The sequence below is a fragment of the Bartonella rochalimae ATCC BAA-1498 genome (genome assembly GCF_000706645.1).
Classification (GTDB): Bacteria; Pseudomonadota; Alphaproteobacteria; order Rhizobiales; family Rhizobiaceae; genus Bartonella; species Bartonella rochalimae.
In genome coordinates, this window is record NZ_KL407337.1 from 188320 (window position 1) to 419005 (window position 230686).

The window sequence follows — 230686 nt, forward strand, 5'->3', positions numbered from 1 at the left end:
ATAATTTTTTGTTCAGTCAGTATTGGATTTATCAAAACAAAAAATAGCTCGGAAAGAACTTTCAATTTATAATGAGCTAAAAAGGAAAATGTAAGCTCCTACTTCTTCATCTTTTAAAAAGATTAATAAAACAAACAGATTATGTGAAGGAAAGAAACTGGTACGCCCAAGGGGAATCGAACCCCTGTTTCCGCCGTGAAAGGGCGATGTCCTAACCGCTAGACGATGGGCGCAGACCAATGATGAGGCTTATAGAGAGGATCTTTTTACTTCGCAAGTCCTATAAGTGATTTTTTTTTAAAAAAATGCATTTTATTGAATTATTTTTTTGAGATATGCCTAGGAGATTATATAATCTAGGCTTATTTTACAAGATTTTAAATGATACAATATCTGATAACAATCGGTAATACATTTTAGTATACAACAATAGTAATACTTTTATTTTTTCCAATAAAAAAATAGATGAAGATGATCAAGTTAGGGATTTTATAATGTAATATACTTTTGAGTATTATTTTATTCGTTATTGTAGATTGATTCATAAAAAAGCATTACTAACATAAAAAGTCATTTCAAGAAGATCTGCATCTGCATTTTTTAATAAAAATGAAAATTGTTTATAGAACAATTGACTGAAGTATGGCGATTATATGTTTACTGATCCATTAATAAAACAATCACAAGCTACTGTTTATATAATGTAAATAAGCTGGAAGAAAATACGCATCGCGAAGCTGAAAATAATGTATATAAAGTGAAAAGAGTTCATTAAAGCAGATAAATATTTACAAGCTACAATCCTATATAAAGATTCCTAGGTTAGTTAATGAGTACTAAGAGGAATTAGATTATAGTTTTTTTCTTGTGAAAATCTTTCATCTTTGCAAAAGCTGTATTCTTGATATTTAAGAATAAAATGCTAATGTCGTTTTGTGAATACTAATTCAATAGGATTTTTTATATGACCCAATCAACTCAAAAGATCTTAAATCGACTCGATCGTATTTTAACCCTTGAATTAGTACGTGTGACTGAGTATGCCGCTGTTGCAGCTGCGCGTTGGCGAGGACGTGGTGATGAAAAAGCAGCCGATCAAGCTGCTGTGGATGCGATGCGTCGAGAACTTAATTGTTTACCTATTGATGGCATGGTTGTAATTGGTGAGGGAGAGCGTGATGAAGCTCCTATGCTTTATATTGGAGAAAAAGTAGGACTTCAAAATGGAGTAGCTGTTGACATCGCTCTTGATCCACTTGAGGGAACAACTATTTGTGCAAAAAATCTTGCTAATTCACTTGCTGTGATTGCAATTGCCCAAAAAGGGAATTTACTTTATGCTCCTGATGTTTATATGGAAAAAATAGCTATCGGTCCTGGTTATCCAAAGGGAGTGGTTGATATAGATGCGAATCCTGCCGATAATATTCATGCTCTTGCAAAAGCCAAAGGAATAGATGTTAATCAAATTACTGTCTGCATTATGGATCGGCCTCGTCATGCAGAATTGATTAATAAAGTGCGTATGACTGGTGCAGCAATTCGTTTAATTAGTGATGGAGATGTTGCTGCTGTTATTCATACAACTGATTCAGAGGCAACAGGTATTGATATTTATATGGGTATTGGTGGAGCACCAGAAGGTGTATTAGCTGCGGCAGCTTTACGTTGTACTGGTGGACAAATGCAAGGACGTTTACAATTTAATACAGAAGAACAAATTGCTCGTGCTGCCAAGATGGGGATTAAGAATCCTAATAAGGTTTATACAATGGAAGAAATGGCCAAGGGTGATGTTTTATTTGCAGCAACAGGTGTAACTGATGGTAATATGTTGTCTGGTGTTAAATTTACTCGTGATTATATTCAAACAGATAGTCTTGTGATGCGTTCATATACTGGTACAATTCGAAATATTAGAACACAACATAGAAATCAGTTGAAATTTGGCTGATGATTTTTAGCTGATATTGCATAAAAATAAGGACGCATTGATTAGAGAAATATATCTTTATAAATTTTTGAAGATATTTTTGTTTTTTATTATAGATACTATGATAATTGCACAGAGCGTACCCAGCCGTTTTTATCTTCTATATTTCCTTTTTGTATATCGATAAGTTGTGCACGAAGTTTTTCTGTAATCTCACCATATACTTCATTTCCGATGATACATTCTCCACCTTTATATTTAATACGTCCGATTGCTGTTATAACAGCAGCTGTGCCACATGCAAAAGCTTCTTTAAGGTGACCATTTTGCACATCTTCTTTCAGTGAATCAAAAGAATAAGGGCGTTCTTCTATTGTTAAACCCATTTGTTGTGCTAACTTCAAAATTGAATGACGCGTTATTCCTGCTAGAATAGTACCGTTGAGTGCAGGTGTTACAAGTATATTATTAGCCATAATAAAGCAAATATTCATTCCACCAAGTTCTTCAATCCATTTTCGTTCAACCATATCAAGAAAAAGTACCTGACTACAATTATTTTGAGTTGCATTGTTTTGTGCGATTAAGCTTGCTGCATAGTTTCCGCCACATTTAGCAGTTCCTGTACCACCAGGGCCAGCACGGCTGTAGTCTGTTTCGAGACATACGCTAATAGTTGTTTTTTGTCCTGTAAAATATGATTCAGCTGGAGATGCTATGACACAAAAGATATATTCTAGAGAAGGATGAACTTTCAATAGGCTGTCGTTACCAAACATAAAAGGGCGTAAATAGAGGCTAGCATTTGGATGATTAGAAACCCATTTTTGATCAATTTTTACTAATTAGTTCGCTGCATCCAAAAAGATACCCTTTGGTAATTCAGGCATAGCTAATCGTTTTGCTGATTCCATAAAACGTTGTGCATTAGCCTCAGGGCGAAATAGTAAAATACGTCCATCCTTTGCTCGATATGCTTTTAAGCCTTCAAAGATTCCCTGCGCATAATGCAAAATGACACTTGATGGACTAATTTCTAAAGGTTTGTATTGAGAAATAATAGCATCATGCCAACCTTTATCTTTAGTCCATTTAATAAGAGCCATATGGTCTATAAAAAATTGACCAAAACCAGGGCTTTTCAGAATTTCTTCACGCTTTTTATCTGATAAAGGTGAAGGATGTTTATCTATTTTAAACAAAAATGATGATTTAGGAGAATTCATAAGTTAAACTTTCTGAAACAAGATTTTATTTCTATATCTTTTGGCAAGATAATAAAAAGTTTCTATAATATTATTATTGGCAATTTTCTTATGTCAATATTTTCATCATATAATATAGACTCTAGCAACTATTAATAGATATTCTATTATTAGAATTTTGATTATAATTCGTATCAAGGAGTTTGGAACTTTTATATATACACAGCGTTTTTCGAGATACTGTAAATATTTTTGTCATTGAATTATGATTAACAAGTAAAGGAATTCGCTATGATTGAAAAAAAATATCCAATATATGATCAGCAGAAAGCTGTAGAAAAAAGAAACTGTAAATGGTCTAATTCAATTGGTAAAAGTATTTTTACTATTATTCTTTCTCTTCTCTTTATTTGGCTTATTGTCGCTTTTTTAGGGTCTTTTTGGAATAAATCATCAGAACATATCCCTAACAGGAATAAGACAGGAGTAAATCAGACAACAACGAATCCAACACAAAATTCAATAGTGCCTCCGATACCTTAAAAAGAACGATACTTTATCATTTTATAAAGTAGATTCTGTATAGATAAAAAATGAGATTGACACAAATAAAGAAAATGAAGCATCCTAAAGAATAATTTTGATATTAACTATAACATCTAGAGAAAGAGAAGAGAACGAATAAAATAGAATGACAGTTGTTTAGGCTGTCATTACATTTGTTTAGTTTGTGATAAAACAGCTTCCCCCAGATTGTTTGATATTTTCACAAAGGCTTACAGCTTCATTACGGTTTTGTGTTTGAATTCGAACACGGTAGTAGGTACCTTTCCCTGATATGAGGGCAGATTGAATATTTAATGGCCGAGAACCAATAATAGATCCAAATTTAGATTTTATTTTTCTCAAAGAATTTTGTGCTAATTCAGGAGTGGGTTGGGATGAAAGTTGTACATAATATTTTTCACCATTTTGTACTGCTGTTTGTCCTGAAGAATTTGAATGAGCGGAAGTTGGCATTGGAATCTTTGAATTCAATTGGGCAGGTAAAGGAATTGGTATAAGTGAATTTCGAGTTTTTTCTTGAATAGTAGAGATAGCATTACTTTCTGTGATAATGTGGTCAATATCAGTTGTAGGAGTATGTTGCGTTTTTTCTTGATTGTTTTCATTGTTCTTTACATCAGGTAATTGTGAAGAAACAGATGATTGTTTTTGAGATTGTTCAGATACAGTTTTTTTAGTCACTTCAGATTGAGCAAAAGGCTCTTCATTTTTGTAGTGAACTGGATTTACTACAATTGTACCATCTGGTTTTACAACAACAGTTTTAACTTCATGTGTCGGAACAGTATGATTAAGCGCTGCAGTAATTGCATCTTCAACATAAGCTTCATTAAGGGGAGAAGTTGTAGGATTTTCAGGTTCTTTCTTATTTAACGCTGTTAAATCTTCTGATGGTGCTTCATTAAGAGAAGAAGCTGTAGGATTTTCGGATCCTTTCTTGTTTAACACTGTTAAATCTTTAGGTGCTTCAGAATTATCAAAAAGAAATTGCTGCGCATTTTCTTGCTTCTCATTTTTTTCGGTTATCTGTTTGTAAAGATCTAAATTCTGCGTAATATTGCTTTCAGATTCGGTTATTTCTGGTTTGACTTTAAAAGGCGTATTATCAGCACGAATAATATTTGGACTTTCATTCGTGTCTGATAACATAAAAAAGTGAACATAACTGACAAGACCAATTGCAGCCAAAATAAGAAAAGCAAGACTTTTAGAGAGAATTCCTACAATAGAAAAACTTTTTGGGGAAGAATTTTCTAATGTATTAGCAGGTATCTCATTTGCATATCCATATTGTGAATCTTCAGGAAAAGAAGAGTAATAATGTTTCCCATTCTCAGGAGAAGAATAGTTGGTATTTGGTTCTTGAGTATTTATATGTAAATTCGCTGTTAGATTTTTTTTAGCAGGATAAAAAACTTCACTTTGCTGTTTTTGAGAAAAATTTTTGGTTATAGTGCTACCTACGCCGAATACATCAGTAAATTCTTTTTCTAAACCATCATTAGATACATCGTATTTTGGTTCTTCATATGAAACTTCTGAGACCATAATTGGTTCAGTCTGTTCTACTATTTCCTCTGCAAATTTATAGGTATCAACATTAGGAGGAGAATTATCGCTATGCGAAGAGTTTTCTATAGGAAAACTATTAGTTTGTGCAATATTAAAAGTCTTTAATGAGGATTGTGTATAATTTAAATTGTTTTGGTTATGTTGCTCTCTTTGTTCATTATTTTGAGAGTTATTTTTAATACTATGATTATCATTTTTAGTATATTGAATTTGAGCATTATTATATAATGAATATTTTGTTTCATTATCTTCTTTTAAAGGTTCTGTTTCATTATGATTAATGATATGCTGTTCTTGTGAAAAGTCTTCTAAACTAACGGATTTATCAGTGGGTGACGAATCCATCATAGATGAAACATTCGTTGATTTATCCATTGTAGCGCTGTTTATATTTGAAACTGTATTAACAGATGAAGAAAATATACGCGTATCCGTGGAGGAAATTGGTATATTAACTTGACGATCTTCAACAAAATTTTGTTGAGTAGTTGGTCTTTCATATGAGTAATTTACAGATGTATTGTAAGTATTTTTCTGATAAGCATACTTTGGCTTGACACTATAAATATCTGACTGTTGGTCTTGCATTTGTAAAGGAGTCTTAGCCTCTTTATAAAGAGCTGCATTAGAAGATATATATCTACTTTGTGTACTCACTTCATCAGGAAAAGAATTTTGTATTTGTGCATTGAAATTATTGGTTTCAAAAGAAGAGTTAATATTGACAGTTTCTGAGGTGTTTTGTGTTGTCTGAGAGCTTGGGATAGGTAATGGAGAAAGTGTATTTAAAATTTGTTCTTCATTATGAGGAGAATATTCGGCTACATTCCTATAGTTTTGGTTGTCGGTATCTAATTGTGGAGCCCATTGTTCATTGTCATCAAATGGTAATTCGCCAACTAAATTATTTTCAGTAATTTCTTCCAGAAAAGGCAAATCAAATGAAGAAGAGTCTCCAGAATTTTCAGATTCCAAATGTTCCGATTTTAATGAAGAATCAGGATTCTGAGCATTCTTTTTTTTATTTTCTAAATTTGAATTGAAAATTTGCGTAAGCCTTTCCACCGGATCATAATGCTCATGATCTTGTTTCATTTCCTCTGGATTTTTGCGATCATTATCGCTCATAGGTTTTCTCGCATGAAAATCTGCATTTTTTTATGTACAACTATTAATTCCATTCCATTGTATATTAAACTAATTTACTGTATATTAAATTTAAGTTTTTACCAATTAAAGAATATACAAAAAATATTCTAAATCAAATACTCATTTTAATATTTATAGAACTTTTTCAACGCATTTCTGTTAGTGCTTTTACTCCAATAATTGTGAGCCCTGATGATAAAATATTAATAATAGCTTGAATTAATCCAAGTCTGGCTAGTGATAATTCTTTATTATCAGGTTTAATAAAACGTAAATTAGGATTGTCATTGCCCTTATTCCAATGTCCATGGAAGTTTGATGCAAGGTCATAAAGATAAAACGCTAATCGATGTGGTTCTTTGTAAATGACGGCTTGTTCAATGATCCGTGGATATTCGGTGAGTTTGCGTATTAACAATATTTCATTCTCATCGACTAATTGGTCAAGATGCGCAATCATTGTACTGTTTGAAGGATTTTCAGTACGGAAGACTTCTTGCGCTTGACGAAAGACTGAATGACAACGTGCATGTGCATATTGTACATAAAAAACCGGGTTATCTTTCGATTGTTCTGTTACTTTTGCGAAATCAAAATCAAGAGGTGCTTCGCATTTACGATAAAGCATCATAAAACGAACTGGGTCACGGCCAACTTCTTCTACAACATCACGAAGAGTAACAAAGGATCCAGCTCTTTTGGACATGCGTACGGGTTGACCATCGCGAAAAAGTTTCACTAACTGACACAAGAGAACAGTTAGTTTGGCTTTATTTCCAGAAATTGCTTTTGCTACAGCTTCTAATCGCTTTACATAACCAGTGTGATCAGCGCCTAGAATGTAAATCATTTCATCAAAGTGGCGATTAAATTTATCACGAAAATAAGCAACGTCAGCTGCAAAATAAGTATAAGAATTATCTGATTTAATTAGAGCACGATCTTGGTCGTCACCAATGTCAGTTGAACGAAATAAGGTCTGTTCGCGTGGTTCCCAATCCTCTACGTTTTTCCCTTTTGGTGGTGGCAGTATACCCTTATAGATATAACCACTTAAAGTAAGATCAGTAATAGTACTACGGATGGCTTGCGCGTTATTTTCGTAAAGCGTGCGTTCCGAGAAAAAGACATCATGATAAATATTAAGAGCGGCTAGATCTTTGCGAATCATTGCCATCATTGCATCAATTGCGTGTTCCTGTATTGTAGATAAAGCTTCTTCTTGATCTATAATTAATAATTTGTCACCAAATTTTTTAGCAAGAGATTGCCCCAATGGTATGAGATATTCACCTGGATAAAGCCCTTCTGGAATTTCACTGATTGTTTGTCCAAGTGCTTCACGATAACGCAACATTACAGAACGGGCGAGTACTTTTATTTGTTCACCAGCATCATTGATGTAATATTCTTTAGTAACTTCATAACCAGCAAACTGAAGCAAATTAGCAAGAACATCTCCAATAACAGCACCCCGGCAATGCCCAACATGCATAGGCCCGGTTGGATTTGCAGAAACATATTCGATATTGATTTTTTTTCCTTGTCCTATTTCAATTTGACCATAGGATATTCCTTTTTCAATCATTAACTTTAAGGCATTTTGCCAAAATGATTGTTTAAATTTTATATTAATAAATCCAGGGCCGGCTATATTGATGTAATCAATGTCGCTAACAGATTGATCACTATTGAGGAGCTTTATAATTTTTTCAGCAAGAGCACGTGGATTTAGTCCAACAGATTTAGCAAGTACCATAGCAGCATTTGTTGATAAATCGCCATGTAAAGCATCACGTGGAGGGTCAGCAACGATTTTTGATAAATCTAAGATTTCACCATTTTTTCCTTTTATATCAGATAATTCGATTAATTTTTTAATTTTATTTTCGAAATTCTTAAAAACATTCATGTTCAAATTCCATGTTGTATTCGAAATAGTGAATCGAAATCATCTGTATGCTTAAATAACCGATGGTATTCACGCAAAGCATAATGATCGGTCATACCTGATAAAAAATCAGCAATAAGCCGCGCTAACTCTTGATCGGTTAAATTAGTTATTTTAATGTACCAATTTTCAGGCAATAAGTTTGGATTTTCATAATAACAGTTGAATAATTTTTGTACAATAGATTTCGCTATGTTGCGACGTACAAGAACTTTATTGTGATAATAAAGATTTTTAAAGAGAAAATCCTTTAATTGCTTTTCTTGAGTAGCCATTCTTGGAGAAAAGGTAATAATAGTTTGTTTCGCTTGATAAACATCATTTGTGCTCTTTGGTTTGATAAAAGATAAATTTCTTTGTGATTGTTCGATTACATCTTCAACCATGATTGTTATTTGTCGACGTACTAATTCATATCCGCGTCGAGTTTGGTCAAGTTTAGGATGTTTTTTTTCGATATCTTTTAATAATGAAGCAGTCAAGGAAACTTGCTCGAACTGATCAATTGTTAAAAAGTGCGAACGTAGACCATCATCGATATCATGAGCGTTGTAAGCAATATCATCAGCAACTGCTGCGCATTGCGCTTCTAGTCCAGCATAGCAATTAAGCTCAAGATTGTGTTGTGCGTTATAGTGTAAAATATCGATAGAAACATTTTTATTGTTAGAATGAGGACCTAAAAGAGGACCATTATGTTTCACAAGTCCTTCAAGTGTTTCCCAGGTAAGGTTTAATCCGCCAAAATCTGCATAACGCTGTTCTAGTTTTGTAACAATCCGTAGTGTTTGTGCGTTATGATCAAAACCTCCATAAGGTGCCATTGCTTCATTCAGAGCATCTTCTCCTGCATGGCCAAAAGGTGTATGCCCAAAATCATGCACAAGGGCAATTGCTTCTGCGAGATCTTCATCAAGATTTAGTGCACGGGCTAATGTACGTGCAATTTGAGAAACTTCGATTGAATGGGTCAAACGTGTCCGATAATGATCACTTTCATCAGCAATAAAAACTTGAGTTTTATGCTTAAGACGTCGAAATGCATTGGAGTGAATAATACGATCACGATCACGTTGAAAAGGTGTACGTATCGTACTTTCTGCCTCATAAAATAGTCTGCCACGGCTTTTTTGAGGATTCGTGCTATATACCGCTCGAGATTGATAATTGTAATTGATATTGTTTATATCCATTGCAAGTTATCCGTTCTCACCTTAAATTTAGAATCATTTATTATTAACAAAATTCTATGTATTTTGGATACTCTTTCTTTACAATTGAGTTCACTAATTCAAGGATCTAGTAGCGTATGAGTGTAAATATTTCAGATATTGCTGCCAAACAAATTGCACAGATACTTGCAGAGCAACCTGGAAAAACAGCTTTACGTATTTCTGTTGAAGGGGGAGGATGTTCTGGCTTTTCTTATAAGTATGATTTGGTCTCTGAAAGTAAAGAAGATGATTTTGTTATTAAAAAAGATGGAGCGGTTGTATTTATTGATTCAATATCTTTTCCTTTCATGGAGGGAGCTGAAATTGATTTTGTCGATGATCTTATGGGGCAATCTTTTCAAATTCATAATCCTAACGCTACTTCATCATGTGGTTGTGGTGTGAGCTTTTCAATTTAGAATAATTACTTTTCTATATTACTCCTTGAAAAGATTACCAATTTGATCAACAATGTGAAAATGGAAATTTTTATAAAAAAATCATACCAGATTTTGTGGTTGATAATAACATTTATCTTGTTGACTTGGAGTAATGTCACCTTTTCTGAAGAAGGAGAATTTCAAAGGAATCAAGGAGAAGAATTAGTTACTTCTATTATGGATTCTCATGATCATGAAGAGGGTGATTCATACTCGCAGCTTATATTACACGCTCAACTAACAAATAAGAGTGAAAATATTATGAGCGGATTAGTGTGGCGTGTTTATGCGCCTATTTTGGGAAGCGACAATAAATTGCCATTGGTTGCAACTTATGAAGGTGGTTCCGCACGTTTTGATTTAAAACCAGGGAGCTATCTTGTTCATGTTTCATTTGGTCATGCAAGTGTTGTGCAACGTGTAAGTTTAGAGAATAGACAACAACTTGTTAAAAATTTTAATCTTGATGCGGGTGGTATTATTTTAAATAGCACATTATTTAATGGCATAATCAATGAAAAAGAATTGCGTTTTACTATATATGAGGATGAAAGAGAAAATGATGATACGGGTGTAATCTTAGCAAATGTTAAACCACAATCGATGGTGCGTTTAAAAGCTGGTCATTATCGTGTTGTTTCTCATTATGGTTCAGTTAATGCCATTATACGTTCAGATATTCAGGTAGAAGCTGGTAAAATTACTGAAGTAACCCTTGAACATCAAGCTGCTCAAATTATTTTAAAGTTAGTACGTCAAGAGGGAGGAGAAGCACTGGCAGATACAAGCTGGTCTATCACTAATGACTCTGGTGATATTATTTATGAAACAGTTGGTGCTTATGTTTTGCTTGTTTTAGTAGAGGGTGATTATATTGCTATTGCTAAAAATAAAGACAAAATTTATCGAAAGGTTTTTTCGGTAGTTTCTGGTCAAGATAAAGATGTAGATATTATAGCAAATTCGCAAAATGTACAGCAATTTGATGAATCAATGGAGTGATTCATTATCTTGGATGTTAATTGTAATTGTTAAAGGGGATATTTAAAGTTTTGGTTATAGAATTTTCAACATTAAGTGTTTTTTTTGCTGGTGCATTATCTTTTTTATCACCATGTGTTTTGCCATTAGTTCCTCCTTATTTGTGCTATATGGCAGGTGTTAGCATTGACGATTTTCGATCAGAAAAACAAGATAGAAGAGCATCTGTACGCTTAGTACTTTTGTCTTCTGTTATTGCTTTTGTTTTTGGGTTTACAACTGTTTTTGTTCTCTTGGGTGCAAGTGCAAGTACACTTGGCAAATTCATCGGTTACTATCGTGATTGGTTTGCTATTGTATCTGGAATTATCATTATTATTTTTGGTTTAAATTTTTTAGGGCTTTTCAAGATTGGTTTATTATTGCGTGAAGCGCGCTTTCAAACACGAAAAACGCCTGCTGGACCTTTAGGAGCTTATATTATTGGGTTAGCTTTTGCATTTGGTTGGACACCATGTATTGGTCCAATTTTAGGGCCTATTATAACGCTTGCAGGAACGAAAGAAACCGTAAGTGAAGGCGCTATGCTTTTGGGTGTTTATGCATTGGGTCTTGGAGTACCTTTTCTGTTAGCAGCTTTGTTTTCAAGTAGCTTCATGGGATTTTTAGGGGCTTTTCGTGTTCATTTAGGAAAAGTTGAAAAAATTATAGGTATTTTTCTGATTATTACAGGTATTTTATTTTTGACAGGTTCTATGCAAAATTTATCTTTTTGGCTTTTAGAAAATTATCCTTCGTTAGGTAATATTGAAACGATTAGTTGGCATGATATTATAAATTTATTTGGATTTTTTCGTTAATTATATGTGCTTTTATGGTTAGAAGTTGTCTTTCTATTGTTCTCGCAGCAGGTGAAGGGACGCGTATGAAATCGTCTCTTCCTAAGGTCCTCCATAAAGTGGCTGGGTTACCACTTGTGTGTCACGTGATAAGACAAATAGAATTATTAAATTCTTCACAATTAGCAGTGGTTGTAGGGGTTGGTGCAGAAGATGTTACTAAAACTGTACAATCATTTGTAAAAAATGCGATGATTTTTGAGCAAAAAGAGCGACTAGGTACTGCTCATGCAGTTTTATCTGCACGAATTGCTTTGGAAAAAGAAGTGGATGATGTTCTCATTGTTTTTGGAGATACTCCTTTAATTGAGCAAAATACATTGGTCAAAATTCGTGAACAACTTTCTAAGGGAGCAGATGTTGTTGTCACTGGTTTTTATACTTCTAATCCAACAGGTTATGGTCGTCTTCTCAATAAAGATGGTAAGATTATTGCGATTGTAGAAGAACAAGATGCAAGCGATGAAGAGAAAAAAATCTCTTTTTGTAATGGTGGAATAATGGCCATTAAGGGAAAGTATGCTCTTTCTCTTCTAGATAAAGTTAATAATAACAATTTGAAAGGAGAATATTATCTAACAGATATTGTTTCTATTGCAGCTTGTGAGGGGTTAAACATTCAGGTTGTGGAAGTGCCTTTTGATAATGTTGTAGGAATTAATAATTGTTTTGAGCTTTTTGAGGTTGATGTTTTATGGCAAAAACGTAAAGCGCGCGATCTCATGTTATCTGGTGTTCGAATATTAAAGCCAGAAAGTGTTTATTTTTCTTATGATACAGAAGTTGAATCAGATGTTGTGATTGAACCAAATGTTTATTTCGGATCAGGAGTAAAAGTGCAATCTGGTGCAGTTATTCACGCATTTAGTTATCTAGAAGGTGTTGTGATTGGTATGGATGCAGAGATTGGACCTTATGCGCGTTTGCGACCAGGAACAGAGTTAGAACGATCGGTTAAGATTGGAAATTTTTGTGAAATTAAGCAAGCAAAAATAGGAGAGTGTTCCAAGATTAACCATTTGAGTTATATCGGGGATGCAGAAATTGGGAAGCATACTAATATTGGAGCTGGTACAATTACTTGTAATTATGATGGTTTTAACAAACATAAAATTGTGATTGGAGACAATGCTTTTATTGGTTCTAATTCAGCACTTGTTTCTCCTTTGATCATAGGGGAAGGAGCCTATATCGCTTCAGGAAGTGTTATCACTGAAAATGTTCCCGCTGACAGTATGGCTTTGGGGCGTGCACGGCAGATTATAAAAGAGGATCGTGCAGAAAAATTACGTGAGCGTTTATCAGCAAATAAAAAGAAGAGTTAATTGTTTTTATTTATTTCTCAGTTTTAATAGTGATCTAATAATTATGGAGACACTTGTTCTTATTTATGACCATGCCATATCAATTTATATAATTTATAGGCTGTTTAGATTTAGAATGTAGATCGTTTGATTTTTTATAATGTTTATTATCAATTTGGGGTGTAAATTGGAGCTTTTTAATGTGTGGAATTATTGGAATTCTTGGAAATAAATCTGTTGCATCCCATTTGATTGATGGCTTGAAGCGTCTTGAGTATAGAGGATATGACTCATCTGGTTTAGCGACAGTGCATAATGGGCGTCTTCATCGTGTTCGAGCTGAAGGTAAATTAGTTCATTTAGAAGAAAAATTAGGAAAAAAACCTCTGGAAGGTAATTTAGGAATTGGTCATACTCGCTGGGCTACGCATGGGATTGCTGTAGAACGAAATGCTCATCCTCATATGACTGAGAGACTTGCAGTTGTTCATAATGGCATTATTGAAAATTTTGTAGAACTACAAAAGGAACTCGTTGAGGACGGTTATACCTTCGAAACAGAAACGGATACGGAGGTTATTGCTCATTTGATTACACGCGAATTGAAAAATGGTCTTTCTCCACAAGAAGCAACGTACACAGGCTGGAAAAAACTCCAGGGTGCTTTTGCTTTTTCTCTTATTTTTGAAGGTGAAGACAATCTTATGATTGCTGTTCGCTCTGGACCACCATTAGTGATTGGTTATGGTAAAGATGCGTTTTTTGTGGGGTCTGATGCGATTGCTTTAGCGCCATTTACAAATCGTATAAGCTATCTGGAAGATGGAGATTATGCAGTTATCAAACGTGAAGGAATAAAAATTTACAATACGGATAATCGGCAAGTAGAGCGCCCTATTACGACTTTATTTGAAGGGTCTTTGCTCGTTTCTAAAGGTCATCATCGTCATTTTATGCGTAAAGAAATGTTTGAACAGCCTGAAGTTATTTCACATAATTTGACGCACTATCTTGATTTTAGACAAGGTATTCTGCTTGAAAGTTTGATCGATTGGAGCAAGATTAATCGAGTATTATTCGCTAGTTGTGGGACAGCTTACTATTCAACTTTAGTTGCGCGTTACTGGTTTGAAAATTTTGCTGCTTTAAGTATCGATAATGATGTAGCTTCTGAATTCCGTTATCGTGAACCACCGATAACATCTGATGTGTTATCGGTATTTGTTTCCCAGTCTGGTGAAACGGCTGATACTTTAGCGTCTTTACGCTACTGCCGAAATCTTGGTGTAAAAACAGCAACAGTTGTGAATGTTATGCAATCAACGATGGCAAGAGAAGCTGATTTTGTTTTACCAACCTTCGCAGGACCAGAAATTGGTGTTGCTTCGACAAAAGCTTTTACTTGTCAATTATCCACTCTTGCTGCAATGGCACTTAGTGCAGCTAAACAGCGTGGATATCTTTCAAAAACAACAGAACAGCAATTGGTTCAGCAATTAGCAGAAGTTCCTAGGATTTTAAATGAAGTTTTAAAGCTGGATGAAAAAATTGAACAATTATGTCGTAGTTTAGTAAATGCAAAAGGTGTACTCTATCTTGGGCGAGGCACTTCTTATCCAATTGCTTTAGAGGGAGCGCTCAAACTGAAAGAACTTTCTTATATTCATGCTGAAGGTTATGCTGCTGGTGAATTAAAACATGGGCCGATTGCGCTGATTGATGAAAAAATACCAGTTATTGTTGTAGCCCCTTATGATAGATGGTTTGGAAAAACATTCTCTAATATGCAAGAGGTTGCTGCGCGTAATGGCCATATTATTTTGATAACGGATAAAAGAGGAGAAGCAGCAGCGACTCATTTTTCTTCCTTATCGACTATTATTTTACCAGATGTTCCAGAGTTTATTGCTCCTATTATTTATGCTTTGCCTGTTCAGTTAATTGCTTATCATACAGCTGTTTTGTTGGGGACAGATGTTGATCAACCACGTAATTTAGCAAAATCAGTGACCGTTGAGTAAAAAATGATTTATTTTTTAAGAATTATAGAAATGATAAATCAGTATCTGCAACTGATATATAAAAACATTTTATTTTATCAAAATGACTTTTAAATATATCATCAACAATGACCAGAGTGTTTTAATAAGCTTTTTGATCTTTACAGGAGGATATGCTCTCTTTATGCTTATTGAAGTGGGTGAAGATCTTGTTTAACAGTTGATTTTTTGTTGGTTGTGTTGATAAAATTATTAAAAAACTAACCTGCACGTAATAGCTGAAGAGCATCATCGCGTCCAAAAAGATAAAGAAGTAAGCGCACAGCATATCCCTGTTCTGAAGAAAGATTAGGATCGCGTTGTAATAATAAATTCGCATTCTTTTTTGCTATAAGTAAAAGATTACGATGGACTGCAAGGTTTGCTATATAGAATTCAGGCATACCAGATTGTCGTGTTCCTAATAATTCGCCTTCACCTCGTAGACGCAAATCTTCTTCAGCAATTGTAAAACCATCTTCTGTATTTCGCATGATATTGAGACGTGCTTCAGCTGTTTTGGTGAGAGGGCCCTTATAGAGTAAAATACAGGAGGATTTTTTATTTCCTCGTCCAACACGTCCACGTAATTGGTGTAGTTGTGCAAGACCAAAATGCTCCGCATGCTCGATAACAATAATTGAAGCATCAGGAATATCAACTCCTACTTCAATGACTGTAGTTGCAACTAAAATGCATATATTAGCATTTTTAAAGGATGCCATTACGGTTTCTTTTTCATCAGTAGACATTTTTCCATGTATCATACCGACACGAGTTCCAAACCGTTTTTGTAAGCTCGCAAAGCGATTTTCAATAGAAGTAAGCTGAAGAGTTTTGGATTCTTCCACAAGAGGACAGATCCAATAAATTTTTTCTTCTTTTTGTACTGCAGTAGCAATTCGTTCTATAAGTTCATTTATCCGTTCTGAAGGAATTGTTGCAGTTGTGATAGGATTCCGCCCAATTGGTTTATCTGTAATTTTTGATGCGTCCATATCACCATAAGATGTTAGTATCAACGTACGTGGAATAGGAGTTGCTGTCATAACAAGCATGTCAGGCTTATTGCCTTTTGCAGTAAGGGTAAGACGTTGGTGTACACCAAAACGATGTTGCTCATCAATAATAGCCAGAGCAAGGTTATTATAAGTGACATGCTCCTGTATCAAAGCATGGGTACCGATAATGATAGAAGCTTCTCCTGATAAAATAGTATCAAGAATTTTTGCGCGCACTTTTCCTTTTTCTCGCCCAGTTAATAGGGCTGTTTGTAAACCGATTTTTTCAGCAAGGGGAGCGATTGTAGCAAAATGTTGTCGAGCAAGAACTTCTGTTGGAACCATTAAGGCTGATTGCCCTGAATTTTCAGCAATTTGAGCTATTGCCATCAGTGCAACTACGGTTTTTCCTGTTCCCACATCACCTTGAAGAAGCCTTAACATGGGTTCAGGTGAAGCTAAATCATTTTCGATATCTTTAATTGCTTTTATTTGTCCATTTGTAAGCTGAAAGGGTAGGATTTCAAGTAGTTTTTTAGTATAAGCACCTGTAGGTGGGCGAGAAGTACCTGAAAGTGATTTAGTCTCTAGGCGTACAAGGCCAAGAGCTATTTGATTAGCAAAAAATTCATCATAAGCAAGACGCTTACGCGCTGTACTTTCTAGGGTAAGATCATCAGGATTGATAGGGTCGTGAATACGGCGTAAAGAAACAGCAAAAGAAGAAAAGTTATGCTCCTTTTTTATACTTTCTTCTATCCATTCTGGCAAAGAAGGAATAAAATCAAGGGCTTTTTTCGTTGCTCGTCTTAGTGTCTTTGTGGAAAGCCCTGCAGTAGAGGGATAAATCGGTTCAATAAATGGCATCTGATCGAGTTGTTCATAAAAAAGTATATGATCAGGGTGAATCATTGAAAGCTGCCCTTTAAACCGTTCTACTTTACCTGATACGATTACTTTTTTCCCTTTTGGCAATTGCTTCTCTAGCCAAGAGCGTTGGGCGTGAAAAAATATTAAATTTATTGTACCTGTTCGATCATAACCAATGACACGATAAGGTGCTCGACTGTGATTCGTTGGTGGTATATGTTGATCGATAATAATTTCAAGAGTAACAATATCTCCTTCTTGTGCGAAAGAAATATTGGGTTGTTTTCTGCGGTCTATAACAGAATGAGGCATCAATCGAAGAAGATCAATAAGAGTAGGTTCGCGTTGCACAAGATTAATATTTAAAACTTTAGCAAATAAAGAACATATTTTTGTATTAACTCCAGCGAGGGTGTTAATAGAGGTAAAAAGGGGATTCAGAAGGCTTGGATGCATACGAAAATTTAGCTCTCTTTGTTTTTTTCTAGTATTTAGAAAGAACTTTTTGAAGATAAATCACTCAGTATATAAAAATAGTTGCATTATTGTTTTCTTAAGATGTGGGTTATGGAATTAAATAGTCCGATAATGAAGAAAATAAGAACATGATAAAAAGATAATCAACATTAATCATTTTATATGCTACTCTATTTTATTTATATATTTTTTTATTGTGGCTATAGCTATTTATTTGATGGTCATTTATCGATATCAATGAAATTAGTATGTCTTTTGGATATTCTAGAGTGCTAGGATTGTGGCTTTGGTGTAAGTCAAAGATCGTTTACAAAAATAAAAATTGCAATTTGGTATCTATTTTAATGGGAAATAGTGCAAGTGTCAGGAAAAAAAAGAAAAACACCCGATAATAAAAACTCTCTCCCTCGCTTTATTCACTTGAGGGTACACTCAGCTTATTCACTTCTTGAAGGTGCTTTAAAAGTCAAACAAATCATTCAGCACGCCATTTCTGATCGTATGCCTGCCATAGCTATTACGGATACAAATAATTTATTTGGTGCTTTAGAGTTTTCACAATACTGTTTTTCTGATGGTATTCAACCTATTATTGGTTGTCAGCTTGCTATTGATTTTGGTGATGAAAATTGTAATTCACCTTTAACTAAATTGCATCATTCTTCTGATTATTCTTCCATTGTATTATTTGCTGCGAGTGAAACAGGTTATTCGCATTTGGTTCGGCTTGTTAGTCGTGCATATCTTGATAAGAATGATACGGATCTTCCGCATATTAAAGCTGATTTTCTCTTAAGACACCATGAAGGAATTATTGCTTTAACTGGTGGACCAGGAGGGCCTATTAATTCGGCTTTAACTGAAGATAAAAAAGAACGAGCTATTGAGCGTTTAACTTATTTGAAGAAAATTTTTGGTGATCGTCTTTATGTTGAATTACAACGGCATGGTTCTTATGATCGGAAAGTGGAAGAAGCGCTTATTGAACTAGCTTACACCTATGAGATTCCTCTTGTTGCTACTAATGAGGCATTTTTTCTCAATAAAGAAGGATATGCTGCTCATGATGCGCTCATGGCTGTTGCGGAAGGGCAAGTTGTTTCTAATCCAAATCGTAAACGTGTGACATCAGATCATTATTTAAAGTCACAAGATGAAATGGTTTCACTGTTTTCTGATCTTCCGGAGGCTTTGGAAAATAGTGTTGAAATTGCTTTACGCTGTCATGCTTATGCACCAATTAGAAAACCGATTTTGCCTGGTTTTATAGAGCGATCTGCAGATACATCCTCTGTTTTAGAAGCAGAAGCTAAGGAATTATTAGATCAAGCCAAAGCCGGTTTAAAAATGCGTCTTGAGACAATTGGTTTAGCAGAAGGCTATACAATTGCAGATTATGAGCAGCGGCTTAATTATGAAATTTCAGTTATTACGCGGATGCAATTCTCTGGTTATTTTCTCATTGTTTCGGATTTTATCAAATGGGCAAAAGCTCATGATATTCCTGTCGGTCCAGGGCGTGGTTCTGGTGCTGGGTCCCTTGTTGCCTATGCACTAACGATCACTGATGTTGATCCTTTACGTTTTTCTCTTTTATTTGAACGTTTTCTTAATCCAGATCGTGTTTCTATGCCAGATTTTGATATCGATTTTTGTCAAGAACGACGCGAAGAGGTTATTCGTTATGTTCAGCAAAAATATGGCTGCGATCAAGTCGCTCAGATTATTACATTCGGTAAATTGCAAGCACGTGCAGTATTGCGTGATGTTGGTCGTGTTTTAGAGGTACCTTATCGTCTGGTAGACTATCTGACAAAATTAGTTCCTGCTACTCCTGGTAGTAATATTGAGTTAGCACAAGCTATTATAGATGAACCAAAATTTGAAGAAGAAAAGAAAAAGGACCCTGTTATTGGGCGTATGTTAGATATAGCACTTCAGCTAGAAGGACTCTATCGTCATGCCTCTACTCATGCTGCAGGGATTGTTATTGGTGATCGTCCATTATCAGAGCTTGTACCGATGTATCGTGATCCACGCTCTGATATGCCTGTAACTCAATTTAATATGAAATATGTTGAACAATCTGGATTGGTAAAATTTGATTTTTTAGGTTTAAAAACGCTTACTGTTTTAAAGATGGCTGTTGATTTTGTCGCACGAAAAGGCACGAAGGTAGATTTATCGCATATTCCCCTTAATGATGAAGCAACTTATGCTATGATGTCACGTGGTGAAACAGTTGGCGTGTTTCAAGTTGAAAGTGCTGGTATGCGTAAAGCACTTATTGGTATGAGGCCAGATTGTATTGAAGATATTATTGCTCTTGTAGCGCTTTATCGTCCTGGTCCGATGGAGAATATTTCGACATATAATATACGCAAACATAAAGAAGAAGAAATTACCTCTATTCATCCTAAAATAGACCATTTAGTTAAAGAAACGCAAGGTGTTATTGTTTATCAAGAACAAGTGATGCAGATTGCTCAGGAGCTTGCTGGCTATTCACTCGGAGAAGCAGATTTATTGCGTAGAGCTATGGGTAAAAAAATTCATAAAGAAATGCAAGAACAACGTGCACGCTTTGTAAGTGGGGCCGTTGATGGTGGCCTTGATAAGGAGCAGGCTAATGTAATCTTTGATCTTTTAGCAAAATTTGCGGATTACGGTTTTAATAAGTCGCATGCTACCGCTTATGCGATTGTTTCTTATCATACAGCTTATATGAAAGCACACCATCCTGTAGAGTTTTTGGCTGCATCTATGACATATGATATGACAAATACAGATAAGCTCAATGATTTTCGACGTGAGGCATTAAGATTAGGAATTGAGGTTGTTGCGCCCTGTGTGCAAACATCACACCGCATTTTTGAAGTTGGGGAGAATTGTATTTATTATTCCCTTTCTGCTGTTAAAGGGGTGGGAGATATGGTCGTTGATCATATCGTGGCTTGTCGTGGAGACAAGCCTTTTAGGGATTTAGAAGATTTTTGTGAACGTATTGATCCTCGTATTGTGAATAAGCGCGCTATGGAGAGTTTGATTTACGCTGGCGCCTTTGATTGTTTTAATGTTGCTCGTGAAGTTCTACTAGCAAGCCTGGTAACTCTTAACGCACGTGCTCTTCGTATTCTTGATAATAATTCTAGTGGGCAAGTTGATATATTTGAGATGGTAGGTGGGTTAAAAGAGCCTTTGATTTTATCTCAAGCATCTCCTTGGTCTGTTGCTGAGAAACTTCATTATGAATTTCAGGTAATAGGTTTTTATTTTTCTGCTCATCCTTTGAGTGAGTATCAAGATGTTCTTATTAAAAAACGTGTTCAGACTTGGAACAATTTTGCTGCTTCAGTTAAAGGGGGAGCTACTGCTGCCCGGCTTGCTGGAACTGTTGTAGCAAAACAAATTCGTAAAACAAAATCTGGTAAGAAAATGGGAGTGATTCAGTTTTCTGATACGAGTGGGCAATATGAAGCAGTTATATTTTCTGAAGGACTTTCTGTATACGGAGATATGCTGGAGCCTGGAAAATCTTTTATCATTACAGTTGTTGCGGAGGATCGCTCTGAAGGAATTAGTTTGCGTATTGAAACAATTCAGTCCTTAGAAGAACAAGCACTGCAATGTCATAAAATGATGCGCATTTTCCTAAAAACAATAGATATGCTACCACAAATTGAGCAGAATTTGAATTCTGAAGGCAAAGGAGAGGTAGCACTTGTACTAATTCAAGAGGACGGACTTCGAGAAGTTGAGATAGCTCTTCCAGAAAGGTATAAAGTGAATGCCCATGTAGTCAATGCTATAAAAGTTCTTTCTGGTGTAGTTGATGTCGAGTTAAGCTAAAGTTTATAGGATAAAGATTATTTTTTTAAGCAAGTAGTATTATATTTCTTTAGTGTTATGAAAAGTGTTATGAAAATTATATTTTAAGTCAGCTTGAAAGATTAAAGTAAATTAGTATTAGCAAATTGACATTTGCAAAATAAACGCTTTATTTGCTTTACAAATTGTATTATTAACGTTTAAAATTTTTTTATATTTACAATGAAAATAGAATTGTAATTTTGGTTGTTTAAGGCAATGAGACTATAATTTTTATAAATTTTCTACTCAATGCTTTTTAATATTATTTTTTGTCAAGTCCATGGCGTCATAAGAGTATAGCCAATCAAGGCGAGACATAATATTTTCTGGTGTATGAATTTTCATAAAGAAATTACGTGCAATTGCTATCGGCCCAGTTGCATGATAGACAAATCTATTAAAATCTCCACGTTTTTTTACAGCAGTAATACGTGGTTTGCGTATTTTTTCATAAAGTGCAGTGGCTTCAGCGAGTGAGAGATTATCCAGAGAGAGTACTTCTGCTAATGTGGCGGCATCCTCTATTGCCATAGCAGCACCTTGTGCTGCGAAGGGTAAAAATGCATGCGCACAATCACCTACAAAGACTTGCTGTTGTAAACCTAAAAAACGATTATGATTCATTTGAAATAATGGCCAATAGCTCCACTCATCAATGTGATTAAAAATTTGCAGAATTTTTGGATTCCAATCATTAAAAAGAGATTTGAGTTTCTCTTTATTTCCTGTTTGCTTCCATCTTTTTCCTGGATTTTCTCCATGAGTGATGGCTACGAAATTGAATGTTTTTATTGACTCAATAGGATAGGCAACAAGGTGATTTTTAGGTCCCATCCAAGCAGTAATTGTTTTTATATTTTGTAATAAAGAACAAAATTTTGGAGAAAGACTCTCAAATGATTTTGTTGCTCGCCATGCGATGAAGTTAGTGAAACTAGCTTTTTCATGAAAGGGGGAAAACTGTCGCAATGTTGACCAAACACCATCACATCCAATGAGAAGTGGTGTTGAATAAAATTGATATCGTTGTATTCCAGTTTTTTCTTCTATTGTGATTGTTTTTATTTTAATATTATCCCCTGTAGATTGGGTAGATGATATGATGCTTTCTCCCATTTTGTATTTAATAAGAGGGTTCTTAATAACAGCATTATATAAAACGTTCTGTAAATCAGCTCGATGAATTGTAATATAAGGAGATTTCCAGCGCTTTTCAGATAAGTTAATAAGGTCTGCATGTAAATGCGTTTTCAAAGATATACCATCTTTTAATTCAAGAAAACGCGGTTTAATACCTAATTTAATAAGTGTATTAAGCATTCCCCAACGGTCAAGAATGCGTGTTGCATTTGGAGTAAGTTGAATACCAGAACCAATACTATCAAGCTGCTTCCGCTTCTCAATAATAGTACTTGCAATTCCTTTATGAGCAAGTGCTAAAGCAGAGCTTAATCCCGCAATGCCTGCTCCAATGATAATTAGAGATTGATCTTTTAGCTGTTTCATATCAAAGAAAAAGAGAATCTTTTATAAAGAATCTTTGAGATGATACGTACATCCTGTAGGATTTGTCTGATTATGTGGTAGTGTATGATTATAGCGATAAAGTGTTGAACAATAGGGGCAAATTTTTTCATCAGCTGCTCCCATTTCAAGAAAAATATGGGGATGATCGAATGGTTGCGTAGCCCCTATACACATAAATTCTTTTACACCAATTTCGATTGTTTTGTATCCATTATCATTTTGAAAATACGGAATATTATAATCAGCCATAATGCGTAAACTCCAGATAAATTATCTTAATAAGGTATGATTTAAATCATGTGTTTTAATTATTAATTTGTAATACGATATACTATAATGCAAGATGCTTTTTCAGATAACTTATAAATGAGGGTAGATTCAATTGTTTTTAAAATATTCATATAGTTAATATGGAGAGAGTTAGTCATTATATTATGATTGAATATTATGATTGAGCCAGGACTTTTGAAATTTTTGCAGTTTACAAAATTTGATAAAAAATAGATAAAATTAGGATCTTATCTTCATAAGAGCGCGATTTTTATTTTGTAAAGGTTTCTATAAAATATAAAGAATTTTAACTGAATATATGAAACAAACGCTGACAGATCAAATTACTATGCGGGATATAACGATGGATAATCCAGCGCGATTTGTTAATCGTGAGTTTTCATGGTTACAATTTAATAATCGTGTTTTAATGGAAGCTGCAAATTCTAAGAATCCTTTATTGGAACGGGTACAGTTTCTTTCAATTTCAGCAATTAATCTTGATGAGTTCTTCATGGTTCGTGTTGCTGGCCTTGCTGCTCAAATTCGTTCTGGGATTACAGAATGTAGTGCAGACGGACGTACACCGCAGGAACAGCTGGATTTTGTATTAACTGAGATTGCATATTTGCAAGCTAATCAGCAACAAGAATTACGTACCTTACGTTATGAGCTAAAACAAAATAATATTGAAATTGTCTGTTCTGACAAGCTTTCCAAAGTTGAAAAATTGTGGGTTGAAAGGTATTTTTTAAAGGAAGTTTTTCCTGTTTTAGCACCTTCTCTTATTGATTCTATACATTCTTTTCCTTTTATTCCTAATTTAGGTTTTTCTCTTGCGTTCCAATTATTACGGCGCGTTGATCAGCATTCTATAATGGTGTTTTTACCTGTTCCTAATACTTTGAAGCGTTTTATTCTTCTTCCTCAAGAGGAAAATAATTTTCGTTTTATTTTATTGGAAGATCTTGTCTGTCTTTTTATTGATCGTTTATTCCCTGGTTATGATAACAATGGGGCTGGAACATTTAGAATTATCCGCGATAGCGATATTGAAGTAGAAGAAGAAGCAGAAGATCTTGTTCATTTTTTTGAAACTGCGTTAAAAAAACGTCGTCGTGGAGAAGTTATTCGAATTGAATTTAATATGAAAATGCCTGAAAATTTACGCCAATTCATAACGGATGCACTTCGAGTACCTAGTAATTGTGTGAGTGTTATCAATGGTTTGTTAGCACTAAATATGATTTCAGAAATTGCTTCTATTCCGCGCGATGATTTAAAATTTATTTCTCATAGTCCTCGTATTCCAGAGTGTATTCGTGAGCATGGTGGTGATTGTTTTGCAGCTATTCGTGAAAGAGATATTGTTATTCATCATCCTTACGAAACATTTGATGTTGTTATACAATTTTTACGTCAAGCTGCCGCTGATCCTAATGTAATTGAAATCAAGCAAACTCTTTATCGTACATCAAATGATAGTCCGATTGTTAGTGCTCTTATTCATGCTGCTGAGCGAGGTAAGACGGTGACAGCATTAGTAGAATTAAAAGCCCGTTTTGATGAAGAGGCTAATATTCGTTGGGCACGTGATCTTGAATGTGCAGGAGTTCAAGTAATTTTTGGTTTTGTTGAATTAAAAACACATGCTAAAATGTCTTTAGTGGTAAGATGTGAAGAGAACTGTCGTCGTTTTTATGTTCACCTTGGAACTGGGAATTATCATCCAATTACCGCTAAAATGTATACCGATCTTTCCTTTTTTACAACTGATGATGACATTGCTCATGATGTTGGACTGCTTTTTAATTATCTTACCGAATACGCACAGCCAAATAAACCAATGAAAATAGCATTTTCACCATTAACATTGCGTAGCCGTATTCTTGAACATATCAAAAAGGAAATTACCAATGCACAACAAGGGCGGATAGCTGCTATCTGGATGAAGGTAAACTCATTGGTTGATCCTGAAATTATTGATGCTTTATACCATGCTAGTCAAATGGGGGTACAGATTGATTTGGTTGTGCGGGGTATATGTTGTTTACGTCCTGGTATTCCAGGGATCTCAGATAATATTCGTGTGAAATCAATAGTAGGACGATTTCTTGAGCATAGTCGCATTTTCTGTTTTGGTAATGGTGAGAATTTGCCAAATAAGAATGCTATTGTTTATTTGGGCTCAGCTGATATGATGCCTCGTAATCTGGATCATCGTGTTGAAGTATTGGTTCCAATTTTAAATAAAATAGTTCATCAACAAGTTCTTTCAAAAATTATGTTGGCTAATATTATTGATAACCAACAAAGCTTTGATATATTGGCCGATGGAACATCAAGACGTAGAAAGCCGCAAAAAGATGAAAAGCTATTTAATGCACAGGAGTATTTTATGAGCAATGTGCTTTTTTTCGAGTATGAAAACTTTTTTCAGACTTCTACTTCACCTTTGATTGAGTTGCTTCAGTAACAAATGAAAACACTTAAAGACTGAAATATCCAATGACATATATAAATACTCAAGGTTGGCTGAAAGGGTATAAACCCGTTGCAGTTATCGACATTGGTTCAAATTCTGTTCGACTTGTTGTTTATGAAGGCCTCGTACGTTCACCAGCAGTTTTATTTAATGAAAAAGTTTTTTGTGGTCTTGGTCAAGGTGTTGCAAAAACTGGAGTTTTGGAAGAAAAATCAATCGAGATGGCACTACGAGCACTGAAACGATTTTATGCTGTTTGTCAACAGGTTGGTGCAGATGAAATCTATACTTTAGCAACAGCAGCAGTACGAGAGGCAAAAAATGGATTAGCTTTTATTCAAAGCGCTGAAAATATTTTACAAAATAAAATACATGTTCTTTCGGGAAGTGAAGAAGCTATTTATTCAGCTTACGGAGTTATTTCTACTTTTTATCAGCCAAATGGTATGTCTGGTGATCTTGGCGGTGGAAGTCTTGAACTTATTGATATTCATGATTCTAATGTATGTGAAGGGATAACGTTGCCATTAGGTAGTTTACGACTGCAATATTTGTCAAATAATGATTTTATTTTGGCAAAAAAAATTGTTCATGAGCAACTTTGTAAATCTTCCATTGTTATGCGTAAAGATATATCTCGTTGCTTTTATGCAGTAGGGGGAACTTGGCGTAATCTTGCAAAATTATATATGGTCATCAAAAATTATCGATTACCTGTTATGCATGGCTATGAGGTTGATGCGCAGGAGATGGAGGAATTTTTGCTTCTTGTTATCAATGGTGGTATTGAAAAAATAAGAGAAATTTCAGTTATTCCCAAAAAACGTCGTCAGCTTTTAGCGTATGGAGCGATTGTTCTTATTGAACTGATTCAATGCATGAATTTAAAAAAAATAGTTTTTTCTGGAGCAGGGGTTCGCGAAGGTTTTCTTTATTCAAAATTACCACGAGAAGATCGTGTTTCTGATCCATTAATTACAGCATGTTTAGAAATGGCTATCTTAAGAGCACGCTCACCAAAACAAGCAAGTGAACTGATTGATTTTACCACAGGTGCATTTGAAGCTTTTGAAATTTTAGAAACTGAAAATGAATGTCGTTATCGTAAAGCTGCTTGTCTTCTTTCTGATATCGGTTGGCGTATACATCCAGATCATCGCGGTAATGAAGCAGCTAACCAGATAGCATTAGGATCTTATCCAGGAATTTCACATAAGGGACGTATTTATGCTGCATTAGCAGTCTTTTTCCGTAATACAGGCTTATCATTTGATAAGGAAGCTCCTGAGATTCTTAAATTAGCAACTAGCGATATTGTTGAAAAAGCAAGAATCCTTGGCGGAATTATGCGTATCGCTAATCTTTTTAGTGCCTCTACTGCAGGAATCTTACCTAATTTATCATGGCAAAAAAAGCTAGACAATATTGTATTACATATTCCAGCGCGCTATGCAAATTTAATAAGCGAACGGCCTTATAAACGCTTACAGCAATTATCAAAAATAACTAAATTTCCCTTAGTTTTTGAAGTTTTTTGATTCCTTTGCAAGGTGAAATATCAAAATATTTATTATAATATTTTCATATTTATAAACTAAAGTTTTTTGATCGTTACTTCTCCGTTGTTATAATAAAATGCTATTTGACCTTTTAACATTTGTTCCGCTTTTTGACCAAAAATTTCATAACGCCAACCATTCATAGCAGCGATATTATGAATAATATTGCCATTAGAAATTTTTTCTAAATCACTGGATGTTGCAATAATTTGAGGTGCAATATTATTTTCGTTTGCAACAAGCTTTAATAGTACTTTAAGAAGATCAATTGTAACAGCTGTTTTATCATCAATAGCATTATACTTGGGAAGGGCAGGTAAAGTAGCAAGATCAGCTTTTAAGCCTTGGTGTATGGCTTCGATTAATGTATGCACAGCTGGTGAATGATGCCAGCTTTTGTTAATGCTACGTAAACGATACAGAGCAGCTTCATCCTTTGGTTGTTGGATTGCAATTTCAATAAGACATTCATCTTTCATTATATGGCGACGAGGGACATTATATTGGCGTGCTTCACGTTCACGCCAAGCTGCTATTTTTTGCAATACGGCAAGTTCGCGTTTTTTTGTGATTCTTCCTTTTACTTTTTTCCAAGCTTCATTTTCTGGTATATCATATGTCGTCGGTGTTAAGAGGAGTGCCATTTCATCATGCATCCAATGAGTACGTTTTTTTTCCTCTAATTGTTTTTTTAGTGCAAGATAGACGTCTCTTAGATAAGTAACATCAGAAACTGCGTAGAGCAGTTGCTTTTCAGAAAGGGGGCGACAGCTCCAGTCTGTAAAACGAGATGATTTATCAAGATGATGTCCAGTGCAACGTTGTACAATTTGATCATAGGAAATAGAATCACCAAATCCACAGATTGATCCTGCTACTTGCGTATCAAAGAGGGGAGAGGGAATAATTCCTCCGAGATGATAAATAATTTCGATATCTTGGCGTGCAGCGTGAAAAACTTTAACAACTTTTTTATCAATCATTAGATCAAAAAATGGTTGTAGATTAATATCTTGCGCCATTGGATCAATAAGTATTGTAATATCTGGTGATGCAACCTGAATCAGGCATAGCTGAGGCCAGAAGGTTGTTTTACGTATAAATTCAGTGTCTACTGTTACAAAATTAGATTTGCGCAAAGCGGCAATAGAAATTTCAAGATCTATAGTGTTTGTAATAAGTTCCATTATTTTATTATAGCTAAGTAGATTAAATTTGTCTTTTATTGTATTTTTTTTAGTCTTTTTAATCATACCTTGACAAATGATTGTTAAAAGGCGTTTGTAACGTATGTAAGGTAAATTACAACCAAAGGAAAAAATATGCACCGTTACCGCAGTCATAATTGCGCTGCTCTTCGTAAATGCGATATGGGAAGGCAGGTTCGCCTTTCTGGGTGGGTTCATCGTGTCCGTGATCATGGTGGAATTCTTTTTATTGATCTACGAGATCATTTTGGAATTACACAAATTGTTGTTGATCCTAATTCACCAGCATTTACAATTATAGAAAAGGTGCGTTCTGAATGGGTCATTCGTGTAGATGGAGAAGTACGTGCTCGTGCTGATGAAGTTATTAATGCAGCTCTCCCAACGGGTGAAATTGAAATTTTTGCGAAAGAGGTTGAAATTCTTTCAAAAGCTGATGAACTTCCTTTACCAGTTTTTGGCGAGCCTGATTATCCTGAGGATATTCGACTAAAGTATCGTTTTCTTGATTTACGTCGAGAGACTATGCACAAAAATATAATGCGTCGTACTGAGATTATTGCTTCCATAAGGCGGCATATGCAAGATTGTGCTTTTACAGAATTTACTACACCAATTTTAACAGCTTCATCTCCAGAAGGAGCACGTGATTTTTTGGTTCCAAGCCGTATTCATCAGGGAAAATTTTATGCATTACCTCAGGCACCTCAACAATATAAGCAGTTGTTGATGATGTCTGGTTTTGATCGTTATTTTCAAATAGCTCCATGTTTTAGAGATGAAGATCCACGAGCAGATCGTTTACCAGGTGAGTTTTACCAATTAGATATTGAAATGAGTTTTGTTGAACAGGAAGATATTCTTGTAACTATGGAGCCAATTATACGCTCTATTTTTGAGGAATTTGCAGATGGGAAATCTGTAACGCAAAATTTTCCTCGTATTTCATATGATGAAGCAATGCAGAAGTATGGTTCAGATAAACCTGATTTGCGTAATCCAATTATTATGGAAGATGTTTCTCAGCATTTCCGGGATTCTGGTTTTAAGGTTTTCTCTCAGATTTTAGCGAGTGATCAGAATGCATGTATTTGGGCTATTCCTGCAAAAAATGGAGGTAGCCGTGCTTTTTGTGACCGCATGAATGCATGGGCTCAGGGTGAGGGACAACCAGGTCTTGGTTACATTTTTTGGCGTGAAGAAAATGGAAATTTTGAAGGAGCCGGCCCTATTGCTAAAAACATTGGTGAGCAAAGATCCGAAGCTATTCGTGTGCAACTTGGACTTGAAAGTGGTGATGCTTGTTTTTTTGTTGCAGGAGATCCAAAGAAATTTGCATCTTTTTCTGGAGCAGCACGTACACGGATAGGAGAGGAATTGGGGCTTATTGATCGAGAATGTTTTTCTTTTGCTTGGATTATTGACTTTCCATTTTTTGAATGGAATGAAGACGAAAAAAAACTTGATTTTGCGCATAATCCTTTTTCAATGCCTCAAGGTGGAAAAAATGCTCTTGATTCTCAAGATCCTCTTTCTTTGAAAGCTTTTCAGTATGATCTTGTTTGCAATGGTTATGAAATTGCATCAGGTGGAATTCGTAATCATTCACCGGAAATGATGCTTAAAGTTTTTAATCTTGCAGGCCTTTCTCAAGAGGTTGTAGAAGAGCGCTTTGGTGGTCTTTATCGTGCATTTCATTATGGTGCGCCACCACATGGCGGTATGGCAGCAGGTGTTGATCGCATCGTTATGCTTTTGCAAGGTGTAAAAAATTTACGCGAAGTTTCTTTATTTCCAATGAATCAGCAAGCGCTTGATCTTTTAATGAGTGCTCCATCCGATGTGTCTGCTGTGCAGTTAAGTGATCTAGGAATTCGAATTACCCCAACAGTTAAAAATAAGTAAGGGAGCTGAATTACACTATTTATGTATGTAACTTTGGATAAAAATATCTATAATCTAACCAACTTTTACAAACCCGTGCCCTATTAACTGCTCAACAAATAGCTCAAACGGTGAAAATGGCAGCTGAACTGGATGAAAAAGCACGTACTGATACTAGAGTAAAACAATAGACTACCTAGGAGTTTGTACCAAGTTTTCCAAAAGATTGAGGAAGCGTAGATTTTAGAGGGGAATAAAATGAAATCAAATTTACTCATTCTAATCATGACAATATTAACAGCAATAGCATTAACAGGATGCGGAGAAGAAAGGCCATACCCAAACGCAGAAAACTGTGCACCAGAAGCATTTGAAAAAGCATATAATAGTCTTCAAAGTAACAGGAATCGAGATGCTTTTAAAGCAGAATGTGATGCATTCAATGAACATCGCCGTCGGACTGAATGGAAGTTTGTACCAAGTGCTCCAAAAAATTGGCTCGACTATGATTTTGGAACAACAGATTATGATTATGAAACAATAAGTGATTAGTAAGTGATTAGTATGAGATATAAACTTACTTTAGGTCTCTTAATAACAGTTGGAACAGTAATATTTGTTGATTCAGCAATGGCGGAACAGCTTACCAGTAATGGAATAATGGATGACGTATTGAATCGTTTTCATAACGCAGCTTCTACATGGGAAGTAGTAGTTATAGCGGCAGCATCTCGGTTATTTTAGGCATTAACTACGATTTCAATGGTCTGGACATTTGGCATGATGGCTTTGTGAAAAGCCAACATTGGTGAATTTTTTGCAGAATTTGTTCGTTTCACCATGTTCATTGGTTTTTATTGGTGGCTTTTGACAAATGCCTCTATTGGCATGAACATTGCAGGCACTATAATAAAATCATTACAAACTCTAGGCGCTCAAGCAAGTAACTTACATATGAAAGCCTTTACACTATCCAGCGTTATTGATGTAGGATTTCAGATATTTCATAATACTATATTGAATGTTTCATGGATGAGTCCATTTAGTTCATTGGGTGCTTTTTTATTGGCTGCTAGCATTTTGATTATTGTAGCATTAGTTGCGATCAATCTACTTCTTGTCATGGTGTCAGCTTGGATTCTACTATATGCTGGTGTTTTTTCTCGGTTTTGGTGGAAGCCGTTGGACTTCTGATATAGCTATCAACTACTACAAAACAGTGTTGAGCATTGCTGTTCAATTCATGTCAATGATACTATTGATTGCAATTGGCCAGACTTTTCTTAATCACTATTATACACAAATAAGTAAAGGCATATCTTTGCAAGAATTGGCTGTTATATTGGTTATTTCTTTAATCTTGTTATCCTTAGTCAATAAGGTTCCTCTAATGATTTCTGGAATTATGACAGGTGCCAATTTAGGTGCAATCGGTAACACAGTGGGTGTCGGCACAGCAATAAGCGCCACTGCGGCAGCAGCCACAGGGGCAGTGATGACCGGTAAAGCGGTAGCAGGAGCTGTTTCCGAAGTAGCTGGTGGTGTGTCTGCTCTTAAAGCCGCATACCAAAAAGCAGCATCTTCTATGAATTTTAGTAATGATACGCCAAGAATTGGTGATGTACTTAAACAAAGCAAAAACAGTGATAAGGGTCAGGAAGTGGCCACCATGAGCAGTTCACTATATGCCCAAGCTGCCGGTTATGCCAATATGGATAGTTCTTCAAATATTAGAGGTTTTGACACAGTGGTTCAAGCCGCTAAATTGGCCACAGGAACCACTTCAGAATTGGCCAAAGGCATTGGCTCACAAATAAAAAAAGGATTACAAGAACGAATTAAAGAGACGACAGGTGGAAAAATCGCTCAATCTATCCGTGAAAGCATGGAGCCCAAAGAAGAGAGCCAAGAAAATCAATTCTGGGAAAATAGCTTGAGCAAAGCTGATATAAACGACGAAGTTGCAGCATTTAGCTAAAAATAAAATTTTTTAAATTAAAAATTAGGAATATATAACATAAGGAGTTTCTTATGAAAAAAATGCCTAAGAGTTATATAACTGATGCTGAACGCAAAAAATTGCAAGCAAGTGGGTTATCTCAAAATTGTATTTATATACTTGAAGCAGAAGCAGCAGAAAAAGCTAATGACGGCCAAACAAAATGGGAGTGGTTAGCAATGATTGAGTATCCAGCGCACTCTCTTTTATGTCTTAGAAAATGGCGTGGTGCACAGTTTATTCGTGATATGGGTTTTTCTACCAAGAGTGCAGATGAAGAATATGGTTCAGACTGGCTAGATAAAGGCGTTGTGATAGGAGGTCACCATTTCTAATAATTTGAAGAATTTTTTTTGATAAAAGATGGATATAAAAAAGAAATAGAAAAGACATTATTATTTCAAACATTGAATAATGTGCAACTGGATTTTTCTAATAATTTACGCAGTATTGGCCGCAGTGATGATATATTATTAATTACTGATACAGAACGCAATTTCATTGGTGATGATTTGTTACGCTATGCTAATAGCAAATTTGAGCGGTTTTATAGAAGACTTGTTCCTTATTTTTAAAATTGCTACCTTACATTATGTCTGATGAGATGATTCGATCCTTTGATAAGGAGCATATTGAGCCAATAGAATTGCGATCTGCTTTGCAAGAACGCTATTTGGCTTATGCACTTTCTACTATTACACACCGTGCTTTGCCTGATGTACGTGATGGGTTAAAGCCTGTTCATCGACGTATTATCCATGCGATGCGCTTACTCAGACTTAATCCTGGACAAGCTTATGCTAAGTGTGCCCGGATTGTAGGTGATGTAATGGGAAAATTTCATCCTCATGGCGATGCATCTATTTATGACGCATTGGTACGTTTAGCTCAGAGCTTTTCTGTTCGCTATCCATTAATTGATGGACAGGGTAATTTTGGTAATATTGATGGAGATAATGCTGCAGCCATGCGTTATACAGAAGCACGTATGACTGAAGTGGCAATATTACTTCTTGAAGGAATTAATGAAAATGCGATTGATTTTCGTTTAACCTATAATGAAGAAGATGAAGAGCCTATCGTTTTACCAGGAGCGTTTCCTAATCTTTTAGCTAATGGTTCAGCAGGTATTGCTGTTGGTATGGCAACGTCTATTCCGCCACATAACGTTGCAGAACTTTGTGATGCCGCATTATATTTGATTGCTAATCCCCATGCAGATCATAAAGATTTAAGTCAATTTGTGCTTGGGCCTGATTTTCCAACAGGCGGTATTTTGGTTGAACCTAAAAAAAGTATTGAGGATTCTTATCGTACAGGGCGTGGATTATTTCGATTGCGTTCACGTTGGCATCAAGAAGAGGGGAATCGAGGTTCTTATGTGATTGTTGTTACAGAAATTCCATATCAAGTACAAAAATCACGCCTTATTGAAAAAACAGCAGAGTTATTGCTTGCTCGGCGGTTACCGATGCTTGAAGATATTCATGATGAATCAGCAGAAGATATTCGGATTGTACTAGTTCCAAAAAATCGCACAATTGATCCAGAACTTTTGATGGAGTCACTTTTTAAGTTAACGGATTTTGAAGTGAGGTTTCCTCTTAATCTTAATGTATTAACTTTAGGAAAAGTGCCTAATGTCCTTTCTTTACGTGAGAGTTTGCAGCAGTGGCTTCAACATCGTAAAGAAGTGCTTATTCGCCGTTCAAATTATCGACTGAATGAAATTGATTGTCGATTAGAGATTCTGCAGGGGTATCTTATTGCATATTTGAATCTTAATGAGGTGATACAAATCATTCGTGAACATGATGAACCGAAAAAAGAATTGATTTTGCGCTTTAAATTAACCGAGAATCAGGCTGAATCTATTTTAAATATGCGATTGCGTTCTTTGCGTAAGCTTGAAGAATTTCAACTTCGTAAAGAGTTTGATTCTCTTAAGATTGAAAAGGAAAAATTACAGAATTTATTAAATTCCAACATCAAGCAATGGAAAGTTATTGCTGAGGAGATTACAAGAGTTCGTAAAATTTTTGGTCCTGAAACTTTCTTGGGAAAAAGGCGTACAACATTTGAAGATGCACCAAGGCATGATGAAAATGATATTCATCAAGCGATGATTGAAAAAGAACCCGTTACTATTGTTATTTCCGAAAAAGGTTGGGTGCGTGCTTTAAAGGGCCATTTGAACGATTATAAAACTCTTTCTTTCAAAGAAGGCGATGGTTTGAAGCTAGCATTTCCAGCATTCACTACAGATAAAATCATAGTGATAAGCACTGGCGGAAAGTTTTTTACTATTAGTGCCAATACTTTGCCTGGAGGAAGAGGTCATGGCGAACCAATTCGTATTTTAGTAGATATGAATAATGAGCACGATATTCTCACAGCTTTTGTACACAATGTGCAGGGCAAAAGACTTTTAATTTCATCCTATGGCAATGGCTTTATTGTTTCTGAAACTGATATTATTGCTAATACACGAAAAGGAAAGCAAGTGATGAATGTAAAATCTCTTGATAGTTTGAAGCTTTGCATTCCAGTAGAAGGCGATTACATTGCAATAGTTGGAGAAAATCGAAAAATGCTTATTTTTTCTATTGAACAAATACCAGAAATGAGTCGTGGTAAGGGTGTTCGCTTACAACGTTATAAAGATGGTGGTATTGTCGATGCCAAAACTTTTACTTTATCAGAAGGTTTGAGTTGGCAAGATACAGCTGAGCGTAGTTTTAATCGCCAGGCTAATGAACTCGTTGAGTGGATGGGAACGCGCGCGGGAACCGGGCGTTTAGTTCCGAAGGGATTTCCAAAATCAGGTAAATTTTTTAGTTAGTACGATGTAGTGTGTTTGATTGCTTGCTTATAAAAGTGTCGTAAAAAATATTAAAGATTTTATTATAGCAAAAAACTTTATTTTATTAACTAGATTGATTCAGAATTATGTTGCGTAAAAAAACGCCCATGTTCAGCCCACAAGACAAGAAGAATAGCTGTGAGACTGAGAAAGAAAAATCCTGCTGAATTAGGAATTGTTGTTTCATCAAAGCATTGTGCTATGAAAAAGCCAAGGCCTGTACCAATGGATGTTTGAAGAAAACCAGATACAGAAGACGCAGTTCCAGCGATTTTTCCTAGAGGTTCAAGGGCAAGTGTATTAAAATTAGCCATAATACCACCACATGTAAACATTAACATACAGTATAATATCATAAAGAATGGAAAAGATATAACGCCGTCTTTTAAAACTGACCCAAAAAACCAAATACATGAAATACTAGCAAACAGTAGAAGCATTGTATGAGAAATCCGTCGCATTCCAAAGTGCCCAACGAGACGAGAATTGAGGAAAGATGATACAGCTTGAAATGCAGCGCCAAGAGCAAAGGCAGCAGGAAACCACATGCCTAAATTATAGATTCCTTCATAAACTTGTTGCGATGTATTAATAGCAGTAAAAATGCAACCTAAAATAATAGAAGTTGCGAGTGTATAGCAAAGTGTTGAGCGGTTAGTAATGATAAGCCGTAAGTTATTTTTGACGGAAGAAAAAGAAAGAGATCGTGGTGTATAAAGGGTTTCAGGCAAGCGTATTTGAATCCAAATCATCAATCCAAAACCAACAATTGCCATGAATATAAAAATTAATTGCCATTGTCCAAATAACAAAATAATTTGCCCTATTGCTGGCCCAATCATTGTTGCAAGAAGAAAAATCATCATGACTATGGACATGACTTCTGCCATTTTTCGACCATCGTAGAGGTCGCGTATAATGGATATTGTGAGCACACGCATGGCTGCTCCTCCAACACCTTGCAAGATACGTAGAATAAGTAATATGTGAAAACTGGATACAAATATACATCCAATTGCTGCAAATGAGTAACAAGCAAGGCCTATAAGGGTGAGTTTATGCCGTCCATAACGATCACTTATTGGGCCAAAAAATATTTGCGTAGCACCATAGCTAATAAGATAACAAGAAATGATATAATGCTGGTCATTTTCATGAGTAGCATGCAAGCTGTTTAAAATATCAGGCATAGCGGGCAGCATGATATCAATTGCTATCGAGTTGATTGCCATAAGTGCTGCAATGAGGATAACGAATTCTTTATATCCAATTTTTTTTTTAATTGTATCTATGTGCTTTTGTTCGTCGGCAGAATATGACATATGTATCCTTAAAATAAAAAATTGCGACTGAACAATACTTAAAAGAATCCGAATAAATTAGAGATATTTACGATTTGGTAAAAGTTATGCTTCTCTTTTTCAAAAGTTCTTGTAACTCATTGTTTTGAAACATTTCTTTGACAATATCACAACCACCAATAAATTCACCTTTAATATAGAGTTGTGGAATTGTTGGCCAATTTGAATAATCTTTTATTCCTTGACGTAATTCATTAGAAGTTAAAATATTAACTCCTTTATAATTTACCCCTAAATAGTTAAGAATTTGAACAACTTGTCCAGAAAATCCACATTGAGGAGAACTAGGGGTCCCTTTCATGAATAAAACAACTTCGTTTGTTTTAATTTCATTATCAATAAAATTATGAACAGTAGTCATTATCATTCCTCAAGATTGTGGATTTAGAAAAACACACATTTATACCCATGTCATTTTTTAATCGTATTCACAGAATGAATGCAAGAGAAAATTTTGAGATTATTTAGGAACACTTGTTTGCAGACTTAAAGCATGAAGAACGTTTCCCATATTTCCTTTAAGAGCATCATAGACCATTTTATGCTGTTGAACACGGCTTTTTCCTCGAAAATTTTCTGAAATAACTTCAGCTGCGTAATGTTCGCCATCTCCAGCAAGATCACGAATTGTTATTTTTGCATTAGGAATGCTTTCACGAATAAGGGCTTCAATTTCATCTGCACTCATTGCCATGGACATTCTCCTCGATTTGTCTATTTTTTATGAGAATTAATCTATAATTAGTAGAAGTGAATATTATTTACCTTTGTCCATAAATTTTGGAAACCAATTTTCATAAGCCTGTGTAAGTTCAGTTATTGAAAGTGTGAATACATCTTTTATATCAAGTGTATCATCTTCAACTGTACCAAGCTCTATTAAGGGAATTGTATTTGTTTGTGCAAGCATTTTAAGATTATCTAGTGCATCAGGCTTGACTGCTAAAAGGTAACGTCCTTGATCTTCACCAAAAAGTTCAGCATGATGTGGTGTTTGATTACTTAATTCTACTTTGATTCCTTTATCTGCTTTAATTACCATTTCCGCAAGAGCGATGGCTAAGCCTCCATCAGAGATATCATGAGCGGCATGAACAAAACCACTATGGATAACATTACGAACAAATTCACCATGTTTTTTTTCAAGATGTAAATCGACACAAGGTGGAGCTCCTGCCTCAATATTTAAAATATTATGCATATAGACTGATTGGCCTAGATGTGATCCGCAAGAACCAACTAAAACAATAATATCTTCATTCTGCATACCATTGATCGTAGCCATTTTTGACCAATCATCAAGGAGCCCAACACCAGCTATTGTTGGTGTAGGAAGAATTGCCTTTCCATTAGTTTCATTATAAAGAGAGACATTTCCTGAAACGATTGGAAAATCAAGTATTTTGCAGGCTTCACCTATACCTTTGAGTGCTAAAACAAGCTGCCCCATAATTTCAGGTTTTTCAGGATTACCAAAATTGAGATTATCTGTAGCTGCAAGTGGTATTGCACCTGTGGTACTTATATTGCGCCAGCATTCTGCAACGGCTTGCTTTCCCCCTTCATAGGGATCAGCTTCGCAATAGCGTGGTGTTACATCAGTAGAAAAAGCAAGAGCACGTTTATCATTATTGCTTACACGAATAACACCCGCGTCACCTCCTGGTCTAACAAGACTGTTCCCTTGGATCAGGGTATCATATTGTTCATAAACCCAGCGTCGTGAGCTTTGATTCGCAGAATTCAAAAGTGTAAGAAGTACGTTACCAAGATTATCAACTTTTTCAACTTCTTCTACTTTTAGAGTAGGCTTTTTTAAGGGTTCTGTCCAAGGACGATCATAGATAGGTGCTTCATTACCCAGTTCTTTGATTGGGAGGTTTGCTACTTCTTTTTCTTGATGTAGTACACGGAAACGTAAATCATCAGTAGTCTTTCCGATAACAGAGAAATGAAGTCCCCATTTGTGAAAAATTTCTGCAGCTTGTTCTTCTAATTCTGGCTTAAGTACCATAAGCATACGCTCTTGGCTTTCAGAAAGCATCATTTCATAGGCCGTCATATTATCTTCACGAACTGGTACTTGATCAAGATTAAGTTCTATACCTAGATCTCCTTTTGCTCCCATTTCCACTGCAGAAGAAGTCAGCCCTGCCGCTCCCATATCTTGAATAGCAATAACAGCTCCTAATGCCATTAATTCTAAACAAGCTTCAAGAAGGCATTTTTCAGTAAAAGGATCACCTACTTGAACAGTTGGGCGTTTTTCATCAATTGTATTATCAAATTCGGCGGAAGCCATTGTTGCTCCCCCAACACCATCACGACCCGTTTTAGCACCAAGATAAACAACGGGAAGTCCTATACCTTGCGCTTTGGAATAAAAAATAGAATCTATTTTTGCAATACCAGCTGCAAAGGCGTTAACAAGGATATTACCATTGTAGCGTTTATCAAAATTAACTTCTCCACCAACAGTGGGTACACCAAAAGCATTACTGTAACCACCAATTCCAGAAACAACACCAGAAACAAGATGACGTGTTCGAGGATGGTCAGGAGAGCCAAATCGTAATGCATTCATAGTCGCAATAGGGCGAGCACCCATCGTAAAAACATCACGCAGAATGCCCCCAACACCTGTTGCAGCACCTTGATAAGGTTCAATATAAGAAGGGTGGTTATGACTTTCCATTTTAAAAACAACGCATTCGCCATTACCAATGTCAATGACTCCTGCATTTTCTCCAGGACCTTGAATGACACATTTCCCTTTTGTTGGTAAGGTTTTGAGCCATTTTTTCGATGACTTATAAGAACAATGCTCATTCCACATAGCAGAAAAAATTCCAAGCTCTGTAAATGTTGGTTCTCTACCAATTAACTCCAAAATACGTTGATACTCATCAGTTTTTAAGCCATGGTTTGCAATTAATTCTGGTGTAATGGCAATATCATTGCAAAGAGTCATTAGTTTTCATTCCGTTAAATTAATCAAAATTAATATTTATTACTGTCTTTAATCCAGTAATCTGGATTATTAATTTTTTTATTTTTAGATCAACAACAATGTGTATATAGAATAATATATTTTATTATGATGGGTGAGGAAACATAACTGATAAAATTTACTTTATATATTTTTGTATTACTAGCTATTCTGTATAGAAAGTTAATGCGAAAATATTTGAGAATTCCAAAAAATATTTTTTTGTGATCATAGTACTAATTCTAAAACACTTTGAAAAAGTAAGCGCCCATCAGTGCCACCATGTGCTGCTTCAATAAAGTTTTCAGGATGAGGCATCATACCAAGCACATTACCAACTTTATTGATAATGCCAGCTATATCATTTATTGAACCATTAGGGTTTTCACCTTTTGCATAGCGGAAAACAATCTGTTTGTTATCTTCCATTTGTTTCAATACATCATTATCAACAAAGTAATTACCATCATGATGAGCAACAGGGCAGCGAATAATTTGCCCTTTTTTATAAAGTCGAGAAAATTTCGTTTCAGCATTGGTTACTTCAAGTTTTACTTCACGGCAAACAAATTTCAATGAAGTGTTACGCATCAGAGCACCTGGCAATAATCCTGCTTCTAACAAAATTTGAAAACCGTTACATATTCCTATAATTGCTACACCTTGTTGTGCTTTTTCGCAAACAGCTCGTAATACTGGTGTTCTTGCTCCAATAGCACCACATCTTAAATAATCACCATAGGAAAAACCACCAGGAATAACAATCATATCCACATTGGGAATTGTTGTTTCTGTTTGCCAAATTTTTAATGGCTGAACACCTGTTATGTCATACAATGCTGCAATCATATCTTGATCACGATTTAATCCGGGTAATTGAATGATAGCAGTTTTCATGGCTAATTCACTTAAAGAAGTTCTATTGTATAATTTTCAATAACAGTATTCGCAAGCAATTGTTCACACATTTGTTCAAGTGTTTGTTTTGCAGATTCAATAGGCATATCATTAAGGATAATGTCAAAAACTTTCCCTTGGCGGATAGATTGAATATTTGTAAAGGCTAAGCTATTTAAGGCATTAACTATTGCTTCCCCTTGTGGATCGAGGACGCTGTTTTTTAAAGTAACTGTGACACGTGCCTTCATTTTTTTTCCTATTATTTAAATAACTCTTTTTTGAAGAATAGTATTTTTGTTAAGTAAGTTGAGATTGCACTATTTTTCTTTTTATTTGACTAAAACTGGACCACTAGGTCGTGGAGGTTCATTTTCATTCATGATACCAAGACGTCTTGCAACATCTTGATAGGCATCAATAAGTCCACCCATATCACGTCGAAAACGATCTTTATCAAGTTTTTCTTTTGTTTGAATATCCCATAAGCGAGAAGAATCAGGTGAAATTTCATCTGCGAGAACAACACGCATTGTTTCGCCTGTCCATAAACGACCAAATTCCACTTTAAAATCAACTAACTGGATACCGACGCCTGCAAATAAACCAGAGAGAAAATCATTAATACGAAATGAAAGCTGCATAATATCTTCTACTTCTTGTGAGGCAGCCCACCCAAGAGCAACGATATGTTCTTCTGTTACCATTGGATCATCAAGAGCATCATTTTTATAGTAAAACTCAATGATAGATTGTGGAAGAGCTGTTCCTTCTTCTAATCCTAAACGCTTAGAAAGGGAACCTGCGACGATATTACGTACAACAACCTCTAATGGGATAATCTCAACCGCTTTAATAAGTTGTTCGCGCATATTAATGCGTTTAATAAAATGTGTTGGAATTCCTAAACGACTAAGCTGAGTGAAAATATATTCTGAAATACGGTTATTTAAGACTCCTTTGCCATCGATGATTTCATGCTTTTTTGCATTAAACGCAGTTGCATCATCTTTAAAAAATTGAATATAAGTTCCTGGTTCAGGCCCTTCGTATAGGATTTTGGCCTTTCCTTCGTAAATGCGGTGGCGACGATTCATCATATTTCTCTATTCGTTTAGAGGTGTTAAATGTTGCTATAAAGGAAAACATTATCCTAATTAGTAAGAATTCTCAATGATTGCTATGATATTTACTACAGTTTTTATTATTTAAAGTATGTAAAAGAGAGTTTATAATTGACTTAGAGTTTTGCAAAGAAGTGAGAAAGAATTATTAATCCTTCTGGCCAAGGCCCATGTCCAGAATCTGCATTAATATGACCAGACTGTCCAGCATCAACGAAAAGTGCTCCCCAATCATGAGCAAGTTTTTTTGCTACTGAAAATTGGCAAAATTCATCGTTATGGCTAGCTATAACCACTGAAGGAAAAGGTAAATTTTTACGATGATATGGACCAAATGTCATTAAATGTTTGGGACGTATCTTTTCATTTTCTACATCTGGTGGAGCAACAAAGAAAGCACCACGAATTTTTTCTGGATTATGTGCAATTGCGTGAATAGCTGTTGGAACTCCTAATGAATGAGCAATAATAGCAATAGGTTTATTAGCCTGTCCAATAGCAATTTCAACAGCATTAACCCATTCTTCGCGGATAGGTTTTGACCATTGGATTTGTTGTACGCGGCGAGCCGTAGATAATTTTTGTTCCCAGCGTGTTTGCCAATGGTCAGGACCAGATCCTTTATAACCGGGGATAATAAGAATATCGAGTTGATTTGCTTTCATGAGCTTTTTTATCCAAAAACTTGTTTAAAAATTGTATCAACATGTTTAGTGTGATAAGAAAGATCAAATTTTTCACGAAGTTCTGCTTCACTTAAAATCTTTGAGATATCTTGATCTTTTAGTAATTCTTCTAAAAAATCTTTCCCTTGTTCCCAGACTTTCATTGCATTACGTTGTACAATTTGGTACGCATTTTCACGACTAGTACCAGCTTGTGTAAGTGCTAAAAGTACACGCTGTGAATAAATAAGGCCACAAAATTTATTGAGATTTTTTTTCATATTTTCTGGATAAATAATTAAGTTTTCAATTACAGATGTTAATCGGGCAAGAGCAAAATCGAGTGTAATAGTAGCATCAGGGCCAATATAACGCTCAACAGATGAATGAGAAATATCACGTTCGTGCCAAAGTGCTACATTTTCCATCGCAGGAACTACAAATGCGCGCACCATACGAGCTAATCCAGTTAAATTTTCTGTTAAAACTGGATTACGTTTGTGAGGCATTGCCGATGATCCTTTCTGACCAGAGGAAAAATATTCTTCTACTTCAAGAACTTCTGTTCGTTGCAAATGGCGTATTTCTATGGCTAATCTTTCAATAGATGAAGCGATAATACCAAGTGTTGCAAAAAACATGGCGTGACGATCACGTGGTATAACCTGAGTAGAAATAGTCTCACTATGCATACCTAATGCTTTTGCTACATATTTTTCAACACGTGGATCAATATTAGCGAAAGTTCCAACTGCTCCAGAGATAGCACAGGTAGAAATTTCTTCTCGCGCGGCGAGCAAACGTTTATGACAACGAGAAAATTCAGCGTATGCGAAAGCAAATTTGACTCCAAATGTTGTAGGTTCAGCATGAATACCATGACTACGTCCAATAGTAATTGTATCTTTATGTTCAAAAGCACGTTTTTTCAATGCAGTAAGAAGATGGTCTATATCTTGTAGAAGAATATCAGTAGCGCGCATCAATTGGACATTGAGTGTTGTATCTAATATATCTGATGACGTCATGCCCTGATGAATAAAACGAGCTTCTGGTCCAATAAACTCAGCCAAATGAGTTAAGAATGCTATAACATCATGCTTAGTAATTGCTTCAATTTCATTAATACGATTCACATCAAATTTGGCAATTGCACCTTTTTCCCAGATGGTTTTAGCTGCTTCTTTAGGAATAATACCAAGCTGGGCCATTGCATCACAAGCATGTGCTTCAATTTCAAACCAAATACGATATTTTGTTTCTGGTGACCAGATTGCTACCATTTCAGGACGAGAATAACGTGTGATCATGATTTTTCCTTATTGTGAGAGGATTGCAGCTTGGCGCAGTGCATTAATACGTGTTTTGTAAAGCTCTTTGTTACCATTTTTATAAATTGCAGAGCCTGCTACAAATACATTTGCACCTGCTTTTGCAGTTTTTCCAATTGTATCAATGGTAATACCACCATCAACTTCAAGGTCGATGGGACGATTAGCAATCATATTTTTTACTCGTTTTATTTTATCTTCCATGTCTGGAATAAAATTTTGCCCACCAAATCCAGGGTTAACTGTCATGATAAGGATGAGATCTAATTGATCTAGCAAATATTCAAGTACATGTTCTGATGTGCTTGGATTTATTGCAATGCCCGCTTTTTTACCCATTGCTTTGATCATTTGTAATGAACGATGAAGATGAGTACTTGATTCTGCATGAATAGTTATAATATCTGAACCCGCTTTTGCAAAAGATTCAAGATAAGGATCTACAGGTTTTATCATAAGGTGAACGTCAAAGACTGCTTTTGTTTGTGGACGTAAAGCTTTAACAACATCTGGCCCAAAGGTGATATTAGGAACAAAATGACCATCCATAATATCAAGGTGAATCCAATCTGCGCCAGCATCAAGAACATCTGATAGTTCTTGACCGAGTTTAGAAAAATCAGAAGCTAAGAGTGAAGGGGCGATAAGATGGGAACGGGACATTAAGATCTCCTTAGTTGATCTTTTTTAGCATGTAATTTTATATGATAAAATATACATTTTTATTGTTCGTATATGATATTAAGAGAGTAATAGTGTATAATAAAAGAAAATATTGAAATATATTCTGAAATTTTAACAGCTATATAAGTAAAAAATTATGTCTAAGCATAAAATACATTTAACATCGAAATCTCAATCAATAGTTCCTGTTTCATCTCAAGAATATCGGGATACAATGAGTCATTTTGCAGGAGCTGTGCATATTGTAACAACAGATGGTATTAAGGGTAAGCGTGGGGTGACAATTTCATCTTGTTGTTCCTTATCAGACAATCCTCCAACACTTCTTGTCTGTTTAATGCGTTATAAGACTGAAAATAAGCTGTTTATGGAAAACGGAAATTTTTGTGTCAATAGTTTAACAGGAAAACATCGTTTATTAGCCGATGTTTTTTCTGGACGCCATCGTTTCACACAAAATGAACGTTTTGCTGCAGCTGAATGGGGTATCTTGCAGACCGGTGCTCCTAGTTTATTAAATGCTTTGGCTTCGTTTGACTGTAATTTGATTTGTTGTCATGAACATCCAACACACTATATTTTAATTGGTGAAGTTGTTGCAATAAACCGGAATCAAGAAAAAGATGCTTTAATGTATTTTAATCGTGACTATCAGACCTTATCTTTGCCTTTGTAAGTGTGTTTTTTCAAATATTAGTAATTTACTTATTAGTGTATTTAATTTTCTGATTAGCTTATTCTAGGGCAAAAAATCTTTGCTAAATCATACTGATATTTAAAATATAGGCATATTTTGTCTTGCAAGATGATCAATCAGTTAAATTAGGTTGATTAACACTTTTTTGCACTTTTTCTAAAGCTTTACATGTTTTCCTTTATATATACATTTTTTTGATTGGTGAAAATCTATTGCAAAAATAGATATAGTTTTGCAACGTATTGATGATGGTATTTATAGATTTTGTGGAAGAAATAAAGATCCTAAAGTATAAAGCATTTTTGAAGTTAGACGAATTGAAGTGTGGTGTTAGCAACACAAGAATGCTACGAAAAACGAAAATAAATCTATCGTGAGGATTTAAAAAACAGCTGTTTGGGAGAGAATAAATCGATTAAATTACCATTTAAATTTTAATATAACGATAAAGAGGAAGACAATACTAACTATAAAGAAGTATCAAAATTTATGGAAGAGGATTTTCTTTCTAAAATTTATAGGCATAGAATAAATATTGATGTCTGCTGTATCCATATTAACTAGCTATCTTGTGGTGATTTGTATGAGATATTTTATGCTGTATATTTTTTAACAACATCTGATTCTACACTTGTAATATTTGATTCTATAATAGTAGCTGTTGGTCCACCGATGAGAACCAAATGTTCTGTATTGTCTCGGCGTATTAAAACAAGACGATGTGTACGATCAATAGCGACTGTACCGCATATAGCTAATCGTGGCTGAGACTTGCTGGTAGTTCTAAATTGTATTTTATTTAAGTTAGTTAAAAGCTTAATAACTATAGTGATTGCTACAATTATTATTATGAGATACAAAAAGTTGATCATCACTTGTGTTATCGGCACGTTTATATAATCTGATAACCAACCTTTCATATTATCCCTCCTAAATATTAATAATAGATCTGTTATTTTTATTTATAATATTACAAAAATTTAGACTTTAAAAATTACAGTGTGAAACATAGTATTTTTATATCAATAATTTATAGAGACCGTAAAGGCAATTTGTGACATAAAAATAGTCATAATTGAGGAAAAAATGGATAAAAATTTTGAAAGTATTAATAAATTATTGTCTACTTTCGTACGCTGGGAAGTTACAATTGGAGTTACTATTTTTACAATAATTTTTTTATTCATTATTGGATTAATAGGTTTTTTTTATCCGCAAAGCTATGTCTATAAGACTGCTTTGATATTTCTTTTTGTTTTAGCAATAATAGGTATTATAGCACTTTTTTTATTAGGGGTGAACATTTTCAAATGTAGTGTTATGCAATTACATAAAGATTTAGATTTTAACATTTTTAATGAGATAGATGATGTAATTATAGTCTCTGATTTATCTGGTTTTGTTTATTACTCCAATCAAAGTTATCAAAAAATTTTTACTTATAAGCCTGAAGTTTCTTGTTATGTCGTTATTTCTGATCTTCCAAATACTAGTGCACTCTTATACCGCTTAAAAGTAGCAATATTAGCTGGTTCTGCAGCCCAAGAGGTCTTGAGAACAGATCGATCGATTTTTATTAATTCACAACAGAAAGATGTTATTTGGTATAATATTTCTATTCATCCTACGGTTCATAGGGGAAAAAAGCTTTTATTTTGGCGTATTACAGATGTTTCTCATTTGCAGCAATATCATCAGTATAATGAAACCTTTTTCTTAAATTCACAGGAAGTTATTGGTCATTTAGATGAATCTCCTATTGGATTTTTATCTGTGAATACACAAGGAATAGTTATCTATTTGAATACTGTTTTTGCTAAATGGTTTTTAATCGATTTAACGAATTTTACTGTTGGTCAATATAGTTTTGATCAATTATTTCATTCTGTTAGAAATAATAGCACATGGAGTGATATTCGTCGAAACAATAATAAATACCAAAATTTAAATGGCACGATACCCTATACGTTCTCTTTATATTCTATTTCTGAAACTGGTAATAAAAGAATATTGAATTGTTTTATGTATGCTTCTTCTCTTGTAGAGGATGAGGCTATTTATCGGATTATTATGATACCACAGCAGATAGAAGAGAATGAAAGTAATAACCAATCAAAATTGCCAAGTATATTAACCAAATATTTTAATGTAAGCCCTTTTGCAATAGCAGTCGTTACTCAAAAAGGACAATTTATATACGTCAATAATGCTTTTCTGTTACTTACGGGGAAATCTAGTAAAGTCGTTAGTCTTTATGATATTATATCTCCCTGTGATCATGTTCAATTAGAGCGTGTATTTCAGCAGATTACAGCAAATAGAAACAATTCAATTCCAATAGAAACGGTATTAGAAGGTGATCAAAAACGCTATTTGCGTCTTTATACTATGCTTGTAACATTAGAATATGATAATGCATTACAAGATTTGGTCATTGTATCTGGAACAGAAATAACAGAACAAAAAATATTTGAAGATAAAATGATACAAAGCCAAAAAATGCAAGCTGTTGGACAGTTAGCTGGTGGTATTGCTCATGATTTTAATAATGTTTTAACAGCAATTTTAATGTCATGTGATTTTCTTTTAAATACACATCGCAGTTCTGATCCTGCATACGCTGATCTTATCAACATCAAAAATAATGCTAACCGTGCAGCTGCACTTGTACAACAATTATTAGCTTTTTCCAGAAAGCAAACGCTTCGACCTCAAAAAGTTGATTTTACAGAGCTTTTATCAGATATACGTAATCTTATTTTACCTCTTTTAGGGAATAATATTCAATTAAAAATCATTCATGGAAAAGATCTATGGGATGTCAAAGTTGATCAAGCATCTTTTCAACGCGTTATTATGAATTTAGTTATCAATGCACGCGATGCCATGCTTGATGGAGGAATAGTAACAATTACGACAAATAATATTACAAAACAGCAAAGTGCAGAATTTGATTATGCTGGTTTTGTTGTTGATGAATATGTGCAGTTGACTATTTCAGATACAGGAACTGGTATACCTGCTGTTATACAAGAAAAAATGTTTGAACCATTTTTTACGACAAAAGAAGTTGGTAAAGGCACAGGGCTTGGTTTATCAATGGTTTACGGTATTATCAAACAGACAGGGGGATATATTTACTGTGATAGCCAAGAAGGAGAAGGCACAACATTTCATATTTTTCTACCACGTTATATTTCTGATATGGGTAGAGAGATTTCTCAACAGATTGAAAAAGTAGAAGAACAGGAAAAAAATGCAGATTTGACAGGTTCTGCCACTGTTTTATTAGTTGAAGATGAATATTCTGTCAGAATGAGTAGTGTAAGAGCTCTTCAAATGAGAGGATATACAGTTTTAGAAGCTGCAAGCGGAGTGGAAGCGCTTGCTATACTTGAAAAAAATAAAGGTGCTGTTGATATTATTGTTTCTGATGTAGTTATGCCAGAGATGGATGGACCTACTTTACTCATAGAAGCACGTAAAAATTATCCTGATATAAAAATCATTTTTGTTTCTGGATATACAAAAGATGCTTTTACTAAAAATCTTCCAGAAGATACTGTTTTTGGGTTTTTATCTAAACCATTCACACTTAAACAGTTAGCGCTAGCAGTTAAAGAAACATTGGCACAATAGAATACACATTTTTAGCTTTTAAAGCCATAAAACTTCAACATTTCTAATGTGTTAGAGCTTAAATAACAAAGATATTTCAGTAACTATATTATTAATTTTTTTATTTCAAGCTATACATTTAAATCAAATAAAACAAAAAATATTGAAATTGAGTAAATGTTGCATGTGTTCCTATTTCAGATATTCTTTTAGCAGTTTTATATTTTTATCTTAAGATTCTTGATAGAAAATTTTAGTTTAAAAAGAAAAAAGCTGTTGTTGGTAATCTGTTGTTTTATTATTTCCTTGAATAAATGCTTTTAAGGCTTCTGGATAGAGTTTATGTTCAGCTTTCAAAACTCTCTCTGCTAAACTTTCTATAGTATCATTAGGGTGTATTGGAACTGCAGCTTGAGCCAGAATTTTTCCTGCATCCATTTCTTCTGTAACTAGATGAACAGTACAACCAGTAATTTTCACTCCTGCTGCTAAAGCTTTTTCATGGGTATTTAAGCCTTTAAATAAAGGAAGAAGAGAGGGATGGATGTTAAGTATTCGCTCTTTATAAAGTTTGATAAAATATGATGAGACAAGCTGCATATAACCAGCAAAACAGATCAGGTCTGGTTGATATTGAGATAAAATAGTGAGGATGGCTTCTTCATGTGTTTTTTTCGTTGAATAATTTTTGCGATCAACGACGTGAATAGGTATATTATTATCATGTGCCTTTTTAATGCCAGAAGCTTGAGGATTATTACAAATAACTGCAACGATTTTAGCAGGATATTCTGTTTGTTGGCTAGCCTTAATAAGCGAAACCATATTAGATCCGTTACCGGAAATAAAAACAATTATTTGTTTTTTCATAAATTAAGTTTACCTTTATAAGTAACTTTTTTATTTTGATATTTTGTTAAAATACCAAGTGGAGTAATGGTTTCCCCTTGAGCTTCAAGTGCTTTCGTAACAGTTGTAGCTGAATTTTGTGCTACAATAACAATCATGCCAATACCACAATTAAAAGTCCGAAGCATTTCTGTTTCTTCTATTTTACCTTGTTGGGCAATCCATAAGAATACTGGTGTAATAGGAATTGCAGAGAGGTTAATTTCAGCGCAAAGAGAAGATGGTAGAACACGCGGAATGTTTTCAGGAAACCCACCTCCTGTAATATGTGCGAGAGCTTTAATTCCTTTGTTATTCCGTATAACTGGCAGAAGAGATTTTACATAAATACGAGTTGGTATTAGAAGTGCTTCACCAAGAGTTATTTCAGGATTAAAAGGGGCAGGGGAATTCCATTTTAGATTATTTTGTTTAATAATTTGTCTTATGAGAGAGAAGCCATTTGAATGTACTCCAGATGAGCTAAGACCTAAGATGATATCTCCTTCTGCAAGGTCTTTTGAAGGTAACAATGAATTTCGTTCAGTCGCTCCTACGGCAAAACCTGCTAGGTCATAATCTCCTTTTGCATACATACCAGGCATTTCTGCAGTTTCTCCTCCGATAAGAGCAGCTCCTGCTTGTTGACATCCTGCTGCGATACCAGAAACAATTTCTATTCCTTGTTTTGCATCCAGTTTTCCAGTCGCAAAATAATCTAGGAAAAATAGAGGCTCTGCACCTTGTACAATTAAATCATTAACGCACATGGCTACGAGATCAATGCCAACAGTATTATGAATACCTGTTTCAATAGCAATTTTTAGTTTTGTGCCTACACCATCATTAGACGCTACGAGAATGGGATCTATAAAACCTGCTGCTTTTAAATCAAATAGACCACCAAAGCCACCAATCTTTGTATCTGCGCCTATTCGTTTTGTTGAGTGCACATAAGGCTTAATTTTTTCTACCATTGTATTGGCTATGTTAATATCAACGCCACTATCTGCATAGGTAAGACTCTTATTAGTTTTTTTATTGACTAGTTGTTGATTGCTCATTCGAGTTTTCCTTATAGGAAATCAGATTTTGATATTTATATAATGCCATGATAAAGTTATCTCTGCAAGAGTTATTGGATTTATTATTTAAAATACAATTATTGTTTACTTGACTCAAGCAAAAGAAATTCCATAATCTTTTAAGAGAATTTCAATGATATTTATTAAATGGATATCAATTAGTTAAAAGAACTCTTCACTGCCAATGAATAAGAAAATGAATAAAAAAAACAAGTCTCATGACTATTATACGGCTTATATACCTGCTTATGCCCAAGTACCATTACCAAATAGTATGAAAAAGCAAATTTTTTTCTGGCTAGGTACATTGATTTTTTTCATTGTTTTTATGTTTATTTTGGGATCAATTTTATTTCCTTTTATAGCAGGGATTGTATTAGCTTATTTTCTTAATCCAATTGTACAAATATTTGAAAAAATTGGAATTCATCGTGTTTTTGGCACTATACTAATTACTTTGTTTATTATTATTATTTTTGTGGTTTCTTTAATAATTTTGATTCCTATTATTAGTGGACAAATACAACAATTTATAAGCAATGGTTTACCGATTTATGTCAATCGTATTCAAACTTTTTTTGTTGAGCATAATTTTAGTTGGGTAAGGCGTTATTTTGATAGTGATCCGAATGAGTTACATACTAATATTAAAGTGCTTTTAGGACAAAGCTCCGACTTTATTACATCTCTATTGAATTCGCTTTTGAAGTCAGGAAAATCTATTGTTAATATTATTAGTCTATTTGTAGTAACGCCAGTAGTAACATTTTATATTTTATTAGATTGGCCACATATGGTTGAGGTCGTTGATTCTTGGATACCACGCAGTCATCTTACAACTGTCCGCAGTCTTTTTCATGAAATGGATAGAGCTGTTGCAGGCTTTGTACGGGGACAAGGAACTGTTTGTTTAATTCTGGCAGGATATTATGCTATTGGCTTAACTATTACAGGACTGAATTTTGCTCTTTTAATTGGTATGTTTGTTGGTCTCATAAGTTTTATTCCTTACATTGGTACAATGATTGGTTTTATATTATCTATTGGTGTTGCATGGGTTCAATTTTATCCAGATAATTGGGGCTGGGTTATTATTGTAATGATAGTTTTTTTTATTGGGCAATTTATTGAAGGTTATATTTTGCAACCGAAGCTTGTTGGTTCATCAGTTGGCCTTCATCCAGTTTGGTTGATGTTTGCACTTTTTGCTTTTGGTTCATTATTTGGCTTTACAGGTATGCTTGTTGCTGTTCCTGCAGCTGCTATTATTGGCGTTCTTGTTCGTTTTGTTCTTCATATTTATCTGAATTCTCAGATGTATGCTCAAAATGAGAATTTGGAGTCAATAGAATGAATAAGTATGAAACGCAGTTACCATTGGATTTTTCTCATAAATCAGTTTTTCAATTTGATGATTTGGTAATGACAGATAGCAATCGCATGGCTTTTCAATTGATTAATCATTGGCCAAATTGGGTGCCTCCTATTGCGGTCTTAATCGGGGATAAAGGATCTGGTAAGACGCATTTTTCTAGTGTATGGGCTCAAAAAGCTAATGCCTTAAATGTTTGTCATGATGAAATTGATCAGGTTATCGCCATGGCTTCTTCAGGTAAATCATTTTTAATTGAGGATGTTGATTCAGGTGAAATCAGTGAAACTGGTCTTTTTCATTTGATTAATAGCATTAAACAAGCAAATCTCGGAATAAATCAAGCTACTTTATTGATGACTGCACGTACATTACCATCTACATGGAATTTGCAATTGGATGATTTGAAAAGTCGCCTTAACTCAGTGATGCTCGTTGTATTAAAGCAACCTGATGATGCATTATTAACGGCTATTGCTTTTAAGCTATTTTCTGATCGGCAAATTACAGTTCATCCGAGTGTTATTCACTATCTTATAAACCATTGTGAGCGTTCTTTATTCTCATTAAAGCGTGTTATTGATTCTGTTGATCGATTAGCTTTACAAAGAAAAAGTAAAGTAACACGCTCTATTATTAGCGAAGTTATTAATATGCAAATTCAGTAAATAATTTTTGATATATTCTAATGCTTTTTTAGCTTAATATTCTCTATGGGAAAGAAAAATGCCCCTTCATTTTTTTAGCTATAATGTTTGTTTTTCAAGCAATAATTTCATTTGTAGTTTTTAGTGTGGTTATATTTCCTAATTTTTTAGCAAATAATAAAAATTTAGAGGCCTAATATTAGTAGGCTATTTTTATTTTATTCTATAAACAACATACTTATTTAAATAAGTCATTAAAATAAAAAATAACTCATCTAAAATAAGCAGTTTTTCAATTTTTTATGTATATTATCTTTTGCAATCATTATAACAGTCGGTTATTGCTATAATGAATTATTATTCAGTTTGTTGAAAATCTATGTTAAGAATATTTTTATTCTGCCTGCTATGGGTTTTATTTTTATAGAGTGTTTTTTGATTTCTATAGTTTATTATTTAATAAAAAAGTGTTTAAAAGAATTATTATATGTTAAGGAATAGAAAAATTAAAAAAGTGTGTTTTGCTCTTGCACTTCTGCTATAAAAATTTTAGGGAAGGTAAATTAAATATAAATGACGGAGCGTAGCGCAGTCTGGTAGCGCACCTGATTTGGGATCAGGGGGTCGTAGGTTCGAATCCTATCGCTCCGACCATTCTTATTCGATTAAGGATAATATTACAAATTGGATGGTATGCAGTAAAGTTATTATTTAGCTATTGCTTTATCTAAGGGAAAAAGAAGATCTATGGTTGCACGTATTTATAGTCCTGCAAAAACACCAATGCAATCAGGCAAAGCAAATACTGGTTTTTGGATTCTTCAATATGAGCCAGTACAGGCAAAAATGATTGAACCTCTTATGGGTTATACAGCGACCTCTGATATAAATAGTCAGATAAAAATTCGGTTTCAAACAAAAGAAGAAGCAATAAATTTTGCTATAAAAAATGCTATTCCTTATCGTGTAGAAAATTTGCATAAAGCTTTACGACGCGCTATTTCTTATTCTGATAATTTTCATAGTAGTCGACAACAGCCTTGGACACATTAACGAGGATGTTGCTTAATTAAGATGTTTCTTGTTTGGTCCCGTAGCTCAGTTGGATAGAGCAACGGCCTTCTAAGCCGCAGGTCACAGGTTCGAATCCTGTCGGGATCGCCAAATATCAATAAAATCAATAAGTTATATAAAGGTAAGGGAATTTTATAGTTATTGATTTTATTATGTTTTTTCTGTTCTATTCCGAACCTTTTTATAGCTTATTCTCAATCATTTTATCCAAATATAAAACTAAATTTGGTTGTATAAAACTTAACCCTTATTTTTATTAATCGTATAGTGATGCTATACAATAAGGGGCTGCAATAGCAATTGTGAGTTTCAAACATAAGGGCTTAAAATTATTTTATACAACAGGGTCTACAAAAGCTATTAGAGCAGATCACGTAAAAAAGTTATGCGTTATCTTAACGGCTTTAACAAGTGCTACTACGTCCGAAATCTTGAAAGCACCTGCCTTTAAAATGCCTTCTCTTAAAGGTGAACTTACAGGATATTATTCTCTATGGGTGAATGGAAATTGGCGTGTTACTTTTCGCTTTATAGGAACAGATGTGGAGCTTGTTGATTATCAAGACTATCATTGATAAAAGGAACAAAAAGTGATGCATAATTCTGCACATCCGGGTGAAGTTCTAAAAGTGGCTTTCTTGGAAGAAATGGGGCTATCAATACAAAAATTAGCTGACCATCTCCATATGACAAGAGCTTCTCTCTCAAGAGTGATTAATGGTCATGCTTCTATGCGTACAGAGCTTGCAATTAAATTAGAATTAGCTGGTTTTAGTAAAGCTAAATTTTGGTTGGATATGCAAAAAAATTATAATTTATGGCAAACTAAGCATTTTGGTTTGACCATAGAACAGGAAAAAAATCCGCTTTCGAGTATTTACATAGGGTGGCTTTGTTTGAAAGGTGAGCTCACTCAAGAGCAATATGATGCAGCACAAAAATATCTACAGATAAGAAACAATTACCTTTGTGCAAAAGGTTTTCCTTGTGCTATTTATGATGAAATGCCTTCCTCTTCTGATGAGAAGGAAAGAGATAAATGGGTTCAGTTGGCAACAGAACAATTTTCAAGTATGCAAAAGATAGTAAGAGAAGTACAATGCCGCTATAAACAATATAACCTGCATTCCGCATTACAATATCTTGTCGTAGAAGATCAAACATTACCGTATCTTGTGTCTTCATTGCGATTTGCTCTGAATGCTCTCCGGAAATATTTTGTCAGAAAAACTAAATGTTAAATGTTTTACTGGTATTTTTATAAAAGCATTAAAAGCTCTTGAGTTCTTGAAATAGTTTTCAGAATGTTATATATTTATATAATATTTGAGAGAGAGTGTTTTATGCATACAACAAAATTACGTAAAGTTGGAGGATCAGTGATGCTTTCCATACCGCCAGCATTACTTGATGTTCTTCATCTTACAGAAAATACGCAAGTTGGTTTGGCTGTTGATAATGGACAATTGATTGTGAAACCACAGACATTCCCTAGTTATACTCTTGATGAATTATTAGCCCAATGTAATTCCTCAGATGATTTTGCAGATGAAGATATGGAGTGGTTTGGTGCTCAACCTGTTGGTAAAGAGCTGTTGTGATGAAGCGGGGAGAAATTTGGTTTGTATCTCTTGACCCATCTTCAGGCTATGAGCAAAAAGGAACGCGTCCTGTACTAATTGTATCACTGGAGGCATTTAATCGTGTAACGAAAACACCCATTGTCTTGCCTATTACAAGCGGAAGAAATTTTGCTAGAACAGCAGGTTTTGCTGTATCATTAATGGGAGCGGGATTGCATACAACGGGCGTAATACGTTGTGATCAACCACGTGCTCTTGATATTGGAGCGCGTCAAGGGAAGAAACTGGAAACAGTTCCACCTATGATTATGAATGAAGTCCTTGCTAAGCTAGCGACATTTCTGACGTAGTTGGTTTAAATCTTTATCTTGTTGTGCCGTAAAACACCATTCTTTGAGACGGGGGAAAAAGTCATGTAAAAGATTCATTTGATATGAAAAAAAAGCTCTCAGTTTTTTAAAAAAATGCGATAAAAAAGAAGCACATCGGATTGTTGATTTTTTAGATCAGCATGTCGCTTCTCTTGAAGATGTGCGTGCAATAGGTAAGCCCTTAAGAGGCCAATTATCAGGTTTATGGAGGTATCGTGTAGGAGATTACAGGATACTCTGTGATCTTTATGATAAAGAGCTTGTCGTGTTAGTCTTGGCTGTTGGACATAGAAAAAATATATATAAAGGTTAAGGAAAATCTTTCAGAAAATATTTTGATTGTTAGAGCATTGTCCAAATAAATTTGATCAACGCTATAACTGCTTAAATTTGATAAATACACTTAAGATTATTTTTAAATGCTACAGAATGTTGGAATTTCACTGACATCTGTTTCACGTTCAGCGTGCCAAGCATCATAAGCTGCTTGCATACGTAACCAAACAGCAGCTCCATCACCAAACATTTTTCCTAGACGTGCCGAAACAGAAGGCAAAATAGATTTTTTTGCCTTCAAGATATCATAAAGATGCTGACGCGATATACCAAGCATTTGTGCAATTTCCAATTTTGTTTTGCCGGTTTTTGGAATAATTTCTGCTAATAAATCACCTGGATGAGAGGGGCAGCGGTTTTTATGGCGTTTTGCTGGAAAATCATTCATAATTTTGTCCTCAATGATATTGTTCAAGATCAACACGATAGGCATTATATGCCTCAAATTCGAATGTAATACACCATGGTCCATTAACATGGATAGTGTAACGGATAGGATGAAATCCAATCAAAGCATGAAAATTAAATCAAAGTAGAAAGTTTGCCAACAGCTATTATGAATGAGGTATTGGCGAAGGTCGTGACGATCTTTAGTTAACCAATTATATGTAGGAGCCAGTTTTCAGATCAGATATCTTATAGAAGATCAAGCAGTTCAAGTTTATTACGGATTGCTCTTCTGATCTTTGAAGCTGTGAATCTTATGTGAAAAAAGCTAAATAATGTATACATGAATATTTCAAAAAATACGACGTAGATTACAGTCTTTTTATCTGTGTAGTTGCCGTAGAATTGAAACCAGAAAAGCATTATCTGTATTAAAAGTGAAAGAGGTAGCACCTGTATTCTACGTTGGATTGGTGCTATACAGACTGTAAGAGGAAGAGCAGGCATTAAAATGATTAGCGCTAGCAAATAAGGAGAAAAAGAGTCAGGAAGACATACAAAAACGACTAATATGAGACATATAATAATGAAAGTGCCTGCTGCTGCACGGAAGAAAACAATTCTATTGTGTTTGGCAAATTGATTTTTTTCTTAATTGTTATGCGTTTTCTAAGTTTTTCTCGTTTCTCGATTAATTCTTTCCATTTGCTTTTATCTTTTGTAAAGGCATAGCTAATTGTTTCTACCATTGGTAATGTTATTATATATAGTGTTACCGGTGTTACAATTATTATTGCCCATATTATAGCTAATGCTACTCCCAGAATTCCGCTAATAACGTAAAATGCTAATACAGTGATACCAATTAATAGTGGGATTATTATGTAAATAGTTATTACAACTTGTATGATAAACCACATTTTCTCCCTCCATTTGCTAGTTTTCAGTCGTGTAATCGATTCCTTCAGATGATACAACGATATCTTATTTGTTACTAAAAACACTGGATTTAGATAAAGGAAACAAAAAAACACAATATATAGATTTTTTGAGTTGACAAAGTGTTTTGTTTAGTGTTTAATGACGCTATTGTACTTAGTCGACTTGTATCTAAAATTGAGATGTATTTTTCTGTATACCCCGCAAATGCGGGGTTTTTTGTTATTTAGAGGGCGTATTTAATGACATCAGCAAAGATCACTCAGCCTTCACCAACAGTCAAGAGGCGTCTTCCTCCAAGAGCAGGGAGTGGCCGTGTTAAAGGCGTTCCGAATAAAATGACGCGTATTTTGAAAGAAGCAGTGCTTAAAGCCGCTGAGAATGCCGGGAATAAAATAGGGAATGATGGTTTGGTTTCGTATTTAGAAAAGCAAGCTGTCAACTGTCCAGCGGCTTATTTGGCATTGCTTGGTAAAGTTTTACCGTTACAGGTTACGGGTGAGAATGGTGGAGCAATTCAGATGATAGGGCGCGTAGAAATAGCGCCTTTGGTTCATGACAGTAAGACAGATTAGGATTGTCCCGAAGCTTATACCGATTTTTTCAGGAGATGCTTTTGTAAGAGCGGCATGGGGCGGACGAGGATCAGGGAAGACCAGGTCCTTTGCTTTGATGGCCGCTTTAAAGGGGTATCAATTTGGTATGGCCGGTATATCAGGGATGCTTCTTTGTGCACGACAGTTTCAGAATTCGCTTGCAGAGAGTTCATTAGAAGAGATTAAACGGGCGATAGAAGCGTATGATTTTTTACAGGACTATTATAAGGTCGGAGAGGCATCGATTAAGTCGCGTGATGGTCGTATAGTTTTTCAGTTTTCTGGATTAGACCGGAATATAGCGAGTATCAAATCAATGGGTCGGATTTTGCTTTGTTGGGTTGATGAGACCGAACCGGTGACTGAGATGGCTTGGCAAATGCTGACAATAATACAATTGTAGAAACATTATAGATTTTTAGTGTTTAGAAAAGTATCATAAGTGATACACTAGATAATGAAAAAATGCTTCTATCATGATTTACTTAGATTTCTCAAAGTTTACAGTTTTTCATCATCTTTGCTTAGTGATAATATATTTTAGTATATAATAGCCTTTTATGTGGAAAGGGTAGGAGAGTTATACGAATGTTAAAAAAAGTCATGATCGTAGAAGATAACGAACTTAATATGAAATTATTTCGTGATCTTATAGAAGCATGTGGTTATGAAACCGTTGAAACGCGTAATGGCCTTATTGCGCTAGATCTAGCTCGTTCCTCAAAACCTTCGCTTATTCTCATGGATATTCAATTGCCTGAAGTATCAGGGATTGATATTATTAAGCAATTGAAAGAAGATGAAGAACTCAAATCTATTCCCGTTATTGCTGTAACCGCTTTTGCTATGAAAGGAGATGAAGAACGAATTCGCGCAAGTGGGTGTGAAGAATACATGTCAAAACCCATTTCTGTTCCTCACTTTATTACAATGGTAAAGTCCTTTTTAAACTAAGAGCCTCATTTTAGATAATAACAATAAAAAATACTGTTTGATAAATAATTTTAGTTATTTGTTTTAAATAAAAAAATCCTGACTGAAAACAAGAACTCAATCTACCATTATAAAAATTAACGTTTTGAAAATTGGAAAGAGCGTCGCGCTTTTGCTTTACCATATTTCTTACGTTCAACAACACGGCTATCACGCGTAAGAAATCCTCCTTTTTTTAAAATAGCGCGGAGTGCAGGCTCGTAATAAGTTAGCGCTTTTGAAAGTCCATGCCGTACTGCACCTGCTTGACCCGAAAGGCCTCCTCCAGCGACAGTTGCAACAACATCAAATTGAGTATCCCTTTTGGTTGCCACAATCGGTTGACGAAGAATCATTCTAAGAACAGGACGAGCAAAATATTTGTCGAATTCTTTATTGTTAATAGTAATTTTCCCAGACCCTGGTTTGATCCATACACGAGCAATAGCATCTTTACGTTTGCCTGTTGCATAAGCACGTCCTTGTGAGTCAAGTTTTTGTACGTGAATGGGAGCAACATTTTCATTAGATTCTACAATACCTGTTGCGGTACTAAGTTGAGAAAGGGAATTAAGTTCAGCCATATCTAAGCAATCCTTTTATTTTTGCAATTTAAAGCACCTACATTAAGAATTTCAGGCTGCTGTGCTACATGTGGATGTTCACTACCAGCATAAACACGCAAATTTTTCATTTGACGACGACCAAGAGGGCCACGAGGGATCATACGTTCTACGGCTTTTTCAATAACTCGTTCGGGAAAACGCCCTTCAAGAATTTGACGAGCTGTACGTTCTTTGATGCCGCCGATATAACCGGTATGCCAATAATATTTTTTATCGGTATATTTTTTTCCGGTAAGAACTACTTTATCTGCGTTTATAACAATAACATTATCTCCATCATCGACATGCGGAGTAAAAGTAGCTTTGTGTTTTCCACGTAAGCGGTTAGCAACGAGCGTGGCAAGACGACCTAAAACGAGGTTTTCTGCGTTAATAATAACCCATTTTTTCACCACTTCAGCTGGCTTTTGTGAAAAAGTTGCCATAGAAGTATCCTTTATAAGAATCCCTTTAGAAAGTAAGGGCATTTTTTGTTGCTTGGCGTTGTGTATTATTATCACAACAAAATACACTGCAAATATGCTATTTATTTGATATAATGTCTGATGATTTGCGTCAAGAGAAAATAAAACTTATATAAATGTGCTGTTATAATAACTGTGCCAATAATGATTTACTCATTATTATATTTTTGTTATTTATTGGAGTATTATCAGCAGTAATGGGACGATTTCGTTATTTACTTAATATTCAATCTTCTGCTTGTAATCAAGCTTGGATTGATGCGCTTGATATGGATAGGACTAATAACGCTCGTGCCATTTCTCAAAAGTTTGGTTTACCAGACCAGCTTGCTCGGGTTCTTGCAGCAAGAAATGTTGATGAATCAGAAGCTGTGGTTTTTATTAATCCTACACTGCGCGCTTTAATGCCTAATCCAAAAAAATTTACAGATATGGATTGTGCAGCAGAGCGTTTAGTTAGAGCTATTATAAACCAAGAAAAAATTACTGTTTTTGGTGATTATGACGTTGATGGTGCTTGTTCAGCAGCGCTTTTAGCACGTTTTTTACATTGTTTTGGTATAATAGTAAAAATCTATATTCCTGATCGTATTATTGAAGGGTATGGTCCAAATGAACAAGCAATGAAAGGATTAGTACAAGAAGGAGCGAGTTTAATTATTACAGTTGATTGTGGTGCGAATAGTCCCAATGCTATAAGAGCGGCGAGGCTTGCGGGTGCTGATGTTATTGTTTTAGATCATCATCAAATGGAAAATATTCATGAAGAAGCAGTTGCCCTTGTTAATCCTAATCGTCCTGATGATTTTTCTGAGCAAGGACATTTATGCGCTGCTGGTGTTGTATTTATTACATTAATGTGGGTTAATCGTTTATTGCGGGAGAAAAAGTGGAAAGGGGCGTTACCTGATCTTTTAAGTATGCTTGATCTTGTTGCATTAGCTACCATATGTGATGTTGTTCCATTACAAGGCGTTAATCGTGCTTTTGTGGTTAAAGGGCTTCAGGTGGCTCGTTCTATGCATAATCCTGGAATAGCTGCTTTAGCAAAAGTTGCACGTATAGGAGAACCACTTAATAGTTTTCATTTGGGTTTTTTATTGGGGCCTAGGATTAATGCAGGAGGACGTATAGGAAATCAGGCCTTAGGGGCATATTTACTCAGCTGTAACGATAGAGATGAGGCAGATAGAATAGCGCAACAACTAGACCAACTTAATAAAGAACGCCAAGAAATGGAGATATCTCAATTAGCTCAAGCCGAAGCTTATATTGATTCCATTTATCAAGAAAGGACAATACCATCATCATTTGTAATTGCTCATAAAGGATGGCATCCGGGTATCATTGGTATTCTTGCAGCCCGTTTAAAAGAACGTTTTTTCTGTCCTGTTTTGATAATAGCTTTGAAGGAAGATGGTAGTGGTATTGGATCAGGTCGTTCGATTAGTGGTATAGATTTGGGAGCGCTTGTGCATGAAGCCGTTGCACTAAATTTATTAGAAAAGGGTGGGGGACACAGTATGGCTGCAGGATTTACAATTCAATCAGACAAAATTGAAGCTTTTCGTGAATGGTTAGAAGAAAAAATATCTTTAATAGTTTCGCAATTACGTGCCGAGAAGTCTCTTAATATAGATGGTTTTCTTTCTGCTTCTGGTGCTAATAAAGATCTTTTTGATATGATTGAAAAAGCTGGTCCTTTTGGCTCAGGAAATGCTACACCTGTTTTTGTTTTTCCTTCTCACCGGTTAGTTAATTTATATGAAGTTGGAAAAGGCCATTTGCGTCTTATTATTTCTAATATTGAAGGCGAAAAATTGCAAGGAATAGCTTTTGGTGCAGTAGGAACAGCTCTTGGTAAGTTTCTTTCTGAAAATATTGGTAAAACAATTCATTTAGCTGGTAATCTTAGTTTAAATCACTGGAGAGGAAATATCAGCCCACAATTGCGTGTTATTGATGCAGCTGCAGTGGTTTGATCAATATATTTTGAAGATCAAATATCTAAATTATCTGCAAAAGTAGAATTTTCTTGGATGAAGCGAAACCGTGCTTCTGGCTTAGTTCCCATCAAACTTTCTACTGTATTTTTGGTTTCTTGCATATCAACTGCATCGATAGCAATACGTAAAAGTGTGCGTTTTTTGGGATCCATAGTTGTTTCTTTAAGTTGTTCGGCTCGCATTTCTCCAAGGCCTTTAAAACGTCCAATTTCAATTTTAGCTTTTCCAGTAAATTCAGTTTTTAATAATTCATCTTTATGGTTATCATCACGCGCATAAGCAACTTTTCCTCCTTGTGATATTCTATAGAGAGGGGGCACAGCAAGATATAAATGCCCTTGACGAATAAGATCAGGCATTTCTTGAAAGAAAAAGGTAATCAAAAGTGATGCAATATGAGCACCATCAACATCTGCATCTGTCATAATAATGATACGTTCGTATCTTAGATCATCTTCACGATATTTAGAACGTATTCCACATCCTAGCGCGAGGATAAGATCATTAATTGCTTGGCTTGCACTCATTTTTTCACGAGCTGCACTCGCTACATTTAATATTTTTCCACGAAGAGGTAAAATTGCTTGATTAACTCTATTTCGTGCTTGTTTAGCAGAACCACCAGCAGAATCTCCTTCAACAATGAATAATTCAGCTCCAACAGCGGAGTTTTGACTACAATCTGCTAATTTTCCAGGTAATCGCAATTTACGTACAGCCGTTTTTCGATTTATTTCTTTATCTTGGCGCCGTTTTACACGCTCTTCAGCACGCTCAATAATCCAATCAAGAAGTTTTGTAGCCTCTTGTGGAGAATTAGCAAGCCAATGGTCAAAAGGATCGCGTATTGCATTTTCAACAATACGTTGCGCTTCAATTGTTGCTAATCGATCTTTAGTTTGTCCAACAAACTCAGGTTCTCTGATGAAAACTGAAAGGATTGCAATTGCTGAAATCATTACGTCATCGGAAGTAATAATAGCAGAACGTTTATTGCCTATTAATTCAGCATAGGCTTTTAGACTACGCAAGAGAGCTTGTCGTAATCCTGCTTCATGTGTCCCACCTTCTCCCGTTGGAATAGTGTTACAATAAGAGTGTACGCAAGCATCACCACCATACCAAGCGATAGCCCATTCAACTGAACCATGAGCCCCATGCTGTTTTGTTTTACCAGAAAAAACCTTAGATGTTACACGATATTCATTTTTCAATGAGGATAATAAATAATCTTTTAATCCATCAGGAAAGTGAAAAACAGCTTTTTCAGGAATATTTTTTATACCTTCAAGCATTTTAGAATCACAATTCCAGCGAATTTTTACTCCACCAAAAAGATAGGCTTTAGAGAGCGCCATCTTATAGATTTTTTCTGGTTCAAAGGCTACTTTCTCACCAAAAATTTTACTATCGGGATGAAAGCGGACGCGCGTACCGCGACGATTATAAACATCACCTAGATTTTCTAAGCCAGATTGAGGAATACCGCGTGAAAAACGTTGACGATAAAGTTTACGATCTCGTGCTACTTCAACTTCCATATCATCAGAAAGAGCATTAACAACAGAAATGCCTACTCCATGTAATCCACCAGAGGTTTGATAAGCTTTCCCATCAAATTTTGCACCTGAATGAAGTTGTGTCATAATGACTTCAAGAGTAGATTTATCTGGCATTTGAGGATGATTTTCAACAGGGATTCCACGTCCATTATCTGTAACTGTTAAATAACCTTGCTCATCCAATGAGACATCAATTAAATCGGCATAACCAGCGACAGCTTCATCCATTGCGTTGTCGATAATTTCAGAAAATAAATGATGAAGCGCTTTGCTATCTGTTCCACCAATATACATCCCAGGTCGTAAGCGTACAGGCTCTAAACCTTCGAGTACTCGGATAGATAAGGCGTTATACTCATCTTTTTTTATATCATTTTTAGAAGCAGAGGTAGAAATTGACCGAGATGTTTCTTGTGGGGTTACTGAAATTGGCTTATTTTTCTCTTTTGCTTCTATGCGGGACTGAGCATTATTTAAAATACTAAAAAGATCTTTATTATTATCGCTCATATCACTCGATCGTCTATCTAAATTTAAATTGTATAAATAAACCTTTAATCAGAATTAAATTTTATGCCCGTTTTTTAGTTAAAAATCAATGCACTTAGGAAATATCAATTGTCGGACCAAAAATTTGTTCAAAAGCTTGTTTCATAGCAATATCAACATCATGCATTGTTATAGGTAAACCTAGGTCCAGTAAACTTGTTACACCGTGATTTGCAATTCCACAGGGAACAATTCCTGTATAGTGAGATAAATCGGGATCGATATTAATACAAATGCCATGAAAGCTTACCCATCTACGTATACGAATACCAATAGCAGCAATTTTATCTTCAGCAAACGTTCCGTTTAGTGTCAGTGGGCGATCAGGCCGAATAACCCAAACACCAACTCGATCTTCGCGACGTTCTCCTTTAATATTAAATTGTGCAAGTGTTTGTATGATCCACTGTTCTAGTGCACTAATAAAAGCACGTATATCTTGTTTTCGACGTTTAAGATCAAGCATAACATAAGCAACACGTTGTCCTGGACCATGATATGTAAATTCACCACCACGACCAGCTTCATATACAGGAAGAGAATGAGGAGCTAATAAATCTTTTTGTTGAGCACTTGTTCCTGCTGTATAAAGGGGAGGGTGTTCAAGAAGCCAAACTTGCTCATATGCAGTTTTTGCGGAAATATTCTCTACGCGTTCTTGCATATAGCGTAATGCTTCAGGATATTCGATTAAGCTATCACTTATTTTCCACTCAACTGGTGAAGCATTGTGAGTTGCTTTAAAATGATGTAATAAATAATTGCGATCAGTATGTTTCAATTTAGATATCATTAAAAAATATATCTGAAGTTATTTGGTTTTTTATTAGTAAGTAACAAGATACAATATAGGTTTGTTTATTAAAATGAAAATGAAAAATGGACGGTGTAGATATTTTTCTTAAAGTCATAAAAATAAACTCTATTATTTTGAATTATTATAGTCTGATAAAATCTTAAAATGACTAAGAACTTTTTAATTCATAATTTAATTTATCATTTTTTGTTATATTATTGTTTTTAAAAAGTTATTCTATTTAATATAGAAGTGATTAATCTGTATTAAAGATACTTTACCATCTTCCTGATGCACCACCTCCACCTGATGAGCCTCCTCCACCTTTAAAACCGCCCCTATTTGAATGTCTTCTGAATATATTATCAGAGCGTTTACCATCAATACTCAAATTGATAAACCAAAGAGTAAAAATGATTCCCATCCAACGATATTTTTGTGGACCTACTTTTTGGCCAAAAATCATTGCTAAAATAGGTAAACCAATCACTATAAAAAAAATTAAAAATATAATTGTATTAAATATCATTTCTTCTTGTTTTTCTTGTTTACGCTGTATTTCAACGGCTTTAGCTTTTTCCTTGATTCGGGAAATAAAATCAGAATCATTTTCTATAATAATTTTGGTTATTGCGTTGATTGCTTCGATGATACCTTGTTGATAATTCTTATTACGAAAATTAGGAAGAATAAAATTATTAATAATGACTGAAGAAACCGCGTCTGTTAATTCTCCTTCTAAACCATAGCCTACTTCAATACGTACTTCACGTTCGTTTGGAGCAATAACAAGTAAGACACCATTATTCATCTTCTTTTGACCTAGGGCCCACTTACGGAAAAGTAAATTACTATAGGTTTCGATATCAATTCCAGAAAGAGTAGGAACAGTTACAATAACAATTTGATCACCTGTTTGCTCTTCTAAAGCAGAGAGTTTTGTTGTCAAATTTTTTATTGTTGTATGGTCAAGTAAGTGAGCTGTGTCATTAACGTGACCAGTTAAATGAGGAAATGAGATTTGCGAATAGGCAATATCATTCAGCGTAATAATTAAATATAAAAAACTTGTACAAGCTAAAAAAACTAAAATAATACTACGTTGAATAGAATATCGAAATGGTATCATTTAATTGAAATTAACCTGCGGTGTTTGTTGAGCATTACTATCAATTGTAAATGTTTGCATAGATTTTGCATCGCGAAACCATAACTTTGCCCAAATCATTGTTGGCATTGTTTTGAGTGCAGTATTGTACACGCGTACTGCTTCAATATAATCACGGCGGGCGATAGAAATACGATTTTCAGTTCCCTCTAATTGTGATTGAAGAGCTAAAAAATTTTGATTTGCTTTAAGATCAGGATAATTTTCAACAATAGCCATCAGACGTGAAAGAGCACTTGATAAATTTGCTTGATTATTGAGATATTGTTGTATAATTTCTGGGTTATTTAACATATCAGCATTAATAGTTGTTTGCGTTGCTTTTGCACGTGCTTCGATAACATCAGAAAGTACGTTTTTCTCATGTGATGCATAACCTTTAACAGTTTCTACAAGATTAGGAACGAGATCTGCACGGCGTTGATATTGGTTTAAAACTTCACTCCATGCTGCATGTGCTTTTTCTTCATTTGTTGGTATTATATTAAATCCACATCCGCTTAAAAATGGTATTAAAAACGCTAAAAAAACAATAATAAAAAATGATTTTAATATTTTTAATTGAGGATAGATAGTTATAGTTCGTTGTGTAGTTAGTACATCTAGCATAAAATATCTCCGAAAACTTGTTCACGTATATAGGGTATATTTTATAATAGGGTATATTTTATATACGGCAAAGCATTTTGAGTTTTGAAACTGACTCATTAATATTAATATCTTTAATGTTTGTTATCGATATTGCTCATTTTAGAGACGCATCAAAAATTCTTCCTTAAATAGTTCAGGCTTTTAAAAACATGAGTAAATGGATTTCATTATAGCATATAATTCCACAACTCGAATTCTTGTGCGCTTAATCAATAATGTTTTTCAATAGACTCTATGTATAAATTAATAAGAAATTGTCAAGATTAATAAGAAATTGTCAAGCCGATTCGTTAAGTATGTCTGTCTGCACTCTTAATTAAGAACTACTTATAAGTTATTCACATAAATATATGCTGTTTATTTTATAAATTATATCGTGATTAGTTTGTTCAAAATTCTATTATAATAAATTGATTTTATTAAATTTTAATGACTATTTTATCTTTTTAAAATGGTATTTATTATTCTAATACAATAATAAATATTTTTAACGTTCTGTTAACCTCTTGATAAAAAGTGAACTTTAATAATACCATATATACTCACTTGGGAATAAGAATTTTCATAGCATTAATTCCCTTAACTCATATGCAGAGTTTTGTTTGTGTACATGATGTAAAATAGAAATAAGCGGGTTGATAAATGCTTTTAGATAGCAAAGAAAAATTTATTTTCACTGTTAAATTAATATTTCGATTTATTTTTATAGTAGTTTTCACTCAATTGTTAACAGCTTGTGCAAATCCAATAATGCAGCTTTCAACAAAAAATGTTGATAATAATAAAGTTGTAAAGGCTAAAGCTATTTCTGTGCCTGAAAGAATTTTAAATGGACAGAAACAGAATAAATTAAAAAACAAAGTTGCAAAAGGAGTTGTTATTGGTAAGCCTTACCAAATAAAAGGAAAGTGGTACTATCCAGAATCTGACCCAACGTATCAGCGTGTTGGGCAGGCATCGTGGTATGGTTCATATTTTCATGGACGCCCAACTGCAAATGGTGAAGTCTATGATATGAATCTTTTAACTGCAGCACATCCTACTATGCCATTACCTAGCTATGCTCGTGTTACTAATTTGAAAAATGGGTCCTCTATCATCGTTAGAGTAAATGATCGTGGTCCTTACATGAAGAATAGAATTATTGATCTATCAAAACAAGCTGCAATAATGCTCGGTTATTTAAATCAAGGCACGGCGGATGTTAAAGTGGAATATATTTCTGAAGCGCCTATTAATAATTATGATAGTGAATATTTAATGGCTTCTTATAATCCTGGCAATTATAATCCACCTATGATTATGGCATTTTCAGATACTTCAGATACCTTAGATACCGCAGCAGCACAAAAAGATATTACATTGTTTACTTTTAATGCGAATGATTATAATGCGAGTAATCAGAAGGAAAAAAATGAAACTATTTCAATAAGATTGCCGGAAATTGGTCCAGTTTTGATTGATAAGCCTACATCATTCTATCACGTTGCTTCTATTAAAAATAGACGTAGTAAATTAAATGGTGTTTAAAGCATTTTTATAATCTGTAAACACTTTAATTTAAAAAGAGAAGAAACCTTTTCTTATGTAATAAACCGCCTTATGTTGATTCTAAAAGAGAGGGAGAATCAGCGTGTATCTGTTATTGAAGGTTTTATTTTCCTTAATTTGGATATTAATATTCAATGAACAAGGACAAACAAAAAAGTTTCAAACATCTGCATTGCAATTGCTGATATTGGATGACAATACAGATACAATACTTTTTGAAAAACAAAGTGATATTGTTTTTTTTCCTGCTTCATTAGCAAAATTAATGACAGCTGAAGTGGTTTTTTATCAACTCAAAAAAGGATTTTTAAATAAAACACAAAAATTTAAAGTTAGTGAAAATGCTTGGCGAAAAGGAGGGGCGCCTTCCGGTACAACCACTATGTTTGCAAAGGAAAAAACGGAAATTAGTATTTTTGATCTTTTGCATGGCCTTGTTATTGTTAATGGAAATGATGCAGCTGTTATTCTGGCTGAAGGAATAGCCGGTAATGAGGCTAATTTTGCAAAATTGATGAATAAAAGAGCTAAAACGCTTGGATTGCTACACAGCCATTTTGTTAATGCAACAGGGCTGCCTGAAAAAGGACAATTTACAACCTTACGTGATATAATTACATTAGTACGCCATATTGCTCGTGAATATCCTGATTATTATGCTCTTTATCGTGAGCCTAATTTTACTTGGAATAAGATCACTCAGCGTAATAAAAATTCCCTTATTTTTCAAGAAAATGATGTAAAAATAGAGGGGCTAGGTTTTGGTTATAGTGAAGAAGTAGGTTTTTCAACTGTTATTTCTGCTTATAATAATCAGCAACGTATTTTTCTTGCAATTAACGGTCTGCAAAATAAACAAGAGCGTACAAAAGAAGTAAAGCGCATTCTTGAATGGGCTATGACAGCTTTTGATCTTAAAACAGTTTTTACAAGAGATGAGGTGGTTGGTTATGCCTCTGTTTATGGTGGAGCACAAAATTCTGTTCCGCTTATTGTTAAAGAGCCGATAAGTTTTATGCTTTTAAAGCAAAAAAATTTTAATGATGTTAACGCAATAATTCAGTATCATGGCCCATTAAAAGCTCCCGTCACTACAGGACAAAAAGTTGGTATTATTCAAATTTTTTCAGATAAACAACTTCTTGTTGAAAAATTAATTTGGGCTGGAGCAGATGTTCAAAAAGGAAATTTTTTTGTAAAAGTAAAAGATGCATTTCATGAAATAACAATTGGATGGTTACGAAAATATTTATAATGAGCAAACATGCACAAAAATAAGGAATTAAGAGATTCATACATGTCAGGCTACTTTATTACATTTGAAGGAGGAGAAGGTGTAGGAAAAACAACTCAAATTTCTTTGCTTGCTCAATATTTAGGTAGAAAAGGTTATGATGTTATTATAACACGTGAACCTGGAGGAACAGCAGGCGCAGAAGCAATACGCTATATTTTATTATCAGGTAGTGTAGCCCAATATGGGCCATTTATTGAAACGTTTTTATTTACAGCAGCACGTGCCGATCATGTTTCTGAAATCATTATGCCTTCTTTGCAAGCTGGAAAAATTGTTTTATGTGATCGATTTATTGATTCTACACGTGTTTATCAAGGGATAAATAAAGGGATAAATAATAGAGTGGATGCACATATTTTTTCTATTTTAGAACATATTGGTATGAAGGGAATAAAACCTGATTTAACGTTTTTATTAGATATACCCGCAAAACTTGGTATAGAGCGTGTAAACTTACGAAGAAAAAAAATAGAAAAAATTGATTATTTTGAAAAAGATGATCTCGCTATTCAAGAGCAAAGACGCCAAGCTTTTCTTGAATTAGCGAAACATGAACCCTATAGATTTCAAGTTATTGATGGTACATGCGCAGTTGAAGTAATTGCGGATCAGATAAAAGATATTTGTCATCAGTTACTACCGGCTTTTCCATGAATGATATAAATTTTTTATGTCAATATGATGATATTGACGGCATTTTATCACCTTCACAGAATAATATTCTCATTGGCCATGAAGAGGCTCGTCATTTTTTAGAACAAATGCTTAGAGAAGGGCGGCTGTATCATGCGCTATTATTTGAAGGAGAACGTGGGATAGGAAAAGCAACGTTAGCATTTCACTTTGCTTGGAATATTTTAAATTCTCAAAAAGATAAATTTTTACAACCAGAACAAGATTCAATTATATGGCGCCAAATTAAGCAGGGTAGTCATCCCAGTATTATACATGTCTCACGTCGTTTTAATACAAAAACAAAAAAGTTCAAAACAGGTATCACAGTTGATGATATCCGCGATATCAAGCATTTTTTAAATCAAACGTCTCAAGATAGCTTATGGCGCATTATCATTATTGATTCTGCAGATGATATGAATAAAAATGCTACAAACGCTATTCTTAAAATGCTTGAAGAGCCTCCAACAAAAACTTTATTTATTATTATTTCGCATTCTTTAGGCAAATTGCTTCCAACAATTCGTTCACGTTGTCAAAAAATCTCCCTAAGACCTTTACATAAGGATGAAATGCAAAAAGCTATTTCACATTTTTTTTCCAATCAGGTATTAACTAATCCGCAAAATATTGAAACAATTATTCACAAATCTCGGGGAAGTCTTCGAAAAGCAGCATTACTTCTTTGTTATGATGAGCTTGAAGTTATTCAAACTATTAATCAGCTCTTAGAGCAATCTATTTGTAATCCTGTTATTGTGCATAATTTTGCTCAAGCGCTTTCATCATCTGATGCGGAGATACAATTTCAACAGTTTTGTAATGAAATTCTTGATATAATTCACAAAAAAGCTCTTAAGTTAGTAGAAGAGGGAGCTATTCATTTATCAAAAAAGTATGCGCAAATGTGGCAAAATATTTTTCAAGCAATGATAGAAATGCAATCATTTAATCTTGATAAAAAGCAATTTGTGATTAATCTTCTTTTTAAAATTCATGGGATTGTTTATGAAAATAAGTTTTTTCCGTGACAATGTTATGAACAAACATTATGTCACTATATTCTTTGGTTATATTTTACAATGAGTATAATTATGCGTGACATATACTATATAACGACTCCAATTTTTTATCCCAATAGTGCTCCGCATATTGGACATGCCTATAACGCAATTGTAAGTGATACTTTGGCTCGTTTTCAAAAAGCTGATGGAAAAAATGTATTTTTTCTATCTGGTACGGATGAACATGGTCTAAAGATGCAACAAACAGCAGAAATGTTAAATATAACACCTCAACAACTTGCAGATCGCAACAGTGCTGTTTTTCAAAAAATGCTTGCAGTGCTTAATTGCTCTAATAATGATTTTATTCGCACAACGGAAGAACGGCATCATAAAGCTTGTCAAGAACTTTGGAAAAAAATGGAAGCTAAAGGTGATATTTATCTTGGTTGTTATGCTGGTTGGTATTCAGTTCGTCAAGAATCTTACTATGAAGAGAAAGATACCGAAGTTGATCAAGAAGGAGTTCGTCGTGAGAAAGAGTTAGGATCTCCAGTTGAATGGAATGAAGAAGAAAGTTATTTTTTCAGACTTTCACGTTATGAAAAAGCACTTCTTCAACATTATGAAAAATATCCTGATTTTATTGGGCCTAATGAGCGACGCAATGAAATTATAAGTTTTGTTAAATCAGGCCTGAAAGACATTTCCATTTCACGAACAACTTTTGATTGGGGCATTCGTGTTCCGGGAAATCCAAAACATGTAATGTACGTTTGGGTTGATGCACTAACAAATTATCTTACTGGAATTGATTTTTTCAATGAGACTTCGAAAAAACGTAATTTTTGGCCTGCAGATGTCCATATTATTGGTAAAGACATTACTCGTTTTCATGCAATTTATTGGCCAGCATTTTTAATGTCTGCTGAAATTGAATTACCTAAACGAATTTTCGCACACGGATTTTTACTTAATCGCGGTGCTAAAATGTCAAAGTCTATTGGAAATGTAGTTGATCCTTTTGAAATGGTTGATTGTTATGGACTTGATCAAGTACGTTATTTTTTTCTTCGTGAAGTACCATTTGGACAAGATGGTAGTTACAATCATGATAATTTTGTAAATCGCATTAATGCTGATCTTGCTAATGATCTTGGTAATTTAGCGCAACGTTCTTTATCTATGGTTGAAAAAAATTGTAATATGAAAGTTCCTACGCCAGCTGCATTTCTAATTCAAGATGAACAACTGTTGAAACAATCTCTTCAAGTGCTTGAAGTTGTCCGCCAAACTATGTCAAATCAGGCCCCACATTTAGCACTTTCGGCTATTTTTTCAGTTGTAGCAGATGCCAATCGTTATTTTGCTAATGAAGAGCCTTGGAGTTTGCGTAAAAATAATCCAGAAAGGTTTTTTACAGTTCTCTATATAACTTTAGAGGTTTTGCGGCGAATAGGGATCATGCTTTTACCTTTCATTCCACAATCAGCAACTAAACTTCTTGATAGTCTTGCAATTGCTGAAGAGGATCGATTATTGCATCATATTAGTGATTTAAAAATTAAAGAGGAGACAGTACTTCCACCACCAGTACCAATTTTCCCTCGTTATATTTCTAAAGAAAGCTGATATTAACAATGTTAATTGATACGCACTGCCATCTTGATTTTGAGGATTTTTCACAAGACTTGAGTGGAATTATTCAGCGAGCTCTAGCTGCTAATGTTGGACGCATGATAACAATTTCGACACATTCTCATAAGCTCGATAAGCTTTTAGAAATTACACAAACTTATGATCAAGTCTTTTGTTCTGTTGGAACTCATCCTAACTATGTACATGAAGAACAAAATATTCAAGTTGAAAATCTTATTCATTTATCAAGGCATCCTAAAATCGTTGCATTTGGTGAATCTGGACTTGATTATCATTACAATTATTCTTCGCCTCAAGAGCAAAAGAAAAATTTTATAAAGCATATTATTGCTTCTCAAGAAACACAATTACCTCTTGTGATTCATTCGCGTAATGCTGATTTAGATATGGAACAAATATTACGTGAGAAAATAAAAGAAAAATGTTTTCCATTTATTCTTCATTGTTATTCTTCTGGAATGCAGCTTGCTCATGCCGGTATTGAACTTGGTGGCTATATATCTTTTTCAGGTATTCTTACTTTCAAGAATGCTTCTGAAATTCGTGAAATAGCAAAGATTATTCCTCATAAGCGCTTATTGATTGAAACAGATGCTCCGTTTTTAGCACCTGTTCCTTATCGTGGTAAAACAAATGAGCCATCTTTTTTGTATCATACAGCTACTGTTCTTGCTAAAACTATTAATTTAAGCATTGAAGAAGCAATACAAATAACAACGCAGAATGCTTTTCGTTTGTTTAGTAAAATGAAATAGAGCAAAAAATGTGTCATCGATATCGTTTTACAATATTGGGTTGCGGTTCATCACCAGGAGTACCACGTCCTAATGGTTATTGGGGAGCTTGTGATTCAAATAATTCTAAAAATAAACGCTATAGAACTTCTTTATTAGTTGAACGAATTCATAAATTAGGAATGAAAACAACAGCCATTATTGATACTGGTCCAGATTTTCGTTCACAAATGATTAATGCGCGTGTTAGCCATCTTAATGCTGCTGTTTATACGCATTTCCATGCAGATCATACTCACGGTATTGATGATTTACGCAGCTATGCTCTTGCACAAAAATGTTTAATAGATATTTATGCAGATGCTTTTACGTTAAAACACCTTAATAAAGCTTTTGGTTATTGTTTTCAAACGCCAAAAGGATCACATTATTTACCTATTTTAAAAGAAAATCTTATATGTGAAAAAAGTGAGTTTAGAATCCAAGGGGAGGGTGGAGACATTATTTTAAAGGCACATTTACAAATTCATGGCGCCACTCATTCTTTGGGTTTTCGTATTGGTAATGTTGCTTATTGCACAGATGTTAGCGAATTTCCTGAAGAAACACTATCAGGCCTTATGAATTTAGATGTTTTAATTATTGATGCTCTTCAATTTAAGCCTCATCCAAGCCATTTTTCAGTTGATCAAGCATTATATTGGATAAAATATTTAAAACCAAAACGGGCTATATTAACACATATGGATAACTCGCTTGATTATAATGATGTTGTAAATTATGTCCCAGCACATGTTGAGCCAGCGTATCAAGGACTTACTTTTGAAACAAATGTACTATAAGATAGATATTTTATAAATTATCGCATAATATATATTATGGAACTTTAATTCATTAAAATTAATATAAGAATAATTGCTTTCTTATTTTTTCTTATTTTTTACACCTAATTTTGGAAAAAATTGCATAACAGCACCAATACAATAAATGTAAAAACCAGAGATTGAAATTCCAATTTTAATCCAATTTGGAGCATTTAGCTGATGAAAAAGTGCAGCTATACCAAAACAGCACCATATAAGAAAAATTAGAAAATTAAGCACACGTAATCGGATAACTCTCACTGGATGGATAAAATAAATAGGTAAAAAAGATATAATTGCCGATAAAGAAATAATAATGAAAGTAACATATTCCCCCGGTCTTAGTACAAAAAGCATAAACACTATCATATTCCAAACTACAGGAAATCCTTTAAAAAAATTTTCTTCAGTTTTCATTCCAGTATCTGCGTAATAAATAGCTGATGAAATGATGATAATGGCGCTTAATATAAATGATAGTCTAGGATTCATAAAACCACTTTGATAAAGCGCAAATGCTGGAATTAAAACATAAGTTATATAATCAATAATATTGTCTAGTATTTCACCAGACCAGGTTGGAAGTACACATTTTATGTCTAATTTACGTGCAATTGGCCCATCAATACCATCAACAAAAAGAGCAACTCCAAGCCAGAAAAACATAGAGACCCATTCTTTTTCGGATGCAGATATTAGAGAGAGAAACGCCAAAAATGAGCCTGAGGCTGTTAATAAATGAACAGAAAATGCTTTTACTTGCAATACTGTTATTATTTTTGGATATAAGCTATCCCTATTGATTTTAGTCTTAGGTTTCAAGGTTTTCTATCCTAATTAGAGCCTTTATTTATTTTTTAAAATGCTATCTCTGTTTATTTTATGACTGATATCTAAAAAGAGTACAAGATAACTACTTTATATTTATTTAGGTAATATAATAAGATATAATTTATGTGAAGATGTTATAACAATTAATATTAAAAAGGCTTAAACAATCTTGATATCTAAAAAAAATATGCATCAAAATATTGCTGTCATTGGTGCTGGCCAAATCGGTATGTTGGCAGCACTTAATCTTGCTCGTAAAGGGCATTCTGTATCTTTGATTGGTCCACCTGCTAAAAGAGATGAATTACGAACAACTGCTCTTATGATGCCTACAATTCATATGCTGCAAACCCTCAATATTTGGGATACTCTTAAATGTCATGCAGCAGCTTTATCTTCAATTAGAATTATTGATATAACATCTCAGATTATACGAGCCCCTACTGTAAACTTTCACTCCATTGAAATTGGTGAAAAAGCTTTCGGTTATAATATACCTAATTTAAAATTAAATGACGCTTTAACCAATACTATTAAACACACACCAAATATTACAAGGTTTTTTTCTTTAGTAAAAGATTTTAGTCATCAAAAAGATCATATTTGCATTATTCTTGAAGATGAAGAAGTTATTAAAGCACCACTTGTTGTTGCTGCTGATGGACGTTCTTCTCCGACAAGAGCAGCGGCTGGAATTAATATCAAACAATGGAATTACCCACAAATAGCACTTGTTTTTAATTTTTTACATAATTTACCTCATCAAAATATATCAACTGAATTTTATACAAAAGATGGTCTTTTTACGCAAGTTCCTTTACCAGGTAATAAATCTAGTCTTGTATGGATTGGTAGCCTTTCTCGTGCTAAAGAGCTTTTGAATATGGAATTAGAAGAGGTTGCAACAATGATTGAAAATCAAATGCAAGCAATTCTTGGTGAAATAAAAATAGAAACTAAGATTCAAACATGGCCTCTTTTAGGTCTTATTCCTGATCTTTTTGCTGCTAATAGAATAATTTTAGTTGGTGAAGCAGCTCATGTTTTTCCTCCCATTGGTGCACAGGGATTTAATTTAGGGATACGTGATATTCAAACTTTGGTTGATCTCATACCCGATGAAGTATCTACTGCTGCTTTAAAAGAAATTATTGCGAATTATAATCAACATCGTAAATCTGATATATTTATTCGAAGTGGTTTCGTTCATACACTTAGCTATGCCTTACTCTCCAATATGTTACCTGTTCATATTTTACGCAGTGCTGGGCTTGAATTATTACGTAATTGCTCACCATTACGTCATTTATTTATGAGAGAAGGAATGGATTATGGTTATGGCTCTAAAACAATTATGAATATGTTCACAACCAAGTCAATTAATAATTAGATTATTGAGTAATGAAGAAATATATTTTACTCTTCTAAATACAAGTCTAACCATATAAAAATGAAAATCTTTAATTTTTTCTCATTATTAATATAAGCTTTAAGAGCTAGAAAATATTTAAAAAGTTTTTTTCATAAATAAAAACTAATATATAAATGCGCGCGCATTAAAATAAACGCTCATACAATTTGTTAAAACGAAAAAAATCTTACTATTTTCTATAAAATAGTATTGAAAATAAAATATTAGGGAACTCATTAAGAATAAAAGGGTTAAGTTAGATAAATGTGAATATTTGAGGAAATTTTTCCCATCAATGGTACATAAACAATGAAATTAAATAAAAGTTTGAGATTAACTATTCTTTTTATGGTAATTGTTTGTATCTCACCCACTGTTATCGCTTTACCAATAAATATTTACTACGATCCCTGTTATCTAACATCCAAATATATTGTCTTTCAAAAAACAAGCAAAGTAGGAAAAAACTCTTTTACCGCTTCACAAATCAGAAATTATCTTACAAAAAATGGTTTTAGAAATATTAAACGGTTACGTTTAGATGATAAAGGTGTTTGGCGTGCTTTAGCAGAATTTAAAAACTGTTATTTTCTTATATCTATTGATTATTCTGGAACAATAAGCATTCAAAATGAAAGAAAAAAATATGATTAATTTAAAAGCTTATAGTGATATTAATTCAGAAAATTATGGAAGAAGTTTTTTGAAAAGAATTTATTATTATATTAAAGATTTAGCATTGATTGGAGCCCTCAATGGTAGTTTATCAGGAGCAGTTGCAGCAATTCTTGCGAATTATGGCTATATTTCTCTTCCAGGATTTGGTCCAATTATCGCAATAGGTATACGCCTAACACTTCCCGCCGGAATAATAATTGGTGTTACAATAGGATCAGTAATAGGTATCATTATTAGTATTATTTTTAAGTTTTTAAATAATTGTAATACTTTTCAATAATTATTTTTTTTTAAGTTTTGTGATGATAAAAATTTAATTATTTATATTATATATGAATTAATTCTTTTCTTTATATTATCATTTTATTTCATCATTATAGATTTTTATTTTAATAAGTTATCTCATTATATATTACAAACATGTTAATTGATATTTATTAAGGCATTATGCGTTTTTTGTATTTTCTCGTAGCAAATGTTATAAAATATTAACAACTCTCCTCCCCTTTCCTGTTTTCTAATATCCAAATTTACAATTAAGATTCAAAAGTATTATTATATTGATGATGCTTATTCATTTTGATAAAAATATTTAAAACAATTTAATTAAAATGTTTAGAAATAAATTTAGGTCATTGACCTTTTAAAAGAACCTTGTAAAAAGTATATTGCTCTTTGAACAAGGTTGTATTTACTTTGGAGGGGTGGTCGAGTGGTTTAAGGCACCGGTCTTGAAAACCGGCGTGCAGGGAACTGTACCGTGGGTTCGAATCCCACCCCCTCCGCCATAGCACTTTTATCGTGCTATAACATACTGATTTTACATGTGTTTTTTTAAGGTGCAGGATTCTTAAATAAAGGTTAGGGAATAGGATTTCATATTTTCTTCTAAAATCTATTACGAATCAATCTCGTTTTTTGTTCTTTTTATTGACGCCATCTCACCATCACCCCAGATATTTACCAGTGGAACGCTATTTTGTGCTGCGACCAGAATGGCGTTTGCTTCTCGAATCGTTTCGTCTCTGATATAATTGCTGTCTGTCCAGGTCAGGCGGTCACGCTCTAGTGCCGCGACATCATTACGTAATAAATGGCTCCGGACCGGTGTTACAGGCTTCAGCCATCAGCATTGCACAGATGCTGATATTCAGTCCGAGACGCGGGAGCTTTGCTCTGATGAATAGGTAAAGGTACCGGCGAAATGGATTCGGGCATCGATTTCCAGTATAAGTTCAGGAAAATCAACGCGTGGCAACATATCGGCCATTCGCTGCCGCAATACGATCAGTGATGCTGTTTCTTCAATGGCATTCAGAAGACTCAAGATCAGCTCAGTTTTATTGCCATTCTCTGCAAATCTGACTGTCGAGTTTTCCGGTAGTCGGTCCTGCACATCACGATATGTTGAATCCAGTTCTGTTGCGATGAGCCGACAGAGTGACACTAGGTGCTGATGATAATCCCAGAGAGCGGCAGATTATTGGACGCAGAGCTTCCCATTTCTTACTCATTAAAAGTTAAACGTTATTAGCAGATTGAACAAGTGATGTCACATTATTTACAGCATGTTTCAGTACATATTCGGAAATGGTATTGAAGATATTATCACGAATATCAGTATCAGGTAACTTGTCGTCAAGGATCATCCGACATGCTTTTGCCAGTATTTCTGCTGCACGATCCAGATCTTTAAGTGTTCATTGGTGGTTCCGTTTATTTACCTGGATAGCTTCATTGAACAGACCCCAGAGTGTGTTTCAAGTCATTTAAGTGCATCATCCTACACCGTCACCTCCATACAGCAGAAGAATGCAACAAGCGTAACCAGTTTTCTTTTTTCTGGTAAGCACTGAAGCGCTGTTGTTTTAGCCGTTGAGGCATAACGTACCAGGGCAGCAATACGGGTATCCAGACATAACATGCCTTCCCTCTATACCCAAATAGCGGATAGAAAACACCTAGCAATAGAATCAATAAAAAACTTCAAAAAAGTTCGGGATGAAATAGAAAAAACATAATAAAATCAATGGAACCAAAAACCCTAACTTTTAGATAACCTGTTGATTTTATTTAAATATGGTGAGCGCGCAGGGATTCGAACCCTGGACCTACTGATTAAAAGTCAGTTGCTCTACCAGCTGAGCTACGCGCTCCCCAAACAAGTTAACCTTGCTTATGGAAATTGGGCTGAACATACGATTGACTCTTCATTTGGTCAATACTTTATTAAAAAAATATTATTTTCTAATTTTATTTATTAAAATTCTATTTATTTCTTATAAACTTTTTTCATTCTCTTTTAATTTAGAAGATAAATTATAATATTATATTAATTGCTAGGAAAATAGCTTAAATATGTATTATTTATCATATCAAAATATTCTAAAGTAAATTTCATTGTAATTAATTAATAAGGAAAATATTTATCACTAACGGGAAAAAGATTATAAATTTATATTATAAAATTATCATAAAAAAGTTTTAAATAACTTTATAAAAAATTCTAAAGCCTTTAAATATTTAATTTCTTTTTTGGCTAAAATAGCAGAAATAATGAATCAAATGAGATCTTCATTAGAGAATTTGCAGGAATTATTATGGTAGCGCCTCGTATTAGTTTTGTTTCTCTCGGTTGTCCAAAAGCACTTGTAGATTCTGAGCGCATTATTACACGCCTTCGTTCTGAAGGTTACGAAATCTCAAATAAACATAAAGGAGCTGATTTAGTTATTGTTAATACCTGTGGCTTTATTGATTCTGCTCGAAAGGAATCATTAGCCAATATCGATGAAGCTATCAAAAATAATGGAAAAGTTATTGTAACGGGATGCCTTGGTGCTGAGCCTAATATTATTCTTCAAGCACATCCTAATGTATTAGCTATTACTGGACCACAAGATTATGAAAGTGTTATACGAGCAGTTCATACAGTAATACCTCCAGTTCATGATCCTTTTTTAGATTTAGTACCTCTGCAAGGTATTCGTTTAACACCTCGCCATTACGCTTATTTAAAAATTTCTGAAGGATGTTCTAATCGGTGTAGCTTTTGTATTATCCCTACTCTGCGTGGTAATCTCATCTCACGTCCTATAAGCGATGTTCTTCGCGAAGCAGAAAAACTTGTACTAGCAGGTGTAAAAGAGCTTTTGGTGATTTCTCAAGATACTGGCGCGTACGGGATTGATCTTAAATACGCTGAAAGTGTTTGGCAAAATCGCGTTATAAAAACAAAATTTTTAGATCTTTGTCGCGAATTAGGAGAAATGGGGATTTGGGTGAGAATGCACTATGTATATCCTTACCCTCATATTGATGAAGCTATCGAGCTCATGGCTGCAGGAAAAATTCTTCCTTATCTAGATATTCCTTTTCAGCATGCATCACCAAATGTTTTACGTAATATGAAACGTCCTGCTCATGTCGAAAAAATAAGCCGTAGAATTGAAAGATGGCGAGAAATTTGTCCAGATTTAACGTTACGTTCAACATTTATTGTTGGCTTTCCAGGAGAAACTAATGAAGATTTTAATATGCTTCTTGAATGGTTAGAAGAAGCAAAAATTGAACGTGCTGGCTGTTTCAAATATGAATCAGTAAAAGGTGCTGTAGCAAATAATCTTGGATTAGAAAATATTGCAGAAGAAGTGAAAGAAAAGCGTTGGCATCGTTTTATGACAAAACAACAAAAAATTTCCGCACATCTTTTAAAGAAAAAAATTGGAAAAAGACTTCAAGTTCTGATAGATGAAACACAAGGTAAAATCGCTAAAGGCCGTAGTAAATATGATTCTCCAGAAATAGATGGCGTTGTGCATATATCATCTCGAAAACCACTGCGTATAGGTGAGTTTGTTACTGCTAAAATCGAGCAATCAGATTCTTATGATCTTTATGGCAACGTAATTTAAAAATATTAACAATTTAAACTTATTTTATTAGTACTTATAATTATAATAAATTTTTAAAAGAAAAAAGTTTTTTATCAAGCAAATGACTAGGACGAACATTGGTCAAGGCGCGAATCATGGTGTCTTTACGCCCGGGCATTTTTCTTTCAATATCATTAAGCATTTTTTTCATTGCATTGCGCTGTAAACCATCTTGACTCCCACAAAAATTACAAGGAATGATAGGGAATTGCATCGCTTGGGAAAATTTCTCCATATCTTCTTCAGCAGCATAGATAAGAGGACGTAAAACAAAAAGATCTCTCTCGTCATTTATAAGTTTTCCAGGCATAGCTGCTAATCGTCCACCATGGAATAAATTCATGAGGAATGTTTCTAAAACATCATCACGGTGATGCCCAAGCACCAAAGCAGAACATCCCTCTTCACGTGCAATACGATACAAATGTCCACGTCGTAACCGAGAACAAAGTGAACAATATGTTTGTGTTTGTGCTAATTTATCTGTAACAATTGAGTAAGTATCTTGATACTCAATGCGGAATGGAATCTGATAATAATTTAAAAAATCAGGAAGAATATGCTTTGGAAAACCTGGCTGACCTTGATCAAGATTACAAGCTAAAATGTCAACAGGTAGAAGACCTCGCCATTTTAGATCAAGTAAAAGTGCTAGTAAACCATAAGAATCTTTTCCACCTGATAACGCAATAAGCCATTTTTTTCCTGAAGAAAGCATAGCAAAATCATCTAACGCCTGCCGTATATGGCGCAAAAGCCGTTTACGTAATTTATTAAATTGTACAGTTGAAGGTGCAACCCGGAACATCGGATGACAATCATCAGTTTTTTCTTCCGAAGGATCGCTTGTATCCATATTTTTTTTCATTACACAAAATTTGATTAAGGTTTAATTTATAATATCATAACTCTGTATAGTATAATGGCTTAATCCTCCAATGATAAATCATAATGCAGTAGCAGACATAACATAGTCTAAGTCTATGTTAATCAATTTGTACGTTTGAATTATACAAATAAAAAACACTAAAACGCATTGCTATAGAAAATAAGAATAAATCACACTTAGCTTATAGTATTGAAAACATTGCCGCTGCTAATAAATAAAAAATAGCATAACAATTTTTAATATATAGCGAAAATTAAAACAATGATCTCTATATTAAAGCCTAACGAGAGTAAAACTCAACAACCAAATTCGGTTCCATATGAACAGCATACGGAACATCTGCAAAAGCGGGTATACGGGTAAAGGTTGCTTTCATCTTGTTATGATCTACATCAATATATTCAGGTATATCACGCTCAGCTAATTGTATAGATTCCAAAACTAAGACAAGCTGTTTTGATTTTTCACGAACTTCAATCACATCACCTGGTTTACAACGGTATGACTGAATATTTGTACGACGACCATTTACATTAACATGACCATGATTAATAAATTGACGAGAAGCAAAAATGGTAGGCACAAACTTTGCACGATAAACAACAGCATCCAAACGTGACTCTAGAAGACCTATAAGATTTTCACCCGTGTCACCACGGCGACGAGCAGCCTCTTCATAAGTTTTACGAAATTGCTTTTCTGAAATATCACCGTAAAATCCTTTTAGTTTTTGCTTAGCGCGCAATTGAACCCCATAATCAGAAAGTTTTCCTTTACGACGTTGACCATGTTGCCCAGGACCATATTCACGACGATTCACTGGAGATTTTGGACGCCCCCAGATATTTTCTCCCATACGGCGGTCAATTTTATGTTTTGTTGTTTCGCGTTTACTCATCGCATTTCCTTTAAATAAAAAATTAAATCTTAAGGAAACGCACCCTCCTCTGTTTTCAAAAAAGAAAACTGACAGGATAACTCATGCATTAATTGCAAAATCACCCACGGGACACGTTAATTAGTGATTGTTCTCAGAAAAAACACTTTGATTTCTACTTATCTTACAATTTAAAGTCAACTCCCTTCATTACTTTTAAGTGAAATTTTTGCAATAAATTCTCAGTTGCAGGACTTATATTTTGTGATGTAAACAAAGCGAAATCTGTATGTTTCTTCATATTCTTGTTTTGGACATTGATTGGTAATAATGATCTTATATGTTTAGCTATAGCTTTAGCTGGATCGATCCAATCAACGGGCCATAAAGCTTGTTCACGAAATAAGTTAATCAGAAAAGGGTAATGCGTGCAGGCTAATACAATAGTATCAGTTAGTTTACTATTTTTTTCAATAAAACATGGCAAAATTTCATGGCGTAATTCTTCATGATTGACAGGATAACCATGTAAATAATTTTCGGCAAATCCTGCCAGCTTTTCACTTCCGACAAGCTGTACATGACATTGATCAGCAAAAGAATTGATTAATTCATGTGTATATGCACATCTAACTGTGCTAGGAGTTGCTAATACTGAAATAACACCAGATTTTGTTTGTTCAGCTGCTAATTTAATTGCAGGGACAGTTCCTACAAAACGAATATTTGGAAATGCTCGTCGTAAATCTTTTATCATTAATGTAGAAGCTGTATTACACGCAATCACACATAAAGCAGGATTATAAAGTTCTAAAAGATATGTAAAAATCTTTAAAATACGGCGTTTTAAAATCTCTTCTTCCCAAATTCCATAGGGAAATCCTGCATTATCAGCAATATAGATAAATTGGTATTCGGAGACAAAAAGGCGTACTTCTCTTAATATCGTTAATCCACCAATACCACTATCAAAAAAAAGAAGAGATTGTTTACTCATTAGGTATTCACATTTGTTTTAATTTTTTGCGGTCACGCCCTTCGGGGGCTCCACTCCCTCGTGGAAATTTAGGAGAAAAATGATCCAGTGAAGATATAACACCTCGTAGGAGCTGAATTTCAGACTCACTAAAATTTGCGCGTGTAAAAACAGAGCGTATATTGGTAACCATTACTTCTTTACGTTCTTGAGGTCTAAAATATCCACGAACATCCAGAGCATCTTCCAACTGTGACAAAAAACCATGAAGTGTTGCTTTATCAGCTGGTTTGAGCTCTACTGCACGAAAAGCTGTATCATTCGAATCTTCCAAACCTGATTTCATCCATTCGTAAGCTATTAATAAAACAGCTTGAGCTATATTAAGTGATGCGAAAGCAGGATTAACTGGAAAAGTAATGATCTCGTCAGCAAGGCTAATTTCATTATTTTCCAATCCCCACCTTTCTCTTCCAAATAAAATACCTGTCTTATGGCCAATATTCTCATAATAACGCAAAATATTTGCAGCTTCCACGGCACTTTTAACAGTTTTAAAACCGCATCTTTCACGTGCTGTTGTAGCGTAAACATAATTTAAATCTGCAATTGCATCGCATAATGTATCAAATATTAGTGTATCATTAATAATATGATCTGCTTTGCTGGCTGTCGCTCTAGCTTTTTCATTTGGAAATATTTCTCGTGGTTTAACAAGTCGAAGCTTCGATAAACCAAAATTAGCCATTGCTCTCGCTACCATCCCAATATTTTCTGATAATTGTGGCTCAACTAAAACAATAATTGGGCCATTCATTACATTTTGACCTTTTCTATTTGTTCCAGCCATTCACTTCACCAGTTTCCATAAATTATGCCTTCATTATTTTTAAATAAATATTTCATGAAATAACCTTATTGAAGGTAACTATAACTAATTTATTTTTGCAAATGATGCTATTCTATTGATTGAATAATCAATAGAAATAATGAATTTTTAAAGAAAAATAACTAAAATATTTATAACAATAATACCTTAATTACAAAGGCGTTATTTAAACACTAAGATAACATTAGTATAATTCTTCAATTATTATCTGAGTTGAATTAAAAGACCATACACTTTAATAAAGGCTGTATGCTCTTTGTTTCTAAACTTCATCCTGCAAAACTCATTTATCGTTATAAACGCTTCCTTGCTGATGTCAAAAAAAGTGATCAACACATCTTTACGGTTTCTGTTCCTAATACTGGTTCGATGCTTGGATTAACAACTTCTGATTCTAATGTTTGGCTTTCATATAGTGATACCCCAAAACGGAAATACCCATATCGATTAGAAATTGTTGAGGCAGATAATACCTTAGTTGGTATTAATGCAACTTTAGCAAATAAACTTGCTCTGGAAGCAATTCAAAATGGGTTATTGCCTGAATTTAGTGATTATAAAACAATTTTAAGCGAACAATGCTATGGGCAATCACGTATTGATTTTCTCTTACGTAATAATGATTTATCTGAATGTTATTTAGAAGTAAAAAATGTCCATTTCATACGACAAAAAGGTTTAGCAGAATTTCCCGATACCATAACGAAACGTGGTGCACGTCATCTTGAAGAACTCATAAAAATTGTGCAACAAGGAAAACGAGCTGCTATGCTCTATGTAATTCAACGAGAAGATTGTTCAGCTTTTACAGTTTGTCATGACCTTGATCCCATTTATGGATGTAAATTTGATTTAGCATTAAAATCAGGGGTAGAATTTTATGCTATAAAATGTCACGTAAGTGTTGAGGGTATTTTTCCGATTCATCAAGTAAAGATAGAAAATAGAAAAAAAAATGGTTAGTTATGTTGAATATAATAAAGCTCCCTTAAGATTTAATGGACAAATCCGTATTTTCGATGATTACGCTTTTTCTCAAATGCGTAAAATTGGTCGTATTGCCGCAGAATGTCTGGATGCTCTCACCGATATTATTAAGCCTGGTATTACAACACGAGAAATTGATAACTTTGTTTTTGTTTTTGGGGCTGAGCGAGGTGTTTTACCCGCTGATTTGAATTATCACGGATATGAGCATGCATGTTGTACATCCATTAATCATGTTGTTTGCCATGGCATACCAAATGAAAAACCCTTGCAAGAAGGTGATATTGTCAATGTTGACGTCACATTTATTCTTAATGGTTGGCACGGAGATTCGAGTCGTATGTATCCCGTTGGACAAATCAAGCGTGCTGCAGAACGCTTAATACAAGTAACGCATGAAAGCCTTATGAGAGGAATAGCTGTAGTAAAACCTGGAGCAACTACAGGTGATATTGGTGCTGCCATTCAACATTATGCAGAATCTGAACGCTGCTCCGTTGTAAGAGATTTTTGTGGACATGGAATTGGCCAACTTTTTCATGATGCGCCAAATATTTTACATTATGGAAAACCAGGTGAAGGCGTAGAGCTTAAACAAGGCATGATCTTTACTATTGAACCTATGATTAATCTTGGCAAACCAGAAATTAAGGTTTTATCCGATGGTTGGACTGCAGTTACCCGCGACCGTTCTCTGACAGCACAATACGAACATACAATTGGCGTAACAAGTGAGGGATGTGAAATATTCACTGAGTCTCCTAAAAATATTTTTTATACTTTAAATTCAAATAATTAAATAAATATAGAAATACCATGGCAAAAAAGACCTATAAAAATGTAAGCGCCAAAAACAGTCTCTTTGAACTAACATCAAGTGTTCCATCTCATCCAGTATCACAAATGAATAATAAAAAAATTAAGAAAAATTCAAAGATAAATAAACATTATCAAGGACATCGTGAGCGTCTTCGTAAACGCTATTTAAAGACGAAGGGTAATGCAATTGAAGATTATGAATATCTTGAACTATTGCTTTCTCGCACTATCCTTCGAGCCGATATAAAACCGATAGCTAAAAATTTATTAGCGAGTTTTGGTTCATTAGCTGATGTATTAAAAGCTGATATTCATCGTCTTCAAGAAATTGAAGGATGTGGTCCGGCTACTGCTGTTGATCTAAAAATTATTTCAGATGTAGCAGGACGCTTAGCGCGTGCACAATTATATAAACGTGATATTTTTTCTTCATGGGATAAAGTATTAGCTTATTGCAAAGCTGTGATGGCTCATGAAACGCGTGAACAATTCCGTGTGTTATTTCTTGATAAAAGGAACGGTTTGATTTCTGATGAAGTACAACAAACTGGAACTATTGATCATACTCCCGTTTATCCTCGTGAAGTAATTTCTCGAGCTTTGGAATTATCGGCATCAGGATTGATCTTAATTCATAACCATCCTTCAGGTAATGCTTCACCTTCTAAAGCAGATATATCAATGACATATAGATTAAAAGATGCTGCAAATGCATTAGAAATTACTATTCATGATCACATTATTATTGCCCGTAATAATTATACAAGTTTTAAAGAGCTGAAGCTTATATAAAATTCACTTAGAGAGAAATTTCATTTAATCACAATTATGTATTAATTATCTAAGTCGATACTTAATATAGCCATAGAAAAATTGTAAGATACTTCACCGTTATCTTCATCGCGATAAATGACACCTAGAAATTCATCTCCAATATAAACTTCGCAAGAATCATTTTTTTTAGGCCGAGCCTTTATTTGTAAGGACGAATTTTGAAATTTGGTTTTAAAATAACTATCAAGTTTTTTGATCTCATCAACATTCACTGCACTCTCCTCTATTTTGAGATGATCAACTTAATGCATTATTGTATCAATAAGCTGCTTTTATTACCATTTATAAAGATAAAAGATTTAGTCTAAATCCTCAATCAGTAATCCATATATAAGAAAGATTACTTTTTATAAACTTCATTAAATGACCTTTACACAAAATTTGTAATGCTAAAATTTATTCGATAAACACATAGCAGAAAGGCTCTTCCTCCTATGTATAAATAAAAGCTAAGTACTTATTATAATCTTTTAGAACTGGTTATGATAGATTACATATTTTATAAAAATATCACGTATTGTTATTTATTTTTTATAAAGTCTTACGAAAAATTTTTGTTGAGATTTTTACTCATTTCAATATAAAAACTAAAAAAATATAATTTATTCAATAAATTAGTATTATTGATATCCTAAAGTTAAGATTATAAATTCATTTTAAGTCCAGTATCATAAATTTTAATTATTATAACTATTTGTAAATCTCATAATTGTGATTATTGTAATTTTTTTATAAAAGCTCGTATATTGCCTTTTATTAAAAGCGAGCAATTACATTGTGCATTAAAATATAAGACTTTGATAAGGATTCAAAAGAATAAAAATATATATCATTTATATATTTTCTCCTTTTATCAGTCTGTCATTACACATTCGCTGAAATTTCCCGTTTCTTGTGGATTGTGTATTATTTGATAATAAAAATTGTATTAAGTGCATAATATATAAGTAATATATAGTTATAGGGAATGAGATCCATGTATGCTTTTAAATCTGAGTTTTTGCGTATTATAAGCGAACGGGGATTCATCCATCAAATTTCAGATGAAAAAGGCTTAGATGACCTTTTTTTAAAGGAAACTGTAACCGCTTATATTGGGTTTGATCCTACAGCTTCAAGCCTACATGCTGGAAGTCTTCTTCAAATCATGATGCTTCATTGGTTCCAAAAAACCGGTCATCGCCCTATTGTATTGATGGGTGGTGGAACAGGCTTAATTGGTGATCCTTCCTTTAAAGATGAAGCTCGGCGTCTTTTAACACACAATGATATTGCTCAAAATATCATGAGCATTAAAAAAATATTTACGAGCTACTTAACATTCGGTGATAACAAAACTGATGCATGTATTGTGAATAATGCTGAATGGCTATGCAATTTGAGCTATCTAGAGTTTTTGCGCAATGTGGGGAAATATTTTTCAGTTAATCGCATGTTATCATTTGATTCTGTACGACTGAGACTCGAACGGGAACACTCTTTATCATTTCTTGAGTTCAATTATATGATTTTGCAAGCTTATGATTTTGTAGAGCTTAATAAACGCTATGGCTTACGGGTACAAATGGGTGGTTCCGATCAATGGGGTAATATTGTAAATGGTATTGAATTAGGACATCGCTTAGGAACACCGCAATTATACGCATTAACTTCACCATTGCTTACAACTTCTTCTGGGGCGAAAATGGGTAAGTCACTCAATGGTGCTATATGGCTCAATGCAGATATGCTTTCTCCTTATCAATTTTGGCAATATTGGCGTAATACGGAAGATCTTGATGTTACACGATTTTTGAAGCTTTATACTACATTACCAATGACTGAAATTGCCAAACTTTCTGCATTAAAAGGTACTGAAATTAATGAAGCGAAAAAGATTCTTGCAACGGAAATTACAGCAATGCTACATGGCCGTACTCTCGCAAATGAAGCGTTAGAAACAGCACGTAAAACCTTTGAAGAAAAAACATTTGGAGAAAATCTTCCAAGTATTAAAATCAATGCTACAGAGTTAAAAGTAGGCATTGGATTGCTTACTCTCTTAGTACAAGCAGGGCTCGCTAAATCAAATAGTGAAGCACGTCGATATGTTCAAGGTGGTGGTATACGTGTAAATGACCAAATTATTGAAAATGAAACACACCTTATTGTTGAAAAAGATGTCAATGCAGATGAAGTAATTAAGCTGTCTTTTGGTAAGAAAAAACATGTTTTAGTTAAGCCAATATAATTATTTATAACTATTTTAGTTATATGAGATAATTTTCTAGATTGATAAATGAAAAAGTTTATATTTTAAGATGAATATCTCTAATTCATTTTTTGATTATATTAGTACACTATATTATGATAGAGAAATTTTTTTGAGCAATTCATCCTAATGTTCACATCTTATAAAATGGCTTTATGTAACAGATAGAGATAATGTAATGACAAAGTTAATGAAAGGCGATACCGCTCCTAATTTTAATTTGCCGCGTGATGGTGGAGGTCAATTATGCCTTTCCGATTTTAAAGGAAAATCAGTTGTTTTATATTTTTATCCAAAAGATGACACGAGTGGATGCACAAATGAAGCAATTGATTTTACCCGATTGAAAGAGAAGTTTGATGAAATCGGAGTCGCAATTATTGGTATATCTCCAGATAATATTGCTAAACATGATAAATTCAAAGCAAAGCATAAACTTGATATTATCCTTGTTTCAGATGAAGAAAAAACTACACTTGATGCTTATGGTGTTTGGGTTGAAAAAAGCATGTATGGACGTAAATATATGGGTGTTGAACGGAGTACTTTTCTAATTGATTCAGCTGGAAAAATCGCTGAAGAATGGCGTAAAGTTTGTGTATCTGGACATGCTGAAAATGTTTTAGCTGCTGCACGTGCTCTGCGTGTTGTACAATAATGCTACAATTAATTAATATCTTTCAGTTCTTGTTTTTTCCATGAACACGTTGAGCAAGCGCTGCTTCTATGAATGTATCTAGATCACCATTGAGTACAGTTTGTGGATCAGCATTTTCAACTCCTGTACGTAAATCTTTAACAAGCTGATAGGGTTGAAGAACATAAGATCTAATTTGATGTCCCCAGCCAATTTCTGTTTTAAACGCCTCAACCGCGTTAGTTGCTTCCTCTCGTTTTTTTAATTCTTCTTCATAAAGGCGTGCACGTAACATCGACCACGCTGTTGCCTTATTTTTATGTTGAGAACGCTCCGTTTGACATTGAACAACAATACCAGTTTTTATATGCGTAATACGTACTGCGGAATCTGTTGTATTAACATGTTGCCCTCCAGCCCCTGATGCACGATACGTGTCAATACGAACATCTGATTCTGATAGATCAACTTCAATATTTTCATCAACAACCGGGTAAACCCAAATACTTGCAAAGGAAGTATGTCGTCTTGCATTTGAATCATATGGCGAAATACGAACTAAACGATGAACACCTGATTCAGTTTTTAGCAAACCATAAGCATTATACCCTTTTACAAGAATAGTAGCTGATTTTATACCTGCTTCTTCACCATCATGAGTTTCTAATATTTCAACTTTCATTTTGTGTTGTTCAGCCCAACGAGTGTACATACGCAAAAGCATAGAAGCCCAATCTTGGCTTTCTGTTCCCCCTGCTCCAGCATGAACTTCTAAATAAGTATCGTTTGAATCTGCTTCTCCCGAAAGGAGCGTCTCAATTTGTTTCTTGTCTATTTCGCTTTTAAGTTGACGTATTGTATTTTCAGCTTCAGTAATAATTTCCACGTCATTTTCTTCTTCACCCATTGCTATTAGCTCAATACATTCTTCAAGCATTTGTGTGAATAACTGAGTGCTATTCATCGAATCTTCAAGATTTTGACGTTCACGCATCATATCTTGTGCTTTTTGTGCATCATTCCAAAGCGATGGATCTTCTGCTTTTTGATTGAGATACTCAAGACGTTTTAATGACTGATCCCAGTTAAAGATGCCTCCTTAGCAAACTAATCGCCTGCTGAATTTCATTAACTAATGTTTCTATTTCTACTCGCATAATTTAATACCTGAGCCATTATTTTAAATAATAATTTTTTTGAATTTTTATTCTAATAATTTTACAAAGTTATTTATTAAATCTCAATTATGAATAACCTGGAAAATATTATTTATATTTGTTTATCCTATCAGAAGAATTTCTTTTCAATTAATATAATCCACCGCCACCATCTTGAAGAGCTTTATTAACTTGTGGAGAAGTAGTGACTGTTGGAATTCCTTCTTGAAAAAAGTCTGTTCCACCAATCACTTGATATATATCAGCAGGGCCAGTTCCTGGTTTAAATGCTTCTATAATAACATCATTATCTCCTGCTTGAGCAAACATACCTGTTTTGCGATTAATTGGTATTAAAATCATATCTTCTGGTACTTTAAATGGCACATCTGGTTTACCTTGCAAAGCAGCTTGTATAAATTCACTAAAAATTGGTATTCCTAATGAACTTCCTGTTCCGTTATGCCCCAATGAAGCCGGCTGATCATATCCCATGAAAACACCAACAACAAGGTCAGGTGTAAATCCTATGAACCATATATCTTTAGAATTATTGGTTGTACCGGTTTTACCAGCGATATGCCGATTAAGATAACGTAAACGCGCAGCTGTACCACGTTGAACAGCTCCCTCCATCATCGATGTAATTTGATAAGCTGTCATAGAGTCAAGAACTTGATCTCGTTCATCGATTAATGTTGGTTCGCTTTGATTATCCCACGATTGAACATTACAATTTTCACATAGACGATTATCATGACGGTAAATAGTTCTGCCGTAACGATCTTGAATTCGATCTATAAGAGAAGGTTCAATAGAACGTCCACCATTAGCAATAATTGAATAAGCTGTTACCATCCGTAAAAGTGTTGTTTCTCCAGCTCCTAAAGCCATGGGAAGATAAGGTTGCATTTTATCTGTAAGACCAAAACGTTCTGCATATTCAGCAACAAGAGACATGCCCATATCATTGGCAAGCCGGACAGTCATAAGATTACGAGAGTGCTCAATTCCATAACGTAATGTAGAAGGTCCTGCAAATGTACCACCATAATTTTTAGGTCGCCAAATTTGCCCATTAGTTTGACGTATTTCAACGGGACCGTCTAAAATGACTGATGCTGGTGTATATCCATTATCAAGCGCTGCAGAATAAACAAAGGGTTTAAAAGCAGAACCCGTTTGGCGATAAGCTTGCGTTGCTCGATTAAATTGAGATTCAGAAAAAGAAAATCCTCCTACCATTGCAAGAACCCGTCCTGTATGAGGTTCCATAGCAACAATAGCCCCTTCAATTTTAGGAATTTGTTGTAAACGATAAGTATCATTCTTATTTGATACTCTTTCAACAAAAATAACATCTCCAACTTGCAAAACATTTGATAAATTCTGAACAGTTTTCCGATGACCATTTTTGTCAATAATATTCAAAGCCCATTTTGATTCAGCTTCGGATAATGTCGCAATTTCTTTTTTTTGTGATAGTAAACCTGAATTTTGACGCTGTGGTTGTAAACCAATCTCTACTGTATTCATCTCTGCAGAAAGAACAACTGCTAAACGCCACTCAGGTACATCACTTAATCCAGGAATATCTCTGAGCATAATATCCCAATCATCTTTGATATTGATATGTTTATAAGGTCCACGCCATCCTTGCGAATGATCAAATCTAATTAAACCATTTCTCAAAGAACGTTGCGCAATAAGCTGAAAATTTGGATCAAGTGTTGCACGAACTGAAAGCCCACCCTCATAAAGTGTTGTAGCTCCATAAAGATTCATTAAATGACGGCGTATTTCTTCAGTAAAATAATCAGCAGCAAAAACATAGCTATCACGACCACGCATGACTGCTTTCAAAGGCGTTTCTTTAGCTTTCTTACCCCGTTCTGATGTTATATATCCATTTGCAACCATTCTATCTATAACCCAATTTCTCCGATCAACGGCGCGTTGTATATGTTTGAATGGATCATAATTTGCTGGACCTTTAGGAAGAGCAGCCAAATAAGCACATTCTTCTAAAGTAAGCTCACTCACAGGTTTATTGAAATAGGTCAACGAAGCTGCTGCAACACCATAAGTACCTCGACCAAGATAAATTTCATTGAGATAAAGTTCAAGAATATGGTCTTTTGAATAAGTTTTCTCAATACGCATTGCTAAGATGGCTTCTTTTAATTTACGCTCAAGTGTTGCGTCCGAACTTAAAAAGAAGTTTTTAGCAACCTGCTGTGTAATAGTTGAAGCTCCTTCTGGACGTTGGCCAGAACCAATATTCATAATGTTTTTGATTAAAGCTCTAGAGAGCCCTGCAGGATCTAAGCCAAAATGATGATAAAAATTTTTATCTTCAGCTGAAATAAAAGCTTCTTTAAGAATTTTTGGTATTGATTTGATAGGTAAATAAAGGCGATGTTTGGTAGCAAATTCGGCCATAAGACGGCCATTTGCAGCGTGAACACGACTCATCACAGGTGGTTCATATAATGAAAGAACTTCATAATCAGGAAGCCCTTTAGCTTGATTAGGAGTTATTATTACCCACATCATAACTCCACAAAGTCCAATAACTTTAGAAAAACTCAAAAAATATCTAAAAAAAATTATCATTGAAATGGGTATCACTTTCTTTAGAATTTATTAGACAGAATATACTTTATTTATCACTAATGAAATGTTATTTTCACTAATAGTGAGACAAATGTAAGACTATTATTTATTTTTCATATTAAGATAATAATGTTGTTTACTCTATCTCTCCATATATTTAAAGAGACTGTATAGTTTTCTGTCGATCTGCCGCAAATTGGCGAATGGAATTTGCAATAGCAATAACCATTTTTTCTCTCCATTGAGAATCATTTAATAATTTTTCATCCTCTTTATTAGATAAGTAACCTATTTCTATTAAAATAGAAGGAATATCTGAAGCTTTTAAAACTAAAAAATCAGCATATCGATGAGGATTATTTATCAAATTGATTTTACTTTTTAATAAGTTTAAAATAACACGATCAGCGAAATCAATCGAGAACATTTGAGTTTCACGTCGAGTAAGATCAATTAAAATATCTGTAACCTCAGGTATTTCTTCTGCTATTAATCCATCAAGAAAATCTACTTTATTTTCATGATCAGCTAAAGACTTTGCAATTGTATCAGAAGCTTTCTCAGAAAGAGTATATACTGTAGCACCACGAAGAGAACGAATCTTAATACTATCTGCATGAATGGATATAAAAAGATCAGCATTAAAATCTTGTGTTTTTTTGACTCTTTCGCTTAATCTTAAAAATTCGTCAGAATCACGTGTTAAGATAACATGAATATTGGAGTCTTTTTCTAATTCATCTCGTAATGCACGAGCAAAAATAAGTGTTATATTTTTTTCTAAAATTCCAGTAATACCTCGTGCGCCACTATCAACTCCCCCATGACCAGGATCAAGAACAACGCGAAAATGATTTTCTGGATTTATTCGTGTTTTTATACCATGATGAATTTTTTGTTGATTTTTCAGTGCTTCGTTAAAATCTTTTTGTGAACTTTGAGTAATATCAATTAATATTTGCCATAAGCCATTATTTAATTTTTCCACCCTACTATTTTTTATAGAAAAAGTAGTTTTACTCGTAAGAATAATACGTGAAGCCTGCGTATCAGAAAAATCATAATGTATGTCTAATAGCATATCCGATAAAATATTTTTTTTGCTTGGAGATTTATTTTGCGTTGAAAAATCAACTATAGGTAAATTAATCACCAAACGTGTGGGTTTGTTTAAAATCTCTAAATGAAAATTTGGTTTAGCATTAAAAACTGCAATAATACGTGTAGATGAGTTAATATTAACGGTTTGCAAATTAATAAATTTTAATGCATGAGCGGCTTTAATATGAGGCTGAAACATTAAAAAAAATAGTAAATAGCATGCAAAATGCAAAAAAACATTCCCATAACCAATTTTTGGCTTTTTATTAAAAAATCGTCTAATCATAAGTGAAATGCTTTTTTGTATTCGCTATTAATTTTAAAGTATATATTTATATTTTTCAATTTAAGCGTTGAATCTTTTAGCCACAAATGTCAAAAAAATCAAACTCAAGACAGTTATTATCAAGACAGTTATTATATTGTATTATATATTCAGAAGTTACATTATTACTTGCCAAAAGCATAATATCAACATAAAAGAGCATATTAAGATTCTTAGGTAATGTAACCATCTGGTATTAGAAAATTATTGATAATCCATATTAAGTTGTCTTTAAAAAGGTTTATCACATATTATGCGTTTGCGCTTTTTATAAGTAAAAAGTCTTTATTCCTCAATACAGTAGGATTACGTAATTTAAGATTCATTGGTTTGGTTATCCGAACTGTTTTCGAAATTGTTTTGCCGGAGACTTCAAAATATGAGTCATATAAAACAGACAAGAGTAATGACAGTAAATGCTATAATGTGTTTACGTATAGCAGTCTGTTTTGTTATATCGGCCCCCCTTTTTTATGGCAGACAGTCCTTTATTTTTGCAAATAGTTATACTGTTTTTTTTAATAAAGTTACACATGTCGCCTTCAGGATTTTAACTTATGTCAAACAAAATGCTTATCGATGCCTCTCATCCAGAGGAAACACGTGTTGTTGTCGTTCATGGTAATAAAATTGAAGAACTTGACTTTGAGTCAGAACACAAAAAACAACTTAAAGGTAATATTTATTTAGCGCGTATTACGCGTATAGAACCATCACTTCAAGCTGCTTTTATTGAGTATGGTGGTAATCGCCATGGTTTTTTAACCTTCGCAGAAATTCATCCCGACTATTACCAAATTCCTATTGCTGATCGACTTGCTCTCCTTGAAGAGGAGAAAGCCGCTATTAACGAAAATTATGAAGATGCTCCCATTGAGGAAACAACTTCAAATAAAAAATCCTTTAAAAAAAATAAAAGTAATAATGTTATAGCAACGAATATTGAAAATGATGTTATAGCTGATGATGTTGAAGAAATACTTGACTTTTCTAATAATGACATAGAAATGGTTGGAGCAGAAGATGTACTTGAAGAATTACCTGCCTACCCCCGTAAACAGGGGCGTAAATATAAAATTCAAGAAGTCATTAAACGTCGTCAAATTTTATTAGTTCAAGTAATTAAAGAGGAGCGTGGTAATAAAGGCGCAGCACTCACGACTTATTTATCTCTAGCGGGTCGCTATTCTGTTTTAATGCCTAATACAGCTCGAGGTGGCGGTATTTCACGAAAGATTACCAATATACAAGATCGCAAACGTCTTAAAGATATTGTAAAAGAACTAGACGTTCCAAAAGGCATGGGAGTTATTTTACGAACAGCTGGAGCAAATAGAACAAAAGCTGAAATTAAGCGTGATTATGAATACCTCATGCGTCTATGGGATACTATTCGCACATTAACACTTAAATCAACGGCCCCGTGTTTAATTCACGAAGAAAGTAACCTTATAAAGCGTTCTATTCGTGATCTTTATAATAAAAATATTAATGAAATTCTTGTTTCGGGAGATCAAGGATATCGTGAAGCTAAAGATTTTATGCGCATGCTTATACCAAGTCATGCGAAAGTTGTTCAACCTTATCGTAATCCTACTCCTATTTTTACGCATAATGATATCGAAATTCAGCTTGATAAAATGTTGCACCCGCAGGTTAGTTTAAAATCTGGAGGTTATTTGGTTATTAACCAAACAGAAGCGCTTGTCGCTATTGATGTAAATTCTGGTCGTTCTACTAAAGAGCATTCTGTTGAAAAAACAGCATTACAAACTAATCTTGAAGCTGCAGAAGAGGTAGCACGCCAATTGCGGTTGCGTGATCTTGCGGGTTTAATTGTAATTGATTTCATTGATATGCTAGAAAATCGTAATATTAAGCTTGTTGAAAAAAAGTTAAAAGATTGTTTAAAACACGATCGCGCTCGTATTCAGGTTGGTCATATCTCACATTTCGGCCTTATGGAAATGAGTCGTCAACGGATTCGTGTATCCGTTCTAGAAAGCACTACACAACCTTGCCCGCATTGTGCTGGAACTGGAAATATACGCTCTGAATCATCGATCGCTTTACATGTGATGCGTTCGATTGAAGAATATCTTCTCCACAATTCGCAATATAATATTATTGTACGCACTCCTGTAACAATAGCACTCTATGTACTAAATCATAAACGCCATATTCTTGTTAATTTAGAAACACGTTTTGGGCTCAGTATTAACATTGAAGCCGATGATAGTGTTGGAACACAACATTTCACTATTTCTAAAGGCTCAATAGCAAAAGAGGCCCCCCTTTCTTCAACAGTTATTGAGGATAATGATACAAAAGAAACTGAAAATTCTATCTTAATAAAAAGCAAAACCGTTGACAACAACAAACAACGTCAGCATAAAAATCAACAGATGGAATCTAATAATGGTAGTATTTTTCCTGCTACTCATAAAAATGATACTCCCAATGCTGAAGATACTCGTCGCCGCGGGCGTCGTCGTGGACGTCGTGGAGGTCGGTCTAATCAGAGCAATAACTCTCAGTTTCGTATCTCCTATGCAGAGCCTGTTGGAGATTTTGCTAAGAAAGCTTTAGAAGAAATTAAAGCAGAACATCGCCAGCATTATAATGTTCCAGCTGCTGAAACTGTTGGATTTAGTAAAGATAGCTATTATAAAAACGATTTAAGCGGTATACAGAAAAATAAAACTAGAGAGGCCCATACTGCTATTAAATCTAAGAAGCGTAATGTAAAAACTTCAGAAATTTTACAAAATAAACAAGTCCTTACAAATGACAAAAACGTAACAATACCAAAACCAGAACTTGTTGAGGAAAAATTAGTTACCAAGTCTAATCGAAAAACTAAAATAAAAGAAATAAGTGAAATCGCAAATGAAGTGATTTCTACAAATACAAAAAAGTTAGCACTGAAAATACGAAAGAAAATAGCAACTAAGAAATCTGTGCAAACAACTGAAATGACAGAACAAGAACCTGTAATTGAAAAAATTGTTGAACATATTTCTTCTTCAGTTGTAACAACACCCACTGAGCCTGTTGTGACATCATCAGAAGTTGAAACTAATAAAAAAACTGAGCGTGTAGGTTGGTGGAAACGTAAAGGTTTTTTTTCAAAAAATAATTAATTAAAAACCGCTATAAAATATTTTATAGCGGTTTAAACAGATAAATATTAAAAGATAACTTAAAATTTCTTCTTTAGTTCGCTGTTTTTTTTGCTTTTTCTTGTTCAGCTCTCATACGATCTTCAATCTCTTTTTGCTTTGATTGAATAGCTTTCTGCAATTTTACTTGTTCTTCTTGGAAAGCTTTTTCATCCATACCAGGGCCTGTATATGCTGCAGTAAAACCCTTAAGAGAAAATTCTACAGGATTAGCTGCTCCACGCACATTAACAGTAGTTATAACCATTTTTGAACCAGATTTCATAGCAGAAATAAGCTTATCATCTAAAGCATCGTTGGCAATACAGCTGGTTGAATTACAAACAACATAAGGAATTTTTTTAGAGAAATCATTTCCAATTTGAATATGAACGCCTTCTGGTAACAAACGCCCTGTAGGTATTTGAAGGCCTATGCGTCGTTCATTTTGTTTGCCTTTTATTTCAACTAAATTAATAGCTGTTAAAGGCTGACCAGTATCTGCTACAACTGTATTCATCGTATTACAAATATCAACATCATGCTGTTTATTGCAAACTTTATACCATCCTTGGGATAAACTCTGTGCATTTGCTGGAGTATGGATGGTAAGAAAAAAAGCAACAGCTCCAGCTAATACTGAAACAGAAAAGTAAGTATTTTTATGCGACATGATTAAGTTAATCCTTTCAATACGCTTTCAGAACAATTTCTAAAATATAATAACTTCCAGATAGGACATTAAATATAATTTTCAATAAAGTATAATTAAATTATAGAATGGTATTTCTCTATTTTCTTACTTTAGCACAAAGAAAAAACTAAAATATAGAATAAGTAAAGCTCATTGAATAACTAATTAACTTTTTATATACTATATATAGCATATTTTTTATCTTATTGGCTTTTTTTTCACAGTAATACACAAAATATCCTAATCTTTGAAATATATTAAAGAATCATCGCTAAATTATAATGAAAATAAAATTCTATGTCGTGCTATAGCGCTCATTATCTTAAATTTTTTCTTACCTTTGTAATGTTCTTTTGTTGTCATAATGCTATAGCACATGGTATTGCTATGCATGGATTACCAAAACTATCTGATAATTTTGACTATTTTCCTTATGCTAATCCTAATGCAAATAAAAAAGGAAAAATTACCTATGGAGTTGTTGGAACATTTAATGGACTAAATCCATTCGTCATTCGTAGTTTTCGTACAACTGCACAAGGTCTTGTGGCTAATGAACAATTTTCTGGTCTTGTCTATGAAACAATGATGGTACGTTCCCGTGATGAGGCCTTTACGCTATATAGTCTTCTTGCAGAAAAAGTTGAATTAAATGATGAACGTACTGAAATTACTTTCTTTCTTAATCCAAAAGCTCGTTTTTCAGATGGAAAATCTATAACAGTCGAAGATGTTTTATTCACAGTTAATCTGCTTAAAGATAAAGGAAGACCACCTTTTGATCGATATATGAAACGCATAGAATCTATAGAAAAAATTGGTTCTCATGGTATTAAAATGCGTTTTCCAAACTCTAAAGATCGTGAATTTCCACTTCTTTTGGCAAGTGTAATGCCAATATTACCAAAACACGCTATTAATGTTGATGATTTTGAAAAAAACGGTTTAGTTAAAATTCCTGGAAGTGGCCCTTATATTATTGAGCATGTTGATCCAGGTGAACGAATTATTTACAAACGCAATCCTGACTATTGGGGCAAAGATCTTCCTGTTAATAAAGGACTAAATAATTTTGATACCATTCAAATAGAGTATTTCCGCAATGATACTGCACACTTTGAAGCTTTTAAAAAAGGCCTCATTGATATTTTCATTGAAACCAATCCAAATCGCTGGCGGCTTTCTTACAATTTTCCAGCTGTTCGCGAGGGGCGAGTTATAAAAGAAAATTTTTCGAAAGGTACACCTGCCGATCTTATTGGTTTTGTTTTTAATACACGCCGTTCCATTTTTAAAGATAGAAAAGTACGACAAGCACTTTCAATGCTTTTTGATTTTGAATGGATTAATAATCGCCTTTTTAATAATATCTATGCCAGAACAGAAGGTTATTGGGATGGGTCTGTTCTTTCATCTGTTGGAAAACCAGCAAGTGAAAAAGAAAAAGAACTTTTAGCACCTTACCCTGATGCTGTTCTTCCTGAAGTCATGAACGGACATTGGCATATTCCTAAAACAGATAGATCAGGCATGGAGCGTCAATCTGCTCAAAAAGCCTGGACGCTTCTACAAGAAGCAGGTTTTACTAGAAAAAACAATAAAGCTATTACTCCTGATGGTTTACCTTTTAAATTTGAGATTATGACTCAAACATTTGAAGAAGAGAAAGTCGCCCTTGCATTTCAGAGTACTTTATCGCGGCTTGGTATTGATGTTGAGATAAGAACTGTTGATGATAGTCAGTATCAAAATCGCTTAGGAACATTTGATTATGATATGATTATTGGCAAATTAAAAAATTCTCTGTCGCCAGGCAATGAACAAATAAATCGGTGGGCTTCTATTTCTCGAAATTTGAAAGGAAGTTTTAATTTTGCAGGAACTTCTGATCCTGCTATAGATGCTATGATAACAGCAATACTTGATGCACGCTCAGATGCTGAATTTATTGCAGCTGTACGTGCTTTAGATAGAATTTTGATTTCTGGCAGTTATTATATACCGCTTTATCATTTACCTGAACAATGGGTAGCAAGATGGTCATATCTTAAACATCCTACTTATACATCATTATATGGCTATCGTCTTCAAACTTGGTGGCGTGAGTAAAAAAATATAAATGAAAACGGCCTATGAAAAATATTGCAAAATAAAAGTATATGCGATGTATAATACTTTTTCTCTTGTTTGGAAGCATTATATTGTGTATCTCTTTGTAAGCTTTACACTCTGAAGGAATTTCTTTTAGGTGTTGAAAATACCAAGATTCATCACCTGTAGTGGACTTTTTTATAGTACTCAGCACTTCTTTTTTAAAATCAGAGGAAAGAAAACCTTCATATAGAGTCCTGAATTCATTTTTTAATGCGGGACTTAAAGCAATCGCATCTTTTGCCCAACTAAAGTCTTCGTCTTTCCAAGAGAAATTTTCACACAATACAGGCCCTATATCACTTTTTTTAATACATCTTCTTGTGTTTTGCACACAAAGGCAGCCTGATACAGCTCCAAATAAGAAAACGCCTGTGTCATCTTTTCTGACTGAAATTTGTTCCAATATTTTAGTGCTTTAATCTGTTTTTCTTCATATTCTCCTGTTACATATTCTTTTGCTATAACACGCTTTTCTAACAGTGAGCGCACAATCTCTATTTCATGAAAAATCACCATACTTTCTGATAAAAGATTAGTTATTTTATTTAAAACTTTATTTTTGTCATCAAAAATATGTTCAGGTATAGGAGAATTTTTAGCTCTCTTTTCACGAATTATATTCGTAAAAAAGTCATTTTCTTTTTGAAGAGAATCATTTTCATTCTGAATAATTTTCTGTTGCTCTATAAGATATTTGAATCTCTCATCAAGAGTTAAACCAGAAAGGGATTGCTTTAGGGATTGTTTTAGCGTTTCTTTACTTAAAATAGCCTCAGCATAAGCATACTTTACTCTAAATATTATACTGAGTAACAAAAGAGCTATAATTAATAATTTTTTTGTAATAATCATATTATATTTATTTCTTTTTAAATTATTTAAGGAAATTATTACAATATTATACGCATCAATATAAATAATAAATATATTATTAGAATAATATGTAAAGTAAAATGAGTATAAAAAAATTTTTAATTTAAATTAAGCAGAACATTTTGTTGCCATTTCTGCAAGCTGTGTCATAATATTTGCTACACCAACAAGTCTTTCATTTACTTTAGTCCAATCACGAATAAAAACAATGCTTTGATCTGGTCGAATTTTTGCCATTGATCCTTGTTTCCCAACCCATTGAACAAGAGCAATACCATTTTCAAAGTAATTATTGCGAAATTGTATAACAATCCCCTTTGGTCCAGCATCTATTTTTTCCACATGTGCTTTTCGACATAATATTTTGATGTAAAAAACTTTAAGTAGGTGTTGAACCTCAAGTGGCAAAGGACCAAAGCGATCAATTAATTCAGCTCCAAATTTATCAATTTGTTCTATATTATCAAGTTCTGTTAAACGACGATAAAGCCCCATACGCAATGATAAATCAGGTACAAAATTTTCTGGTATGATCACTGCTGTACCAAGAGAAATTTGAGGTGACCACTGATTATCTCTCTCATGTTGGCCATCTTTTAATTCAGCAACGGCTTCTTCAAGCATTTTTTGGTAGAGTTCAAACCCAACTTCTTTGATGTGTCCTGATTGTTCTTCACCTAATAAATTACCTGAACCTCGAATGTCCATATCATGACTAGCCAGTTGAAAACCTGCACCTAATGTATCAAGGGACTGCAAAACTTTAAGACGACGATCTGCTGCAGGAAGTAAAACTTTACCAGAAGGGAAAGTAAAAAGTGCATAAGCACGTTGTTTTGAACGCCCTACTCTACCACGCAACTGATAGAGTGCAGAAAGACCAAACATTTCAGCACGATGTACAATTAATGTATTGGCTGTTGGAATATCGAGACCTGATTCAATGATAGTAGTTGAAAGTAATACATCATATTGCCCATCATAAAACGCATTCATAATATCATCAAGTTGTCCAGCTGGCATTTGTCCATGTGCTATAACAAATTTAATTTCAGGCACATGCGTTTTGAGATATTCTTCTACATAAGAAAGATCAGAAATACGCGGGCACACATAAAAACTCTGTCCACCTCGATAATATTCACGTAATAATGTTTCGCGTATAACCATCAAATCAAAAGGTGAAATAAAAGTACGTACAGCCATTCTATCGATAGGTGGGGTTGTAATTAATGAAAGTTCACGTAGCCCCGATAAAGCAAGACTTAATGTTCTTGGTATAGGAGTCGCTGAAAGTGTAAGAACATGAATATCACTTTTTAATTCTTTTAGACGCTCTTTATGTTTTACTCCAAAGTGCTGTTCTTCATCAATGATAAGAAGTCCTAATCGTGAAAAACTCACTGAATCATTGAGTAATGCATGTGTTCCAATAACAATGTCGATCGTACCCTCTGAAATACCTTTTTTAATTTGCGCCAATTCTCTCGCTTTTACAAGCCTTGACAAATGAGCAATCTTAACCGGTAGCCCTTGAAAACGAGCAAGAAAAGTTTTGTAATGTTGTCGTGAAAGTAAAGTTGTAGGCACAACAACAGCAACTTGATAACCATTTAATGCTGCAACAAAAGCACTGCGAATAGCAACTTCTGTTTTGCCAAAACCTACATCACCACAGATTAAACGATCCATTGGTTTTCCTGATGCTAAGTCATCTAAAACAGCATTAATGGCATCCATTTGATCATCTGTTTCCTCATAAGGAAAGCATGCAACAAATTCATCAAAGAGCCCTACTGGTGGAGTTAGAGTAGGTGCTGAACGCGTCGCACGTTCTGCAGCTATACAGATCAATTGACCAGCAATTTTTAATAAATGCTTTTTAAGGCGTGCTTTACGTGTTTGCCATCCAACACTTCCTAATTTATCCAACGTGACATTTGTACTTTCTGATCCATAACGAGATAAAAGTTCAATATTCTCAATGGGTAAAAATAGCCGATCGCCTCCAGCATAATTGATTTCTAAACAATCACGTAAAATCCCTGTTGTCATGATAGTTTTGAGACCAATAAACTGTCCAATACCATGATCAACATGTACAACGATATCACCAGAATTTAAGGAAGCAATTTCAGAAATAAAATGCGCATTACTTTTACGCTTTTTTGGTGATCTTACTAATCGATCACCAAGGATATCTTGTTCCGCTATGACAACAAAATCTTCAATTTCAAAGCCATGCTCTATCATTAAAACAGCAGCTAAAATCCGATCACGCGGTGTTGCTTTTACGGTTTGCAATGATTTTGCAATTTCTACTTTTTGTAAACCGTGTTCATCAAGAACTTGCAGTAAACGATCCATAGATCCTTCACTCCAAAAAGCCAAAAGTACTTTCTTACCAGAAGATCGCAATGAAGCAATGTGATCAACTACACTTGAAAAAACATTTTTATCTAGAGCATTACGTTCTTTTATAAAATCATAGCCCTGTGTAGCATTTGTATGAATAACTGTCTGTTTCAGTGTTCGTGAAATATTAAAAGGTGTAAAATCAATACGCAAACCACACTGCTCTACACATGTTAAAACTTGTTCGGGTGTCCAATAAAGAAGATTAGGCTCTATTGGATGATAAGAAACATCATTCTCTTGATTATTTTCGCGTTCTTTGCGCGCATTATAATAATCTACAATAAGACGATATCGTTCAATGAGAGCTTCTTCTATGAGATGCTCAAAAACAACAGGCAGATTACCACAGTGATCAAAAAAACTATTGAGATTTTCATAAAACAATGGGAGCCAATGCTCCATACCTGAAAAACGCCTCCCTTGAGAAATAGCCTCATAAAGCATGTCACTTTTTTTGGGTACCCCAAAAGAACGAATATAATTGCTTTTAAATCGGCTAATAAACTCAGGAGTGAGAGTAATTTCACTCATCGGCTGTAAAAATAATTCTGTTTTATTCGCTATTGTTCGTTGCGTCTCTGGATCAAATACGCGAATGGTTTCTAAAGTTTGGCCAAAAAAATCAAGACGAAAAGGTTCCGTATAACTAGGAGAAAAAATATCAATAATTCCTCCCCTTACAGCAAATTCACCAATATCACGTACAGTTGCAACACGTTCAAAACCATTATGTTCTAAATAATGAATTAAATATGTCATATCCATACATTGACCAATACGCACATGGATAATTTGATCATCAATCATTGCACAAGGTGGTAGTTTTTGAATAACTGTATTAGCTGTTGTTAATATGATTGAAAACCGTGGATTTTTACGCAGATCTGACATATGAGCCAAAGCTGAAAGACGACGTGCAGTAATAGCTATCCCAGGTGATACGCGATCATAAGGTAAACAATCCCATGCCGGAAACTGAAAAACAGATAAATTAGGTTCAATGAAATTTAAAGCTTGCTGTAAATAAGCCATTTTTGTTCCATCACGAACAACATAAACAAGTGGTTTATCTTGAGCAATTTCTGCACTTAATTTAGCAAGTGCAAAAGCTTCAAATCCATCAACAACACCATCAAAAATCATACCACTAGGCGTATTTGGAGGAATAACAATTTTTTTTAATATAGCCATTTTGATTTAATTAAAATTTATACGAGAGCAATAATTTATAATATCGCGAAAAAGTGCACTATCTACCTTAGGTGGTATAGAAACTTCTCTTGTAATCCACCCTAATAAATCACGATCTTCAAAAGACATAATATATTCAAGTTCAGAAACTGTTTGATCACTCATCTTGGCAATATGTGCATCAACATATTGGCCCAAAATCAAGTCTACTTCACGAATACCTCGGTGCCATGCACGAAAAATCAATCGGCGACGACGTGAATCCAATCGATTTTCATCAATGGCTAAATTTGTCATAAAAATCTCCTAACAGACAAAAATAAACATACACTACACTGTTATTTTTTTAGAATAAATTTGTATCTCAATATTAAGGAAGTTCAATAATTTTTTTTTCTTTAATTGTAATTCGACGATGCATCTGTTTGGCTAAACCATAATTGTGTGTGGCAACAAGGGCAGCAAGACCAGATTGGCGCACAAGTACTGATAGAGCTTGAAATACATATGCTGAAGTTGTAGGATCAAGGTTTCCTGTAGGCTCATCAGCTAAAAGTACAGAAGGCGCATTTGCTACAGCACGCGCAATTGCAACACGTTGTTGCTCCCCCCCCGATAGTTCTGATGGACGGTGTTTAGCGCGGTGAGCAACGCGAAGATAGCTTAATAATTTAAAGGCACGATCTTCTGCAATAGATTTTTTCAATCCTGCAATCATTTGAGGAATCATAACATTTTCTAAAGCCGTAAATTCTGGTAGTAAATGATGAAATTGATAGACAAAACCAATATCATTTCGTCTGATTGCTGTGCGTTCACCATCAGAACGTTTTGCACAAGAAATACCTCGTAACAAAATATCGCCAGCTGTTGGTCTTTCTAATAATCCTGCGATATGAAGAAATGTTGATTTTCCAGAACCAGATGGTGCTACAAGTGCTACAATTTCTCCACGTTTTAGAACAAAATTGGCTTTATTCAAAATAACTAAAGGTTTGTTATTATCAACAAAATGTTTCTCAATCTCAACAAGTTCTAAAACAGTAGACATCATTCATACCTTAACGCTTGTATAGGATCTAATTTAGCAGCACGCCATGCTGGAATAAGAGTCGCAAGAAAAGATAAAAACAAAGACATCATAACTACCATAGCAATCTGTCCCCACTCAATTCGAGCGGGCAACTTTGCTAAAAAATAAAGCTGAGGATTAAAAACATCGACATTAAACAGCCAAGATATAAAGTCCTGAATATGATTAATATTTATAGTAACTATAATTCCTAAAATTAAACCCAATATCGTTCCAATAAGTCCAATTACCATGCCAGTGGTAATAAATATATGCATAATCGCACTTTGATCCGCTCCCATTGTACGCAGAATTGCAATATCATGGCTTTTATCTTTTACAAGCATTATTAAACCTGAAATAATATTCAAAGCCGCAACGAGAATAATAAGAGAGAGAATAAAAAACATAACATTTCGTTCAACTTGTAATGCTGAAAAAAAAGACTGATTTTGCGTACGCCAATCAATTAAATGAATTTGTTGATTAACTGTTTTTTCTATCACCGGTTTTACTTGATCAATAGCATCAGGATCATTAAGAAATAACTCTAAAGATTGAATTTTTTCCTCTAAGTTAAAGAAAATTTGTGCTTCATGAAGAGGCATAAAAACAAATATTGAATCATATTCTGACATGCCAACTTCAAAGATAGCAACGACTTTATAAGCTTTGACACGTGGCGTAACTCCAAAGGGCGTATCATCACCATCTGGTGTAATGATGCGCAGATGACTTCCAACTGTAAGACCCAATTTTTCTGCCAAACCACTTCCAATTGCAATACCTTCTTCTTTATCAAATTGAGCGAGTGTACCTGAGATAATATTTTGAGCGACTGTTTTCAGTTTCATCAAATCTTTTTGACGTACACCACGAACTAAAGCACCAGTTCCTCTTTCGACATTACCCTGGACAAGAGCTTGTCCTTCAATAATCGGAAGAACTAATTTTATATCCTTGATAGATTCCAGAGAAGAAATAAGAGTATTATAATCAGTAAAATTGGAATCAATGGTTTGTACAATAAGATGCCCATTCATTCCTAAAATACGATTGAGGAGTTCTGTCCGAAAACCATTCATAACTGCCATAACAACAACTAAAGCAAAAACTCCTAACATAATTCCAATTAAAGAAATAATTGAAATAATAGATGTAAACATATGTTTTTTATTAGGAATCATATAACGGAAAGCAATCATCCATTCATAAGATGAAAATCCTTTATTCCTCAAAACAGTCATGATATTGCCCATCAAATTACCGAAAATCGGTTTAGCACAGCTTCAACCGTTAAAACTTCTCTAAGACCTGTTTTTCGATCTTTAATTTCAACTTCATTTTGTGTAGCATTTTTAGGACCAATAATCATTTGTACCGGCAAACCAATCAAATCCATTGTTGCAAATTTCGATCCAGGACGCTCACTCGTATCATCTAACAGTGGATCAAAACCACTACGTATAAGCCCTTGATAAAGAGTTTCACATATATAACTACATTTTTCATCATCTGGTTTCATATTGATGATACCAAAATCAAATGGTGCGATTGATTTTGGCCAAATAATACCATGTTCATCATGAGAAGACTCAATGACTGCCGCTACAAGACGCGAAGGTCCAATCCCATAAGATCCCATAGAAACAAAGTGCTCTTTTCCATCTTGTCCCATAACTTTTGCCCCCATTGGAGCAGAGTATTTTGTACCAAAATGAAAAATATGTCCTACCTCAATACCACGCGCTGAGAGCTTATTACTGTCAGAGACTTTACTCCACTCTTCTTCATTATGCATTTCTTCTGTTGCAGCATATAAAGATGTCCATTGTCTAACAATATCAGCTAAAACATCCTTATCGGTAAAATCAATTGAAACAGACGGAACTGTAAATTCAAGAAATCTTTTGTCACAAAATATAGAACTTTCACCTGTTTTGGCTAAAATAATAAATTCATGACTAAGCTCACCGCCAATTGGACCTGTATCAGCACGCATAGGAATTGCTTTTAAGCCAACACGAGAAAAAGTGCGTAAATAAGCAACAAACATACGATTATAGGATATTTTTGCACTCGCATAATCAAGGTCAAAAGAATAAGCATCTTTCATCAAGAATTCGCGTGCGCGCATCACACCAAAACGTGGACGAATTTCATCACGAAATTTCCATTGAATATGATAGAGATTTAGTGGAAGATCTTTATAAGAACGAACGTATGAACGGAAAATATCTGTTACCATCTCTTCATTAGTCGGACCATAGAGTAAATCACGATCTTGACGATCTCTAATGCGTAACATTTCAAGACCATAATCATTATAACGCTCACTTTCACGCCAAAGATCAGCAGATTGAATCGTTGGCATCAATATTTCTAAAGCTCCAGCTCGTTCTTGTTCTTCACGAATAATCTTACAAATCTTGTCAAGAACTTTTTTACCTAATGGTAACCAAGAATAAATTCCTGATGTCTGTTGACGTACCATACCAGCTCGCAACATAAATCGATGTGAAATAACTTCTGCTTCCTTAGGACTCTCTTTTAAAATAGGCAGAAAATATTGAGAAAGACGCATTAAAACTATTACTCCTAATTAGACTTATCAAATTACAGCAATTTACAAGTGGTATTTATAGCTATATTCTGAAGGCTTGCAAATATGATAATAATATTGAAATATTATCTTCTATCTTTTCTTTAACTGCACTTACATAAAAAGTGTGAAGTCCGTATTTGTACAATGAGCTAATTGAAATAGTTTTATCTTCTTTTTATAAAAAATAATCGAATATTAAAATACTTTTATTTTGAACGATGTAAAAAAACTACACAAATAGGCTTTTTCCCCCAAATCTTATTAACAGCTGCTCTTACTGCACGCCTCGCAGCTTCTCGGATAAGTTCATTATCTTTTCTTTTTGCACGCGGAATATTATTAATGGCATTTTCAATAACATTTAGAAGAATATCTTCTAATAATTCCCCTGCCCTATCGCTTTTAGGAAGACCAAACATTATAAGACCAATATTATCAATTAAATCATGCTTACTATTCATGTGAAGAGAAACAGAAACATGACCAACATAACTTAACTTGCAACGCTCACGAATTCCTAATTCATCTTCATTACCAAGCAGAAAACCATCTTTATAAATACGACCAACAGCGACTTGATCAATAATTTCTACTGGTTCTGGTGCAAGACGAAATATATCACCATTTCTAATTCCAGCAACAGTTTTTATGCCAACTTGTTGTGCTAAAGTTTTTTGAGCTGTAAGATGTATCGCTTCACCATGTACAGGAATAAGGATCTGTGGTTTTGTCCAATCATACATTTGTAAAAGTTCTGAACGACGGGGATGACCTGAAACATGTACAAGAGCATCTCGATTGGTAATAATGTTAATACCCTGATCAATAAAACGATTTTGTATATCAATAATAGCTTTTTCATTACCTGGAATATTACGTGATGAATAAATAATTGTATCACCAGGAGAGAGAGTGATATTTTTCATTTCATTTCGTGAGAGTTTTGCTAATGCAGCACGTGGTTCACCTTGACTACCAGTTACTACCAAAACAATATTTTGGGGTGGAATATGGCTATAATCTTCTTCTGTTATAAATGGTGCTATATCATCCATATAACCAAGCTCTTGTGCGACCATAACACTACGCTTTAAAGAACGTCCTACCAAAAGAACTTGACGTCCAACAGATTCTGCAGCAAGAGCAATTGAGCGTATACGGCCAATATTAGAGGCAAAAGTTGTAATAGCAATTCGACCTTTAGCTTTCAAAATAATTTCAGAAATACTTTCCTGAACTTGTTGTTCCGATGGTGATATACCATCTTGAAGTGCATTAGTGGAATCACATAATAAGGCTAATACACCTTTATTCCCCAAAGTCCGAAACCGTTCTTCATCTGTTATAGGCCCAAGTGAAGGCGTATGATCAATTTTCCAATCCCCAGTATGAATCACATTTCCTAAAGATGTTGTAATAGCTAAAGAAACTGCTTCTGGAATCGAATGATTAACAGAAATAGCTTCGATTGAAAATGGTCCAACCTGAAAGCAATCGCCAGATTGAAAAATATTAACTGGAATTTCATGAAATTCAAAATCTGACTGTCTTTTACTCTCTAATAATCCAGCTGTAAAACAAGTGCAATAAATTGGAATTTTAAGCTTTGGCCATAAATCAAGAACAGCACCATAATGATCTTCATGAGCATGTGTTAAAATAAGACCACAGACATTATGTTTTTCATTTTCTAAAAAACGAATATCTGGCAAAATAAGATCTACTCCAGGTAATTCAGGACCTGCAAAACTAACTCCCATATCAACAAGTAACCATTCACGACAATCTTTAGGACCAAATCCATAGGCAGCTAGATTCATTCCTATTTCTCCAACTCCTCCTAAAGGTAAAAAAACCAATTCATTCTTATTGGCAACAGTCATAAATGTCTCCTAAATTATTAAGATAACTCATGCTGAAATAAAACTTTATAAGTCAATTACAATCTACATCAGCAGAAGCAGCTAAACCAAAATGAACATCTCCAGATGTTATGATTGCCCGCTGACCATTTTTTTGTTTTACAATACAGTTAAAATCACAATCAAGACCATCAAAAATACCTTCAATGATCCTTTCATCGCTATTTACTGTAATGTGTTGTCCAAGATGAGAACAATATAAAAGCCATTTTTTACGAATTGTATCACATCCATAGGGTTGTTTCCAAAGAAGATAATTTTCAGCAAAATATTGCGTCAGAGCGGTAAACAATTGTTCTTTATCAATATTTAAACCAATATTCTTTATACTTGAGGTTGGATACGGCGCATCTTCATAATGGTATTCTACATTCATACCAATACCAATAACTAATGCATATTTTTGCGGAGTTAGTTTGAAAAGTTCAAGTAAAATCCCACAGCTTTTAGCTCCTTTAAGTAAAATATCATTCGGCCATTTTAAACTAATAATGTCGTTAGCTTGCTTTTCATTCTTTATAAATTGTTTGACAGCCTCTAACATACTTACTCCAGCAACAAAACTAAGTTGAGCAGCAGTCTGATGGATAATATCATCAATTAATAAAAGGCTAGAATAAAGATTTCCTTTTGGACTACTCCATATTCTTCCTCTTCTAGCTCTTCCTTGTGTTTGTTCATTCGCAACAATCCAAAGATACCCGTGATGTCCAGAATGTGCCTTTTGCTGTGCAACAAGATTTGTTGAGTCAACACTTTCATATGATTCAATATCATACCCTTGTTTTTTTGCAAAGTCTGACAACACATAAACCATATTCACTAAAACAATGCTGCAGCTGCTTGTTCTGCCAATTCAGAAAATACAATTCCAAAAAACACATAAAATAAAATGAACAATGCAGAAAAAGTAAGACAAAACTTAAGTTCGCTTGATAAAGAAATAAAGCCAGCTTTTGCATCATCAAACCACATAATTTTGATGACACGCAAATAATAAAAAGCACTAACCACAGAAGCCAATACACCAACGACAGCAAGCGGAATAAGACCTGCATGAACAGCTGCAGAAAATGTATACCACTTTCCAAAAAAACCTGCCATAGGTGGTATACTTGCTAACGAAAAAAGATGTATTGTCATAATAATAGCCATAAACGGATTTGTTTTTGCCAATCCTGCAAGATCATAAATATTTTCAACATTTCCATCATGCGACCGCATACTAAGAATGAAAGAAAACGAACCAAGTGTCATAACAAGATAAATGGTCATATAAATGATAACACCTTTTACCCCAAGTACATTTCCTGCAGCTAACCCAACAAGAGCATATCCCATATGACTAATCGATGAATAAGCCATTAGACGCTTAATATTACTTTGACCAATTGCAGCAAATGCACCTAATATCATTGATGCAATCGCTATAAATACTATAATTTGCTGCCATGCAGGCATAAGGTTATCAGCGTTATCAAATGGAATAAAAGCAACAACAATTATACGAATAATTAACGCCATTGCTGCAACTTTAGGGGCACCAGCAAAAAACGCTGTAATAGGTGTTGGCGCGCCTTCGTAAACATCAGGTGTCCACATATGAAATGGAACTGCAGAAATTTTGAAAGCCAAACCAGCTAAAATAAACACAATTCCAAAAATAACACCTAACTGCAAAACCTCACCTTTTAAAGCCAATGCAATTTCATGAAAGCTAATTTGGCCAGTAAAACCATAAAGTAATGAAATACCATAAAGAAGTAATCCTGAAGACAATGCACCTAAAACAAAATATTTTAATCCTGCTTCAGAAGATTTAACATTATTACGATTAATAGCAGCTAAAACATATAAAGATAAAGATTGTAGCTCTAACCCCATATAAAGAGACAGCATATTACCTGCTGAAATCATGAACATCATACCAAGGGTTGCAAACAGAACCAATACTGGAAATTCAAATATATCAAATTTTTGAGCACAGGTAAAAGAAACAGACATAATGAGAGCAAATAATGCGCCAATAAGCGTTAAAATTTTCATATAGCGGCTAAAAGAATCAATGATGAGCGCATCTGTGCAAAAAAAACCGCTTTTTGGAAAGATCATCACGATAATAATAGTTGCAATAAGAAGAGCAATCGCTAAACCTGTAACAGTTAAATATGAATGCGCTCTAGAATAAACGCCGATTAAGAGCAGTGCTATTCCTCCCAAGGCAATTAAAATCTCAGGAAGAATTAACACTAATTGAGTTATTATTTCAGTTTGCATGAGCGTTCATCTTTTATTTAGTGCAGCTGGTTGATCAAAGATTCTACCGCAGACATTGTTGTTTTAAAAATTGGTGTTGGATAAACACCAAAAAATATTGTGAGAATAACCATTGGATAAAGGGTGAATTTCTCTATTGGTGATAGATCAAGAAGAACTTTCAAGTTTTCTTTTTCTAAAGAGCCAAAAACAATGCGCCGATAAAGATAAAGTGCATAAGCTGCTGATAAAATAACGCCAGTTGTAGCAAAAACAGCAACCAATTTATTAACTTGGAAAACACCTATTAGAGTTAAAAACTCGCCGATAAATCCTGAACTTCCAGGTAACCCAATATTTGCCATAGTAAAAATCAAGAAAACAACAGCATATTTAGGCATATTATTTACTAAACCGCCAAACGCTGAAATTTCACGTGTATGTAAGCGGTTATAGATCACTCCAACACAAAGAAATAAAGCCGCTGAAACAATTCCATGCGATAGCATCTGATAAATAGCACCTTGAATGCCTTGTTCATTAGCAGAAAAAATACCCATCGTTACATATCCCATATGCGCCACCGATGAATAAGCAATCAGTTTCTTTATATCACTTTGAACAAGTGCAACTAAAGATGTGTAAATAATCGCAATTAGCGATAATGTGAAAACTAAAGAAGAAAAATCAGCTGAAGCAATAGGAAACATTGGTAATGAAAAACGAATAAAACCATAACCGCCCAATTTAAGTAATACGCCAGCTAAAATAACAGAGCCTGCTGTTGGTGCTTCCACATGAGCATCAGGCAACCATGTATGAACTGGCCACATTGGCATTTTAACAGCAAAAGAAGCAAAAAATGCAAGCCACAACCACGTCTGCATATGTGTATTAAACTGGTAGGTTAACAAAGTTGGTATATCAAGTGTTCCTGCTTCCCAATACATAACCATGATAGCAACCAGCATGAGCACTGAGCCAAGCAAAGTATATAAGAAAAATTTCATACTTGCATAAATACGACGCGCCCCACCCCAAACACCAATAATAATAAACATTGGAATAAGGCTACCTTCAAAAAAGATATAGAATAAGATTGCATCAAGAGCACAAAAAACTCCAATAATTGCAACTTCGAGAAGAAGAAAAGCAATCATGTAATCTTTTAATCTATCTTGAATAGTATTCCAACTTGCTAAAATACAGAAAGGTAAAAGAAAAGCTGAAAGAACAACAAAAAGAACAGAAATACCATCGATACCTACATGATAACTAATATCACTACCTAACCAGTGGAATTTCTCAACCATCTGAAAATCAGAGTTTGTAGTATCAAATCCTGCCCAAATAACTAAAGAAATAATAAAAACAAACACAGTCGTAAAAAACGCTACATTACGTATATTGCGTTTTGCTGCTTCACTATCATCCTTGATTAATAAAATCAGGAACACACCAACAAGCGGCAAAAAAGTAACAGTAGAAAGAATAGGCCAGTCGGTCATCAATTTAAGCTCCTAATCATCATCCATGTGATGAGTGTTGCCACGCCAATCAGCATTGCAAATGCATAATGATAAAGATATCCTGTTTGCATGCGAATAACTTTATTTGTGATGTTAATAATACGTGCTGCAATGCCATTTGGGCCTAAACCATCAATAACCTTATTGTCACCTATTTTCCAAAAAAAGTTACCAATTCCCAAGGCAGAACGAACAAATAAAATATTATAAACTTCATCAAAATACCATTTATTATAAAGAAATCGGTGTAATATAGGTAAAAATTCAGCAATTCTTTTAGGAATTGAAGGAACTAGAATATAAAATAAATACGCTAAGGTAAAACCAAGAATCATCGCTGTAAATGGCGACCATTTTACCCAGTCAGGTACATTGTGTGCTTCATGAAGAATATGATTATGACTTCCCGTAAATAATGCACCTTTCCAAAAAGCATCATAAAAGTCACCAAAAAAATAAGGCTGGAAAATTACACCAGCAAACAATGCTCCGATAGATAAAATAAATAATGGAACTAACATCACTGGAGCTGATTCATGCACATGATGCATAACATCAACGGTTGCACGTGTCTTGCCATGAAATGTCATAAATATAAGCCGCCAAGAATAAAAACTCGTTAATAAAGCAGATAAAATAAGAAGCCAAAAAGCATATTCTGACGCAATATTATGCGATGCAAAGGCAGATTCTATAATAGCATCTTTTGAAAAAAATCCTGCAGTGCCAAAAAAAGTTCCAGGAATTCCAAAGCCTGTTAAGGCAATAGTTCCTATAAACATCATCCAATAAGTTGTTTTTATATGTTTATATAATCCACCCATTTTTCGCATATCTTGTTCATCAGAAACAGCATGAATTACAGATCCTGCTCCGAGAAATAATAAGGCTTTAAAAAAAGCGTGCGTAAAAAGATGGAAAATGGCTGCTCCATATGCTCCAACCCCTAACCCAACAAACATATAACCAAGCTGTGAACAAGTAGAATAAGCAATAACGCGCTTGATATCATTTTGTACGACTCCCACAGTTGCAGCAAAAAATGCTGTCGTTGCCCCAATAATAATGATTACTGTTAAAGCATTCGGAGAAAGTTCAAAAATCGGTGACATACGCGCAATCATAAAAACACCAGCCGTTACCATTGTAGCTGCATGAATGAGCGCAGATACTGGAGTTGGTCCTTCCATCGCATCAGGAAGCCACGTATGTAAAAGAAATTGTGCTGATTTACCCATAGCGCCAACAAATAAAAGAAGACATGTAATAGTAATTACTGTTTGTCCCCCAAAATGACCACCTAAAAACGTCATACCCTTTATAAAATTATTATCTGCAGCTTTTGTAAAAATATCTACAAAATTAACTGACTGAAATAAAACAAAAATGTTGAATATTCCTAATAGAAAACCAAAATCCCCAACACGATTAACTACAAAAGCTTTCATTGCTGCCTTATTAGCAGAATCCCGCTGAAACCAAAAACCAATCAACAAATAAGATACAAGGCCAACACCTTCCCATCCAAAAAACATTTGAATTAGATTATTGGCTGTCACCAACATCAACATCATAAATGTAAATAAAGAAAGATAAGCAAAAAAACGAGGCCTTGAAGGATCATGATGCATATAACCAATTGAATAAATATGAACTAATGCCGAGACACTATTCACTACAACAAGCATAACAGCTGTCAATGTATCAACATGCAAAGACCAATTAAACACTAATTTATCAATAACTACCCATTGCAATAGCGGTATATCAACTGTTGAAGCATTATTAAAAGCCATACTTAAAAAAGATATCCATGATAACCCAGCAACAATCATCATAAAGCTAGATGTTACCAGCTCACTAGCACGAGGAGCTATAGTCTTTCCACCTATTGCAGCAATTAAAAAACCTAAAAGCGGAAGAAAAACGATCATATAATACATCACGTATCAGCCCTTCATCACATTAACATCTTCAACCGCAATAGAACCACGATTACGAAAAAACACAACAAGAATTGCTAGACCAATTGCTGCTTCAGCAGCTGCTACTGTCAAGATAAATAAAGAAAATACTTGCCCAACTAAATCATGAAGAAAAGCTGAAAACGCAACAAAATTAAGATTGACCGAGAGCAATATAAGCTCAATTGACATAAGAATAACAATTACATTCTTTCTATTTAAAAAAATACCAAGAATGCCAATTGTAAATATCAATACAGAAACAGTGAGATAATGAACAATATCAATGTACATAATAATCTTTCCGCTAAATACCTTTACCTGATTCAACTTTTTTAATTTCAATTGCACTTTCTGGTGTTCTCGCAACTTGAACTGCAATCGACTGTCGTTTAACTCCTGATCTGTGACGGAGTGTCAGAACAATAGCGCCAATCATTGCAACTAATAAAATTAATCCTGAGATTTGAAAGTAGAAAACATAATCTGTATAGAGAATGTCTCCTAGTGCTTGAGTATTTGTTCGCTGTGTTAAATCTGGCGTTGGTTGTGTAGCATGAACTCCTGAAACTGGAAAAAAACTGTTGCTAATAAAAACAAAAATAAGCTCTATAGCGATTATAATACCAATAAAAGCACCAATAGGAGCATATTTGAGTGTACCACTTTTTAATTCAGCAAAGTCAACATCAAGCATCATAACTACAAATAAAAATAAAACTGCTACAGCACCAACATAGACAACCAATAAGATAAGTCCTAAAAATTCTGCTCCTGCAAGCAAAAACAAAGCCGCGGCATTAAAAAATGCCAGTATTAAAAATAAGACTGAATGAACAGGATTACGTGCGACAACAACAATGACCGCACTTATAAGCATAATGAAAGCAAAAATATAGAAAAATGCCGCTGCTAGACCTGTTAGCATAGACTTCCCCTCAATCAATCAATAGGTATGAATTTTCATACCAGACTATCCTTATCGGATACATTATCCAACTACTTTCCATTTAATAATACACCTAACGATAAGGTGAATCTATTAATATATTACGAGCAATTTCCCGCTCCCAACGATCTCCATTATTTAAAAGCTTTTCTTTATCATAATAGAGTTCTTCACGCATTTCTGTTGCAAACTCAAAATTCGGACCTTCCACAATAGCATCAACTGGACAAGCCTCTTGACAAAAACCACAATAGATACACTTCACCATATCAATATCATAGCGAATAGTTCTACGTGTACCATCATTACATCGAGGCCCAGCTTCAATCGTAATAGCCTGTGCGGGACAAATTGCTTCACATAATTTACATGCGATACACCGTTCTTCTCCATTTGGATAGCGACGCAAAGCATGTTCACCACGAAAACGTGGAGAAACACAACCTTTTTCATAGGGATAATTAATTGTAGGTTTTGGAGAAAAAAACTGACGCATTGCTAAAAAAAAGGCACTTATGAATTCTAATAAAAGAAGTGATTTTGCTGCTTGAATAAGACTTGACATATAAGCTTTCCTCTTAAGCTAAACCAGTGTATTGCAGAACAGCAGCGGTCATCACAACCATTGCCAATGAAATAGGAAGAAATACCTTCCAACCAAGGCGCATTAACTGATCATAGCGATATCGGGGTACAAATGCTTTAACCATAGCAAATCCAAAAAATACAAAACAAACCTTCAGAACAAACCAAATGACACCAGGAATCCAATTAAGCCACCATACATCAAAAGGAGGTAACCAGCCACCCAAAAACAAAATAGTTGTTAATGCACACATTAAAACAATTGCAACGTATTCACCAAGAAAAAAAAGCATATAAGGAGTTGAAGAATATTCAACCATATGTCCAGCAACAAGCTCAGATTCTGCCTCTACCAAATCAAAAGGAGGACGATTTGTCTCTGCAAGCGCAGAAATAAAAAATATAATAAACATTGGAAAAAGAACTAACCAATTCCAATCAAGAAAACTACTGAATGGCAAGCCAATATTCTTTCCAAAACCACTATTCTGTTTAAGAACAATTGCTGTAAGATCTAGTGAACCACTTACTAAAACAACTGTAACAAGAACAAGACCAATTGAAACTTCATAAGAAACCATTTGTGCCGCTGAACGAAGAGCTCCTAAAAAAGGATATTTCGAGTTTGAGGCCCATCCTCCCATGATAACACCATAAACTTCAAGAGATGAAATAGCCAGTATATATAGTAAACCAACATTAATACTTGCAATTTTCCAGCCTTCATTAACTGGAACAACTGCCCATGCCGATAATGCAAGTGCCGCTGAAACAAAAGGAGCAAGAAGAAAAACACCTTTATTAGCTCCAGCAGGGATAATCGGTTCTTTAACAGCAAATTTTATCAAGTCTGCAAAAGACTGCAACAACCCCCATGGACCAACAACATTCGGTCCACGACGTAATTGGACAGCTGCCCAAATTTTCCTGTCTGCATAAAGCAAATAAGCAATTAAAACCAAAAGAACAACTAACAGAATAAGTGTTTTACCCACTATAATTAATAATGGCAATAGCCAAGCCATAAAGAAATCGTACATAACTGTTCCTTTTCCCCTTTGTTCTTACTTCATAGCTTCTGCAGCATGACTTTTTGCAAGAGACGAACATTCTGCCATAATTGCAGAAGCACGCGCTATTGGATTTGTTAAATAAAAGTCTTTAATCATAGAAGTAAATTTTTGTGGCTTCAGAACAATTACTTGTGAACTCAGAGTTTTAAGATCACTAATACATGAAGGCGTTATATTATCAATGGCACAAAGATGTGGAAAATCATTAAATAAACTTTGTCTCAATTGAGATAATGAATCAAAAGGAAGCTTTTTATTTAAAACATCGGATAAAGCACGTAAAATAGCCCAATCTTCTTTTGCTTCACCTGGAGCAAAACCAGCTCGATTTGTCATCTGAACACGACCTTCTGTATTAACATAAAGCCCTGATTTTTCAGTATAAGTAGATGCCGGTAGAATCACATCAGCAGCATGCGCACCATTATCACCGTGGCTTCCAATATAAATTACGAAGGCTTTGTTATTGGTTAATTCTACTTCATCAGCGCTCAGCAAAAATAGAACCTCACAGGTTTTTACAATATTTTCAACTCCCAATTTATAGGTAAAACCAATATCTAGTCCTCCAACAGTTGATGCAGCAGTATGAAGGATGCCAAATCCATTCCATTCTTCATTAAGAGCTCCAACAAGGTCCGCTAATTTTGCAAGACTCTTTAAAACAGATAAACCTTCCTTACCTGAAATAGCACCTTCTCCAATAAGAATAAGCGGTCTCTCAGCTTTTTTTAGTACATCAAAAAATGCATTCTCTCCACTAATAAGTTTATTTAATGAATCAGTACCAGCCCCAAGATAAGAATACGGATAACGCAAATCGACCTGTTCTCCAATTAATGCAATTGGAATTCTTCCTACTCGTTGATGTTTTAAAATACGTGCATTTAAAACAGCAGCCTCAACACGCGGATTAGATCCTACAATTAATATTGCATCAGCACGTTCGATACCTGCAATAGTAGGATTAAAAATATAACTCGAACGGCCTAATTCAGCAGATAGAACCATACCCCTTTGACGACAGTCAAATGCCTTTGAGCCCAATGAAAGCAATAATAATTTAAGAGCGTACATTTCCTCAATAGAAACAAGATCTCCAGCAATTGCTCCAATTTTTTTTGCTGAAGTTTCAGATATAACTGTTTTAATTTTTTCAAAAGCTTCCGACCAACTTACAGGCTGAAGTTTTCCATCTTTTCGAACATACGGTTTATTAAGTCTTTGAGTACGCAATCCATCCCAAATAAAACGTGTCTTATCTGAAATCCATTCCTCATTTATATCTTTATTAACGCGTGGTACAATTCGCATAACTTCGCGCCCTCGGCTGTCAATGCGAATAGCACTACCAAGAGCATCCATCACATCAATCGACTCTGTTTTAATTAATTCCCATGGACGCGCACAAAACGCATAAGGTCTTGAAGTTAAAGCACCTACTGGACAGAGATCAATAACATTGCCTTGCAATTCAGATGTCATTGCTCTTTCAAGATATGTCGTGATTTCAGCATCTTCACCACGGCCAATTAAACCAAGATCTGAAACACCTGCAATCTCTGTTGTAAAACGAACACAACGTGTGCAATGAATACACCGTGTCATCACAGTTTTTACAAGAGGTCCAATATACTTATCTTCAACAGCACGTTTATCTTCTGTATAACGAGAACAATCACGCCCATAAAAAATTGCTTGATCTTGAAGATCACATTCACCACCTTGATCACATACAGGACAATCTAATGGATGGTTAATGAGGAGAAACTCCATAACGCCTTCACGGGCTTTTTTGACCATTTCCGTATTGACAAATATTTCAGGCATTTCACCATTTGGCCCTGATCGTAAATCACGTACTCCCATAGCACAAGAAGCTTGTGGTTTTGGAGGCCCACCTTTGACCTCTACCAAACACATACGACAATTCCCAGCAATTGATAAAGCTTCATGAAAACAAAAACGTGGAACCTCAGCACCCGCAGCCTCAGCAGCTTGAAGCAATGTGTAATAGTCAGGAACTTCAATTTCTTTACCATCAACTTTAATACTTATCATCACCAATCCAGCTCGCGAATAACCTACTTCTCATTTGTATTTCATTATTTTTAAAAACAAAACTCTTTATTTTATTGTTTCCAAAGCAATATTTTTACTTTGAACTGCACTTCGCGTATAATCATCAATTCTTCGTTCAATCTCTGAACGAAAATTACGGATTAATCCTTGTATAGGCCATGCCGCAGCATCTCCAAGTGCACAAATAGTATGCCCTTCAACTTGTTTAGAAACTTCAAATAGAAGATCAATTTCGCGTTTTTGTGCCCTTCCTTCAACCATACGACCCAAAAGACGCATCATCCACCCAGTCCCTTCACGACACGGCGTACATTGACCGCAACTTTCATGTTTAAAAAAAGCTGCTATACGCCAAATTGCCTTAATGATATCGGTTGATTTATCCATAACAATCATACCACCCGTCCCAAAAGAAGAGCCAACATCTCGCATCCCATCGAAATCCATAATGGCATTTATCATATCTTCTCCACGAACAATCGGACAAGAAGCTCCCCCTGGAATAACGGCTAAAAGATTATTCCATCCACCGCGAATACCACCTGTATGTTTTTCAATCAATTCACGAAAAGAAACACCTAGAGCATCTTCAAATGTACAAGGCGCATTAACATGTCCAGAAACCATAAACAATTTTGTCCCAACATTGTTTGCCCGACCAATCGATGAAAACCACGAAGCACCTCGACGTAAAATCGTAGGAACAACTGCAATAGATTCCACATTGTTAACGGTTGTTGGACAACCATAAACACCCATATTTGCAGGGAATGGAGGTTTTAATCGAGGTTGACCTTTTTTTCCCTCAAGGCTCTCAAGAAGAGCTGTCTCTTCACCGCAAATGTAAGCCCCAGCACCATGGTGAACAATAATATCACAAGCATGACCATATTTAGTCTTTTTACCAAGCAACCCTGCTTCATAGCACTCATCAATTGCAGCTTGAAGCGCTTCACGCTCACGAATATATTCACCACGAACATAAATAAAAGCAATATTTGCTCCCATTGCAAAAGTGGCAATAACACATCCTTCAATTAAAGTATGAGGATCATGTCTTAAAATATCACGGTCTTTGCATGTTCCTGGTTCCGACTCATCTGCATTTACAACCAAATAATGAGGCCGACCATCGCTTTGTTTTGGCATAAAGGACCATTTCATACCAGTAGGAAAGCCAGCACCCCCACGGCCACGTAAGCCTGAAGCTTTCATTTCATCAATAATCCAATCACGGCCTTTTTCAATAATCGCTTTGGTACCATCCCAATGTCCACGCAATACCGCAGCTTTCAATGATTTATCTTTAAAACCATAAATATTGGTGAAAATGCGATCCTTATCAGCCAGCATACCCCACCTTTTTTTCTATAACTGAATGCATTTTTAGCATTTTCCTAATTCAATTTTTTAATATTTTTCCCAAAACTTCTCTTTTATATTAAGATGTTTTATTCAACTCAAAGAAATATTCATTCAACTTCCACACCTTCATTTCTCTTTTTCTTTGAAGATTTAAATGATTTCATTTTATTTTTATTTTCATCAACTAAAGATGTTAAACCACTAATAGGCTCTGATGATTTACGATTATTTTGTGGTCCCACAGCTATATTAGAACCTTTACCTGCTTCAAATGCATCAATAATTTCTTCAAGACGTTCAGCTGTAAGATCTTCATAAGTATCTTTGAAAATCATAACCATCGGAGCATTAACACAAGCACCAAGACACTCAACTTCTTCCCATGACAATGTACCACTTTGATTAGTAACAAAAGGCTTATCATGAATCTTTTTTTGACAAACTTTGATCAATTCTCCAGAACCACGTAGCATACAAGGAGTGGTACCACAAACCTGAATATGCGCCTTTGTTCCAACTGGTTTTAGTTGAAATTGAGTATAAAAAGTTGCAACCTCTAAAACTCGAATATAAGCCATAGAAAGTATTTCAGCAATATGTTCAATTGCAGCACGCGTTACCCAACCTTCCTGCTCTTGAGCACGCATCAATAAGGGAATAACAGCAGATTGTTCACGCCCTACAGGATATTTCTTTATGGTATTTTGCACCCATACTTGATTCTCTTTTGTAAAAGAAAATTCTGCTGGTTGATGGATAGCATCGGCAAGACGACGTACAGACATTAACGATCAATCTCCCCAAAAACAATATCAATTGAACCCAAAATAGCTGTTGCATCTGCTAGCATATGACCTCGAGTTAGAAAGTCCATAGCTTGAAGATGAGCAAAACCAGGAGCACGTAATTTAATACGATAAGGCTTATTGGTTCCATCAGAAACTAGATAAACACCAAACTCACCTTTTGGCGCTTCTACAGCGACATAAACTTCACCAGGAGGAGTATGAAAACCTTCTGTATAAAGTTTAAAATGATGAATCAGCGCTTCCATCGAACTTTTCATTTCACTGCGTTTTGGTGGCACAACCTTACGATCCAAACTTGAAACTGGTCCATTTTTTTCAGAAGAAAGCAAACGGTCCACACATTGCCGCATAATTTTTGTTGATTGCCTCATTTCTTCCATACGAATGAGGTAACGATCATAACAATCGCTATTTTTACCTACAGGAATATCAAATTCCATTTCATCATAACATTCATAAGGTTGGCTTTTACGCAGATCCCACGGCACACCAGCTCCACGAATCATCACTCCAGAAAAAGCACGAGCCCAAGCTTCGTTAATATTTACCACACCAATATCTACATTCCGCTGTTTAAAAATTCGATTAGGTGTTATAAGTGCATCAAGTTTATCAAGAGCAATAAGAAATGGGTCAATAAAATTACCAATATCTTCAATCAAAGTTTCTGGTAAATCCTGATGCACACCACCAGGACGGAAATAATTTGCATGAAGACGCGCGCCACATGCACGCTCATAAAAAATCATCAATTTTTCACGCTGTTCAAATCCCCAAAGCGGCGGTGTTAAGGCACCAACATCCATTGCTTGTGTGGTTACATTAAGCAAATGATTAAGAATACGCCCAATTTCAGAAAATAGAACGCGAATTAACTGTCCTCGTTTAGGAACTTCAACACCCAACAATTTTTCAATGGCAAGCACAAAAGCATGCTCTTGATTCATAGGAGCCACATAATCTAAACGATCAAGATAAGGTCCTGCCTGAAGATAAGTTTTTGTTTCCATTAACTTTTCTGTGCCGCGGTGCAGTAATCCAATATGTGGATCCACACGTTCAACAACTTCACCATCCAATTCTAAAACCATACGCAGAACACCATGCGCAGCAGGATGTTGTGGACCAAAATTAATATTAAAATTTCGGACATTGACCTCAGCCACTATTAACCCCTTACTTCTCTCAATGCATCCTAAAAACTGAACACAAAGAATGCTATGCTATTATGATGCACGACACAAAATAACTATTTACTGCGAATAAAATTAACTCATATACAATTACAACTTTCTATACACTATTCTTACTAAAAAGGCTTAATTATTTTTAAAAACTTACAATCTTTACCACATCTTCAATTATAGTATTATTTTTCAACATGTGATTTTTTACCACATAGCGAAATATGTTCATTACCTTCCCAAGGCGAAAGAAAATCAAAATTACGCATTTCCTGTCGCAAAACAACAGGCTCATAAATAATTCGTTTGACTTCATTATCATAACGACATTCGACAAACCCTGTTACAGGAAAATCTTTGCGCAAAGGGTGCCCTTCAAATCCATAATCTGTTAAAATACGTCGTAAATCCGGGTGCCCTGAAAATAAAATGCCATACATATCGTAGGCTTCACGCTCATACCATTCTGCTCCAGGATAAATCGAACAAGCAGAAGCAACAGCAACATTCTCATCAGTACGCACTTTTACACGTAAACGTAAATTATGTCGCGGAGATAATAACTGATAAGACACATCAAAACGTTTTTCACGAGAAGGATAATCTACACCACTAATATCTGTAATACTAATAAATTGACAACGAGAGTCATCGCGAACAAACATTAAAACATCAGTAATTGCATCAAGACGTGATACAACTGTCAATTCGCCAAATGCAAGGATACTTTCTTCTATCTTATCCCCCAATTTATCTTTCAAATAGCTAGAAAGCTCGCTTAATGTTTCACTCATTATTATAAAGTCCCTATCGCTCTATAGACCCAGTACGACGGATTTTTTTCTGCAATAGTAAGATACCGTATAGCAACGCCTCTGCTGTAGGAGGACATCCTGGAATATAAATATCCACTGGGACAATACGATCACATCCACGCACAACGGAATAAGAATAATGATAATACCCCCCACCATTTGCACAGGAACCCATAGAAATCACATAACGCGGTTCAGGCATCTGATCGTAAACTTTGCGTAAAGCAGGTGCCATTTTATTTGTTAAAGTACCAGCAACTACCATGACATCTGATTGACGGGGTGAAGCGCGCGGCGCATATCCAAAACGTTCATTATCATAATGAGGCATTGAGCATTGTATCATCTCAACAGCACAACAAGCCAAACCAAAGCTCATCCACATCAATGAACCGGTACGGGCCCAAGTGATCAAAGCATCTACTGAAGTTACTAAAAAACCCTTGTCCCCTAATTCGGCATTAATATCACTAAAAAACTTATCATTAGAACCTACCAACTTACCTGTATTTGGATCAATGATTCCTTTTGCTTTTGGAGCAACAACCGTTGAATTATTAAACGCTAATTCCATTCAAGAGCTCCCTTTTTCCATTCATATATAAATCCAATCGTCAAGATCGCTAAGAATACAATCATTGACCAAAAACCAAATATACCTATTGAAGAAAACGAAACAGCCCAAGGAAAAAGAAAAGCAACTTCAAGATCGAAAATAATGAATAAAATTGAAACGAGATAAAATCGAACATCAAACTTCATTCGAGCATCATCAAATGAATTAAATCCACATTCATAAGCCGATAGTTTTTCAGGATCAGGAGCACGATAAGCCACAATATAAGGTATGATTAAAAGAACTCCAGCAATAATTACTGAAACAATAATGAAAATCAATACCGGTAAATAAGAGTTCAATAAATGGATCATAATCCTTTTCCGCCTTAATGAGGTTCTGAATTAGCGTAATCATCTAATATTGTCTAGATAAAATTACAACACTCATCACGCTAATTCCGCTCGTACAGCTTAAAGGGCATGCCGCGCAGTATTTATTTTATTATAGGTACCGCAGAGAAAAGAAAGACGCAAGCCCTTATTCTCATAAAACTATATAAAAAAGGAAAAATTAAACATCAGCTAAAAATTCTATAGGATGCGCTATAATTATTATAACCCACAAAAAACCACATGCTAAGGAAATTAGGAAATAAAAAATCGAAATGGCGCGAGTGACGGGGCTCGAACCCGCGACCTCCGGCGTGACAGGCCAGCACTCTAACCAACTGAGCTACACCCGCGCACTTCTTGGAACCAATTAATATGGTATCAATCGTCGTGTAAGATGTTCATTCGGTTCTGTCAAGAAAAATGAAACATTTAAAAAAAAAAATTAAATAAACAATAAAAACTCATCCAATTCTCTAAAAAACATTAATAAATAACATTTTTTATTCTTGCCTTTAATTTTTTTTTTCCTTAATAAAGTGCTCATCCAATTGTGAATTATTAAATTGGGCGATTAGCTCAGCTGGTAGAGCGCCTCGTTTACACCGAGGATGTCGGGAGTTCGAGTCTCTCATCGCCCACCATGTTTCTTATAGACAAATGTAACATACTGATTTTATTTATCTTTTTTAAGGTTAGGGATAAATAAAGGTTAGGGAATAGCACTTTATATTTTCCTTTATACGCATTAAAAATCAAAACTTGCTTTCAAGGTGATTTTTAGTTTGTGTTAAGTATCAAAAGCATTGAGCTTCTCTTTACGATTCGATTTTTTATGCACTTTTCCACCTACATATTATGAGCACCTTGTTTGTTATGCTGTAAAGATTTTCCTTACTAAATTTGGGATAATGACCATGAAATCGCTTTTCTCCAAATATATTCAATACTAACTAATACAACCAGCTATATTATTGCTCTCTTAATGATAGTCGCTGTTTATTTTTGCCGTTTAGTCTTCTTACCAAAACGAAGAGCCCTTACTCAGGCTACAAAAAAGCTTCTAAAACCACTATCACCACCACAAAATATTTCTTTCCTCAACAAGATCACAAACATTGCTCTTGCAAGCGTTTAGCAATAGGCACTAACCGCATAAGGACTAAGGACATAAACACCTTTTCTAATACTAACCATACTCTTTCCAAGAAACTTTTTCTTTGTTCTTAAGCGTGCACAACAACCACAAAAATCACTTTCACAGCCAACTCTACTTTCATGATTATCAATCCCAGTCTTGCCATTGTCTAAAGCCCCATCTCCAGTTCTGTCTTATCAATGATAGCTTCCATTGCCATTACTGTTGCTAGTACTAGAAATTAACTGATGGCTTAAGAAAAGTAGCTGCAACAAAAACTGCAAACTTAGATGCAATAGTATTTCAACTCAAAGAAATTTTTAGCTGCTAACATAGCAGTTCTTTATACAAAGAACGCTGATCGCAAAAAGCTAGTTTATCGAAACAATAAAAAAGCTCAAAAAAGTGATAAATAAGATAAAACAATAATAAAATCAATATTTTATTATTGTTTTATTTTTAATACCATCCAACAGCAATTTGTGCTTCTTCTGACATACACTCAGGTGTCCACGGAGGATCAAATGTCATAATTACTTCAACACTTAAAACACCTTCAACTGCACTTACAGCATTTTCTACCCAACCTGGCATCTCACCTGCGACAGGACATCCAGGAGCTGTAAGTGTCATTTCAATTTTTACCGAACGATCATCTTCAATATCAATCCGATAAATCAATCCTAGCTCATAAATATCAGCAGGTATTTCCGGATCGTAGACTGTTTTAAGAGCAGCAATAATATCGTTTGTCAGACGATTAATCTCAGATTCTGGAATTGCTGATAAACAAGACTCTTGCTTATCACTTTCTAAACCAACAGGCTCAGCTGAAGAGCATTTTTTAATTAATCTAACCATTAAAAAATATCCTTGCTTTTTCTAATGCTTCAACCAATTGATCGATATCTTCCCGATTACTATACATTGCTAATGACGCACGACAGATAGATGTTAAACCAAAATGTTGTAATAAAGGCTGTGCACAATGTGTTCCCGCACGTATAGCAACTCCCTGTCGATCAACAAACATAGCAACATCATGTGCATGGATATCTTCAAACTCAAAGGATATAATAGCACCTTTATTCAAAGCACGTCCATAAATATGTAATGACTGAACTGTTTCAAGTCTTTCATGAGCGTAATTTAAAAGCGCCATTTCATGTGTATAAATCGCATTTCTATCCTTTTCTTGTATATAATCAATAGCTGCCGCTAATCCAATAGCTTCAACTATAGGAGGTGTACCAGCTTCAAAACGATATGGAGGAGAATTATAAGAAACCTTATCAAGTGTCACCTCTTCAAGCATTTGTCCTCCGCCCTGAAAAGGACGCATTTCTTCCAACCGACACTTTTTACCATAAAGAACACCAATACCTGTAGGACCATAAACTTTATGACCAGTAAAAACATACCAATCACAATCGAGATCTTGTACATCCACCGTTAAATGTGCCGCTCCTTGAGAACCATCAACCAAAACAGGAATAGCATTTTGATGTGCTAACTTAACAATTTCTTTTATAGGAGATATGCTTCCCAATATATTGGACATATGTGTAATAGCAACAAGACGGGTTCTATCACTTAAAGCGTTTTGAAAAGATTCAATATGTAAAACACCATCTTTATCAACTGGTACAAAAATAAGTTTCACACCTTTTTGTTCACGAATAAAATGCCAAGGAATAATATTTGAATGATGCTCCATAATAGTGAGAATAATTTCATCACCTTCTTTTAATTTAGGCATCCCCCAACCATAAGCTACAGTGTTAATAGCTTCTGTTGCACTTTTCGTAAAAACAATTTCTTCAACTACTTGAGCGTTTAAAAAAGCCCGAACTGTTTCACGAGCATCTTCATAAAATTGTGTTGCTGTATTTGATAAAAAATGCATTCCTCGATGCACATTAGCATAATGATATCGGTAAAAATTATCCATGATATTAAGGACAGATAGCGGCTTTTGAGCAGATGCTCCGCTATCAAGATAAGCTAATCGTTTACCATAAATACTATTTTGCAAAATAGGAAAATCACGGCGAATTTCTTCTACATTATAATTTAATGTTTTTACCTTATTTTCCATTTTTTTGCCTTAGATGTTCGTTACTAACCATTTATTAATGATAGTACTCAAAAGAGTGTGCATGTTATCTTGCTTAATGTCATCAATAAGTTCTGAGATAAACCCTTTTACCAAAAGTTCGCAGGCAGTTTTAAAAGAGATACCGCGTGCCATTAGATAAAAAAGATGATCATGATTAATTTTAGCAACTGTTGCTCCATGGGCGCAAGCAACATCATCTGCAAAAATTTCTAGTTCAGGCTTTACATCAAATTCTGCATCATCTGAAAGAATAAGGCTATTGCAAGCCATACGGGCATCTGTTTTTTGCGCTTTCTGTGCAACGCGTATTACCCCTTGAAAAGCACCACGTGCTTTATCTGTGATAACATTACGTATAATTTCTTTCGAAATTGATTTTTCTTCAACGTGACGTACAGTCATCGTAAGATCACTGTGCATTTTTCCAGACAATAAATTTATTGCTCGTAATTGAAAATTAGCCTCTTTTCCCAACAACTCAATATCAATTTCTTGACGATTAAGTTGACTACCTATATTAATCACATAAAGTGTTAATTCAGCGTTTTCAGCAAGCACAGCACGAAATTGGCTAAATTGTGTAGCACTTTCTCCCCTATCACGGATAAGAATCCATGTTATATTACTGTTAACAGCAAGATCTAATGAAAAGACTGAACTAACGAAAGTATCTTTATCATTGCCTATCTGGCGTTCAATAATTACAGCCTGACTATTCTTTCCGACTTTGATGCTTGAAAAAGTATGTGATTGCCCTCCCATTTGAATATTTTGCAATTCAATTGGCACATCCAATTGAATATTATCAGAAATCTTGAAAAACCACCCATCTGTAACGAAGGCTGTATTTAATTGTCCAATAAAATTTTCATCAGAAATAATTGAATTTAGTTTAGCACTATTCTTATCTAATGCCGTTACAAGATTCTCTACTTCAACACCCTCTATTTTATTTGAGGTAAGCGCTTTACCATTTTCAATAGAAAAAACAATATTTTCTGGAAGTAATTTATCAATCGTTTGTTCATCATTAAATTCTGAAAACTCACTGACAGATTTTAATAAAACGCGTAAATCAGTATAATGCCAATATTCTACTTTGCGCGAAGGAAGACGCGTTTTTTGAAACAATTCAATCGCCTTCTTACGGATAACTTGTACTACTTCATCGCCGGGTAAATGATCAATGCGTTGATTAAAATTACTGATAATATCTTCTTCAACTGCAATCAATTTTTGTTGTGAGTTTATGCTCATATTCAATAACCTCAAGCAGTTTTACTGATAATATCAGCATACCCATTTTGCTCTAAATACAATGCTAAAGATTTATCGCCACTTTTAATAATACGACCTTTATAAAGAACATGCACTGTATCAGGCGTAATATAATCAAGCAGACGTTGATAATGAGTAATAACCAAAAATGAACGTTCTTGATTACGCAATTTGTTAACACCATCTGCAACAATTTTTAAAGCATCAATATCTAAACCAGAATCCGTTTCATCTAAAATGCAAAGTTTTGGTTCAAGCAGAGCCATTTGAAGAATTTCAGTACGCTTTTTTTCTCCACCTGAAAAACCAACATTCAGTGAACGTTTAAGCATAGCCATATCTATTTCAAGTTCAGAAGCGGTTTTCTTAACATACTGAATAAATTCAGAAATTTTAAGTTCTTTGTCACCTCGAGCTTTACGTTGAGAATTTATTGCAACTTTTAAAAATTCCATTGTTGCAACACCAGGTATTTCCATTGGATATTGAAATGCTAAAAAAATACCGCTTACTGCACGCTCTGTTGGACTCATTCCTAAAATTGATTGTCCATTATAAAGAATATCACCTTCTGTTACTTCATAGTCATCACGACCAGAAAGCAAATAAGATAAAGTAGATTTTCCTGCTCCATTTTGCCCCATAATAGCAGCGACTTCACCATCTTGAATGGTCAAATTTAAACCACAAATGATTTCTGTATTAGTTTCAGAAATACGGGCGTGCAAATTTTTTATTTCTAACATAGCTTAATCCTGTTTTTGCTGTATTTTATGCAATGCGCAATTAGCCTACGCTGCCTTCTAAACTAATGCCAATTAGTTTCTGCGCTTCAACAGCAAATTCCATTGGTAATTTTTGAATAACTTCTTTTACAAATCCATTAACGATTAATGCAATTGCTTCTTCCTCAGGAATCCCCCGTTGCATAACATAAAAAAGTTGATCGTCAGAGATCTTTGATGTCGTTGCCTCATGTTCAAACTGAGCTGTTGCATTTTTTGCTTCAATATAAGGTACTGTGTGAGCACCGCAATCATTACCAATTAACAAACTATCGCATTGAGTAAAATTACGTGCATTCTTAGCTTTTTTATGTGCAGTAACTTGTCCACGATAAGTATTATTCGAAAAACCAGCAGAAATACCCTTTGAGATAATACGACTTGATGTATTTTCTCCTAAATGGATCATTTTTGTACCGGAATCAATTTGCTGGTGACCATTTGCAACAGCAATAGAATAAAACTCTCCGCGTGAGTTATTACCCCGTAATAAACAAGATGGATATTTCCAAGTAATCGCAGAACCTGTTTCAATTTGTGTCCACGAAATTTTGGAATTATCTCCTCTACAATCCCCTCGTTTAGTTACAAAATTATAAATTCCTCCCTTTCCTTCCTTATCACCAGGATACCAATTTTGTACTGTTGAATATTTAATTTCTGCATTTTTTAGAGCGATAAGCTCGACAACAGCTGCATGCAACTGATTTTCATCACGCTGGGGCGCAGTACACCCTTCCAAATAAGAGACATACGAATCTTCATCTGCAATAATCAATGTTCGCTCAAATTGTCCTGTATTGCGTTCATTAATCCTAAAATAGGTTGAGAGTTCCATAGGACAACGCACTCCTTTGGGAATATAAACAAATGAGCCATCCGTGAAGACAGCAGCATTTAAGGCAGCGTAATAATTATCACCAGCTGGTACAACTGCTCCTAAATATTCCTGAATAAAAGCAGGATGCTCAGTGATAGCCTCTGAAATAGAACAAAAAATGACGCCGGCACGTGCTAATTCTTCTTTAAATGTTGTTACAACTGAAACAGAATCAAAAACAGCATCAACAGCTACTTGTCCTGATGCGTAGATATTATCATCAGATGTAGAAAGATCCGCCTGTTTTTTTACTCCAGCTAAAATTTCCTGCTCTTTTAAGGGAATACCAAGTTTTTCATAAGTTGCTAATAACTCAGGATCAACCTCATCTAAAGATTTTGGTCCCGTATGATTTTTAGGAGCAGCGTAATAATAAAGTTCTTGAAAATTAATTTTTGGATATTTAATTCGTGCCCAACGAGGTACTTCCATTTTAGACCACCGGCGAAAAGCTTTCAAACGCCATGTCAACATCCATTCAGGTTCACATTTTTTAGCGGAAATAAATCGAATAATATCTTCATTTAGCCCTTTTGGAGCCTTATCTACTTCAATATTCGTTTCAAAACCATATTTATATTGATCAACGTCTATTTCACTTACCTGGCGTATTGTTTCCTGCACTGCCGGCATCGGTTTTCTCCATTTTTTTCGGTGTCAAAAACCGGTGATAAATGATAAATATCTTATTTACTTCACAAAATAAAAATAGGTGACTTTAATATGCAAAATAGGAAAATTCCAATCAAGCTTACTCCATTTTTTAAGAATAATGCTTAATTTCTTAATTGATTAATGCTGCCTTTTGTTACCTATAATTTGAGCAAAAATCAATAAAAAATCATCAATATCTTTAGAAGTTGTACAACGTCCTGTTGAAACACGGATCGCACCATTTGATATATGATATCCCATTGCTTCCAAAACTTTGCTTTGTTTTACTTTTCCTGAAGAACAAGCAGAACCTGCTGATACAGAAAATCCCGCTAAATCAAGACCAATTTGCATTGTTTCAGCTTTTATACCCCGTACAGTAAAATAAGTAGTATTTGGCAAACGTTGAACGTTCTTACCAAAAATTATAACATCATGACTAATTTTTAGTAAACCATCTTCCAATTTGTTACGTAAATAGATTAATTTTTTTATTTCTTCTTGAGTAAAACAATTTTCCATTGCTGCTCCAAAAGAAGCAATAAGCGGTAAAGCTTCTGTCCCTCCACGGTGTCCTTTTTCTTGTCCACCAGCAGTAATAAGAGGAGAAGGCATAAGAAGATCTCCACATGAAACAAATGCACCAACCCCTTTAGGTCCTCCAATTTTATGGGCTGATAGTATAAAAAAGTCACCTCCAAAATGATTAATATCAATGGGATATTTATCTATATATTGAACTAAATCAACAATGAGAGTACCTCCAGCATTCCGAACAATAGACGCTATTTCTTGAATGTTTTGGATAACACCAGTTTCGCTATTAGCAGCTTGAATAGCGATAAGCGGTAAACCTTTCGCTTTATCATGTTCTATTAATAAAGATTTTAACTTATCCTGCTGGATCAAACCATGCTGATCAACATCAATTATACTAATCAATTCTTTAGAAAAACGCCCTCCCTCTGCAATGGACGGGTGCTCACTCGCACCAATGTACAGATGCGAAAACTGCACTTCAGACCTTCCAATATGATAAAAAGGTGTCAACAGAGTCATCGCTGCTTCACTAGCACCAGATGTAAATACAACATTATCTGGATTTGCCTTAAGTCTATCAGCAATTTGTCTACGGGATTTCTGTAAAAGTGCTTTAGCAGCACGCCCTTCCGTATGAACAGATGATGGATTACCAAATATCTCTAAAGATTCTAATAATGCCATTCGTGCCATTTTTGTGAGCGGTGTCGTTGCATTATGATCAAGATACCGGCGTTTTACAGCCATTTTAAATCCTAATTATCTATCCCACAAATTGATTTAAAAAAAATAATGCAATTTTCTTGAAAAACGCCTTCAAAAAAGGATATCTAGTAATTAATTAAAGAAAATACCTAAACAAGGTGGATTTTATTGTAAAATTCGACCAAGGTCAATGAAAACATTCATAGCTTTTAAGGAGCATTTAATGCCAGAAATCATTTTTAATGGTCCCACAGGTCGTCTTGAAGGACGTTATCAACCTTCTCAACAAAAAAATGCACCAATTGCGATTGTTCTACATCCTCATCCTCAATTCGGTGGAACAATGAATAATAAAATTGTTTATGATTTATTTTATATGTTTCAACAACGTGGTTTTACTACACTGCGTTTCAATTTTCGTGGCATTGGTCGAAGTCAAGGAGAATTTGATTATGGTATAGGCGAACTTTCAGATGCTGCCGCTGCTCTTGATTGGGTGCAAACACAGCATCCTAATTCTAAAAACTGTTGGGTAGCTGGTTATTCGTTTGGTGCTTGGATTGGAATGCAACTTCTCATGCGCAGACCTGAAATTGAGAGCTTCATATCAGTTGCTCCACAACCAAATATTTATGATTTTTCATTTCTTGCTCCTTGTCCTTCATCCGGCTTAATCATTCACGGTGATATCGACAAAGTCGTGCCTTCGAAAGATGTTCAAAATCTTGTCGATAAACTAAAAATGCAAAAAGGAATTACTATTACACAAGAAATCCTAAAAGGAGCTAACCACTTTTTTAGTGGATATAATGAAGAACTTATTGAACGATGTGGACAATATTTAGATAGGCATATTGCAAGTAACTTATCAACTCTTTCTCCACGTAAAATACCTGCACTTTTAAAATAATAGATTATTTCTTTAATATCTCGAATATCTTTTAAACAATAATTAAACAATAGGATGACGAGCAAGAAAATCGATAACACCTTTTTTATAAACTTTATCTCCAACAGCAAGCATATGATCACGCCCAGGAATTTGTAGTGCCTCACCATGTGGCAATAAAGCCACTAATGGCTCAGCTTCACCACTAATTTCATCTAATGAACCAACTGCAACGAGTGCAGGCTGCTTAATTTTATAAATTTCATGCTCTGTTAATTCTTGTTTTGATGTCATGATGCAAGCAGCAAGAGCACGTCTATCGCTCTTAGTTTGTTCTGCAAATTTACGGAACATCAAACCACGAGGATCAGTAATTGCTGAAACATCTTTTTCTAAAAGAGCTTGAGCAACAGGCTCCCAATCACCCGCCCCCGTTACCATACCAATTCCTAAACCACCAAAAATAACACTATGCACATATGTCGGATACAAAAGAGCCATAAATGCGCTAATTCGAGCTCCCATAGAATATCCCATAACATGAGCCTTGGATAACTCTAAATGTTGAAGCAATTTAACCGCATCACTAGCCATAGCTTGAGGTGTATAAAATAAAGGATCATAGATCTTATCCGAATCACCATGGCCACGATTATCAAAAGCAATAACACGATAGCCTGCCGCAATGAGAGTACGAAACCAACCTGTTGCATACCAATTTATACGCGCAGAAGATCCAAAACCATGAATCAATAAAATAGGAGCACCCTGTCCTTCTTCACAGTAAGCAAAACGCAAACCATCATGTTCAAAAAAGCGAATCTCTTCTGCTGTCATAGTTTATCACTTTCACATTTCTCATAAATAACAGGATGCATCACACATTGACCCTGCTGTATCTTTTTATCAGCAACCTCACCGGCATTAAGTTCTATAGCAAAAACTGCAGGTACTTTTGACGAAATTATATTTTTTGAAAATGGAAGAGTATTTTCAACAATTGAAACAATAACTCCCTTTGAATTTAAAAAAATTATATCTAAAGGTAAAGATGTATGAGACATCCACATAAACATTTCTTGTTTATCTTCTGGCATACTACCAAGAAAATTCTTGAATAACATAGCACGATTACGAGGAAAATCAGTACGATACATCAAACCAGCGCTCGCTTGAGTTTGTAAAAATGCAATCTCTACCTCATAAAAAATCGCATTCTGTTCCGTATTAATTATTAAAAAATTTGGATCAGTAGGAATCTCTATAGGCTTTCCTGCTATAATAGCACTTGAAATATTAGCGCATAAAAATAGAATAAATTGAATAATTTGTTTCCTCTTTAAGAATTTCAAAACTCTTATCCTACATCATTACTATTTTTCTTTAAGATAAATTACACAACTTAAAAAACAGAGATGATATTTTTCCTTAATAACATTAGAAATTTAATTTGTAACAAATGGAAGCGCTATATCAGGATAAATTTCTGCTGTCATCAAGCCCTTTTCCCCCTTACCAAAACGCACAAGGACAACCTGACCAGAACGGAGTTCCGCTAAACCAAAACGACGTAATGTCTCCATATGAATGAAAATATCCTCTGTTCCTTGCCCCCGGCTAAGAAAACCAAATCCTTTTTCGCGATTGAACCACTTAACAATTGCACGCTCTAAACCACTTTCAGGAGTTACCACAACATGTGTACGCACTGGAATTTCTGAAGGATGAGTAGCTGATGAGCAGTCAATAGACTTAACTTGGATACATTTTAGCCCTCTCTCTGTTTGTTTTACAACACAAATAACTTTAGCTCCTTCTAAAGCTGTTTGAAAACCATCTCGCCGCATCACTGTCACATGCAATAATATATCAGGAAGACCGGGAAGATCAGGAATAATAAATCCGTATCCCTTGCTGCCATCAAACCATTTAATGACACCACTAATTTCAATAATTTCACCACAAATATCGAGACCATCTTCAGATGGAGAATAATCTTTTAATGTATCCTTACTTGTCATAACCAAACGTGATCCTGTAGGTTTGAATTCTACAAATTGATTCTTCTGCGTAAGTAAACATTGTAGTTACATTAACAAGCAAGACCAAAGATAAGATTTCCCCATATTGTCGTATCTACTTCGTAATGTCAGCTCATAAATCATAAAATTTCATCCAAGAAGGTTTACACACATAAATAAATATAATGGTAATCTCGAAGACTTTTTGCACACACTCGTACACACTGATCAATTTTATAAGATGTATAACTTGCATGATAATAAAGTTCAAGATAATGTATACAATTTATAATAAAAATTATAACTGACAATAAGGAAAAGTGCGTAATGCAATTGAGAAAGATCCTTACCGTAGCTTTTATAATAAGTGCATTTCTGACAAATGCCTCTGCAGAAAATCCTATTAAAATTGGTGTTTATCTTCCATTAACTGGACAAAATGCGTTTGGAGGAAAACTTGAACTCGATGGTATACAATTAGCACATAAAAAAAATCCAGAAATACTAGGACGCAAAGTTGAGCTGATTGTTATTGATAATAAATCTGATAAAGTAGAATCAGTCAATGCTGTCGCGCATTTAACCGCTAATGACAAAGTTAATGGAATCATTGGAACCTATGGTTCTTCACTGTCATTAGCAGGTGGAGAAGTATCTGAAAAAGCAAAAACACCTACTATCGCAACTTCATCAACAAATGCACTGGTTACACAAGGCAAAAAGTATTATTTTCGTGCATGCTTCACTGACTCTTATCAAGCTATAGGTGCTGCAACTTATGCAACCCAAATTTTACATGCCAAAAAGGCAGCTATCTTAAAAGATATATCTAACGATTATGCAATTGGTCTTGCACGTTACTTTACCAGTTCATTCAAAAAGTTAGGCGGTGAAATTATCTCAAATTTAAATTATAACTCTGGAGACCAAGATTTCTCAGCCGCTCTTATACAAATCATAGCACAAAAACCTGATATCTTATTCATCCCATCTTATTTTGCTGAAGGTGCCATAATTATAAAGCAAGCACGTGAATTGGGGGCAAAATTTCGCATTATGGGTGGAGATGCTATGGATAATCCAGAAACTATTGCCATTGCAGGACTAGCTGCAGAAGGATTTTTGCATACAACACTTCCTTACAATGAAGCTATACCAAACATGTCAAAAGCCGCACAAGAATTTACAAATCAATGGAAAACTGCTTATCCCAATAAACAACCAAATATCAATTCAGTTTTGGGGTACACAGCATATATGATGTTTATGCAAGCCATTGAAAATGCTGGCAGTGCTGATCGTGAGCAAATTACAGCTGAATTGAGTAAATTAAAAGATTTTCAAACCCCTTTTGGAACTATATCCATAGATGAAAATCATAATCCTCAAGTTTCTATTGGTATAATTGAAATAAAAAATGGAAAGCGTATTTATTTACACGAAATACAGTTTACTGACTTACAAAAAACAATGCAAACTAATAAATTGCTCAATTAAAATTATAAGCTTAGTTAATGTATTCCAAGATTAAACTATTTAGAGCTATCATATTTCATATTAATACATAAGGAATAAGAGATGAGCACTGAAATGTTCATTCAATATCTCTTTAATGCGCTGACATTAGGATCACTTTATGGGCTTATTGCAATCGGTTATACCATGGTTTATGGTGTTCTGAGGTTGATTAATTTTGCTCATGGTGATCTCATAATGTTGGGAGCATATTTTTTTTCCTTTTCTACAATTAGCTTTATGCCTACATGGGTTGCTATTTTACTTATATTGTTCTCAGTTTTTATTTATTATTCAATCTTTATTGGATTTCAGAAACAACAAAAAGTTTATTGGATTTCTATCTTTTTTATTCTTGTTTCAGGACTTATTTATTACTCACAAATTTCTCTGCAAGATTTTAAACCCGTTTGGATTTTAGCTATTTGTTTTTCCATTTTTATTACCGGTGCAGTGGGAATTTTTGTTGATCAGTTAGCCTATAAACCTTTGCGTAACGCTCCACGTATTTCAGTGCTTATCAGCGCGATTGGCATTTCTTTTCTTATTGAAAGTCTTGCAATCATGTTTTTTAGCAGCATTCCAAAAGCTGTAAAACAACCAGATTTTCTTGTAACACCAATCTTATGGTCTTTCGGACAGGATGCAAAGAGTATCATTCGAATTGCTCCCATGTCTCTCATCGTTCCTATTGTTTCATTCATTCTTGTTATTATTTTATTATGGATAATCAACAAAACAAAGCCTGGTCTTGCTATGCGTGCAATATCATATGATATTGAAACAACTCGTTTAATGGGTGTTTCTGTTAATAAGATTATTGCATTTACATTTTGTATAGGTTCTGCATTAGGTGCCATAGCGGGTATTATGTGGTCTTTACGTTATCCTCAAATTCATCCTTATATGGGTTTGCTTCCTGGATTAAAAGCTTTTATTGCAGCTGTTATTGGAGGTATAGGCTCAATTCCAGGAGCAATGCTTGGAGGCTTACTATTAGGATTTATTGAAATTATGGTTGTTGCCTTCTCTCCAACTTTATCTGGATATAGAGATGCCTTTGCTTTTATCCTCTTGATTCTTATCTTATTAATAATGCCAACTGGTTTAATGGGTAAGAAAAACCAGGAGAAAATTTAATGACAAAATCATTAAACATTTTTCTATCATTTGTTAGCATTATAATTTTTATTAGCTTTTTATTTTATGCTGATAACTATTTTAATGACTATACACTGCGTATTATTAATCTTATCGCTATCAATGCAATATTAGCAATTTCACTCAATTTGACTTATGGATTTACAGGGATGTTTTCCCTAGGACATGCTGGTTTTATGGCTATTGGTGCTTATGTATGCGCAATTTTTCTTCTCTCTCCTGAACAAAAAGAAATGATGTGGATTTTAGAACCGATAGCTGAACCCTTAAAAAATTTGCAACTATCGTTTTTTGTTTCTGTGATTATAAGCGGATTATCTGCTGCAATTATAGGTTTGCTAATCGCTTTCCCTATTTTACGCCTTGGTGGTGATTATCTTGGAATTGCAACACTAGGCTTTGCAGAAATTATTCGTGTTGTCATTATCAATGCTACACCTTTAACAAATGGTTCATTAGGAATCAAAGGAATACCTCAATATGCTACGTTATGGTGGAATTTTGGGTGGTTAGCATTTACAATAATTTTCATTACTCTTTTATTACAAAGCAATACAGGTAATGTTTTACGTGCTATTCGCGATGATGAAATCGCTGCGAAAATAATGGGAGTAAATACTTTTTTCTATCGCTGTTTTTCTTTTACGGTTGGTGCATTTTTTGCAGGTATTGGTGGTGCATTAACCGCCGCTCTTATTTCAACTATCGATCCCAAAATGTTCAATTTTATCCTAACCTTTAATATTTTAATGATTGTTGTGGCTGGTGGTCTTGGTTCTATTACAGGAAGCGTTATAAGCAGCATTATTATTACAATAATGCTTGAGTGGCTTCGTATCGTTGAAAATCCATTAAATCTAGGCTTTATAAATATTCCGGGATTACCAGGCCTACGAATGGTTATTTTTTCAATTATATTGCTGGCAATTATCTTATACTGGCAAAAAGGGTTATTAGGCCAACGTGAACTTTCATGGAATTGGATTTCCAATCTTTTAATAAGAAGAAATCTTTTCAAAATGAGAAAAAATCATGAATAGTACGATTCTCTCACTCAATAATCTTACAATGCATTTCGGTGGATTAATTGCTGTAAACAATGTTAATATGGCTATTAAACGAGGAACAATTACTGGATTAATTGGTCCAAATGGTGCCGGAAAAACAACTATTTTTAATATGATTTCTGGTTTTTATGCGCCAACAAATGGAGAAATTCTTTTAGATAATAAAAAAATCTGTGGCCTCCCACCTTATACTATCTGCAAGCTCCATATTGCACGAACGTTTCAAAACATACGCCTTTTTTCAGGATTAACAGTCTTACAAAATATTATGGTAGGTGCTCATATTCGACAGAAACAACCATGGTTTAATGCAGCTTTATTATTACCAAGTGCGCTTAAAGAGAAAAGACAAATTCATAACAATGCAATGGAACTTCTTAAAAAGCTTCAGCTTGATCATCTCGCTCATCAAAAAGCAACCACCCTCTCCTATGGAGCACAACGACGCTTAGAAATTGCTCGAGCTTTAGCAACAAAACCAAAACTGCTTCTTCTTGATGAACCCGCAGCCGGTATGAATCCACAAGAAAGCGATGAATTAAGGCAATTTATAGAAAAAATCAAAAAAGAATTTGATCTTACAATCCTTTTGATTGAACATGATATGAAAGTTGTTATGAAGCTTTGTCAATATATTTGTGTATTAGAATATGGTCGTTGTATTGCTAATGGCACACCCAATGAAATACGCAATAATCCTAGAGTTATTAAAGCTTATCTCGGTGAAGATATATCATGAATATTCTTGAAATAAAAAATCTTCATGTTCATTATGGTGCAATTAAAGCTGTTCAAGACCTTTCTATGTCTATAAAAAAAGGCAGTATAGTTACTCTAATTGGAGCAAATGGAGCTGGTAAAAGTAGCACTGTACATTCTATTGTAGGCCTCAATCGATCGATTCACGGAGAAATTATATATAAAGGCAAATCTATCATAAAAAAACAACCGGAAGAAATTTTACGATTAGGTATTGCCTTAACGCCTGAAGGAAGACGTATTATACCTCACTTTACTGTTTTAGAAAATCTTCAGCTAGGCGCTTATATCTGTAATGATAAAACTGTTGTTACTCGCAATATCGAATGGATATTTGATTTATTTCCACGCTTGCGTGAAAGATCTCAGCAACTGAGCGGTACAATGTCAGGCGGTGAACAACAAATGTTAGCCGTAGGTCGCACCCTTATGAGTAATCCCGATATAGTTATATTAGATGAGCCATCTCTCGGTTTAGCGCCCCTTCTCGTACGTGAAATCTTTTCGATTATAAAGAAAATTAATGATATGGGGAAAACTGTTCTTCTTATTGAACAAAATGCATCTGCAGCACTTTCCATTGCTAATTATGCTTATATTTTAGAAGTAGGAAAAATATTATTTCACGATGAAGCTAAAGCTTTGCTTTCCGATCCACGTGTCAAAGATGCATATCTTGGCAATTAAAAATTACAGTGCCTATTCCTTATTATTTAACTCTAATGATTATGAAGTTAATTAAAAGCTTCTTTTTGTTCATAACTCATTAGAAATAGCTTTAAAACGAATAAGTTTCATATATTTAATTGTTATTTATAATTAGTTTTATTAGCATTAAAATTATAAACTATATCTTTTATGTCCACCATTTTTCAGCATTTAATGTTCCTGCTGCTTGTTCTATAATATATGCTATTTTAAAAATCACTTCCTCAGAAAAAGATCTACCTATTAATTGTAATCCTAGAGGCAAACCATCTAATGATAAACCTGCAGGAACAGAAATCCCTGGTAAGCCAGCCATATTAACTGGCACAGTAAAAATATCATTAAGATACATGGCTATTGTATCATTCTTTATTTTTTCATCTGCAATACTAAAAGCGGATGTTGGCGTTGCAGGAGTTAGGATAGCATCAATACCAAGCCCAAAACAATGATCAAAATCACGTTTAATTAAAGTTCGTACTTTCTGAGCTTTAAGATAATAAGCATCATAATACCCCGCAGAGAGAACATAAGTTCCAATCAAAATACGCCGTCTGACTTCATCACCAAAACCAGCTGAACGGGTATTTTCATACATTTCAATGACATCTTTTCCTGGTATACGAAGCCCAAAACGAACACCATCATAACGTGCTAAATTAGAAGATGCTTCAGCAGGAGCTAAAATATAATAAGTAGGCAAAGCATACTTTGTATGAGGTAAAGAAATATCAATAATCTCTGCTCCTGCATCTTTTAGCCAATTCATTCCTTTTTGCCAAAGATCAACAATTTCTTCAGACATCCCTTCAATATAATATTCTTTTGGGATACCAATTTTCATTCCTTTGATCGATTGACCAAGATAGCTTTCATAATCAGGTACTGGTAAATCAACTGAAGTTGAATCCTTACTATCAAAGGAAGCCATTGATTTTAACATAATTGCACAATCACGCACATCTCGTCCAATAGGTCCCGCTTGATCCAGTGATGAGGCATAAGCTATCATCCCCCAACGCGAACACCGACCATAAGTTGGTTTTATCCCTACAGTGCCAGTAAAAGCTGCTGGCTGACGTATTGATCCACCAGTATCAGTTGCTGTTGCTCCCGCACAAAGATGAGCTGCCACAGCAGCAGCAGAACCTCCTGATGAACCACCAGGCACAAGCTTCTCATCTGATTCTTTTTTTCGCCATGGATTAATAGTTGGGCCATAACATGATGTTTTATTAGATGATCCCATAGCAAACTCATCCATATTCAGCTTACCTAACATAACTGCTCCATCTTTCCATAAATTAGCAGTTACAGTTGATTCATATTTTGGTTTAAAACCGTCTAAAATATATGAACAAGCCTGAGTATGTATATCTTGTGTTGCAAAGAGATCCTTAATTCCCAGTGGAATACCTTCTAAAATGCCAGCCTTTCCTTTCGCTAAACGGATATCGGATTCAACTGCCATTTTTGTTGCTTGTTCTGCAGTTATTGCTACATAAGCATTCAGAATTGGATTAGCCAATTCAATTGCTTTCAAATAAGCTTCTGTTAGTTCAATTGCTTTCAAGTCTCCCTTTTTTAAAGCATCACGAGCTTGTGCAATTGTTAAGGTTATCAAATCGGTCATGTTGATTCTCGAGTTTTAAAATATAAAAAATTATTCGACTACTTTTGGAACAAGAAAAAGATTTTCTTCTGCTAAAGGCGCATTTGCTATAATATCCACAACCTTATTACCATCCGTAACCTCATCCTCACGTTTTCGTAACGTCATTGGAATTACTGATGTTAGTGGCTCAACTCCATCAACATCAACTTCGTCAAGTTGTTTTACAAAATCTAAAACGGTATTAAACTCCTCTGTTATACGTTCAACTTCATCATTATGGATAGCAATACGTGCTAATTTTGCCACCCGCTTGACTGTTTTACTCTCAACAGACATATTATACCTTCCTACTTGATTTACTCTAATATTATTAGCCTATTCATTTTTTGGCTATACAAGTCTACATCTATAAGCGCAAGAATATTGATATTTACACCCCAATTTTTATAGCAACTAACGAAAATATTATGATACTCTAAGCATATAAACATGGCCATTATCAGCATAAATGAAGTTATGACACATCTTTCACTTGGGCAGACAATAGCAAGCTTAGATTTGGGTACCAAAACAATTGGAATTGCTATTTCTGATATTAGTTTAACATTTTCAAATCCGCGACCTGTTATTTATCGAAAAAAATTCACATTAGATGCTCTCACGCTTATACAGATTTTTAACAATGAAAATGTAGGGGCTATTATCATTGGCTTACCTCTTAATATGAATGGAAGCAATGGCCCACGTGTTCAAGCAACTAAAACTTTTGTTAGTAATATGGCAACATATACAGAAATTCCTTTTGTTTTTTGGGATGAACGATTATCAACAATCGCTGCAGAACGTCTTCTTTTAGAAATGGATATGTCACGCTCTAAGAGAAAATCACGTATTGATTCAGCTGCTGCTGCTTTCATTTTACAAGGTGCTCTCGATAGAATTAAGACTCTGCCATCAAACAGTAGGATAGAGAATATCTAATAATTGCGTTGGATTATATCGTGCAATCAACATACCATAAGATGATCTCCATTGTCCTCCAAGACGGCTTTCCATGTAAGCATTTACAATATATTCTACTTCTGTATAACGTAACGCAGCACTAGCAGATGCATATGCCATCTGCTCAACAAAAAACCTACCAGCTCCCTCATTCGTTGAAGCCATATTCACAGCGGATTTAATAATCTCAATCGCTCGTGGACCAGCTTGTCCAATATCAGCTGCAATTTTTTCTAATAATTGCTGAAATAATCCAGGTGCTTTATCTCCTATAAGAATTGCATCCCTTACCAATTGATTCATACCACTATTTTTAACTATTCGTGCAGGACTATCACGCAATATTTGCAACAAGGGATTACTATCCGTAAAACTCTCTATACCAACCTGCGCAATAATTTCACCAACAATTGGAATCACTAATTGACTAACATGACAAGCAATAATAGGTGTCATAATTCTTGCAAAAGCTGCCTCAGAACGATTATCTACAGCATTATCAAATGCTCGGGCTAAACGCATAACCAATGCTTGCGAAGCAGCTATATCAAGTGCAATATCAGCAAAAATACGCTCTGTTAATGGTGGAAAGGGTTGATTTGGCATTTTCTTCCGAAGAAAATCTATACTAAATTGAAGTGCAGACCGCAAAACACCTGCAGATATTATAGCTTGATCGAAACGCATCATCGTTTCGATATCCTTAATCACCTTAGCCCCTTCTCCTACGTTACCCAAAAGCCAACCACAACAACCTCGGAATTCAATAACTCCCTCTGGAGCTGAACATTCTCCAGACCGCTGAATTAAATAACGAATTAATATAGTACCATTTAATAAGCCATTTTCTTGCAACCGTGGAATTAAAAAGCAGCTTAAAAGGCCATCTATCTCTGCGCTTACAATATATCCGTCAGCCATCGGATTAACAACATTGGTTTTTATAATGTTTAAACGGTATAGATCACGCCCCATTTTCTCATCAAAAGAAATCCTTTGAACAGCTGGAAAATTGAAAGTATATTTCTCACTTTCCTCAATATTATCAAAAGCACAAGTCAGTGAGGCGCCTGTTTTATTATCAATAGGCTTAGAAGATAAATCATACTGACGTGATAAAAGTGCATCTTGCCATTTTTTAAATAGTTCAATATCACCAATTAAAACTGCAATAGCAGCACTTGCTACAGTGATCTCATTCAAATGTCCTGTTTCCAAACCGGCCAATAAAGCCAAGCGAATAGCACGCGCCTGATAACGTACTCCATTCTCTGAAGTCGCACTTTCCCAAAGCGAAGAAACTAAACCTGCTTGTCTAGAATACCTCTGAAGATTATGATAAGAAGGATGAATATCTAATTCTTCTTTTGACTGTTTCCATCGATTATTATAGTGCAACCGGGGCCGGTGGCTGTTAGCTAAACGTGCAAGATCCCACGCCTCATCACTAGCCACAAAAGTTCCTATTTCCTCAAAGCTTGCCAACAAGGAAGTAGGTAAAGTAGACGCAATACGAAACATAAGCGTATCACTAAGAAATGCATTTTTTCGCTGTAAATTCTGCGTGAATACAACATTCATATAGTATATTCCTATTATTAGAATCACTCACATCATAGACTATTTGCCTTTTTACAGCTAAAAACATTTATTATATTTAAACAAATGCTGATTTACGCTCTTTAGAGATCTATAGAAAAGAATACTATGACTCATAATACTACTTTTCCAATTTTTCCTCACCGACATCTTTTAGGGATTAAACACCTCACTGTACAAGACCTTAATATATTACTTGATCGCGCAGATGAGAACGTACTTCTTTCCAAGAAAATTAATAAAAAACAATCTATATTGCATGGGTATACACAAATTAATCTCTTCTTTGAAGCTTCCACAAGAACTCAATCTTCGTTTGAATTAGCTGGCAAACGATTAGGGGCAGACGTGATGAACATGGCTATTAGTAATTCGTCTGTAAAAAAAGGAGAAACATTAATTGACACAGCCACAACTCTTAATGCTATGAAACCTGATATACTCGTTGTTCGCCATAGCTGTGCTGGAACTGCAGCGCTTTTAGCACAAAAAGTTGATTGTTGCGTAGTTAATGCAGGTGATGGTGCACATGAACACCCAACACAAGCTTTATTAGATGCTCTAACCATTAGAAGAATAAAAGGTCATATTGAAGGATTAACTGTCGCAATTTGTGGTGATATTTTACATTCACGCGTCGCCCGTTCTAATATTATCAGCCTCAATGCTTTAGGAGCTCGTATTCGTGCTGTTGCCCCATCAACACTTCTCCCTCCTGGAATCTCAAATATGAGTGTTGAAGTATTTAATACAATGAAAGAAGGTCTAAAAGGTGCTGATGTTATCGTGATGCTACGCTTACAACGCGAGCGTATGACAAGTGCTTTTATCCCTTCTATTCGTGAATATTTCCATTATTTTGGTTTGCATAAAGAAAATTTAGCGTATGCTAAAAATGATTGCATTATCATGCACCCTGGCCCAATAAACCGTGGTGTAGAAATTGCTTCTGATATAGCAGATAGTACACAAAGTATGATTCACACACAAGTAGAAATGGGTATTGCTGTGCGCATGGCGGTCATGGAGGCTTTATTAGATTTGCGCCATAACTGGAGTAAAGAAAAGAAATGACAAAACCAATAGTTTTTCAAAACGCCCGCATTGTTGATCCTTCACGCGCAATTGATGAAATCGGTACAGTTATCATTGAAAATGGACTGATTGTAGCCGCTGGAAAAGAAGCTTTGAATCAAGGAATACCAGAAGGAGCAGAAACCATTGATGCACAAGATAAAGCAATTTTTCCTGGACTTGTTGATGCTCAAGTCTTTATCGGAGAACCAGGAGCTGAATACCCTGAAACTATTGCTTCAGCAAGCCAATCTGCAGCAGCCGGTGGTATTACCTCATTTCTTATGATGCCTGATACACAGACGATAATTGATAATGTAGCTCTTATTAAATTTATTACATGCACAGCGCATGAAACGTCATTAGTTAATATTTATCCAGTTGCTGCTATCACGCAAGGTCTGCAAGGACAAAAAATCACTGAATTTGGTTTATTGAAAGATGCAGGAGCAGTTGCCTTTAGTGAAGGAAAAAAGACACTCCAAAATTCAGCTGTGATGCGGCGGGCAATGATTTATGCACGTGATTTCGATATTGCATTGATTCATGAAACACAAGACCACGATCTTTCTGATCAAGGCGTTATGAATGAAGGTTTATTAGCGAGTTGGCTTGGTTTTTCTGGAATTCCGCGTGAGGCAGAAGTCATTCCACTCGAAAGAGACTTACGGCTAGCTATTCTAACACAAACACGTTACCACGCAGCACAGATATCGACAGCTATGTCTGCTGACGCTATTCGTTTAGCAAAACAAAATAGTGAAAAAATTTCAGCTGGTGTATCTATTAATCACTTATCTTTAAATGAAAATGATATTGGTGAATATCGTACTTTTTTCCGCTTAATGCCCCCATTACGTGCAGAAGAAGATCGTATAGCAATGATTAAAGCAATAAAAGATAGGACAATAGATATTATTTCTTCTTCTCACAATCCTCAAAGCATTGATAGAAAACGCTTGCCATTTCAAGAGGCTGCGCCAGGTGCTATTGGTATGGAAACTTTATTAAGTGCGGCTTTACGCCTTTATCACAATGAAACTGTACCTCTTTTACGATTAGTTGAACTTTTATCAACAGCACCTGCAAAACTCTTTGGTCTCAATGCTGGAACGCTTATGAAAGGCGCTCATGCAGATCTTATTTTGGTTGATTTAGATGAGCCATGGGTCTTATCTGTAGATACGCTACATTCACGTTCAAAAAATACTCCCTTCGAAAATGCTCGTTTTCAGGGACGTGTTCTTCAAACTTTTGTAAAGGGACAATCAGTATTTAAAATTAATCAGCAAAGCAAATGAGATTCTTAATGAGTGAAGTAGAAACACTTTTGCAATTCAATACATGTCTTATTTTCCTGATATCTTATCTCATTGGTTCTGTACCATTTGGATTACTTTTTACAAAATTTTATAAACTTGGCGATATAAGAACAATTGGTTCTGGAAATATCGGAGCGACAAATGTTTTACGAACAGGAAATAAAAAAATCGCAACTCTTACTCTTCTATGCGATATATTAAAAGGCACTTTTGTTATTTGGGTGACAAAATTTCTATTTCCTACTGTAGAAATTGCTCTTCTGGCTGGATTTTTAGCTTTCTTAGGGCATATTTATCCCATATGGCTTAAATTCAAAGGAGGTAAAGGAGTTGCAACTTATCTAGGTGTCTGCTTAGGTTTTGATTGGTTAGCAGCTCTTATTTTTATTATTGTCTGGATAGGAGCGTTTATATTAACGCGCTATTCTTCATTTTCTGCACTTGCGGCTGTAATTATTACTCCAATTTTTATTTACTATCATTCCCCTTCTTTCTATGTTGCTTGCATAGTAATAATAATGAGCATACTCGTTATTATAAAACATCATACTAATATTCGCAGATTATTAGCAGGGGAAGAAAATAAAATTGATACCACAAATAGGAATAAATAAAGGAATTTTGCTTACTGATCAGCAACGATTAAATTGGTTGCGGTTATTACGCAGCGAAAATATTGGAGCAGTTACTTTTCGTAATTTGATTGACCATTATAAAACAGCAGAAAATGCTCTTGCTATGCTTCCTGAGCTTAGTAAAAATGGAGGGCTTCGTAAACCTATTCGAATCGCGACATTAGATGATGCCGAAAAAGAAATGCAACAAGCTGAAAAACAAGGTATTAGGTTTATCGGTATAGGAGAACCAGATTATCCACCATTTCTCAAAATAGTAGAAGCATCACCTCCACTTATTGCCATAAAAGGTGATTGCTCGATTTTTCAAAAACCTTCTGTTGGGATTGTTGGTTCTCGAAATGCCTCTGCAGTCGGCAAAAAATTAACTAATCAGTTTGCTCATTTTATTGGTAATGCTGGTTTTACGATTATTTCTGGACTTGCACGTGGAATTGATAGCACTGCTCATCAAGCAAGTTTGCTAACAGGCACAGTTGCAGTTATGGCTGGTGGTATTGATCACATTTACCCTCCCGAAAATCAAAAACTCTATGATGATATTCTTGCTAATGGTGGAGCAATTATTAGTGAAATGCCCATTGGTTGGAAAGCCCGTGCTATCGACTTCTCAAGAAGAAATCGTATTATTGCAGCTCTATCGCTTGGTCTTTTAGTGGTAGAAGCGGCCATGCGATCAGGCTCCTTAATTACAGCACGCCAAGCTGTTGAAATGGGACGATTGATTTTCGCTATTCCAGGTTCTCCACTTGATCCAAGAGCAATTGGTACAAATAATCTTATTAAAGAAGGTGCTTTGCTGGTTACACATCCCTCTGATATTATAGAAACACTCACACCATTAACATCGAATACAACCGATCCTCAACTTAGCTTTTTTGAAGAAACATATTCAATTCAATTTCCACAAGAAAATACTAGTCCTCCTAAGCAAATAACGAATGAGACTTCTTTGATTGGAGATGATATAGAACGTGAAGCTGTCCTTTCGGCTCTATCAAGCACTCCAATTGATTTAGATACACTCAGCATTTATTCAGGTGTTTCGTTACAAAAACTCTACCTCTTGTTAATTGAACTGGATCTTGCTGGAAAGCTTATTCGGCACTCTGGCGGTTACGTATCATTGTCGACTTAGGATCTTCTCCAAGAGCCTCAGAACTATTAATAATGCTTTGCCCCTCTTCAGCTGCCATATCCAAAAGCAATGCTAAAAGTGGACTATGAGCTTGACGTGCCATCTGGCTCATTTGTTTTGACATATCTGTAATATAGTGGATAATCTTTAAGTGATTTATAAACATAATCTTTTATCCTTGAGCATTCTCCCCACCTCTCAATAGATGTTATCTTAGTATTTTGCCGTATGCTTTTTATATTGGCTGTGGAAAATAAGTTATACGATTTCTTTTATAAGGTGTATTTTTAATAATAACAATCAAAAGTTGTATAATATAGTTTTTTTTTATGTGCTCTTGACCAATTGTCATTAGCTATTCATTTGAAAGAAGTTTATAAAGGGAATTTTGTTTCAACATTCGGATAAAATTATGGATATTGTTATCGTTGAATCTCCAGCAAAAGCAAAAACAATCAATAAATACCTTGGATCTCAATACAAAGTCATAGCATCATTTGGGCATGTACGTGATTTATCTGCAAAAGATGGCTCTGTTCTTCCTGATAAAGATTTTGCTATGAAGTGGGATATTGATACTGCTTCAGCAAAACGTTTGAATGAAATAGCAAAAGCAGTCAAAGAAGCCGATAGCCTTATCTTAGCAACAGACCCTGATCGTGAAGGAGAAGCTATTTCATGGCATATCCTTGATGTTCTAAAACAAAAAAAAGTTTTAAACGATCAACGTGTTAAACGAGTTGTTTTTAATGCAATCACGAAAAAATCCGTTCTTGATGCCATGAAAAATCCACGCGATATTGATATATCGCTTGTAGATGCCTATCTTGCACGTCGAGCTCTCGACTACCTGGTTGGGTTTACTCTCTCACCTGTTTTATGGCGCAAATTACCTGGTGCTCGTTCTGCTGGTCGTGTTCAATCAGTTGCTTTACGTATCATTTGCAATCGCGAATCAGAGATTGAGCAATTCATTAAAGAAGACTACTGGTCAATTACAACATACTTGAAAACACTCCAAAATAATATTTTTCATGCACGGTTAATAGAATTTAACCATAACAAACTTGGTAAGCTTGATATTCAATCCCAAGAACAAGCTGATCAAATTCTCTCTATGTTGGAAAAAGCAAATTATCGCACGTTAAGTATTGAAGCCAAGCCTATAAAAAGGAATCCTTCTCCACCCTTTACAACATCTACATTACAACAAGCTGCTTCTTCAAAATTGGGTTTTTCAGCTTCTCGCACAATGCAAGTTGCTCAAAAGCTTTATGAAGGTGTTGAAATCAATGGTGAAACAGCAGGACTTATTACTTATATGCGTACTGATGGAGTGCAAATGGCTTCAGAAGCTATTGATGCAGCACGAAAAGCGATTATTGATTCTTTTGGAAGAAATTATCTTCCTGAAAAACCACGTTTTTATTCAACAAAAGCTAAGAATGCACAAGAAGCACATGAAGCTATTCGTCCTACAGATTTTACACGTCATCCTAATCAAGTGTGCAATTTTCTCGATAGTGATCAAGCAAAACTCTATGAATTAATATGGAAACGCGCAATTGCCAGCCAAATGTGTTCTGCTGAAATTGAACGTACAACTGTCGAAATTGAAGCATCTCAAGAAGAAAATCACGCTCATTTACGCGCAACAGGCTCTGTTATTCGTTTTGATGGCTTCATTTCTGCTTATACGGATCCAAAAGAAGAAGAAAATAGTGATGAGGATGAATCAACACGTCTTCCGCAGATTAATGTTGGAGAATCACTTACAAAAGAAAAAGTTGAATCGGTCAAACATACGACAGAACCACCTCCTCGTTATTCTGAATCTGCATTAATTAAAAAACTTGAAGAATTGGGAATTGGTAGGCCTTCAACTTATGCATCTACATTAAGCACACTTTGTGATCGTGGATATATCATAACCGATAAACGCAAACTTATCCCTGATGTTAAAGGACGTATTGTTACAGCCTTTCTTGAAAATTTTTTTAATCGCTATGTAGAATATGGTTTTACAGCAGCTCTTGAAGAAAAATTAGATCTTATATCCGATGGAAAACTTTCCTGGAAAGATGTTTTACGCGATTTTTGGGATGAATTTAATGCATCTATTACGAGTATCCAAGAACTCCGCATAATGAACGTTCTTGATGTTTTAAACGTAACGTTAGCTCCTCTTGCTTTCCCGACACGTGAAGACGGAAGTGATTGCCGCTCTTGTCCCCTTTGTACAAATGGCCAATTATCATTAAAATTAGGGCGCTATGGTGCATTCGTTGGTTGCTCTAATTATCCTGAATGTAAATATACACGCCAATTAGGTTCAGATACAGAAGAACAAAGCAAAGCGGTGCACAATGATGAACCTGTTATGCTCGGTATTGATCCTGAAACAGGGAAAGATATTTCCCTTCGTCATGGCCGCTTTGGTCCATATATTCAACTTGGCGAAGGTAAAGAAATTAAGCGTGCAAGTTTGCCTAAAGGGTGGCACATAGAAAATATTGATTTTGATAAAGCTTTAGCTTTGCTGTCTTTACCTCGTGAAGTTGGCATTCATCCTGAAACAGGAAAAATAATTACAGCCGCAATTGGACGATATGGTCCTTATCTTGCTCATGATGGACAATACACAAATCTTTTTAGTACAGATGAAGTCTTTGATATCGGCATTAATCGCGCTGTTACAATACTTGCTGAAAAAAAAGAGAGTACAACAAACCGACGTAAAATAACACCTGCTACGCTGGCAACACTAGGAGATCACCCAGAAGGTGGACTAATTACTATACGTAATGGTCTTTATGGTCCATATGTTAACTGGAATAAAATTAATGCTACCTTACCAAAGGATAAAGATCCAGCTACAGTCACACTTGCAGAAGCATTAGAACTTATATTAGCTAAAGCATCGATAAAAAAAACAAAACAAAAAGCTACTTCAAAAAAGAAGGCAACACCAAAAAAATCCTCACCCCGCAAAAAGAAAGCATAAATTTTGGCTAAAAGCGAGAAAAAAACAAAATATTTTCAACTATCTAATACTAAGAAGCTACCTAGTAAATCAGAAATTTTATCCTTTATCACTCATAATCCGAACCAATCGAGTAAACGAAAAGTTGCTAAAGCTTTTAACTTGAATAGTGATTCTCATATGTGGTTAAAAGATATATTGCGTAACTTAAAAGATAACTATGCAATACCAAAAAAACGTAAAAATTTAAGCATCAAAAAGGGATTACCATCAATTACTTTAGTCAAAGTTAGTGCTCTTGATAAAGATGGTGACTTTATTGCAGAACCTCTTGAATGGCCCAATGATCCAAAGCCTAATATTCAAATTTCTTCTTCTCATCGCATAAGAGGAGCAAGCATTAGTATTGGAGATCACATCCTTGTAAAAATTTTTCGAAATAAAGTTTTGCAAAATCTTTCTTATACAGGACGAATCATCCGCAAGATTGATAAGAAAAAAAGAAATATGCTTGGTATAGTGAGAGAATTAGAAAATGGCGAATGGCATATAGATCCCATAGAACGTAAAAATAACGAGCTTATTATTGATATTTCTACGAACATAGATATTAAAGCTGGTGATCTTGTCGAAATTGAAATTAAAAATAGTACTAACTACAGATTCAAACAAGCAAAAGTAAGAAATATTTTAGGGCACATTGATAATGAAACAAATCTTTCAATGATTGCCCTTATATCAAAAGAAATTCCTCATATTTTTCCCTCAGATGTCCTTGAACAAGCTGAAAATATAAAACCTGATAACGCTGTTAACCGCGAAGATTGGCGACAATTACCGTTTATTACAATTGACCCCCCAGATGCAAAAGACCATGATGATGCAGTTTATGCAATAAAGGATGAAAGCCTTGCCAATAGCGGAGGTTGGATTATCATTGTCGCAATTGCGGATGTTTCTTGCTATATACAAACAGGAAGTATTCTAGATCAGGAAGCATTAAAACGAGGAAACTCTGTTTATTTTCCTGATCGTGTCGTACCAATGCTTCCAGAATGTATTTCTAATGATCGCTGTTCATTGCACGAAGGAAAAGATAGACCTGCACTAGCTGTTCGTATGATTTTTGATGCGAATGGAAACAAACGTAAACATAGTTTCCATCGTATTGTAATGCGTACGGCAGCCAAATTATCCTATCAAGAAGTACAATGTGCAATTGAAGGAAAGACAAATAAAAAAACAGCTCCCTTACTTGAAAACATTTTACAACCATTATGGGGTGCTTATTCCTGCCTTAAAATTGCGCGCAATCACCGACAACCATTAGAATTAGAAATACCAGACAAAAAGATTATTCTTGATCAAAATGGATACATTCAAGATGTTGTGATGTTATCTCATCTAGAAGCACATCGATTAATTGAAGAGTTCATGATACAAGCGAATGTTGCAGCTGCTGAAACATTAAAAGGACATCATCAACCTCTCATTTATCGTATTCATAGTAAGCCATCTCTTGCACAACAGGAAATGCTCCAGAACTTTCTTCAAAGTCTAGGAATTTCACTTGCACGAGGAGCTGAACTTACATCAGCACAGCTTAATAATATTCTTACAAAAACTATGAATACGCAACAAGAGGAGTTAGTAAATCAGATTATTTTGCGCTCACAATCTCAAGCCGAATATAGTCCTAAAAATATAGGCCACTTTGGTTTAAATCTGCCTAACTATACACATTTTACCTCACCAATTCGCCGTTATGCTGATTTAATTATTCATCGAGCGCTTATAAAAGCTCTGAAATTGGGTAATGATGGGCTCACAGATGAACAAGAGAAAAATTTTGCAAAAATCGCCACTCAAATTTCTTTATACGAACGCCGCGCAATGATGGCAGAACGAGAAACTGTTGATCGACTTGTTGCACATTATTTAGCTAATAAAATTGGACACTCATTTACAGCCCGTATTTCAGGAGTTACAAAAGCAGGTCTTTTTATCGCACTTGATAAATTAAATGCAGATGGTTTTGTGCCTATTTCTACACTTAAAAGTGATTATTACTATTTTGACGAAGTACAGCATACCCTTATAGGAAAACGTAGCCGTAAATGTTATCAACTTGGTGATGTAGTCGAAGTAAAAATTTTAGAAGTCCAACCTTTTTCTGGTGCTTTATGTTTTGAAATGTTAACAAAACCTCGTCTCATAACTTCTTTACCTATCTCTTACCACAAAAATAAATCTATAGTGAAAAAACGCAATTATGTTTCTGATAAAAAAGATAACCTTTAATAAAAGATCGCAAAATTAGAATTATATCTCTGCACACAAAGATTAAAAGCTATGATAAATCCATAATAATATTTAATTTTAAAAACTAATTGATTGTTGATAACATTAGTATCAAATATTTTAAGCTTATTATACAAAAAGTTATTTAAGAAAAATCTTTATTTTTAATATCTTTTTAAAAAGATGTCTTAATTTAAGAAGAACTATATAGCCAACATTTTTAAAGTAATGGATTATTTAAAAATCTCTTGTCATTTTATTATTATTTGATGCATACTGTTTCTTTTTTTAGCTCTATATAATAAATTTCTATGATTCTCTTTTGATTAAGAAAAGGTCAAAAAATTTTACATTAAATATATCATAAAATATGCAACATATAGATTTATCTACCTTTTATCATCTAAAAATCTACACAATTACCCCACAGACTATGTGCTACGCTGTAAATGCTATTTTTTTAATCGCAATTTTCTTTTTCTATTTTCAACAAAATTTATTACTAATCATATGATCCAAATATAACACTATAATTTTAATTAAACTCCCCTCATGATGAACAAAACCTTCAACTTCCCAAATAGTTCTTTGCGTGCAATTATTGCCTCGATTACGACCATTGGTACTGTCGGTGTAGCATTAGGAATGGGAACACAACTTATTTCGTTGCTAATGACTGAAAAAGGATTATCAAATAGTATCATCGGTTATAGTGGAGGAGTCGGAGGAATTGCAACAATTATTGCAGCTGCTCTAACTGCCCGAATCGCCTTACATTTCGGTGTCGTCGAATCAATATTGCTTATGATGATTATTGGTTCTCTAAGTTTTTTAGGATTCTATTTTTTTGAATCAATATGGATTTGGTTTATTTTGCGATTTACACTACATTTCGCTATGACAATTATATTTATTCTATCAGAATTCTGGATTAATAATGCATCTCCACCTCACAGACGCAGTTTAGTAATTTCTATCTATGCTATTACTTTAGGTCTTGGATTTATTTTAGGCCCAATGCTGCTAGAAAAAATAGGAACACAAAATTTTATACCTTTTGGTGCCGGCTGCCTTCTTATTATAATTGCTATCATACCCCTTCTCTTTGCCTGGAAATTGAGCCCCAAATTTCAGAGTAAGGAAAATACGGCGTTTTTTTCACATATTTTACGTATTCCCACCTCAACAATAGCAGCACTTATTTATGGCGCTATACAAATGGGAACGTTAACACTTATAACACCTTTTAGCTTATCAATTGGATATAATACAAATGAAACCATACATTTTATGGAAATTCTTGCTCTTGGTAATATTCTCCTTTTAATTCCTATCAGCCTCATAAGTGATTATTTAAAAGATAAGCGCTATTCTCTTATAGGATGCGCTATTTTAGGATTGATTGGAACTCTCATTATACCGCAGATAGCAGAACATAAACTGATTTTGATGATTGATCTTTTCTTCCTTGGTGGAATACCAGCAGGTCTTTATACAATTGGCCTAGCACAACTTGGTGAATGCCTTAAAGGACAAGAGCTTGCTGCAGCTAATTCTGCTTTTATTTTTTGCTATGGAATTGGTATACTGATTGGACCAGCTATTATTGGTCAAACAATGGATATTTTAAAACCATTTGGTTTTTCTTTGGCAATTGCCTGTTTTTTTAGCTTATATATTATTTTAGTGCTTATTCAATTAATGAGAAAATCAAACAACTCTTGACTTTTTGTAGAACATCCGTAGTGTCATATATAAAATGTAATTGCATCAAAAATAAATTTTGATAGCGAAGTAATATTATTTTACTATAATAGGACTCTTATTATGGCTAAGGCAGCAACTATTAAGATTAAGCTTTTATCAACTGCAGATACTGGCTTTTTCTATGTAACAAAGAAAAATAGCCGCACAATGACAGATAAAATGAGTAAACGCAAATATGACCCAATTGTTAAAAAGCATGTTGATTTTAAAGAAACAAAAATTAAATAATTAGTCTTTCGTTTAAATTATTAAAATTAAGAATGCCGTGTAAATAAAAACGCAGAATATATTGCAGTGTTCTTGATAATTTGGCTTTTTTACAAAAGCTCTTTTATTATTAACCCCCTAATAAAAAAGGGGAACGTGATTGTATTCTTTTAAGATAAATGTCTAGCTTTTCTAGCTAAAGTCTCAACCTTTATTTTGCAAAAATTCATTACTCACAGCAGTCTCAAAGAGTGATATATTACTAAGTGCATTAGTTATATAAACTATCTTGATCAATACAAACCTAAGTACTCATAATTAATTATTATTGGAAAATAATTATTTAATCTTCTCACTGACGCTGCATTTTCCGATATCAATCATCTTCCACGTGTTAGTCATATAAAATAATTAGCAAGTATTCTTTCAGACCCTCAAGCTACCTATAATGATAAATTTGTTGCTTAAAGGCAAATATATTCTCAAGAAGTTCTTTCTATGTGTCAATATATCAGAATAGCAATCATCATAGGTAAAAAAGGACATTGTATATGGACTGATGGAAATGATATTAGATCTTTTATCAGAAGGAATTTTAAGCGCCTATATACGTAAAATTTGCGCTATTCGCAAATTGTTTCTCTTTGTTCGATGAACAAAAATACATAAATAATCTACCTGATCAGATTGATATTTATGCCCAAGAGAAGACTTATATAAGTTTTTATTTATGCTTAAAGGAGCTGGATCTACAAATAAAACTTTATCAAATACTCCACCTTTACTATCACATAATCATTTAATTAACTTTCTATAGGATAAAATTCATAGATGAGAAACAGCAGCCTGTCTTCCCTACCATCTTGCTATTGTATATATTTATTTATAGATAGAGCATAATGAATATTTTTCAAAATGAAACAGTTATTACAAATTACCAGTATTTTATCTTAACTCATCCCATAAATATATTGTTACAATTTTTATCTCATGAAAATAAATAATTCTCCTTCTAATCCGAATATTTTTAGCAAAAAACTTATTATTTTCAGTATTGTTATAATAAATATTGTTCTTATTCATGGAACAATTTATTCGAGATGTACTGCAGCACAAATCAATAACATAATTTCTGTTCCCCAAAAATCTATAAAAGGTAAGGCATTGGTCATTGATGGTGATTCAATTAAGATTTCTGATAACATAATTCGACTTGCAGGAATCGATGCTCCTGAACTCAATCAATTTTGCGGCATAAAAAAAGAACGCTACGCATGCGGCTTGCAAGCAAAAAAAAAATTAGAAAAACTTATAGCTCATCAATCTGTTACATGTTACTGGTCTAAAAAAGACAACTATCATCGTATTCTTGCCATATGTAGAACAAAAAAAGTTAATAACATTAACGCAGCAATGGTACGCAATGGTTGGGCTGTCAGTTTTTATAACTATCCTAAAGAAGAACAAAAAGCTAAAAGACAAAAAAAAGGAATATGGCAGTCAAGTTTTCAAAATCCGCAAGAATGGCGTAAAACTCATCCCCGCATAAAAAAATAAAGTAATCTCTTTATTCCATAAAAATATCTTTTTAATTTCTTATTTATTATGAATAAAAAACAATGTGAGCATATTATAAAATTAGAAAAAGATATTCATTCTTGCCGTGTTTGTATCAAACATCCACATTATCTTCCTCCCCTTCCCCATGAACCAAGGCCTGTTGTCTATTTATCTAATACTGCTTCTATTGCAATTGCAGGTCAAGCACCAGGATTGCGTGTGCATGAAAGTTTGATCCCTTTCAATGATTGTTCTGGCGTAAGATTACGTAATTGGCTCGGTGTAACCAGTGATGAATTTTACAATAGATCTCTATTTGCTATTGTTCCTATGGGATTTTGTTTTCCTGGCTATGCCCCAAATAAATCTGATTTGCCTCCAAGAAATGAATGTCAAGAAATATGGCATGAAAAAGTATTTCAGGCTATGCCGCAAATAAAACTTGTTCTTGCTGTTGGAAGTTATGCGCACAAATGGCATATCACAAACCTAAAATATAAAACTGTCTCGGAAACCGTCAGTGATTGGAAAAACATACTATCCATACGTCAACCTCGAGGATATAATGTTATGCCTTTACCCCACCCATCATGGCGAAATACTTTTTGGTTAAAAAAACACCCATGGTTTAATGATGAGCTTATTGTACATCTTCGCTGTTTAGTCCGTAAATTCTTATGAATTTGATAGTATATTAATTTTTTATCAAATTAGTTAACTTTAATAAAGTTTATAGCCCCTATAAACAATGTAAGGAATTATCAATATCAAATATAATAAATTAATCATGATAGCTTTATAATATAGAGCTGAGTTCACCATGCATAAAGCAGCATTCTTTATCTAATATTGTAACATCTAATATCCCAGTGAAATTGTTAATAAAAGCTCTACTTAACTAAAATGCTATTATTTAATTTGAATAGCATCTAATCTTAAATATGAATTCACTAAAAGAAGATTTGAAATTTATAACCTATAAGATTATTACCTAATTGTATTAATAGCCACTAGTAAAGCTAATATACTCAGCATATGTTGAAATAATTAATAATCACTAAAACTCCAACTGATACGTTCTAAGTTTAGATATCATAAAATCTGCAATTCAGTCTTGATATCCTTTTTAAAAACTGAAAAATATCAAATCAACTAACTCAAATGAAAAAAGTAATCTGAGATATCGATTTTTAAAAATTATACCATCAAAATATTATGCGAAAAAATGAACGATTTTAGGAAACTTGAATTTTATAGTTTAATAAAGTTTTTATTTTCTAGAAAATTATATTTTTAAAGTTGTTTAATATTTATGATCACATTCTTACTTTTTAATACTCAGTTTTTCTACTCAGACGGTCCCATTTGCGTATGAACTAAGACGGCCGCTTTAACAATACCAGCTGCTATAGCTGCACCTGTTCCCTCACCAAGACACATGTCTAAATCCAAAAGTGGTTCTTTCCCAATTTTTTCTAAAAGTTTACGATGAGCTGTTTCAGAAGAAACATGCCCAACAAGTGTATGATCAAGAGAACTTGGATTTATTTTATATAGCACTGCTGCTGCTGCTGTCGCTATAAACCCATCTAAAATAACTGGAATTTTTTCCATTCTTGCAGCTAAAATAGCCCCTACCATAGCAGCAATCTCACGCCCTCCTAAGCGACGCATAATTTCAAAAGGATCATTTAAATAGTTCTTGTGTAAAGAGACTGCTGTTTTTACAGCCATAACCTTGCGCTGATAAAATTCTCCTACAGCTCCCATACCAGATCCGACCCATTCCTCAGCTTCTCCACCAAACAAAGCAAGACATAAAGCTGAAGCTATAGTCGTATTGCCTATTCCCATCTCTCCAACACATAAGAGATCTGTTCCTCCGGCTATTGATTCCATTCCAAATGCCATTGTTGCGGCTGCACTGCGCTCATCCATTGCCGCATCTTTTGTAATATTCATTGTTGGATATTCTAATGCCAAATCATATATTTTCAATCCAAGATCATAAGCTACACAAATCTGATTGATCGCAGCACAACCTGTTGTAAAATTTTGTACCATCTGTTGTGTCATAGATTGTGGAAATGGTGTAACACCCTCATCAGTAACCCCATGATTGCCAGAAAAAATAGCAACTAGAGGCTTCATTATAATTGGTTTTTCTTCTCCTCTCCAACCCGCATACCAAACTGCAATACCTTCCAATTTTCCTAGTGCACCCTTTGTTTTCACTAATTGTGCCTGCCGTTTTTTTGCTAAAGTTATTGTAAATTCATCAGCAATAGGTAAATTTATTAATAAAGCACGAAAATCATCAAATGGCCTAGCAATCATGAAAATACCTTTTCGAATCTACAATATATAATTAGAACTTTTTTTACAGATAGGATATAAATAATTTATTGTTTTTTTTTCATATTACAAATGTAAGATGCGCCACTTAATAAGTATCTAGGATGATAGAGAGCAAATGTTGAAACTCTTTTAAAAGATGAAACTGATATATCGCTGTATACAATTATTGCAGTAAACTTTTACATTTTTTAACCTTTAACAAAGATTAACTCTGATCAACTAAGATATTTATTTTATCTCTTTCTTGAAGAACTGCAATTTTCTAATAATTATTCATAAATTATAACTTAATTTATTATATAATATTAAAATATTGATCAAATTATCTTAACTGATAGCAGCAAAAGCTTCTTTTAAAATACGCACATTAGCATCCGTCTTTGTTGCATTATGTGATAATATTTGTCGCCATCGTCGTGCACCATCACGCCCTTGAAACAAACCAATCATATGTCGTGTAATATGAGAAAGACGTCCTCCTGAAGCTATATGTTTGGCGGTGTAATCACACATAGCATTAATAAGATCATAATCACTAAGATTATTCTGCGGTTCACCATATATTTCAGAATCAATAAGGTTCAGCCAAATAGGATTATGATAAACTTGTCGTCCAACCATAGCGGCATCACATGATCTTAAGTGCTCTTTAATTTCACTAATTGATTTTATTCCGCCATTTAATCCAATAAAATTATTTTTATATTTACGCTTTAAATTATAAACCCTTTTATAATTAAGTGGTGGAATATCACGATTTTCTTTTGGACTTAATCCTTTTAACCACGCTTTGCGTGCATGTACCCATAGCGCATCACAGCCAGCATTCCATACACGATCAGCTAAAAAGTCTAAAGCCAATTTTTCATCCTGATCATCTACACCAATACGACATTTAACAGTCACAGCTATAGTAACAGTTCGTTTCATCTCTTCTACAGCTCGCGCTACAATATCAGGATGCAACATTAAACAAGCACCAAATATACCTGCCTGAACACGATCTGATGGACAACCAACATTTAAGTTAATTTCGTCATAACCAAAGTCTTCGGCAATACGTGCAGCTTCTGCCAATTTTTTTGGATCTGATCCTCCTAATTGTATTGCAATTGGATGTTCTTCATCACTGAAAGCCAATAATTTTTTACGGATACCGTAAATCACAGTATCAGCTACGAACATTTCAGTATAAAGCAACGCCTTTTTCGTCAAAAGACGATAAAAAAATCTGCAATGCTGATCTGTCCAACCCAACATTGGTGCCACAGCAAATTTTACTAATGGTGGAGAATGATAAAATGTCATAGGAATATTATTCATATATCTCTATTATTATTTTATTAAGCAAACAAATAACCTCCCCTTCCTCTCCTCCTCATATAGATATTTTATTCTCTCTCATTGCTGAAAAAATAAAACATATAACTTCTTATTTGATGATTTATCTTTTTTCTAAAATAATTTTTGAATCTATATATATATCCGCATATCTAGTTTTTCTCATTAATCAACTAATATATCTTAAATAGTAAAATTCAATGTTATGATTCAACATATTTCATAAAATATATAGTATTTTAAAATATCTCTAATTTATAAGATTTTGTAAGTGAAAATTGAGAATACTATTTTCAATAGAATCTATCTAACTTTTTGGAAAACATCTATAATTTGATACATCTAATAATGCATAAAATTTTATTTATATAAAATATGTAAAGAGCACCACCACACCAATATCACTTTTTCATATGCTTACTGGCACGGTAGGTAAAATCATAGAATACAAAATGAAAACCAGAATTATGCTGATGAAAAGCCTTTTTATATCTAACACAATGCTTCAAAGGATATTATCAAAACTATATAGATTAAATAAAGTAGTGTGGAAAAAAAATTCTAGCATTCATTCCAAAGAAAAATATTATATTTCAATATGTTAAATACAAAAAACGGTGCCCCCAGAGAGACTCGAACTCCCGACCCCCTGATTACAAATCAGGTGCTCTACCAACTGAGCTATAAGGGCACATTATATTGGAAATAGCATAAACTTACAAAAAGGCAAATAAAAAATTATGAATGTGATTTACTATTGAAAGATATATCTAAGCCAAATTAATCGGATGTGTATTATAATATGCCTATATTGATAAACAAGTATTGTTTATAAATTTACTCCTTATAAATCGAAAGAGACTGATTTATCAGAAAGATATTTTTCCAACCAATGAATATCATAATCACCATTAGCAATATCTTTATTGTCAATAAGATCACAAAATAAAGGTAATGTAGTTTTGATACCATCAACCACAAACTCACTTAAAGCACGCCGTAAACGCATCATACATTCCAAACGTGTACGACCATGAACAATCAGTTTTCCGATTAAGCTATCATAATAGGAAGGAATACGATAGCCTGAATAAGCCCCTGAATCAACACGAACTCCTAGCCCTCCAGGTGTATGAAAATGGGTAATAAGTCCTGGAGATGGTGTAAAACTAATTGGGTCTTCAGCATTAATGCGGCATTCAATAGCATGGCCAGAAAAGTGGATATCTTTTTGGGCAACTGAAAGCCCTAAACCAGATGCAATATGAATTTGTTCATGAACTAAATCTATACCTGTAATTGCTTCAGTTACAGGATGCTCAACTTGTAAACGTGTATTCATCTCGATAAAATAGAATTCACCATTTTCGTAAAGAAACTCAATGGTACCCGCCCCACGGTATCCAAGTTTTGCACAGGCATTTGCAACAATATTACCAATTTTTTTCCGCTCAGCTTCATTAAGTACAGGAGAATGCGCTTCTTCCCATACTTTTTGGTGGCGCCGTTGAAGTGAACAATCACGTTCTCCTAAGTGTATAGCATTACCAGCTCCATCACCTATGATCTGAATTTCAATATGACGTGGTTTTTCTAGATATTTTTCAATATAAACTGAATCATCATTAAAAGCAGCACTAGCTTCTGAACGTGCTGTTTTGAAAGCTGCTAAAAGTTTTTGCTCAGAATGAGCAACTTTCATACCCCGTCCACCACCACCTGCAGAAGCCTTAATAATAACTGGATAGCCAATTTCATTAGCAATGCGCAGAGCTTCTTTTTCTTCAACTATAGCGTTATCAGAACCTGGGACAACAGGAATACCAAGGCTTTTAGCAGTTTTTTTAGCTTCTATTTTATCACCCATAATACGAATATGTGCTGCTGTTGGACCAATAAATGTAATATTATGAGCTTCCAATACATCTGCAAACTTTGCATTTTCAGAGAGAAATCCATAACCTGGATGAACAGCATCCGCTCCTGTAATTTCACACGCCGAAATAATTTGATAAATATTTAAATAAGAATCGTGAGAATGTGGAGGACCAATACACACACTTTCATCAGCAAGCCGAACATGCATAGCATCAGCATCAGCAGTTGAATGAATAGCTACAGTTTTAATTCCAAGTTCTTTACACGCTCGCAGAATGCGAAGAGCAATTTCTCCTCGATTAGCAATGAGGATTTTTTGTATCATGACTGCCCCTCGTTTTATTCCACTATAATAAGTGGTTCATCAAATTCAACTGGCTGACCATCTGTAACTAAAATAGCAGTCACAGTACCTGAATGCGGTGATAAAATTTGATTCATCGTTTTCATTGCTTCAATAATCAGTAAAGTTTGGCCTTTAGAAACATTTTGCCCTACTTTTACAAAAGGTTGTGCACCTGGCGCAGGAGCAAGATATGCTGTACCAACCATTGGAGATACTACCTCATTTTTTGATTTTTCTTTTTTTATAGAATCTTCAGTTGTCGGAAGTGAAGAAGGACCTACTGTAGAGCCAGACATAGGTGCATAAATTGTTTGTGCAGAAGAAGAAGTGTTTTGGCGCGCTACACAAATGCGAAATCCGTCTTGTTCAATTTCAATATTGGTCAAATTTGTATCATTCAAAATTTCAGCAAGGTCGCGGATAATTGCTGTATCAATCCCAGTACACTGCTGAGTATCTGTTTTTTTTATTGCCATTTTATTCCTAACTCCTTGACCGATAAAATTTCTAATACTTACTATCCTTATGACTAAATATCTTTTAAATTTTAATGAAGTTTCCCCTAATCATTGTGTTCACATTGTCATTAAATTAAACTGCAATACAAATCCACATTTATAAATCTGTTAACAAAAAAATCAAAGAATCAATATATTGGTGTATTTCTCAATAATCTCATTGAGAAAAGAGAAGTTCATTGTGCATCTTCTATTGCTGCTTGCAAAATACTTTTTTCTACAGCTCCACTAAATATTTTATCTCCAATGATATAAGCGGGAGCACCAAGAATATTCAAGGCAGAAGCGATTTTAAGATTTTCTTGAAAGAATTTCTGTAAGTTTGAGCTTTGGATTGCATTCCGTAGCTCTTTTTCATTGGCTCCTAAAGAAACTGCTACTTTTATAGCTTTAGCTTCATTTGCACGGCCTTGGCTCATTAAGAGTTTTTTATGAAACTGAAAATACTTCTCTGGAAAGAGTTTTCTAAAAACATAAGCAATAATATGTGTTTCTACGGAATCAGGCCCTAAAATTGGTAAATCTTTGATAACTATTCGTAGATCTGGATATTCTTGTATTAGACTTATTAAATCTGAATAGGAACGTTTACAATACCTACAATTATAATCAAAAAATTCAACAAGCACTATTTTTCCATTTGGATTTCCTAAAATAGCATCATGAGGAGATTGAAAAATTTCCTTTTCTAATAACTTAATGATTTCAGATTGCTTTTGAGCTTCCTGCTGACGGCGTTGTTCAAATTTTTCTTGAAGGATAAATTGCATTTCAATCATAATCTCCGGATTATTAAGGAGATAGTCTCTTATAATCTGTCGAATATAATCATCACTGATGCTTTTTGTGCTTTTTTCGCTAAACTTCGACAAAAAATCAGAATCTTCTAAAAGTTGTATTTTAAGATTTTCTATGGTTAGATGGTTTGATGTTTGTTCTTTTGTTTGCGCGTATGACAAAAACAAATACATAAAAACGCTCAAAATAAACGCCATTAAAAAAATTTTCATGAATGGTAATTTTAAATGTTGAGCTTGATCGATCATTTATCTGTCTTTGTATTTAGCTTAAGTATTTATAAACTTATATGATAAAGTATCATATTTATGCAACAAACCAATTAAATTATAATATATAATTTAGCGAATTATGGAGATAACCTGTTCTCTATTATCTGATAAACAGAATATTTTCATGCATATTTTCGTATTTTTTTGTTAAAAGAAATATCAAAATATTTGATATAAAGCATTTACCTTAATCGCTCAAATATTGGCATCATTAACTCCTGTAGGCCAACTTAATATGAAAAAAGAAAAAACAATGAAAGCCATGGTGCATTATGATCTATTTATTATTGGTGGTGGAATAAATGGGTGCGGAGTAGCCAGAGATGCAGCTGGTCGTGGATTTAATGTTGGCTTAGCTGAAATGAATGATCTTGCATCCGGTACATCAAGTGCATCAACAAAGCTTATCCATGGTGGTCTTCGTTATCTTGAACACTATAAATTTAGATTAGTTCGTAAAGCATTGAAAGAACGTGAAATTATTTGGCGTATGGCTCCGCACATTGTACATCCTATGCGCTTTATCCTACCTTATCATAAAAAATTACGGTCTTCTTGGATATTACGTTTAGGACTTTTTATTTATGATTATCTTGGCGGTTGGAATCAAATATTTCAGCGTACCAAAATGATTAATTTTTCAAAAAATTTTTGTACTTCTCTTAAAAAAAATTATCATAAAGGTTTCGAATATTCTGATGCGATAGTAGATGATGCTCGCTTGGTCATTGCTAATGCGCGAGATGCAGAAAAATGGGGAGCCGATATAAAAGTACGAACAGAAGTTCTATCCTTAAAAATAGAAGGGAGCAAATGGCTTATTACTCTTCATGATAAATTAAATGATAAAAAATACTGCGTTACCGCTTCTTATATTGCGAATATGGTTGGTCCTTGGATTAATCATGTTTTAAAAAATGTTTTAAACTCTACAGAACTTCCTCCAATGCGGCTTGTTAAGGGATCCCATATTTTGATTCCAAAACTTGATATGCATAATCGCGCTTATATTTTACAAAATAACGATAATCGTATTATTTTCGCTATTCCATATCAGGAAGAATTTACATTAATCGGAACAACAGATTGTGATTATCAAGGTAATCCTACTGATGTATCTATTAGTGATGAAGAAATCGATTATATTTGCGCAGTAGCAAACGAATATTTCACACAACCGATATTGCGTGAAAACATTATATGGACTTATTCGGGTGTTCGTCCTCTTTATGATGATGGTACTTCAATGGCTCAAGAAATAACACGTGATTATGTCCTCAAAGAAATAGGAATAGAGAATACACCTAAAATTCTTAATCTGTATGGTGGAAAAATAACGACTTATCGCACATTGGCTGAAGATGTAATGAAATTTATTGAAAAAGCGCTTGGTCCTAAGAAAGGACCATGGACACTGAACTCTGTTCTTCCTGGAGGCGATTTTCCATATAATAGATTAGATATGATTGAAAACAGAATTTCTGTTTTACTTCCAGATCTAGATGCTTTTACTTGCCGTAGGCTTGCTCGTTCCTATGGTTCAGAAACATTTATAATATTTGCGAATGGGAATGTGGATAAAGGGAAATATTTTGGACATGGGCTTTATGAAATAGAAGTGAAATGGTTAATGGAAAAAGAATGGGCAAAAACATGTGAAGACATATTATGGCGCCGTTCAAAACTTGGCCTTTTTTTTACTAAACAAGAAACTGATACTCTTGCTAAATATATAGAAGGTAAAAAAGAAAATGGATTAAAGAATATCTCTCTTTAGATTATATAAAATTTTATACCTGAATTTTGATGATCTTATAAAAAATTTTTATAATTAAATATTTCTATAATAACTTGTATCATTCAATTTATTCTAATTTCAAATCTCATTGATCACTTCGATAGCGTTTCTCATTACGGTACTTATAGCAGCTAGTGTAAAAATAACTGCTGATAAATTAGAGTATTATATATATCTTGTAATTTTATGATAAGAGTATTTATAAATCTTTTAGAAAAAGAAGTGATTATTGTATCAGTGAAATTTATATTCTATTGAAATGATCTAAAATCTTGTTTTATTAAGCGATATCAAGAATAATATGTAGTAATAATTTACAATAAAAATAATTATTAATTTTATATAACTTAAATATTACAATGCAATTTACCAGAAATATTTAGTCTCAATAAATTAGCTTATACTTATATGTTAACCACTATAAAGCCTTACGTTAGTTAATAAACAGGTATAAGCGTTTAAGGCTATATCTCCTGTTACATCCAATATCCCTAATCCGCAAATATCTCGAAAGTGAACAACCTGTTGACTTCTATAGATAACTCCCAAATCAAATACAAACAATATCAGTACCATAAATATTCTTATTTTTGATCTCCTCCTAATTAAAACACATATTGCTAAAGAGAATAACTGAACTTTCTAGATCTCAAAATGAATATGAACTATATTATCATATGGATTTTTAATGTATATAATAGCAATAAAAAAGATTTATTTTTAATAATTATATTGGACAATTATAAGTATATTTTAAAAAATAATTATTAAATTACTTCTATCGTATTCTTCTTTTTTCTATTAATTAGATAATATGTCTTAGTTATTATTTTTTATAATAAATAAAATTAATTATTGTAATAATATATAATATCGTTATACTATAATTAAAAATTAAATAAAGGGGGGTATTATGCATAAAATCGATTATAATAGCTATCGTACTGTAAAGGGTTTTAATCGCCGGGTTCGCTTTCTAGTAATGCATTACACTGCAGCCAACTTTAAATCATCTGTTATAACTCTCACAGGACCTTCAGTCAGCGCCCATTATCTTGTTCCTGATCCTTCAGAACAGACATACATTGATGCAGGTTTTAAAGATATGCGCATTTTTAATTTGGTTGATGAAAATGAGCGAGCCTGGCATGCTGGCATTAGTTCATGGGCTGGACGTAATAATTTAAATGATACAGCTATTGGAATTGAAACAGTTAATCTAGCAACCGATAACAACGGGAAGTTTACATTCCCGCCTTTTCATCCAAAGCAAATTGATGCAATTAAAGAACTTGCATTTAACATTCTTCAACGTTATCCAGATATTTCACCAACTAATGTTGTTGGCCATAGTGATATTGCTCCTGGGAGAAAAATGGATCCAGGTGCAGCTTTTCCGTGGAAAAAACTTTATGATTCAGGTATAGGAGCGTGGTACGATGCCGTACAAAAAGATTTTTATCAAGAAGAGTTTACTAGAGATCCTTCATTTTTCGCAAAAGCAAAAGAAGAAGTTTTAGCTAAACTGAAAAAGTATGGATACGATACTTCAGGTGCAAATACTGAAAGTGGGTATAAAAATTTGATTATGGCGTTTCAGCTCCATTTTCGTCAAGAAAACTATAATGGACTTTTGGATATTGAAACCGCAGCAATTATTTACGCATTGGTAGAAAAATATTTCCCATCAAAATAATTTAGCTTAGTTTAAATTAAAATATATGTGATTGTTACAGAAGATTTTTTGCCTTCATAGAATTATTAGCTTTAATGATTAAAGTGATATACTTTAATATTTTTATGAGTATCACAACTTATTTATATTGCTAATTTAGAATAAATAAAAGGAATAGATAAAAGCTTTTTTCTAATCCTTTTATCCTTTATAATTATAAAGAATTTCATTTAGCCTTAAAGCGAATTTTAAAGAAAGAGAAAAACTGAATATATTTTTAGCTTTTAAATATATAAAATAGCCAATATATAAATTTTAGTTGGATTTCATAATCAATCCTAAATTAGACTTTTAGCCATATTAATGATTTCGTCTAGGATCCAATAAATTTTTCTTCAAATTTTTATAATTAAAGAATCAAATTAAAATACCTTTAAATATAATAGAAGGTAATAATATCTTTTTAGAATTATTTTTTCGACAATATCAACTCCTAATACTTATTTTTGTTAAATGAAATGTTCTTTCTTTTTTATGAAATTATTTAACAATAAGTACAGAAAATCTATGTCTCTTTTTTTAGTGATGTTATCTAATTTAATCCACCTATAAAATTTATAAATTACCATAATTTTAGCTTGTATTTTGAACTGCATTATTATTTTTCAAAGAGATGCGGATTCTCAAAAGCAAGATTCTGCCGTGCTTTTTGTAATCGTTGAATAATATCATCAATTTTGGATGAAGAATAAGATATCTCCTGATTATCAGTTAATGAATTTTGTTTTTCTGCACCTTCATAAAAATACTGAATTTGTGATTGAATCGTTCGTATTTCTTGAAATAAAAGGCGACTAGTTTCTTTAAAACCATTATTAAGTGAAAAAATTTGATCGGAAATTGACATTAAAATTTGTTTTAAAAAATGCTCGTTTTCTTGACGTTTGCGATATTCTAAAACAAGAGCATAACTTATTTCATCTAACTGCTGTTTAGTGGAATCAATTTTATGCAATAAATCCGGTGCTCCATTTATATTAGCTTTTTTTATTTTCAAAAGCATAGCATAAATATTTAATAGTCTAACAGCAGAATAAGATAAATAATCAACTAATGTAAGTGTTTTAGTATAGTATTTTCGTTGAACCATTATAACTCTACCTAATGATTAGTTGTATACATTTATTCCACTATTCATTTCAAATCCTATAGAGTTATTCTAAAAAAAGTGCTAAAAAAATCTCTTTTCTAATTTATTAATATTAAATTATTATATTTGATTTTTTATATTTAATAATTAGTTAATGGAGATACGAGGCGTATAGGCGTATAAAGAATAAAACTTGCTGTTTTCTTTAAAATATTGTTACCACCAGCAAGAATCGCCTCACTAGGTGATAATTCTGTTTCTTGCATAATTGTTGAAGCTAAAGATCCTTCTCGAGATAGAGCCATTAATGTTGGAGAAGATGCAAATACATTATGCGTCCCACCATCAACATTAGATAAATCAAGAATAGCTATTCCATTCTTCCGCAATATTTCAATATTTGAACCATCTCCTACACGAGGATGTCCACCTGTAAGACGACTTGAAACAGCAAGAGCTTTATCCTTACGAGATACTAAAATGGCTGTTGGCTGAGGTAATATTTTAATATCATTAAGTTGACGCTCAAATACATCAAGGTCAATATCAGGTGCTGCCATTAAAAAACTCGTATTACGTTGAATTATTTTATATTTTCCTTGTAACGCTAGAGTTCTAAATGCTTCCATCGTAACGAAATTACCCATAGAGTGAGCTATAATTGAAATCTTCTCAGCATCTGTTTCACTGATAGTAATCAAAAGTTCTATCAGTCCATCACGCGCAAAATTAGCGCTATCACGATCATAAATATAAAGAGGTATTGCACCAGCCGAAGGCCATGAATAGTGCACATTAACAACATTCAAGGAATAATCGTAAGCAAATTGAGCAGTACGGAATGTGCCATCCGCAAAATTGTTATTGTAACCATGGATAAAAAGGAAAATTTCTTTTTTTCCTTTTGCTTTTTTTGCTAACGCAACATTTAATTGCTGTTTAAACTGTTCTTTATTATCATATTTTTGCAAAGCGACTGCTGCAAAATATTTATCATGACTAGGCTTATAGGCATTTGTTTCAACCATACCTTTCACATGTTGTTGAGGAATTCCTACATCAACACGATTGTAATGTACTGTATTTGATCGTTCTGCTCCATAAGGTTGAGAATAATTATCCTGCATCATACGACTTGTAGCAACGTACACTGGGATAATAGCTTTCGGAAGAATTTGCCCTTCAACCTTTCGCTGTGTAGCAACCATAGACGGTGTCGCATGTATTCCATGCCAAAGGACAGCACGCGAGCTACCGCATGCAACCAACAAAATAGCACAAATAAAAAGAACTAAATGCCTCAACAGTAACATACTTCTCACTGCAACACTACCTAATCTTATCAGATAAACAAGAACTCATATTTCGTAACTATAATGATAACATAAGATACAGTTTCTAATAACCTGCAAAAAGGGAATTATTATATAAAACATTTTTAAAATGTGCAAACAAGCATTGAATGCCTACTATTACAGCTTTTATCTTACTTTAAATACCAATCATAAAAAATATAAATGGTGCGGTCGAGAAGACTCGAACTTCCACGAGTTGCCCCACAGCGACCTCAACGCTGCGCGTCTACCAATTCCGCCACGACCGCACACGACAGAAGAAAATACATCAGTCTTCGCATTTAACAAATCATACAATAGGGTACAAGTTTATTTTTATATCACCGTAATTTATTTTACACTACTTCAATTTAACAATGCAAATCCTTAAAATGCATATTTTCTATATTACCTAGCGTATCAATGACATAAAACTATCTTGTGCCATTTGATTAGTTTGATAATACCCATGAAAACTTGTTGTAATAGTCGTAGCACCTTGCTTTCGTATTCCTCTCATACCCATGCACATATGTTCAGCCTCAATCACTACAGCAATACCACGAGGCTTTAGATGTGTCTTTAAAGCATCAACTATTTGAGCTGTCATGGTTTCTTGTGTTTGTAAACGACGAGAAAAAACATCTACAATACGCGCAATTTTTGAAAGCCCAACAACTTTTTTATCAGGAAGATAAGCAACATGAGCTTTACCAATAATTGGAAGCATATGGTGTTCACAATGTGAATAAAAAGAGATATTCTTCAATATAACTGGTTCACTATATCCTGAGACTTCTTCAAAAACTGTAGCCAAAATTTCTTTAACTGATTCGTTATAACCACTAAAAAGTTCACGATATGCTTTAGCAACACGACTTGGAGTATCTAATAGCCCTTCTCGATTTGGATTTTCTCCTATCCATAACAGTAATGTGTGAATTGCCATTTCCACTTCTTCAACACTAGGCTTTTTTTGCTCAGAGAAAAATGAATTAGTTGCTCCTCCTTTTATGATATCACACATTTAAAAACTCCAACTTATTACGTAGTAAGACATATATATGTACATATGTATTTTTATAATCTTTATATAAATGAATTAAAAGTTTAAATAGCAATAACTCTTGAAAGTCAGATAATAGCTTATGATTGACAACATATATAGTAATAAAATACTTGAACATGCTGCACATATAAGCAGAATTGGTCGCCTTAACAATCCAGATGCAACATCAAAAAAATATGCACGCTTTTGTGGATCGACTGTTACCGTAGACCTAAAAGTAGAAAATAGCACCATCATAGATTTTTCTCATGAGATATGCGCATGTGTACTTGGACAAGCTTCATCTTCTATTCTCGCAAATCATATCATTGGTCAAAAAACGCAAGATCTTAAAATATTATATGAAATTATTCAGCATATGTTAATAAAGGATGGCCCTCCCCCTTCACCTCCATTTGAGGAATTTGCCTGTTTAAAACCTATTAAAAACTATCAAACACGTCATGCATCGGTAATGCTTACTTTTGATGCAGTTATAGATTGTATTAAACAAATTGAAGAAAAAATGAATGGCTAAACAACACGTCAAAACAAATAAAAAACACACAAGAAACTATACAGGACCTTGGCAGAAAACACCTGGACGATTACTTGGTATTGGACTCATACGTTTTTACCAAATAACTCTATCTAGCTTTATAGGTATTCATTGTCGTCACAGACCAACCTGTTCAGAATATACCTACGAAGCAATTGCGCGCCATGGTTTATGGGCAGGCGCATGGATGGGACTTTTTCGTCTTATACGTTGTTGTCCTTTTGGAACAACTGGCTTTGATCCAGTACCAACCTCTATTGAAAATTCCTACAAGCCTTGGTACTATTGGAAAATTTCTATTAAACGTAATAAATAATTCTTTCTTTTTTAACGCATAATGCATAAAAAAGAATTGATAAATTAGCTTATTAGCTTTAATTGATTATTGCTAAATGTTCACGAAACCATCTGCATTCGTTAGCAGAATTGGATTAAAAGGGTTCTTTATGTCTCGCTCTATTTCTCTTTCTTTTCCTGATGGCTCAAAGCGCGATTACCAAACAGAAACAACTGGTTTAGAATTAGCTGAATCTATTTCTAAGTCTCTTGCAAAAAAAGCAGTTGCTTATAGTCTTAATGGAGTTATTAGAGATCTTTCAGACCCATTAGAACAATCTGGACAAGTAGAAATCATCACCCGCGATGATCCACGCGCACTTGAATTGATACGCCACGATTGCGCGCATGTTTTAGCTGAAGCAGTACAAGAGCTTTTTCCGGAAACACAAGTGACAATCGGCCCTGTTATTGAAAATGGTTTTTATTATGATTTTGCACGTAAGCAACCTTTTACATTAGATGATCTGACTACTATTGAAAAAAAAATGCGTGAAATTATTCAACGCAATAAACCTTTTAGAAAAGAAATTTGGTCTCGTGAAAAAGCTAAAAAGATCTTTTCTGAAAAAAATGAACTCTATAAAGTCGAGCTTATTGATGCTATCCCTGATGATCAAGATTTGAAAGTCTATTATCAGGGCGACTGGTTTGATCTTTGCCGTGGCCCCCATATGCAATCTACTGGCCAAATTGGTAATGCATTTAAATTGATGAAAGTTGCAGGCGCTTATTGGCGTGGTGATGCCAATAATCCTATGTTAACGAGAATTTATGGTACAGCATTTACTAATGAAAATGACTTAAAAGCCTATCTTCATATGCTAGAAGAAGCCGAAAAACGGGATCATCGCCGTTTAGGACGAGAAATGGATTTATTCCACTTTCAGGAAGAAAGCCCAGGAATGATTTTTTGGCACCCAAAAGGTTGGAAAATGTTCCAAAATTTGATCAGTTACATGCGTCGTCGTCTCGACAATCATAAATATGCTGAAGTTCAGGCACCACAAGTTCTTGATAAGTCACTCTGGGAAATATCAGGTCACTGGGGATGGTATAAAGAAAATATGTTTAAAACAATTCCAGCTGCCGATGACTGGAATGATGAATATACTTACGCTCTAAAACCAATGAATTGTCCCGGCCATGTACAGATCTTTAAACACGGTTTAAAATCCTATCGTGATTTACCCGTTAGACTAGCTGAGTTTGGCCTTGTTCATCGTTACGAGCCTTCAGGTTCTTTACATGGACTTATGCGAGTACGTAGCTTTACACAAGATGATGCACATATTTTTTGTACTGAAGAACAATTAGCTGATGAATGCCTTAGTATCAATGATTTGATTTTATCAACCTACGCAGATTTTGGTTTTAAAGAAATCAGTCTTAAGCTCTCAACGCGACCAGAAAAACGTGTTGGCTCAGATGAATTATGGGACCATGCTGAAAATATCATGACATCTGTTCTTAAAACTATTGAAGAAAAATCTTCAGGATGTGTTAAAATAAGCATTCTTCCTGGTGAAGGTGCATTTTATGGACCCAAATTTGAATATACACTAACAGATGCTATTGGCCGCGAGTGGCAATGTGGAACGACACAAGTAGATTTTAATCTACCTGAACGCTTTGGAGCATTTTACATTGATAAGGATTCAGAAAAACGCCAACCTGTTATGATCCACCGAGCTATTTTTGGTTCAATGGAGCGTTTTCTAGGTATATTAATTGAGAACTTTGCTGGTCACATACCATTCTGGCTTGCACCTCAACAGATTGTTGTGGCGACGATTACGTCCGATGCGAATGAATATGCAAAAAAAATAACAGAAAAACTCAAAGCTCTTGGTCTTTCAGCAAAACTAGATTCCCGCAACGAGAAAATTAACTACAAAATACGCGAACACTCTTTACAAAAAGTTCCTGTAATTTTGGTATGTGGCAAACAGGAAGCTCAAACAAATAGTGTTAATATGCGCCGTTTAGGAAGTATAGAGCAAACCTTTTTACCTATAGAAAAAGTATTTGCGCAATTGCTAGATGAAGCAACACCACCAGATTTACGTTGTTAATCAACGCTTAATATCATAAAATAAAAATACTATATAATAGGTTGTTATTATCGAGCTTTGTCAAGAATACGTTTGCACTCAATTAACTCAAAGAGCACTTCCTGTAATAAGGCTTTATCAGTTTTATCTCGATAATTATTTATAGTCCCCAAAGTAGATTCTCCCTCATTCTTCATAAAACCCAAAAGCCCAAATGCTATTTTTTTTGGCTTAGCTGGCACAGATTCAGATTCTTGTTCTGCACATTTTTTTTCTATTAAAATATTCATAGCATTAAGATCACCTTTGCCAAGGTCAACAACAAAAGAAGCCCCCTTCTCTTTTAAAATACGTTGCACACCTTTTATAGTATAACCTTGTCCGTAAAGTAATTGTTTTATACCATTGAGCAAATCGATATCATTAGGGCGATAATAACGACGCCCCCCCCCACGCTTCAATGGTTTAATCTGAGGAAACCTTGTTTCCCAGAATCTTAATACATGCTGTGGAATCCCCAATAAATCAGCTACTTCACTAATTGTGCGAAAAGCATCGGGGCTTTTATCCATTTTATAATACCTCACCTAAAATTATATCAATATTTTACAGTTACTGATCAACTTCATACTGAGACTAATCACAATATAAAATCTCTCCAATAAGAAACTCTTCGCTTAAAATATAAGAGAAAAGAGTCTAAATAAATGTAAAACTCTTTAACAAAGAACAAACATCTTAATATTGTCTATTAATATAAAATTATTTTTTCTTTGCGCGATGCGTATCCAAAATTCTTTTCTTGAGCACATTTGCAGCCTTGAATGTTACCACACGCCGTGGTGGAATCGATGCTTCAACGCCTGTTTTTGGATTGCGTCCAACTCGTTCACTTTTATCACGAACTTGAAAAGTTGCAAAAGAAGATAATTTAACCATTTCACCTCTGACGAGTGAATTGCATATTTCATCCAAGACTAACTCAACTAAATCGGCTGATTCAGTATGTGACAAGCCCACTTTTCTGCAAACCGCGCCAGCCAAATCTGCACGTGTTACTGTCTTACTTGTCATTATTCACCTATTAAATATTAAAAATTACAAAGAAATTTATACGTTTCATTTAAATATCGTCAAGCTGCTATAGCTTACCAGCGGATAAGAATTGCTCCCCATGTAAAACCTCCACCCATAGCCTCTAGCATAATAAGATCTCCTTTTTTAATCCTTCCATCTTGAACAGCAGTCGCTAAAGCTAACGGTACCGATCCTGCAGATGTATTACCATGCTGATCAATAGTAATAACAATCTGATCTTTGGTGATTCCTAGCTTTTTAGCTGATGCTTCAATAATACGTCTATTAGCTTGATGAGGTACAAACCAATCTAATTGAGAAGGTTTCATCCCAACTGCTGCAAAACAATCATCAACTACATCAGTTATCATACTAACTGCATGTTTAAAAACTTCCCGTCCATCCATGCGTAAATAACCTGTTGTTTGTGTTGTTGAAGGGCCACCATCAACATACAACTTATCTACATATTCACCATCAGAACGCAATTTAGCCGATAATATACCAGAATCAGCGGAAGTGCCTTCAAATTCTTGCGCTTCTAAAATAGCTGCACCTGAACCATCGCCAAATAAAACACATGTTGTACGATCTTGCCAATCTAAAATTCGAGAAAATGTGTCAGATCCAATCACCAAAATCCTTTTTGCTACTCCACAGCGCAAATAAGCATCTCCCGTTACCAATGCAAAAATAAAACCAGAACAAACAGCTTGAATATCAAAAGCAAAGCCATGTTTCATTCCCAAAGCATGCTGAATTTCAACAGCAGAAGCAGGAAAAGTACGGTTAGGTGTTGAAGTTGCTAAAATAATACAATCAATATCCTTCACCGTCATACCAGCATTTTTCAAAGCGTCTTGTGCAGCTTGTACTCCTAAAGAAACAGTAGTTTCATTACTATCAGCAATATAACGTTGACGAATTCCTGTGCGTTGAACAATCCACGAATCAGATGTTTCAACCAACTTTGTAATCTCATCATTCGATACGTTTTTTTTTGGTAAGGCACTTCCCACACTACACAGAACTGATCGAATCATGTTGCCTTAACCTTCTCCTCTATACTGCAAATATCTATCATACTACCTCCATATTTGTCACAGCTTCACCTTCATTACCTAAAAATAATTCTTTGCTTTCATGAAAGAGGCGTAAATCCGTAGCTATTTCTTTTAAGAGCCCATTACTTACCATTTCATAACCAACACGAATAGCAGAAGCGAAACCGTTAGCATTAGCACTACCATGGCTTTTGATAACAACACCATTTAAACCTAAAAGGACACCACCATTAAACCTATTTGGATCCATTTTATGTTTTAATTTACGAAAAGCACTTCGTGATAAAAAATACCCAATATATGAAAAAATAGAACTACGCATAGCAATATTTAAGGTTTCAGCCATCTGCCGAGCAGTTCCTTCTGCAACTTTTAAAGCAATATTACCGGAAAATCCCTCAGTGACAACAACATCAACGATTCCTTTTCCAATATCATTTCCTTCAACAAATCCCTTATATTCTAAACTATCTAATTGTACTTTACGTAACATCATCCCCGCTTTTTTTATTGCATCCAAGCCTTTGACTTCTTCAACCCCCACATTTAATAAACCAACGCTTGGCTTTTCAATATGATATAAAGCACGGAACATTCCAGCACCCATAACTGCTAAATCAACCAATTGACTAGCAGATGCTCCAATTGTTGCGCCAATGTCCAAAACAATACTTTCACTACGAAGAGTTGGCCAAATACCAGCAATACCAGGACGTTCAGCTTTTGCCATCATTTTTAAACAAAAATAAGACATTGCCATGAGAGCACCAGTATTACCAGCAGAAACGCAAGAATCAGCTTTGCCATTTTTTACGGACTCAATCGCATGCCACATTGATGATTTCCCACGCCCATTACGAAGTGCTTGGCTAGGTTTTTCATCCATACGCGTATAACCTTCCGTAGGATAAAAACAGGACACAGCAACCAAATGAGGGTATTTTTTTAAAATCGGTTCAACAACTTTATCTATCCCATAAAACAAAAAATGAATATTTGGCAAATATTTCTGAGCAATTGCAGCTCCTGCAAGAGTAATTTCTGGACCATAATCACCACCCATTACATCCACAGCAATTTTAATCACGCTTGTTTACCCTATATCTTTAAATTTAAATTGCGACGGTTTGCTATTAACAATTATAAAAATCATCGCTACAATTTCTTTCCAGAAGATACTGTTTTTATACAAGTATACAACAGATAATTTATATGTTTACAATCACTTCCACTCTTTTAAAACAAAAAATGGTGACGAATTTTGTTTAATTTTTTCTAAATTTTTGATCGTATCTAGATTAACGCCTTTTTTACGTGGATATTGATTAATTGATAATTCTAAAAATTCTTCCATAACTGCACCAATATCAATTTTATCTCCACAAAACACTTCTGGTATATCTGATCCTTCCACATCTAAAAATAATTCACCCGTACCCTCTGATATTTTAGGCTTAACTAAATTTGAGTCTTCAGGAACAAAAACAATGTTAATATTTTCACGAATAATATCTTCTAGCGGCTCTAATGTAATAACGCACGATTGTATTATATGTGCTTGTAATAAACCTTTTACACGTACTCCACGTTTTTTCCATGGTAAAATACAAAATTCTCCCTCAAAAAATTTTACATCAACTAAACCGTGATTCTTAGCTAAAGATGCACATTCCTGCTGATCTGCACAAATATGAACTTTTATTCCTTTTGTAAGTTTTGTAGGTAATGAGCGCACTGATACTGGATAAGTTAAAGCAAATTCCATTTGAGAAATATTTGAAATAGTCATTAGCGACTCCAAAATATAAAAAAGAATATATTATACTGCACCTTCTGTTTGACCAGATTATATTTTATGAATTTTTTTCTTTTCTAAAGAAACTCTATATGGCATTATAATCAAGAAAAGTCATCGTAAGATATGGTGAATAATCATTAAATCAAAAATTTAAGAAAGACTTGAGATCACCTTTTCATCATATATTACTAAGTGTAAAATGGAGATATCATTGTTTCAAATACCCCACATAGTAAACACTAAACGCAAATTACTGATGAGCCTCTCAATAGTAAGTATAATGGGAATAGCAGGTTGCAATCCACTTAGTTATTTAAACTCAAGTCAAATATATAATTCCCTTAATTCAAGCCAAATATATAAAGAAGGTTATATTCTTGATCAAAATGCTCTTGATTCTATCTCTATTGGCTCAAGTCAAGAGCAAGTTCTTTTAGCTTTAGGATCTCCTTCTCTGAAAACGCAATATAATAATGAAGTTTTCTATTATATTTCACAAACTCGATACCGAAAAATGCAATTTATGAAAACCAAAATTACTGATCGCAAAGTTTTGGCAATCTACTTTAACAAAGATCGTCAAGTTACAAAAATAGCTAACTACGGTTTACAAGATGGGAAAATTTTTGATTTTATCACACAAACAACACCAACTGGTGGTAATGATCAACCATTTTTAATTCAACTTATCAAGGGTGCTCCAGACCCTACTGATGATCCAGTTATTAACCGCTAGTTTTTAATGTTCAATTAAAATCCCGATAATATCGGGATTTTTTGACAAGTTTATTGGCACATTTCCTTTGCTATACTGTCAAGGACTGCGTTTACAAGCCTTGGTTCATCATTGTCAAAGAAAGCCTTAGCTATATCAATATATTCATTCAGAATGACAGCAATAGGCATACCTTTGCGGTTGATTAATTCCCATAAACCCGCACGCAAAATTGCTCGTAATGTAGAATCAAGACGTGAAAGCGCCCATTCTTCAGAAAGTTGTTGATGAAGCATAGGATCAAGTTGCTTTTGATCTCTTACAACTCCAACAATAATAGAGCGAAACCATTGAAAATCAGCATCAAGATATTGGTTACCGTCAATATCTTTTCCTAAACGATAAGCCTTATATTCAGCTATTACTTCCATAGCACCAATGCCAACCATATCCATTTGATAAAGCGCTTGTACAGCAGCGAGTCTTGCTGCCCCTCGTTTATTAGCTAAGCGTAGAGAGTCCTTGCCTTTTACATCATCCATATTTAATGATTATCTCCAAATTTTTTCTTTAGAGCAATCATACATAAAGCGGCTTTAGCAGCAAAACCACCTTTATTTTTTTCATCATTTCTTACACGTTCCCATGCTTGTAATTCATTTTCAACAGTCAAAATTCCATTGCCAATAGCTAATTGTTGATAAACGGTTAAATCCATCAATGCGCGACAAGAATTATCAGCTACGATTTCAAAATGATATGTTTCTCCCCGAATAACACAACCAAGCGCTATATAACCATCGTAGTATATTTCATTATTTTTTTCAGCTAGAGTTATTGCACAAGGAATTTCTAATGCGCCAGGAACTGTTATGATATCATAACTCACTTCAGCTTTTTGCAAAACACTCACCGCACCCGCAAGAAGAGAATCGGAAATTTCATCATAAAAACGCGCTTCAACAATTAAAACACGCAACTTTTTATGCCTATTTCTTGTCATGTGGCTCCTATCAGAAAAACAAAGGAACTTGAAATTATTGTAATCTCAAGTTTTAAAAAAAACAAAACAATTTTACGACTTATTCATTTTAAAATCTGAAAGTCTAGCTACATAACGAGCCAATTGATCAACTTCCAAGTTCACCTGATCTCCAACATCAGCTTGCCCCCAAGTTGTCATTTCAAGTGTATGACGAATAATAAGAACATCAAAAATATTATTTTCAACATAATTAACAGTCAATGATGTTCCGTTAAGTGCAATAGAACCTTTTTCTGCAATAAATGAAGCTAATTGCATTGGAACCTGCAAACGAAAACGAGTTGCACCACCTTCATTTTTTTTCTCAATAATCTCAGCCAGGCCATCGATATGGCCAAAAACTAAATGTCCTCCCATTTCGTCACCAAGTCGTAGTGAGCGCTCTAAATTAATAAGAGTTCCTTTTGTCCATTGTGCAAGATTAGTTAAACGCAATGCCTCTTCCCATGCTTCAACAATAAACCAATGAGAATCTGTAGATTTTAATGCGCGTTCAACAATTGTTAAACAAATACCTGAACATGCAATTGATGCACCTATTTCTAAACTCTCCACATCATAATGAGTAGAAATATTTAAACGCATTCCCTGTTTTAAAGGTTGAATATCTTCAATGCAACCAACATCCGTTACGATCCCTGTGAACATAATATCTTACGTCTCCATTTATACAAACGATCATTCCCCAACATTCTAATTTCAACTTTATTAAATTCTGAAAGATAAGATTGAAAATGAGGAGCCTTAATTCGATCTTTCCCTAAAATAATCGGCGCATAAAAACATATTAAACAATCTACACAACCGGCATCTAAAAATATTTTTCCTGTCTTTGCTCCTCCCTCAAGTAAAACACTATTGATTTTACGCTGATAAAGTAACTGTAAAATAGCAAAAGGTGATAACAAATTATTGTTAGTATCCACTGAACATATGGTTATACCACATTGTTCTAAAGCTATTTTTTTTCTTTTTTTCAAAGAACCTGTACTACAAATAACCCATGTAGGGATATTCGCTGCTGTTTGAACGACTTTCGCATCAAGAGGAATGCGTAAATCTTTATCCAAAATAACACGTATAGGTGAACGCATTTCAAGTCCTGGCAAACGACAATCTAATTGTGGATCATCTGCTAATATAGTGCCAATACCAACCATAATAACATTATTTTGGGCACGCAAAATATGAGTTTGTGTACGAGAAATTTCTCCACTAACCCTTACACTCCCTTGCCCTTTTTTGCCTATGCCATTATCTGCAGAAATAGCCATTTTCAAAGTAACTTCACAGCGCTGCAACTTCTTTACACATAAATAAGCACTTAATGTTTCAAAAGCCTCTTCAGCTAAAACCCCTTCAACAACTTCAATACCTGCTGCACGTAAGAGAGCAATACCACAACCATAAACTCGCTGATCCGGATCAGAAAGAGCAATGACAACTCGAGTAATACCTGAATTAATAAGTGCATTAACACATGGTGAAGTTTCTCCATAGTGTGAACATGGCTCTAAAGTAACGTAAGCAGTCGCGCCACAAGCCAAAGGGCCTGCCATAAGTAAAGCTTGCACTTCAGCATGAGGTCTCCCCTGAATAGCAGTTACGCCATAACCAACAATAGACGCACCTGCCCCTTTATTTTGTACAATTAACGCACCGACAGAAGGATTTTCACCCGTAAGACCAATATGACGTTCTGCCAAACGAATAGCAACAGCCATAAATCGCTTATCTTGTTCTGCTTTATTCATCAAAACCAGATTCTATATCTGTTGCGTCTTTTGATAATTCATCTATCACATTATGAAAATCACTTGCGTTACGGAAATCACGATATACAGAAGCGAAACGAATATAAGCGATATCATCAATACCTTTTAAAGATTCCAGTACAAGATGACCAATTTTTTCTGAAGAAATCTCAGGTTCTCCTAAACTCTCAAGCTGTCGCACGATACCGGAAATTGCCTGTTCAATATGCTCAGAATCAATATCACGTTTACGTATTGCTAGATTAACCGACCGCATTAATTTATCACGATCGAACAACTCACACCGACCACTTTTTTTGAGAACAAAAAGCTCACGTAGCTGGACACGTTCAAAAGTTGTAAAACGACCACCACAAACGGAACATACACGCCGACGACGGATGACTGTTGCCTCTTCCGTAGGACGTGAATCCTTAACCTGTGTATTTTCACATTGGCAATAAGGGCACCGCATCTTTTTTATACCTCAACAAGAACTCAAATAAGAATAAAGAGGAAATTCACTTGTCATATCATGTACCTTCTTTTTGACAGCTCTTTCAACTGAAGTATTCTCTCCATCATTTCGTGCCAAGCTAAGATTATCAAAAACCTCTGCAATAAAATTTCCAATCTGAGTAAACTCACGTTCTGAAAAACCACGTGTTGTTGCAGCAGGTGTACCCAAACGAATCCCTGAAGTTATTGATGGTTTCTCGGGATCAAAGGGAATACTATTTTTGTTGCAAATAATATTAGCACGGCCCAAAGCTTGTTCTGCACTCTTTCCTGTTATATTTTTAGAACGCAAATCGACTAAAAATAAATGATTATCTGTACCACCAGAAACAATATTAAAACCATTATTTTTTAAGCTTTCTGCTAAAGTTTTAGCATTAATAACTACATTAGCAATATAGTCTTTAAAAGCAGGTTGCAAAGCCTCTCCCAATGCAACAGCCTTAGCTGCAATAACATGCATTAAAGGGCCACCTTGAAGACCTGGAAAAACTGCCATGTTAATTTTTTTGGCTAAGGCTTCATCATTTGTCAATATCATACCACCACGGGGACCACGCAACGATTTATGCGTTGTTGTAGTGACAACATGAGCATATGGTACAGGGGAAGGATGAGCATTTCCAGCAACTAAACCTGCAATATGAGCCATATCAACCATCAAATACGCTCCAATTTCATCTGCAATTTCACGGAACAATTTCCAATTCCATAAGCGTGAATAGGCTGTGCCACCTGCTAAAATAAGCTTTGGTTTATGCTTTTTTGCTAAACGCTCTATTTCCTCCATATCCAGAAGCTGATCTTCTTGACGAACACCATAAGAAACAACATTAAACCATTTGCCTGACATATTAACAGATGAACCATGGGTGAGATGGCCACCAGAATTCAAATCCAGCCCCATAAATGTATCACCAGGCTGGAGCAGAGCTAAAAATACAGCCTGATTCATTTGGCTACCAGAATTAGGCTGCACATTTACAAAAGCTGCACCAAAAAGCTTTTTTGCTCGCTCAATTGCTAATTCTTCAACTAAATCAACAAAATGACAACCACCATAATAACGCTTTCCTGGATAACCTTCTGCATACTTATTGGTTAAAATTGATCCCTGAGCTTCAAGAACTGCCCTTGAAACAATATTTTCTGAGGCGATCAATTCAATCTCATGGCGCTGCCGTCCAAGCTCACCACTGATTGCATCAAAAACCACAGAATCAGTAACTTGTAAACTATCATTAAAAAAACACTTCCGCAGATCATTTGCTTGCTTGGTCATAAACATGTCCTAATATTAGAAATTAAAGTAATAGAAGGTAACACAGCAAATCTTATAGATAAAATCTTTTAAATTTAATTTCAAAAACTGTAAATACAGCAAAAGTTCAGTCTATATCTTTATTTTTGTAATAATAAAATCCTATCTTCAAAAAAATAAATGACAAACAAATTACATTCTAAAACTTATATTACGTAATGTTATTATACTCTTTTCAAACAAGAAAATAATAAGCTTGCAGTTCTAAAATATCCAATTATTTAATTGAATAGAATATTAAAAATGGGATCTAACAGTAAAAATTAAATTTAAGGATAATAGATGGCAACAAAAATTTTTATTGATGGTGAACATGGAACAACCGGACTGCAAATACAAAAGCGATTGGCGAAACGTTCTGATTTAGAATTGCTATCTATCCCTCACAAAGATCGCCATAAGCTTGATTCTCGAAAAGACTACCTTAATCAAGCTGACATTGTTATTTTATGCCTTCCAGATGAAGCCGCACAGGAAACTGTTAACCTCCTTAAAAATAATAAAAAAATTAGAATTATTGATAGCTCAACAGCGCATCGCACTGCTGCAGACTGGGTTTATGGCTTTCCTGAAATGACAACAGGACAAAAAAAACGTATCCAAGAAGCGCACTATGTTGCAAATCCTGGATGTTATCCAACCGGCGCAATTAGTTTGATTCGGCCATTACGTGAAGCAGGTTTAATAGACTCTGATTACCCAATATCAATTAATGCTATATCTGGCTACACAGGCGGTGGCAAACAATTAATTGCTCAAATGGAAGATCAATCTAAAAAAGATTCTCTGAAAGAAAACTATTTTATTTATGGTCTAAATCTTAATCATAAACATATTCCCGAAATCAAAATTCATGGGCAAATTAGCCAAACACCTATTTTTGTGCCAAGTGTTGGCCGTTTTCCTCAAGGAATGATTGTTAATATTCCCCTACATCGCACCTTATTTACAAAATCAGTTAACTGTTCTGATCTTCGTGAAATTTTTCATGTTCATTACAATAAACAAAATACAATATCTATTGCATCACAAGAAGAAACCGAAATACTAACCAAACTAAACCCAGAATCCTTAGCACATAAAGATAGTATGAAACTTTTTGTTTTTGGCAATGACAATGACGGTATTTTCAATCTTTGCTCTATATTTGATAATCTCGGAAAAGGAGCATCCGGATCTGCTGTTCAAAATCTTGATTTAATGCTTTCAGGCTGAAATTTTTTTAAAAAGTTCTTATTTAAGAACAAGATATGACCCCTTTGTAGCCCGCCAATGAACAACTGAAAAACACAATACTGCTAAAGCAATACTTTGATGAATAAGGCCCCAACTAATTGGCACTTCATTTAACAATGTAATAATACCCAAAAATGCCTGAAAAACTATGATAACAAATAACAAAAATGCACGACGAGCATGCGTTGAGTGAGGATTTCTTTTGCTTACATACAAAACGTGAATAATCGCCATAATAAATAAAAAATAAGCAAAAAAACGATGTACAAATTGCACTGTTAAAGGATTTTCAAATAAACTGAGCCAAACGGGACTATAGTTCAGCAATCCATCAGGTATAATTTGTCCATCCATTAATGGCCATGTATTATAAACCTTGCCTGCATGAAGACCTGCAACTAAAGCACCAAAATAAATCTCAACTAAAATGCAAAAAACAAGCCAACCTGCAAAACGTTGTACAGTTTGATCTGCCGGTTGTTCTGAATATTCTGTAAGACCTCGAGATAAATAAGTAACAAAAATAATCACAAAGCATGCCGTTATTAGATGAATCGCTAAACGATATTGACTAACGCTTGTTAAATTACTTGACCCTAAACCAGAAGCTACCATCCACCAGCCAATAACACCTTGAACAGCAATAAGAACTGGTACGGATACAAGCTGAAGAAGAATATTTTTTTCGATACGCTTAGTTGCCCAAAACCAAATTAAACCGCACAAAGCTAAAAGACCAACCAAACGACCAAGAAAACGATGACCCCATTCCCACCAAAAAATCACTTTAAATGCATTTAAAGTCATATCACGATTGAGTACTTTATACTGTGCTATCTGTTGATATTTTAAGAACTCTTCCTGCCATTGTTCTACACTAATCGGTGGAATTACACCATAAATCGGCTTCCATTCAGTTATTGATAACCCAGATCCTGTCAAACGAGTAGCTCCGCCTATTAAAACAATCGCTAAACAAAGCAATAAAATAGCATAAAGCCATATCTGTATTTGTTTTCGATTTTGTTTTTGTAGTGGCGTCAAAACTATGTCATTCAACCTTTTTATTGTCATTTCTGATTATCTCCAGTTTATCTACAACTACAAAAATGCCCTATAAAACACCAAAGCCCTGCTATAAGATATAATTAGCGCTGTTTTTGCACATTACAACTATGAATTGATACAATAAATATTCTTTGAGAATTTATATATCGTCTGCACTATCCAATTATGTTTACAAAGTAGAACACCACAAACATAATAATCTGTCAATTCTGCAATTTCTTCAAATCTATATTGAGGCTCAACAGTCATCTCTAAAATAATAAAATCATAATCTTTTTTAAGTTCTTGTAATATAATTAAGGGTAGCATTTGAATTTTTTTTGCGCGCTCAGCAATTCATTGTCCCCCACGGAAAAATATCAACTCCCGTATCATAATCACGATAAATAACATCATGCAATTGCTGACATTCTTTTAAAACATCACCCCTGAACATGAGCTCATCGCTTTTTCTATTTGTTGCCAAGAAATATCTACCAACAAGATTATTTTATATTCCTTGATAAGAAGAGATAGTTTTTCTGCTATTCTTGCAACTTCTGGTCAGATGATTGAAAAAACTGTTGAAACACATAATTTAAGCAAACTGATAATTTTTTTATTGCACTCAAAATTTAAGAGCTTCTTTTTGCCTTAAATCAGAAGGTACTACCATTGCTTTTAAAACTTTCTTTCTCTAAGTGTTTTTTGTTACAGAATATTTTTGCAGTAATAGCCCTTCTCCACAAGTGATAAGGATTGAGATTGCTCCTTCACAAAAGTATTAATTTTCTCTCTTAACTGTGTTTTAAAGCTTTCTGCAATGATCCCATCCCAATGAATTTGATCAACAATCTGGGAAATTTTACTTTCTAACTGAGCAAAAAGTTCCTCTATTTCTACCAATCATTACCTTGATTTGACGCAGCCATTAAGCCTAATTGTAAAGCCATATGAGCTTTTTATGTATTCAAAAATCAAGTTTAGTCTTTATAGCTATAACAACAGAATTATCCATTATAAATTAAAGATAATAGAGATTGTTCTTGTTGATACATGATTTTAATAGAAACAATAGATGAATGAAATGTCTTTAAGATATGAAAAGTGTATTTTTATCGTATTTGATCTCGCTTCATGATTTTTTCAGAAAAGTTAGAAAATCAGGTTTCTAAGCCCTGTCAGGTATCTTCAACAGTTTTGCTTCAAAAGAAAGATCAATAAAATCACCTTCGCGTAATAATTGGATATTTTTATAAACTCTTTCACGTCTATATCATAGAAAATTATTCTATCAGAACTTGAATAATTTAGAAAAACCGGTTGAGAAAATAGTAATGGGATAATATTATTTTGTTTATCAGTCGATAATCGATAATAGTATTCTATCAGAAGCGCATAATATAAATGTTAATATTGCTTGGTAAGGTTTTGGATAAACAAAATTCACAATACACAATGTATCGTTATTAAAAAAGCAATAAGAGTTTTTTGCTACATTATGCGCACTAACAATTTTTTATCGTATTTAAAGATTCATTTTTATTTTAACCAGAAAAATATATTACTCTCTTTTATTTAAGAGATAATAGGAACACTCCTCTTAACTACAGCCTATATTCGTTCAAGATAAGAAAATATAAAAACTTTTTATTTACGATAACTTTAGTACATATTTTGTTTTATATAATTCAATCGTTTTCTTGCCTCAGCAGTAAGCATTGCTTTAATAGTAATAGAGCCATCATCGTTGCTTTTTTGTTCTATTTGACCAGAGTTCTTATAGAACCAATCAATAATCCTCATTTCATCAGGCTTTAAAATCAACTCAACACTCTGTATATCCCCAAAAATCTTCTTTTCAATAAGTGCTAACAATTGACTTAAACCTTTACCAGTAAGGGCTGATATCATCAGTGCAGAATTTAACATTTTTTTTGAATTTGTCTGCAAAACGCCCAATGCGTGTTGATCCAACGTATCAATTTTATTCCAAATTTCCACGATATGATCCGTGTCATTAATATCAACACCAAGATCTGAAAGTATTTCAAAAACATCTTGAGCGTGAGCGTAATGATCAGGATCGGATACATCTCTTACATGAAGAATTAAATCAGCTTCTATCACTTCTTCAAGGGTTGCTCTAAAAGCTGCAATTAAATGTGTTGGTAAATTAGATATAAAACCTACAGTATCGGATAAAAGAACTGTTTGCCCATGAGGTAGAACAATTTTACGTAAAGTGGGATCAAGAGTTGCAAATAGCATATCCTCTGCCAATACATTAGAATCACTTAAATGGTTAAAAAGTGTTGACTTCCCCGCATTTGTGTATCCTACCAAAGCAATAACAGGATGAGGTATCCTTTTTCTTTTAGCTCTGTGAAGAGCACGTGTTTTAACAACAGTTTCTAATTCGCGACGAATACTAATAATTTTATTTTGCAAAAGACGTCTATCTGCTTCAATTTGAGTTTCACCAGGACCACCCAAAAAGCCAGTACCACCACGTTGCCTCTCCAAATGTGTCCAACTACGAACAAGCCTACTTTTTTGATAAGATAAATGAGCCAATTCTACTTGTAGGACCCCTTCCTTTGTTCGCGCCCGATCACCAAAAATTTCAAGAATCAAAGCTGTTCTATCAATAACCTTACAATTCCATAATTTTTCCAAATTACGCTGCTGTACTGGTGTTAGAAAATGATCAACAATCGAAAGCATAATATGATGCTCATTTATATAATGAGCAAATTCATTCGCCTTACCTATCCTAAACAAAGTTGAAGAACATGGCTTAGCAATATTGATAATTTCATAATGAACAACATTCAATTTAATAGCACGTGCTAATCCTAACGCTTCTCTTATTCGAGAATCTACTGAGCGTTCATTGAAAGTCTTTTTCTGCTTGTATCCATCAGAACAGATCGGTACAAAAATAGCAACACGCATCTGCTGCTCAATCTGTGAAATAAACTTCCCAGATTTCTTATTTTTACATATCATGACAACTTAAAAATTATAAAAAGGATAAAAGATATACAATACTGTAGGCTGTTTACTGATCATCTTCATTTTCGAACAGCTGTACAGATTGCCCGGGCATAATTGTAGAAATAGCATGTTTATAGACTAACTGCACATGCCCATCACGGCGTAGAAGGATACAAAAGCTGTCAAATGATGCAACAATACCTGTCAGCTTAACACCATTTACAAGAAAAATTGTAAGAGAAATTTTTTGCTTACAAACTGTATTTAAAAAAATATCTTGCAGGTGTTGTGATCGTTCTGCCATTATTTTTACACCTTGTGTTGTGAAATGCATAAATATTTATCACAATATTTTTTAATATATATTGACTGAAAGTACTAACTTGTCAATGTATCGGTACTAAAAATTTTATAAGATATTATCTTATATTACATCGAATATAATATTTATGAATTATGAGCATAAATATTAGCAAATTCAGATACAAAGTATGATAACTTTTTAGCACTTACTTGGCGTTAATAATTTTTAATAAAATTTTCAGTAAAAATACGATATTTTTTAACTGAAAGAATAACAACCATGTTTATTTTATAAGGAATAAACGATTAGACTATCTAATTTAGAAATATAGTACTTTGATTATGTCTTCTTATTATAAAAGAAATTAATGTGCTTCTTATAAAAGAAATTAATGTGCTTCAGAAATTTCTCCTCAATACAAATATCGCATTATAATATTATTTTTTGTATATCGACATACTCATTACATTTTGCAACAATCTCTAGAACATTATTTTAAATACAATTTCTATTAAATTGCTCCCAATTAAATGCGCTAAATTTGTAATATTTTCTATCAATTTAAATTATCTATAGATAGTTCCATTACAGTTATAATTTTATATGATATTGTTTTTAATATGTTTTTTATTGTTTTTGAGCATAAAACAAAAGCCGCGTTAACTTTATCTTGATAAGTTTTTAAATTTTTCCTTAAACATATTCCTTTCTAAACAATTAACGGTTAGTATATAGAAATATCTGGATAAGGGCGTATTCCTTTTCCATCTGTAAGAGTATGAGGCGAGTATGGCACGCAGAACCAAATTGCAAACATTTGAAATCGAAGTCGAAGAAGCTCTTGAAAAAGCAATGAACTTTGACTTTGATAACGCAGAGATCGAAGAAATAATATCAAGTGACTCTGAAAATCTAATTAATGTAGATGATTTGATTCAAAAAATTGCAACTTCAGAAGAAGAAATCCTTTCTGAAAATGAAACTTCAGTTCTCACCTCATCTAATATTCATGATAATGCTGTTGTTGATGAATCAGTTGCTGAATTACTTTTTGGTCAAAAACCGATTCATGAGCTTTCAGGTGGAACTGTACGTGATACACTATTACCTACACAACCTCTCCCTGCTAATGATGATATAACAGTACCTTTCAATTTCAAATCATTAAAACAAAATGGTGCTTCTCGAATTTATTGGAGCACGACAGCTCTCAGTGCTCTATGGGCAACAGGTGGTGCTTTTATTGCTCATAAACTAGCTCCTTCTGGTCTAAGCTCTTTAGCAAATATAATTACTTTTATTACATCCCCCCTCGGATTAGCTGTAGCGGCAGGAACTACAATTCCTATCCTTATGTCTTGGGGAGTTACCCAACTTATAAAACGTTCAAATGAATTGCGTAATATTGCCATTCTTATGACCAATGCTGCACAACGCCTTAGCGAACCACAGAACATTTCTGAAAAACAAGCAATTGCTATAAGTCAAACTCTTCGTAAAGAAGTAGCTGCGATGAATGAAGGAATCGAACGCACCCTCGGCCGTGCTGTTGAACTCGAAGCTATCATTCAAAGTGAAGTTCATAATCTTGAACGAGCCTATTCTGAAAATGAATCACGTATTTATACCTTAATTAAGGAGTTAAATAATGAACGTACAGCAATCTTGAATCATGCTGATCGCGTACAAACAGTAATCAAAGGAACACAAGAGCAACTGAGTGATGAATTTGACTTAGCTACTTCCAAAATTGCAACCAATGTTGAGAAACTTGCGCAAACTCTTACCCAAACCTTACAACAACAAGGGGAAGATCTTGTTAAAAAGCTCTCTTATGCAGGTGATGGTGTAACAAATCAACTCTTTGAACAATTTAATGAAACAACATTACAAGTTCAGCAGAAAAATACAGAATTTTTTCATGTATTAGGAAAAACCTTTGATACTTTTGCAGAGCGTTTTGATAATAATGAAAAACAATTAGAAAAAACTTTCGATGAAACAGCTGCTAAAGCTGAATTGCATATTGCTAAGCTTGCAACGCGTATACAAACTGCAACAGACCAAACTTTATATAGTGTTGATGAGAAATTTAAAACATTAGATGAAGCAATTATTGACCGTAATAATCAATCATTACAAGATTTTGATGAAAAAATTAAGCAGCTTGATCAACAAGCATATAAACTCTCTTCTAAATTTGATAATATCACCTCAGAAGCAATTGAAGCGTTTGGAAATCGCCTAGTAAACGTTGACTTATCTCTTAAAGAACACAGTGATACCATTATCGAATCCTTCGTTGCACGTAGTAAAGAATTAGAAAACAACGCTGAAAAGCTTGGTAACTTTCTGGAAGCTCATGCCTCTCAAATCAACGTAAATCTTAAAGAAATAACTACTGATATTAGTAATGTATTTACAAACGGACATGATCAGATTTTTTCTGCAGTTGATGCAAGCAAAAAAGTTTTACAAGAAGAAATCAAAAATGTCGATAATGCAATTATAGACATAATAAATGAGCGCTCGCAAGACTTCAAAACACAAATCGCTAATCAAAGAGATGTCATGGCGAGCATGTTGGACAGCGAAAACAATAAAATTGCTGACACATTAAAAGATCAAATTGATGTATTGACCAAAAATGTTTCAGATGTTGAAAAGACGTTGAGTCAAAATATTCAAATTGTTGATCAACATGCTAAAGATCATGCTAATAACATAATTCAGTGTACAGAAAAACTACAAGAATCCATCACACAAAGCTGTGATACAACTAAAAATGCTTTAGAAGAACAAATTAAAAATATTGATATACGTGCCGATGCTCTTCGTGATTCCTTAGCTATCAATAGTTTTGCTCTTAATGAAGTCCTTGCAGATCAAGCGCGCACACTTGAGCAACGTATGGAAACAATTCATAATATCATCGCTAAAAGCGATATACATGTTGATATGGCATTAAAACAACAAGCAGACTTAGTCGAAAATGCAATTACTAATAATAACAAAGCCGTTACTGAAACCGTTCAAAACCATATAAAAAATCTTGAAGGACATACTGATCTCCTTAAGAACACTCTTTCTCAATCACATGATGTATTCCTTGATACTCTTCAGACACGCGTAGGATTATTCGACGAAAATTTGGAAAGTCGTGCACGTCAAGTTTTTGAACGTGCCGCTACATTGGAAGAAACGTTATCCGAAAAACTTGAGAAAGTATGTGAAACCATCGACATGCAAACATCTACTTTTGAAGAACGATCCAATAACCTAAAAAAATCTATAGTCCTTAATAATGAACATAATCAAGCAATCCAAAAAGCACTAGAAGAAAGCGCAGATAACATACGTCTCTCATTAGAAAATTCTGTTGATACAGTTACAGATAACGTACAAAAGAAGTTTACCAATATTTCTGAAAAATTAGTATCAATAATAGCTAATGAAACAGAAAAGTCAGAGGCTTCTCTTGCTACTGCTGGTAATCAATTTATTTCATCTTTTGCTGATGTTGTTATCAAAGCAACAAATATTATCTCAGAATCTAGTAACCGTATTGCATTGAATGTTGAACAAACGGTCAATGAAACTAGTGAGAAAGTCATTTCTGCTCTAACTGAGCAGACAGCTCACACTGCAAATGCCTTCACAACAGTAAGTAATAATGCGCAAGCATTGATTAATGAAACAATTCATGCTTCAGCAGAAGCAGTTAATCAATTACTCAGTGAACGTTCTAATGTTCTTCATCAATCGATGTTAGATTTTCAAAATAATTTAAGTCATCAATTAGCTAATGTAAACAATCGCTTAGAAGAAGCAAAAGATGAAACATCCGCGAAAATTTCAGGACATATGGAACAATTAACAGAATTAACAGATTATTTGAATCAAACAGTATACAATACAACTGAAACGGTTAGTAACTTAACCCAGCAAATTGGTGAACAGCTCTCGCTTTCAACACAAGAAGTTGAACAAAGAATTTATGCACAAAATGAATCCTTAGTGAATACTCTTACACAAAAAAATTCCGAAACTATTCAAACTATGGCTACTGTACAAGAAGATCTTATTAAGAATGTGTCAGGTGTCATCGAGCAATTGAACCAATCCATTTATAATATTCATGAAAACAGTAACATTTTGATATCAACGGTTCAAAGCCTTGACGGTCAGTTGAATGAAACTGCTAATAATTTCTTCCATAATACCAATCAAGTAGCAGAATACTTATCAACGTCAAATCAAGAGCTCAATAGCAATGTAGAGACGTTACAAGGACTTTCTCAAAATACATTTGAACAAATTAGTCATATAACAAACAATTTTGGTGAACATGCTAAAACGCTTTCTGAAGCTATTCGCGTTCTTGAGCAATCAGAAAACACACTTAATATAACACTCCAAGAAAAGCAAAATGCACTTTCCGTATTAAGCAATGCCCTTATTTCGAAATCTGATGAGGTTAATCAACTTATAAAACATTACGAAAATGTTCTTAGCTTAACATTTGAACGTGCTGATGAAAATACACGTAACTCGACACATTTAATGCAACGAACACTTCATGAATTGATTAATGAAGCTTCAACACGTTTTTCAGATGCTGCAGAAAATATACGCTTTTCAGCCAATGAAATTCGCTCAGAACTTTCAAAAGTTAATAATGATTTTAATGAAAGTATTCAAAAATTACCAGAAAAAGCGAAAGAAACAACACAGACAATTCGACATGCCTTAAGTGAACAAATTGTAGCACTAAAAGACTTAACGAATATTATGCACAATACTGAAAAAGAACAATCAACACCAACAATATCCCCATCGTTAATGTCAAATAGTGCAACTTCTGGAGTCAATAAAAAAATAGTGCCACCACAGCCTATTGTACAATCAGGACAACACAAAACAAAACAAAACAAATGGGTATCAGACCTTTTAGAAAGAGTCTCACGTGAAGAAATATTATACTCAGAAAAAGATAATAATTTCTCTTCCTCACCAGAAAAAGAAAAGTCTGATTCTATGAATGAATCCCTGAACTCACTAGTAAATAGTATTGTTCAAACCATTAATCATAATGCTGCTGTCGAGTTATGGAATCGTTATAAACGTGGACAAAAAAATATCATAGCTGAACATCTTTATACACCGAATGGAAAAATAATATTTGAAACAATTAGAAAAAAATATCTAAATGATATAGATTTTAAAGATTCAGTTAATCAGTATATTTCAGAGTTTGAAAAATTATTACGTGATATATCTCGCAATTCTGGAAATACCCATTTAGCCCGCCAATATTTAACATCAGATACTGGAAAAGTTTATACTATGCTTGCTCATGTAAGTGGACGAATTCAATAAAATAAAAAGAAAGGTGAAAAAGTTTTTCTTTTTCGCCTTTTTTCTTTTTAATTTTATCTATTATATATAATTATATTATACTTTTACTGAAAGCATAATCTATTTAAAATTGTAAAAATTATAGAAATTCTGTCAGAAGGACAAAATAATACTACTAATATTAGTGAACCTATTAATTAATATACTCTCAGAAAGTGGTTTCGTAATCTGGAAAATTAACCTACCCTTATCTTGTGATATGAAAAGAAATCAGAACCTGTAATGGATAAAACTGATTATAAATAGCAACGCTTCTATAAATATAGACTAACTCGGATATTATCAAAATGTCTAAAAAACAAAATAGCAATACTCGTCTGCAACAAACTGAACTTGAAAGCGCAGCACTTTTTTATCACCAACATACGAAACCTGGAAAACTAGAGATACAAGCAACAAAGCCTTTAGATAATCAACGTGATCTAGCGCTTGCTTATTCTCCAGGTGTTGCTGCGCCATGTCTTGCGATTTACGATGATCCAAAACTTGCATCTCAGTATACTTCTCGTTCTAACTTAGTCGCTGTTATAACAAATGGAACTGCCGTTCTTGGCTTAGGAAATATTGGCCCACTCGCCTCTAAACCGGTTATGGAAGGAAAAGCTGTTCTATTTAAAAAATTTGCAAATATTGATGTTTTTGATATCGAACTTGATGCACCCGATATCACAAAAATGATAGAAACTGTATCTGCATTAGAACCGACATTTGGTGGAATTAATCTTGAAGATATTAAAGCTCCAGAATGCTTTGAAATTGAAGAACAACTTCGTGCTAAAATGAATATTCCGGTTTTCCATGATGATCAACATGGAACTGCTATTATTGTTTGTGCAGCGGTGTTAAACGCTTTAAGTCTTGCTAACAAAAAAATTGAAAATGCAAAAATAGTTTCCTCAGGTGCAGGCGCAGCTGCCTTGGCTTGTATTAACCTTTTAGTCCGTCTTGGAGCAAAAGTAGAAAATATTTGGCTTAGCGATTTAGATGGTGTCGTGTACAAGGGTCGCAAAACACTTATGGATCGTTGGAAAATTAACTACGCACAAAAAACTGATGCGAGAACTCTAGCCGACATCATAGAGAATGCAGATATCTTTTTAGGCCTTTCAGCAGCTGGAGTTTTGAAACCTGAATATTTAAAAAAGATGGCTTCAAAGCCTTTAATTCTAGCACTTGCCAACCCAAAACCGGAAATTATGCCAGAAGAAGCAAGTGCAGTACGACCCGATGCGATGATCTGCACAGGGCGTTCCGATTATCCTAATCAGGTTAATAATGTCCTTTGTTTTCCTTATATTTTTCGTGGTGCATTAGATGTTGGTGCAACTGCAATTAATGAAGAAATGAAAATGGCCGCAGTTCATGCGATTGCTGCCCTCGCCCGTGAAGAATCTTCAGATGTCGCAGCATGTGCATATTCAAAAAAGCCACCTAGTTTTGGGCCTGAATACCTCATTCCTTCGCCTTTCGATCCGCGTTTAATACTACGCATTGCCCCTGCTGTCGCCAAAGCAGCAATGGAATCGGGTGTGGCAGTACGGCCGATTGAAGACATGGAGGTCTATAATGATACTCTTAATCGTTTTGTATTCCGTTCTGGTCTTATAATGAAGCCTGTTTTTGCAGCAGCCAAAACAGCAAGATGTAAACGTGTAATCTATGCTGACGGTGAAGATGAACGTGTTCTTCGTGCCGCACAAATTGTTCTTGAAGAACAAACAGCTATTCCTCTTCTTATTGGTCGTCCACATGTGGTAGAGACAAGATTAAAACGCTTTGGTTTAAAAATTCGTCCCGGCATAGATTTTGAAATCACAAATCCAGAAAATGATCCACGTTTTCGTGACTATGTAAATTTATTTCTACATTATACAGGCAGATGTGGAGTTTCACCTGAAGTTGCGAAAACAATCGTAAGAACATCAACTACAGCTATTGCAGCTCTTGCAGTTATGCGTGGTGAAGCTGATGCAATGATTTGTGGTCTAGAAGGACGTTTCGAACGTAATCTTGAATTAATTGAACAAATCATTGGGCTTAATCCAAATGTTAATCATTTTTCTGCCGTTAGTCTCCTTATCTCTACACGTGGTACTCTTTTTCTAACGGATACTTACGTTAATGAAAATCCTTCTGCGGAAGAAGTAGCAGAAATGACAATCCTAGCAGCGCAAGAAATTGAAGCATTTGGTATAAAACCAAAAGCAGCTTTATTATCACACTCAAATTTTGGTTCCAAAAATACAGCAAGCGCGCGCAAAATGCGTCGTGCTACCGAAATCCTTGCTGAATTATATCCAAATTTGGAAGCAGATGGGGAAATGCATGGTGACTCTGCACTTTCCAAAATTCTTCGTGATCGTGTTTTCCCTGCTTCACGCCTTACAAGCGAAGCTAATTTGCTAGTCTTTCCAACACTTGATGCAGCCAATATCACGCTTAATATCGCAAAAAATTTAACAAATGCACTGCATGTAGGCCCTATTTTGATTGGAGCTGCACGTCCCGCACACATTCTAACACCTTCAGTAACTTCACGGGGTGTTGTCAACATGACAGCTCTAGCAGTCCTTGCTGCAAATAGAAAAAATCTTACAATAAAACAAATGAAAACAAAAGATTCTCATGTAGATAAAACTTAAAAGTCTCCTGTAGAAACACTTTAGAAACCAAGCTAAATTTATTGTAAATTCATTTTCAATATTGAAAAGGCAATTCTATTTTGGATTAAGCTTTTTTTTTAAGATAAAAAAGGTTAGATAGAATCGTAACTGAAGTCTTTTATAAAGCTACTAACATAATAAGGAATCATACATTGTCTTATACTTTTGACAAAGTCGCTGATATTATTGCAGAAATCAGTGAAATTGATCGGAGCACGATTACACCCGAAAGTCATACAATTGATGATTTAGGAATTGATAGTCTTGATTTTCTTGATATTGTTTTTGCCATTGATAAAGCCTTCGGAATTAAAATCCCACTAGAACAGTGGACACAAGAAATCAATGAAGGTTCAGTCGCAACTGAAGAGTACTTTGTTCTTAAAAACCTTTGCACAAAAATTGATGAACTCATTGCTTTAAAACAAGCTAACTAATTTTTTGCTATGCAGAATCATGCTGTATTCATTACTGGTATAGGAATTATAAGCTCTTTAGGTGAAGGAGTTGTTCATCATTGGAATCAATTAAATAACCCCGCAATTAAACCGAACCTTGATTGTACAACTTTCGCACCCTATGCTGTTCATCAATTGACAGAAGTCGATTGGAATCTGCAAATCCCAAAGCGAAGTGACCAACGACAAATGGGAATATGGCAACGCCTTGGTACCTATGCAGCTGGTCTTGCTCTTGATGATGCAGATATGAAAAATGATCACCAGTTAACATCAACAATGGATATGATCGTTGCAGCGAGTGGAGGAGAACGTGACATTACTGTTGATACGCAAATTCTTGCAAAAGCCCGTACAACCACTCATTATGAGCCTATGTTAAATTTAGCCCTTTCGACTGAGCTTCGGCCAACTTTATTTTTATCGCAGCTATCAAATCTTCTAGCTGGGAATATTTCGATTGTTCATAAAATAACCGGTTCTTCTCGTACATTTATGGGTGAAGAAGGAAGTGGACTTTCTGCTATTCAAATTGCTGCTGCACGTATTCGCTCAGGACAAAGCACACACGTACTGGTAGGTGGCTCTTATAATGCACAAAGCTACGATATGCTGTTAGCTCATGAGCTTGGAGGACTTTTAACACGTGGTGAATGGACACCAGTTTGGTCCCGTAAAAAATGCCCTGGTGGTGGATTAATTACTGGCTCTGGTGGTGTTTTTCTTGTTCTTGAAAATGGTGAACAAGCTCAAAAACGCAATGCACGTGTTTATGCTGAAATTAGTCAAATGATTACGAATCAAACAAATAGGACAAAAAATTCCCTTAAAGATACAATTACGTCAATGTTAAAAACAGTAAAGGCTGAAGCTTCATTTACAATTTCAGCAGCCTCAGGTTGTCATAACGCCACAAGAGCAGAACAAAGCGCTCTTGACGATGCTAATATATTTTACCGTGGTATTACGACATTATTTGGCTATATGCGAGAAGCGCAATTTCCTTTAGCGCTTGCATTAGCTGCTATTGCTGTTAGGAAAAAACGTAGCTTTCCCTCTTTGAGTTCTCATGAAAAGCTGTTTTCTGAAGAAATACGTGAAGCATTTATTACAACTATTGGTATAAAAAGAGCTGAAGGAATAGTGCACCTTACCGCTGTCTAAAAGAAAGTTTCTATGATGAAATATAATGATCATCTTGGACGTCCACTTGTAGCAATCACTGGAGCAGGAGTTGTAACATCACTAGGACAAGGAAAACAGGAAAATTGGAACAAATTAATTAATGGTGTTAGTGGCATTCATAAAATCACGCGCTTTCCTGTTGAAGGATTAAATACACATATCGCAGGAACGATTGATTTTCTTGAAGAAAGTACAATCGGTGCTGCAGCTCTTTCCGAAAGATTAGCGCATCTTGCTGCAGAAGAGGCTTTAGAACAAGCAAATCTTGACAAAGAAGATTTTAATGGACCATTGTTTTTAGCTGCTCCTCCAGTTGAACTTGAATGGAAAGCACGTTTCGCTCTTGATAAAGAAGTAATATCCAGTCATGAACCTACTTATGCACATCTTCTTGAAGTTTGTAGTAAAAAACCTCATCATGCGCTTTTTGAAGCTACTCAATTTGGAACAATTGCAGAAAAAATTCAAGAAAAATTTGGAACAAAAGGGCTTCCCATTACCCTTTCAACCGCTTGTGCATCTGGTGCAACAGCTATCCAGTTAGGTGTTGAAGCAATTCGACGAGGTGAAACAGATCGTTCCCTCACAATCGCCACGGATGGTTCGGTTTCAGCAGAATCCCTTATCCGTTTTTCACTATTATCTGCTCTTTCCACCAAAAATGATCCAGCAGAAAAAGCAGCAAAACCATTTAGCCGCGATCGAGATGGTTTTGTGATGGCTGAAGGATCAGGTGCTCTTGTCCTTGAGTCTGTTCAAAGTGCTTTAGCTCGTAAAGTGGAAATTCTAGGAATTTTGGCAGGCTGTGGAGAAACAGCTGATGATTTTCATCGTACACGTTCAAAGCCCGATGCATCACCTGCAATTGAAGCAGTTCGTAAAGCCTTAGCCGATGCAAAAATAACTATCAATGAAATTGATTATATCAACGCACATGGAACCTCTACACCTGAAAATGAAAAAATGGAATATCTAGCATTATCAACAGTTTTTGGTGATATTTTAGAACACATCCCAGTCTCTTCTAATAAGTCAATGATTGGCCATACATTAACTGCTGCAGGTGCCATAGAGGCCGTTTTCTCACTTCTAACCATCCAAACAGGAATACTTCCCCCTACAATTAATTATGATGATCCTGATCCTACAATTCCTTTAGATGTTGTTCCTAATCATAAGCGTAAAGCCTGCATAAATGCAATTTTATCCAACTCATTTGGTTTTGGAGGTCAAAATACTAGCCTTGTTATTACAGCGTATAAAGGATAATCATTTAAATTGATCTGAAAACTATCAATCTTTATAGAGATTCAAAGAGAATAACGATGCGTACACTGCAACTAATCAATGAGCGCCAACTTAAAATTACTAATACTCCACCACCACCGCCACCAAATCCCGGTGAAGTCACAGTGCGGATAAAGGCTGTTGCTCTCAACCATATTGATGTATGGGGATGGCGCGGTATGGCCTTTGCAAAAAGAAAAATGCCACTTATTATAGGTGCAGAAGCTTCTGGTGAAATTGCTCAATTAGGAGATGGCATTGAAAATTTTCAAGTTGGGCAACTCGTTTCAATTTATGGAGCGCATACTTGTGGTCTATGCCAAGCCTGCTGCGAAGGGCGTGATAATCTTTGCGATCAAGTAAAAGGTGTATATGGTTTTCATCTTGATGGATTTGCTTGTGAGCTCGTCAATCTTCCAGCACATCTACTAGTGCCAGCGCCTTTAAAATGTGATGAAATAAAAGCAGCTGTGGCCCCTATTACCTTTGGAACCGTAGAGCATATGCTGTTTGATAATGCAAAATTACAAGTTGGAGAAACAATTCTAATACATGCTGGTGGTTCTGGTATTGGATCAGCAGCTATTCAAATTGCAAAAAACATGGGATGTACAGTCATCACTACAGTGGGTTCAGACAGCAAAATTGAAAAAGCACAATCTCTCGGAGCAGATCATGTTATTAATTACCGTAAAGAACGTTTCGAAGGTATTGTTCGTAAATTAACGCAAAAAAAAGGTGTTGATGTTGTTTTTGAGCATGTAGGAGCTGATACATGGGCAGGTTCTATGCTGAGTATGAAACGCGGAGCACGTTTGGTAACTTGTGGTTCTACTTCTGGTATTTCAACATCTATGAATTTAATGCAATTATTTCAGCAACAACTGAAAATATTTGGTTCATTTGGTTGCCGTATGGAAAATATGGCAAATGCTATGGAGAAAATGGCGCAAGGAATTATATATCCTGTCATTGATACAATTATTAATTTTGATCAAATTGATATAGCTTTAAAACGCATGGAAAGTCGTGATGTTTTTGGAAAAATCATCCTGAAAATCAATTAATTATGTTAAAGTATTATATTAAAAATTTTATATATCGTATTAAAATCAATATAAAAAATTATTTCAATTTTCTATGGGCGCACCTATTAATCGGTTTTTTAGCCATTCTACGATATCTTCCTGCTAATATTGGTTTTTCTTTTTTTTCCTGGTTAGCAAAAACATTTGGTCCTCTTGTACCTCGTCATAAAATTGTACTTTCTAATCTTAAAGCTGCATATCCAGAAAAAACAGAACAAGAATTGTGTAAAATTGCAATAAAAATGTGGGAAAATATGGGGCGACTTCTGGCCGAATATATTTTTCTTGATAAAATTTTTGACTTCGATCCTAATGCTGATAAGCCAGGATTGGTTGAAGTCAACGGCATTGAAATATTTCAACGATTAAAGAACGAAAAAAAACCACATATTTTTTTCACAGCTCATACTGGAAATTTTGAACTTCTTCCTATATGCGCTCAAAGTTTTGATCTTAACGTCACAGTATTATTTAGGCCACCCAATAATCCCTATATTGCAAAAAAAGTTCTTAAAGCGCGCAAAACTTCTATGGGACATCTTGTACCATCCAAAGCTGGTGCAGTCTGGATACTAGCTGCTAAACTAGCAAAAGGTGAAAATACAGGCGTTCTTGTCGATCAAAAATTCCGTCGAGGTATTCCTGGAACATTTTTTAACCGACCAGTTAAAACAAATCCCCTAATTATAAAACTCGCTCGACAATATAATTGTGATATCTATCCAGCACGTTGTATCCGATTAACTGGAGGACGTTATCGTCTAGATTTATATGAACGTGTAGACCTACCACTTGATGAAAAAAATGAAATTAACATACCTGCTGCCACACAAAAACTAAATGATATTGTTGAATCTTGGGTACGTGAATATCCCGAACAATGGATGTGGTTTCATAGACGCTGGGACCTATAATTATATTATATTAAAGAGACATTAATGCTAGCATCAAAAGATATCAATGACCTTATTTCAATTGTAGCAGCATTACGAAACCCTGAAAGTGGTTGCGCTTGGAACATAAAACAAACTTTTGAGTCCATTATACCTTATATGCTTGAAGAAGCTTACGAAGTTATTGATGCCATTGAACGAGGTAATCGAACAGATCTTTGTGAAGAACTCGGTGATCTTCTTTTACAGGTAGTGTATCACGCTATGATTGCTACAGAAGAAAGAAGCTTTACTTTTGAAGATGTTGTTTATGCAATTACGGCAAAAATGATTCGCCGTCATCCTCATGTTTTTGGAAATACAGAGCAAAAAAGCCGTGGTTTTGTGGAAGGAATGTGGGAGCATATCAAGAAAATAGAAAAAGCCGAACCGACAAAACAATATGAAAAAATAAGTGTACCAGATAATGAACTAGCAAGTTGTCTTATCCAAGTAAAATCAGCTCAACCAGCAGATCAAGAAGCCCTCGCATTACAAAAAGCAGCTGCAGAAGTTGGTTTTAAGTCGTATGATAGTGATAAAACTTTTGCAAAAATCAAAGAAAAACTCAATACACTCAAAGAAGCAATAAAAATTGAAAAAAAATCCGATATAGAAATAGAATTCGGCGATCTTTATTTCACGCTATTGAACCTCGCACGTCACTTGAATATTGATCCACAAAAAGCACTTAAAAAAACTAATACAAAATTTCGAAATCGCTTTGCGAATATTGGAGAAAATCTACTAGCTCAATCTAAAATGCTAACCGATGTCTCTTTAAAAGAAATGGAAGATCTTTGGAATAAAGCCAAAAATGCAGAATAAAAAATTATTTATACATCTTAATAGATATAATTAGAAAAATTATATAACAATTTGTTATTTAACTAAATTTTCTTGTATATTTCATTTATCTTATTTTGCGAAACAGGACGAATCTCTACCGATTCACCGCATCCACAAGATGAAATTTGGTTAGGATTATTGAATATAAAACCTGAGCGTAATGTTGTTACCTCATAATCCATCTGCGTTCCTAATAAAAATAATACTGCATCGCGTGCGACAAAAACACGAGCACCGTTAACTTCAACAACATCAGCATCATGCATTTCTTCTGTTACAAGAGTTATGGTATATTCCATACCTGCACAACCACCTTTCTTGATACCAACAAGAATACCATATGCATTTTTTGTTTTCATAATAGTTTTAACGCGATCTATGGCAGCTTCTGTCAAATTTATTACTGAAAAACGGCTCATCGTTTATTATTCTTTCACTGAACAAAGATTTTAGCTGCAATAATGCCATTTTTGATATTAAAACAAGCATCGGATTAAGCAAATAAATTATGTATACATTTCTTTAGATTTTTAATTCCTCCTACAATCTCTTTAAAGTAGTTAAAAAGTTCTTTTCGTTTTATTTAATCTATCATTATGTCAACATAATTGATTTATCCTCAAAACAGATTCTCAATATACACAGAAATATGAAAGAGATATCCTTGCTTTTCCACTAATGCCGCAATAAAAATAAATTTATTTGAAATCATAAAAACTATTCACTTTCTTCATCATCATACTATTAATAATCCCTAAGCTCTGCATACAGCAGCTGCTAAAAATCAGTAAATAAAAAACTTAGTGATCGAATTACTTATCGCAAATAAATTATAAATACTGGACTACAAAATCTTTCTTTCATCATCTTAGTGGTTCTTTCTTGTCACAAAAGAATATTCTGATAGATTTGATGTTGTTTTTCTCTTGCCTTTAAAGAAACAGTTGTTTAGTCGTGCTAAATAGTTCGGAGCGTAGCGCAGCCTGGTAGCGCACTTGACTGGGGGTCAAGGGGTCGTGGGTTCAAATCCCGCCGCTCCGACCATCCTTCAAAATTAAGAAAAAAGGATGCTTTCCTAAAGAGAAAATTTCTTTATATATAATTTCAAACATCTATTCTGCTTTTTCAATTATTTATAGCTGTTTTTATACAAAGAATCTTTAGACTTTCTCTTCAAGACAATATAAAAAACACGGGACTTTTATCCCGTGTTGTTCAAATAACTTAGAAAATTATAATTGTTCTTTTGCCTTAAGTTTTAAATTTTCTGTAGATGTATTATGATTATTGCTATTTTTAGTAGCAGACGTCGCTGCTTGCACAGCTATTTTTCTTGGTTTTAATTCAGCTGGCGTTTCTCTTTGAAGTTGAATATGGAGAAGACCATCACTTAGTTCAGCTCCAATAACTTTAACATGATCAGCTAAATGGAAACGACGCTCAAAAGCACGTGAAGCAATTCCTCGATAAAGAAACTCACGCCCTGCAACGTCATTTTCTGGCATTTTCTCACCCTTAATGGTTAGCTGATTACAATGTATTTCAATATCTATTTCATTTTGTGAAAAGCCAGCAACAGCCATAGAAATTCTATAAGAATCCTCACTTAAACGCTCAATATTATACGGTGGATAAGAAGAAGAAATATCATCTAATTGTGTCCTGGAATCAAACCAGTTAAGAAGATGGTCAAAACCTACTGTTGAACGATAAAATGGTGAAAAGTCTACTTGACGCATAAACTTGCCCTCCTTTAGAGCGACTATAATTGATCCTTCAAGTCTCCAAATGGCAGATATATTTGCAGACCAACAGTCCCAATATGGCAACTGTAATATTTATTTGGGAACAAATCTTTTTTATTTCAACTCCTTTGTATTTTAATTTACAAAAATACATATAAATAAAATAAATGTTTTTTAACTCTTCATCAGCATTACAAGTAACAGATTTTTTTATCTTGCATCAACTTGTGCACGTACATCAACAAAGGATGCCAATTGAAAACACCTCTTTATTCTACAGAGCATAATTCTTCTTTTTCTAATATGCATAGTAGCTATTTCAAAACAGCTAACAACCATGAGATTCGTTTTGCAATAACAAATTCTGAAATAAAAAAAACTAAAGGAACGGTTGTTATTCTCAAAAACTATGCAGATACTCTAGAAGAATATTTTTTACCAATGAATGAAATCTCTCAACGCGGTTTTTATACCGCAATATTTGATTGGCTTGGTCAAGAAGGGAACCAACCGAACAAACAAAAATGGTATCAACATAATTATTTTAATATTAATAATTATATCAATTATTTATCAGAATTTCTTAAAATAATTGTTTATACTGATTGCCCTCCACCTTATTACATGCTTACTTACGGTATGGGAGGACTAATAGCACTTAACGGGCTAAGCCTTATCACTCATCAATTTAACAGAATGCTTTGCGTTTCTCCTCTTTTTGCTCCACTAGGCAATAAAACAAACAGTTTTCAACATAAGTTAACACAATTTTTTTCCGATATAGGCCTTGGCTTTTTACCTGTTAAAGATAGAAAAAAATTAAAACAGAAAAACACAGAATCTAATTTTTCTTTTAATCCAACAACGGCTCAGTGGCTGTCCTCAACGCTCAATGCAATCGATGCAATGAAAACAAATATACTTCATGGGAAGTTACAAATTCCAACACTGTTTATCCTTGCTAATCAAAATAATATTGCGAATAATATTGAAGCAAGACAATTATGTCGATCAACACATTTGACAGACAGTATTACAATTATAGGAGCTGAGCTTGATACAATTATGCGTGAAGAATACTTTTATAAACAATTTTGGTCTGCATTTGACTGCTTTATTTCTAACAACCATCAAAAACACAAAATTTTTTAATAAATATATAAGTTTTCACACAATCAAAAGCATTGCCTGATTATATAAACTTTCGATATAAAAAATAATTAATAATCTTCTAATGTTTCAATAATTAGCAGCTCCTAAAACTGACATAATCATAAAATGTATATAATCAATCTGATAAGAATCAGCAAAAGTGGAAAAAAATAGAATCTGCAATTAAGTGAGCTAAAACCTTCAAAATATCGGATTCTTAACCCAAATTATGTACATAACGAATTCAAAAAGTAAAAATAATAATGTGAATTCTGGATAACAGCTAAGAAATTAACCATTTCGCCATTCATTTTCATTATAAATGTTTTATAGCTTTTCCTATAAATGCTCTACAATGTATAAATCAATATGATAAATTCTGATAAATAAAGCAATTGGACATAATGATGAAACGAATCTTGCTTGCAGAAGATGATAATGATATGCGCCGCTTTTTAGCAAAAGCACTCGAACGTGCAGGCTATGAAGTTACTGATTTTGATAATGGTGTTAGCGCATATGAATGCTTACAAGAAGAGCCCTTTTCTCTTCTACTTACTGATATTGTAATGCCAGAAATGGATGGAATCGAATTAGCACGACGTGCAACTGAAATTGACCCTGATTTACGAGTAATGTTCATTACAGGCTTTGCAGCAGTCGCATTAAATTCAAATCATGATGCTCCTCCTGATGCTAAGGTGCTTTCTAAGCCATTTCATTTACGTGAATTGGTTAGTGAAATCGAAAAAATACTTATAGCTGCTTGAAAAAGATATTTTTTTAATTATTCGTATTTTATTATAAAAATTCAATCAAGCATTAACGTTTACAGTTTTATACGTGATGCTACCATTATATAATGGGCGTGTAGCTCAGCGGGAGAGCACTACGTTGACATCGTAGGGGTCACAGGTTCAATCCCTGTCACGCCCACCAGGCGTTTTATACATAAATATAACATACTGATTTTACTTATCTTTTTTTAAGATTAGGGATAAATAAAGGTTAAGGAATAAGATTTTAAATTTTTCTCTAAAATACATTGCGAATCAGTCTTGTTTTTTGATCTCTTTATCTTTGTGTTTTAACTTTTTGGACCTGTTTCCATCCACACAACTATTCACCATATTTGTTATGTTTCAAGATTTGTTTGGCCAAGTTGATACTGATGACAGTGAGATCTTTCTGATCCAAATACAGAGGAGACCAACCGATACAAGAAAAGCTTCTACTTCCGCACCCACTGAGAAAGATCAGAACGCACACCGCCATCACTTTGCTTATTAACTTCATTTTCTATTTCCAGCCGGGTTATTGCTCTCTTGATGAGGGTTTCTGTTTGTTTTTGCTGTTCAGTCTTCTTGACTAAACGAAAAACTCTTACTAAGGCTATAAAAAAAAGCGGCTATAGCCGCCATCATCACCACACAATATTTTTTTCCCCACAAGATCACAAACGTTCCTCCCGTAAGCGCTTAGCAATCAAGATTAACCCCACACAAGACGCAAGAACTATATACAATCAATATCCAAGCCTTTTTAATACTACGCTTTTTACAAGGACTTGGAGCCTGTTCAGGGATTGTTTTAAGTCGCGCTATTATTAACGATTTAATGGACAAAGAAGCTGCAGGAAAATTTTATTTGGTTATTTTCCCTTTTGTCGGAACATCACCAGCACTTGCACCGTTAATTGGCCAGCTTTTATTACAATCTTTTAATTGGCAATCCATTTTTATCTTTTTAAGCCTTTTTATACTTTTATCCATTTTCCTTTGTCACTTTGTATTAACAGAAACTCTCCCTCTTACAAAACGTCAATCTTTTACTCCTGTAGGAATTATTAAGAACAGTTTGGAAGTTCTTAGAAATAAACAGTTTATTTTTTACGCATTGATTCCATGTTTTGCCTATGCAGCCTACTTTGCTTATATCGTAGAATCTCCTTTTTTTCTTACAAACCTAGGTTTATCAACTCTATACATTTGTTATAGCTACATTGGTGTTTCTTTAACCTATGTCTTGGGTAATTTGGTAGCGCGAAGCTTTCTTAAGCGAGAATCTATGGAACGTACTATTCAACGTGGATATGTTATTTTTGTTATGGGTGGCATATTATTTGCTATACAAATGTATGTAAGTCCGTAGCCGCTTCTAACGAGTTTAATAGCCATTTCTATTCTTACTTTTGGCAATGGTTTTTTGTTGCCATTAGGAATAGCATTGGCTATTTCATCACACCCAAAAGCCGCTGGAGCAACATCCGGAGTCATGGGAGCATTACAATTAGGAAGTGCTGCATTCAGTGCAATAATGATTGGAACAATATCTAGACATAATCCATGGGGTTTTGCCATTTTATTGGCACTATGCTGCATAGTGGGTTTTGTAATTTATAGTCGAAAAGCAAATTATTTTATGACTTTGAAGTAAATTAAATAATCAATTAGGGAGAGAATTGTGCTTAAAAAACTTGATGTTACTTTGCAAGATGGGGGTTATAGAAATCAGTTTTCTTTTTCACTAAATAAAGCAATATAAGTATAAAAACCTTAAAAAAGACTACCCTCTCTTCTTAAATAGCGACGTTCTCTTAAAATCATATCGCTCAATCATTTTTTATATTCTAAAGCCTCCTTAACTATAGATAATTATATAAATTACACTTTTTTGATTTTAAATCTTCTTTTCTCTTCTTGATAGACTTTTCTTTTCTTTAAATTATAAAGTTTAAGTGCATAAAAACAAACAACAAGAAAAGAAAGCCAAATAACACCTATCATCAACACTGATCTCGTATTATCAAAAAACCATAACAAAATAAAAATAAAGATCATAAATAAAGTAGCAAAAATGGATCCTATTGGCCAAAACGGTATTGGAAACTTTAGATCACGGTGTTCTTCTGCAGACATTTTAAGCCGCATAAAAATCTGCGAAAGCAAAATCATTACCCACACAAAAACTGTCGCAAATGTCGCCATTGCCGCAATAAGAAAAAAAAGCTGATCATGATAATAATAATTAAGAATAACACCAAAAATAAAGATGCTAAATACGAGTAAAATAACAAAAATCGGTATACCGTTTTTTGATAAATATTGGAATTTTTTAAATGCATAACCTTCCTGCGACAAACCATGTATCATGCGAACCGCACCATACATTTCACTATTAATCGCAGAAACTACAGCTGTGATAACAACAATATTAAGAATATGAGCTGCTGACGAAATACCAAATCTTTCAAAAATTGTAACAAAAGGACTACTAATAAGGCGAATTTCATTCCAAGGATAAAGCGACATTAAAACTGCTAACGTCATAACATAAAAGAGCACAATTCGAATTGGAATAGAATTAATTGCTCTTGAAATTGTTTTATCAGGATCCTGTACTTCCATTGCAACCATTCCAATAATCTCTACTCCTCCAAAAGCAAAAACAACAACACTAAAGCAAGCTAAAAAACCAAATAAACCATTTGGAAATACTCCACCATTTTGCCATAAATTATGAATCCCAATGGTAGAAAATGTATTTGTATTCCAATTAAAAAAAATAATTGCTATTCCTAAAATAATCATAGCGAAAATGGCAATAATTTTTACGGAAGAAAGCCAAAATTCTAGCTCACCGTACACTTTCACTGCTGCTAGGTTAATACCAGTAATGATAAGAGTAATACTCAATGTCCATATCCAAGAAGCAACATCAGGATACCAAAAACTCATATAAGTTGCAAAAACTGTAATATCAGCTAAACCAACAAGCACTACTTCAAAAACATACGTCCATCCTGTTAAAAAACCAGCTAATGGTGATATATAATTTGTAGCATAACGAGCAAAAGAACCAGACAGTGGATTATGAATAATCATTTCTCCTAAAGCACGCATAACTATAAAAATAGCTAAACCTGCAATACAATAGGCAATTAAAACACTTGGGCCAGCAAGATTAATCGCCTGTGCCGATCCATAAAAAAGCCCTGTTCCAATAGCAGAACCAAGAGCTAAAAATATAACCTGACGCTGATTTATACCTCGTTTAAGTTCATTTGTTGTCATTTCTATCCTTCTTCAAACATCATCCTAACTTTTACAGAAGCAAAATTGGCAGATTAATAAGAACCGAAGCCGATTGAAATGTAAAAAACTCTAAAAGATCTGAAGGACTTGAATTTTTATTTTCTATATTTTCATACAAGAATACAATTCACAACGGCTAAGATGCATAATTTCATTTTATATGGTGATGCAACATATACCGTTTACAACAAAAAAACCGCATTCTTCCTTTCCCTTCAGCTTTAAGGAAATGTAGATAATAGGGCAATTGTATTATGACAACACACACTACTCTTTCACTTAAACTAAGTAGCTCTTCAATTTATCAAAAAAAAATCTGATGGGCAAGCATCATAAAAAAACGAGTCTCTAGCCTCTTTCTTTATAATTTTCTTTATAATGTTCTCACCATAGTTTAAAATTAATTTACTTATGGCTACAATAGTGGAAAAATTGTTTCTGATAAAACTGATAAAAAATATCCTTTATTCATAAAGGCACATATCTTCTCAAAATCTGAAGCCATATAACGATATTTCTCTAGAATCTTAATACGGTGACGTAAGTGCCTTATAACAAATTGTAATAAGGGACTCGTTTTAAAAGGAGTGTGATATTCAATTCCTTGTACTGCAACAAGCATTTCGATATCAATAATAACAAAGATTCCCACTCATTACCAACAACCGACAAAAACCGTGGCAAGCCATTGAAACGTGATTTTCTTGATTCGTCAAAGTTATCTCGAATCAACTGAAGAAGAATATGCCATTTGCTTATTTTCAAACATGAAAGCAGCAGTCACCTCAGTAATTATAAAACCGGAATTAAGTCTTATATTTTAGCTTAAAAAGCTGAAAATCTGCAAGAAATTGTTAGCTCAACCATTAAGAGCAATACATCTTTGAGAAATTAATCCTATTTCATGTAAAGAAAAACAATCTGATCAGAAACAAATACTCAAATGCTATACTATAAGTTTAGTATGAAAATTTTCATCGGATAGAATATCACTATTTCTTTAAATTAATGAATTATCTGTAACTGCATTTGTTTCAATAATTAGTGTTTTTTCTGCTGCTATTAGAATATCAAGAAATGTATAGTTAGCAACGTATATAATAAGAATCTTGGATACAGTTACCTTTACATAAATGTGCTCCTCGAATTTCTCAATCTTTTACAAGCCTTTCTAGTGTCTGTGACACAATAATAGCCATGCAGAATATGAATATTAGAGTGAAATGGTTCCATTGCATCCATAGCAACATCTGTTATTAATGCCTCTGAAAGAAGTCCACCACACAGTGCACTATAACTATAAAAAAACCGCAAGAACAAGCACTGTTGATGTTTGAGTCTATTGCATAGGCTCTCCCCTCTTTTGCCTCTAAAATAATGGCAGATAATCCTGATTTTTCTAGTGCAGCCTTCTCATTCATACAAAATGTTGAAAAAACGCGTCTCCCTCTCCTATCATCACAGAAGCTATATGTGCAAGCGGAACAAGATTATCTAATGTACCTACTGAGCCTTTTTCAGGAAAAACAGGAATAACTCTACTTGCAAGCATATTCTCTAGTAAATACAATAATTCCAAACCAACACCTAAAATCCATCGTCCCAAAAGAGAAATAAGCTTCAAAGTCATCATCAATCATAAAACACTTTCAAGTGAAGACGTTCCTATTCTACAATAATGTGATAAAATAAGATTTCTTTATAAAATGGATAAATTATCTATATCAGTTTTAATCGAGGCTAATTTGCCAAATCCAATATTAATGCCATAAACTTATTCATTGCCAGCAGCAATACACACTGCTTCTCTTTTAATAGCCAAATGTGTGTCATGATGGAGCTTGCTCATTTTACCATCCCAATAAACAGATTCAAGTTCATTCAAAGTAGCATTACCTGGATTTAATATTTAAAATAGTTTTTATAAGAAATATACAGCAAAGTGGAAAATTTGGTGCACCCGACAGAATTCGAATCTGTGACCTCTGCCTTCGGAGGGCAGCGCTCTATCCAGCTGAGCTACGGGTGCTTAAATGATGATTAAAACTGCTATACTCCTTTAGCTGATCATGTTCCCAGCTTCAATGATGAATCACTCCTTTTAAAAATTAATAAAGAATATATGCTTATTCTTGATAAAATTATATTATTTTTTAATGCTACTTTGCATACATATTCCTTTTTTTTTAATAAATTACTTTTCATACAAAATTCTTTCTTTTATCAAAACAATCCTTATATAAAGTTTTTAAATTCTAAAAAATAAGTCGTGAATATCAGGACAATTTTTAATGACTACACTACCAAGTCGCTTTCATTTCGTTTCTGCAGAAACTGAAGAAGCTATCAAGGCCACCAATAAATTAATATCTATTTATGGTCACTCTTCTCTTGAAGAAGCCGATGTCATTGTTGCACTTGGTGGAGATGGAACAATGTTGCAAACAGTACGGGATGTCATGAATACCGGTAAACCTATTTATGGTATGAATCGAGGTTCAGTAGGTTTTCTAATGAATGAGTTTCATGAAAAAAAATTACCAGCCCGTATTGCTGCTGCACATAAAAAAGAAATTCATCCCTTACGCATGATCGCAAATGCACAAACTCAAGGACATATTGAAGCACTTGCAATCAATGAAGTATCCTTATTTCGTCAATCATATCAGGCTGCTAAAATTCGTATCAGTATTGATAACCAAGTTCGCATGGAAGAATTAATTTGCGATGGTATTCTTGTTGCCACACCAGCGGGATCTACTGCATATAACTTATCAGCCCAAGGACCTATTCTACCTCTCATGGCGCCCCTTATGATCCTTACTCCCGTTAGCCCTTTTCGTCCTCGAGCCTGGCATGGAGCTTTACTTCCAAATACCGCCACAGTGCGCTTTGATATGCTTGAATATAACAAACGTCCCGTCAATGCAGCTGCTGATAACATTGAAGTGAAATCTGTCCATTCAGTTACTATTTCATCAGCAACAGAAATAACAGTCTCTATCCTTTTTGATCCTGACCATTCTTGGGACGAACGAATCTTATCAGAACAATTTCGTTATTAATTTTTTATCGTTCTTTTGCGGATATATAGTAGTTATAGTTGACTTTTTTTAAAATGCATCTTAACCCGTCTTCAAGAAAATGGAATGTTGACTTAGCCAATATCCTAGATAATCGTTAAAATTGCAAAATAATCAGCAAAAAGAAAGAATGACACTAGCTTTGGACAATTTCGATAATTTAGGCCTTTCAAAAAAGGTTATTAAAGCTATAAAATCAGCAGGATATACAATCCCAACTCCTATTCAAAGTAGGACGATCCCTCATATTCTTCAAAAAAAAGATGTTTTAGGAATTGCTCAGACAGGTACTGGTAAAACAGCTTCCTTCGTCCTTCCTATGCTTACCTTACTTGAAAAAGGACGTGCAAGAGCAAGAATTCCCCGTACCCTCATATTAGAACCAACACGAGAGCTTGCTGCCCAAGTTAAAGAAAATTTTGATAAATATGGTGTTAATCATAATTTAAACGTTGCATTATTAATTGGTGGTGTCTCTTTCGAACACCAAGATCGTAAACTTGAACGAGGCGCCGATGTTTTGATCGCAACACCAGGACGCTTGCTGGATCACTTTGAGCGTGGTAAATTACTCTTAGTAGGTGTTGAAATTCTAGTCATTGATGAAGCTGACCGCATGCTAAATATGGGCTTTATCCCTGACGTTGAGCGTATTTGTAAAGTGACTCCTTTTACACGCCAAACTTTATTCTTTTCAGCAACAATGGCACCAGAAATTGCACAATTAACAAAGCAATTTTTACATTCTCCTGTATATATCGAAATTACAGAAGCGTCTTCAACAGCGAAAACAATCACGCAACGACTTGTTAAGTCTGGAAGTAAATCATGTGATAAAAAAGCTGTTTTAAAAGAACTTATTCAGAATGAAGGTGATGAACTTAAAAACGCTATCATTTTCTGTAATCGAAAAAAAGATATTTCTGAACTTTTTCAATATCTTATTAAACATAATTTCAGTGTAGGTACACTTCATGGTGATATGGATCAACATTCACGCACAAACACATTAGCTAGCTTCAAAAACAATAAATTTATACTTCTTATTGCTTCTGATGTCGCTGCTCGTGGTCTGGATATCCCAGCAGTCAGCCACGTTTTCAACTATGATGTACCGACACATGCGGAAGATTATATTCATCGTATCGGCCGTACAGGACGTGCAAAACGCAGTGGTAAAGCTTTTACCATTGTCACAAAAGCTGACGAAAAATATATCCGTGCCATTGAAGAAATAAGCAAAGAAAAAATTGAGTGGCTTAATGGCGATCTTTCTACTTTAATAGCTCATGATGAAGAAAACGATACTGTTTCAAAAACAAAACCCACAAAATCACAACAGAAGACTGCTCAAAAAAAACGTAAAACTCAAACGAAAAAAATACTAGAAAAAGAGAAGTCAGCTTACATTGAAACTAAAGATAATAAAGAGAAATCATCAAACAAATGTCATGAAAAAAACAACAGCCCTATTCCAATTGGATTTGGCGATGATATCCCAGCATTTATGCTTATAAAAAACAATACTTAATTTGGTTACTGATAAGTAATAGCGAATGCTCTACTGGATTTAGAGTTTCCCACTACCTACCGTGGTCAGTCTTTTTACTACCTTTTCACGTCCTAAAAGTGGTAAAAATTTTCCCATTTCAGGCCCATGCGTTATCCCTGTAAGAGCTTGACGCAACGGCATAAACAAAGCTTTTCCTTTTCGCCCCGTTTTTTCCTGCAATGCTGTCGTCCAAATTTTCCAGCTTTCATCATTCAATACTCCGTCAGGTAACGAATGAACAGACTGTTGTGCATAAACACGATCTTCAGGTGAAATTATATCAAAGCTCTTATCAGTATGAATAATTTTCCACCATAAGGCTGCATCATTCAGCTTAGTAATATTGTTTTTTACCGTATTCCAAAAATATTCTGCTTGTTCTCCATGAATAGAAAATTTTTCAAGTCGTGTCTTAATATCTTCATAAGTTAATTCGTGAACAAAATGACTATTCAATACAAGAAGATCAGCCACATCAAATTTTGCTGATGATTTTGATGTATCTTCGAGATGAAAATGCTTTAAAAGAGTATCTTGATTAGAATATGCCTGCACATTTTGCGATGTTCCAATTAACACTGCAAGACACTGAACAGCCATAGATTCAAAGCCATCTTCGCGTAAAGAACGAATGGAAAGATCACTATTTCGTTTTGAAAGCCCTTCTCCTGAAGCTGTTGTTAATAAATTAATATGACCAAAAATTGGAGGCACTGCATCGAGGGCTTTAAAAAGAGTAATCTGCGCAGCAGTATTAGCAACGTGATCACCGCCACGAATAATATGTGTAATAGCCATATCTATATCATCAACGACAGAAGGTAGAGTGTAAAGATAGCTCCCATCCTCACGAATTAAAACAGGATCTGACATAGAAGCCAAATCGATCATCTGCCTACCTTTTACGATATCATCCCAATAAACTTCTGTTCGTTTAGTTTGAAATGGATTACTTTCAAAATTAGGCAAAAGAAACCGCCAATGAGGTTTACGACCTTGATCCTCAAAAGCTTTTTTATCTTCTAATGCCAATTTTAATGCATCACGATTATAAACAGGAGGTAATTTACGTGAAAGTTGTATTTTACGGCGTCGATCCAATTCCTCTGCTGTTTCATAGCAGGGGTAAAGGAGGCCACGTTGTTTTAAAACTTCTGCAACTTCATCATATCGATTAAAACGTTTAGACTGATAATAAACTTCATCTGGTTGAATACTAAGCCATTCGAGATCAACCATAAGAGCATCAATATATTCTTGTTTGGACCGCTCAGCATCTGTATCATCATAACGTAAAATAAATGTACCGTTATGCGCTTTCGCGTACAGCCAATTAAACAATGCAATACGAGTATTTCCTATATGAATATAACCTGTTGGAGATGGGGCAAAACGAACTTTTATCATCAAAATAATGCTCAACTTTTATCGCGAAAATAATTGGTAATAGGGTAACGACGATCACGCCCGAAGTTTTTATAACTAATTTTCACACCCGGTGCAGATTGCCGTCTTTTATACTCAGCCAAATAAAGCAAATGTTCTACTTTCTCAACTGTTTGCCGTGAGTGTCCACGCTTAAGAATATCACAAACACTCATGTCATCTTCTACAAGAAATTGCAAGATATCATCTAAAACAGGATAAGGAGGAAGAGAATCCTCATCTTTTTGATTGTCCCGAAGCTCTGCAGAAGGTGCTTTTGTTGTAATATTACTTGGAATGACAATTCCTTTGGGTCCCAATAAATTCTGCAAGTAATTTTTATTACGCCACTCAGCTAATTTATAAACCTGCGTTTTATAAATATCTTTAATGGGATTAAAACCACCATTCATATCGCCATAAAGCGTGGCATACCCAACGGCCATTTCCGATTTATTACCTGTCGTTATTACCATCGAATCAAATTTATTTGAAAGAGCCATTAAAATGCTTCCACGTACACGGCTTTGAAGATTTTCCTCTGTAACATCAGCTTTCAACCCTGAAAAAATAGGAGCCATTATGCTCAAAAAACTCTCAACAAGTTTAAAAATAGGTATTATTTCATAACGACATCCTAAAAGATGAGCACAATCTTTAGCATCCTTTAATGATTCCTGTGATGTATAATAATAAGGCATCATCACAGCATGAACCCTTTCAGCTCCCAACGCATCGACCGCAATTGCAGCACAAAGTGCTGAGTCAATTCCTCCTGAAAAACCAAGAAGCACATCCTTAAAACGGTTTTTATTGACATAATCCTTTAAACCTAAAACACAGGCATGGTAATCAGCAGCGATCCCATCTAAAAGTTCTTCATTTGGACCAGAAATACATTGCCACCTAATAGATTTTCTTTGCCAATGACTCAAGGCAATCTGACTTTCAAAATGCTTCATTTGAAATACTATTTGACCGTGTTCATCCAGTGCAAAAGAACCTCCATCAAATACTAATTCATCTTGGCCTCCAACTTGATTAGCATAAATAATTGGCACACATGATTGAATAGCTTGTGCACGAACAATTTCTAAACGCTTTTGCATTTTATTACGGTAATAAGGGGACCCATTAGAAACGAGAATAATCTCGGCTCCTTTATGGCTAAGTTCAGCACAAATAGAAGGATCGTTCCAAATATCTTCGCAAATCACAACTCCTAACGTTATCCCACGATAAACAATAGGCTCAGGACGTGGACCAGAAGAAAATACGCGCTTTTCATCAAATTCACAATAATTAGGTAAATCACACTTAAAACGTTCCGTAATCACCTGCCCATCATCAAGAAGCATGATACCATTATAAAGGCTATTATCACGTTTTAAAGGAACGCCAATAATAATTCCAGGCCCTTCTTTCGTGAGTTGTGCTAACTTTCTCACAGCATCTTCACATGCTTTTGTAAAAGAAGATTTAAGAACAAGATCTTCAGGGGGATAAGCACTTATAAAAAGCTCAGTCAACAAAACAAGATCAGCATTCTGTTCGTAAGCTTTTTGATATGCCATTTTCGCAAGAGAAAAATTTCCCTTAATATCACCAATGATAGGATTTAATTGAGCAATTACAATCCGCAAATCGTCTTTTATAAGTTTTTGTGTCATTGTATCAATTTAGCGTGGCCATCAATCAGTTTCAACCATCAAAGGACTTTTTACCAAAAGTGCTTACTTCCATAAAAATTGGAAATAAATAACAGAATAGGATTGTTACCTAAACCTTCTCCCTAAAATAACCGAAGCAGCATCACGACTTTTTTCAAAAGTTCAACAAAAAAAGCCAATTCAGGTAATCGATTCCCGTTTAATCTTATATCACAATGAAGTACTTATTATAGCAATCAGAAATATCTTTTTCTGAAATGGCTTTCATATTGTCTGTATATTTAGTAACGTCGCATCCTATCACTGCAATATGAATACGCCTGGGCAAGCCCCCTTTTCCCAATAAACTGAGAAAAAATTCTCAAATTCTTTTAAAATATAATTAAAAGAACGCATTTATAATCATTAGCCGTAATTGTATTACTATGTATTGAATCACAAAAACAATACTACGATTCTCACATTTAACCACACCAATTAATTTAAGAAGATAGTTCCAAACCTATCATAACCAAAACGCATAATAATGATATAAGTCGCTCCGGTTTGTTTATAGGATTGAGAATATCAATCAATTTCAAAAGCTCATCAGAATTAATAGAAGAATTACATTTTAATCCAATAGAATTTTTCTACGATAATGTTCTACATGCACATGATTAAGATAACATGCATGATCAGCAATCTATAACATATGGCCAGATACCGCATACCAATTATCAAAGGTTGCATTAATTCCTATCAAAGCCTAACAAAAACGCTTTGTGGCTTATATAAGAACATGCTTCACATAATGAGAGATTCATTTTAGCTGTACCTCCTATTAAATGTATAAAATCGATTACTTTAGAAATACGCTTTGTTAATAGCTCATAACGTTGTGGACTATTAAAATAAAATCTAATATCCATTTATCGACATCTTCTAGATTAGCATACCCGCCTTATTAAAAAGCACGCAATAAATTAAGTGTTGCCCTCAACTAATGATAAACCATGGACATTCATTAAAAGTACAAGCAGTTTTATTAAATTTAGTCCCATTAATGACATTCTCTCTATAAGGAAACAATTCTTTATTTTCTTTTCTTCCATATCAGAAAAGCGTATTTCTGAAAATTCACCAACAGTATAATCAATTTTAACAACTGACTTAAAACTCTCAAAAGTTAAAATGACTGCCATGTATAAAAATACACGAAAAAAATCACGGATATGAACAACCTTATGCTTAGCAAAACTTTCTGCACAATCTCCCCCGTAATAAAGCTGCTAGCTCATTCTTTAAACTAGCACACTTCACCATAAAAAAATAAAGAGAATATTTGCTCAATTCTTCTCTAATTTCCGCTAATATAGATTTATCGGGACAAGTTAGAATTTTTTTAATTAATTTTCTCTCCAAGATTCAAGGAGCTATTTTTTTATCATCGCATCCTCTCTAAAGCCTATCTAATCAGCCTACAGTATGCAAATCTTTATAATTTTCTATAACATCCGCTATTTAACTTTCTAATTTCTTTCCATTTTCATATATATAACTCGGTTTATACATCGTTACCAACTCTTCTGCGGATGTTGGATGAACTGCCATAGTTTCATCAAATACATCTTTTGTCAGCTTTCCTTTCAGGGCAACTCCAACAAGTTGAGCCATTTCACTAGCACCTTCTCCCAAAATATGAGCACCAATAACAATACGGCTCTGACCATCAACAATCAATTTCATAAACATCTTTTCTGCATTACCAGAAAGAGTATTACGCAAAGAACGAAATTGTGTACGATAAATTTCAACACGCTTATAATCACGAATGGCATCTTCCTCTGAAAGACCGACAGTTCCAATCTCTGGCTGCGAAAAAACAGCTGTCGCAATTAAATTATAATTCGGTATCGTTGGAGTATCTTCAAAAGCAGTTTTAATAAAACACATTGCTTCATGTATAGCAACAGGTGTTAACTGAACATGACCTGTTACATCACCAACAGCCCAAATGTGAGGTATATTTGTTGTCATTTTTTCATCAACAATAATAGCGCCATCCTTATTAAGTTTAACACCTGCCCTCTGAAGTTCTAAGCCTTTTGTATTTGGCACACGTCCCGTAGCCAACATAACCTGATCAGTGTTAAGAATTTGTCCATTCGATAAAACAACGTTATAGTGGCCATTTTGAGATTCAACCTGATTAACTGTAGCCTCATAGATAATAGAAATTCCCTTTTCAATCATCGCATCATTTAATAACCGCCGCAAATCATAATCAAAACCACGAAGAAATAAATCACCACGATGAACTAATGTTGTTTTCACACCTAATTCGTGAAAAATACCAGCAAATTCAAGAGCTATATAACCACCACCAACAATAACTATTGATTTTGGTAATTTTTCAAGATCAAAAATCTCATTAGAAGTAAGACATAACTCACCGCCTTTTATTGCAAAATCTCGCTCCGTTGCCCCTGTCGCAATCAAAATCTTTTCTGCTTTTACTCGCTCACCTGTTGCAGAAAGCTCTAATGTATGCTCATCAATAAAAACAGCGCGACTCTTATAAATTTGAACATTGTTAAGTTCTAATTCCTTAGAATAAAGCGCCTCTAACCTCGATAATTCTATATTTTTACCTTTAATCAACTTGCTCCAATTAAAAACTGGATTAACATATTCCCAGCCAAAACCAATGCTATCCTTAAATTCGTGTGCATATTGCGATGCATAAACAAACAATTTTTTAGGAACACAACCGCGAATAACACAAGTTCCTCCCACACGATATTCTTCTGCTATAGCAACACGCTTCCCCAGTTGTCCAGCAAGACGAGCAGCACGTACTCCACCCGATCCCCCTCCAATAACGAACAAATCATAAAACATCATAAAACATCATAAAATATCCTTTCCCACGCGTTTTCACTGTACAAGTACTACTTTTTGTCAACAAATAAAAGCTTTTTCTTTTTTCTGATTTTTTTATACAAAGATAATACTCTCAGAGCACTCTTCTTCCTTAAAGTAGTATCTAACTGCTGCTTTTAAATAAAACGCTTATAATACTCATGAAACTAATGAATTACATTGGAGATTGTGAAGAAGTAGATTCCATAGGAGTAATAGAATTATTTAAGTTAAGTGTTTGGGACATTTCTTTTTCTACATTTTTTATAAGATCCTGTATTACAGTAGAAGACCATGCATCAAATGCAGAATAAGCATCGCGCGCAACATCTGGAACTGTCATCAAAAATTTTTTACCAACATCAGAACTGTAAAATGCTGAAATTTTATCAAGTTCTTCCTGACTAAAATGCTTTGCATATACATAGGCCACTTCTTTCTCTAAATCAGCACGCCGTTTAGCTAAAGCAAGCGCTTCTTTATCAACAATTACAGAAATATTTTTTTCTAAGTTTGGATCATTACTTATTAATTTTTCTTTAATATCACGTGCTGCCATTGGTAAAAAACTATCAAACTGATCAGTTGCACGAATAGCACTAATCACCTTTTTAGCTGAATCTAAATGTTTATCACTCACATCTTGCGCATAAGTTATTTGAATATTCACAATCAAAATAGCAACTGCACTAAGTAATGTTATAAGTTTCTGAAAAAAAACTGTTATTCTCATAATAATGATGACTCCATAGAATTATAGTTTGAATTTATTATTTTAAATTTTTAACAAGTTTTCAATTACTAGATGATTCTAAAAATTTTATTGTACCATCTGCCATAGCTACAATTACACGAGAAGCAAAACCTAAAAAAAGACCATGTTCAACAACACCAGGAACTCCCAATAACGCATCTGATAATTCTTTTGGATTTAGAATAGATCCTAAAAATGCATCAACAATAAAATGACCGCCATCAGTCTCAAAAGGAATATCTCCATTCATACGTAATTTAATTTCTCCTGAAAGTCCTAAATTATTCACTACCTTTTCAATCGCTTTGCATGTAGCATTCATCCCAAATGGATTAACTTCTATTGGCACCCCAGAAGCACCAAGCGTTTTTACCATCTTTGTTTCATCAGCAATAATAAACATCTCATCAGATGCAGATGCTACAATTTTTTCATGCAATAATGCTCCACCCCTTCCTTTGATCAAGCTCATCTGAGGATCGATTTCATCAGCTCCATCAATACAAAGATCAAGCTTAGATATTTTATCTAAAGTAGTAATAGGCACTCCAAACTGACGACATAAATGCTCAGAATGATATGAAGTAGCAACACCAGTTATCCTTAAACCATTTGTAATGCACTCACCAAGAAGACGAATAAATTCATTTACTGTAGAACCAGAGCCTATACCAAGATTCATATCATCTTGCACAAATTCAAGCGCTTGAGCAGCAGCCATTTTTTTTAATTTTTGGATATCCATACATTACCTTCCTTTATATCAATTCAATGAGCAATATTTATTATGAATTATAAAAAACGATTTATCGCTCTAAGCAGCTATAACTTTATTTGTTAGCTTATTGGAAATAAGACTTGTTATATAGAATACAGTAATTAACTTATATAGAATACAGTAATTAACTATTCTGTTTTTTAATAAAAGGCTTATAATTTATAAAATAATTATTTAAAAATCCTAATACAAAGTATGCTCCTATAGGCTTATAAAGCAGGAAAATATCAAGAAAATGCCTACTTTAAAAAAATGATTATTAGCTATTGATTCTTTCTAATTAATTTATAAATTAATCGAATGATGTAGTAAAATGTGCCAGTTCATTTTCCTCATGTTATTGAATCATTCACATCAAGGATAAAGAGGACTAGCCCAACACTTAATCAAGGCAATATATTAGTATCATTTCTTGTATTAGTCGTATCTAGTACTAAAAACAAAATAGGACAATAGAATACTATGAAAGGTCATCCACAAGTTATCGAGCAACTCAATAAAGCTCTTTCTCTTGAGCTTAGTGCTGTTAATCAATATTTGTTGCATTCTTCTCTTATAGAAAACTGGGGCTATATCAAATTAGCTAAAATAGAGCGCAAAGAATCTATAGAAGAAATGGAACATGTAGATAAACTCATTAAGCGTATTACTTTTCTTGAAGGACATCCAAATATTCAAACTTCTGAGCCTTTACGTATTGGAAAAAACCTCAAGGATATTTTAGAATGTGATCTTGCCAGTGAATATGAAGCTCGAGAATTTTATTTAAAATCACGTGAAATTTGTGCTAAGCTTTCTGATCATGTCTCAAAGAAATTGTTTGATGAATTGCTTGAAGACGAAGAAAATCATATTGATTTTCTTGAAACTCAACTTCAGCTTTTTAAAACAATGGGAGAAGAGAAATATAGTCAGCTCAATGCAAGCTCTGCTGAATGTGAATGTTAGAAAAACTATTATCTCATTTGTGAAATGAAGTTATTATAAAATTTATATAGAGGCTATAAATTAGCTAGCCTTTATAAATTTTTTCTATGAATATTCCATGGTCTATAAAAACCTGCAGAAGACCAAAGAGTGCTTTTGTTTTTAGTCAGTATAACACTTCCTCGCGATAATAATTGTTGAGACGTAAATGTTATTGCATTTATTGAATCGCATGTTTCATTGCTTGTTGCATGTTTTTTAATTATGATATCTGCTTTTATGCAATGATCTGTCTCTCCGTATAAAATAGCAATTTTAAATCCATTTTCTAATAAAGTTGTACAGATCTTATCATCACAAATAAATTGTCCTTTGAGAGATGGACCAATTTTTGTTGGTTTAATGGTTTTATTTATGCGAAACGATTTTTCCCATAAAGATATTGTAAACTTAGAAGGATGATAACGATCAACATATAATATCTTGTCATTCAAAACACCTACAATTTTCATATCATCTGCTATGATTAACTGTACAGGTGACTGCATCATACAAACCAGAATACCTGCCAAAATAAAAAAAACAAAGAAGAGTCTAATAGCCGTTTTTAAAAAAGTGAGCCCAACTAAACCGATACTTAATAAAATCAATGCAGATAGCGGGATAAATCCAGGATTTAAAACAGGAGAAATAGCCTGTATTGCATAAGCAATTTTTATCATAAGGTTCGTACCAAATCCCATAATCTGCAAAGGCCACCATTCAAGCCCAAAAAACATTGAAAAGGCTGAAAGTAGTCCAAATGGCATGATGAAAATTGATACTATAGGCAAAGCTAAAGCATTACTGATAACACCTAAAAGAGCTACATTAGAAAAATGATAAGCTGCATAAATCCCACTTGCAGAACCAGCTACTAATGAGGACATACAAGTTGAAACAACGGATAAAAAGACAAAACGAAGCACCTTTCCTCCAATATAAGAAGGTGCTGTATTTCCTTTACAAGAGCAATACCCATCACTCCACCAGGAAAAAGCAGCAATCAAAGCTACGGTTGCAGAAAATGACATTTGAAAACTAGGCTCTAATATCTCATGCGGACTTATAGCTACAGTTACTAAACCAGCAATAGCAAAATTACGCATTGTTACAGCAGAGCGATTACATAATATAGCAACCAACATAACAGCTACCATCAAAAAACTTCTTTGTGCAGCAATATTTGCACCAGACAATATCAAATAAAAAGCTGTAACTATTAATGCAGCAATGGCAGCAAATTTTTTAACTGAGTAATAAGAGGAAAAGACTGGAAAAAATGCAAAAAAGCTCCGTATAATAATAAAAACCATACCACTCAGTAAAGCCATATGCAGACCTGATATTGATAAAATATGTGCCAATCCGGCTATACGTAATGCTTCATTGGTATTATGTGAAATACCCCCTCTCTGCCCTGTTATTAAAGCAGCAGAAACTCTCCCTCCTTCTCCACCAACCGCTTTAACAATTTTTTCAGTCATTTGCATGCGTAAATTTTCAATTTTTTGTAAAACTTTTCCTAGCATCATATCAGGCTGAAGAACTGATATCTTTTTGGGTTTTCCTAAATAAAATCCCTGTGCACCAATTCTTTTAAAATAATTATGAAAACTAAAATCATAACTTCCTGGACGTATCGCTCCAGATAAAGCACGAAGCTTTACTTTCCCATATAAGCCATCTCCAGGAGTTAACCCATCTGGTAAAGACTTTGCGACTAAATGCACCCGATTGAGATTATAAGATAAAGTAGGTTTTTCTGTCTTCAAAACATCTACTTTTAAACGAAATCCCCCTTTCCCTACAGACTTAATAGAAACAATTCGTCCTGTTAATATGGTAACAACATCGCGACTCAACATTGGCGTAGACATATGCCATGTTTCTATTTTTGCAGCCAAAGCGCCTAATACAATACAAAATAAAAATCCAGTTATAAACCATATCTTCCGATAACACCGTAAAACATATAACAGGCTAGGGAATATAATAATCAATATAACAAATTGTTTCCAACTTGGTTCTTGCTCTAAGCTGAAATAAAAAATAATGCCTGTAGAAAAAAAGACAAAAACTAATAAGAAAAGCAGCCCAAAAGAAATTTCTCTGTTTATACAATCTATCAGCCACTTCCAGAAAAAAACTACTTTTTCCTTAAAAAAGGAAAATAAAGAGTCCTCTTTCCTATTATAGATAGCATTGCTTGCACCATCAATAACAAACCGATCACCCTTCTGTAACAAAACAAGACTTTTTCTTTGTGAGAAAAAACCTCCTGGTAGATCATCTTTAACTTTATTTTGATCTAACATCCGTAAATCCCCACTTTACTTGCAATGCGGCTATTGCACACCCTAATACCTATGCTAACATAGTTCTTCAATAAAATTCATAAATAACATCTTAATTTTAGAGGATAATGTCTGTGTCTGTTATTACCCGTTTTGCACCATCTCCTACAGGATTCCTTCATATTGGTAGCGCTCGTACCGCACTTTTTAACTGGCTTTATGCAAAACATACTGGAGGAAAAATGCTTTTACGTATTGAAGATACAGATCGAGAACGTTCAACAGAAGCTGCAGTTAAAGCTATCATAGATGGTTTGCACTGGATGGGACTCCAGTATGAAGGAGATCCTATTTCACAATTCAAACGAGCAGAGCGTCACCGTCAAGTTGCTGAACAACTGGTAAAAGATGGCAAAGCTTATTATTGCTATGCAACACTTGAAGAATTAGCTGAAATGCGTGAGAATGCTTTTGCAAAAGGTCTCCCAGCACGCTATGATGGGCGCTGGCGCGATCGTGATATTTCTGAAGCCCCTAAAGGAATCAAACCTGTCATTCGAATTAAAGCTCCACAAGATGGTGAAACAATTTTGCACGATCGTGTTCAAGGTGATATTCGCTTTCCTAATAAAGATCTAGATGACTTTATAATTTTACGTTCTGATGGTTCTCCAACTTACATGCATGCTGTTGTTGTTGATGATCATGATATGGGGGTAACACATATAATTCGTGGTAATGATCATCTTACAAATGCAGCTCGCCAAGCAATTATCTTCAATGCAATGGGATGGGATATCCCTGTTATGGCCCATATTCCGCTCATCCATGGTGAAAACGGTGCAAAATTATCAAAACGGCACGGTGCGCTAGGTATTGATGCATATCGGAAAATGGGATATCTCCCCATTGCCTTGCTCAATTACCTTGTTCGTCTAGGTTGGAGCCATGGTAATGATGAAATTATTTCAATAGAAGACATGATTGCCTGGTTTGATATTGATGATATCAATAAAAGTGCTGCTCGTTTTGATTTCAAAAAATTAGATGCCATCAACGGACACTATATGCGTCTAAGTAATAATCAAGATCTATGTGATGCTGCATTTAATATTTTACCAGAAAATGCAAATGAATTAAAAATAACAAAACAACTTGATGAAAAACATCGTGCGCAATTTCTAGCTGCAATACCAATTCTGAAAGAACGTTCAAAAACGTTGCTTGAACTTATTAATGACGCATCATTTATCTTCGCACAACGACCGT

General features: G+C 34.4%; 191 protein-coding genes, 12 tRNA genes and 9 pseudogenes (1 of these 212 cut by a window edge). 95 read left to right on the forward strand and 117 right to left on the reverse strand.

Annotated elements, in window-relative coordinates:
- Positions 1-158 precede the first annotated feature (158 nt).
- Positions 159-233, reverse strand: a tRNA-Glu gene (locus O99_RS00790).
- Between the two features lie 731 nt (positions 234-964).
- Between O99_RS00790 and glpX the strand changes: the two genes are divergently transcribed.
- The gene (glpX, locus tag O99_RS00795; protein WP_035005706.1) at positions 965-1954 is read left to right on the forward strand and encodes a class II fructose-bisphosphatase; all 990 of its coding nucleotides are present in this window, start codon (positions 965-967) and stop codon (positions 1952-1954) included.
- Positions 1955-2052: 98 nt separating this feature from the next.
- Here glpX and O99_RS00800 read toward each other — a convergent pair.
- Positions 2053-3159: pseudogene (locus tag O99_RS00800) on the reverse strand (branched-chain amino acid aminotransferase).
- Positions 3160-3429: 270 nt separating this feature from the next.
- Here O99_RS00800 and O99_RS00805 point away from each other — a divergent pair.
- Positions 3430-3681: a hypothetical protein gene (locus tag O99_RS00805; protein ID WP_035005708.1), complete on the forward strand. Its 252-nt coding sequence runs from the start codon at positions 3430-3432 to the stop codon at positions 3679-3681.
- A 180-nt stretch (positions 3682-3861) separates the two neighbouring features.
- Here O99_RS00805 and O99_RS00810 read toward each other — a convergent pair whose 3' ends face one another.
- From O99_RS00810 to O99_RS00820, 3 genes are all read right to left on the reverse strand, one after another.
- On the reverse strand, positions 3862-6405 hold the full coding sequence (locus O99_RS00810; RefSeq protein ID WP_035005709.1) for an SPOR domain-containing protein: 2544 nt from the start codon (positions 6403-6405) through the stop codon (positions 3862-3864).
- Between the two features lie 166 nt (positions 6406-6571).
- A complete protein-coding gene (gene argS / locus O99_RS00815) occupies positions 6572-8338 on the reverse strand; it encodes an arginine--tRNA ligase (protein WP_035005711.1) in 1767 nt (588 codons plus the stop codon).
- Between the two features lie 2 nt (positions 8339-8340).
- Positions 8341-9570 (reverse strand): deoxyguanosinetriphosphate triphosphohydrolase, encoded by a 1230-nt coding sequence (locus O99_RS00820; RefSeq protein WP_035005713.1) that lies wholly within the window; start codon positions 9568-9570, stop codon positions 8341-8343.
- A gap of 116 nt (positions 9571-9686) precedes the next feature.
- On the opposite strand from O99_RS00820, the gene O99_RS00825 reads away from it, so the two are divergent.
- The 5 genes from O99_RS00825 to glmS all read left to right on the forward strand — a co-directional run bounded on the left by O99_RS00825 (position 9687) and on the right by glmS (position 15236).
- On the forward strand, positions 9687-10010 hold the full coding sequence (locus O99_RS00825) for a HesB/IscA family protein (RefSeq protein ID WP_035005715.1): 324 nt from the start codon (positions 9687-9689) through the stop codon (positions 10008-10010).
- A 60-nt stretch (positions 10011-10070) separates the two neighbouring features.
- Complete coding sequence (locus tag O99_RS00830; RefSeq protein WP_051668836.1) at positions 10071-11033, forward strand: hypothetical protein; 963 nt, start codon at positions 10071-10073, stop codon at positions 11031-11033.
- Between the two features lie 50 nt (positions 11034-11083).
- The gene (locus O99_RS00835) at positions 11084-11872 is read left to right on the forward strand and encodes a cytochrome c biogenesis CcdA family protein (RefSeq protein ID WP_035006657.1); all 789 of its coding nucleotides are present in this window, start codon (positions 11084-11086) and stop codon (positions 11870-11872) included.
- Positions 11873-11886: 14 nt separating this feature from the next.
- Positions 11887-13236, forward strand: coding sequence for a bifunctional UDP-N-acetylglucosamine diphosphorylase/glucosamine-1-phosphate N-acetyltransferase GlmU (gene glmU, locus O99_RS00840; RefSeq protein ID WP_035005719.1), 1350 nt, complete (start codon positions 11887-11889; stop codon positions 13234-13236).
- A gap of 179 nt (positions 13237-13415) precedes the next feature.
- Positions 13416-15236 (forward strand): glutamine--fructose-6-phosphate transaminase (isomerizing), encoded by a 1821-nt coding sequence (glmS, locus tag O99_RS00845; RefSeq protein WP_035005720.1) that lies wholly within the window; start codon positions 13416-13418, stop codon positions 15234-15236.
- A 239-nt stretch (positions 15237-15475) separates the two neighbouring features.
- Here the strand turns inward: glmS and recG are convergent, their stop codons facing one another.
- A complete protein-coding gene (gene recG / locus O99_RS00850) occupies positions 15476-17581 on the reverse strand; it encodes an ATP-dependent DNA helicase RecG (protein WP_035005722.1) in 2106 nt (701 codons plus the stop codon).
- Positions 17582-17962: 381 nt separating this feature from the next.
- Between recG and dnaE the strand changes: the two genes are divergently transcribed.
- Positions 17963-21451, forward strand: coding sequence for a DNA polymerase III subunit alpha (gene dnaE / locus O99_RS00855; protein ID WP_035006659.1), 3489 nt, complete (start codon positions 17963-17965; stop codon positions 21449-21451).
- A 267-nt stretch (positions 21452-21718) separates the two neighbouring features.
- On the opposite strand, the gene O99_RS00860 is transcribed toward dnaE, so the two are convergent.
- A complete protein-coding gene (locus O99_RS00860; RefSeq protein WP_035005724.1) occupies positions 21719-22978 on the reverse strand; it encodes an FAD-binding protein in 1260 nt (419 codons plus the stop codon).
- 21 nt (positions 22979-22999) lie between these two features.
- A complete protein-coding gene (locus O99_RS00865) occupies positions 23000-23248 on the reverse strand; it encodes a zinc-finger domain-containing protein (protein WP_035005726.1) in 249 nt (82 codons plus the stop codon).
- Between the two features lie 340 nt (positions 23249-23588).
- On the opposite strand from O99_RS00865, the gene O99_RS00870 reads away from it, so the two are divergent.
- Complete coding sequence (locus O99_RS00870) at positions 23589-25745, forward strand: RNA degradosome polyphosphate kinase (RefSeq protein WP_035005728.1); 2157 nt, start codon at positions 23589-23591, stop codon at positions 25743-25745.
- Between the two features lie 32 nt (positions 25746-25777).
- Positions 25778-27292 (forward strand): Ppx/GppA family phosphatase, encoded by a 1515-nt coding sequence (locus tag O99_RS00875; protein ID WP_035005729.1) that lies wholly within the window; start codon positions 25778-25780, stop codon positions 27290-27292.
- 56 nt (positions 27293-27348) lie between these two features.
- Here the strand turns inward: O99_RS00875 and rnd are convergent, their stop codons facing one another.
- On the reverse strand, positions 27349-28503 hold the full coding sequence (rnd, locus tag O99_RS00880) for a ribonuclease D (protein ID WP_035006660.1): 1155 nt from the start codon (positions 28501-28503) through the stop codon (positions 27349-27351).
- 132 nt (positions 28504-28635) lie between these two features.
- On the opposite strand from rnd, the gene aspS reads away from it, so the two are divergent.
- The 7 genes and pseudogenes from aspS to parC all read left to right on the forward strand — a co-directional run bounded on the left by aspS (position 28636) and on the right by parC (position 35246).
- Complete coding sequence (gene aspS / locus O99_RS00885; RefSeq protein WP_035005731.1) at positions 28636-30426, forward strand: aspartate--tRNA ligase; 1791 nt, start codon at positions 28636-28638, stop codon at positions 30424-30426.
- Positions 30427-30663: 237 nt separating this feature from the next.
- Positions 30664-30957, forward strand: coding sequence for an entry exclusion lipoprotein TrbK (gene trbK / locus O99_RS00890; RefSeq protein WP_051668837.1), 294 nt, complete (start codon positions 30664-30666; stop codon positions 30955-30957).
- A 12-nt stretch (positions 30958-30969) separates the two neighbouring features.
- Entirely contained in the window at positions 30970-31149 is a 180-nt protein-coding gene (locus O99_RS07005) for a hypothetical protein (protein ID WP_235692183.1), read from the forward strand.
- Positions 31150-31245: 96 nt separating this feature from the next.
- Positions 31246-32383: pseudogene (trbL, locus tag O99_RS00895) on the forward strand (P-type conjugative transfer protein TrbL).
- A gap of 53 nt (positions 32384-32436) precedes the next feature.
- Complete coding sequence (locus O99_RS00900) at positions 32437-32739, forward strand: hypothetical protein (RefSeq protein ID WP_035005734.1); 303 nt, start codon at positions 32437-32439, stop codon at positions 32737-32739.
- Positions 32740-32757: 18 nt separating this feature from the next.
- Entirely contained in the window at positions 32758-32979 is a 222-nt protein-coding gene (locus tag O99_RS00905) for a hypothetical protein (RefSeq protein WP_035005736.1), read from the forward strand.
- Positions 32980-32996: 17 nt separating this feature from the next.
- Positions 32997-35246: a DNA topoisomerase IV subunit A gene (gene parC / locus O99_RS00910; RefSeq protein ID WP_035005737.1), complete on the forward strand. Its 2250-nt coding sequence runs from the start codon at positions 32997-32999 to the stop codon at positions 35244-35246.
- A gap of 89 nt (positions 35247-35335) precedes the next feature.
- On the opposite strand, the gene O99_RS00915 is transcribed toward parC, so the two are convergent.
- From O99_RS00915 to rpe, 10 genes are all read right to left on the reverse strand, one after another.
- The gene (locus tag O99_RS00915) at positions 35336-36589 is read right to left on the reverse strand and encodes a multidrug effflux MFS transporter (RefSeq protein WP_035005738.1); all 1254 of its coding nucleotides are present in this window, start codon (positions 36587-36589) and stop codon (positions 35336-35338) included.
- A gap of 67 nt (positions 36590-36656) precedes the next feature.
- Entirely contained in the window at positions 36657-36989 is a 333-nt protein-coding gene (gene grxD, locus O99_RS00920; protein WP_035005740.1) for a Grx4 family monothiol glutaredoxin, read from the reverse strand.
- 99 nt (positions 36990-37088) lie between these two features.
- Positions 37089-37322, reverse strand: a complete 234-nt coding sequence (locus O99_RS00925) for a BolA/IbaG family iron-sulfur metabolism protein (protein WP_035005741.1) — start codon at positions 37320-37322, stop codon at positions 37089-37091.
- 63 nt (positions 37323-37385) lie between these two features.
- Positions 37386-39599 (reverse strand): phosphoribosylformylglycinamidine synthase subunit PurL, encoded by a 2214-nt coding sequence (purL, locus tag O99_RS00930; protein ID WP_035005742.1) that lies wholly within the window; start codon positions 39597-39599, stop codon positions 37386-37388.
- A 246-nt stretch (positions 39600-39845) separates the two neighbouring features.
- Positions 39846-40514, reverse strand: coding sequence for a phosphoribosylformylglycinamidine synthase subunit PurQ (gene purQ / locus O99_RS00935; protein ID WP_035005744.1), 669 nt, complete (start codon positions 40512-40514; stop codon positions 39846-39848).
- An 11-nt stretch (positions 40515-40525) separates the two neighbouring features.
- Positions 40526-40765 carry a phosphoribosylformylglycinamidine synthase subunit PurS gene (gene purS, locus O99_RS00940; protein WP_035005745.1) on the reverse strand — a complete coding sequence of 80 codons (240 nt, stop codon included), beginning with the start codon at positions 40763-40765 and terminating at the stop codon, positions 40526-40528.
- A gap of 81 nt (positions 40766-40846) precedes the next feature.
- Positions 40847-41611, reverse strand: coding sequence for a phosphoribosylaminoimidazolesuccinocarboxamide synthase (gene purC, locus O99_RS00945; RefSeq protein WP_035005747.1), 765 nt, complete (start codon positions 41609-41611; stop codon positions 40847-40849).
- Positions 41612-41754: 143 nt separating this feature from the next.
- Positions 41755-42303, reverse strand: coding sequence for an RBBP9/YdeN family alpha/beta hydrolase (locus tag O99_RS00950; RefSeq protein WP_035005748.1), 549 nt, complete (start codon positions 42301-42303; stop codon positions 41755-41757).
- A gap of 8 nt (positions 42304-42311) precedes the next feature.
- Complete coding sequence (gene purB, locus O99_RS00955; RefSeq protein WP_035005750.1) at positions 42312-43613, reverse strand: adenylosuccinate lyase; 1302 nt, start codon at positions 43611-43613, stop codon at positions 42312-42314.
- Positions 43614-43622: 9 nt separating this feature from the next.
- Complete coding sequence (gene rpe, locus O99_RS00960; protein WP_035005751.1) at positions 43623-44297, reverse strand: ribulose-phosphate 3-epimerase; 675 nt, start codon at positions 44295-44297, stop codon at positions 43623-43625.
- Between the two features lie 157 nt (positions 44298-44454).
- On the opposite strand from rpe, the gene O99_RS00965 reads away from it, so the two are divergent.
- Positions 44455-44994, forward strand: a complete 540-nt coding sequence (locus O99_RS00965; RefSeq protein ID WP_035005753.1) for a flavin reductase — start codon at positions 44455-44457, stop codon at positions 44992-44994.
- Positions 44995-45608: 614 nt separating this feature from the next.
- On the opposite strand, the gene O99_RS00970 is transcribed toward O99_RS00965, so the two are convergent.
- Positions 45609-45887 (reverse strand): flagellar biosynthetic protein FliO, encoded by a 279-nt coding sequence (locus O99_RS00970; RefSeq protein ID WP_167884992.1) that lies wholly within the window; start codon positions 45885-45887, stop codon positions 45609-45611.
- A gap of 214 nt (positions 45888-46101) precedes the next feature.
- On the opposite strand from O99_RS00970, the gene O99_RS00975 reads away from it, so the two are divergent.
- Entirely contained in the window at positions 46102-48654 is a 2553-nt protein-coding gene (locus O99_RS00975) for a hybrid sensor histidine kinase/response regulator (protein WP_035005754.1), read from the forward strand.
- A gap of 237 nt (positions 48655-48891) precedes the next feature.
- On the opposite strand, the gene purN is transcribed toward O99_RS00975, so the two are convergent.
- Together purN and purM are read right to left on the reverse strand one after the other, a co-directional pair.
- Positions 48892-49503: a phosphoribosylglycinamide formyltransferase gene (purN, locus tag O99_RS00980; RefSeq protein ID WP_035005756.1), complete on the reverse strand. Its 612-nt coding sequence runs from the start codon at positions 49501-49503 to the stop codon at positions 48892-48894.
- Positions 49500-50585, reverse strand: a complete 1086-nt coding sequence (gene purM / locus O99_RS00985) for a phosphoribosylformylglycinamidine cyclo-ligase (protein WP_035005757.1) — start codon at positions 50583-50585, stop codon at positions 49500-49502. The genes purN and purM overlap by 4 nt, the downstream gene beginning before the upstream one ends.
- 217 nt (positions 50586-50802) lie before the next feature.
- On the opposite strand from purM, the gene O99_RS00990 reads away from it, so the two are divergent.
- The 11 genes and pseudogenes from O99_RS00990 to O99_RS06700 all read left to right on the forward strand — a co-directional run.
- Positions 50803-51960 carry an AI-2E family transporter gene (locus tag O99_RS00990; protein ID WP_174377790.1) on the forward strand — a complete coding sequence of 386 codons (1158 nt, stop codon included), beginning with the start codon at positions 50803-50805 and terminating at the stop codon, positions 51958-51960.
- On the forward strand, positions 51957-52646 hold the full coding sequence (gene hdaA / locus O99_RS00995; RefSeq protein ID WP_035005761.1) for a DnaA regulatory inactivator HdaA: 690 nt from the start codon (positions 51957-51959) through the stop codon (positions 52644-52646). The genes O99_RS00990 and hdaA overlap by 4 nt, the downstream gene beginning before the upstream one ends.
- A 556-nt stretch (positions 52647-53202) precedes the next feature.
- Positions 53203-53279, forward strand: a tRNA-Pro gene (locus O99_RS01000).
- A gap of 93 nt (positions 53280-53372) precedes the next feature.
- Positions 53373-53678, forward strand: a complete 306-nt coding sequence (locus tag O99_RS01005; RefSeq protein ID WP_035005762.1) for an ETC complex I subunit — start codon at positions 53373-53375, stop codon at positions 53676-53678.
- A 34-nt stretch (positions 53679-53712) separates the two neighbouring features.
- Positions 53713-53789, forward strand: a tRNA-Arg gene (locus tag O99_RS01010).
- A 203-nt stretch (positions 53790-53992) separates the two neighbouring features.
- Complete coding sequence (locus tag O99_RS01015; protein WP_035005763.1) at positions 53993-54274, forward strand: type II toxin-antitoxin system RelE/ParE family toxin; 282 nt, start codon at positions 53993-53995, stop codon at positions 54272-54274.
- Positions 54275-54292: 18 nt separating this feature from the next.
- Positions 54293-54520, forward strand: a pseudogene (locus O99_RS07165) (HigA family addiction module antitoxin); the annotation flags it as partial.
- Positions 54497-54940 (forward strand): hypothetical protein, encoded by a 444-nt coding sequence (locus O99_RS07015; protein ID WP_035006667.1) that lies wholly within the window; start codon positions 54497-54499, stop codon positions 54938-54940. The pseudogene O99_RS07165 and the gene O99_RS07015, both read left to right, overlap by 24 nt.
- 102 nt (positions 54941-55042) lie before the next feature.
- Positions 55043-55300, forward strand: coding sequence for an AbrB/MazE/SpoVT family DNA-binding domain-containing protein (locus tag O99_RS01025; RefSeq protein WP_035005764.1), 258 nt, complete (start codon positions 55043-55045; stop codon positions 55298-55300).
- Complete coding sequence (locus O99_RS01030; RefSeq protein ID WP_035005765.1) at positions 55300-55632, forward strand: type II toxin-antitoxin system PemK/MazF family toxin; 333 nt, start codon at positions 55300-55302, stop codon at positions 55630-55632. Before O99_RS01025 ends, O99_RS01030 begins: the two co-directional genes overlap by 1 nt.
- Before the next feature lie 97 nt (positions 55633-55729).
- Positions 55730-55966, forward strand: a pseudogene (locus O99_RS06700) (type II toxin-antitoxin system RelE family toxin); the annotation flags it as partial.
- A 102-nt stretch (positions 55967-56068) separates the two neighbouring features.
- Here the strand turns inward: O99_RS06700 and O99_RS01035 are convergent.
- The 3 genes and pseudogenes from O99_RS01035 to O99_RS01040 form a co-directional block, all read right to left on the reverse strand.
- The gene (locus O99_RS01035; RefSeq protein ID WP_035005766.1) at positions 56069-56377 is read right to left on the reverse strand and encodes a HigA family addiction module antitoxin; all 309 of its coding nucleotides are present in this window, start codon (positions 56375-56377) and stop codon (positions 56069-56071) included.
- Positions 56378-56387: 10 nt separating this feature from the next.
- Positions 56388-56516 (reverse strand): annotated as a pseudogene (locus tag O99_RS07020) (type II toxin-antitoxin system RelE/ParE family toxin); the annotation flags it as partial.
- A 426-nt stretch (positions 56517-56942) separates the two neighbouring features.
- Positions 56943-57296, reverse strand: a complete 354-nt coding sequence (locus O99_RS01040; RefSeq protein WP_035005768.1) for a hypothetical protein — start codon at positions 57294-57296, stop codon at positions 56943-56945.
- Positions 57297-57557: 261 nt separating this feature from the next.
- On the opposite strand from O99_RS01040, the gene O99_RS01045 reads away from it, so the two are divergent.
- The 3 genes and pseudogenes from O99_RS01045 (at position 57558) to O99_RS01055 (ending at position 58865) form a co-directional block, all read left to right on the forward strand.
- Positions 57558-57890 carry a hypothetical protein gene (locus tag O99_RS01045; protein ID WP_035005770.1) on the forward strand — a complete coding sequence of 111 codons (333 nt, stop codon included), beginning with the start codon at positions 57558-57560 and terminating at the stop codon, positions 57888-57890.
- A pseudogene (locus O99_RS01050) lies at positions 57871-58296 on the forward strand (phage terminase large subunit); the annotation flags it as partial. The gene O99_RS01045 and the pseudogene O99_RS01050, both read left to right, overlap by 20 nt.
- A 203-nt stretch (positions 58297-58499) precedes the next feature.
- A complete protein-coding gene (locus tag O99_RS01055) occupies positions 58500-58865 on the forward strand; it encodes a response regulator (protein ID WP_035005772.1) in 366 nt (121 codons plus the stop codon).
- Positions 58866-58981: 116 nt separating this feature from the next.
- On the opposite strand, the gene rpsI is transcribed toward O99_RS01055, so the two are convergent.
- A complete protein-coding gene (rpsI, locus tag O99_RS01060; protein ID WP_035005774.1) occupies positions 58982-59467 on the reverse strand; it encodes a 30S ribosomal protein S9 in 486 nt (161 codons plus the stop codon).
- Between the two features lie 2 nt (positions 59468-59469).
- Positions 59470-59934: a 50S ribosomal protein L13 gene (gene rplM / locus O99_RS01065; RefSeq protein WP_035006670.1), complete on the reverse strand. Its 465-nt coding sequence runs from the start codon at positions 59932-59934 to the stop codon at positions 59470-59472.
- Positions 59935-60170: 236 nt separating this feature from the next.
- Here rplM and recJ point away from each other — a divergent pair, with 236 nt between their 5' ends.
- Positions 60171-61955, forward strand: a complete 1785-nt coding sequence (recJ, locus tag O99_RS01070; protein ID WP_035005776.1) for a single-stranded-DNA-specific exonuclease RecJ — start codon at positions 60171-60173, stop codon at positions 61953-61955.
- A gap of 17 nt (positions 61956-61972) precedes the next feature.
- Here recJ and parE read toward each other — a convergent pair whose 3' ends face one another.
- The 4 genes from parE to O99_RS01090 all read right to left on the reverse strand — a co-directional run bounded on the left by parE (position 61973) and on the right by O99_RS01090 (position 66663).
- Positions 61973-64051, reverse strand: a complete 2079-nt coding sequence (parE, locus tag O99_RS01075) for a DNA topoisomerase IV subunit B (protein ID WP_035005777.1) — start codon at positions 64049-64051, stop codon at positions 61973-61975.
- 94 nt (positions 64052-64145) lie between these two features.
- On the reverse strand, positions 64146-64883 hold the full coding sequence (gene lipB / locus O99_RS01080) for a lipoyl(octanoyl) transferase LipB (RefSeq protein ID WP_035005779.1): 738 nt from the start codon (positions 64881-64883) through the stop codon (positions 64146-64148).
- 280 nt (positions 64884-65163) lie between these two features.
- The gene (locus O99_RS01085) at positions 65164-66015 is read right to left on the reverse strand and encodes a TPM domain-containing protein (protein ID WP_035005781.1); all 852 of its coding nucleotides are present in this window, start codon (positions 66013-66015) and stop codon (positions 65164-65166) included.
- Positions 66016-66663, reverse strand: coding sequence for a LemA family protein (locus tag O99_RS01090; RefSeq protein WP_035005783.1), 648 nt, complete (start codon positions 66661-66663; stop codon positions 66016-66018). It lies immediately after the preceding gene.
- 684 nt (positions 66664-67347) lie between these two features.
- Here O99_RS01090 and O99_RS01095 point away from each other — a divergent pair.
- From O99_RS01095 to O99_RS01125, 7 genes are all read left to right on the forward strand, one after another.
- Positions 67348-68235: a septal ring lytic transglycosylase RlpA family protein gene (locus O99_RS01095; RefSeq protein WP_035005785.1), complete on the forward strand. Its 888-nt coding sequence runs from the start codon at positions 67348-67350 to the stop codon at positions 68233-68235.
- 103 nt (positions 68236-68338) lie between these two features.
- Positions 68339-69511: a D-alanyl-D-alanine carboxypeptidase family protein gene (locus tag O99_RS01100; RefSeq protein ID WP_035005787.1), complete on the forward strand. Its 1173-nt coding sequence runs from the start codon at positions 68339-68341 to the stop codon at positions 69509-69511.
- A gap of 42 nt (positions 69512-69553) precedes the next feature.
- Positions 69554-70207, forward strand: coding sequence for a dTMP kinase (gene tmk / locus O99_RS01105; RefSeq protein ID WP_035005788.1), 654 nt, complete (start codon positions 69554-69556; stop codon positions 70205-70207).
- Positions 70204-71259, forward strand: coding sequence for a DNA polymerase III subunit delta' (locus O99_RS01110; RefSeq protein ID WP_035005790.1), 1056 nt, complete (start codon positions 70204-70206; stop codon positions 71257-71259). Before tmk ends, O99_RS01110 begins: the two co-directional genes overlap by 4 nt.
- 63 nt (positions 71260-71322) lie before the next feature.
- Entirely contained in the window at positions 71323-72864 is a 1542-nt protein-coding gene (gene metG / locus O99_RS01115) for a methionine--tRNA ligase (RefSeq protein WP_153300819.1), read from the forward strand.
- 8 nt (positions 72865-72872) lie between these two features.
- Positions 72873-73646, forward strand: a complete 774-nt coding sequence (locus tag O99_RS01120; protein WP_035005792.1) for a TatD family hydrolase — start codon at positions 72873-72875, stop codon at positions 73644-73646.
- Positions 73647-73654: 8 nt separating this feature from the next.
- On the forward strand, positions 73655-74467 hold the full coding sequence (locus O99_RS01125; RefSeq protein WP_035005794.1) for an MBL fold metallo-hydrolase: 813 nt from the start codon (positions 73655-73657) through the stop codon (positions 74465-74467).
- An 81-nt stretch (positions 74468-74548) separates the two neighbouring features.
- On the opposite strand, the gene pcsA is transcribed toward O99_RS01125, so the two are convergent.
- Positions 74549-75310 (reverse strand): phosphatidylcholine synthase, encoded by a 762-nt coding sequence (gene pcsA, locus O99_RS01130; RefSeq protein WP_035005796.1) that lies wholly within the window; start codon positions 75308-75310, stop codon positions 74549-74551.
- Between the two features lie 178 nt (positions 75311-75488).
- Between pcsA and O99_RS01135 the strand changes: the two genes are divergently transcribed.
- From O99_RS01135 to O99_RS01150, 4 genes are all read left to right on the forward strand, one after another.
- Positions 75489-76709, forward strand: a complete 1221-nt coding sequence (locus O99_RS01135; RefSeq protein ID WP_154655481.1) for a UbiH/UbiF family hydroxylase — start codon at positions 75489-75491, stop codon at positions 76707-76709.
- 330 nt (positions 76710-77039) lie between these two features.
- Entirely contained in the window at positions 77040-77384 is a 345-nt protein-coding gene (locus O99_RS01140) for a hypothetical protein (RefSeq protein ID WP_035005797.1), read from the forward strand.
- Positions 77362-77688 (forward strand): tail protein X, encoded by a 327-nt coding sequence (locus tag O99_RS01145; RefSeq protein WP_035005799.1) that lies wholly within the window; start codon positions 77362-77364, stop codon positions 77686-77688. Before O99_RS01140 ends, O99_RS01145 begins: the two co-directional genes overlap by 23 nt.
- Positions 77689-78106: 418 nt before the next feature.
- Positions 78107-78196: transfer RNA gene (locus O99_RS01150), tRNA-Ser, on the forward strand.
- Positions 78197-78306: 110 nt separating this feature from the next.
- On the opposite strand, the gene O99_RS07195 is transcribed toward O99_RS01150, so the two are convergent.
- From O99_RS07195 to O99_RS01155, 3 genes are all read right to left on the reverse strand, one after another.
- Complete coding sequence (locus O99_RS07195) at positions 78307-78531, reverse strand: Tn3 family transposase (RefSeq protein ID WP_078674095.1); 225 nt, start codon at positions 78529-78531, stop codon at positions 78307-78309.
- A gap of 397 nt (positions 78532-78928) precedes the next feature.
- A complete protein-coding gene (locus O99_RS07170) occupies positions 78929-79057 on the reverse strand; it encodes a hypothetical protein (protein WP_256363462.1) in 129 nt (42 codons plus the stop codon).
- 431 nt (positions 79058-79488) lie between these two features.
- Positions 79489-79564 (reverse strand) — tRNA-Lys (locus O99_RS01155).
- Positions 79565-80008: 444 nt separating this feature from the next.
- Between O99_RS01155 and rimO the strand changes: the two genes are divergently transcribed.
- Positions 80009-81322 (forward strand): 30S ribosomal protein S12 methylthiotransferase RimO, encoded by a 1314-nt coding sequence (gene rimO / locus O99_RS01160; RefSeq protein WP_035005800.1) that lies wholly within the window; start codon positions 80009-80011, stop codon positions 81320-81322.
- A 40-nt stretch (positions 81323-81362) separates the two neighbouring features.
- On the opposite strand, the gene ttcA is transcribed toward rimO, so the two are convergent.
- The 4 genes from ttcA to O99_RS01180 all read right to left on the reverse strand — a co-directional run bounded on the left by ttcA (position 81363) and on the right by O99_RS01180 (position 84935).
- Positions 81363-82211, reverse strand: coding sequence for a tRNA 2-thiocytidine(32) synthetase TtcA (gene ttcA, locus O99_RS01165; RefSeq protein ID WP_035005802.1), 849 nt, complete (start codon positions 82209-82211; stop codon positions 81363-81365).
- Positions 82212-82512: 301 nt separating this feature from the next.
- Entirely contained in the window at positions 82513-83130 is a 618-nt protein-coding gene (gene rpsD / locus O99_RS01170; protein WP_035005804.1) for a 30S ribosomal protein S4, read from the reverse strand.
- 163 nt (positions 83131-83293) lie between these two features.
- The gene (gene murI, locus O99_RS01175) at positions 83294-84106 is read right to left on the reverse strand and encodes a glutamate racemase (protein ID WP_035005806.1); all 813 of its coding nucleotides are present in this window, start codon (positions 84104-84106) and stop codon (positions 83294-83296) included.
- 7 nt (positions 84107-84113) lie between these two features.
- On the reverse strand, positions 84114-84935 hold the full coding sequence (locus O99_RS01180) for an RNA methyltransferase (RefSeq protein ID WP_035005807.1): 822 nt from the start codon (positions 84933-84935) through the stop codon (positions 84114-84116).
- A 288-nt stretch (positions 84936-85223) separates the two neighbouring features.
- Here O99_RS01180 and sfsA point away from each other — a divergent pair, with 288 nt between their 5' ends.
- The 3 genes from sfsA to radC are packed head-to-tail and all read left to right on the forward strand — an operon-like array spanning position 85224 to position 87572.
- Entirely contained in the window at positions 85224-85937 is a 714-nt protein-coding gene (gene sfsA, locus O99_RS01185; protein WP_035005808.1) for a DNA/RNA nuclease SfsA, read from the forward strand.
- Positions 85930-86760 carry a type I methionyl aminopeptidase gene (gene map, locus O99_RS01190; RefSeq protein WP_035005809.1) on the forward strand — a complete coding sequence of 277 codons (831 nt, stop codon included), beginning with the start codon at positions 85930-85932 and terminating at the stop codon, positions 86758-86760. Before sfsA ends, map begins: the two co-directional genes overlap by 8 nt.
- Before the next feature lie 17 nt (positions 86761-86777).
- Positions 86778-87572, forward strand: a complete 795-nt coding sequence (gene radC / locus O99_RS01195; protein WP_035005810.1) for a RadC family protein — start codon at positions 86778-86780, stop codon at positions 87570-87572.
- Between the two features lie 41 nt (positions 87573-87613).
- On the opposite strand, the gene O99_RS01200 is transcribed toward radC, so the two are convergent.
- Positions 87614-87826 (reverse strand): DUF3126 family protein, encoded by a 213-nt coding sequence (locus tag O99_RS01200; RefSeq protein WP_035005811.1) that lies wholly within the window; start codon positions 87824-87826, stop codon positions 87614-87616.
- Positions 87827-88590: 764 nt separating this feature from the next.
- On the opposite strand from O99_RS01200, the gene tyrS reads away from it, so the two are divergent.
- Both tyrS and O99_RS01210 read left to right on the forward strand, forming a co-directional pair.
- Positions 88591-89844: a tyrosine--tRNA ligase gene (gene tyrS / locus O99_RS01205; protein WP_035005814.1), complete on the forward strand. Its 1254-nt coding sequence runs from the start codon at positions 88591-88593 to the stop codon at positions 89842-89844.
- 199 nt (positions 89845-90043) lie between these two features.
- Positions 90044-90523, forward strand: a complete 480-nt coding sequence (locus O99_RS01210; RefSeq protein WP_035005816.1) for a peroxiredoxin — start codon at positions 90044-90046, stop codon at positions 90521-90523.
- A 22-nt stretch (positions 90524-90545) separates the two neighbouring features.
- Here O99_RS01210 and prfB read toward each other — a convergent pair.
- From prfB to O99_RS01225, 3 genes are all read right to left on the reverse strand, one after another.
- A protein-coding gene (prfB, locus tag O99_RS01215; RefSeq protein WP_153574810.1) for a peptide chain release factor 2 occupies positions 90546-91659 on the reverse strand; the annotation gives its coding sequence in 2 pieces (ribosomal slippage) (positions 90546-91589 and positions 91591-91659; 1113 coding nt in all).
- Between the two features lie 150 nt (positions 91660-91809).
- Positions 91810-94275 (reverse strand): penicillin-binding protein 1A, encoded by a 2466-nt coding sequence (locus O99_RS01220; protein WP_035005819.1) that lies wholly within the window; start codon positions 94273-94275, stop codon positions 91810-91812.
- Between the two features lie 157 nt (positions 94276-94432).
- A complete protein-coding gene (locus O99_RS01225; protein ID WP_035005820.1) occupies positions 94433-95662 on the reverse strand; it encodes an N-acetylmuramoyl-L-alanine amidase family protein in 1230 nt (409 codons plus the stop codon).
- 596 nt (positions 95663-96258) lie between these two features.
- On the opposite strand from O99_RS01225, the gene O99_RS01230 reads away from it, so the two are divergent.
- Positions 96259-98844, forward strand: a complete 2586-nt coding sequence (locus O99_RS01230; protein WP_035005822.1) for an Rne/Rng family ribonuclease — start codon at positions 96259-96261, stop codon at positions 98842-98844.
- 73 nt (positions 98845-98917) lie between these two features.
- Here the strand turns inward: O99_RS01230 and O99_RS01235 are convergent, their stop codons facing one another.
- A complete protein-coding gene (locus O99_RS01235; protein WP_035005823.1) occupies positions 98918-99535 on the reverse strand; it encodes an invasion associated locus B family protein in 618 nt (205 codons plus the stop codon).
- Positions 99536-99901: 366 nt separating this feature from the next.
- Here O99_RS01235 and O99_RS01240 point away from each other — a divergent pair, with 366 nt between their 5' ends.
- Positions 99902-101665 (forward strand): extracellular solute-binding protein, encoded by a 1764-nt coding sequence (locus tag O99_RS01240; protein ID WP_235692215.1) that lies wholly within the window; start codon positions 99902-99904, stop codon positions 101663-101665.
- A 336-nt stretch (positions 101666-102001) separates the two neighbouring features.
- Here O99_RS01240 and O99_RS01250 read toward each other — a convergent pair whose 3' ends face one another.
- The 23 genes from O99_RS01250 to O99_RS01360 form a co-directional block, all read right to left on the reverse strand.
- A complete protein-coding gene (locus O99_RS01250; RefSeq protein WP_035005829.1) occupies positions 102002-102562 on the reverse strand; it encodes a hypothetical protein in 561 nt (186 codons plus the stop codon).
- A gap of 129 nt (positions 102563-102691) precedes the next feature.
- Positions 102692-106192 carry a transcription-repair coupling factor gene (mfd, locus tag O99_RS01255; protein WP_035005831.1) on the reverse strand — a complete coding sequence of 1167 codons (3501 nt, stop codon included), beginning with the start codon at positions 106190-106192 and terminating at the stop codon, positions 102692-102694.
- A 6-nt stretch (positions 106193-106198) separates the two neighbouring features.
- Positions 106199-106489 (reverse strand): FAD assembly factor SdhE, encoded by a 291-nt coding sequence (locus tag O99_RS01260; protein WP_035005833.1) that lies wholly within the window; start codon positions 106487-106489, stop codon positions 106199-106201.
- Between the two features lie 73 nt (positions 106490-106562).
- Positions 106563-107243: an ABC transporter ATP-binding protein gene (locus O99_RS01265; protein WP_035005834.1), complete on the reverse strand. Its 681-nt coding sequence runs from the start codon at positions 107241-107243 to the stop codon at positions 106563-106565.
- Positions 107243-108511, reverse strand: a complete 1269-nt coding sequence (locus O99_RS01270) for a lipoprotein-releasing ABC transporter permease subunit (protein WP_035005836.1) — start codon at positions 108509-108511, stop codon at positions 107243-107245. Before O99_RS01270 ends, O99_RS01265 begins: the two co-directional genes overlap by 1 nt.
- An 11-nt stretch (positions 108512-108522) precedes the next feature.
- Entirely contained in the window at positions 108523-109848 is a 1326-nt protein-coding gene (gene proS, locus O99_RS01275) for a proline--tRNA ligase (protein WP_035005838.1), read from the reverse strand.
- Positions 109849-110075: 227 nt separating this feature from the next.
- Positions 110076-111752 (reverse strand): ribonuclease J, encoded by a 1677-nt coding sequence (locus O99_RS01280; RefSeq protein WP_035005840.1) that lies wholly within the window; start codon positions 111750-111752, stop codon positions 110076-110078.
- Positions 111753-111804: 52 nt separating this feature from the next.
- Positions 111805-112614, reverse strand: coding sequence for a biotin--[acetyl-CoA-carboxylase] ligase (locus O99_RS01285; protein ID WP_035005841.1), 810 nt, complete (start codon positions 112612-112614; stop codon positions 111805-111807).
- The gene (gene nuoN, locus O99_RS01290; RefSeq protein WP_035005842.1) at positions 112614-114068 is read right to left on the reverse strand and encodes an NADH-quinone oxidoreductase subunit NuoN; all 1455 of its coding nucleotides are present in this window, start codon (positions 114066-114068) and stop codon (positions 112614-112616) included. Before nuoN ends, O99_RS01285 begins: the two co-directional genes overlap by 1 nt.
- Positions 114069-114085: 17 nt before the next feature.
- Entirely contained in the window at positions 114086-115555 is a 1470-nt protein-coding gene (locus O99_RS01295) for an NADH-quinone oxidoreductase subunit M (protein ID WP_035005843.1), read from the reverse strand.
- Positions 115555-117519 (reverse strand): NADH-quinone oxidoreductase subunit L, encoded by a 1965-nt coding sequence (gene nuoL, locus O99_RS01300; protein WP_035005844.1) that lies wholly within the window; start codon positions 117517-117519, stop codon positions 115555-115557. Before nuoL ends, O99_RS01295 begins: the two co-directional genes overlap by 1 nt.
- A gap of 6 nt (positions 117520-117525) precedes the next feature.
- Complete coding sequence (gene nuoK, locus O99_RS01305; protein ID WP_035005845.1) at positions 117526-117834, reverse strand: NADH-quinone oxidoreductase subunit NuoK; 309 nt, start codon at positions 117832-117834, stop codon at positions 117526-117528.
- A 13-nt stretch (positions 117835-117847) separates the two neighbouring features.
- Positions 117848-118468 carry an NADH-quinone oxidoreductase subunit J gene (locus O99_RS01310; RefSeq protein ID WP_035005849.1) on the reverse strand — a complete coding sequence of 207 codons (621 nt, stop codon included), beginning with the start codon at positions 118466-118468 and terminating at the stop codon, positions 117848-117850.
- Positions 118469-118562: 94 nt separating this feature from the next.
- A complete protein-coding gene (gene nuoI, locus O99_RS01315; protein WP_035005851.1) occupies positions 118563-119054 on the reverse strand; it encodes an NADH-quinone oxidoreductase subunit NuoI in 492 nt (163 codons plus the stop codon).
- A 13-nt stretch (positions 119055-119067) separates the two neighbouring features.
- On the reverse strand, positions 119068-120114 hold the full coding sequence (gene nuoH, locus O99_RS01320) for an NADH-quinone oxidoreductase subunit NuoH (RefSeq protein WP_035005852.1): 1047 nt from the start codon (positions 120112-120114) through the stop codon (positions 119068-119070).
- A 24-nt stretch (positions 120115-120138) separates the two neighbouring features.
- Positions 120139-122208 (reverse strand): NADH-quinone oxidoreductase subunit NuoG, encoded by a 2070-nt coding sequence (gene nuoG / locus O99_RS01325; protein WP_035005854.1) that lies wholly within the window; start codon positions 122206-122208, stop codon positions 120139-120141.
- Positions 122209-122274: 66 nt separating this feature from the next.
- Positions 122275-123582 (reverse strand): NADH-quinone oxidoreductase subunit NuoF, encoded by a 1308-nt coding sequence (gene nuoF / locus O99_RS01330; protein WP_035005856.1) that lies wholly within the window; start codon positions 123580-123582, stop codon positions 122275-122277.
- A 119-nt stretch (positions 123583-123701) separates the two neighbouring features.
- A complete protein-coding gene (nuoE, locus tag O99_RS01335; RefSeq protein ID WP_035005857.1) occupies positions 123702-124379 on the reverse strand; it encodes an NADH-quinone oxidoreductase subunit NuoE in 678 nt (225 codons plus the stop codon).
- Positions 124379-125569: an NADH-quinone oxidoreductase subunit D gene (locus O99_RS01340; RefSeq protein WP_035005859.1), complete on the reverse strand. Its 1191-nt coding sequence runs from the start codon at positions 125567-125569 to the stop codon at positions 124379-124381. Before O99_RS01340 ends, nuoE begins: the two co-directional genes overlap by 1 nt.
- Before the next feature lie 203 nt (positions 125570-125772).
- On the reverse strand, positions 125773-126381 hold the full coding sequence (locus O99_RS01345; protein WP_035005861.1) for an NADH-quinone oxidoreductase subunit C: 609 nt from the start codon (positions 126379-126381) through the stop codon (positions 125773-125775).
- Positions 126382-126394: 13 nt separating this feature from the next.
- Positions 126395-126976: a NuoB/complex I 20 kDa subunit family protein gene (locus O99_RS01350; protein WP_035005863.1), complete on the reverse strand. Its 582-nt coding sequence runs from the start codon at positions 126974-126976 to the stop codon at positions 126395-126397.
- On the reverse strand, positions 126967-127332 hold the full coding sequence (locus tag O99_RS01355) for an NADH-quinone oxidoreductase subunit A (RefSeq protein ID WP_035005864.1): 366 nt from the start codon (positions 127330-127332) through the stop codon (positions 126967-126969). The genes O99_RS01350 and O99_RS01355 overlap by 10 nt, the downstream gene beginning before the upstream one ends.
- Before the next feature lie 294 nt (positions 127333-127626).
- Positions 127627-127703 (reverse strand) — tRNA-Asp (locus tag O99_RS01360).
- A gap of 215 nt (positions 127704-127918) precedes the next feature.
- Between O99_RS01360 and O99_RS01365 the strand changes: the two genes are divergently transcribed.
- A tRNA-Val gene (locus O99_RS01365) sits at positions 127919-127994 on the forward strand.
- A gap of 953 nt (positions 127995-128947) precedes the next feature.
- Here O99_RS01365 and O99_RS01370 read toward each other — a convergent pair.
- From O99_RS01370 to O99_RS01395, 6 genes are all read right to left on the reverse strand, one after another.
- A complete protein-coding gene (locus tag O99_RS01370) occupies positions 128948-129349 on the reverse strand; it encodes an SUF system Fe-S cluster assembly protein (RefSeq protein WP_035005866.1) in 402 nt (133 codons plus the stop codon).
- Entirely contained in the window at positions 129342-130586 is a 1245-nt protein-coding gene (locus tag O99_RS01375) for a cysteine desulfurase (protein ID WP_035005867.1), read from the reverse strand. The genes O99_RS01370 and O99_RS01375 overlap by 8 nt, the downstream gene beginning before the upstream one ends.
- A 9-nt stretch (positions 130587-130595) precedes the next feature.
- Positions 130596-131864, reverse strand: coding sequence for a Fe-S cluster assembly protein SufD (gene sufD / locus O99_RS01380; protein WP_035005869.1), 1269 nt, complete (start codon positions 131862-131864; stop codon positions 130596-130598).
- Positions 131865-131875: 11 nt separating this feature from the next.
- Complete coding sequence (gene sufC, locus O99_RS01385) at positions 131876-132631, reverse strand: Fe-S cluster assembly ATPase SufC (RefSeq protein ID WP_035005870.1); 756 nt, start codon at positions 132629-132631, stop codon at positions 131876-131878.
- A 40-nt stretch (positions 132632-132671) separates the two neighbouring features.
- Entirely contained in the window at positions 132672-134183 is a 1512-nt protein-coding gene (gene sufB, locus O99_RS01390) for a Fe-S cluster assembly protein SufB (protein ID WP_035005872.1), read from the reverse strand.
- A 159-nt stretch (positions 134184-134342) separates the two neighbouring features.
- Positions 134343-135491, reverse strand: coding sequence for a cysteine desulfurase family protein (locus tag O99_RS01395; RefSeq protein ID WP_035005873.1), 1149 nt, complete (start codon positions 135489-135491; stop codon positions 134343-134345).
- Between the two features lie 181 nt (positions 135492-135672).
- Here O99_RS01395 and O99_RS01400 point away from each other — a divergent pair, with 181 nt between their 5' ends.
- Entirely contained in the window at positions 135673-136359 is a 687-nt protein-coding gene (locus O99_RS01400) for an alpha/beta hydrolase (protein ID WP_035005875.1), read from the forward strand.
- Between the two features lie 42 nt (positions 136360-136401).
- Here O99_RS01400 and O99_RS01405 read toward each other — a convergent pair whose 3' ends face one another.
- The 3 genes from O99_RS01405 to O99_RS01415 all read right to left on the reverse strand — a co-directional run bounded on the left by O99_RS01405 (position 136402) and on the right by O99_RS01415 (position 138359).
- Positions 136402-137175: an alpha/beta fold hydrolase gene (locus tag O99_RS01405; RefSeq protein ID WP_035005876.1), complete on the reverse strand. Its 774-nt coding sequence runs from the start codon at positions 137173-137175 to the stop codon at positions 136402-136404.
- A complete protein-coding gene (locus tag O99_RS01410) occupies positions 137172-137690 on the reverse strand; it encodes a DUF192 domain-containing protein (RefSeq protein WP_235692185.1) in 519 nt (172 codons plus the stop codon). Before O99_RS01410 ends, O99_RS01405 begins: the two co-directional genes overlap by 4 nt.
- A gap of 93 nt (positions 137691-137783) precedes the next feature.
- Entirely contained in the window at positions 137784-138359 is a 576-nt protein-coding gene (locus tag O99_RS01415) for a cold-shock protein (protein WP_035005879.1), read from the reverse strand.
- A 327-nt stretch (positions 138360-138686) separates the two neighbouring features.
- Between O99_RS01415 and O99_RS01420 the strand changes: the two genes are divergently transcribed.
- The 5 genes from O99_RS01420 to O99_RS01440 all read left to right on the forward strand — a co-directional run bounded on the left by O99_RS01420 (position 138687) and on the right by O99_RS01440 (position 143548).
- Entirely contained in the window at positions 138687-139856 is a 1170-nt protein-coding gene (locus O99_RS01420; RefSeq protein ID WP_035005880.1) for an ABC transporter substrate-binding protein, read from the forward strand.
- Between the two features lie 81 nt (positions 139857-139937).
- Positions 139938-141014, forward strand: coding sequence for a branched-chain amino acid ABC transporter permease (locus O99_RS01425; protein ID WP_035005881.1), 1077 nt, complete (start codon positions 139938-139940; stop codon positions 141012-141014).
- On the forward strand, positions 141014-142075 hold the full coding sequence (locus O99_RS01430) for a branched-chain amino acid ABC transporter permease (protein ID WP_035005882.1): 1062 nt from the start codon (positions 141014-141016) through the stop codon (positions 142073-142075). The genes O99_RS01425 and O99_RS01430 overlap by 1 nt, the downstream gene beginning before the upstream one ends.
- The gene (locus tag O99_RS01435) at positions 142068-142841 is read left to right on the forward strand and encodes an ABC transporter ATP-binding protein (RefSeq protein WP_035005883.1); all 774 of its coding nucleotides are present in this window, start codon (positions 142068-142070) and stop codon (positions 142839-142841) included. Before O99_RS01430 ends, O99_RS01435 begins: the two co-directional genes overlap by 8 nt.
- A complete protein-coding gene (locus tag O99_RS01440) occupies positions 142838-143548 on the forward strand; it encodes an ABC transporter ATP-binding protein (RefSeq protein ID WP_035005884.1) in 711 nt (236 codons plus the stop codon). The genes O99_RS01435 and O99_RS01440 overlap by 4 nt, the downstream gene beginning before the upstream one ends.
- Before the next feature lie 169 nt (positions 143549-143717).
- On the opposite strand, the gene gatA is transcribed toward O99_RS01440, so the two are convergent.
- Together gatA and gatC are read right to left on the reverse strand one after the other, a co-directional pair.
- Positions 143718-145202, reverse strand: coding sequence for an Asp-tRNA(Asn)/Glu-tRNA(Gln) amidotransferase subunit GatA (gene gatA, locus O99_RS01445; protein WP_035005886.1), 1485 nt, complete (start codon positions 145200-145202; stop codon positions 143718-143720).
- Between the two features lie 30 nt (positions 145203-145232).
- Complete coding sequence (gatC, locus tag O99_RS01450; RefSeq protein ID WP_035005887.1) at positions 145233-145520, reverse strand: Asp-tRNA(Asn)/Glu-tRNA(Gln) amidotransferase subunit GatC; 288 nt, start codon at positions 145518-145520, stop codon at positions 145233-145235.
- 153 nt (positions 145521-145673) lie between these two features.
- Here gatC and ruvX point away from each other — a divergent pair, with 153 nt between their 5' ends.
- Positions 145674-146165 (forward strand): Holliday junction resolvase RuvX, encoded by a 492-nt coding sequence (gene ruvX, locus O99_RS01455; protein WP_035005889.1) that lies wholly within the window; start codon positions 145674-145676, stop codon positions 146163-146165.
- Here ruvX and O99_RS01460 read toward each other — a convergent pair.
- Positions 146139-147767 carry an acyl-CoA dehydrogenase family protein gene (locus tag O99_RS01460; RefSeq protein ID WP_035005890.1) on the reverse strand — a complete coding sequence of 543 codons (1629 nt, stop codon included), beginning with the start codon at positions 147765-147767 and terminating at the stop codon, positions 146139-146141. The genes ruvX and O99_RS01460 overlap by 27 nt on opposite strands.
- 126 nt (positions 147768-147893) lie before the next feature.
- Between O99_RS01460 and O99_RS01465 the strand changes: the two genes are divergently transcribed.
- The 4 genes from O99_RS01465 to dprA are packed head-to-tail and all read left to right on the forward strand — an operon-like array spanning position 147894 to position 151954.
- Positions 147894-148859: an aspartate carbamoyltransferase catalytic subunit gene (locus O99_RS01465; protein ID WP_035005892.1), complete on the forward strand. Its 966-nt coding sequence runs from the start codon at positions 147894-147896 to the stop codon at positions 148857-148859.
- On the forward strand, positions 148856-150160 hold the full coding sequence (locus tag O99_RS01470; RefSeq protein WP_035005894.1) for a dihydroorotase: 1305 nt from the start codon (positions 148856-148858) through the stop codon (positions 150158-150160). Before O99_RS01465 ends, O99_RS01470 begins: the two co-directional genes overlap by 4 nt.
- An 8-nt stretch (positions 150161-150168) precedes the next feature.
- Positions 150169-150795, forward strand: a complete 627-nt coding sequence (gene plsY, locus O99_RS01475) for a glycerol-3-phosphate 1-O-acyltransferase PlsY (protein ID WP_035005896.1) — start codon at positions 150169-150171, stop codon at positions 150793-150795.
- On the forward strand, positions 150770-151954 hold the full coding sequence (gene dprA, locus O99_RS01480) for a DNA-processing protein DprA (RefSeq protein WP_172802079.1): 1185 nt from the start codon (positions 150770-150772) through the stop codon (positions 151952-151954). The genes plsY and dprA overlap by 26 nt, the downstream gene beginning before the upstream one ends.
- Here dprA and O99_RS01485 read toward each other — a convergent pair.
- Positions 151914-152120: a hypothetical protein gene (locus tag O99_RS01485; protein WP_035005898.1), complete on the reverse strand. Its 207-nt coding sequence runs from the start codon at positions 152118-152120 to the stop codon at positions 151914-151916. The two genes, dprA and O99_RS01485, sit on opposite strands and share 41 nt — an antisense overlap.
- A 246-nt stretch (positions 152121-152366) precedes the next feature.
- On the opposite strand from O99_RS01485, the gene topA reads away from it, so the two are divergent.
- The 6 genes from topA to O99_RS01515 all read left to right on the forward strand — a co-directional run bounded on the left by topA (position 152367) and on the right by O99_RS01515 (position 161453).
- The gene (gene topA / locus O99_RS01490; RefSeq protein WP_035005899.1) at positions 152367-154958 is read left to right on the forward strand and encodes a type I DNA topoisomerase; all 2592 of its coding nucleotides are present in this window, start codon (positions 152367-152369) and stop codon (positions 154956-154958) included.
- Positions 154959-154961: 3 nt separating this feature from the next.
- On the forward strand, positions 154962-157238 hold the full coding sequence (gene rnr, locus O99_RS01495) for a ribonuclease R (RefSeq protein WP_035005901.1): 2277 nt from the start codon (positions 154962-154964) through the stop codon (positions 157236-157238).
- A gap of 552 nt (positions 157239-157790) precedes the next feature.
- Complete coding sequence (locus tag O99_RS01500) at positions 157791-158963, forward strand: MFS transporter (protein WP_035005902.1); 1173 nt, start codon at positions 157791-157793, stop codon at positions 158961-158963.
- Between the two features lie 102 nt (positions 158964-159065).
- Positions 159066-159233 carry a 50S ribosomal protein L33 gene (gene rpmG, locus O99_RS01505; RefSeq protein ID WP_035005904.1) on the forward strand — a complete coding sequence of 56 codons (168 nt, stop codon included), beginning with the start codon at positions 159066-159068 and terminating at the stop codon, positions 159231-159233.
- Positions 159234-160202: 969 nt separating this feature from the next.
- On the forward strand, positions 160203-160769 hold the full coding sequence (locus tag O99_RS01510) for a thermonuclease family protein (RefSeq protein WP_035005906.1): 567 nt from the start codon (positions 160203-160205) through the stop codon (positions 160767-160769).
- 48 nt (positions 160770-160817) lie between these two features.
- A complete protein-coding gene (locus O99_RS01515) occupies positions 160818-161453 on the forward strand; it encodes a uracil-DNA glycosylase family protein (protein ID WP_035005908.1) in 636 nt (211 codons plus the stop codon).
- 666 nt (positions 161454-162119) lie between these two features.
- Here O99_RS01515 and cobT read toward each other — a convergent pair.
- From cobT to O99_RS01545, 6 genes are all read right to left on the reverse strand, one after another.
- Positions 162120-163109, reverse strand: coding sequence for a nicotinate-nucleotide--dimethylbenzimidazole phosphoribosyltransferase (gene cobT / locus O99_RS01520; RefSeq protein ID WP_035005909.1), 990 nt, complete (start codon positions 163107-163109; stop codon positions 162120-162122).
- Between the two features lie 348 nt (positions 163110-163457).
- Positions 163458-164438 (reverse strand): tRNA dihydrouridine(20/20a) synthase DusA, encoded by a 981-nt coding sequence (gene dusA, locus O99_RS01525; RefSeq protein WP_035006675.1) that lies wholly within the window; start codon positions 164436-164438, stop codon positions 163458-163460.
- A 651-nt stretch (positions 164439-165089) separates the two neighbouring features.
- Positions 165090-165162 (reverse strand) — tRNA-Thr (locus tag O99_RS01530).
- Positions 165163-165315: 153 nt separating this feature from the next.
- On the reverse strand, positions 165316-166674 hold the full coding sequence (gene accC, locus O99_RS01535; protein ID WP_035005911.1) for an acetyl-CoA carboxylase biotin carboxylase subunit: 1359 nt from the start codon (positions 166672-166674) through the stop codon (positions 165316-165318).
- 14 nt (positions 166675-166688) lie between these two features.
- Complete coding sequence (accB, locus tag O99_RS01540; protein WP_035005912.1) at positions 166689-167171, reverse strand: acetyl-CoA carboxylase biotin carboxyl carrier protein; 483 nt, start codon at positions 167169-167171, stop codon at positions 166689-166691.
- A gap of 218 nt (positions 167172-167389) precedes the next feature.
- Positions 167390-168259: a DsbA family protein gene (locus O99_RS01545; protein WP_035005914.1), complete on the reverse strand. Its 870-nt coding sequence runs from the start codon at positions 168257-168259 to the stop codon at positions 167390-167392.
- Between the two features lie 259 nt (positions 168260-168518).
- Here O99_RS01545 and glpD point away from each other — a divergent pair, with 259 nt between their 5' ends.
- Both glpD and O99_RS01555 read left to right on the forward strand, forming a co-directional pair.
- Positions 168519-170060: a glycerol-3-phosphate dehydrogenase gene (gene glpD / locus O99_RS01550; protein ID WP_035006678.1), complete on the forward strand. Its 1542-nt coding sequence runs from the start codon at positions 168519-168521 to the stop codon at positions 170058-170060.
- 934 nt (positions 170061-170994) lie between these two features.
- On the forward strand, positions 170995-171777 hold the full coding sequence (locus tag O99_RS01555) for an N-acetylmuramoyl-L-alanine amidase (protein ID WP_035005915.1): 783 nt from the start codon (positions 170995-170997) through the stop codon (positions 171775-171777).
- A 637-nt stretch (positions 171778-172414) separates the two neighbouring features.
- On the opposite strand, the gene O99_RS01560 is transcribed toward O99_RS01555, so the two are convergent.
- The 4 genes from O99_RS01560 to folE all read right to left on the reverse strand — a co-directional run bounded on the left by O99_RS01560 (position 172415) and on the right by folE (position 175267).
- The gene (locus O99_RS01560; protein WP_035005916.1) at positions 172415-172906 is read right to left on the reverse strand and encodes a hypothetical protein; all 492 of its coding nucleotides are present in this window, start codon (positions 172904-172906) and stop codon (positions 172415-172417) included.
- A gap of 140 nt (positions 172907-173046) precedes the next feature.
- Positions 173047-174219, reverse strand: coding sequence for an alpha/beta hydrolase (locus O99_RS01565; protein ID WP_371454972.1), 1173 nt, complete (start codon positions 174217-174219; stop codon positions 173047-173049).
- A 205-nt stretch (positions 174220-174424) separates the two neighbouring features.
- A tRNA-Leu gene (locus tag O99_RS01570) sits at positions 174425-174509 on the reverse strand.
- Positions 174510-174652: 143 nt separating this feature from the next.
- Positions 174653-175267 (reverse strand): GTP cyclohydrolase I FolE, encoded by a 615-nt coding sequence (folE, locus tag O99_RS01575; RefSeq protein WP_035005920.1) that lies wholly within the window; start codon positions 175265-175267, stop codon positions 174653-174655.
- 121 nt (positions 175268-175388) lie between these two features.
- On the opposite strand from folE, the gene O99_RS01580 reads away from it, so the two are divergent.
- From O99_RS01580 to thrS, 3 genes are all read left to right on the forward strand, one after another.
- Positions 175389-175826 (forward strand): iron-sulfur cluster assembly scaffold protein, encoded by a 438-nt coding sequence (locus O99_RS01580; protein WP_035005921.1) that lies wholly within the window; start codon positions 175389-175391, stop codon positions 175824-175826.
- Positions 175819-176163 (forward strand): membrane protein insertion efficiency factor YidD, encoded by a 345-nt coding sequence (gene yidD / locus O99_RS01585; protein WP_035005923.1) that lies wholly within the window; start codon positions 175819-175821, stop codon positions 176161-176163. Before O99_RS01580 ends, yidD begins: the two co-directional genes overlap by 8 nt.
- Positions 176164-176293: 130 nt before the next feature.
- Positions 176294-178258: a threonine--tRNA ligase gene (thrS, locus tag O99_RS01590; protein WP_035005924.1), complete on the forward strand. Its 1965-nt coding sequence runs from the start codon at positions 176294-176296 to the stop codon at positions 178256-178258.
- A gap of 47 nt (positions 178259-178305) precedes the next feature.
- Here the strand turns inward: thrS and O99_RS01595 are convergent, their stop codons facing one another.
- The 5 genes from O99_RS01595 to O99_RS01615 form a co-directional block, all read right to left on the reverse strand.
- Positions 178306-178809: a MerR family transcriptional regulator gene (locus O99_RS01595; protein WP_035005926.1), complete on the reverse strand. Its 504-nt coding sequence runs from the start codon at positions 178807-178809 to the stop codon at positions 178306-178308.
- A 190-nt stretch (positions 178810-178999) separates the two neighbouring features.
- On the reverse strand, positions 179000-179311 hold the full coding sequence (locus O99_RS01600; protein WP_035005927.1) for an integration host factor subunit alpha: 312 nt from the start codon (positions 179309-179311) through the stop codon (positions 179000-179002).
- 74 nt (positions 179312-179385) lie between these two features.
- A complete protein-coding gene (locus O99_RS01605) occupies positions 179386-180357 on the reverse strand; it encodes a beta-ketoacyl-ACP synthase III (protein ID WP_035005929.1) in 972 nt (323 codons plus the stop codon).
- Positions 180358-180394: 37 nt separating this feature from the next.
- A complete protein-coding gene (gene plsX, locus O99_RS01610; RefSeq protein ID WP_035005931.1) occupies positions 180395-181465 on the reverse strand; it encodes a phosphate acyltransferase PlsX in 1071 nt (356 codons plus the stop codon).
- 135 nt (positions 181466-181600) lie between these two features.
- A complete protein-coding gene (locus O99_RS01615; RefSeq protein WP_035005933.1) occupies positions 181601-182167 on the reverse strand; it encodes a YceD family protein in 567 nt (188 codons plus the stop codon).
- Positions 182168-182396: 229 nt separating this feature from the next.
- On the opposite strand from O99_RS01615, the gene O99_RS01620 reads away from it, so the two are divergent.
- Positions 182397-182912, forward strand: a complete 516-nt coding sequence (locus O99_RS01620) for an outer membrane protein assembly factor BamE (RefSeq protein WP_035006680.1) — start codon at positions 182397-182399, stop codon at positions 182910-182912.
- Positions 182913-182962: 50 nt separating this feature from the next.
- Here O99_RS01620 and nusB read toward each other — a convergent pair whose 3' ends face one another.
- The 6 genes from nusB to glyA all read right to left on the reverse strand — a co-directional run bounded on the left by nusB (position 182963) and on the right by glyA (position 187491).
- Positions 182963-183433, reverse strand: a complete 471-nt coding sequence (gene nusB, locus O99_RS01625; protein ID WP_035005935.1) for a transcription antitermination factor NusB — start codon at positions 183431-183433, stop codon at positions 182963-182965.
- Between the two features lie 2 nt (positions 183434-183435).
- Positions 183436-183894 carry a 6,7-dimethyl-8-ribityllumazine synthase gene (locus tag O99_RS01630; RefSeq protein WP_035005936.1) on the reverse strand — a complete coding sequence of 153 codons (459 nt, stop codon included), beginning with the start codon at positions 183892-183894 and terminating at the stop codon, positions 183436-183438.
- A gap of 72 nt (positions 183895-183966) precedes the next feature.
- Positions 183967-184584: a riboflavin synthase gene (locus O99_RS01635; protein WP_035005937.1), complete on the reverse strand. Its 618-nt coding sequence runs from the start codon at positions 184582-184584 to the stop codon at positions 183967-183969.
- Positions 184566-185690, reverse strand: a complete 1125-nt coding sequence (gene ribD / locus O99_RS01640; RefSeq protein WP_035005939.1) for a bifunctional diaminohydroxyphosphoribosylaminopyrimidine deaminase/5-amino-6-(5-phosphoribosylamino)uracil reductase RibD — start codon at positions 185688-185690, stop codon at positions 184566-184568. Before ribD ends, O99_RS01635 begins: the two co-directional genes overlap by 19 nt.
- Positions 185683-186165, reverse strand: a complete 483-nt coding sequence (gene nrdR / locus O99_RS01645; RefSeq protein WP_035005941.1) for a transcriptional regulator NrdR — start codon at positions 186163-186165, stop codon at positions 185683-185685. The genes ribD and nrdR overlap by 8 nt, the downstream gene beginning before the upstream one ends.
- A 12-nt stretch (positions 186166-186177) precedes the next feature.
- Entirely contained in the window at positions 186178-187491 is a 1314-nt protein-coding gene (gene glyA, locus O99_RS01650; protein ID WP_035005942.1) for a serine hydroxymethyltransferase, read from the reverse strand.
- Between the two features lie 321 nt (positions 187492-187812).
- Here glyA and argC point away from each other — a divergent pair, with 321 nt between their 5' ends.
- On the forward strand, positions 187813-188745 hold the full coding sequence (gene argC, locus O99_RS01655) for an N-acetyl-gamma-glutamyl-phosphate reductase (RefSeq protein ID WP_035005944.1): 933 nt from the start codon (positions 187813-187815) through the stop codon (positions 188743-188745).
- Between the two features lie 18 nt (positions 188746-188763).
- Here the strand turns inward: argC and O99_RS01660 are convergent, their stop codons facing one another.
- From O99_RS01660 to hfq, 4 genes are all read right to left on the reverse strand, one after another.
- Complete coding sequence (locus O99_RS01660) at positions 188764-189840, reverse strand: COX15/CtaA family protein (RefSeq protein ID WP_035005946.1); 1077 nt, start codon at positions 189838-189840, stop codon at positions 188764-188766.
- A 684-nt stretch (positions 189841-190524) separates the two neighbouring features.
- Positions 190525-190719: a hypothetical protein gene (locus tag O99_RS01670; protein ID WP_035005949.1), complete on the reverse strand. Its 195-nt coding sequence runs from the start codon at positions 190717-190719 to the stop codon at positions 190525-190527.
- Positions 190720-191478: 759 nt separating this feature from the next.
- Positions 191479-192825 (reverse strand): GTPase HflX, encoded by a 1347-nt coding sequence (gene hflX / locus O99_RS01675; RefSeq protein WP_035005951.1) that lies wholly within the window; start codon positions 192823-192825, stop codon positions 191479-191481.
- Positions 192826-192877: 52 nt separating this feature from the next.
- On the reverse strand, positions 192878-193117 hold the full coding sequence (gene hfq, locus O99_RS01680; RefSeq protein ID WP_035005952.1) for an RNA chaperone Hfq: 240 nt from the start codon (positions 193115-193117) through the stop codon (positions 192878-192880).
- Between the two features lie 789 nt (positions 193118-193906).
- On the opposite strand from hfq, the gene O99_RS01685 reads away from it, so the two are divergent.
- From O99_RS01685 to mazG, 8 genes are all read left to right on the forward strand, one after another.
- Positions 193907-198496 carry a rhoptry family protein gene (locus O99_RS01685; protein ID WP_035005954.1) on the forward strand — a complete coding sequence of 1530 codons (4590 nt, stop codon included), beginning with the start codon at positions 193907-193909 and terminating at the stop codon, positions 198494-198496.
- Positions 198497-198822: 326 nt separating this feature from the next.
- Positions 198823-201177, forward strand: coding sequence for an NADP-dependent malic enzyme (locus O99_RS01690; protein WP_035005955.1), 2355 nt, complete (start codon positions 198823-198825; stop codon positions 201175-201177).
- Between the two features lie 173 nt (positions 201178-201350).
- Positions 201351-201635, forward strand: coding sequence for an acyl carrier protein (locus O99_RS01695; protein WP_035005956.1), 285 nt, complete (start codon positions 201351-201353; stop codon positions 201633-201635).
- A gap of 9 nt (positions 201636-201644) precedes the next feature.
- Entirely contained in the window at positions 201645-202820 is a 1176-nt protein-coding gene (locus tag O99_RS01700) for a beta-ketoacyl-ACP synthase (RefSeq protein WP_035005957.1), read from the forward strand.
- 15 nt (positions 202821-202835) lie between these two features.
- Entirely contained in the window at positions 202836-204110 is a 1275-nt protein-coding gene (locus O99_RS01705) for a beta-ketoacyl-ACP synthase (protein ID WP_035006682.1), read from the forward strand.
- Between the two features lie 56 nt (positions 204111-204166).
- Positions 204167-205195, forward strand: a complete 1029-nt coding sequence (locus O99_RS01710; protein ID WP_035005958.1) for a zinc-binding dehydrogenase — start codon at positions 204167-204169, stop codon at positions 205193-205195.
- Positions 205196-205197: 2 nt separating this feature from the next.
- Positions 205198-206130 carry a lipid A biosynthesis lauroyl acyltransferase gene (locus O99_RS01715; protein ID WP_035005959.1) on the forward strand — a complete coding sequence of 311 codons (933 nt, stop codon included), beginning with the start codon at positions 205198-205200 and terminating at the stop codon, positions 206128-206130.
- Between the two features lie 24 nt (positions 206131-206154).
- The gene (gene mazG / locus O99_RS01720; RefSeq protein WP_035005960.1) at positions 206155-206976 is read left to right on the forward strand and encodes a nucleoside triphosphate pyrophosphohydrolase; all 822 of its coding nucleotides are present in this window, start codon (positions 206155-206157) and stop codon (positions 206974-206976) included.
- A gap of 62 nt (positions 206977-207038) precedes the next feature.
- Here mazG and O99_RS01725 read toward each other — a convergent pair whose 3' ends face one another.
- Positions 207039-207416, reverse strand: a complete 378-nt coding sequence (locus O99_RS01725) for an iron-sulfur cluster assembly accessory protein (protein ID WP_035005961.1) — start codon at positions 207414-207416, stop codon at positions 207039-207041.
- Positions 207417-207964: 548 nt separating this feature from the next.
- Here O99_RS01725 and O99_RS01730 point away from each other — a divergent pair.
- Positions 207965-208041, forward strand: a tRNA-Pro gene (locus tag O99_RS01730).
- A 188-nt stretch (positions 208042-208229) separates the two neighbouring features.
- Here the strand turns inward: O99_RS01730 and O99_RS01735 are convergent.
- On the reverse strand, positions 208230-208736 hold the full coding sequence (locus tag O99_RS01735) for an Hsp20 family protein (protein ID WP_035005963.1): 507 nt from the start codon (positions 208734-208736) through the stop codon (positions 208230-208232).
- Positions 208737-208997: 261 nt separating this feature from the next.
- On the opposite strand from O99_RS01735, the gene O99_RS01740 reads away from it, so the two are divergent.
- The 4 genes and pseudogenes from O99_RS01740 to O99_RS01755 all read left to right on the forward strand — a co-directional run.
- On the forward strand, positions 208998-209894 hold the full coding sequence (locus tag O99_RS01740; protein ID WP_035005965.1) for a serine aminopeptidase domain-containing protein: 897 nt from the start codon (positions 208998-209000) through the stop codon (positions 209892-209894).
- Between the two features lie 407 nt (positions 209895-210301).
- A complete protein-coding gene (cpdR, locus tag O99_RS01745) occupies positions 210302-210664 on the forward strand; it encodes a cell cycle two-component system response regulator CpdR (RefSeq protein ID WP_035006684.1) in 363 nt (120 codons plus the stop codon).
- A 94-nt stretch (positions 210665-210758) separates the two neighbouring features.
- A tRNA-Val gene (locus O99_RS01750) sits at positions 210759-210833 on the forward strand.
- A 576-nt stretch (positions 210834-211409) separates the two neighbouring features.
- A pseudogene (locus tag O99_RS01755) lies at positions 211410-212330 on the forward strand (MFS transporter); the annotation flags it as partial.
- A gap of 227 nt (positions 212331-212557) precedes the next feature.
- On the opposite strand, the gene O99_RS01760 reads toward O99_RS01755, so the two are convergent.
- From O99_RS01760 to O99_RS01770, 3 genes and pseudogenes are all read right to left on the reverse strand, one after another.
- The gene (locus O99_RS01760) at positions 212558-213967 is read right to left on the reverse strand and encodes an amino acid permease (RefSeq protein WP_035005967.1); all 1410 of its coding nucleotides are present in this window, start codon (positions 213965-213967) and stop codon (positions 212558-212560) included.
- Between the two features lie 436 nt (positions 213968-214403).
- Positions 214404-215897, reverse strand: a pseudogene (locus tag O99_RS01765) (aromatic amino acid lyase).
- Between the two features lie 43 nt (positions 215898-215940).
- Positions 215941-216017, reverse strand: a tRNA-Arg gene (locus O99_RS01770).
- 262 nt (positions 216018-216279) lie between these two features.
- Between O99_RS01770 and O99_RS01775 the strand changes: the two genes are divergently transcribed.
- Positions 216280-217053 carry an NAD kinase gene (locus O99_RS01775; protein WP_035005968.1) on the forward strand — a complete coding sequence of 258 codons (774 nt, stop codon included), beginning with the start codon at positions 216280-216282 and terminating at the stop codon, positions 217051-217053.
- A gap of 148 nt (positions 217054-217201) precedes the next feature.
- Positions 217202-218602, forward strand: a complete 1401-nt coding sequence (locus O99_RS01780; protein ID WP_035005969.1) for a DEAD/DEAH box helicase — start codon at positions 217202-217204, stop codon at positions 218600-218602.
- Positions 218603-218641: 39 nt separating this feature from the next.
- Here the strand turns inward: O99_RS01780 and gltX (O99_RS01785) are convergent, their stop codons facing one another.
- The 6 genes and pseudogenes from gltX (O99_RS01785) to rpiA all read right to left on the reverse strand — a co-directional run bounded on the left by gltX (O99_RS01785) (position 218642) and on the right by rpiA (position 226121).
- Positions 218642-220030 (reverse strand): glutamate--tRNA ligase, encoded by a 1389-nt coding sequence (gene gltX, locus O99_RS01785; RefSeq protein ID WP_035005970.1) that lies wholly within the window; start codon positions 220028-220030, stop codon positions 218642-218644.
- A gap of 11 nt (positions 220031-220041) precedes the next feature.
- A complete protein-coding gene (locus O99_RS01790) occupies positions 220042-221718 on the reverse strand; it encodes an NAD+ synthase (protein ID WP_035005971.1) in 1677 nt (558 codons plus the stop codon).
- 122 nt (positions 221719-221840) lie between these two features.
- Positions 221841-223113, reverse strand: a pseudogene (locus O99_RS07200) (3-deoxy-7-phosphoheptulonate synthase); the annotation flags it as partial.
- Between the two features lie 108 nt (positions 223114-223221).
- Entirely contained in the window at positions 223222-224601 is a 1380-nt protein-coding gene (gene gorA, locus O99_RS01795) for a glutathione-disulfide reductase (protein ID WP_407636706.1), read from the reverse strand.
- A 196-nt stretch (positions 224602-224797) separates the two neighbouring features.
- Positions 224798-225355, reverse strand: coding sequence for a DUF2059 domain-containing protein (locus O99_RS01800; RefSeq protein ID WP_035005974.1), 558 nt, complete (start codon positions 225353-225355; stop codon positions 224798-224800).
- A 61-nt stretch (positions 225356-225416) separates the two neighbouring features.
- Positions 225417-226121 (reverse strand): ribose-5-phosphate isomerase RpiA, encoded by a 705-nt coding sequence (rpiA, locus tag O99_RS01805; RefSeq protein ID WP_035005976.1) that lies wholly within the window; start codon positions 226119-226121, stop codon positions 225417-225419.
- 495 nt (positions 226122-226616) lie between these two features.
- Here rpiA and bfr point away from each other — a divergent pair, with 495 nt between their 5' ends.
- Entirely contained in the window at positions 226617-227102 is a 486-nt protein-coding gene (gene bfr / locus O99_RS01810; protein ID WP_035005977.1) for a bacterioferritin, read from the forward strand.
- 71 nt (positions 227103-227173) lie between these two features.
- Here the strand turns inward: bfr and O99_RS01815 are convergent, their stop codons facing one another.
- Positions 227174-229438 (reverse strand): ComEC/Rec2 family competence protein, encoded by a 2265-nt coding sequence (locus tag O99_RS01815; protein WP_035005978.1) that lies wholly within the window; start codon positions 229436-229438, stop codon positions 227174-227176.
- A gap of 113 nt (positions 229439-229551) precedes the next feature.
- Between O99_RS01815 and gltX (O99_RS01820) the strand changes: the two genes are divergently transcribed.
- Positions 229552-230686, forward strand: partial view of a glutamate--tRNA ligase gene (gltX, locus tag O99_RS01820; RefSeq protein WP_035006686.1) — the 5' portion only. Its footprint extends 281 nt past the window's final position; 1135 of the gene's 1416 nt are visible here — the first part of the coding sequence; it begins with the start codon at positions 229552-229554; its stop codon lies beyond the right edge, outside the window.

Coding starts and splice junctions, on each gene's coding strand:
- parE (WP_035005777.1), bottom strand. CDS start 64,051: ATGAGCGATAATAATAAAGATCTTTTTAGTATTTTAAATAATGCTCAG.
- O99_RS00865 (WP_035005726.1), bottom strand. CDS start 23,248: ATGGCTGATTATAATATTCCGTATTTTCAAAATGATAATGGATACAAA.
- glmS (WP_035005720.1), top strand. CDS start 13,416: ATGTGTGGAATTATTGGAATTCTTGGAAATAAATCTGTTGCATCCCAT.
- bfr (WP_035005977.1), top strand. CDS start 226,617: ATGAAAGGTCATCCACAAGTTATCGAGCAACTCAATAAAGCTCTTTCT.
- nuoG (WP_035005854.1), bottom strand. CDS start 122,208: ATGATAAGTATTAAAGTTGATGGTAAAGAAATTGAAGTTCCTGACTAT.
- gltX (WP_035005970.1), bottom strand. CDS start 220,030: ATGATAAAAGTTCGTTTTGCCCCATCTCCAACAGGTTATATTCATATA.
- metG (WP_153300819.1), top strand. CDS start 71,323: ATGCGTGACATATACTATATAACGACTCCAATTTTTTATCCCAATAGT.
- folE (WP_035005920.1), bottom strand. CDS start 175,267: ATGTGTGATATCATAAAAGGAGGAGCAACTAATTCATTTTTCTCTGAG.
- O99_RS01055 (WP_035005772.1), top strand. CDS start 58,500: ATGTTAAAAAAAGTCATGATCGTAGAAGATAACGAACTTAATATGAAA.
- gorA (WP_407636706.1), bottom strand. CDS start 224,601: ATGTTTTATGATTTGTTCGTTATTGGAGGGGGATCGGGTGGAGTACGT.
- O99_RS01465 (WP_035005892.1), top strand. CDS start 147,894: ATGACTCATAATACTACTTTTCCAATTTTTCCTCACCGACATCTTTTA.
- nuoL (WP_035005844.1), bottom strand. CDS start 117,519: ATGTATTATATGATCGTTTTTCTTCCGCTTTTAGGTTTTTTAATTGCT.
- O99_RS00925 (WP_035005741.1), bottom strand. CDS start 37,322: ATGGCAATGAGTGCAGATGAAATTGAAGCCCTTATTCGTGAAAGCATT.
- O99_RS00805 (WP_035005708.1), top strand. CDS start 3,430: ATGATTGAAAAAAAATATCCAATATATGATCAGCAGAAAGCTGTAGAA.
- O99_RS01355 (WP_035005864.1), bottom strand. CDS start 127,332: ATGATCCATTTATTGAACTCTTATTTACCGGTATTGATTTTCATTATT.
- O99_RS01705 (WP_035006682.1), top strand. CDS start 202,836: ATGAAATATAATGATCATCTTGGACGTCCACTTGTAGCAATCACTGGA.
- sufD (WP_035005869.1), bottom strand. CDS start 131,864: ATGAGCATAAACTCACAACAAAAATTGATTGCAGTTGAAGAAGATATT.
- O99_RS01350 (WP_035005863.1), bottom strand. CDS start 126,976: ATGGAATTAGCGTTTAATAATTCAACGGTTGTTGCTCCAAAAGCAAAA.
- O99_RS01500 (WP_035005902.1), top strand. CDS start 157,791: ATGATGAACAAAACCTTCAACTTCCCAAATAGTTCTTTGCGTGCAATT.
- O99_RS01140 (WP_035005797.1), top strand. CDS start 77,040: ATGAAATTAAATAAAAGTTTGAGATTAACTATTCTTTTTATGGTAATT.
- nuoF (WP_035005856.1), bottom strand. CDS start 123,582: ATGCTGGCTGATAAGGATCGCATTTTCACCAATATTTATGGTTTTAAA.
- rplM (WP_035006670.1), bottom strand. CDS start 59,934: ATGGCAACTTTTTCACAAAAGCCAGCTGAAGTGGTGAAAAAATGGGTT.
- O99_RS01605 (WP_035005929.1), bottom strand. CDS start 180,357: ATGATTCGATCAGTTCTGTGTAGTGTGGGAAGTGCCTTACCAAAAAAA.
- gatC (WP_035005887.1), bottom strand. CDS start 145,520: ATGTCTGTTGAGAGTAAAACAGTCAAGCGGGTGGCAAAATTAGCACGT.
- rpe (WP_035005751.1), bottom strand. CDS start 44,297: ATGTCCCGTTCCCATCTTATCGCCCCTTCACTCTTAGCTTCTGATTTT.
- O99_RS01045 (WP_035005770.1), top strand. CDS start 57,558: ATGACATCAGCAAAGATCACTCAGCCTTCACCAACAGTCAAGAGGCGT.
- O99_RS01760 (WP_035005967.1), bottom strand. CDS start 213,967: ATGACAACAAATGAACTTAAACGAGGTATAAATCAGCGTCAGGTTATA.
- O99_RS01725 (WP_035005961.1), bottom strand. CDS start 207,416: ATGAGCCGTTTTTCAGTAATAAATTTGACAGAAGCTGCCATAGATCGC.
- purS (WP_035005745.1), bottom strand. CDS start 40,765: ATGAAGGCACGTGTCACAGTTACTTTAAAAAACAGCGTCCTCGATCCA.
- sufB (WP_035005872.1), bottom strand. CDS start 134,183: ATGCCGGCAGTGCAGGAAACAATACGCCAGGTAAGTGAAATAGACGTT.
- recJ (WP_035005776.1), top strand. CDS start 60,171: ATGGGACGATTTCGTTATTTACTTAATATTCAATCTTCTGCTTGTAAT.
- O99_RS07005 (WP_235692183.1), top strand. CDS start 30,970: ATGAGATATAAACTTACTTTAGGTCTCTTAATAACAGTTGGAACAGTA.
- O99_RS01800 (WP_035005974.1), bottom strand. CDS start 225,355: ATGAGAATAACAGTTTTTTTTCAGAAACTTATAACATTACTTAGTGCA.
- cpdR (WP_035006684.1), top strand. CDS start 210,302: ATGAAACGAATCTTGCTTGCAGAAGATGATAATGATATGCGCCGCTTT.
- O99_RS01515 (WP_035005908.1), top strand. CDS start 160,818: ATGAATAAAAAACAATGTGAGCATATTATAAAATTAGAAAAAGATATT.
- O99_RS01660 (WP_035005946.1), bottom strand. CDS start 189,840: ATGACAATAAAAAGGTTGAATGACATAGTTTTGACGCCACTACAAAAA.
- O99_RS01815 (WP_035005978.1), bottom strand. CDS start 229,438: ATGTTAGATCAAAATAAAGTTAAAGATGATCTACCAGGAGGTTTTTTC.
- cobT (WP_035005909.1), bottom strand. CDS start 163,109: ATGATTGCTAGGCCATTTGATGATTTTCGTGCTTTATTAATAAATTTA.
- O99_RS00810 (WP_035005709.1), bottom strand. CDS start 6,405: ATGAGCGATAATGATCGCAAAAATCCAGAGGAAATGAAACAAGATCAT.
- glpX (WP_035005706.1), top strand. CDS start 965: ATGACCCAATCAACTCAAAAGATCTTAAATCGACTCGATCGTATTTTA.
- O99_RS01310 (WP_035005849.1), bottom strand. CDS start 118,468: ATGCTAACAGGTCTAGCAGCGGCATTTTTCTATATTTTTGCTTTCATT.
- O99_RS01220 (WP_035005819.1), bottom strand. CDS start 94,275: ATGATAATTTTTTTTAGATATTTTTTGAGTTTTTCTAAAGTTATTGGA.
- O99_RS01630 (WP_035005936.1), bottom strand. CDS start 183,894: ATGACAAGAAATAGGCATAAAAAGTTGCGTGTTTTAATTGTTGAAGCG.
- O99_RS01435 (WP_035005883.1), top strand. CDS start 142,068: ATGAATAGTACGATTCTCTCACTCAATAATCTTACAATGCATTTCGGT.
- O99_RS01510 (WP_035005906.1), top strand. CDS start 160,203: ATGAAAATAAATAATTCTCCTTCTAATCCGAATATTTTTAGCAAAAAA.
- ruvX (WP_035005889.1), top strand. CDS start 145,674: ATGGCCATTATCAGCATAAATGAAGTTATGACACATCTTTCACTTGGG.
- nuoH (WP_035005852.1), bottom strand. CDS start 120,114: ATGTACGATTTCTTTATGGCTTGGCTATTGCCATTATTAATTATAGTG.
- O99_RS07015 (WP_035006667.1), top strand. CDS start 54,497: ATGCAAAAAAATTATAATTTATGGCAAACTAAGCATTTTGGTTTGACC.
- purB (WP_035005750.1), bottom strand. CDS start 43,613: ATGATCACACGTTATTCTCGTCCTGAAATGGTAGCAATCTGGTCACCA.
- O99_RS01125 (WP_035005794.1), top strand. CDS start 73,655: ATGTGTCATCGATATCGTTTTACAATATTGGGTTGCGGTTCATCACCA.
- argS (WP_035005711.1), bottom strand. CDS start 8,338: ATGAATGTTTTTAAGAATTTCGAAAATAAAATTAAAAAATTAATCGAA.
- proS (WP_035005838.1), bottom strand. CDS start 109,848: ATGCGTCTTTCTCAATATTTTCTGCCTATTTTAAAAGAGAGTCCTAAG.
- O99_RS01095 (WP_035005785.1), top strand. CDS start 67,348: ATGCTTTTAGATAGCAAAGAAAAATTTATTTTCACTGTTAAATTAATA.
- O99_RS01555 (WP_035005915.1), top strand. CDS start 170,995: ATGCATAAAATCGATTATAATAGCTATCGTACTGTAAAGGGTTTTAAT.
- O99_RS01110 (WP_035005790.1), top strand. CDS start 70,204: ATGAATGATATAAATTTTTTATGTCAATATGATGATATTGACGGCATT.
- O99_RS00830 (WP_051668836.1), top strand. CDS start 10,071: ATGGAAATTTTTATAAAAAAATCATACCAGATTTTGTGGTTGATAATA.
- O99_RS01260 (WP_035005833.1), bottom strand. CDS start 106,489: ATGACAAATTTAGCCATTGATGAAAATCGATTGGATTCACGTCGTCGC.
- nuoK (WP_035005845.1), bottom strand. CDS start 117,834: ATGTACATTGATATTGTTCATTATCTCACTGTTTCTGTATTGATATTT.
- O99_RS01025 (WP_035005764.1), top strand. CDS start 55,043: ATGCATACAACAAAATTACGTAAAGTTGGAGGATCAGTGATGCTTTCC.
- hflX (WP_035005951.1), bottom strand. CDS start 192,825: ATGATATGTAAAAATAAGAAATCTGGGAAGTTTATTTCACAGATTGAG.
- O99_RS00950 (WP_035005748.1), bottom strand. CDS start 42,303: ATGAAAGCAAATCAACTCGATATTCTTATTATCCCCGGTTATAAAGGA.
- O99_RS00915 (WP_035005738.1), bottom strand. CDS start 36,589: ATGTCATATTCTGCCGACGAACAAAAGCACATAGATACAATTAAAAAA.
- O99_RS01565 (WP_371454972.1), bottom strand. CDS start 174,219: ATGTTACTGTTGAGGCATTTAGTTCTTTTTATTTGTGCTATTTTGTTG.
- purQ (WP_035005744.1), bottom strand. CDS start 40,514: ATGAAAACTGCTATCATTCAATTACCCGGATTAAATCGTGATCAAGAT.
- hdaA (WP_035005761.1), top strand. CDS start 51,957: ATGAATAAGTATGAAACGCAGTTACCATTGGATTTTTCTCATAAATCA.
- O99_RS01210 (WP_035005816.1), top strand. CDS start 90,044: ATGACAAAGTTAATGAAAGGCGATACCGCTCCTAATTTTAATTTGCCG.
- gatA (WP_035005886.1), bottom strand. CDS start 145,202: ATGACCGATTTGATAACCTTAACAATTGCACAAGCTCGTGATGCTTTA.
- murI (WP_035005806.1), bottom strand. CDS start 84,106: ATGAGTAAACAATCTCTTCTTTTTTTTGATAGTGGTATTGGTGGATTA.
- glmU (WP_035005719.1), top strand. CDS start 11,887: ATGGTTAGAAGTTGTCTTTCTATTGTTCTCGCAGCAGGTGAAGGGACG.
- O99_RS01615 (WP_035005933.1), bottom strand. CDS start 182,167: ATGACTATTTCAAATATTTCTCAAATGGAATTTGCTTTAACTTATCCA.
- ribD (WP_035005939.1), bottom strand. CDS start 185,690: ATGAATAAAGCAGAACAAGATAAGCGATTTATGGCTGTTGCTATTCGT.
- sufC (WP_035005870.1), bottom strand. CDS start 132,631: ATGTTAGAAATAAAAAATTTGCACGCCCGTATTTCTGAAACTAATACA.
- O99_RS01295 (WP_035005843.1), bottom strand. CDS start 115,555: ATGACCGACTGGCCTATTCTTTCTACTGTTACTTTTTTGCCGCTTGTT.
- O99_RS01120 (WP_035005792.1), top strand. CDS start 72,873: ATGTTAATTGATACGCACTGCCATCTTGATTTTGAGGATTTTTCACAA.
- O99_RS01735 (WP_035005963.1), bottom strand. CDS start 208,736: ATGCGTCAAGTAGACTTTTCACCATTTTATCGTTCAACAGTAGGTTTT.
- O99_RS01700 (WP_035005957.1), top strand. CDS start 201,645: ATGCAGAATCATGCTGTATTCATTACTGGTATAGGAATTATAAGCTCT.
- O99_RS01595 (WP_035005926.1), bottom strand. CDS start 178,809: ATGGATAAAAGCCCCGATGCTTTTCGCACAATTAGTGAAGTAGCTGAT.
- O99_RS01250 (WP_035005829.1), bottom strand. CDS start 102,562: ATGATTATTACAAAAAAATTATTAATTATAGCTCTTTTGTTACTCAGT.
- O99_RS00990 (WP_174377790.1), top strand. CDS start 50,803: ATGAATAAAAAAAACAAGTCTCATGACTATTATACGGCTTATATACCT.
- O99_RS01030 (WP_035005765.1), top strand. CDS start 55,300: ATGAAGCGGGGAGAAATTTGGTTTGTATCTCTTGACCCATCTTCAGGC.
- O99_RS00870 (WP_035005728.1), top strand. CDS start 23,589: ATGAAACAAACGCTGACAGATCAAATTACTATGCGGGATATAACGATG.
- O99_RS00860 (WP_035005724.1), bottom strand. CDS start 22,978: ATGAAACAGCTAAAAGATCAATCTCTAATTATCATTGGAGCAGGCATT.
- hfq (WP_035005952.1), bottom strand. CDS start 193,117: ATGGCAGAACGATCACAACACCTGCAAGATATTTTTTTAAATACAGTT.
- rpiA (WP_035005976.1), bottom strand. CDS start 226,121: ATGGATATCCAAAAATTAAAAAAAATGGCTGCTGCTCAAGCGCTTGAA.
- sfsA (WP_035005808.1), top strand. CDS start 85,224: ATGCTCTTTGTTTCTAAACTTCATCCTGCAAAACTCATTTATCGTTAT.
- rimO (WP_035005800.1), top strand. CDS start 80,009: ATGGTAGCGCCTCGTATTAGTTTTGTTTCTCTCGGTTGTCCAAAAGCA.
- rpmG (WP_035005904.1), top strand. CDS start 159,066: ATGGCTAAGGCAGCAACTATTAAGATTAAGCTTTTATCAACTGCAGAT.
- O99_RS01230 (WP_035005822.1), top strand. CDS start 96,259: ATGTCAAACAAAATGCTTATCGATGCCTCTCATCCAGAGGAAACACGT.
- tyrS (WP_035005814.1), top strand. CDS start 88,591: ATGTATGCTTTTAAATCTGAGTTTTTGCGTATTATAAGCGAACGGGGA.
- accC (WP_035005911.1), bottom strand. CDS start 166,674: ATGATACAAAAAATCCTCATTGCTAATCGAGGAGAAATTGCTCTTCGC.
- O99_RS01415 (WP_035005879.1), bottom strand. CDS start 138,359: ATGACAAGTAAGGATACATTAAAAGATTATTCTCCATCTGAAGATGGT.
- grxD (WP_035005740.1), bottom strand. CDS start 36,989: ATGACTACTGTTCATAATTTTATTGATAATGAAATTAAAACAAACGAA.
- O99_RS01420 (WP_035005880.1), top strand. CDS start 138,687: ATGCAATTGAGAAAGATCCTTACCGTAGCTTTTATAATAAGTGCATTT.
- O99_RS01545 (WP_035005914.1), bottom strand. CDS start 168,259: ATGATCGATCAAGCTCAACATTTAAAATTACCATTCATGAAAATTTTT.
- O99_RS01225 (WP_035005820.1), bottom strand. CDS start 95,662: ATGATTAGACGATTTTTTAATAAAAAGCCAAAAATTGGTTATGGGAAT.
- O99_RS01395 (WP_035005873.1), bottom strand. CDS start 135,491: ATGGCTGTAAAACGCCGGTATCTTGATCATAATGCAACGACACCGCTC.
- tmk (WP_035005788.1), top strand. CDS start 69,554: ATGTCAGGCTACTTTATTACATTTGAAGGAGGAGAAGGTGTAGGAAAA.
- O99_RS01240 (WP_235692215.1), top strand. CDS start 99,902: ATGTTCTTTTGTTGTCATAATGCTATAGCACATGGTATTGCTATGCAT.
- rpsD (WP_035005804.1), bottom strand. CDS start 83,130: ATGAGTAAACGCGAAACAACAAAACATAAAATTGACCGCCGTATGGGA.
- nuoI (WP_035005851.1), bottom strand. CDS start 119,054: ATGTCAAGTCTTATTCAAGCAGCAAAATCACTTCTTTTATTAGAATTC.
- O99_RS01775 (WP_035005968.1), top strand. CDS start 216,280: ATGACTACACTACCAAGTCGCTTTCATTTCGTTTCTGCAGAAACTGAA.
- O99_RS01040 (WP_035005768.1), bottom strand. CDS start 57,296: ATGTGGTTTATCATACAAGTTGTAATAACTATTTACATAATAATCCCA.
- O99_RS01430 (WP_035005882.1), top strand. CDS start 141,014: ATGACAAAATCATTAAACATTTTTCTATCATTTGTTAGCATTATAATT.
- thrS (WP_035005924.1), top strand. CDS start 176,294: ATGTCTCGCTCTATTTCTCTTTCTTTTCCTGATGGCTCAAAGCGCGAT.
- nuoN (WP_035005842.1), bottom strand. CDS start 114,068: ATGCAAACTGAAATAATAACTCAATTAGTGTTAATTCTTCCTGAGATT.
- purL (WP_035005742.1), bottom strand. CDS start 39,599: ATGACTCTTTGCAATGATATTGCCATTACACCAGAATTAATTGCAAAC.
- O99_RS01375 (WP_035005867.1), bottom strand. CDS start 130,586: ATGGAAAATAAGGTAAAAACATTAAATTATAATGTAGAAGAAATTCGC.
- O99_RS00875 (WP_035005729.1), top strand. CDS start 25,778: ATGACATATATAAATACTCAAGGTTGGCTGAAAGGGTATAAACCCGTT.
- trbK (WP_051668837.1), top strand. CDS start 30,664: ATGAAATCAAATTTACTCATTCTAATCATGACAATATTAACAGCAATA.
- O99_RS00825 (WP_035005715.1), top strand. CDS start 9,687: ATGAGTGTAAATATTTCAGATATTGCTGCCAAACAAATTGCACAGATA.
- O99_RS00970 (WP_167884992.1), bottom strand. CDS start 45,887: ATGATCAACTTTTTGTATCTCATAATAATAATTGTAGCAATCACTATA.
- aspS (WP_035005731.1), top strand. CDS start 28,636: ATGCACCGTTACCGCAGTCATAATTGCGCTGCTCTTCGTAAATGCGAT.
- O99_RS01790 (WP_035005971.1), bottom strand. CDS start 221,718: ATGACACAAAAACTTATAAAAGACGATTTGCGGATTGTAATTGCTCAA.
- O99_RS01370 (WP_035005866.1), bottom strand. CDS start 129,349: ATGGTTAGATTAATTAAAAAATGCTCTTCAGCTGAGCCTGTTGGTTTA.
- O99_RS01425 (WP_035005881.1), top strand. CDS start 139,938: ATGAGCACTGAAATGTTCATTCAATATCTCTTTAATGCGCTGACATTA.
- O99_RS01085 (WP_035005781.1), bottom strand. CDS start 66,015: ATGATACCATTTCGATATTCTATTCAACGTAGTATTATTTTAGTTTTT.
- O99_RS01710 (WP_035005958.1), top strand. CDS start 204,167: ATGCGTACACTGCAACTAATCAATGAGCGCCAACTTAAAATTACTAAT.
- O99_RS01005 (WP_035005762.1), top strand. CDS start 53,373: ATGGTTGCACGTATTTATAGTCCTGCAAAAACACCAATGCAATCAGGC.
- O99_RS01780 (WP_035005969.1), top strand. CDS start 217,202: ATGACACTAGCTTTGGACAATTTCGATAATTTAGGCCTTTCAAAAAAG.
- ttcA (WP_035005802.1), bottom strand. CDS start 82,211: ATGAAAAAAAATATGGATACAAGCGATCCTTCGGAAGAAAAAACTGAT.
- O99_RS01280 (WP_035005840.1), bottom strand. CDS start 111,752: ATGACTGTTGCCAATAAGAATGAATTGGTTTTTTTACCTTTAGGAGGA.
- accB (WP_035005912.1), bottom strand. CDS start 167,171: ATGGCAATAAAAAAAACAGATACTCAGCAGTGTACTGGGATTGATACA.
- topA (WP_035005899.1), top strand. CDS start 152,367: ATGGATATTGTTATCGTTGAATCTCCAGCAAAAGCAAAAACAATCAAT.
- map (WP_035005809.1), top strand. CDS start 85,930: ATGGTTAGTTATGTTGAATATAATAAAGCTCCCTTAAGATTTAATGGA.
- O99_RS01560 (WP_035005916.1), bottom strand. CDS start 172,906: ATGGTTCAACGAAAATACTATACTAAAACACTTACATTAGTTGATTAT.
- O99_RS00820 (WP_035005713.1), bottom strand. CDS start 9,570: ATGGATATAAACAATATCAATTACAATTATCAATCTCGAGCGGTATAT.
- O99_RS01485 (WP_035005898.1), bottom strand. CDS start 152,120: ATGTTTATAAATCACTTAAAGATTATCCACTATATTACAGATATGTCA.
- yidD (WP_035005923.1), top strand. CDS start 175,819: ATGGCTAAACAACACGTCAAAACAAATAAAAAACACACAAGAAACTAT.
- O99_RS01405 (WP_035005876.1), bottom strand. CDS start 137,175: ATGACAGCAGAAGAGATTCGCTTTTTTGAACATGATGGTTTGCGTTTT.
- O99_RS00975 (WP_035005754.1), top strand. CDS start 46,102: ATGGATAAAAATTTTGAAAGTATTAATAAATTATTGTCTACTTTCGTA.
- O99_RS07170 (WP_256363462.1), bottom strand. CDS start 79,057: ATGATCCTTGACGACAAGTTACCTGATACTGATATTCGTGATAATATC.
- parC (WP_035005737.1), top strand. CDS start 32,997: ATGTCTGATGAGATGATTCGATCCTTTGATAAGGAGCATATTGAGCCA.
- O99_RS01470 (WP_035005894.1), top strand. CDS start 148,856: ATGACAAAACCAATAGTTTTTCAAAACGCCCGCATTGTTGATCCTTCA.
- plsY (WP_035005896.1), top strand. CDS start 150,169: ATGAGTGAAGTAGAAACACTTTTGCAATTCAATACATGTCTTATTTTC.
- O99_RS01345 (WP_035005861.1), bottom strand. CDS start 126,381: ATGAGTGAAACATTAAGCGAGCTTTCTAGCTATTTGAAAGATAAATTG.
- O99_RS00965 (WP_035005753.1), top strand. CDS start 44,455: ATGTCTAAGCATAAAATACATTTAACATCGAAATCTCAATCAATAGTT.
- O99_RS01685 (WP_035005954.1), top strand. CDS start 193,907: ATGGCACGCAGAACCAAATTGCAAACATTTGAAATCGAAGTCGAAGAA.
- purC (WP_035005747.1), bottom strand. CDS start 41,611: ATGAATCGTCGCCACCGCATTTACGAAGGAAAGGCCAAAATCCTATAC.
- recG (WP_035005722.1), bottom strand. CDS start 17,581: ATGCATCCAAGCCTTCTGAATCCCCTTTTTACCTCTATTAACACCCTC.
- purN (WP_035005756.1), bottom strand. CDS start 49,503: ATGAAAAAACAAATAATTGTTTTTATTTCCGGTAACGGATCTAATATG.
- O99_RS01400 (WP_035005875.1), top strand. CDS start 135,673: ATGCCAGAAATCATTTTTAATGGTCCCACAGGTCGTCTTGAAGGACGT.
- O99_RS01090 (WP_035005783.1), bottom strand. CDS start 66,663: ATGCTAGATGTACTAACTACACAACGAACTATAACTATCTATCCTCAA.
- mazG (WP_035005960.1), top strand. CDS start 206,155: ATGCTAGCATCAAAAGATATCAATGACCTTATTTCAATTGTAGCAGCA.
- glpD (WP_035006678.1), top strand. CDS start 168,519: ATGAAAAAAGAAAAAACAATGAAAGCCATGGTGCATTATGATCTATTT.
- O99_RS01460 (WP_035005890.1), bottom strand. CDS start 147,767: ATGAATGTTGTATTCACGCAGAATTTACAGCGAAAAAATGCATTTCTT.
- O99_RS01145 (WP_035005799.1), top strand. CDS start 77,362: ATGAAAGAAAAAAATATGATTAATTTAAAAGCTTATAGTGATATTAAT.
- purM (WP_035005757.1), bottom strand. CDS start 50,585: ATGAGCAATCAACAACTAGTCAATAAAAAAACTAATAAGAGTCTTACC.
- O99_RS01235 (WP_035005823.1), bottom strand. CDS start 99,535: ATGTCGCATAAAAATACTTACTTTTCTGTTTCAGTATTAGCTGGAGCT.
- O99_RS01635 (WP_035005937.1), bottom strand. CDS start 184,584: ATGTTCACAGGGATCGTAACGGATGTTGGTTGCATTGAAGATATTCAA.
- glyA (WP_035005942.1), bottom strand. CDS start 187,491: ATGACCAAGCAAGCAAATGATCTGCGGAAGTGTTTTTTTAATGATAGT.
- O99_RS00900 (WP_035005734.1), top strand. CDS start 32,437: ATGAAAAAAATGCCTAAGAGTTATATAACTGATGCTGAACGCAAAAAA.
- O99_RS01715 (WP_035005959.1), top strand. CDS start 205,198: ATGTTAAAGTATTATATTAAAAATTTTATATATCGTATTAAAATCAAT.
- dusA (WP_035006675.1), bottom strand. CDS start 164,438: ATGACATTTTATCATTCTCCACCATTAGTAAAATTTGCTGTGGCACCA.
- O99_RS01180 (WP_035005807.1), bottom strand. CDS start 84,935: ATGGCTGGAACAAATAGAAAAGGTCAAAATGTAATGAATGGCCCAATT.
- O99_RS01035 (WP_035005766.1), bottom strand. CDS start 56,377: ATGAATGATTTTCCAGCAAAACGCCATAAAAACCGCTGCCCCTCTCAT.
- nusB (WP_035005935.1), bottom strand. CDS start 183,433: ATGGATGATGTAAAAGGCAAGGACTCTCTACGCTTAGCTAATAAACGA.
- O99_RS01270 (WP_035005836.1), bottom strand. CDS start 108,511: ATGACTGTTTTGAGGAATAAAGGATTTTCATCTTATGAATGGATGATT.
- radC (WP_035005810.1), top strand. CDS start 86,778: ATGGCAAAAAAGACCTATAAAAATGTAAGCGCCAAAAACAGTCTCTTT.
- O99_RS01600 (WP_035005927.1), bottom strand. CDS start 179,311: ATGACAAGTAAGACAGTAACACGTGCAGATTTGGCTGGCGCGGTTTGC.
- O99_RS01580 (WP_035005921.1), top strand. CDS start 175,389: ATGATTGACAACATATATAGTAATAAAATACTTGAACATGCTGCACAT.
- argC (WP_035005944.1), top strand. CDS start 187,813: ATGGCAACAAAAATTTTTATTGATGGTGAACATGGAACAACCGGACTG.
- O99_RS01265 (WP_035005834.1), bottom strand. CDS start 107,243: ATGTCTACTGTTTTAGAACTTGTTGAGATTGAGAAACATTTTGTTGAT.
- O99_RS01440 (WP_035005884.1), top strand. CDS start 142,838: ATGAATATTCTTGAAATAAAAAATCTTCATGTTCATTATGGTGCAATT.
- nuoE (WP_035005857.1), bottom strand. CDS start 124,379: ATGTCTGTACGTCGTCTTGCCGATGCTATCCATCAACCAGCAGAATTT.
- mfd (WP_035005831.1), bottom strand. CDS start 106,192: ATGGCTATATTAAAAAAAATTGTTATTCCTCCAAATACGCCTAGTGGT.
- lipB (WP_035005779.1), bottom strand. CDS start 64,883: ATGATATCTAAATTGAAACATACTGATCGCAATTATTTATTACATCAT.
- O99_RS01690 (WP_035005955.1), top strand. CDS start 198,823: ATGTCTAAAAAACAAAATAGCAATACTCGTCTGCAACAAACTGAACTT.
- rpsI (WP_035005774.1), bottom strand. CDS start 59,467: ATGGCTGAACTTAATTCCCTTTCTCAACTTAGTACCGCAACAGGTATT.
- nrdR (WP_035005941.1), bottom strand. CDS start 186,165: ATGCGGTGCCCTTATTGCCAATGTGAAAATACACAGGTTAAGGATTCA.